Consider the following 230,686-nt stretch of genomic DNA (forward strand, 5'->3'; position numbering starts at 1 on the left):
GGACCTGGATATCGTGGGGGAAGCAAGGGATGGCGCAGAAGCCGTCCGGTTAGCTGAAACACTTGAACCGGATATCATCTTGATGGATTTAATGATGCCGGTCATGGACGGAATTCAAGCAACAAGGGAAATTAAGAAGAATCATCCCGCCATTCAAATTCTGATGCTTACCAGCTTTTCTGATCAAAATCACGTGATTCCTGCCATTGAAGCAGGAGCAGCGGGGTACCAATTAAAAGATATTGAACCCGATGAATTAGTGAATAGCATCCGAAAGCTTTTGTCCGGGGAAAATTCTCTTCATCCTAAGGCTACCAACCATTTACTTACCCGGATCTCCAGAAAAGAGCCACCCCACAAAATCCATGAACTTACCAAACGGGAGAAGGATGTTTTGATTGAGCTGACGAAAGGGAAGAGTAATAAAAAGATTGCTTCCAGCCTTTATATAACGGAAAAAACCGTCAAGACTCATATCTCAAACATTTTTTCCAAGCTGGAAGTAACTGATCGAACCCAAGCGGCTTTGTATGCCGTCAAACATCAATTGACATCAAACTAAACCGGAAAGGATTTTCTATTATGAGTATTGTAATTATTAACGGAAGTCCAAGAAAACACGGGCGTACTGGAATTGCATCACGATTCATTGCCCGGACGTATGATTGTGCCCTTATTGACTTAAGTGATGGATCACTGCCACTGTACACCGGAGAGCAGAATCAATCAGAGCTTGAAACCGTTCAATCACTTAAACAAAAAGTGAAGGAAGCAGACGCCGTCATTTTAGCTTCCCCTGAATATCACAGCGGTATGAGCGGGACATTGAAAAATGCACTCGATTTCCTGAGCAGCGAGCAATTTGCCCACAAGCCAGTGGCACTTCTTGCATGTGCGGGTGGAGGTAAAGGCGGGATCAACTGCTTAAACAACCTTCGCATCGTCGGCCGTGGAGTGTATGCAAATGTCATTCCGAAGCAGCTCATCCTTGATCCACACTGCTTTGATTATGAAGGGGACGGACTCTTAGAAGAACCTGCTAAATTAGTCGATGATTTAATGAGGGAACTGAAGGTGTATGTGAAAGCGGCTGAGCTAGTGAAAAGTGAAATTTCGTCTTAATCGGGAAAATCGGCATTGTGCCGATTTTTTTTGATTGGATTCAATTTTAATGGTTCTATACATACCCAAATAATAAAAGCTGATCCAATAGCGCATACTAATTGGATCAGCCGTAGGTGGAATTCTCTTTTGTTACATCTCTGCAAAGGTTTCCTCAAGTGGTTGCTCGACACTATAGGTGAAGTTTGCATGTTCAACATATCGTAATAGCGTATATAGGCTACGCTCTACAACCGTGTAATCATTAGAAAAATGATACGCATGTAAGAAGTGTTCAATTCTTTTCGAAAGAAGGTCATCCTTCGTTCTCACCATGAGGATCAACAGGTTATCCCATTCTGATCGGTGAGTGTAATACAAGGCCCGATCGTAATCGACTTTGTTCACTTGGTTTCCCTCCTTTTGAAGGGGTAATCATATTGTATGGAGAAAACCGCTTTTATCTCTCTGTAAAAGTTGGTTATGTTGCAAATGCTTGTTTTCCTACTATTGGGTGAATAAATCAGTAAATTTAATTCATCCTATTAATGAAACGAAACAGAGGTGATGATAAATAATGAAGAAAGCAATAGTGATCGCATCAACCGTATTTTTTCTTTTATTTTCAAATCATGCAAATGCTCAACCAACGGATTATCAAAAATTTGGCCGGATTGCTACAGCAGTCATTAAAGAGGACTACCCTGGTCAGCCTGTGAAGGATTATCAATACCAGGGTCGAAAGAAAATGACGGAAAACAAAGTGGCCGACTCATTTGAATTTACCGTTCAAGAGAACAGTGCAGAGAAGAAAGTACTTGTAGTCGTCGTACACGATCTTGATAATGAAAAAATACTGAACATTACGGTGCAGGAATAGGTGCAACAATTAAAGTCTTCTTAAAGGAAGGCTTTTTTTGTTCGGGTTGTGCGTGTGGTATCTAAATCATGTAACTGCTACGCCGTATTCAACATAAAATAAAGTATTCTCTGCAATATTTGAAACCTTTTGCTAAAATAAACCTATACATAAATCGTTTTAATTTTTGAAAGGGGTTCTTTGATCCAATGTGATACGGTCTTTTCTCACCTAATTAAAAACTGAATAAAGGGAGGAAGAGATATTGCATTCCAATGCATTTAGAAATCTGTGGTTCGGTCAAGCATTGGCGAATATGGGGGATGTGCTGTATATCGTAGGATTAATCTCCCTTGTTTACAATTTAACAGGATCAGCTATTTACATGACGGCCGTTCCTTTGGTGATTACGTTTTCGAGATTCATAAGCAGCATGGCTGCACCCCTTCTGCTGAATCGCATGCAAATGAGGAGTTTAATTGCCTATTCTCAAATGGGGAAAACATTCTTTCTATGCTTCTTTTTGTTGTTAATGGTACTCAACTTTGAAGATGTGTGGTTCTATTTAGGGTGTGCGAGTATCATTTCATTTTTAGATGGATGGGCATTGCCTGCACGGAATTCGTATGTGCCTTTTTTGGTGAAACGGGAAGAGTTGATGGGAGCGAACGGTTTTTTATCTACCGTCGATCAGACGATACAATTTTCAAGCTGGGCATTAGGCGGAATCCTGCTATCGCTCATAAATGAAATGAATCTTTTTATCGTGATCATTGTTTTGTTTCTCGCCAGTACGCTCTTCATGCTGAAGCTACCTGTCATCCCAAGTACAAGCTTAGAAGTAAGAAAAGTTTGGTGGCAGCAGCTTGGAGAAGGCTGGTCAGAAGTGATTAAGAGAAAGGGATTAGTTCCCGTGTTTTGGATTTATGGGTTAGAGTCGATTTCAGGCACTGTATGGATTGCGGCTGTTTTGTATTTGTATGTTGATCTGCAATTGCAGCGAGGAGAAGAATGGTGGGGGTTCATTAACTCCAGCTTCTTTATCGGATTGGTTCTTGCCTCGTATTTGATTTTTAAGCTCCACGGCTTGTTTTCCAAACACAGGCATAGATGGCTCCCGATTTGCATGGTCTTTACGTCAAGTGTGACACTCGTGTTTGCCTGGAATAAGGTCGCGCTCCTTGCACTCGTTTTATCCTTTGTGTTCGGTTTGTTTGATCAAATTAAAAATGTCGTTCTTCAGACGTATTTGCAGGAAAGTGCTCCACCTGAAGAGCTGGGGAAAATCTATGCTGCCCAAGGTGCGTTAACCACATTACTATTTGGGTTATCCTCTGTTGGAATAGGGCTGCTTCTTGAAGTACTAAGTATTTCCATGATTTTCACCCTATCAGCATTCTTGCTGCTGGGCACTCTCATCCCGGTAATGCTGCTTCAAAAGAATATAAGGACATAAGATTTATGAAAAAGCTGTTCCCATCTTGTGATTGGGATCAGCTTTTTTGTGCGGATTCGCCTTATGCTTGTCGGGCCTGACCAACCCGGCTCCGCTTTTCTTTTCATCAAATGCCTTTTCTTTTCATACATTTAGATAAGAGTATAAAGAGGGGGATGACGATGAATTTAGAGGAACAGAGGCAGTTGCAAAATGCGATAGGGGAAATTACTGAGATTGCAGCCGGGTTTGGTCTTGATTTTTATCCGATGCGTTATGAGATTTGTCCTGCTGAGATTATTTATACATTCGGTGCTTATGGGATGCCGACCCGCTTTTCTCACTGGAGTTTTGGGAAACAATTTCATAAGATGAAGCTTCAATATGATTTGGGTTTAAGTAAAATTTACGAGCTCGTGATTAACTCGGATCCTTGTTATGCTTTTTTATTGGATTCGAATGCACTTATTCAGAATAAGTTGATTGTTGCCCATGTGTTGGCTCATTGTGATTTCTTTAAGAATAATGTGAGATTCCAGAATACGAAGCGGGATATGGTAGAGAGCATGGCTGCTACTGCGGAACGTGTGCGAAGGTATGAGATCGAGCATGGGAAGCAGGAGGTTGAAAACTTCCTCGATGCCGTGCTTGCTGTGGATGAACATATTGATCCGTCATTGATGCGTCCGAAGCTGTCGTGGACGATGGACGATGTGGAGTGGGTAGAGGAAGAAGTGAGTCATGCGACTCCTTATGATGATCTCTGGTCGTTGGATGAAAAACCGAAGAGCAGAGAGAAGAAAAAGGTGAAGAAGAAGTTCCCTCCACAGCCTGAAAAGGATATTCTTCTCTTTATTGAGCAGTACAGCAGGGAGTTATCTGACTGGCAGCGGGATATATTGACGATGATGAGGGAAGAAATGCTGTATTTCTGGCCGCAGCTTGAAACGAAAATCATGAATGAAGGGTGGGCTTCGTATTGGCATCAGCGCATCATCCGAGAAATGGATTTGACGAGTGGTGAGTCCATTGAGTTTGCCAAGCTGAATGCAGGTGTTGTACAGCCTTCCCGTACGCAGATCAATCCATATTATTTAGGATTGAAGATTTTCGAAGATATTGAGGATCGTTTCGACAACCCGACGGATGAAATGAAAAAGCGTGGGGTGAAACCAAATTCTGGCCGTGAAAAAATGTTTGAGGTTCGTGAGATTGAGTCTGACATTTCCTTCTTACGGAACTATTTAACGAAGGATCTTGTTACGAGAGAAGATATGTATTTATTCCAGAAGCAAGGAAAGGATTACAAAATCGTCGATAAAGAATGGACCCATGTACGGGACCAGCTGGTGGGGATGAGGGTCAATGGAGGGTTCCCATACATCACCGTGAATGATGGGGATTATATGAAGAGCGGGGAGCTTTATCTGAAGCACTGGTTCGAAGACGTGGAACTCGATATTAAGTATTTAGAAAAGGTTTTACCTTATCTGCATCAGCTTTGGGGAAGACCGGTTCATATCGAAACGCATGTGGAGAACCGTGATATGTTGTTTACGTATGATGGGCGAAGCGTGCAACGAAAATATTTGTAAATGGGCAGAGCAGTTCCAGGTGAAATCCTGGAACTGCTGTTTTTTTAAGGCTCTATTCGTAAAGTTTGTGGCTATTGTAGAGGAGAAAGTAATAGTTGATTTCCGCTCCAGGATGCTCGCTTTCCGCGGGGCTGGCGGTGAGCCTCCTCGGCTGCGCCTCCGGGGTCTCACCTGTCCAGCTATTCCCGCAGGAGTCGAGCATCCTTCCGCTCCAATCAACTTTCTAAGCATGTATCCTTAATGGAAAACAATAAAAACAAGAATTTTAGCAAACCATCTCATTTAAGGTAAGAAGAGATTGATCTTCCTTTTAAGAAAAAGAATATTTTTTCTCGTTACATTGTTTTCTTGGACACCTTGAAGCTCTGTCATGAAAATCCTATTAAAGATGGTGAGGGGAGCTGCGCAGACTCCTGCGGAAGTACGGTCGTGCCGAGACCCCGGAAGCGAAGCTGAGGAGGCTCGGCCGAACGTCCGCGGAAAGCGGAGCAGTTCCCCTCACCATCCAGCATAAACCTGGTTGACAGAGCCCTGGCAGATTCTATTTTAAAAAATAACAATCTTTGCGAAAAGAGCCTTTTTTAAAAAGCTAAAGGGGTTCTAAATAGATGGACTGGCTTATACGATAAAAAGAGAGATTATTTTAAACTTTAGGAGGAGACGGGAATGGCAAATGTTGAAGTCTTTATCGGTGATTTAACAGACCAGACATTTCATTATGAAGGGGGAGACTGGAATCATAATTACCCGAAAAGGATCAGTCCGTTTTTTCCGAAAGGGTATGAACTCTTCTTCTCCCTGTTGGATGGTATTTACTATAATAAAATAGAAGGCAGGCAGACAGACTGGGGAAGTCATACCTGTTTGATGTACCCGGATGAAATGCTGCCGGTCTTGGAAGAATACTATAAGCGGGATATGGACAATGAACAGGTGCAGGAACTATTTCAGTTTATAAAGCAATTAAATCCCCATCAACAATACGGCTTAGTGGCATGCGAGATGTCATAACGTAAAAAAGGACAAACTGCCTCAGGCATTTGTCCTTTTTACATACTTACATTATTTCTGGCGAAACGGGTGTTGAGTCTATCGGTGAAAAATAGAAAGGATTTTTGAAAGATGGGACTTTGAATAAACGTATAAATAAAAGTAAAAACGAAGACTGGACCGGAAAGAAGCAGTCCGATTAGTAATATCGCACACTCACACATGATCCGGACTCTGCTGATGGAGAGGTTAGTTATATCCGAAATGGTCAGCATAAACCCGTCCCGCGGACCTGTACCAAGATGTGCCGCTGAATACAATCCCCCGCCAATCCCCATTAAAATAATCGCTGATAAGAGAATCAGGATATCTGCGACTAGGTTTGTTTGAGGAGGAAGCAGGTCGTAAAATAGAAAGAAGTCGACCAACATGCCAACCATTACTCCGTTAAGGATCGTCCCGATTCGAACATACTTCCCTTTCAAAACCAGGGTGCCTGCAATCAGGGTGGCACCGACCATGATATTCCACGTTCCAATCGTTAAGCCGAACTTCTCGAATAAGGCAATGTTTAACACATCCCATGGATGGATCCCTAAGTATTTCACTTTGATGGACATACTGATCCCATAGCTGAAAATAAGTAACCCTATTACAAAATAGCTTATTTGCCAATAGATTTTCATATTGTCTCCTTTGAAATAACAGTCAACACTCTATAACAATATTTTACAACGAAATGGTTTATGAAGATATGGTTTGTTTTTCGTTTAGTAGAGAGAGGGCTAAGGTCCTTAAAGAGATGTATATCCTTTGAAGGAGAAAACATAAGGAGAGTAGGAACAAGGGAGTGAATATTCAGATTTTTACATTATTTGGAGGTGTTGTGATTGACAGCGCTTTCGATGGTCGATAGAGTTTTAGTAAGACGAGTAATGGGGGAATGAGTAGATGCTTACTGTGAAAAACGCTTGGGGGACACTTTGGAAATGGCACGGGGATGTGATGGATACTTTGCAATTTTTCAGTTCCGGAAGTACACCTGCTGCTTCTCGAACGATGGATACAAATCTTGTTCCGGAGCCAAATGCAAATCCAAGACAGAAAATCGGTTTTTTCTTAGGACCACTCCTGTTTATTCTTATCCTGTTATTTTTCTCACCTGAAGGTTTGTCAAAAGAGGCTGTTTCTGTTCTTGCAGGTACAACATGGATAGCGGTATGGTGGATAACAGAGGCGATACCTATTCCGGCCACAGCTTTGTTGCCGATCATTTTGTTCCCGCTTACAGGAGCTCTTCAATCCGGGGATGTCACGTCTGCCTATGGTGATAGTACGATTTTTCTTTTTATGGGTGGGTTTATCATTGCAATCGCCATGGAAAAGTGGAACTTACATAAGCGTATTGCCATGAACATCATTTTATTGATTGGTACAGGCACTGAAAGAATTGTCCTTGGATTCATGCTTGCTACAGGTTTTTTATCTATGTGGATCTCGAATACAGCAACGGCTATGATGATGCTTCCGATTGGAACAGCCGTGATTTATCAAGTGAATCAAAGTCTAGAAAAGGATGGCGCAAAAAGAACAGGTCACTTCAGTAAAGTAATCATGCTGGGAATTGCCTATAGTGCTTCGATCGGAGGATTGGGAACGTTGATCGGAACGCCTCCGAACACGATATTTGCCGCAGTAGTGAAGCAGTTGTATGGTATTGATTTCTCGTTTGCGAAATGGATGCTTTTTGGAGTTCCACTTGCCACTATTCTTCTATTTGTTACATGGTGGTATTTAATCAAGGTGGCTTTTCCATTAAAGATGAAAGAATTGCCCGGGGGAAGGGAGATTGTGGAGAAAGAGAACCGGTCTCTTGGTCGCATTTCATTTGAGGAAAAGCTTGTTCTTACGGTCTTTGTCGCTACAGCCCTATGCTGGATCACTCGATCGTTTCTATTGAACCAATGGGTTCCGTCATTAGATGACACCATCATAGCCATCACAGGGGCACTCGTTTTATTTCTTCTTCCAGGAAGAAAAGAATCCCGATTGATCAATTGGGACGATGCGAAGAAGCTTCCATGGGGGATCCTGCTCTTATTCGGTGGAGGTCTTGCCATTGCCAAGGGTTTCAAAGAGACGGGGTTGGCAGAGTGGGTTGGAAAGCAATTAACGATTCTTGAAGGAATATCCTTCATTATCATTCTTCTTGCAGTGACGGCCTTTGTTATTTTCTTGACGGAAATTACGTCCAATACGGCGACAGCCACGATGATGTTTCCGATAATGGCTGCCCTTGCAGCTGCCTTGAATATTCACCCTTATAGTTTGATGGTGGCCGCGGGCTTAGCTGCTTCATGTGCTTTCATGCTGCCGGTGGCTACACCTCCGAATGCTGTCGTATTCGGATCAGGTTATATCAAAATGGGAGACATGGTCAAGGCGGGTATATGGTTGAATCTGATAAGTATCGTATTTATTACACTTTTGATTTATTTTTTCATGCCTCTTGTATGGGGAATCGATTTAGGTGAATTACCTATAAATATGAACTAAAGAAAAATCGGATCAGTTTCCTGATCCGATTTTTCCCGTGCTTATTATTGAGCAGTATATCCGCCATCTAAGACAACGGCCTGACCAGTTACACCTTTTGCTTTGTCACTGGATAGGAAAATGGTGTAGTCTGCAATTTCTTCTACTGATAATAATCTCTTTTGTGGAACAAGAGGATAAATGACATCCTCCAATACTTTTTCAAGCTCCACACCACGGGTCGTTGAAATATCCTTTAACTGGTTACGGACCAGGGGGGTATCCACGTATCCGGGGCATAGGGCATTGACGGTAATCCCATGCTCGGCACCTTCTAATGCTGATACCTTTGTCAGACCGATAACACCATGCTTGGCGCTGTTGTATGCCGCTTTTCCGGCAAAACCGATCAGTCCATTAATGGATGCCATATTAATAATACGACCGAATTTTTGCTTTTTCATATGAGGGAAAGCAAATTTTGTAGCGATAAAGGGAGCGGTCAGCATAATTTTGATCAGGAGCTCGAATTTTTCGATAGGAAATTCTTCAATTGGAGCCACGTGTTGAATACCTGCGTTATTGATTAATACGTCTATGCGGCCATAGTGCTCAACTGTTTTATCAATTCCCGCTTTCACTTCTTCTTCACTGGTAACGTCGCATTTAATGCCCAGGCAATCGAAGCCTCTGTCTTTCAGTTCTTCAACCGCTTCATCCAATCCTTCTTGATTGATATCTGAAAGAACGACTTTCGCACCATTTTGAGCAAAGTGTTCCCCGATTTCAAAACCAATTCCCCTTGCAGCACCTGTAATGAATACAACTTTATCATTTACCATCTTCTTTTCCTCCTCTAATTAATAAATTCCCAGATTGGCCAGGATGATTGAAACGATTTCTGCAATCGTAGGAATAAGCAACCCGACCACAGCTACATCCAAATACGAATCTTTATGGGTTAGCCCTGTTACGGCAAATAAGGTCAGGAGGGCACCGTTATGAGGCAGAATCGATGCCCCTGATGAAATGGAAGCAATTCTATGGAATGCTTCAGCACTGATGCCACTCGTTTGAGAAAGCTCATAATATTTATCTCCCAAAGCCTCGAGGGCAATCCCCATTCCTCCTGAAGCAGATCCAGTAATAGCTGCAAGAGTTTGAACAGCTATGGCTTCAGATATGACGGGGTTCCCTTTAATGCCGAGAATAAGCTTCGTTAACGTCTTGAAACCGGGTGCCGCTGTGACAACTGCTCCGAAACCAACGGCAGCGCTTGTGTTAATGACTGCCATGACTGAACCTTTTGCTCCGCCATTGACTGCAGGGATGAATTTTTTGTAATGCTTGAAGTTAATGATTAATATCGAAAGTATTCCTACAAGCAGGGCGGTCAGGATGTTCCACTTAAAGACATTCAGTGTAACGACGACAATGACAAGGGGAAGAAATGATAAGTAAAAGTTAGGAAGCTCCGATTCGTTAATTTCCTTCACATCGTTCCCACCCTTAGGCTCGGTAAACGTATCTTCTTTACTTGTAAATTGTTTTTGACGCCATCTTAAATAAAAATACCCTCCAACCGCCATTATTAATCCGCCGACGATACCAATAATAGGAGCGGCAGTGGGGGATGTTTTAAAATAATCGATAGGTATTAAGTTCTGGATCTGAGGTGTACCGGGAATGGCCGTCATTGTAAAGGTGAAAGCCCCTAATACGAACGTTGGAGGCAATAGCTTCCGTGTGATATTCGCTTCCCTGAACATGGCAATAGCCAGAGGATATATCGCAAATACTACAACGAATAAGCTTACACCGCCATATGTTAAAACGGCAGCTGCAATCAACACACCCAGTATGGCCCTGTCTTTGCCTATTATGTTGGTGATTTTGTACGCGACAGATTGGGCAGCCCCTACATCCTCCATCAGTTTTCCGAAAATGGCTCCGAAAAGGAATACAGGAAACCATTCTTTAGCAAAATCCACAAACCCGGTCATATACGTTTCTGTATACGCAGGAAGCAGGTCGAGACCACTCATTATTGCCACTAAACCGGCAACCAGGGGAGCGATCCAAATGATTGACCAGCCTAAATACGCCAAGACCATAAGTAGGATTAATCCAACAATGATGCTAGTCATAACTCACCTCTCATAAATGTTTGTAGTTATTTTTCCATTTATGAAGGGATTTATTCTTTGTCTAGTTCAACCTCGATATATTGCATGAAAATACAAAGAGGCAGTCGCATTGAATAGGCGACTGCCTCTTGTGAAATTTCACATCAAACAAACTTTTCCATCATCCTCATTTCTTTGAATGCCAAACCTCCCTTTGAAAGGGAAATGACAGTGTCCGATACTTGGGCAAGTCCTTGATCGTGGGTCACGACAATGACACATTTGTTTTCTTTATGAGCAAGTTCCCTGAACAAATCAACGATTCCTCGGGCGGTATCTTCGTCTAAGTTTCCTGTAGGTTCATCTGCCAGAATGAGTTCCGACTGACAAGAGAGTGCCCTGGCAATGGAAACCCTTTGTTGTTGTCCGCCACTGAGAGTTAACACTCTTTGACGGGATTGATCCTCTGAAATTCCAACCTTCTGAAGCATCTCAAGGGCGAATGATTTTTTATCCTTATTAGTTGATTTCGTGATCTCCATTGCAGTGATGACATTTTGCAGTGCTGTCATATATGGTAGGAGGTTATAGGATTGAAAGACTATGGAAACATGCCTATTTCGAAATGTTGTTAACCCGATTTTCTTGATATCTTTTCCTTCAAAAAAGATCTGTCCGGAAGTTGGTGAGTCAAGTGCACTTGCGAGGGAGAGGAAAGTGGTTTTACCAGATCCGGATGGTCCGACACAAGTATAGAAGATTCCCCTCTTAAATTCGGCCGTAACATTACTCAAAATAGGCTGTAACTTGGATTCTTGCTTATAGCTATAACTCACATTTTTAAAGTGTAATAATGTACTCATTCTTTAGTCTCCTTTAATCCTGTTTTGTTAAAATAGCTTTAGGATTTAATCTCAACACGGTTAATGATGGAATCAATGTGGATAGTAGAACCACCATCAGTCCGATGGCAAACAATTTCATCAAGTCTTCTCCTGTCGTATGGATGGATAATTCATTCACCATTTCTAAATCCTGAACGCTTGATGATTGAAATGGCATACGGCGTGAATTAAAGGAGGCGGGTGTATTTGCTGTTTCTTCTGATTGAGTGATTTCCTGCTGGAGAAGTTGTTCCCCCATTTTGTTTGCAACCAGATTGCCGGATAATGTTGATATACCCATTGCCAAAACAGCCACTATCAAAATCTCAACTAAAAATTGACTGACGAGCTTACCTTTTTTCTCTCCGATAGCAAGGAGTACGCCCATTTCATATTTTCTTTCACGAATCGTCATCATAACAATTAGGGCCAAAATGATGGCTCCCGCTATTGCCACAAGAAATACTACATTATTGGAAAAAGAGGCTACATTCTCAATTGGCCCCATCATTTGCCGATACAATTGATCATTTGCATCCAGTTTAAATTGATCAAAATCAATGGATGAGCTACTTTCTGCATTAGAAATAAAGGTTTGGATATCTGCCGGGTCCTTCATATAATAGACAGCCCGATCAATCGTTTCAGAAGTCCCTTTTAATTCATTTGCAACAGTATATGGAACGAACAGCTGATTATAGGGATTCAGAAAAGAAAGATTTTGAGCTCTTTCATCCATAACTGCAGTCGATTCATAAATACCTACGATTTCAAGAGTCGACTCTGTATTCTCGGTATTTGTTATGGTTATCGAGTCTCCAACCTTTAAATCATTTTCTGCAGCAAGGTTTTTTTCAACAAGAGTAACTTCATTGTTTATGTCTTTTTCCGTCAGATGACGTCCTTCCACTAGGGACGCATCCCCATTCAAAAATGAGCTCGTTGAATCTGAGAATAAAATTCCTTCGACGGAAACATCACCGGCCATCATTTTACCACCGCCACCAAAGCCTTCCTGCTCAGTACCTTCTGTTGTTTCTTCACTTCCGATAGCAGTAAAGTCCTTGGCAAGGGCAGAGGTGGATGCATAATAATTGTAGCCCTTTACGTAAGAGGAATCGATGAGTTCCTCAGCAGAATCTAATGGGATGGGGACAGGCTGGAAACGGGATCTTCCACCACTTTCCTCGTTCTGCTGGCCGGATATCAATTTTTCCCGGTCAACTGTTAAAGAAACTTCACCGCCTAATTTCTCACGAGCCAAAATGCTTGATTGATCAGCGGCGGTTTGAATCGTCAATCCCGACAGAACGAGAATGGATATGACGGTCAAGACAAACAGTAATAGTATGCTTTTCCCCTTGCGAGCTTTTACACTCCAAAAGGCACGTTTCATAAAATTCATTTTCCTCTCCTCCTGGTCAAAATAGTGGGACTTAAGTTTTTTAAATCCCTGGCTTGCCTCAGTAAAAGCTTATCCATCAGATATGTCCAAACTATGAACGAATAATGTCCGATTGATTAAAAGTAGTGAAAAAGAAATCAAGTCACATCAACCTTGAACTAATCCTGTTAAACATCATAAGAGAAAAGAACGAGCCGTTAATCGGACTCGTTCTTTTCATGATGATTGCCATCCATTTTGGTAACTTCTATATATTGAATATGATGACCATCGATTTCTTTTAACCTGAAACAATAGCCTTCTTCCTCGATCTTGTCATTCAGCTTCACTTCGTACTTCTGAGTCAGGAACCAGCCGCCGATCGTGTCGACCTCATCTTCTTCAAGGGAGATGCCAAGAAGGTCATTCACATCTTCAATGAGCATCACGGCGTCAAAGATATAATGATCTTCCTTCACCTTCTGCACTTCAGGAATTTCATCGATATCAAACTCGTCCCTTATCTCTCCGACAATTTCTTCAATGATGTCCTCGACCGTGACAAGACCGGCAGTTCCACCGTATTCATCAAGGAGTACGGCCATTGGTGACCGTTCTTTTTGAAGCTTGACGAGTAAAGCTTGAATAGGGATGGTTTCAATGACGCGAATCACAGGCTTGATAAAGAAAGTTAAGTCTTCGTGTTCAGCCTTATGATCCACAAGTGTTGTCAACAATTCCTTCACATTAATTATACCGAGGATATTGTCTTTATCACCCTCCACGACAGGATATCTCGTATAGCGTTCTTCTTTAATGATGTCTAATACTTCATCGATGGTTGACTCTGAGGAAAGAGTCACGATATTCGTTCTCGGAACCATGATTTCTTTTGCGATCCGTTCGTCGAATTCAAATATTTTGTTTACGTACTTGAATTCGGATGAATTGATTTCACCACTTTTGTAGCTGTCGGAAAGAATGATTCTAAGCTCTTCCTCGGAATGGGCAATTTCATGTTCAGAAGCGGGTTTTAAACCGAATAACCCGGTGAACACCCGTGCAGAGCCGTTTAATGTCCATATGAAGGGATAAGCGAGTCGATAAAACCATATCAATGGTCGTGCAAATAATAGAGTGACTTTCTCTGCTTTTTGAATGGCAAAGGTTTTCGGTGCCAATTCTCCAATCACCACATGCAAAAAGGTAATGACGGAAAATGCGAGTCCAAATGAAATGATGCTTGTAACGGAAGTATTTAAATCGAGCTTCTCAAACACGGGATGAAGCAACGTTTCAATGGTCGGTTCACCTAACCAACCGAGTCCGAGGGCTGTGATGGTAATGCCTAATTGACAGGCTGAAAGGTATTCGTCTAAATGGGAAATGACCCTTTTAGCAGCAATGGCCGTTTGGTTTCCTTCAGATACCAGCTGATCGATACGAGAGCTTCTTACCTTGACAATGGCAAACTCTGATGCAACGAAGAAAGCAGTCAGCGCAATTAAAACAGCAACGAGAAATAAATTAAGTAGAATGTCCAATGAGCAGAAGCTGAGAAAGGGAACGAATCAAAAGGACCCTTCTTAAGCTTCAAACACCTCCTGAATAGAAAAGTCATGGTTCCGTAAAAAAATGAAGCAAGATAGCACTTGAAATCCGGTTGCAATGGGTATATCCTTTTAAAAGTATCACATTCTTATCCGTATCCAAAGTGCGTTGCAATGTGTAGGTCATTCGGTTATTGTTAGAAATAACAATTTCATCATAAAGAATAGAAATGGACAAAACAAGGATACGAATCAATGGATAGTTGGAAAGGAGAACGATTATGGCAGACGTGTTTAACCAAGGATTTGTTGTAGCCCTTATCATTGCCTTTTCGGTTTATGTCATCTTAAGAGGAATAGCTATTTTCTTTGGCAAAGCAGGGAAAGGCTATCTGGAAAATATTCAATCTCAAACAGGACGTTTATATCTGCAATTAATAGGTGGCTACTATATATTATCAGGCGTACTTGGCCTGCTTATTCCACGATTAGACTGGAAAACAGAAGAGATATACTTTGCAATTGCAATTTTTGCGATTTCATCTGTTGTTTTCTGGGTAACACTGGATCTCTTTATGAAACGTGATCGGAAAAAGCTTCAGCAAAATTAATATGTTTTTTTTCATTAGCTCTGGTTATAAGCCAGGGCTTTTTCTGTGCCTGGAATTCGTCCCATCAGTCAATTCACACCTGAAATTTCTTTCTCATTCAAAAGAATGTTTGAACATTTTTGGCATTTCTTCTATACTATATTCAAAAGAGTATTTGAATGTTAGAGGGGTGACGAGATGAAAGAGACGGATGTTTGTGAAGTGGCGTGTGTGGAAGATGAAAAGGTCAATCGCTTAAAATCAATGATTTTATCACAAAATACCACTAAGGTAGCTGAAATCTTTAAAGCACTTTCTGATCAAACAAGAGCGAAAATTGCCTATGCACTAACCATCGAAGAAGAACTATGTGTATGCGATGTGGCAAATATCGTGGATGCTTCAACAGCGACCGCATCCCATCATTTGCGTTTATTAAAAAAGCAGGGGTTAGCCAAATTCAGAAAAAAAGGCAAGCTCGTTTATTATTCCTTAGACGACCATCATGTGAAACAGTTAATTGAAATTGCGTTGACTCATCAAGTGGAGGTGGAGGATCGTGACCGGTAAACCAGCCCATAAACAAACCTACAGGGTTGAAGGATTTACGTGTGCGGGTTGCGCGGCCAAGTTCGAGAAGAACGTTCAGCATCTCGACGGAGTGGTAGATGCAAAAGTGAACTTTGGAGCAGCAAAGATTACCGTATACGGAGAAACCACGAAGGAATCGGTGGAAAAAGCAGGAGCATTTGAAGGACTTCGCTTAACAGAAGACGGAATAAGAAAACAAGAGGAAGAGAAAGAACCTTTTTACAAGAAATATAAGCATTTACTTTTTTCGGTTTTCTTTATCCTTCTTGCTTATTCCATTCCATTTACAGAAATCGATAACCATCAAATCCTTTCTACTCTTTCATTTGCAACAGCCATCGTTGTAGGGGGATTTCGATTATTTCAAACAGGATTCAAAAACTTATTCAAATTAGAGTTCGATATGAGAACCTTAATGACGATTGCCATTATTGGGGCAGCTTTTATTGGTGAATGGGGTGAGGGAGCCATTGTCGTTCTCCTGTTCGCCATCAGTGAAGTGCTGGAGTCGTACTCCATGGATAAGGCCCGTGAGTCGATTCGATCACTCATGGATATTGCGCCACCACAGGCCCTTATCATCCGGAATGGAGCAGAGCTGTTAGTTGATGCAGAGGAGATTGAGGTCGGTGACATGATGATCGTGAAGCCTGGTCAGAAGATTGCCATGGATGGTGATATTGTTGAGGGCTCGTCATTTGTCAATCAGGCGGCGATCACAGGAGAATCGGTCCCTGTGGAAAAGCTTCATGGCGATGCTGTATTTGCAGGAACGTTAAACGAAGAAGGGTATTTAAAGGTTAAGGTAACGAAGCGGATTGAAGACACGACTCTCGCCAAAATTAGTCATTTAGTTGAGGAAGCGCAGGGTGAGAGAGCACCTTCCCAAGCGTTTGTGGATGTATTCGCTAAATATTATACACCGATTATTATGGTCATCGCTTTACTTGTAGCTATCATTCCACCGCTGCTGTTTGCAGGGGAATGGTCGACATGGGTCTATCAGGGACTATCTGTCTTAGTGGTAGGTTGTCCATGTGCCTTGGTCATATCGACTCCGGTGGCGATCGTAACCGCTATAGGAAACGCTGCGAAAAATGGCATTCTTATAAAAGGCGGAGTGTATTTAGAAGAATTAGGAAGATTAAAGGCCATCGCCTTTGACAAAACGGGTACACTCACAAAAGGAACACCCGAAGTGACTGATGTCATCCTAATAGGTGATGAAGAGGAAGAAGAGTTGTGGACGAAAATGGCTGCACTTGAATTCCACTCCCAGCATCCACTTGCGCACGCTTTTCTGAAAAAGGCGAAAGAGCTGAACATTGAGTATGGGGATTGTGAAGTGGTTGAGTTCCAATCCCATACAGGTAAAGGAATCAGTGGCCGGATCGGTGAGGATAGATACTTCCTTGGAGCGGAAAGCCTTTTCGCCAATTCCCCTACAACAGGAATTGAAAACCTTCAAAGAGAAGGTAAAACGGTCATGGTGTTCGGAATAGATGATACTCCATTAGCTCTTGTAGCCGTGGCAGATGAAGTGCGGGAAACAAGTCGCGAAATCATCGATAGCCTTCATCATTTGGGCATTGAGCAAACGGTGATGCTGACAGGAGATCATGAAAATACGGCCAGGTCGATCGGGAGAACAATAGGGGTCAAAGAAATCAAAGCAGGCCTGCTGCCACAAGATAAATTAGACTTTGTCAAACGCTATATGAACAAGTATGGAAAGGTCGCCATGGTTGGGGATGGTATTAATGACGCCCCTGCACTTGCAACCTCAAATGTAGGGATTGCCATGGGTGGGGCAGGAACCGATACAGCACTGGAAACGGCAGATATCGCGTTAATGAACGATGACCTTACAAAACTGCCATATATCATCCGCTTAAGTCGAAAAACGCTTACCATCATCAAACAAAATATCTCGTTTGCCATTGGGATCAAGCTTCTTGCTTTATTACTTGTAATCCCAGGATGGCTTACGTTATGGATCGCGATTTTTGCCGATATGGGAGCAACATTACTCGTAACATTGAATGGTCTAAGGCTATTAAGAGTTAGAGACCAAAAGTGAGGGATGTCAAGTGGGTCACGACCACAGTCATGGACACAATCAGAATAAGAAAGCATTATTAATCAGTTTCCTATTTATTTTTATCTTTATGATCGTCGAAGTCATAGGGGGAATCGTCACAAATAGTCTTGCTCTTCTTTCCGATGCGGGACATATGCTTAGTGATGCTGCCGCTTTAGGTCTTAGTCTGGCAGCCTTTTATATAGGTGAGAAGGCGTCGGATAAAGGGAAGACGTATGGGTACAGGCGATTTGAAATACTGGCGGCGTTCATTAATGGCATCACGTTGATTCTCGTTTCCCTTTATATTTTTTGGGAAGCGTATCATCGTTTTATAGATACTCCTATGGTTTCACCAGGTATGATGGTGATCGCCATCATAGGTCTTGTTGTAAATATTATCGTGGCATGGATCTTAATGAGAGGGGATACGGAACATAACTTGAATGTTCGTAGTGCCTTTCTTCATGTACTTGGTGATTTGTTGGGGTCGGTAGGGGCCATCGCAGCCGGACTCTTGATTTATTTCTTTAATTGGAACTTGGCGGATCCTATTGCATCTGTCATGGTTGCCATTCTAATCGTTATTTCGGGATGGAGAGTAACGAAGGATTCCATTCATATTTTAATGGAAGGATCACCAAAAGGGATCGATACGGAAGAAGTGAAGAATAGCCTGGCTGCCATCCCGGGAGTCATTGAAGTACATGATCTTCATGTGTGGTGCATCACGTCGGGATTCACAGCCCTAAGCTGCCATGTAGTGGTAGGAAACGAAGTGAATCGGGATACCATTCTATTACGACTCTCAGCCTTTCTTGAAGAGGAATTTGGCATTCATCATTCTACGATTCAAGTTGAGGGAAAAAGTGTCACAGAGGGCCATCATCACGTTTGTACGTAACAGCTCTCGCTTTTCTTTCTCCTATTCTTTCCAATGTGTAAGGGGATGTTTAGTTCCCTCCAGATGTGGGGTATATCTTCAACTGGAGGGATGAACATGTTACATCAAGAAAATAAATCACAGCAACAAAAGACACCGGAATTTAAAAAAGACTTCTATATTCAACAATTATTAAGGATTGGCGTATATAAATATTTTGGAAAGCAGCTTTATGAGCTTTCAATGAATGAATTACAAGATGTTTATCTGGAATATTATGTTGGTGGAGATATACCTCAATAAAAAAAGACGAACCTTTTACTAGAAAAGGATCGTCTTTTTTGTTGTTGAAAGCTTTAAGGAACATCATGCCCCATAGAGGTTTGCAGAATTTCAAACCATTGATCGTGATTTAATGTAATGGACATAGAGTCGATTGCATGTTGAATGCGTTCCATTTTACCTGAACCGACGATGGGCATAATGTTTGCCGGGTGATTAAGAAGCCATGCATATAGAACCTCGTCAATTCCCTTTGCACCTGTTTGTTCTTGTACCTTCTTCAAAGTATGTTGAAGGCGAACGGCTTTCTCATCTTCTCCTCTGAAGATCGCCCCGCCTGCAAGTGGTGACCAGGCCATCGGCGCGACACGTTTCTCTTGGCAAAGGTTTAACGTACCGTCTTCAAAGTTTTCTAAATTGTATGCAGATAATTCGATTTGATTGGTGATCAATGGAAACGGTAAGTAGGATTGAAGCATATTCCATTGATGATCTTTAAAGTTGGATACTCCGAAATGACGGACCTTTCCTTCTTCTTTCAATTTAGTGAAGGCTTCCGCCACTTCTTCTCCATTCATAAATGGATCTGGCCTGTGAATCAATAATAAATCGATGTAATCCGTTTTCAGGTTCCGCAGGGAGTTTTCAACAGAAGCCAGAATGTGCTTTTGACTCGTGTTGTAATGATGTGTTTTATGTTCAGGACGATTGTCGGAAGGTAGGACAATACCGCATTTTGTCACAATTTCCATCTTTGCTCGTAAGGACGGCTGTAGGTTAAGAGCCTCACCAAATAACGCCTCACATGTATACGAGCCATAAATATCTGCGTGATCAAAAGTCGTGATTCCGTTTTCAATATTGTGCTGGATTAAAGAAAGGGTGTCTTCCTTTGATTGATTCCAGTCTGCAAGTCTCCACAACCCATGAATGATTCTTGAGAATGATAAGTCTTCCGTCATTTGTATTCTTTGCATCGATACTACCTCTTTTCATATGGTATGTAGACATTCTTTCATAGTCATACTAAACGTATATTACTATGTTTCGAAAGGAATTAAAAATGATTCAACCTCTTCATGATTTATTATTGAACTGGAAGGTTCCTCCTTCCTCCATAGAGACCGTGGGCCATCATCACAATGTTTATAAGGTGAAGAGTCGGGAGAAGACGTTTTATTTAAAGAAGAGATTGAACTCTTCAGTGGAGAAGCGAATAGAAGAGCTGCTCTTAACTTCTTTTTTATTGGAAGACGGACTTCCTGTCGAAAGGCCACTGCTAACGATCTCGCATCAGCCATATGTACGACAACATCAAGTTTTCTACTCCCTGTATCAAGCGCTGAAGGGGGTACCGATACAAGTCTATTCCTTAACTTCTTTGAAAATGGTGGGTACATACCTATCCCAACTCCATGGCAGTCTAAAACAATACGTCTGTAAATTCGAGGTAGAAGAATGGAAAGTTGAAACACATTTGAGAGAGTGGATAAGCGTGCAGGATTCAACAGTGATAGAAAGGTGGGGGGAAGGGTTTCTTGGTAGGCTGAATGATTGGTCCTTTTCTTATAGCAAATTGCCCCATCAACTTGTCCATAGCGACTGTCATCCGCGGAATATTCTCGTGAAAGAGGAAAGGGTGACAGGGATCATAGATTTCGAGAGGATACGAAAAGCATCCCGCATAGCAGATGTCTGTTACTTTCTTGCAGGGATGCTTAAAGACAAGGTCAAGCAGGGTGAGGATGAGCAAATTGAATGTATCCATGCCTTTATGCAGGGCTATCAGTCCGATGGAACTTTAACTCAGGAAGAAAAAGAACTGATGCCATTCTTAGTCATTATCTTTCTTCTTCAATACACCTTTTTTTACAATCAAAAAGGGTATTCACACGTTGCATCTACATACATCCCGTTCATTAACAGGCTGGTAAATTCCGGTGATTATGAGAGGGTCTTTCAAATGTAAGTCTATTTAAGAGGAAATGCTTGAATATCCATCTTTTCTGTGGCAAAGTAGGGAAGAAGATAACGTTTAAATTTCATAGTACAAGTGTAGGGGGACCGGTGTGGCCGGTTGAGATTGTATCCTGATAAGATACTGACCCTTTGAACCTGAACTGGCTGATACCAGCGTAGGAAACATTCTCTTAAACATTACATCATCATGTTTAACAATGCGTCCCTCGCTGAAGCCTGGGGCGCTTTTTTGTTGTTGTGTCCTGACGGTCTAAGGTGTTTTACATTCATTCTCTCTACTAAGTGAAGAATAAGTATAAACGTTACAACTACATATAAGGATTTGGGGAGGAATCATGATGAAAAAATGGATGTATATCATCTGTTCTGTCTTTCTTTTAACTGCTTGCAGTGGTGGAGGAAATACATCATTACAGAAAGAAGGTCTTAAAAAGGTTACGGTTGTACTGGACTGGACACCGAATACCAATCACACTGGATTATACGTTGCGAAAGAAAAGGGATACTTTGAAGATCAGGGGCTGGATGTGGATATCATCTTACCTGGTGAGGCAGGCGCAGATCAACTCGTTGCCTCGGGTAAAGCTGAGTTCGGAGTTGGATACCAGGAAAGTGTCACGCAAGCAAGGGTACAGGACGTACCACTCGTATCTATAGCTGCGGTCATACAGCATAATACATCCGGGTTTGCTTCACCTAAGGATAAGGGTATAACGACTCCAAAGGATTTTGAAGGGAAAAGTTATGGAGGATGGGGATCACCTGTAGAAAAAGCCGTCATGACGTCGATTATGAAACAAGAAAACGCAGATGTAGAGAAAGTGGATTTTGTAAACATGGGAGATACAGATTTCTTTACTGCCGTGAAACGGGATGTTGACTTTGCGTGGATCTACTATGGATGGACAGGGATTGAAGCAGAGCTTCGCGGTGAGGATTTGAATATGATGTACGTAAAGGATTACTCTGAAAAACTGGATTATTATACCCCTGTCTTGACGACGAATGAAAAGATGATTGAAAAAGACCCTGAAACGGTTAAATCATTTTTATCAGCTTCTTCAAAAGGCTATCAGTTTGCAATCGACAATCCGGAAGAGGCCGGTGGGATCCTATTAGATGCAGCTCCGGATCTTGATAAAGAATTAGTCATGAAGAGTCAGGAATGGCTGGCTCCTAAATACAAGGATGACGCTGACAGGTGGGGAGAGCAGAAGCTGGAGGTTTGGGAAAACTATGCTTCATGGATGTATGATAACGATTTATTAGATAAGGAATTGGACAGTAAAAAAGCATTCACAAACGAATTCTTACCAAAATAAGAGGTGAACAAAATGGGGAACGCACTCGTAAGCATACAAATTATTCCGAAGACGAAAAATGGTGAAGATGTTATACCATACGTGGATGAAGCCATCGCGATCATTGAAAAATCCGGTGTCCGTTATGAAGTCCATCCATTAGAAACGACAATGGAAGGGAATTTACCTGACTTATTTAAGGTGATTGAACAAATGAATGAACGAATGATTGAAATGGGCAGCTCAAACGTCATTTCTCAAATCAAGGTATTATATCAGCCTGTCGGGATTGAAATGAATCAATTGACGGAGAAGTATAAAGGATGAAAGCATGGATATCGAAAGGATGGAGACCCTTCTTGGTCCTCATCCTTTTATTCATCATTTGGGAATTCACCATAAGAGTATTTGAGGTGCCGGCATGGCTAATGCCTTCACCTTCAGAAATATGGGCGGAAGGAGTCGCCTCTTGGTCAACGTTTACAGGACATCTTGCTTCGACAACTCTCCTTACGATCGGAGGGTTTGTGATTGGATGTACAATTGGAATAGGGACAGCAGTGGGTCTGCACCTTCTGCCTAAAGTAAGAGAAGCGATATATCCACTTATGATTTTGTCTCAAAACATTCCGATTATCGTCTTGGCTCCTTTACTTGTTATCTGGTTTGGATTTGGACTATTGCCGAAAATCATTGTCATTACCTTGATCTGTTTCTTTCCGGTAGCGGTCTCGGCATTGGATGGATTCAGGCAGACAAACGCAGAGTACATCCTTTACATGAAAATGTCGGGAGCCACAAAAGGTCAAATCTTTCGAAAAGTTGAATGGCCCCATGCACTTCCTTCCATCTTCTCAGGATTGAAAATTTCAGCTACCTATAGTGTGATGGGGGCGGTGATTTCAGAATGGCTAGGTGCCCAGAAAGGAATTGGTGTCTATATGACTCTTGCCTCTTCTTCCTTCAGGACAGACAGGGTATTTGTAGCCATCTTTATGATTATGCTGCTCAGCCTGGTTTTCTTTGGAATCATTTTGTTATTAGAAAAGATCATGATTAAGTGGAACCGAAAGGAGGACAGATAACGTGACGACTTTATCCATACAAAATATGTCTAAATACTTCGATGGGGAGCTGATTCTCGATGAGCTTTCCATTCATGTTGAAGAAGGTGAGTTTGTCTCGATCCTCGGTCCTTCCGGGAGCGGGAAAAGCACGCTGTTTCACGTGATCGGCGGGTTATTCACACCCGATTCAGGGGATATTCAATTAGATGGAAAATCGATAAATGGTCAAAGAGGAACCATCAGTTATATGCCTCAAAGTCCGTCCCTCCTGCCGTGGAGGACCGTGATTGAGAATGTGATGCTTGGCCAGGAGTTACATGGGAAGAAAGATAGGGATAAAGCAATGAGCATGATTGAACGGGCAGGCCTAAAGGGATATGAGAATGCGTATCCTGATGAATTATCCGGTGGGATGAAGCAGCGGGTGGCGTTTATTCGTGCCCTTGTCAGTCCCCAATCCTTCTTATGCCTGGATGAGCCCTTTTCTGCCCTTGATGAATTCACACGATTGGACATGCAGAAATGGCTCCTTTCCATTTGGGAGGAAGACTTGAGTTCTGTTCTATTTGTCACTCACAATATTGACGAAGCCCTGTTCCTGTCAGACCGGATCATTGTATTATCGACTCGGCCAGCCAGGGTGCAGAAGGAGTTCAAAGTACCATTTTCACGTCCCCGCGACAAAGAGATCCTCTTAACGGAGGAGTTTCTGAAATGGAAAACGAGCATTTTTGAGGAGCTTTCTCAATATGTGTAAACCATCCTTGATTGATGCACATATTCACTTGGATTTATACGAAGGATATCAGCGTGATAAGATTCTGCAGGAACTTGAACTGTATTCTGTAAAAGCGCTCATATCTGTATCGTTCCACCTTCAATCTTCCAGGACAAATATAGATCTCTCAAGAAAAGATGCAAGGATCAAACCGGCTGCAGGTTTCCATCCGGAGCAGGAACTGCCTTCAGAAAGAGAAGTCGACGAGCTTCTATCATTGATTGAGCTGCATGAACAGGAAATAGTGGCAATTGGAGAAGTAGGATTGCCTTATTATAAATTGAAAGAACATCCTGAAGTTGAAGTGGAGCCGTATATCGATCTCTTGGAACAGTTTATTATTGAATCAAAGAGGATGAACAAACCGATTATCCTTCATGCAGTGTATGAACATGCACCGATCGTTTGTGACCTGTTAGAAAAACACTCGATAGAAAAAGCACATTTTCATTGGTTTAAAGGAGATGAAGAGACCATTGAAAGAATGATGCAAAATGGGTATTTCATCTCCATCACCCCTGATGTCCTTTATGAGCAGGAGATACAAGAGCTTGTTAAGAAGTACCCAATCGAGAAACTTATGGTTGAAACAGATGGTCCTTGGCGTTTTGAAGGCGTCTTTCAGGGAAGGATGACCCATCCCGGAATCATGCATCGGTCCATTGAAAAAATCGCCGAAATAAAACGCATCAAAGAAGCAGAAGTATATAAACAGCTGTTTAAAAATACAACTGAATTTTATGGGATTTCCTAAATCATTCTTCTCTTGCATCCTTGGTGCAGGAGAAGTTTTTTTATAAACATCATTTACCATCATATTTATCAGTGAGATAACAAAAGATGATTGTAATGACGTTTAGGAAAAGGTGAAAAGAATGGAACTGAATGATCAATATATGCCCTATCAAGCTGGCGATGTCGTATATGTGATTTATCGCAATCCACATACACAAAGTGTCGCCAACGTACAGGAAGCAGCCGTAGTACATGATCCGGAAAATCCGAACGAACTGGCATTATTTTTATACGAAACCTATTATCCGTTAACACATGAAATGGCGGTTTATTCTTCAGAAGCTGAAGCGGAGCAAGCCTATACTCAATCATTTGGAGACCTGTAGGAGGGATGAATCATGGTAAAACCGTTCGTGCCACAATTGGTCTACTTTGAACCGAATGCCTTGGAATATCCCCTGGGTAAAGAGCTCAAAGAAAAGTTTGAAAAAATGGATGTGGAAATCAGGTACACAACATCGCATAACCAGGTTCGTAATTTGCCAGGGGACAACCATTTCCAGAAATACCGGATAGCAAAATCCACATTAGTAGTCGGAGTGAGAAAAACGTTGAAATTTGATACATCCAAACCGTCTGCTGAATATGCCATCCCATTTGCAACAGGGTGCATGGGGCACTGTCACTATTGCTATCTGCAAACAACGATGGGGAGTAAACCATATATACGAACGTATGTGAATGTGGATGAAATATTTGAGTCGGCGGACAAGTATATTGCAGAAAGAGCTCCTGAATTCACACGCTTTGAAGCAGCTTGTACGTCCGATATCGTAGGAATTGATCATCTCACTCATACCCTAAAACGAGCCATCGAGCATTTTGGTGAATCCGAGCATGGCAAGCTTCGTTTTGTGACGAAATTTCATCACGTCGACCATCTGCTTGATGCGAAGCATAATGGAAAAACCAGATTCCGGTTCAGTATCAATGCCGATTATGTGATTAAGAATTTTGAGCCTGGTACATCTCCTCTGGATAAGCGCCTAGAGGCAGCGGGGAAGGTAGCTAGAGCAGGATATCCATTAGGATTCATAGTGGCACCTATCTATATCCACGAAGGATGGCAGGAAGGGTATAGGCAAATGTTTGAACATTTGGAAGCTCACCTGCCGGAAGAAGCGAAAAAGGATTTAACCTTTGAATTCATTCAACATCGTTTCACAAAACCGGCTAAAAGAGTCATTGAGAAAAATTATCCGATGACAAAGCTTGAACTTAATGAGGAAGAACGGCGATATAAATGGGGTAAATACGGGATTGGCAAGTATATCTATCAGAAGGATGAAGAGCAGGAAATGAAAGATCATCTGTATGCCTACATGGAAAAACATTTTCCAAAAGCGAAGCTCGAGTATTTCACATAAAAAAAAGGGACTGATTACAATACAATGTCAGTTGTAATCAGTCCTCTTAATGTAGTTGTGGTAGAAGATTTTCCAAATCTTTTACCCGCATGGCAATTTCATCACAAATTTCTTGATAGTGTACCCATTCTTCAATAAGTGTCGCAGAACGCTTCCTTGGATTAGGCAAATTCCAATAGATGACTTTATCCTCTAATTCAGAAGGAATCTCTATCTTATCATCAAATTCTGTATCCTGAATCGCAACAATAACCGAAGCGTTACCAAGTTCATTCATCTCAATGCGTGTAAGTGGGAATGTACTAATATCAATACATAACTCTTTCATTGCTAAAACGCTGAATTCAGCACGACTCTCAGCAGCCCATCCGGCACTTTTGAAAGACCAATCTGACACATCGAGCTTCTCGGCCCACCCTTCAGCTATCAAGCTGCGCTGTTGACTACTTGAAAGAAAATAGACTGTTTTATTCATTTTAGGTATGTTCCTTTCTATTTTCATGCTGTTATTACTATTTACCCAATCACGTAGCATTTAATCATTAAATGTAAAAAAGAAAAGATTGGAAGTTGATCTGTAGTCATATAGAATCATTCAACTCCCACATATTGTGTTGGGCGTGAGGAGAAACATAGTAAAAATGTTTTAATTCACCCTTAATCTTCTTCAATTATTAAAAAAATCAGTATAATAGGAAATGGAGAATGAAGAAGCAGCGAAAAAAATGGATGGGAAGGCAGTTCAGGAAGAGCTAATAGAAAAAATTAAAAAATAATAGTTTTGCTAAAAGTAATTAAGGGTAAACATCTCTTAATTATTTTGTATTAGATAGGGGAGGTACATCTATGAAATTTAATTTAACAACGAAGATTATCATTGCCTTAATACTAGGGGCGATTGTGGGATTACTGCTTAATATTTTTGCTAAAGATATATTTGATATATTGGATCCTTATCTGTTTACACCGTTAGGGAAGATATTCCTTAACCTCATCAGCATGCTTGTGGTACCCATTGTGTTTCTATCCATCGTTCTTGGATCTGCAGGTCTGGGTGACCCTAAGAAACTGGGGAGAATAGGGTTGAAGACCATTGTCTTCTTCTTATTGACTACCTGTATTGCCATCGTGATTGGTTTATCCCTTGCTTATGTCATTGATCCCGGTATGGTAGAGGGAATCGACAAAACACAATCAGAAGGCTTTGAAACGGAAGATGCTCCTCCAGTGGGAGAGACTCTCATGAACATTATTCCAAAAAATCCACTTACAGCGATGACAGAAGGAAATATGCTGCAAATCATTGCATTCGCCATCTTTATTGGATTTGGATTAACAACTTTAGGAGATAAAACAAAAGGAATATTAAAGCTTGTTGAACAAGGTAATGATCTTATGATGTACCTTGTGACACTCGTAATGAAATTCGCTCCATACGGAACGTTCGGATTGATCGCCTCTGCAATCGGAAGTCAAGGTATGAGTGCCTTGAAGGCGATGTGGCTTTATTTTGTAGTCGTCCTTGCAGCATTGATCATTCACGCTATCGTTACCTACGGTGGAACGATCCTCCTTTTGGCAAAAAAGAATCCGCTTTGGTTCTTCAAGAATTTCAGTCCTGCGATGAGCGTAGGATTCAGTACGTCAAGCAGTAACGCGACGCTTCCCATCTCAATGGATGTTGCCCAACAACGTTTAGGCGTATCGAAATCAGTAAGCTCTTTCGTTCAACCATTAGGAGCTACCATCAATATGGATGGTACTGCGATTATGCAGGGGGTTGCAACCGTCTTTATCGCTCAGGTATATGGTGTTGATTTATCATTGGAACAACTGATTACGGTTGTACTAACGGCTGTTTTAGCCAGTATCGGTACAGCAGGGGTTCCTGGAGTCGGATTGATCCTTCTTGCAATGGTTTTAAGCAGTGTAAACCTGCCGGTAGAAGGAATTGGATTAATTCTGGGGATTGACCGCCTGCTTGATATGGCGAGGACTTCCATCAATATTTCAGGAGATGCAGCGTGTGCGTTGTTTGTATCAGAATCTGAAAAGAAACGTACGATCAAGGAACAAAGAGGAGAGGCATAGTCTCTTTTCGTTTCCATTAAATCGAGTCTATGGCCTTAAAAGGCCATAGACTCGATTTTTTATATCTATTTTATTTCATCATAGCGCTCTAAAGCCCTTTTCCTGGCTGCTTTATGATCGACGACCGGATAGGGATAATGTTCTCCCAGGGCCACCCCCGCAGTTTTCAGAATATCCACGGAAGCTTCTGAAGGATTGTGGATATGTTTATGGGGAACGTCTTTTAATTCAGGAACCCACATCCGGATATAAGTGCCTTCTTTATCGAATTTTTCACTTTGAAGGGTTGGATTGAAAATACGGAAGTAGGGGGCCGAATCAAAGCCGGATCCTGCAACCCACTGCCAGCCCATTGAATTATTGGCGAGGTCTGCATCAATCAGTGTATCCCAAAACCATTGTGCGCCTTCTTGCCAAGGAATCAGTAAATGCTTGGTCAGGAACGATGCGACGATCATTCTGACACGGTTGTGCATGAACCCCGTTGCCCATAATTCTCTCATTCCTGCATCGACGATGGGATAGCCTGTCTCTCCTCTTTTCCATCTTTCCAAATGATCCCTCTCCTTCTGCCATTGGAACTCCTTGAATTTCTCATTTACAGGTCGTGTGGTGGACTCAGGAAAATGAAGCAGGACGGAGTAGGAGAAGTCCCTCCAAATTAATTGTTTAATGAAGGGCTCAACCTGCACTTCTTCCATTTCAAGGAGCGAATGATACAAACTTCTCACTGATATGACCCCAAGGGTTAAGTAAGGGGATAAAGTAGAGTGATGGCCTTCTGCAGGAAAGTCTCTTCCTTCTGAATAGTCCTTGATGCTTTTTTTAACAAAGGCATTATACCTTTTAATAGCGGCTTCTTCGCCGGGGTCCCAAATGCTTTCCATGATGTGAAACCAGGGAATAGAGGGCATGAGACTTAAATCGCCCAGGGATAGACACTCCACATCGAGGTCCGGGACCTCCATCTTCTTCACGGATGGGAGAGGTTTCGGGATTGCCTCCTTCCTTAATGATTTATAAAATGCTGAGTAAACTTTATAAGGGGTGTCGTCATCCTTTTTGATTTTCCAAGGAGGAAGAAGAAGTGTCCCTTCGAATGTTTGAACATCTACCCCCTTTGAGGACAAAGAACGGGCTAAAGCGAGATCCCCCTCATAGGCTCTTGGATCATAGACTCTATTCCAGTAAACCCCCTGTGCATTTGTTTTCTGAACCCATTGGGGGAGAAGATCTTCTACTTTTCCTTTATCTATCCAAAGTCGCCCGTTAATCGATTGAAGGGATGTTTGAAAGGCTTCTAAATTCTGATGCAGCCACCACTTCTTAGCTTCTCCAGAGGGGGAGTGAGAGGTCTCCTCATCCAGGATATATAGAGGAATCACCATACCTTCTTGAGAAGCTCTATAGAGAGCAGGGTGATCGTGAATCCGAAGATCTTCCCTAATAAGGACAATGATGCGTTTTGTCATGTTTATCCCTCCGTTTAAGTCAAATGCGTCAATTCTTTACCTAAAGTATAGTAAAATAAACAGGGTGATACAAAAATCGATGGGTTTAATCGAACGTTTACTTGAAAATGGAAATCAACTTAGTGTAATATTACACTATAAAAGAAGTAAGGTGTGAATCGATGACAAAAGAAGAGATCGTTCTAATCATTTCAGATAAATTGAGGCTCATACGAACAGAGGCAGGTTATACACAGGATAAGATGGCGAACATTATCGGATTATCCAAAAAAACCCTGGTTCAAATTGAAAAAGGCAGAGTCATGGCCGGCTGGACCGCGGTCATTGCCATTTGTGCGTTGTTTAAAGATAGTGAAACCTTAACCACCAGTCTTGGGGGGGAGCCCCTTGAAATAATAGAGACCATTGCCCGGGAAGGCATTGATTATCGGAAGGAAAAAACGTTGGGCGGGAAGGTCTGGTGGAAAGATGTAAAGAAGAATGATGAATACATTCTTCAGCAGAACCTTTTCAGTCAGCACTTCCGAATTTTGGACTTCGAGGACTACCGGATTTACAGCAGCTTTGACGAGAAGAATGCCCATAACCGTTTTGATGAGTTAACGGGTCAGTAATACATAATGGAGGGACGAACCTTTTATAGGTCCGTCCCTCCATTCGTTCCATTTATTTTACGACCAGGACACTGGTTTCGCAGTTTTGAGTGACTTTTTCACTGACGCTTCCGAGCACCCATTTTTTCATGCCGGATTTACGGCTGCTCCCGACTACTACCAGGTCTGCCTGGATTTCTTTGGCATATTCACATATGCGTTTTGCTTCTGAACCGGATAGGTGAATATAATTTGCTTCAATCCCGTAAGGAGAAAGTTTTTCTTTCGCATTTTTTAAAAAGTGATGTGTAGAGGAGGGTGTCTTAATTTCATGACGTTCTTCCTCCGAAGTATGAACCTTGTTGTCGGGTGAAACCGACAGATTCCCCATATAATTGTTATCAAACCCTGGTGACGTATCCGCTAATGCATGGGTAGGGGTATAGTTGTCATGACTTTCATTTGCTACCTTTTCATCTGATATATGGAGTACGGTTAATTGTGTATCTATAGAACCTTTTATTAATTTTTGTACTTCATCCAATGCTTTCTTGCTTCCATCGGTTTCGTCATAAGCTAACAAAATATGTTTATACATCAAAATCACCTCATCAATAGGATATCTGTTATTTACCCAATATTAAGCTTTTTAATCTTTTTCGGGAAAACGATGAATGGAATAAAGACCATTTTAAAAGTGATTCAACATTTGCTTTTTCACAAAAGGCTGTTTTCGTAAACTTTGTTGCTTTTGAAAAAGCGAGTAGTGGTTGGTTTCCACTCCCGGTGCTCGCTTTCCGCGGGGCGTGAGTTGAGCCTCCTCGGACTTTGCCCTGTGGGGTCTCAACTGTCTAGCTCCAGGGCTTAGGGTCTCGAGGTCATAAGACGAGTCTGCCAAAAAGGCAAAGAGCGCCTTTCCGGCAGACTCGTCTTATGCTTGTCGCCCCTGGGCAAAGCCCCTCCGCTTTTCGGACTTTCTCCCGCAGGAGTCGAGCACCTTCCGTTCCAATCAACTTTCTATGTCTGGGTTTCTTACTATAGGATAATATAAAGACCATTTTCAAAGTGCAGTATATTTTAGCTTGTATATTAGAAATAATGTTCCATTTAATCACAAACTGGTTGCCAGACCTCCTATGTTAGATAGCAACAATCTTTGCGAAAAGAGCTAATCAAAGAAAGAGCAGAACGGGGGAAGATCCGTTCTGCTCTTTCTTTTTGATTAAAATCATATAATAGCAAGAATAATGTTTAGTTTAAGTGGTTCTGATTACAGCATGCTGATAATCCAACCAATGACAACAATTGCTCCAACGACCATTAAGATTGTACGTACCATTAAAATCACCTCGACTTATAGTATCAATGAAATATGTTTTGTATTACTAACCGGTTAATGTAAAGTTACCCTGTTAAATGATAGTTAAAACCTACTCCGCATTATTATTTAACCAGGCTACTCCTTCAGGCGTAATTTCTGTTCCAATTCTCCCCCTCTGGATCAATACATACCCGAGATCCTGGAGTTCGTTTAATCTCGTCCGAATTTGTTGAACGGATAGAGGAGTGGAGCTTCGTTGCAGGGAAGAATAAATCTTTTGTCTGCTGGCTCGCTTTCCTTCTTCGAAAAATTCAACTAGCGCGGTAAGGATTTTTACGTACTCTCCGGTTTTGGACATTGAGATAGCAGGAAGGGAAAAGGTACCCTTAGTATGTTCCTTTTCAAAGAAATTATTATCATTTTTCGGTAATTGATGAACCGTTAACCGATTTTGTTCAGCAACGGTGATCATGTAAAGAAGTGTATTCTTAAGTTCACGGATATTCCCGCTCCAAGGTGCTTTCTTCAATGCATTTAATACAGCATCGTCGATTGCGGTGATTTTGCTATGTTCCATACGAAGGAAATTCTCGATGAGAAGGGGAATATCTTCGCTTCGATCCCGGAGACTAGGGAGCTGCAATGATAGAACTTTCAAACGGTGATAGAGATCTTCACGAAACGTCCCTTCCATTATTAAGGTTTGGAGATCCCTGTTGGTAGCGGCAATGATCCTGACATCAACAGGAATGTTCTTGTTTCCACCAATCCGTCTGATCTCCATCTCCTGAAGAACTCTCAGGAGCCTCGCTTGAAGCTTTAGGCTAATATCACCGATTTCATCAAGAAACAGGGTACCCCCGTCTGCTTGTTCAAATAATCCTTTTTTTCCTCCTTTTTTTGCGCCGGTGAAGGCTCCGTCCTCATAGCCGAATAATTCACTTTCTAATAGATCTTCAGGCAATGCGCTGCAGTTTACAGCAAGATACGGACTGTTCTTTCGGGACGAATCATTATGCATGGCACTTGAGAACAGTTCTTTTCCAGTACCGGTTTCCCCATAAATTAAAATCGGAAGCTCACTTTTTGCGAGTTTTCTGGCGATTATCTTGGTTTCATTAATAAGGGCACTTTCCCCCAGTATGCTGTCAAATGTGTATTTGGCAATATATCCTATCCGCTGCAGCTCCCGTTTTCGAACCTTTTCCATCTCGATGGTTTCTTCCATATCTTTAAACGTTGCGACAATGACTCCCTCTGCCTTCAAACGGAAACGATAGATCATCACATTCTGCTGACGGAGAGTAAAATATTGTTGATCTTCATCCTGTTGGGACGTCAAAAAATGATTGAGCTCGATATTCTTGAACACCCTGTTTAGTTTTTTTCCTTTCGCATGGGTAGCTGTAATCCCAACCATTCGTTCAAGCACTTCATTGAATACGGTAATTTCTCCGTCTTCCTGAAAGGCAAGGATTCCATCATTTACACCATCCACTACTTTATTTAAAAATTTATTTAACGTTTTCGCCCTTCGATTGATGGCACCCAGCTTTTGACTGAGCTCGATGATCTTTCTTGTATAGCGATCGGTGATATCGAAGGTCAACTGCTCTGACAATTGAAAGTGATAGATGATTTTCATAATGGTATTCAAATCGATCAGGCGTACACCGATATCGATCTTGCTGGGAATGGAAGGGGGGATGCTTGCTGTTTCTCCAGGTGAAATGGCAATGTCAATTTGTCTAGGGTAGTCTCCAATTGGAGAGTATGGAATGTAATCGACATGATCTATTCCTAACCGTTTCAAGGTAGAGACTGCTTCTTTGGCTGTTTCAATGAAATCATTCACATAAAGTATCTTTTTTCCCGGAGGTAATTCGAAAATACGATCTATGTATTCGTAATTGACGGTTCGACGTGCTTTAATGATGGTGCATGAGCCGAAATCGATATATTCCTTCACTTCTGGTGCGATCAGCGCAGAAGAATAAACAATCAATTCATTGGTGAAAAATGTAGGAATCCCTTCATCACAAGAATAACTCGTTATATTGATCAGTTCTCCGAAAACGGATTGTAATTGCTCCTTAAGAGCTCTTTCTGTTTCCTTAGTTCCAGCTAATAGAATTAATTCGTGTTTCATACGTTTCCCCCTGATGGTTTAATTGGTTTATAAATGGTTTAATGGTTAAGTTTATTTTAACCGATAATAACCATTAACACATCTAAAGTTTGTATTTTCAGATAATTATTGTTTGGCACGGAACTTGCATGTACATTTGTGAAGTAAATCATACTGTCAAACGGGGGGAAAGAAATGGAGAAAGAACAAAAGGCCTGGAAGGTGCCGCATACATTTATCATTGTTTTTTTCGTTGTACTGGCTGCCGCAATTTTAACGTATGTCGTACCAAAGGGGCAATTCACTACAGAAGAAATCACGTTCATGCAGGATGGAGAAGAACAAACGAAAACGGTATTAAATCCTGATTCGTTCAGTTATTTAAAGGATGATGATGGAAATCTAATTCGAGAAGGAACCAGTCTTTTCGAGGCGGGTGGCGGAATCGGATTCCTTAATTATGTATTTGAAGGTCTTGTATCAGGGGATAAATGGGGATCCGCTGTAGGTGTAGTCGCCTTTATCTTAATAATTGGTGGAGCGTTTGGTATCATCATGAAGACAAGGGCCATTGAAGAAGGTATCCTCAAGGTCATTGAGAGAACGAAAGGAAAAGAATCTCTTATCATCCCTATTATGTTCTTCTTATTTTCATTAGGGGGAGCCGTGTTCGGTATGGGGGAAGAGGCGATCGCCTTTGCCATGATTCTCGTTCCAATCATGATTGCGATTGGATATGATGCGATCACTGGAATCATGATCACCTACGTGGCGACTCAAATCGGTTTTGCCACTTCATGGATGAACCCATTCGGGGTGGCCATCGCCCAAGGTGTTTCAGGTGTTCCGGTTCTTTCCGGAGCGGGTTTCCGTATTGTTATGTGGATTGTCTTTACACTTGTGGGAATCATTTACACATGGAGATATGCCCAAACGATTCATAAGGAACCTAAACGAAGTCTATCTTACGCTTCTGATGAATACTTCCGTAAAGAAGGCAGAGTACAAGACTTAAATACCCAATTCACTTTGGGTCATTCACTTGTCATATTAACGGTTGCAGCAGGTATTGCCTGGATCATTTGGGGAGTGGTGGAACACGCTTACTATATCCCGGAGATTGCAAGCCAATTCTTTACGATTGGATTAGTTGCAGGAATCATTGGCGTTCTATTTAAATTGAATGGAATGTCATGGGATGATATAGCAGATGGGTTCATCGAAGGAGCGAAGGATTTATTGCCGGCTGCATTAGTTGTAGGTATGGCAAAAGGAATCGTCATTATCCTTGGTGGAGATTCACCTGACGCTCCTTCTGTATTAAATACGATGTTATATGGAGCAGGACAAGTGGTCGGGGATTTCCCTGAAGCCATTTCTGCCTGGTGTATGTATGTATTCCAGTCTGTATTCAACTTCTTTGTTGTATCTGGTTCTGGTCAAGCCGCTCTAACAATGCCTTTAATGGCTCCACTTGCAGATATTGCCGGAGTCTCGCGTCAAGTAGCGGTCCTTGCCTTCCAATTAGGTGATGGATTAACCAATATTCTTGTTCCGACCTCTGCTGCCTTACTCGGTACACTTGGAGCTGCCCGTGTCGATTGGGGTATATGGGCTAAATTCATTATTAAATTCATGCTCATTCTATTCGTTCTGTCATCGATCTTTGTTATAACGGCAACACTCATCGGTTTCTGATTTCATTTATTGTACCGAACCTTGTTATAAGGTTCGGTACGATTATATAAATAAGAAGTGAAGGGAGCAAACATCATGCTGACATTAATTCAAAACGGAGAAGTTTATGCTCCAGAATTTTTAGGGAAAAAGGATATATTGATAGTAGATAATAAAATAGGTTTTATTGAAGATAAGATTGAACCTCCTCATCAATTTGTGGATATAAAGCTTGTAGATGCAACAGGTAAATATGTTGTTCCTGGATTTATAGACTCGCATGTACATATAATGGGTGGAGGCGGCGAGGGCAGCTTTCGTACGAGAACACCGGAAATTCAACTGACTCAGGCCACACTTGCCGGTATCACGACTCTTGTTGGTGTGATTGGAACAGATGGAACGACGAGAACGATGGCAAGTCTTGTGGCGAAAGCAAATGGCCTTGAAGAAGAGGGGATTACCTGCTACGCGCAGACCGGTTCTTATCAAGTGCCCTTGAAAACTCTTACCGGTAAAATCGAGGACGATATTATATTAGTAGACCGTATCATCGGAGTAGGTGAAGTAGCGATTGCTGACCATCGCTCATCTCAACCCACAGTAAACGAATTAACGAAAATTGCTTCTGCTGCCCGAATCGGGGGCATGCTGTCCGGTAAATCCGGAATAGTCAATGTTCATGTAGGAGATAGTCATGACCATTTAAAGCTTCTGGAGGAGATAGTTGATACAACAGATATTCCGATCAAACAATTCTATCCAACCCATATCAATCGAAATGCCCATCTGTTTGAAGCTGGGATTCAGTACGCTCAAAGAGGTGGTTATGTAGACTTTACGACCAGTACCATTCCCCAGTTTCTTGAAGATGGCGAAGTGAAATGCAGTAAAGCGCTAAAACGTATGCTCGATGCAGGTGTACCGGTGGAGCAAATCACATACACCTCCGATGGACAAGCAAGCTTACCTAATTTTGATGGGGACGGAGAACTGATCGGATTACAGATAGGTCAGGTGTCGAGTCTATACAGTGAAGTAAGGGAAGCTGTTCTGGAAGAAGGCATTCCGTTAGAAACAGCCATTAAAGTCATAACATCAAACCCTGCCAAAATCCTGAAGTTAAAGCAAAAAGGTCACGTTGAGGTAGAGAAGGACGCTGATCTGGTGCTGCTGGATAAGGATACGCTTGAAGTGAACACGGTGTTTGCCAAAGGTAAGTTGATGGTAGAGAACGGGGAAGCGGTTGTGAAGGGCACGTTTGAATGATTTTAGGTATTAAAGTAGCTTGGAGCCTTGGGGCTTTGGGCTATTTTTTTTGTTAAAGACAAGATTTATTGTCAGCTGGGGGGACGGCGAAATTGTGGATGAAACGGCGGAATTCTAAATATATCGGCGAAACGGCTTCTCCTGAATTTTTTGCTATCCGGGAGGGATTACCCCCATTCCCTATCCGACCACAGACGGAGGAAAAAACCACCAATAGACCCTCATGTTCTTCGGGTATTCCATATACTATTAAGATAGTTAATCATTGATGGGAGAAGGGTATTTATGAAAAAAATGATTGAAATCTTTAAGAATCCAATTTTTCTAAAGTTGTTCTTTGCTAATTTCACTTCGCATATGGGAAGTGTGATCGGTTTGACTGCCTTTATGTTTTATTTACTGGACCGGTTTTCCGAGCAACCTGTGTATGCTTCCCTGACTGAAATGATGTACTCATTACCCACTCTTCTCGTATTCTTTCTTGTTGGAGTAATCGCTGACAGAATGGACCGGCAGAAAATTGCCTACCACTGTGATACGATCAGTGCGTTCCTTACACTTTTATTATTCGGGGCCATCTACATTAGCTGGCTGCCCCTCATATTTGCCATCCTGTTTCTAAGAAGCGGTGTCCAGAAGTTCTTCTTTCCAGCTGAACAAGGGATACTGCAAGGAGTGCTTTCTAAAGATGATTATTCAACGGCAGCAGGATTGAATCAGATGGTGATGAGCTTGTTTATGTTACTTGGAAATGCTGTTGCCATCTTTGTATATTGGACGGCCGGGATCTACGGTGCAATCGCAGTCGATTTTGTTACATTCGTTATATCTGCCATCTTGATCAGAAAATGTATCATTCCAGAAGAGGTTCGTCTTCCGAACGGCAAGCATACGTGGAAAGACTTGAACATTCAGTCCGTGACGAAAGATTTTACAGCCGGGATGAACTATATCCTGAATCACAAGCTGCTATTATCCTTGATTGGAGGGTTTGTAGTATTTGGGATTGTGAACGGCGGATTCTCGGTCATTCCTATTTTTATATTGAAATATAAATTAGCCCCAGAGTCTTATGAAGAATATTCGATTTTATTAGGTGTCGCATTCGGTGCCGGTGTTTTGATCGGCAGTATCTTCTCTTCCATGCTATCTCAGAAGTTTAAATTTCATGTATTGATTGTTGCAGGGCTGGTGATATCCGGGACGTTTATCATCGCAGCATCCTTTGCCCCTACGACTTGGATCTTCCTCACGATCATCTTTTTCGCTGCACTGGGCTTACCTCTGGTGAATATTGCAATCGGGGGATGGATGCCGAGCATCATCGATCCGAAAATGATGGGAAGGGTGCAGGGGTGGATCAATCCCCTTATGATGCTGTCACAATCCGTTACCCTGGGAGTGGTTGCTTTGACATTCCCTACCGTCGTAACCGTTGAAATGCTCTACTGGCTTGTTGGAGGATGTCTAATCATAGTAGGTATCTTCTACACCATCATTCTTCCTAAATATGTGAAAGAGGAAAACAATGCTCAGCCTGCTGCTCTGAATAGCTAAGTGAGATTCCCTCTATGGATAGGAAAGGACTATTCATAGAGGGTTTTATTTTGAAACTTTTGGAAAATTTTGTTCCTCTTAGAGAAGAAAGTAGTAGTTGATTTCCGCTACAGGATGTTCGCTTTCCGCGGGGCTGGCGGTGAGCCTCCTCGGCTTTGCCTCCGGGGTCTCACCTGTCCAGCTATTCCCGCAGGAGTCGAACACCTTCCGCTCCAATCAACTTTCTGAGCATGTATCCTTAAAAGAAATAAAAAAACAACAATTTTTTGCAAACAACCTCATTTAAGGTGAGTAGAGCTTAATTTTATTTTAAGGAAGACGAATTCTGTATTATAGTTATTTTGTTCTATAACACCCTTTAGCTCTGTCAGTAAGAATCTCTTAAAGATGGTGAGGGGAACTGCGCAGACTCCTGCGGAAGTACGGGCGTGCCGAGACCCCGTTCGGATAAGCTGAGGAGGCTTGGCCGAACGCTAGCTGCAAGCGGAGCAGTTCCCCTCACCACCCAGCACACACTGATTGACAGAGCCCTGGCAGATCCATTGTTATTAACCAACAACCTTTACGAAAAAAGTCTATTAAAAAAGAATGAAAATATTTTAAAAAAAGTATAATGATTTTATGAACGATTTTTCCTGGTGTGCGTCTTATTAATGAACTCGCAGGCTGGGGTGGAAAGAAAGGACAGTAAAGGATGGAAGAGAGAGATTTGATCAAACGGGCGAAAAAAGGGAATCACGAAGCCTTTGCCATTCTTTTTCAAGAACATTATCCTTTTCTAGTAAAGTACTTAATGAAAGTGACAATGAATCGGGATCAGGCAGAGGAGCTTGCACAGGATACAATGGCAAAATGTGTTGAGAAGATTCATCAATACAACGGGAAATCAAAATTCTCATCATGGCTGATTTCCATCGCAACCAATCGTTATATTGATCTTCAGCGTAAAATGAAAAGAGAACAGAGCTGGAAAAATGAAGAAGTGAACGTTAGAAAATTAAAATGGGAGATGGAGTCAAGGAATGAAGAATGGAATGATGTGCTGGCAGCCTTATCCACACTATCGGAAGATATCAGGCTCCCTATCATTCTGAAACATTACTACGGTTATTCCTATGAAGAGATTGGTCAATTGACAGAAATACCACCTGGGACAGTGAAATCACGGGTTCATCATGGAATCGTCCGGCTGAGAAAGGAGTTGAAAATAGATGAACAACCATCAGGAACATAACGATGAATTAAAGAAATTACTGGAGGACGGATTCCAGTCAATTGATGAAGACATTGACGAAAGCACCCCGTCCCTGCAGTGGTTTGAGCAATTAGTAGAGGATCAGCAAGTAGAGCTTAAAGCCAGGTTTAAACGGGATCTCACCAACTTTCTTCTTCTGGCCTGTTGTATCTTGACTGTGTTTTCCCTTACGTTATTTCAAATGCCGATTCTATTTCTTCTCCTTCAAGTTGCCATCTTTGTGGGGGCCTCGGTTTTTACTGGCATAACATATACGAAAAAGGTGAAAAGGACATGACAAAAGAAGAGCTCTATATCTTACCACTTGTCATACCGATCCTTCTGACTCAAAGTATTTACCTGTTCATCGATGCCCGGAAGAACGGACATAACTATTGGTTCTGGGGAATCTGGGGGTTAATTCAGTGTCCATTCCCACTCATCTTTTATTTCATATTTGCAAAGAAAATTTGGAGAAAATTCAAGGCAGGGGAGAGGGAATCATGATCATAGTGACAACCGAATTTGTACCAGGTAAGGAAGTAAAAGAATTAAGAGGATTTGAACGGCTGTCGTAGTGGAATAATTCTGCCTTTGTGTTTCACTTGTACTGTGGAAAAACATATAGTATATAGAAAATTTTCAATAAAAATAATATTGACACAATTCACGGCGTATAGTATGGTTATTAATGGAATAAATAATAAAAATGAATGGAGGGTTTGTGATGATGAAAGTGTATACAATTCATGGAGTACCAGAAGTGTTCAATACCAATTTCATATCATCACATAACCAGTAACTCCTTAATCATTCTGTCAGATGAATATTAATGGCACAGGTTATGCATATAATCTGTGCTTTTCTATGTCCAAAAACAAAGACGGACGTTCTTAAGGCGCAACAGATTGGTGGGGATTCGGGAGGAATCCGTATCTGATCTTGTGATAAATGCCTTAGGCGTCTGTCTTTTTTTTCGTGTTGGTGTACCCAAGGACCATCCTTGATCACATATTAAAACTTAATTTCAGAAGGAGGAAATGATTATGTTAATCATTCAAATGAAGAAGATGATGCCTGCTGTGGAGACAGAAGGCGGATAGTGAAGAAAGTCAACAAGAGGGGGTAATGTGGAATGTTTAGTATTTTTAAGAAATTATCGTGGTTTTTTATTGAAAATTGGAAGAGATATACGGTGGCGATCGTTCTATTGACGATTGTAGGAATTCTTGATGTGATTCCTCCAAAGCTTGTAGGGAATGCCATAGATGACATTCACCTGGGTGCGATGACGTGGGAAGTCGTCGCGAAATATCTATGGATGATTGCCGGAATCGCACTCATTTCGTACGCAATGACGTATGTGTGGATGTATCAATTATTTGGCGGGGCCTTTCTCGTTGAGCGTAAGCTTCGCGGTAAATTTATGGGACATTTATTAAAGATGACTCCGACTTTTTTTGAAAAGAATCGTACGGGAGATTTAATGGCAAGGGCAACGAATGATCTGAAGGCCATCTCGGTTACAGCCGGTTTCGGGGTTTTGACACTAATCGATTCCAGTGTCTTTATGTTAACGATCCTTTTCACAATGGGATTTCTTATCAGCTGGAAATTGACTATCGCAGCGATATTGCCGCTTCCGATCATGGCTATGTTGATGAAGGTGTACGGTGCTAGAATTCATAAGCGATTCACGGAAGCCCAGGATTCATTCGGTGACTTGAATGATAAAGTGCTTGAGTCGATTGCGGGTGTCCGTGTCATTCGTGCGTATGTACAGGAAAGAGCGGATGAGAAGCGTTTCGCTGATATGACTGAAGACGTCTATAACAAGAATATTGGAGTGGCAAAGATTGATTCCCTCTTTGAACCAACAATCAAAGTCCTTGTCGGGTTGAGCTATTTGATCGGACTTGGTTATGGAGCATACCTTGTGTTCCACCAATCGATCACATTGGGAGAGCTTGTTTCCTTTAACGTGTACCTCGGGATGCTGATATGGCCGATGTTTGCCATCGGAGAGTTGATCAATATCATGCAGCGCGGGAATGCATCACTTGACCGGGTTCAAGAGACACTTGATTATGTGCAGGACGTTCAAGACTCCGAGAACCCTAAATGGATTGATTCACCTGAGCATATCGGATTTAAGGAAGTGGACTTTCAGTACCCATCCTCAAATGTACTGAACCTTTCCGATATCAATGTGAACATCCAACAAGGAGGTACCCTTGGAATCGTCGGGAAGACAGGAAGCGGTAAAACAACCTTTATCAAGCAGCTCCTCCGTGAATACCCTGCCGGAAAAGGGTCTTTATCCATTGGAGGTGTCCCGATCAGTGACTTGACCATACAGCAGGTAAGGGATTGGATCGGTTACGTGCCCCAGGATCATGTCCTTTTCTCAAGGACCGTCAGAGAAAACATTCTGTTCGGAAGACATGATGCGACTGAACAAGACCTGGAACAAGCCATTGAACTGGCTGATTTCAAAAAAGATCTTGAAATGCTTCCGGACGGATTGACCACTCTTGTAGGAGAAAAGGGTGTGGCCCTGTCAGGTGGTCAGAAGCAGCGGATTTCGATTGCCCGGGCGCTGATCAAAAATCCGGAAATCCTGATTCTGGATGACTCGCTATCGGCTGTTGATGCGAAAACAGAAGCGAAGATCATTGACAATATACGAAAAGAACGTGAAGGAAAAACAACGATTATTACGACTCATCGTCTCTCTGCCGTTCAGCATGCAGACTGGATTATCGTGTTTGAAGATGGGAAAGTAGTAGAAGAAGGGGTACATGAACGACTCCTTGAAAATGGTGGTTGGTATAAAGAACAATTCGATCGCCAACAAGTTGAAGATTCCTCACGCGAGGAGGTGGGCGCATGAACGTCGGAAGAAGACTAACCGAATATGCCCTTATTTATAAAAAAATCATCATTGCTGCCCTATTGATGCTGAGTGTGTCAGTAGCGGCTGAACTTGCAGGTCCTTTTATTGCGAAGAAACTAATCGATGATCATATACTTGGAATCGAATCCACCTGGTATGAAACGGTGGAGGGGAAAGAAGCTGTATCTTATAAGGGGAAATGGTATAAACGTGAACAATATTTTTCAGAAGGGGAGACGAGAAAAGATGATATCCGTATCTTACAGGTCGGGAGAGAGTTTTATTTCGTTCCTTCCACCGTCTCCTTCGACGGAGAAAGGTCGGTCAAGTCAGGTGAAATGACGATCACGAAAGGCGATGAGTCGGCCACTTATCCGGCTGAGAAGTTGACCGGAGATGAGCTGCTGCGTTTTTATAATCCTGAAATCCCGAAGATCATTAAATTGATTGCCTTCTATTTTGGGCTGCTTGTAGTCGCTGCCTTTTTCCAATATGGTCAGCGGTATTATTTGCAGAAGGCAGCAAACCGGGTCATTCAGAAAATGCGTAATGATGTGTTCCAGCATATCCAGAAGCTTCCGATCCGCTATTTTGATAATCTGCCGGCAGGAAAGGTCGTAGCGAGGATCACAAACGATACCGAAGCAATCCGGGATCTGTATGTAACAGTCTTATCAACCTTTTTCTCCAGTACGATTTACATTATTGGAATATACATCGCACTCTTTATACTTGATGCAAAATTAGCAGCCATTTGCTTGATCCTGATTCCGATCCTGGTTGTATGGACGTACCTGTATCGTATCTATGCGTCTAAATACAATCATATCATCAGATCGAAAGTGAGTGATATCAATGCCATGATCAATGAGTCGATCCAGGGCATGAACATCATTCAGGCTTTCAGCAGAGAAAAGAAAACGAACGAAGAATTCGAAGAGTTGAACGAGACGCATTTCAAGTATCAAAATAAACTCTTGAGCTTGAACTCCATGACATCCCACAATCTGGTCGGGGTACTGAGAAACATCACCTTTGTCGCATTCATATGGTATTTCGGAGGTGCTTCTATGGGAGTGGGATCGGTTGTCACGCTGGGGGTGCTCTATGCCTTCGTCGATTACATCAACCGATTGTTCCAGCCAGTGACAGGAATCGTCAATCAGCTGGCAAACCTTGAGCAGGCACTTGTAGCAGGTGAACGGGTTTTTCGCCTGTTGGAAGAGACCGGAACCCCGGTTGAAGATGAGAAAATGAGCAAGTATGACGGAAATGTCAGCTTTGAACATGTCTTCTTTGGATACAAGGAAAATGAATATGTGCTGAAGGATATCACGTTTACCGCAAGCAAAGGAGAAACCATTGCCCTGGTGGGGCACACAGGTTCAGGGAAAAGCTCAATCATGAATCTATTGTTCCGTTTTTACGATAGCAACGAAGGGAAGATCCTGATTGACGGAAAAGACATTGTAGATATTCCCTATCAAACGATCCGTGAGCATATGGGAATTGTCTTGCAGGACCCTTATTTGTTTACGGGAACCATCGTATCAAATGTAAGCTTGGATGACCCTAGAATTTCAAGGGAACAGGTGGAAGCAGCACTCAAAGCCGTCGGTGCTGAAAAAGTGTTCAAAAACCTTGAGAACGGCTATGACGAACCGGTGATCGAGAAAGGAAGCACCCTTTCTTCAGGGCAGCGTCAATTGATTTCCTTTGCAAGGGCCCTTGCCTTTAATCCAGCGATCCTGATTTTGGATGAAGCGACGTCGAGCATTGATACAGAGACGGAAGCAGTCATTCAGGAAGCGATGGAAGTCTTGAAAAAGGGCAGAACGACCTTCATCATCGCACATCGACTATCCACGATTAAGAATGCCGACCAAATAATTGTATTGGATCGGGGAGAAATTGTGGAAAGGGGCAATCATGACGAACTGATGAAGCATAAAGGCCGTTATTATCAAATGTATCAGCTTCAGCAGGGATCGAAAGGTGATATGGCAGGTTAAAGAAGGAAGGCATCTGATGATTGTAGTCGGATGCCTTTTCTTTTTTAAATTATTTTTATCCAGAAAAAGGATTTTCTTAACCCGGACAAGAAGAGTAAAAAGATGCACAGATATGAGAAGGGGGAAGTCATGAAGGCGATCCGACAATTATTGCTGATTATTATAGGGTTCATCTTGATTAGCGTGCTGCCCGTTTTGTTTTATGGAGGTGGAAACACTGAATTATACTATTTGATGATGAATGATGAAGGAAATTCATTTGGCTTTTATCCGAAAGAGTATTTCCTAGGAATTTATCACGTATTCACTCGGATCTTTCAACAGGATCAGTGGATTTTGTTTGTGTTGTATAAAGAATATCCACTTCAGGATGTTCTCGCTGAACGGTATTTCTACTCTATGAAGGTATTCTTATTTTCACTGGGATTGGCGGTGGGGATCTCATTCGCAGTGAGTTTATTCATATCCCTTTCTTCCAAATGGATGCAACATGCATTCTTGAGTCTTGTGAATATCCTTGAATCGCTTCCCGATGTATTCATCATCATCGGTATTCAACTTGCTGTAGTGATGTATTTCCGTAACACGGGTGTGTTAATAGGGGATATTGCGATGACGGATGAAGAATTATACCTGTTGCCAGTCACCTGCTTAACGATTGTCCCGACCGTATTCCTAATTAAAACAATCGTCCTCCTTCTGCAAGAGGAAGACCAGAAACCGTACATAGAACTTGCCAGGGGGAAAGGGCTCAATGCGATTCAAGTGTTAGTGACCCATGGTTTCAGGAACGTGATCTACAGCTTATTCTATCGGTCCAAAATCATCTTCTCCTTTATGTTATCCAATCTGTTTATTTTAGAAAGGTTGTTTAATATGAGGGGAATCATGGATTTATTGATTTGGTCGAGTGGATTCACATTTGTCATTATTTCCACGGTCATTTTTCTGCCCTTCTTTCTGGTATTTACCTTGATCGAGATGCGAATGAAGAAGAGCATCGGATTAAAGGAGGACGGGACCTATGCTTAAAGATCTCTGGAGGCAGCCCCAGTTTCTCATTGGGTTTATATTCATTACGGGACTTCTGGCGCTGAGTTTTTTGTACGAACCATTTATAGAAGAAAAGGTGAAGATGTATAGTTTCTTTGAATATAACGGCGAAACAGTTGGACCTCCGTTCACACCGGCTGAGTTGCCACCGTTCGGTTCCGATCGATTAGGTCTTCCACTATGGTCATATGTCATTCAGGGGGCGAAGTTTACCATCGTCATAGGATTGATCATCAGCCTTTTTCAAGTCATACTGGCTTTTTCATTGTCGGTGCTCTTTATAAACTTCTTTCAAAAAGTGCAACGGGCATTTGAAGAGTTGGTAGAGTCCATGGTCTATATCCCTATGGCTGTCATAGCCTTCATGCTCCTGTCACCAATCAGTTTCGTCATCGATGAGCCCGAGAAAGCGTTCGTGAAAGTGTTGTGTATTCAAATCTTCATCCTGACGCTGATCGGTATCCCGCCATTGATCGTAGTCCTGTCTAAAGAAATCAAGAAAGTGCTACAGGAAGAGTTTGTTCTGAGTGCTAGAACGTTGGGGGCAAGTGGCTTATCTTTGTATCGGAGGCATGTCCTGAGAAACTTATTACCGCGTCTGACCCTGTTGTTTTTTCAGAGGAATGTGGCGGTACTGATTTTATTCGCACATCTTGGCTTTCTTGAAATATTCCTTGGGGGTGCGGTAGAGAGGGAAATCATGATGGGAGTAACCAGGTTATTTTCTCTTTCCAATGAATGGGCCGGCAATATCGGGAAAGCCTACTTTGAACTGATGGTGGCTCCATGGATCCTGTTTGTCCCACTCATAGCCCTATCATTCACCGTGCTTTCCTATAATCTCATGGCAACCTCCCTTCAACGGGTCCTGTTGGGAGACAAGGGGAGGGTGAAGAGAAGCTGGAAAGCGGATGAAAAACAGAAGGTATCCGTGAAGGGTATGGAGAATGAAATGTTTGTGATGGAGTCTCGGGAAACATATAAGGGTTAGTAGGAGCAATCGGATAGGCCCATCATGTAAGCATAAATACAATTTTCTGCAAAGAACACAGGACTTTTGTGGGATTTTGTCGTTTTAAATCGAATTTCTCTCTTAATCAATGTATAATTTAATTGATAAAAAAGTTTCATAAAGGGAGGATCCTATGATGGGATGGGCAATCGCCATTTTATTTGGGACAGCAGTCGTGCTGCTCATTATATCGTTTATTAAAACGACACAATCCAACTCGCAACTTGAACAACAAATAGAGCATGTTTCAATTTCAGTATTGAATGAAGTACATGACCTGGAGAAGCAGTTACGGAATATTCAATTAGATGCTGAAATTACAGCACAACAGTCTGGGGCAGCACCAGCGGAATCGGAAGAACGGTTTATGCTGCGTGAGATGCTTGACTTACATAAAAGAGGGTATTCTATTGAAAGCATTGCATCCAAAAAACAGCTCTCACCGAATGAGGTAGAGCGCATGCTTGCTCCTTACATGACAAGGAAGACTGAAAGGAGCTTAGTAGCACAATGAGAGTGACGCCTAATTCATTGCGCAGTTTTGCTGCAGGTCTCTTAATCGCAACGACGTCAATCGGTGCCGTTTATATGTTTGGTCCTTCGGAAGCCGAGAGTACAGCGAAAGTGGAAACCGTTAAAACGGAGAAGCTTTCAGAGGAGGAAATGGTGAAACAGCTGACTTCAAACGGTTTTGTTATACATACAGAAGCTGAGTGGAACAAGCAGCTTTCAGCCATGAACGCGAAACAGGAAGAGAAAGCGGAAGATAAGAAAGCGGAAAAAACGGACGATAAGGTCGTTTACAAGACCATATTGACTGTTTCTACCGGTATGACAAGTATTGATGTCGGAAATGCCTTGGAAAACGCAAACATCATCAAAAGCGGCCTCGACTTCTACAAAGAAGTTGAAAAGCGCGGCCTTGAGAATGATTTGCGCCCTGGTACTTTCGAAGTCGAGAGCGGAATGACAACAGACGAAATCATTTCAACTATATTCAAATGATGGGTTGTAGGGACAGGGGACTGTCCCTACTTTTTTTGGTCAATTTGGGACAAGAGACCTGCGTCCCGACACTCAGTAACAAATCCCCACGCGAGTTCTGATATAGCGATCATCTTCCAGCTGTTGGTAGATGAAATCCCCCGTGTCAAATATGGAGATGCTTTTTCCGTTTTCAGGAAGGACATCTCCCTCTGTCCGGTATTCCCCAAGGCGCTCTCCATCTGGTAAATAAGTGGGACAAACAATCGTCCAATCCATTTCTGAAGCCTTTAAAATTAAATAGGCCCTTAAATGGTCTTCGGCAGCAGTCGTGCTTCTTCGTTTAGATTCACTTGACTGAAACCGATACAGACTGGACTCCTTTCGGGCTTGAAGGATCCCTGCTGTCCCACAGGTAATGATACGTTTTACACCATGATGCCTCATTGCTTTTAAGAGGATGGGCATGCTCCTTGAAAGTACGTCATTTTTATCCGTATTCAAGCAGCTGATCACCGCATCGCACCCCTCTATGGTTTTCATAACATCTGCTTCATTCAATATATCACCAGCAATATCCATACCAGATGCTTGTCCATCCCTATATTTTCTAACCAGGCGATTCACTTCATGTGTGGAGTTTGCTTGTTGAAAGACAACAGAACCAACTCGCCCCGTACTTCCAAATAAAGCGATTTTCATCATTATGACCTCCCTTTTCCCATTAGAAATAGTTTATCGCAAAATTGTTATTCTTTACATGATTGAGCCTATGAGAATACATACTAATGAGTGTGAAGAATGAAAAAGTCTCGAATTGAAACTTTTGTATTGACTTATTCCTTGTATCGTTTTATGATGACATTCGTAATAGTTTTAAATCCGATAAGAATAGTGGGGGTTTTGTAATGAAAAAATGGAAATTATCCATCATCATGCTAATTGCCTTATCCATGGTATTAGCTGCGTGTGGTCAATCTAATGATAAAGAAGAATCCAGCGGTGATTCTAAAGAAGGTTCTGAAACTTCACTTTACGATCAAGTGAAGGAAGAAGGAGAATTACTTGTTGGCACGGAAGGTACATATCCTCCTTTCACATTCCACGACGAATCCGGGGAACTGACTGGGTTTGACGTAGAGATTGCCCGTGAAGTAGCGAAGCGTCTTGGTGTCGAAGCGAAATTCCAGGAAACTCAGTGGGACGCAATGTTTGAAGGATTGAACTCCAAACGTTTTGATATGATTGCAAACCAAGTGGGAATTCGTGAAGATCGCCAGGAGAAATATGATTTCTCCAAACCATATATTGAATCAAGTGCAGTAGTGGTGGTATCGAAAGACAATAAAGACGTTACATCATTTGAAGACATCAAGGGATTAACTTCTGCTCAATCACTGACAAGTAACTACCGCGACATCGCTGAAAAAAATGGTGCGGAAATTCAGGGTGTAGAGGGGCTGTCACAATCCATCCAACTCCTTGAACAAGGCAGAGTGGACGTAACAGTGAACGATAAAATCTCTATCCTGGATTATTTAAAGAAACAGCCGAATGCCAATGTCAAAATTGCGGCTGAAGCTGAAGATGCCGGTCAAAGTGGTCTCATGTTCCGTAAAGGTAACGACAAGTTAGTGGAAGAAGTAAACAAAGCGTTAGAGGAAATGAAAGAAGACGGTACTTATAAAGAGATTTCTGAGAAATGGTTCGGAGAAGATGTATCTCCTAAGTAGTATCTACCAGGATCCTGAAGCAATGATTGATATTTTACAAAGCTCCCTGCTTCCAATGCTAGAGGGAGCTTTGTATTATTCTATCCCTCTGACGCTGATTTCTTTTGCTTTAGGAATGATCCTGGCCGTCCTTACAGCCCTTGCCCGATTGTCCAATGTATCGATTCTAAGGGGGATTGCCCGATTCTATGTATCTGCCATCAGGGGAACACCTTTACTCGTTCAATTGTTCATTATTTTCTACGGATTACCGACACTTGGAATAAAGTTTGATCCGTTCCCGTCTGCCATCATTGCTTTCTCATTGAATAAAGGGGCCTACTCCTCTGAGATCGTCCGTGCAGCGATTCAATCGATTCCTAAGGGCCAATGGGAAGCGGGTTATTCTATTGGTATGACGTATTCACAGGCCTTAAAGAGAATCATCCTGCCGCAAGCTACCAGAGTATCCATCCCACCGCTATCGAACTCTTTCATTAGTTTGGTGAAGGATACCTCACTTGCTTCTTTAATTCTCGTAACGGAAATGTTCAGAAAAGCACAGGAAATCGCTGCCACAAACTATGAGTTCCTGCTCATGTACATGGAGGCTGCTTTGCTGTACTGGATCATTTGCTTTATTCTATCCATCATTCAAGGGCGTATCGAGACAAGACTGGACCGATATATTGCCAAGTAATATTAAAGGAGATTGAATATGATTTCCATCAAAGGATTAACCAAACGATTTGACCAATTAGAAGTATTAAAAGGAATGAATGTTGAAGTCAATAAAGGCCAGGTGATCGTCCTGATCGGTCCATCGGGTTCAGGAAAGACAACCTTCCTGCGTTGCATAAATGCACTGGAAACACCGAATGACGGAACCGTATCAATTGGCGGGACTTCCGTTGATTTCAATAAGAAGGTTTCCAAGCAGGAGCTTATTAAACTTAGACGGAAAACAGGCATGGTGTTCCAAAACTATAATCTGTTTCCCCACATGACCGCACTGGAGAACGTAATGGAAGGACCAAATGTCGTCCAAAAACGCAATAAGTCCGAAACAAAGCAAAAAGCGATAAGATTGCTTGAAAAAGTAGGACTCGGTGACAAAGTGGACTACTATCCATTCCAGCTCTCAGGAGGACAGCAGCAGCGGGTCGGAATCGCAAGAGCATTAGCGATAGAGCCGGAAGTGATGCTCTTCGATGAACCAACCTCGGCACTAGATCCTGAATTGGTAGGAGAGGTTCTAAAAGTAATGAAGGACCTTGCTGAAGAAGGAATGACCATGGTTGTCGTGACTCATGAAATGAGATTTGCCAAAGAAGCAGCTGATAAAGTCATCTTCATGGATGGTGGGTATATCGTTGAAGAAGGCTCTCCTCAAGAAGTGTTTGAACACCCTAAGAACGAACGTACGAAACAATTCCTGAACTTAATACAATAAATTGTAAAAGATGAATGAGGCTCATGCTCATTCATCTTTTTTTAAGGTGTACGGTCATAATGTGATGTGAGACTAATAAACTTTTCTGAAAAAGGTTAGATCACCCTGATTAGTGGAAATATGGTAATAGAATAGTCATTTAAGGGAGGAACTAGAATGGAATATCGTATAGAACGTGACACAATCGGAGAGATGAAAGTACCCAAGGAAAAATATTGGGGAGCACAGACGCAGCGAAGTAAAGAAAACTTCCAAATCGGTACAGAGAAAATGCCCATTGAGGTTACATATGCCTTCGCACAGTTAAAGAAAGCCGCCGCAGTCGTCAATCACTCACTTGGTAAGCTTTCAGATGCCAAGAAGAAGGCAATTGGACAGGCATGTGATGAAATCCTCGAAGGAAAGTGGGATGCCCATTTTCCCCTTGTAGTATGGCAAACAGGAAGCGGTACACAATCGAATATGAACATAAATGAAGTCGTTTCCTATCGTGCGAATGAAATTCTCAAAGATAAAGGATCGGATGAAAAAGTCCATCCGAATGATGATGTGAACATGTCCCAAAGCTCCAATGATACATTCCCTACAGCCATGCATATCGCAGCGTACCAGGAAATCGAAGCAAAGCTGTTTCCTGTCATTCAGGAATTCACTGCGACACTAAGAGAAAAAGAAGACCAATTCAGTGACATTATTAAAATCGGCCGTACCCATCTTCAGGATGCAACACCATTGACCCTCGGTCAGGAAATCAGCGGATGGCGCGCCATGATGGAGAAATCCTATAGTATGCTGAGGGAAAGCGTTCATCAATTAGTCAATTTGGCTATCGGCGGGACGGCTGTCGGTACGGGCATCAACGCCGATCCGGAATTCGGTGCCAAAGTGGCAAGACAATTAGAAGCTCAGACAGGCATCAAGTTTATCTCATCTGATAATAAGTTTCATGCCCTAACGTCCCACGATGAAATCGTGTACGTGCACGGAGCTGTAAAAGCACTGGCAGCAGATCTGATGAAAATAGCCAACGATGTCAGGTGGTTAGCGAGCGGTCCCCGTAGTGGTATTGGCGAATTAACCATACCTGCCAATGAACCAGGAAGTTCGATCATGCCGGGTAAAGTGAATCCCACCCAGAGTGAAGCAGTGACGATGGTAGTGACACAAGTATTTGGAAACGACGCGGCCATCGGATTTGCCGCCAGCCAAGGAAACTTCGAACTTAATGTATTTAAACCGGTCATCATCTATAACATGCTGCAATCTGTGCGCCTGCTTACAGATGGTATAAAGTCATTTAATGATAAGTGTGTGAAAGGACTAGAAGCGAACGTAGAGGTGATAGAAGACTTTGTTCAAAGGTCCCTTATGCTCGTAACCGCTTTAAATCCTTATATCGGGTATGAAAAAGCGGCTGAAATAGCCAAGAAAGCCCACAACAATGGCTCTACATTAAAAGAAGCAGCCATCGAATCAGGATATCTGACAGAAGAGGAGTATGATAAGTGGATCGATCCGGCAAGCATGGTTCATAATAAATAGTATGAATGGCCGGCTCCTGATAGAGTCAGTTCTTTTTTAAATAGGAGAGACAGCCAAAATGAAAACCCCCGGCAAAGAAACCGGGGGTTTTATCCAATCATATGCAATTGCTGATTATTTTTGGTACCCGCCACCGATTTGTTGTTCAGCCATTTGAACCAGGCGTTTAGTGATTTCTCCACCTACAGAACCGTTAGCACGAGCTGTAGCATCTGGTCCTAATTGTACGCCAAATTCAGAAGCGATTTCGTACTTCATTTGGTCGATTGCTTGTTGAGCTCCTGGAGCTACTAGTTGGTTAGATGAATTGCTGCGAGATTGTTGCTGTTGCATAATCTGTCATCTCCTTAAAATGTATAAGATTTTTTTTTGGTTGGGTTAGCTGGAATTGCACCAGCCCGCTATTCCATGAGCGACCATCTTAATATGGTGTAACCCATCGAGTGGGGTGAGAGAATGCTTTGTTGCTGCCTTGTTACTAGGTATTATGGTTTGTTTGGGGCAATATATTCAACGTGATGACAGGGAATTTATTCCTGTTAACTTCCTATAAGTTTTCTACATAAATCATCGTGATTGTAAAAAAGATACCACTATACAATGAATTAGATTGAAAGTATGGTGACACAGCATGAAAGCTTGCGCATTATGTAATGGGATCGTTGAATACAGGGGACTTTGCCGTAAGTGCGGGGACTCTACAACAGATCAGGGAAGATATTATGATTTTTATGATGAGTACAGTGCGTATATGGATATCCAGCATGTACAATTAGCCGATGGCATTCCGAATAGCAGCTGCTCTGATACTTGCCTTCATCTTTTCACATGCATACGATGTGGGGAAGAAGAGGGGAAAAGCATAGATTTGACAGAGTTTTAAGCGATGGCAAAAAATGCCACACTCGTGAATGAGTGCGGCATTTTTTTAATGAAGAAATATAAGCTTTTATTTTATCGAATTCTTGACTCAGATTCTGAATCAAAGAAATGTGCTTTGTTCATATCAAAAGCAAGTTCAATTGTTTGACCGGCAGCAATATCGGTACGAGAGTCAACGCGGGCTACAAACTCTTGTCCTTCTAATTGAGAGTAAAGCATTGTTTCAGCACCTGTTAACTCAGATACTTCAATCTTCGCAGTGATTTTCGCACCTTGAGCAGTATCCAGGAAAAGTGGCTCATCATGAATATCTTCAGGACGCACTCCCAGAACAATGCTCTTGCCTACATGACCTTGTTCGCGAAGTACTTTCATTTTTCCTTCAGGTACAGAAACTTTCGTATTTCCAATGACGAATTTCCCCTCTTCAAGGGATCCGTGGAAGAAGTTCATGGCAGGAGATCCGATGAATCCGCCTACGAAAACATTTTCGGGCTTATCGTATACTTCTTTAGGAGATCCAACTTGTTGGATGACTCCATCTTTCATAACAACAATGCGTGTTGCCATTGTCATTGCTTCTGTCTGATCATGTGTGACGTAGATCGTAGTAGTTTGTAAGCGTTGATGAAGCTTGGCGATCTCTGCACGCATTTGCACACGAAGCTTAGCATCAAGGTTGGATAATGGTTCATCCATTAAGAACACTTTCGCATCACGAACGATGGCACGGCCAAGTGCTACACGCTGACGTTGACCACCTGATAATGCTTTTGGTTTACGATCAAGCAGTGCTTCAAGACCAAGGATCTTAGCCGCTTCTTGAACACGACGGTCAATTTCTTGTTTATCGAACTTACGTAATTTAAGACCGAAGGCCATATTATCATATACGCTCATGTGTGGGTATAAGGCATAGTTCTGGAAAACCATGGCGATGTCACGGTCTTTCGGAGCCACATCGTTTACGCGCTTTCCATCGATAGAAAAATCTCCTTTGGATATTTCTTCCAGTCCGGCAATCATACGCAAAGTCGTGGACTTCCCGCAACCTGATGGCCCTACAAATACGATAAACTCTTTATCTTGAATATGAAGATTAAAGTCATTTACTGCGGTAACTTTACCATCATAAATTTTGTGTATATTTTCTAATTTTAATTCAGCCATTTTACCTTCTCCTCCTTGAAATGCAATCGTTTTCATCTATAACCCTATTGTAGAGAAAACGGATTCAAAACGATATGGTCAACCTGCACAAAATTCCTTATTCTTTTTTATGCAGGTTGTCAGATTGAAAGTTCAAGCATGCGAAATAGGCTAAAATTCCACCTTGAAACGTTTTAATATCGATATTGGTTTTTTCAATGAACTTATCAATTCGATACTGTACGCTATTCCGATGCATAAATAGTTTCTTGGCAGTCTGACTGATATTTGATTGATGTTCGAGAAAAGCCTTAACAGTGTGAATCAATTCAGGATCTTCCTGAAAGGTGTCAGCCAACTTTTTGAAAATTTGTCTTTTCCATTCCTGCGGTAAATGATGCAGAGCAAATTCAGGCAGAACCGTCACAACGGATTGAATGAATGCTTGCTTCTGCACCGTTCTTGAGAATGAAAACAATTCCCGTTCATATTTAAAGGCGAGAGGGAATTGTGGAACCTCATGAAATTGTCCTATGAAATAAGAAAGACTGACGAAGAAGTCCGACTCAATTACATGGGAAATCGACAGTAATTGCTCTTCATCCAAATTCCATTCGTTTTTCCCTTCGATGAGCAACCCCATGTTATTATCTTGTAATACAAGAATCGTGTTGAGTGGCAAAAGATGTTGGAACGCCTCTCTTAACAGAAGCCGGTCCAAACTCTCTTTCATCGAGAATTGAATGATGCGGAATTCACCGTCTATATTTGAAGGCATTGGTCCATTCTTATATAAGTAGGTGAACCATTCCGTTGAGTCGGGAGAATCATTGATTGATCCGGATGGATTGATGATTTCTTTGAACAAGCAGTGTAGTAACTCCATTTCCTCTTGAGTGATCTCACTTCTATCAATGCCTATGTATTCATCTTCTTCTTCATTTGTAAACCAAATCTTTGTGGATTCAAGACTGGTTGGATAGTGGTTTTGGATTATGGCAGCAGGAAATTTTTTACGTAAAGATGTAAACATGTCATCCCTCTTTGTTCATTATTATTGTAAAAAAGGTTATAATGTCTATTGTACTGAAATAGTTGGATTATTCAAAGTGTGCATGATTGCAAAAAATCGCTAATTTTAATACTATTGAAGAATGAATAAATCATTATGGGGTGTCCTAAATGGAATATACTAAAGAAGTTACGAATCGAATGAAACGTCTTGAAGGTCAAGTACGCGGCGTGTTGAAAATGATGGAAGAGGAAAAACATTGTAAGGATGTTGTGACTCAATTATCTGCCGTACGTACTGCCGTTGATCGTACATTAGGTCTCATCGTTGCGAAGAACCTGGAAGCCTGCATACGTGAATCGGAAGAAGAGGGCATCAATGCAGAAGAAGCCATTCAAGAAGCCGTCAATATGCTTGTCAGAAGTCGATAAATACTAAAAGCTGCCGAAGGATCATGATCCTTTTTGGCAGCTTTTTTGTTTTATTCCATTCTATTTCGGCGGTTCTTCATGTTCTGTGATTTCGATTGCTTCTTCGATGTTGGTTGCGTTTTCCCTCATGTGGACGGAACCCCCGGACATGCCTTCGTTAATGAATCGGTCAACATCGAGAAATGCTTTTTCTTTTCCTTCATAATTGGTATCAGGAAGGAATTGATCGTCTTTTTTCATGCTCATCAGCCTCCTTACTTTAGTTTTGGAAAGGAAGCTGAAGTTATACATGAAGGCTCTTTAATTTCTGTTTTTCTGGTGAATTATGTACGTTCCATCAATCATAAACGTGGAATAGCATCAGTTCATGTAGTTGTTTCTTAAGGGAGTCTTCCTTATCAGCCGGAGGAGTGGCTCCGGTCCATTCAATTTTACCGTCTTTATGGTAATTCCCTTGATATTTTGTCCCGCTGAAGTAAAAGGAAAACGTCCAGCCGGGGAGCTGTTTATTTTCAAACATGCTTTTATATTGAAAATGTTGAATCATTTTTCATCACCTCCACTATTATTGTAAACGTTTTACTACATGCTGTGTAGGTGTGGGTGTTAAATGTATCATAAATGGAATTCTCCTCTAATAGAATTTATTGAAGAGATAGAGGAGGGACGAAGAATGAATTCGTTTATTCGTGATTTGCAAAAGGCGATCAGTGATGAATGGACAGCCTATTATTTCTATAAAGAATTAAAAGGGCGGACGAATAATCCATTATATGTAGAGTTTATCGATCATGCCCGGAAAGATGAAAAAGTGCATTATGAAATGTTCCAATACCTCCATTATTTATTAACGGGGGAGTATTACGAGCATAAGAAAGAGAAGGTAGGGTTTACTACTTTTAAAGAAGGAGTCCTGAGGGCACTGAAGGATGAGCTTGAGGCTGCAGAATTCTACAGGGACATGCTGCTGGAGATTCCCAATCAACAAGCCTATAAGCCCCTTTTTATTGCCATGACTGATGAAATGGAACATGCTACGAGATTTTCTACTATTTATAATTCATTACGGTAAGAATGAAAAAGGTTGAACCAGCTGGATTCAACCTTCGTTATTTTTGGCACTGAGTGTGAGGAAAGTGCAGACAAGCTGTTTTCGACGTTTGCTTTCAATTTCTTCTTCATCGAAGCTCATGGGCTTTGAATTGATTTCAAATAATACAAATCCCCCATGTTCCCGGGGAGCTAAGTCGATGGAGAACTCTCCAACATACCCAAAGGATTTAGCAAGCTCTTCCCCACATGTTTGAACGATCCGTGAGATTTCCTTTTTGGTATGAGCATCTGCGACTTCTTTAAGTGAAATAATCTTCCCACCGGTAGGTACATGAGTGGTGACTTCCTGTCGCTGCGACATGCGGACGCCAATGCCTATTAAACGAAAATCTTCTCCCGTGTGAAGGACCAATATACGGAAGTCATAACGATGATCATGCAATGTTTTACAGGAAACGGCTTCCTGCATGATCCACTGGTTACTATTAAACCATTCGCTGTATGATTGAAACAGGCGGGATACGTTTAAGAACCTCTCCATTTTTTTAATGCTTTTGCAGAGGATACGTCCATTGTCATCGATCTCGATGAGTCTGATTCCTTTTCCTTGCGAAGCGAGAGAGTGTTTCACGTACACTTTTTTATGTGTCGTAAGAAAGTGGGTGAAGGACTCTTCATTTGTGACAAGTTCAGTTTGAGGCAGGTATGGATGGAGTTCTCGACTTTTGGACAGAAGCTCGTATATTTTCCATTTGTTAAAGAAATGAGGGTTGAAAAAAGGAATTTTATGTTCCTTGATAAAATGGAGGAGTTTCTCATAGGCCTGATTTTGCTCAGCATGTCTCGATGGAACGCGATTGTATATGACGTTTGGAACGGGAAATAGGCATTTCACCCATTTGTTTAAGGGCTGATTGTACATGATCCCGGAAATGGAATCACCAAAAACATCTTGAGGAGAGAAGACAAAACAGATTCCACCTGCCTGTTCAACGTCCAGTTGAATCGATCGAAACAATTCAAAATTTCCCTTGTATTTATTCTTTTCCTCCTTACTTGCTACGATTCCGATAAGGGGGACCGCCGGAATATTTTTCTGATGGGGTGAGATGCTGAATTGATAGCAATCTTTTGAATCCTTAGAAGAAAGCAGAAATGAATTCTTCGCAAACCCATAGGTCGTGATGGATTCTTCCACATGAAAAAAGGTCTTCTTCACCCGGTCATAAAGGATGTTCATGGAATCATTTCCTCAGGATGATTCAAGCTTTGCTGAGTGAGAAAGATCCCGAATGACAAGGCAAGCTTTCTTGTTAATAAATCAAAGCTCCTCAAATGTGGGTGGGAGAAAATAGATCTTCCCGGCTTAGAATTTGCTTCGAACATCCAAATTCGGTGATTTTCGTCCACTCCGAAGTCAAAGCCGATTTCTCCAATATATCCTTCCAGATTTCGTTCGATGCTATGTGATAGTCTTAACGCTGCCTCCTTTAGTGCCCCTTCAATAACTTCTCGAACTGCTTCGTCTGGAAACAGCTCCGATAATATTTTCACTTCTCCACCGTTATTCGCATGGGTGGTCACACTTCCTGATCCTGCCACTTTCCCGGCTATTGCACTTACTTGCCAGGCCCCATCCTCACCTTTGTTCGTATGAACCCGGAAGTCGATTGGCCGGTTATTTTCCTGTAACAGGGATATTCCCTGCTGGACGATAAAAGTATCAAGTTTTCGACTCCTAAAGACCGTATTGACAAGTTGCTCCAAGGAATTAAATTTCAGTAGGCGATTTTTACGATCCCCATCCCTGAACCGGCAATAATATTCTTCGGAAGAGCGGTTATACGTAATCTTGTGGATACCGTTGCCGAGACTGCCATTTTTCGGTTTAAGATAAATATGATGATAGGAGGAAAGCATTCTTTCCATCTCGTCAAATGATTGAAATGAATGTGTTTCCGGCAGCAGATGCTGGACTGAAGAATCGTTTTCCAGTCGTTCAAACAAATCAAGCTTATTAAAAAAACCTGGATTGTACCAGGGAATACCGTATTCCCTCTGAAGTCTTTCTTTGATGTTCTGGTACGTTTTCCGCTTTTCGCTGCGGCGGTTCGGTAGTCTGTCATAGATTACATTGGGAAAAGGAACCTCCTCGATTTCCCATCCTTCTCCAAAGTGAAAATATCCCTTTATCAGTCCGCTCTCCCAATTAATATGACGCTCTCCAAACACAAAGGGAATGACTCCAAGGGATGATTGAACAGATAAGAGCTTTTTGAAGAAATAGGACCGCTCACCAATCGGGCTTAAGCTAAAGCTTGTGAATCCTGAAGTGAATATGCCAATGAGCACCCCTACATATAAACAATCCTCTTTACAAAAGAGAGAAAGGGAATTTACTTTAGGAGAAAGATGTAGCTTCCGGGCTAAGCCGGAGCTAATGCCAATGACGTTACGTCCATTCGGATGTCGCTTACATTCCGCGGATTGCCGTGCGGTTCCCAGCATCACTGTATGAGGGAACATTTTTTCCTCCAGCTTAAAACCAGAGGGGAGGTAGAGAAGGCTTTCTTCATCTTGGAATTGTTCTATTTTGTACGTTTTAAGCATTAGAAATCACCTCGTCTTAAGGATGTTAGTGATTGTGATGCCAAGAACTCACAATAATCTAATGGAGCTTTGTATAAGCATGGCAGTTTCTCATGTTCCAATGCATCTACCACCTTATGTCCCGGCTTGGAGTTCATATCCAGAATCCACAGTGATTGATCCTCAGCAATCATAATATCAACCCCAATTTCAAACAGGGCTGAAAAGTGTTCTTCAAGTATTAAAGGCATTTCTTCCATAATGTCAGTGAGTTCTTCTTCTATATTGGGCCAGGAAGAATCATGAAGAGTCTTCCAATCATTGTATGATTTATATGAAGCCCCCATACTGATATTGGTCAAAATCGCCTGCTGTTCCCCCACACGGATCGCCCGCTGAAATTCTCTCCATTCTCCATGAACGTTTTTATTCAAAAGGATGCGCAAATCAAAAGGAGCCTCCTCTTTCGTCAGATTGAGAATCCGCTTTTGACAAATGAATGTATGCTGCTTAAGGATTCGGTTCACCCACTTGATAAAGATTTCTTTCCTTTGGAAGGATTGTTCTATGATCCCTTCCTTTTTCGTTGTTCGAACGACAATGCCCCCCTGGCTTTCCACAAGATGATAAATGGCAAATCCATGAGCCCCATCGACTGGTTTGATTATTATATCTTTATGTTCAGCAAGTAGATTTAATAAATGATTCCCATCGGTCAGAAGAAACGTTTCGGGAATATAAGGGGAGATGGGCGTCTTTTTAAGTTTTTCGTATAGATGCCATTTGTTTGGCAATCCATAGCCGAGAAATCGAATGTGTCTCTGATTTTTCAACCACTGAACGACGGCCTTTGCCTGCTGGGACTGTATATCCTTTTGATAATACGTACGGTCGTAGATATATTCTGGAATCTCAAAGGCTTCATTTTCCCATGATTGTGACTCTTTATTGAAATAGAATCCATCCACAGTTTCGTTTAATGGAGAGATTCCTTTGGGGGAGAACAGATAAAGATCAATAGGATAAGAGAGGGATTGTTTCGCTATTCCAAGAAAGTAGCTGTTCGTTACTTGCGGATTAAGGGTCATAATGCCCAATGATTGGTTCATCGTTTTAATCCTCCTTGTTCATCCATTTTGTGAAACTATATTCATAGAGTGCTTTAACCGACGGACGAATCCGGTCGTTATCCAAGTATGTTCGTTTAGAAGGCTTGGAATTGACTTCGATCAGCCATGGCTTCCCGCTTTCATCGATGCCAATATCAATGCCGAGCTCGGCGTAATGCCCTTCTACCGTGTCAGAAAGGAGTCGGGCAGAAGACGTACATAACTTCTTCATGTCATTTAGGACCCGAATGCTTTCCTTGTGTGAAAAAACAGCTTGAAGGATCGGAAGAGGCTTTGCGATTCGTCCTCCCTGATCGACATTTGCCACGAATTGATCACGAGAAGCAATTCGGGCAACAGAAGAAACGATTTCCCAATTTCCCTTTCCATTCGAGTGGCAAAGAAATCGAAAATCTAATGGCTGCTCTTCCACTGTAAGAAAAGGAATGGTTTCCTGAACCAAATAAGAAGATGGGTTGCACCAGGATCGAATTTGCTTATATAGTGAAGAGTAGGTTGAGTAAGAAAGTGGACTCTGTGATGTGAAAGAGTTCTGGTACATGATAAACTCGTTCTCTCTTTTTTGGATTCGCATAATGTAACGTCCCTTGCTCCCGTTTATCCCCTTAACGAAAACATCCTTATATAAGGAAAGCATTTCCTCCAATGAATCGAATCCCTGCACGGTTTTCGGCAAGTGTTGTACTAAGGAAGGGCTGTCTTTCAGCGCATTGTAAACCTCGTCTTTCGATAGAAACCCGGAATTGAAAACATGAATGTTCCGTTCTTCAGATTGAGTGAGCGCTTTTTCAAAGGAAGGGGTTCTTTCTGCCTTTCTTGAATGACATCGATTGTAAATGACGTGAGGAGCGGGAAGTGTTTTAAGCTCCCAGTCTTGATCAAGAAAAACAACCCCTTCAGGAAGGTCCCCAACAAAAGAAGAGAGCGGAATAAGATAAAAGAATCCACCTTTTCGTTGAAACCAGGTCTGACACTCTGTAAAATAATCTTTTAAAGAGTGAGAATGAAATGTATTGAGAGCGAATTGGTTGATTAATAGGGCAACGACCGGTCCTATATGAATGATGCTATGCCTTGAATCGATGGAGATCCATATATTTTCCAAATTCGGCATGGAGGAGAATAATGAATCGCTTGTTTCTAACATAATCTGTAAAGAATCAGAGGATGTCTCCCTGCATATGACGTTAAGAGAAGAGTTGCCACATTTCAAAGTCATGTTTCGTTGAAAAGGATATCGATTCATCATCTGCTTCGGTATATACAAGTGATGATGATCAAGTTGATGTTTATGCGAACTAAATGAACATTTTAGCTTCATCATGCATTCCCCGTTTGCATAACCCGTACGAATGATTCTATAATGATTTATTGGGCTAATGTTGATATAGCATTCTATGTAAACCCAGGCAAAATGTTCAAACAGAGAAGTAGAAAAGGAAGGTGCAATCATGCTGGATGCTTTCATCCTAATAATGTTCATGGTTTTGATTGGAGCCCTCATTGGAGGAGTCACCAATTCATTAGCCATAAAAATGTTATTCAGACCTTATAGGGCTTACTATATCGGAAAATTTAAAGTACCATTCACACCAGGATTGATTCCAAAACGCCGGGGGGAATTAGCGGAACAACTCGGGAAAATGGTGGTCGATCATTTAATCACTCCTGAAAGTCTTCAAAAAAAAGTGATGAACGATGATTTTCAAAGGGATGTAACTCATTGGCTTGCGGAAGAATTACAGCCTGTCTTCACATCGGACAAAACAGTGAACGAGTGGCTGAATATCCTTCAGATCCCTGTATCCTCCGATCGTCTTAATGAATGGCTTGAAGAGTGGGTAGCTGTAAAAATGAAAGATACGAAAGCAGCCTACACCTCTAAAAAGCTGGAAGAGGCTCTTCCTGAAAAGTGGCAGGAAAAAGTCGAAGAAAGTATTCCGAAGCTTGTTGACTTCATCGCAAAGCGTGCGGAAACTTATTTCACGAGCCCTGAAGGAAAAATGAAAGTGAAGATCATGATCGATGATTTTCTGAAAGAACGGGGCATGCTCGGAAACATGCTTGGAATGTTCCTCGGCAATACGTCTGTTGCGGACAAAGTACAGCCTGAAATCGTAAAGTTCATCAAGCATGAAGGAACCCAGGAAATCCTGTTCAATCTGCTGACAAAAGAATGGTCCAAACTGAAACAAATGCAGCTTAATGAGTTCATCGATCGATTACCGGAAGAAGACTTAATTCAATCCGTCCAGGCATCCCTGGTCAAACTCGTCAACATCGAAGGGCACCTATCCAAGCCGCTCAGAACCTTTCTTGAGCCTCACAAGGATTCCTTCTTCCATAACCAGCTTCCAAGATGGGTGGATAGAGGGACGGACCTCTTATCGAAGAAGATTCCGAACCTGATGGAGAAGATGCACCTGCAGCATATTGTGCAGGAGCAGGTTGAATCATTTTCAGTTGGAAGATTGGAAGAATTGGTTCTCGGCATTTCCCGTCGTGAATTCAAAATGATTACTTATTTAGGGGCATTACTAGGGGGACTGATCGGAATCGTTCAAGGGGTCATAGCCCTCTTTATCTCTTAATTCAACAAGGCTCAAGGGTCCTTCCTAGAATTTCACTCTATAGTTTGTTATAGTGGTGTAGGAAACAAAGAGTGAAATTATAGGAGGTACGTATTTTGGCTATTAACTTATACGATCAAGCGAACGAATTGGAAAGTGCTTTACGTCAAAGCGATGAATTTTTAGAACTGAAGAAGATGTATGACGAAGTAAACAATGACGAATCTGCTAGCAAGATGTTTGAAAACTTCAGAAACATCCAAATGACACTTCAACAAAAACAAATGAGTGGTGAAGAAATCTCTCAAGAAGAAGTAGAGCAAGCTCAAAAGACTGCTCAACTTGTTCAACAACACGAAATAATCGCAAAGCTTATGGAAGCTGAGCAACGCATGAGCATGGTCATCAATGACTTGAACAAAGTCATCATGAAACCACTTGAAGAACTTTACGGTTCAATGCAGAAATAATAATGGATACCAAATGGACTAACTTCCGGATCGGGGGTTAGTCTTTTTTTGAGTTCTACCAGCTGCTCCATATAATTTCCGAATTGCTCCGACCCCTTGTCATATTTGTCTCCCCTCCTTCATAAAAGTAAAGAAAGGGAGTAGACAACATATAGGGGGGACACCAATGATAATCTATAGAATGTTAGCTTTAAATATTGATGGAACGATTGTAAATGAAAACGGAAAAATTGCGAAGGAAACAAAGGAAGCAATTGAGTACGTTCAAGATAAAGGTGTACCGGTCACATTGGTTACAAGCAGAAGCTTTGCTTCAGCAAAGAAAGTAGCCAAAGCCCTTAAGCTCAAAACACCACTAGTCACACATAGTGGTGCTTACATTGCTGGAGAGCTTGAGAAACCGATGTATGTAAAAAAGATTGCCGAGGACATTACGTATGAAATTGCTCAATTTCTTGAAGGGTTCTCAAGCCAAGTAGCTCTATCCCATGAAAAGAGGTCAATCATTGGAAAAGCCAATTCCCAGGCAAGGGATATGGCCAAAGTCTCATGGCAAAGGGAGTCAAAATTACTTTATAGTAAGCAGTTTGTGGATCGTGTGAGTGATCATCTCTTGGAGAATCCAATGTCGGTTCCGAAAATATCGGTTGTCATGGAGCATAGGGAAGATGTATGGGACGTAGTCGCTTCTCTAAAAGGAATGTATGAAGAAGTGGACGCCATTCCGACATCCGACTATAAACTGGATATCGTGCCAAGGGGAGTATCGAAGCTTCGAGGGCTGATGTATCTGTCAGAACGCCTCGGAGTGAAGAAGGATCAAATTGTGATGGTCGGATCGGGGCTGGATGACATCGACTCCTTGGAATGCTGTGGTCTTGGTGTTGCAATGGGAGATGCCCCAAGGCAGGTGAGAGATGCAGCGAACTGGATAACACGGAGCCAAAGCGAAAAAGGCATCCCGTATTTTGTTACAGAACTATTCCGCAAGCAGCACCCGATTCCATTCCTGAAGAAAATGAACATCATTAAATCATAAACCGATATACCCCGCATTTCCATTGGAAAGCGGGGTATTGTATTTATATCAGTGGGCCTCCCTGCCATTGACCATTCCCACCCCATTCTGTACACTTATAAAAGCTTATTAGATTTGGTGGAAGGTGATTAGAACTTGAATGTTTTGATAAAAGGAATCGAGGATGAGCGTTTTGAGCGCCCCCTGCGATTGATTGCGAATTTATTTTTTGAAGAATCCGTGATTCACTTTGGCCGTTGTGATGACATGGATCTTCAAGTCAAAATAGAACTTTCAATAGAAGAAAAGATTGAAGCGAAAGCCGTGTTGACAAAACCGTCTTCTGACGAATCATATACTGCGGCCTATGAACGTGGCTGGACATCATTTGAAAATGAAAAGGAACGCTTCAAACAGCTGAAAACAGCAGTATCTCATGTGTATCTTAATGTTCTTCAAGACCTGACGGGAATCAGGCAAAAGTGGGGGATCTTAACGGGGATCCGTCCTACCAAGCTTTTACATAAGCAGACTCAGCTTGGGATTCCCCAGGAGGAGATTCAAGCGAAATTGAAGGAAGAATACCTCATTACCGACGAAAAAATTCAGCTGATGCAAAACATCGTGGACCGTCAGTTATCGGTTGTGCCGGATCTCTATGATCTTCAAAATGAAGTGAGCATCTATATCGGAATCCCATTTTGCCCTACCAAATGTGCGTATTGTACATTTCCTGCATACGCGATTCTCGGTAAACAAGGTCGGGTCGATTCGTTCCTGGCCGGGCTTCACTACGAAATCCAGGAAATGGGACGCTGGCTTAAAGAGAATAACGTCAAGATTACGACGATTTACTATGGTGGGGGGACACCGACAAGCATCACGGCAGAAGAAATGGATGCCCTATATGAAGAGATGTATCAATCATTCCCCGATGTGGACGCGGTAAGGGAAGTGACGGTAGAAGCAGGGAGACCTGATACGATTTCCCCGGATAAACTAGAGGTACTAAAGAAATGGAATATCGACCGTATCTCCATTAATCCTCAGTCGTATACACAAGAAACATTAAAAGCGATCGGTCGTCATCACACCGTGGAAGAGACCATTGATAAATTTCATTTATCCGGCAACATGGGAATGAACAACATCAACATGGATCTCATTATCGGACTACCGGGTGAAGAGCTTCCAGAACTTCAGCATTCTTTGGATGAAACCGAAAAGCTCATGCCTGAATCGTTGACCGTCCACACATTGTCCTTCAAGCGCGCGTCTGAAATGACGAAGAATAAAGATAAGTATAAAGTGGCAGACCGGGTGGAAATCGAGAAGATGATGGACCTTGCTGAGGAATGGACGAAGGCTAACGGCTATGAGCCCTATTACTTATATCGTCAGAAGAACATTCTGGGTAATCTAGAAAATGTCGGATATGCTCTCCCCGGACAGGATAGCCTCTATAACATCATGATCATGGAAGAAGTCCAAACCATCATTGGCATCGGCTGCGGGGCTGCGAGTAAATTCATCGATCCGAAGACCGGAAAGATCACTCATTTTGCCAATCCCAAAGAGCCAAACGCCTACAACCTGGGATTCAAAGAATATACCGAAAAGAAAATCAAGATCCTTAATGACATATTTTCATAATAACAAGCTGTCCAGAGAACTTCTGGACGGCTTCTTATTTATATCTAAGGACGTGTTGGTATATGTATAATTAACGGAATTTTTCAACAATACTTAAAGGATTACTTCTGAAAAGGTCGAATTAGTAAGGTAGACATAGAAATTCAGACAATATTTTTGTAAACGCTTACCAATATTGAGGGGAGAGATCGAATATGATGCAAACACCTCTGCTTTTGACACAAATGATTGAACGAGCCGAAAAGTATTTTCCTAACAAAGAAATTGTTTCACGGACTGAGTCCGGAATAAGCCGCTTCACGTATAAACAGTGGGGAGAAAGAACAAGAAGACTTGCAAGCAGCCTATCAAAACTTGGGGTTGAAGAAGGGGATAAGGTCGGGACACTTGCCTGGAACCATCATCGACATCTTGAATCCTATTTTGCGATTCCTTGTAGTGGGGCTGTCCTACATACGATCAATATTCGCTTATCACCTCAGCACATCGTATATATCATCAATCATGCCAAGGACCAGGTATTGCTCATCGACTCAGACATCGTACCGCTCATCGAAAAAATCAAAGACCAGATACCGACAGTCAAAGCGTTCATTGTAATGACCGATGGAGACTTGCCGGAAACCACTTTGGAACCGGTTTATCATTATGAGAGATTGCTGGAGGAAGGCGACCCTGCTTTCCAATTCCGTACTGACATTGATGAAAATGCTCCTGCCGGGATGTGTTACACCTCAGCCACAACCGGAAATCCTAAAGGGGTCATTTATTCTCATCGTGGAATCGTCCTGCATGCCATGGCGCTTGGGCTTGCTGATACCACTGGTGTTTGTGAAAGAGACGTGGCCCTGCCGGTCGTACCGATGTTCCATGTAAATGCATGGGGACTTCCATTTGCCTCGGTGTGGTTCGGGACGAAGCAGGTTCTGCCTGGACCATATTTCACTCCTGGATTGCTGGCTCAGTTAATGCAGGATGAGAAGGTAACCATCTCTGCAGGGGTCCCGACCATTTGGCTTGGCTTGCTCAATGAATTAGAGAAAAATGAATATGATCTCTCCAGCCTTCGTTCCGTTCTATGCGGGGGTTCTGCGGCTCCTAAAGGAATGATTAGAACGTTTGAAGAGAAATTCGGTATTCCGTTCATGCATGCATATGGAATGACGGAAACAAGTCCGCTTGCCGTGATTGCTTCATCGAAAAGCTATCATGATGATCTTTCCCCTGAAGAAAAGCTTGATCTGAAAGCAAAGCAAGGGATCCTTGTCCCTGGACTAGACATGAAAATCGTCGGGAAAGACGGAGAAGTGGCTTGGGATGGAAAGGAAATGGGAGAGCTTGCCCTGAGAGGTCCATGGATTGCTTCTGAATACTATGAAGATGAAAGAACACAGGAAGCATTCCGTGATGGCTGGCTGTATACAGGTGATGTGGTCACCATCGATGAAGAGGGCTACATTAAAATCGTTGACCGCACAAAGGACTTGATCAAATCAGGTGGGGAATGGATTTCTTCTGTAGACCTTGAAAATGCCCTCATGGCACATGAACATATCTTCGAAGCAGCGGTAGTTGCCGTTCCCCATGAAGAATGGCAGGAACGCCCGATCGCTTGTGTGGTGTTAAAAGACTCGGGAAAAGGAAATGTGTCCAAAGAAGAAATCATGGACTTTCTGAAACCACAGTTTGCCAAATGGTGGCTGCCGGATGAAATCCTGTTCCTTGATGAGATTCCCAAAACGTCAGTAGGTAAATTTTTGAAGAGAGCCTTGCGGGATCAAGTACAGGATAAAATGAAACAAACATAAATCGTATGAGAGGTCGGTACGAAGTCGGCCTCTCTTTTGAATTATTATACTATTCGAAATAATGATTCCTAAAAATAGGATATTACGCTATGCTAGAAGAAAGGGGAGGGATTTTTTTGACAGTGTCAAATCAATACGAAACAGTAAAATTACATAAAGAAGGTAAGGTGGCAAGGCTTCAGCTGAACCGGCCTCAATCACTGAATGCGTTGGATGCAGGGCTTATGGGAGAGCTCCTGGCTGCGTTAAAAGAAGTGAAAAATGATCCATCGATTTCTTTACTGGTCCTGACAGGGGAAGGAAAGGGGTTTTCTTCTGGAGGAGATATTAAATCCATGCTTTCATTAAGCGGAGAAGAACAGTTCTCAAGTATTATGGATACCATCAGTGAACTGGTGATGACTCTTTACACCATGCCGAAAATTGTTCTAACAGGTATACATGGTGCTGCTGCAGGTCTTGGTTTCAGCCTGGCGCTTTGCTCCGACTATATTTTGTGTGAAGAAGACAGCAAGCTCGCCATGAACTTTATCGGCATCGCGCTGATTCCGGATGGTGGAAGTCATTTTCTTCTGCAGGAGCGCCTGGGAACACATAAAGCGAAACGATTGATTTGGAACGGTAAAGTGTTGGAAGGGCAAGAGGCTCTTATGAAGGGACTGGTTGACGAAGCGATTCCTTCAGGAAAATTGGAAGAAGGCATCGAACGCTATACAAAACAAGTATTAAGTGCACCGACGAAGGCGATGCTGAAAACGAAAGATGTATATGTCACATTAAACAAAGACAGACTTCAGCGGGCGCTTGATCTGGAAAAGGAAGGGCAATGGCTCATGCGCCAAACCTCGGATCACCAGGAAGGCATTCGTGCATTTGTGGAGAAAAGGAAACCTGAATTTAAGGGAGAATAATAGTTGAAGAGAACTAACCTGAAGGGGTTGGTTCTTTTTTATTATACATTCAGCCTTTTAATTTAAAAATGCATTACAGGCCACTTGACGTGACCCGCAATGCATGGTGGAAGCCTTACACATGAAACAACAGCAGTTTCCCCAGTGGAGAAGTACAGCGATGAGTATGATCGGAGTACCCCTTTTCTTCTAACATGGATTCTCCCATTTTCTTTGCGTCGCTGTCGGATGAAGCTTCGAATGATTCATCCAGAATCTTTTTTCCGTCTTTTTCAAAAACCGTCAATTTGTATACTTTCATTGTGAGATACCCCTTTGTATAGAATTCATGTACTCTTTTATTTTTTCATATTATCATTTTTTTGGAAAGTCTAAATAGTTTGATAAAGAAAAAAGGATGGGAAATGAAACCTTTTTTGTATAAAATCGTAGAGTATTAGAGAGAAAAAAGATGCTTGTTTAAAGGTGTAGGAGGGGAATGCTGAAATGAGTCTTAGTATACAACAGGTAACCAAAAGGTTTGGACAATTTACAGCAGTTGATCAGCTGTCACTGGATATCCCACCGGGGGAAATGTTTGGTTTCCTTGGCGCGAATGGGGCAGGGAAGACGACGACATTTCGAATGGTGTTAGGGTTATTAGATGCATCGGAAGGGCAGATTACCTGGAAAGGAAGGAAGATCGATTATTCCACAAGTCCGGAAATTGGATATCTTCCTGAAGAAAGAGGATTATATCCAAAAATGAAGGTGAACGATCAAATCGTCTATCTGGCGCGTCTTCGTGGTATGGAGAAAAAGACCATCCTGAAAGAACTGGATTACTGGCTGGAACGATTCAATGTTCCTCAAAACGTGAACAAGAAAGTAGAAGAACTTTCAAAAGGAAATCAGCAAAAAATTCAGTTTATCGCATCGGTTATCCATAAACCGAGTTTACTGATTCTCGACGAACCGTTCAGCGGCCTGGATCCGGTAAATGTTGAACTGTTAAAGGATGCGGTACGGGAAATCAAGAATAATGGAACCACAATCGTGTTCTCCAGTCACCGTATGGAGCATGTGGAGGAGCTCTGTGAAAGCCTATGCATCATGCATAAAGGGCGTCCTGTAGTGCATGGTGGCTTGAAGGAAATCAAGCGTTCCTTCGGGAAGAAGAATGTGGTCATACACTCAGATTTTGATCTTCTATATCTGAAGGATATGAAAGGAGTGACGAAGCTGAAAGAAACAACGGAAGGAGTGCTTCTTCAGGTCGAGTCTGAGGCTGCTGCCCAGGGGGTATTTCATGATGTTGTTCAAAGGGGATTCCTTCGTAAGTTCGAATTAGAAGAACCTTCCCTGAACGATATCTTCATAGAAAAGGTGGGAACTTCTTATGAATAATTTCTTCTTTATTCTTAGTCATTCTTATTTATCTAAGCTTAAGGCTAAATCTTTTATCATATCCACCGTAATCATTGCCGCAGCCCTTGTATTATTGGCCAATTTTGACAGTATCATATCGAACTTCAGTGATGATGACACGAGTAAGATAGCGGTTCAGGACGAAACGGGCAAGCTGTATGATCCGCTTGTGCAACAGCTGGAGATCATGGATAGCGAGATTGAGCTTGAAACTGCCACTCAATCGATGGAAGAAATCGAAAAGAAAATAGAATCAGAAGAAATAAAAGGATTACTCATTTTGAGTGAAAGCGCTGAAGGTCTTCCACAAGCTCTGTATAAATCCAATTCGTTATCAGAGTCCAATGTGACCGGAGAATTACAAATCGCCCTGCAAAATGTAAAGTCTTCACTGGCTGCAAGTATTCTGGAGCTTACAGGTGAAGAGTTGGCACTTCTTAGCGGTCCTGTTGCCTTTGAGAAGGAAGCCCTTGTAGCAGGAGCCAAGTCTGAAGAAGAACTAAGTCAGGCAAGGGGGATTGTATATGTTCTATTATTCTTTATTTATTTCTCTGTCATCGCTTACGCCAATATGACAGCCATGGAAGTCGCGACAGAAAAAAGCTCCCGGGTCATGGAAATCCTCATATCGAGTGTCTCCCCGGTGAAACAAATGTTTGCCAAAATTATTGGAATCGGCCTAGCAGGGTTAACACAGTTAGCCGTAATCATGGCTGTAGGCTATTTGACAATGATTCAAAAGAAAGATGAACTGGTCGGGGGTTTCTTTGAAGGATTCGGATTTGAATCTCTATCTGTAGGTGTCATCATATATGCAGTCTTATTCTTTTTATTAGGGTATTTCCTGTATGCAACACTGGCTGCATTACTGGGGTCTCTTGTCAGTAGAATTGAAGATGTACAGCAGATGATCATGCCGATGACCTTCCTGATCATGATTGGATTCTTCATCTCCATGTTCGGTCTTGGGAATCCGGAATCCAGTTTTGTCACGATCACTTCGTACATCCCGTTCTTTACACCGATGGTTATGTTCCTTCGTGTAGGGATGCTGAATCTTCCAGTGTATGAACCCGTCATAGGAATGGTGATCCTCCTTGTGACGATTATTATTCTTGGAGTATTTGGAGCAAGGGTGTATCGCGGAGGAGTGCTCCTTTACGGAAAATCTAGTTCATATAAAGATATTAAAAAAGCAATCGAAATCACATCGAAAAAATAATAGGTAAGAGCAGGCTGTCTCCTTCGTCCGGGGCAGCCTTTCTCTATGAATCGCGTGAAATGTTGAATATATACTGAAATTATCGCCGGTTTTAGGATATAATGAAAGAATATAAGAACGTATATTCGTAGTGCAGGGAGGGAACTTCATGGGGAAGATTCGGTTTTTTCATGTAGCAGATCTACATCTTGATAGTCCTTTTATCGGACTAAAACATTTACCGAAAGAAGTGTTCGAACGAATACATAATAGTACCTTTGCCTCTTTTGAAAAAGTTGTAAGGGAAGCGATTCATAGACAAATTGACTTCATGATCATCAGCGGGGATCTGTTTGACGAAGAAGATCGCAGCATTCGTGCGCAGGCGAAATTATTGAAGCAATTCAAGCTGTTACATTCAAATAACATTCCTGTATACGTTGTTCACGGGAATCATGATCATCTTGGAAGCTTTCGATTAGAGCTCGATATGCCGGGTAACATACATGTCTTCAACACAGAAACAGAAGTGAAACAGCTTACTGTAAATAATGGGACAACTGTAGATATAGTGGGATTCAGCTATGGTACAAGACATATCCAGGAAAGAAGGATTGCTGATTATCCCAAACGTTCCGTTGACCGCTATTCAATTGGCATCCTCCATGGAAGCGAAGGAAGTGTGCATTCTTCACATGAAACGTACGCTCCTTTTTCAGTAAGGGAACTTTTGGAGAAGAATTATCATTACTGGGCTTTGGGACATATCCATGAGCGGCAGATTCTGCACGAAGAGCCTTACATCGTGTATCCAGGTAACATCCAGGGAAGACATCGAAAAGAAACAGGTGAAAAAGGATGCTATGAAGTGGTACTTGATCATCACCATACAGAATTAACATTTATCCCTACTCACGACTTGATGTGGAAGACATGCACCGTATCCCTTCAAGGTGTTCAACGCTTTGGGGAAATTTTTCAGCGTATCCAGCAAACTCTGGAATTTCTAGAAGAAGGGGATGTTTTAATTGAGGTGATCTTGACGGATGATGAATCACTCCCTCAAGACTTGTCGGGCAAAATAGAAAATGGTGATCTACTGGAAGCATTGCAGGCAGAATACGAGAGTCACCGGGGGTTGAAGTGGATTCATTCAATACGATGGAATCATGCACCGGCGAGTCGTGGAATGGAACAGGATCCATTCAAACAGGAAGTAATGGAGACTTTGGAAAGCATGGTTGAAGAAGAATGGAAGGCTGCCCTGGCAGAACTGTATGAGCACCCTTCTATTTACCGCTTTCTGGATCCCTTAAAGGAAGAAGAGAAGAAATCTTTAATAGAAGAGACAGAGCACTTGTTACAAAATAAAGGCTGATCGCGGAGGTGAATAGGGTGAAACTGCTCGAACTTCATATTTATGGATACGGAAAAATAGAAAACAAGCACTATACGATGGGTGACCTTCAATTATTCTATGGGGAAAACGAAGCTGGTAAATCAACAATTATGTCGTTCATACATAGCATTTTGTTCGGGTTTCCAACGAAGCAGCAATCCCTCCTCAGGTATGAACCGAAATCTACTACAGAGTATGGCGGGAGAATCCTTTGCAGCATGGAAGGACAAGGAATCCTCAGTATCGAGCGGGTTAAAGGGAAGTCCACAGGGGACGTGACCGTTCAATTCGAGGACGGAAGAACGGAAGGAGAAGAAACCCTTCAACAACTGCTCGGAAATATGGACAGGACAACTTACCAAAACATATTCTCATTCAACCTCGAAGGCCTGCAAAACATTCAGCGTCTCAAAAAAGATGAACTGAACCGCTACCTATTCTCTGCAGGTTCTACAGGGACGGACCTCCTGTTACAGATGGAACAGAATTGGCAGAAAGAAAGGGAACAGCTGTTTAAGAAATCGGGAAGAAAGCCGATGGTCAACGCAGTGCTGACACAATTAAAACTCCTTGAAAAACAAGTAAAGGAAGGAAAAGAAAAAAATGATCAATACCGTCCTCTCATAGCAAAGCAAAAATCGTTAGAAACCCGGATTTCATCCTTGGAGACCGAAAAGGCATCTCTTGCTGAAAAGAAAGAGAACCTGATTTCAGTCAACGAAAACTGGGATACACTCACTAGCTTCAAAAGAGTGGAGGAGCGGCTTACCCAATTGGAAACAATTGAGTTTCCTGCAAAAGGATTAGAGCGTTTAAACGAACTTAAAACGGAAGAAAGACAAGTGTCGGCATATATTGAAACCTTGGTGACGAAACAAGAAAATCTGCATGATAAATTAGAATCAGAAGTGATTGATCCTTCCCTGGTTGAAGACCTTCCTTTTATAGAAAAGATATTGTCTCAACAATCTTTTTATATGAAATGGAAAGAAGAAAGCAGTGAACGGAGCAGAGATTTGAAAACGGTGCGTAGTAAGATCAACGATACGATCCGTGAATTGGGATTAACAATAGAGATGCAGGACATCACGGCCCTGGATACTAGCTTAATGATGTCTGACCGTATTCAAAACGCGCTGGATCAGCAATCAAAGCTCCTTCATGAACGGGAAAGCTTCCAGAAGCATTACGAAGAGGAAGAAGAAGAACTTCACAACATCGAAAGGAAGTGTGATAGCTTAGAGGACCGGCTGATGGAAGAAGATGAGTATCAAGAATTGCAAAAAACGGTGAAAATGGAATCTTCCCGGCAGGCTTCACGGGACCAGGCACATTGGATGAGCCTGCAAGTGAAAGAGGCAGAAGAACGTTTCATCAGAAAAAAGTCCTCCTTCTCCCGGCAGCTCCTCTTAATAGGTGCAGCACTCCTTCTTTTATTCGGAATTGGGTTATGGGCAATCGTGACCGGGAATGGGCTCATTATCGGTATCAGCTTGCTTCTTCTCATTCCAGTAGGTGCATCGGGAATGCAGGCGAGGGGTAATCTGCGAGAAGAATCCAGCATTCTTCAACAAACTAAAGCACGAGCAAAAGAGTTTCAGCCGGAAGGTCAAATGGAATTTCACTCTTTGGATAGGGCTGAGCAAAGCCTAAAGCAGCAAATGGAATTGAGGAACGAGTGGAAGCAGCGAATTCTTTCCTTAGAAGAGCAACAGGCAAAACTCCAGAAGATACATGCAAAACAGAAGGAAGTAGAGAATGAAATTGTTTCAGGAGAAGAAAGGATATCCGGTCTGAAATCAGAGCTCTGTTTACCTCCTGATTTTCACTGGAAGTGGCTGCCTGATGCGTTTGTCAAAATGAAAGAGACCGTCTCGAATTATGAGGCTTATATCCATCTTAAAGAAGAACAAGAATATGTGGTCCGAAAGTTGAATGAGTATAGGGATCATTGTCAGGAATGGTTCCACCGACACTCTCTCACGTTTACCACAGTGGATGAGGCCATAATTAAACTGAAGGGAATCATGCAGGATATTGAAAAGAAAACTCTCATAATCAATAGCATCCAAACGGAGGTCGAGCCTCTTTCTTTCGAGATAGAAAAGCTCAGAATTGAAGGTGGAAAGATCCGTGAAGAGGTTGGAACCCTTCTTCAATCTGCAGGGTGCATGGAAGAAACGGAATTTCGAGAAAAAAAACTTCTCGCCGAAGAGAGAATGGACCTAGCGGCTCAATATAATGGAATGAAAACGAGGCTGACCGAAAGAACACTCAGCACGTTTCTTCGGTTTGATTCAGAGGAAGATAGCAGAAAAGAACTAAAATGGGTATCAAATCGAATCGAAGAGCTTTCAACTGAGCTCTCTGCTCATCAAAAAGAGCTCGCTTCCATTTCGTATGAAATAAAAGTGCTGGAAGAAGGAAAGAGCTACTCTACGATTCTTCAGGAGTTTCAAAGCAAAAAGGCTGAGCTTCAAGAACTTGCGTATGACTGGTCCAAATATACGTTAGCACAAGTGGCCTTAAGGAAAACAATGGATCTTTACCAGAAATCGAAGATGCCTAAAGTGATGGAGCTTGCAGAGGAGAACTTTAGAGAGCTGACGGAAGGGCACTATCTACGGATCTTCTTACGGGATGATGAGATGATCAGGGTAGAGAGGAAGGACGGTGCAGTTTTCCATGCAGTGGAACTCAGTCAAGGAACGAAAGAACAGTTATACATCTCGATTCGCTTTGCCCTCATTCAATCTTTCCGGGACAAGTACCCATTGCCTGTAATGATCGACGATGGCGTAGTCAACTTTGATCGGGAAAGAACAAACGCATTTCTAAAACTGTTAAGGAAAATGGCAACGAGCCATCAGACTCTGTTCTTCACCTGCCATTCTCATATAAGAAATGAGTTTACCAAGGATGAAATGATCGTGTTAAAGCGAATGGATAAGGAATCGATCCCAAATGCATGATTCTTTAAAGAATTTGAATTGGCAATAATTTCTCAGATTCGTTACAATACTACAAGGAGTTAGTTTACACGAGCACGGGAATGAAATGAAAGTCAGAAAGAAGGAACACATAGTATGACAAAAACAAAAGGGTCCAAACGAAATCGGGGACCACTGGCACTACTAAGCTTTAACTTATTTATCGTCATGGTTGGAATCGGGCTGGTCATCCCCATTCTTCCTTTCTACGTCGAAAAATTCAACGCCAATGCTCAAACGCTTGGAGCGTTGGTGGCTGTATTTGCCTTTATGCAGTTTTTATTTGCTCCTATCTGGGGGCGGTTATCCGATCGAATCGGGAGGAAACCATTAATCACCATCGGCCTGATAGGGTTTGCCATAGCTGAATTCATTTTTGCCTTCGCTGTAGGATTATGGATGCTATTTCTGTCCAGGATCCTGGCAGGCGTTTTCGGCTCAGCATTAATGCCGACTGCCATGGCCTATGTATCAGATGTTACAGATGAGGACAATCGGGGGCAAGGGATGGGGATCCTTGGTGCCGCCATGGGGCTTGGAATCGTCATCGGGCCTGGGATCGGAGGATGGCTGGCAGAAATCAATCTCTCCTATCCATTTATCTTTGCAGGGATCGCCGCCTCCATTGCAGCCATCGTTTCGGTCGTCATATTACCGGAATCCTATCCAAAGGAAAAAAGAACCTTTGACCCGAATGAGAAACGTGAAAACCGCTTCGTGGTCATGAAGAATGCGGTAATGAGCCCGGTTGGGTTTCTGTTGGTACTCGTATTCATCATGAGCTTTGGATTGGCGAATTTCCAATCAATCTTCAGCTACTATGCCCTCGAACGATATGGATATGGTCCACAGGAAGTCGGGATCATCATTTTGATCATTGGTATCATCGGTACTGTTGTTCAAGGAGTGGGTGTGGGAAGGGCGACGAAGATCTTCGGTGAGGAAAAGGTCGTAACCGGCTCGTTGCTTCTCAGCGCACTGGGATTTGTCATCATGACATTTGCCACTAACTTTGTAGGGGTCTTGATCACAACCTCCGTTTTCTTTGTTGGAAACTCCATGCTCCGTCCATCGTTGAATTCCCTTATTTCAAAACTGGCAGGAGAACGACAGGGGACCGTCATGGGGCTGAACAACTCATTTCTCAGTCTTGGTAACGTCGCTGGACCATTACTTGCTGGAACACTGTTTGAGTGGAATATACATATTCCCTACTTCTTCGGAGCATTCATTATGCTCGTAGGACTGGTAGCGACGAAAGTCTGGATTAGCAAGAAACACAAAAAAGCATTGGTGAATTAGGCACAGAACCGTCTCCTGGTGGGGGCGGTTTTTTTGGTGTGGAAAGAGAGGGACGGACCTCTGGAATTTGATCATCGTTTGGCTCAATCCTGGCACACATCACGCTCCAACCCTTTCCACCCCTGTACTCTAGCGAAATATGATATACTGAAACTACTACTAATATAGTTGGACGGAGGAGAAGAGATGTCTGGAATTACACAATTTAATGTCGGAGAAACAATCGAATTACCCCTATTAATTAAACAAATGACCAAAGGCACGACAAATACAGGTAAGCCGTTTTTAACGCTGATTCTGCAAGATAAGAGTGGAAACATGGAAGCTAAGCTTTGGGATGCTTCTGAGCAGGATGAGAAGGCATACCAACCTGAAACTATCGTACAGGTTGTTGGAGACATACATAGTTATCGTGGAAAGAGTCAGCTCAAGATCAAGCAGATTCGCCCGGCTTCCCCGGCAGATGGTTATGCCATTTCGGACTTCCTGGAAACGGCGCCAGTAAGCATTGAGGAAATGACGAGTAAGATCACTCAGTATATTTTTGAAATGAGAAATCCAAATATTCAACGCATCACAAGGCACTTAATTAAAAAATATCAGAAGCCTTTCCTGGAATATCCGGCGGCTACCAAGAATCATCATGAATTTGTGTCAGGCCTTGCGTATCATGTTGTATCGATGCTGGACCTCTCGAAGGCCATTGCAGGACTGTATCCATCCCTGGATTCAGATCTATTGTACGCCGGGGTCATTCTTCATGATTTAGGCAAAGTCATAGAGCTTTCAGGCCCAACCTCTACTACGTATACGATTGAAGGGAATCTGATCGGTCATATTTCGATCATGGTGAACGAGATTGGAAAAGCTGCTGATGAGCTTGGAATTGAAGGGGAAGAAGTGATGATCCTTCAACATCTCGTATTGAGTCATCATGGAAAAGCGGAATGGGGTAGTCCTAAGCCGCCGCTCATTCGTGAAGCTGAAATCCTGCATTACATCGATAACGTGGATGCAAAGATGAATATGCTGGATCGTGCATTGGAACGGGTGAAACCAGGGGAGTATACAGAAAGAGTATTTGCCCTTGATAATCGTTCATTCTATAAACCTACTTTTCATAAATAAGTAACCTGTTAGACCCCGGATAATGGAACGGGGTCTTTTTAGTAGAATAAAAGGTTAAATCCAGTTATGTTTTATCCCTTCCCTACATATAGTGTTAATAAAGAGGACAAACCTATAAGGAGTTGAAGCAAATGACACTACCTATTTGGATGTACTTGGTTGTAGCAGGGATTTTCGGGAGTGCCTTTATGACGATTAAATCAGCTAAGGAAGAAAAGAATATGGAAGATGAGTGGATAGAGAAAGAAGGAGAAGTCTACATTCATCGTATGGAGGAAGAGAAGGAGCGGAGACGTCAACTAACGTCTTGATCATAGAGAATAAAAAGGCCTGACGGAATGGATCCGTCAGGCCTTTTTGGTCTACTCTTCGGCAGGTGCTGGAGCTTCTTCTCCTTCAGGTACGGCAGGAGCTTCTCCGCCTTCAGGTGTAGCCGCAGGGTTCAGCACTTGATCAAATGCTTTTTTAAGATCTTTATCTTTAATGTTTAAGTCAGCTTTTTCGATTTCAGCTTTCATCGCTTCCTGGATTTTTTGAGGATCCACTTTCGAAAGCTTCAGTTCTTTTTCGATTTCCTTTTTCATCTCGTCAAAGGATTTCTTTTCTTTTTTATCTGTCACTTCAATGATGTGATAGCCATATTCTGTTTTGATCGGCTCACTCACTTTGCCTTTTTCTAAAGTGTCCAGAGCTTTAGAGAATTCAGGTACGAAGTTTTGACGACCTGCATTGTCTACCCAGCCTAAGCTTCCACCATTTTCAGCAGAACCAGGGTCTTTAGAGTATTCTTTTGCAAGTTCTTCAAATTTTCCGCCATCAGCTAATTTTTGTTTCACTTCTTTAGCTGTTTTTTCATCATCTACAAGGATGTGACGAACTTGAATGTCAGGCTTCCATGTCTCGTAGTATTTCTTTACTTCTTCTTCAGTGACTTTCACGTCAGAGATTGCAGCTTTTTCTTGAAGTAATTGAAGCTTTAAGTATTCTTTAAACGATTTTTCATCAAGGTTATATTGTTGTAAGAACATTTCGAATTGAGGTCCCAATTGATCTTTGGCTTCATTCAGCTTTTCGTCAACTTCCTCTTTCGATACGTCATACTTTTCTTCAAGTACTTTCGTGTAAACCAATTCTTGAAGGGCTTGTTCCATTTGTGGAGTGAATTTTTGCTTCATTGATTTGTAAAGTTCATCTTTTGTTACGTCTCCAGCTTTTGTGGTTGCAACAACGTCACTGTTTCCTTCAGCCCCGTCTCCGCTGCATCCTGCAAGTCCAACGACTCCCGCAGCCAATGATACTGAAATGATCCATTTTTTCATGGTGACCAACTCCTACAATATATTCGTTTGATGGCTTGTCAAATTTCTACAAACCATACTATAACATACTTTTTCCATGAAAAAAAATATTTTCCATATTAATCTTCAGAAAAATGGGCATTTTACACACCCATTTCCTAGGTACTTTCATATGATAAGAGCGAAGAGAGAAAAGGAGGTAATAAATATGAGCTGTGGATACAATTCCGGATTCGCCTTAATCGTAGTGCTGTTCATCTTATTAATCATCGTTGGTGCCGCATTTATTTGCTAAAAAAAATTAAATTTATGACATTAGCCTAAAACAAACGGCAGCTAACTTGAATAAGATAAATTAGCGCTTCAAAGGAGGTGGAAAGTTATGGGTAATGCATACGGCGGAGGTTTCGCGTTAATCGTAGTACTGTTCATCCTGTTAATCATTGTGGGTGCAGCATGGCTATAATTTTAGCCTCAGGGTTTAAAGTTATCGGATAAAGACTGTAGAGGGGGCAATACCTTAAGAAAGGCGGCCCCTTTTGCTTTATTCATATTTAGGCGGCTTTTTCATACATGAAAGGAGGAAGCGCAGATGTCAGGTGCTTACGGCGGAGGATTTGCGTTAATCGTTGTTCTATTCATTTTGTTAATCATCATTGGTGCAGCATACGTTTATTAATTAAACGGTGACTTATAGAAAAAACAAAGCAGATCCGGATTTTCCGGATCTGCTTTTTGCTTGTCGCCTCTGAACGAGCCGCCTCCGCTTTTCTGATTGTCCAGCTCCAGGGCTTAGAGGCTCGAGGTCATAAGTCAAATCTGCCAAAAAGGCAAAAAACCGCCTTTCCGGCAGATTCGTCTTATGCTTGTCGCCTCTGAGCAAAGCCCTTCCGCTTTTCTGATTGTCCAGCTCCAGGGCTTAGAGGCTCGAGGTCATAAGTCAAATCTGCCAAAAAGGCAAAAAACCGCCTTTCCGGCAGATTCGTCTTATGCTTGTCGCATCTGAACAAAGCCCTTCCGCTTTTCGGATTGTCCAGCTCCGGCGGCTAGAGGCTCGAGGTCATAAGTTAAACCTACCAAAAAGGCAAAGAGCGCCTTTCCGGTAGGTTTAGCTTATGCTTGTCGCCTCTGAACGAGCCGCCTCCGCTTTTCTATGTAAACAATATTTCTATATAAGAAGAGACCAGTAGTATGGTGATTAGGATATTGATGGTTCTAAACACCTTTGGTTGGCGTTCTTCAGGTATTTCTTTTTGTAAACATAATGCGTTTGTCATTTTATTTATATAAAATAAGATGAAAACAGCAAACACTAAAAACATGGAGATCATCCAAACCCCTCCCCGTTATCTCCTTTAAGCTATACATTACCAAATAATTTCTCTAATTGGTAGCGAGAGTATTGCATTAATCATGCAAATAAGGCTTTTTGCATTCTTTTTACCATTCCGTCCAAGTGCAGGCAGGAATTTTCGATAAGTAAATGATGAATCTTCGTGAAAATACATGAGAAAAGCAGAAGGATGATTTCTTCCATCGAGTGTGCGTTTCAATGGCCGTCCATCATCCTTACTGATAAATCAATATTTCGTATCCATCATCGTTCTCTTCAATTAATGCATTCTTTGGGGAATCCATGAGTTGCTTTGCATAAATAAAGTCAATGGCACAGATTCCTGAATGAAATGCAAGCAGCATTGTAAAGTAATGAGAATAGTGCGGAAAGTGGATGCATCCGTATAGCAAAATTCCGTTCAGTACAAAGAATGGTGCCACCAGGGCAAGCATGTAACGGTATTTTGAGATAGGCTGATCCACCCGCAAAGAAACGATCGGTAAAAAGAATAGCTTCCGATTGCATCTACACTTCATTTTTTTCACAAAGGGTAGTATCGGTACAATGTGAAAGAACTTATGCAAAGGGTAGATGCTCAACATTCCTATGAAGAACACAAGGAAATGGTTATCATAGAACGCACTTGGAAATAGTAAGTTAATTGGTACGTATATTAATGAGAATACCATCATCATGATGATGGATGAAAGTAAAAAGACTCGGTAAAATCCGAATTGTTTTTCCAGATTGATTGTTTTCCAGCAATGCATAAAAAAATCGCCTCCATTAGACGAATAAATCATAGTTAAGTGCCTAACATACTTTATTACGATTGCCGGAAAAAATCAATACATTTCAGGCTGATTTTTTCATATTTTTTAGAAGAACTTTTTGGGAAAGGTATGTTATAGTTTTGTACAATGAGAGTATGAGAATTTTTTTGCAATGATTGAAGGGTGATTAAGATGAAAGATTTAGTGAAACGTATAGAGAAACTCGAGTATTATCAACGGTTAATGGCGGAGATGATCCCCGAAAATGGTTTTCCATTTCATCAAATGATCATTCGTAAGGGTTTGTCAGAGAGGGAAGTGAAGGAGTTCTTTATAGTTTGTGATAGGTTGAGCATGAAACTCCAAAAGCAAAAAGCGGAAGGATTCGTGTACAATACTCCGCTTTTTAAAGAGTTTGAAGAAGAGCTTCATTCAAAGCTGAAGGTTCATGAAGTGGTTGATAGCTGTTTAGCTCAAGACATTTATCCAGCTTTGATGAAACAGTTAAAGAAGAGCTTGTAGATCAAGCCAATTCTTCTTCATCTTGAAATAATTCTCCCAGTTTTCCGTTATCATCAGAAAAATCATTTTCAATGTTATGAAACGATTTTTCGAATATCTCCATAAAATCATTTCCATATATATTTCGCACGACGGTCATCATCTCAATCATTTCAGGGAACTTTCCATATAATTCCCTTAATGGGGAAACTCCCTGGAAGATTGAGTGGCTCTCAGGCTTATAGTTCTTCATTAACTCAAGAAGTATATTTTCCCCTTTAGCCGTCAATTGAATATAGGTGTTCCGTTTATCGTTCTCCCGTTTGGAAAACTGTAGTAATTCCCGTTCTTCTAATTTCTTGGAGAAGTTAAATGCAGTTGAAACGTGCATAACACCAAACTTGGCTACGTCTGAAATCGAAGCCCCTTTTAAATGATAAGCAATCCAGAGAATATGATGTTCGTTGATATTTAAGTCGTATGGCTTGATCCATTGCTGCCAGTCCTTTTCTATGGCTTTCCACAGAGCTTTACTAAGCTGAGCCATCCTTTGACTGAAGAGCATAGCCTCTTTCAAAGTAAATTCTCTTTCCTTCATCTCATTCACCCACTTTGCTAGAAAATCTTTTTAAATCTAAGTCGTACCAAAATGACTTACTAAAACAACTATTACAAAAAAGAAAGCGCTTATATTTTATTATGCCAATAAAGTAATAATTAATAAAGGTTAAATTGACAAAATTTTTCGAAGTATTTATTTTTTGGTTTGGACATACTGTAAAAAACAGAGGTCGGTGGGTGGAGGGATACTGTAATGACGGGATATTTTCATATAATTATTATATTGAAAGAAAAGAAGGGAGATAATAATTTTTTTTCAAAACATGTTTCTTCAGAATCGATATAACCCATATTTCAACAAAAAACCCCACAGTCTTTCCTCTTCATTGGTGAAAAGGGCTGTGGGGATCTGGTTATTGATTCGGTGTATTTGCTGAGTTAATCGATTTTTCCAAGTCTTCAATTGTTCTTTGGATGGATTGGATTTCTTCCTGAAGTCTTCGATTATTTGGCTCTGTCGAAGCCTGCCATTGTTTGAAAGAAGCTTGAAGATCTTTCGAAAGCTGCATGACCGTTTCTTTTCCTTCCTGAGACAGGGTGCCGATGGAATCTTTCAATTCGCCAATATTCACCTTCATCTCTTCGATTACTCCAGTCCAGTCATCTTTCTTGTCCTTGATTTTTGCCCGGATATCTTTCCCCGATGAAGGAGACGTAAGAAGGGATGCTACTCCTCCAACCACTCCACCGATTAAAAGCCCGTAAGCCAGGGATTTCTTGTTCACTATGATCACCTCGTTCTTCTAGTTCTATAATACTCTATTTCTACAATCAACATGTATTCTCCTTTTCCCTTTTAGAACAGATTAAAACAAGTCAATTCATAACTTTCTTATTTGCAGCATAAAAATAAAGGTAAGAGGTGGAGTAAAGGAGGGGTTGTAATCGATGGACGGGATAATCTTTGGTTTCTTTGCCCTCTGTGCAGTCTTATTTCTAAGTATGGTTTATAATTTCATTTCCATTCAAAGGCCGGGTATGTATCCTCCTAAGAATATATTAAAAAAGCGTGCTGCCATAATGGGGTCCGGTGGGGTGATCACCTTTTTGATTGGAGTGCTCTTATGGGTTGCAGTCAAGTAAGATATAGAGAAAGCCCTCCATTCAGGTGGCGATTCACAATGAATGGAGGGCTTTACTATGATTAAATTAGGATAGCTGTTCTGTTGTGACAGCTTCTCGAATGGTTGAACGTTTTAAAATCCCGTTAATGATTGGATAGACCACAAACATTGCCCCGGCGTTAACAAGTGTAGCTGGAAGTACGACTGCTGCAAATAGAGCAAAGAAAGCTCCAGGCAGACCGACAATCACATAAGCAGAAAGCAAGAATATACTTCCTGATACAAGTGTGCCAATAGCTGTTAGAACAGAAGCACCTACAAGTGAACGAGTGACCTTTTTAGTAGCCAGGAAAAGTCCGTAAAAAACGAATGCCGTAATCGGTTTATCAATCAGGTTAGGTAAGAATCCTCCAGGGAACTGTGTTGTCAGACCTGAAATGACTCCAGTTAATAAACCTAAAAGCAATACGTTTTTCTTAGCTGGAAATAATATAATGCCCAGAAACATCATCGTAAGCATCATGTCCGGCTTCATTCCTAAGAAAATTCCAGGAATCACTGTGTGCAGGACGGCTCCGATCCCCACTAATAATGACAGGGATACAAGTGTTTTTGTATTCATTTCTCATCTCTCCTCAACTAAACTATACTATTTGCTTCTCCTAATGTGCACTGTTGCCATTAGCGAAAAGATAGGTACATTATAACATACCGAAAATTGTTGTCAAAGATTAATTATTCTGAAAAGACCTGATTCCCTTTAGCTTCAGGGATCAGGCTCGACTTTTTATGAAAGATGCTGTGCTATGGATTCAGCTATTCCTTTTAAGTCTTCTTGAGTGTAGTCATCATTATGTGTCTTCCAAACGGCTCCAAAGCCATCTCCTTGACCGTAGCGGGGAATGAAGTGCATGTGGAAATGGAAGACAGATTGTCCTGCTTCTTCACCTGCATTGCTTAACAAGTTCATTCCAATTGGATTAAACTCGGCCTTTATACTCTCAGCAATCCTAGGTGCAACGGAGAAGAGGTGGCTTGCCATACCGGGAGTCAGCTCATAGATATTTTCTTTATGTACCTTTGGAATTAGTAATGTATGTCCTTTCGTCACTTGACTAATATCAAGGAAAGCAAGGACATGCTCATCTTCGTACACCTTCATTGCAGGGATTTCACCGTCGATAATCTTGCAAAAAATACAGTCACTCATGTTTACTCCACCTTTTTGTAATGACATTTTTATGTATTTTATCATGAAAGAGAAAATAAATGAAGAAGAGACAGGAACGATTTTCCTGCCTCTCTTCTTGAAGGGGTAATACTATAAAGGTTTATATGTCAGGCTTCATTCTCTTTGATAAACACCTCATTCGCTAGTAGCTTCTGTAGTGATACATTCTTAAGTTAGAATGAAAATTGTTCAATGCGACCATCCCCTTATCTTTTCGCTATTTAAGCAATTCAGACAATAGAAACTGTTAGCCGTCTTGGACAAACACCTCATTTGCTATAAGGATGATATGTGTAAACCATTAGAAACATGAATGACTTTGTGCAATGTGACCATCCCCTTATCTCCTAAGCTTGAGAAGCTAATAAAGTAAGTTGATTCAGTCAAAGTGTGCTTTAACAAACACCTCATTTATCAATTTTTGAACAAATGAATATGGTGAGTGTGTCATTCACTATAGAAGACGACAATCCTTACAGTCGCAAACAATAGTGAAATCGGTTAGCTGGTCTTTAACAACCATCCCCTTTTTCTTATTGCTGGCCCCTTCAAATATTATGATGTGCAAATCAAGTATGGTTATGAATGCTAAAATATGGAATGGGAAATTGGTTTAACCATGCCTTTACGATGAAATTTTGATAAAATAGAGAAAACCATGTAGAAGAGAAAGGACGTTGCTGTACGTGTCATTATTAGAAATCAAACACCTGGTTGGCGGGTATACCCGAAAACCGGTCTTAAAGGATATAACATTTTCCATACATTCAAATGAAATTGTCGGATTAATCGGCCTGAACGGTGCTGGGAAAAGTACGACGATCAAGCATATAATTGGTCTCATGGAAGCAAAGCAAGGAGAAGTGTCCATTAATGGTCACACCTTGAAGAGTGATGCCGATCAGTATCGAAAGCAGTTTTCTTACATACCGGAAACACCGATTCTTTATGATGAGCTTACCCTTGAAGAGCATTTAAAACTTACGGCCATGGCTTACGGCTTATCAGAGTCTGAGTATAAAGGAAGAATTGATAAACTGTTGAAGGCCTTTCGTATGGAGAAGAAGATGAGCTGGTTTCCTGCCCATTTTTCAAAAGGAATGAAACAAAAGGTGATGATCATGTGCGCCTTTCTTATTCAGCCCAGTCTCTATATCATTGACGAGCCGTTTGTTGGATTAGATCCACTCGGGATTCAGTCACTGTTGGATTGGATGCAGGAGATGAAGCAAAATGGTGCTGGAATACTGATGTCTACGCATATTTTAGCAACGGCAGAAAGATATTGTGACTCATTCATCATCCTTCATGAAGGGGAAATTCGTGCAAAAGGAACCCTTCAGGAGCTTCGTAAGGAATTCTCCATGCCGGGTGCAACGTTAGATGATATTTATATCCAGCTGACAAAGGAAGAGTCCCATGATGAATAAGGTGGAAAATATTTGGAAGAAACGAATTGTAGAGTATAATCAGGAGCTTCAAAAGTATTTGAAATACATGTTTAACGATCATTTACTATTCGTTCTGATCTTTGCTTTGGGAGGAGCAGCGTATACATATAATCAGTGGGTGAAAACTCTGGATCCTGCTTTTCCTGCACCACTCATCATGGCGGTGATCATTGGGCTGATACTTGCCTGGAGTCCGGTTTATACGTTTCTGAGGGAAGCGGATGCCGTATTCCTTTTACCGCTAGAAGGGCGTTTATCGAGTTATTTCACCAAATGCATTTGGATCAGCTTCATGTTTCAATCATACATTCAACTGCTCGTACTGGCTGCTCTCATGCCAATGTATGTAGCAGTATCCGGGAGCAGCTTTGGAAGTTTCTTTCCGTTACTTGGCTTTGTATTGGCCTTAAAGGTATGGAATCTCTATGTACGCTGGTTCATGCTGCGGTTTCAGGAAAGGGAAGCCCACCTGACGGACAGCTTGTTACGTTTTTTATTAAGCGGTGCTCTCGTGTTCTTGGTGTTATCGGGGGCTGAATACTGGATGGTCATCGTCGTTGCCTTCATCATGATCGGGTATGCGTTTTACTTTTTTCAATCAACAAAAGGTAAAAATCTTAAATGGGATTTGTTAATCAATCTGGAGCAGCAGCGAATGCTGATCTTTTACCGGATTGCCAATATGTTCACGGATGTGCCTAAGCTGAAAGGGAAGGTGCACCGGAGAAAATGGCTTGATGGGCTTGTGCGGACACCTTTCTCACAAGCATCGACGTATCGGTATTTGTATCTTCGGTCGTTGGTGAGAACAAGTGAATATTCGGGTCTTTACCTTCGGTTAACCTTGATCGGTGTTCTGTTGATTTATTCGAATTCTTCTTTTATCTTCAGTATTCTGACGGCATTAGTGTTTCTTTATTTAACAGCTTTTCAACTGATCCCATTGTTTAAACGGTTTGATTATAAGATATGGGTACTCATTTATCCCGTATCACGGGAATTAAAGAAATCCTCTTTTCAAAAAATAATGAATCAGGCCATGATGATCCAAGCCGCTCTATTTTCCCTTCCTCTATTTTTAAAGGGGGAATGGATAGAAGGGCTGATCACGTTACTGGTCGGGTTATCATTTTCAATTTTATTTAGTCAGTTTTACTTAGTCCAGCGATTGAAAAAGATGGAAGAAACATTATTTTAGTGAAACAATCCGCCAAAATGAAACGTATAGAAAGAGTAAACAGATAAAAAAGGATGGTGGTTCAGTGTGAACCATGAAAGAGAAGAACTCGATTCCTGGAAGCGTAAGTTCAGTAGAAAATCTTCCATCTTTAAGCGGGTTTCGAAGCAGGCTCAAACAAAAGTGAATCAATGGATCCCTGAGAAAGCACATAGCGTAGTAACGGAAAGTATCAAGAAGATGATAGAAGTAACGTTAAAGGGAAGCGAGTGGGTACCCCTACAGCAGGTCTCCGTGAAGTCTTCACTGAAGGGAAGAGAAGCGCTGATGAAGGAACGAATGGAATTTTACCGGAAAGCGGCAACGATTGAAGGGGCAGGAACAGGTGCAGGTGGAATCTTTCTCGGCCTGGCAGATTTTCCTTTGCTCCTATCAATCAAAATGAAATTTCTGAGCGAATGCTCTGCCATTCATGGCTATGATACAAAACAATATGAGGAACGAATGTTTCTGCTATATGTCTTTCAACTCGCATTCTCCAGTGATTCTCATAAAAAACATGTCCTCGGCATCATCGAAAACTGGGATGTGGAAAAAGAAAAACTGAAAGAATTGGACTGGAGAACTTTCCAGCAGGAGTATCGGGATTACATTGATTTCGTTAAATTGTTTCAACTCATTCCCGGGGTAGGGGCTGTGGTAGGAGCCTATGCAAACTATCAACTTCTTGATCAATTGGGGGAAGTGGCAAAATATGCTTATCGGATTCGGTACTTTCATGATATAGAATAGTAGTGAGGGAAGGTCGACGTGATGGTCGATCTTTTTTTATGAGGATAATTGGTAGGCTTTACGGGAAGCAAACGCTTTTTTTTATTTCCTCTGAATATTCAGGTATAGTTAGAAAGTACGTTATCATTATAGTAGTGAGGTGTGAAATAGATGAACAAGCGCAAGAAAGGTTTGAAAGTGTTAGGACTGATTCTATTCTCATTCTTCTTCTTTTTAGCAGGGGTGTTTCACTTTATTGAAGCTCAAGGATTCGCCAAAATGATCCCTGAATTTATTCCTCTAAGGGAAGAAATCGTGTATATTACGGGAATGATCGAGTTTATATTGGCTGTACTCCTGCTCATTCCAAAGACTCGTGAAAAAGCGGGGGTCATCACGGCAATTTATTTAGTTCTCATCTTTCCTGCCAATATTTATGCCGCCATTAAAGGAATTCCAGCTCCAGGGAATGAAGAAGCGAATGTTGTGCTGCTTTGGGTGAGATTATTATTTCAACCTCTATTGATCTGGTGGGTCTTGGTGGTAAGTAAGATCGAAAAAAATCATCGTTTTTATTAGGCTCTTTTCGCAAAGATTGTTGTTTTCTAACATAGAATCTGCTAGGGCTCTGTCAACCAGGTTTATGCTGGATGGTGAGGGGAACTGCTCCGCTTTCCGCGGACGTTCGGCCGAGCCTCCTCAGCTTCCGCTTCCGGGGTCTCGGCACGTCCGTACTTCCGCAGGAGTCTGCGCAGTTCCCCTCACCATCTTAAACAGTATTTTCATGACAGAGCTTCAAGGTGTGCAAGAAAACAATGTAACTAAAAAAAATAATCCTTCTTCCTTTAAGGATACATGCTTAGAAAGTTGATTGGAGCGGAAGGATGCTCGACTCCTGCGGGAATAGCTGGACAGGTGAGACCCCGGAGGCGCAGCCGAGGAGGCTCACCGCCAGCCCCGCGGAAAGCGAGCATCCTGGAGCGGAAATCAACTATTACTTTCTCCTCTACAATAGCAACAAACTTTACGAATAGAGCCTTTTATTAAGAGTAAAGGATCAGGCCATTATAGCGCCTGATCCTTTTTTTGACTTACTTTGTAAGCGTCTCCGTGACAGAATGCCTTTGTTGATATTGAATGGCAGCAGATGCCAGTGATTTAGCGGCAATCAGAAGAGCCTTTTCGTTAATATCAAACTTGGGATGATGGTGGGGGAAGGCAACTTCAACATTATCCGGCTTGGCACCTGTAAAAAAGAAGGTACCCTTTACATGTTCTAAGTAATGGGAGAAATCTTCCCCGCCCATTTGCATTTCAATTTCTTCCACTCTATGAACTTCATCGACTGTATCCACACTTTGAATCAACAGATCCGTTTCCTCTTCGTGATTCACGACAGCAGGATATCCGCGTTCATACACATATTCATACTCACAACGGGCTGAAAGGCATGCACCTTTCAGGATCTGTTCGATTTCTTCTTCGATAAAGTCTCTGACCTCAGGATTGAATGTACGGACTGTTCCAATCAGTTTAGCGGAATCGGCAATAACATTAAATGCGTTATCTGCCATAAATGAACCGATTGTTACGACGGCAGGGTCAATTGGATTCACTCTTCTGCTGACAATTTGTTGAAGCTCGGAAACGACCTGAGCCCCGATCACGATGGAATCCTTCGTTTTATGAGGCTGTGCCCCGTGACCGCCGGATCCCTTGATGACGATTTCAAATCTATCAGCAGCAGCCATGATGGGACCTGTTCGATATAGAATTTTTCCGAGAGGCTCACTTGACCATAAATGAGTTCCGAAAATAACATCCACTCCATCCAGGCAGCCCGCTTCAATCATGGGTTTCGCTCCGCCTGGTGCATATTCTTCCGCATGCTGATGAATCAGAACTATAGTGCCGGATAGCACATCGCGCATTTCATGCAGGGTTTTACCCAATACTAATAGTGTTGCTGTATGACCGTCATGGCCGCATGCATGCATGACACCTGGAACGGTGGAGCGATATTCCACATCCTTTTCATCCTGGATGGGGAGGGCGTCAAAGTCTGCACGAAGTGCCACCGTTTTACCTGGGAGGGCTCCCTTGATTCTTGCTACCACCCCATTGCCACCGACTTGTTCCTGGACGGGAACCCCGATTTTATTGTAGTAATCAGCAATGTATGCAGCTGTGTTTTTCTCTTGGAAGGATAATTCAGGATGTTGATGGAGGAATCTTCTGATCTCAACCATTTCTATCCAACGTTCTTCTAATTTCTGATATAATTCATTCAGCAAGTGCACAACCTCCTATTATTTGATGAATATTACGAATATTATAACACTAAATATTGAGAGGGAAGTAATCAGAGTGAAATTCAAGGAGGATCAAGATGAAGAAGTTTCAATACATAACGGCCATCATTTCATTTGTACTGTTTATGACCATCGCGCATTTTGTTTTTTATAAGATGGAAATTTTAGGTGAGGATTATCTCTTGTCGAACATGAGCAAGCTTCACTTTATCGAATTGTTTTCCGTAATCGGTACTGAATTAGTGATTGGGATCGCAACCATCGCCCTTATTTTATATCTTTGGTGGGCCAAGAAGGACTTTATTGGAATCATTACCGTTGTGGTCCTGGTAGCGGGAAGTAACGTCCTGAATAAAGCAATCAAAGGTTTGATGGAAAGAGAAAGGCCTCCATTTCCACATGGTGAGGAAGGGTTCAGTTTTCCAAGCGGCCATGCCATGGTGGGGCTTGTCTTCTTACTGGTCATTGCATACTTCATTAGTAGAGAGATCTCTTCTACCGGAATGAAAGTGACCCTCTTTATCCTGGCCATCATCCTTTCCCTCCTGACAGGCATCAGCAGAATAGTGGAACAGGCTCACTATCCATCAGACGTTGCAGCCGGATACCTACTGGGATACTCCTATTTTGTCCTGTGTATCTTTCTTTATGAAAAGCGGCCCAAACAGGAAAGATAGAGGGACGGACCTAAACCAAGGTCCGTCCCTCACTATATTTAAATCAAAAACATCGCTACAATCGTGGTGGCTACTAATCCTATGACGACAGGAAGCATGTTACGCCGTGCGAGATCGAATGGATCAACTCCACAGATGGCGGCTGCCGGGATGAGGGCCCAAGGGACAAGAGTTCCACCGCCGACCCAAATGGCTGCGACTTGCCCAAGGGCGGTTAAGGTTGCAACTCCAGACCCAATGCTATCTGCGAATAGATTGGCTACGGAACCGGCTAAAGAGATTCCGGAAAAGCCGGATCCGTCAAGGCCCGTAATCGCTCCAACGGTCGTAAGGGTGATCGCCCCGACTGCTGTAGAGAGTGGAACGACGGCAGCAAGAGATGCCCCTAGGTCATTGACGATTCCTTGAGAGGTTGAAGGAAGGAAGTCACCGATAATCGTTTGAAACCCTGAATCTCCCAAGTAAAAGAAAGCGGCGATCGGAATTACGGGACCAAACACTTTAAATCCAAATTGAAACCCGTCAATCATGAAACTCGTCGTTTTCTCCAATCCCTTTCCTTTATAGGCAGCCAACGAAATCAAGAGAAGAATGATGATGGATGTTCCACCGATCAGTGCGGTTGCATCTCCCCCTTGAAGATCAAATAGAAACATAGCGGTAATATCCAGGATAAATAAAATAGGGATAAGAATGGCAATTGTTCGTTTCCATAGTAAAGATAACAGGTTAGGTGACTCCTCCTGATCCTGTCCGATGGACGAAAGGGAGCTCGAATCCACCGAGAGGATTCCTTTTTTCATATCTCGTTTAAGAAATAGAAAAGCGGTGACAGTTGTGACAACACCCATCACAATAATAAGGGGGATACTTGCAGAAATAACATCTGATACAGGAATCCCTGCTGCGTCCGCGGTTAACTTCGGAGCTGCCTGAATGACAAAATCACCGGAAAGGGCGATACCGTGACCGAATAAGTTCATGGCCATGGCAATTCCAAGAGCCGGTAATCCGACTCGTAAGGCAACAGGTACTAACACGGCACCGAGGAGAGCTACTGCAGGCGACGGCCAGAAGAACCAAGATATAAACATCATCACAAGACCGATTGTCCAGTAAGCAAGGGCCGGTGTCCGGATAAACTTCGTAAATGGCCGTATCATGACATCATTAATACCGGTAATAGTCAGTCCTTTACTCATTGCTACGATGATGGAAATCACGAGAATGGTAGATAGGAGTTCGGTGATGGCGAATATAAAGCTGTTAAAAATACTACTAATCGATCCGCTTAACGACCCTGTTGCCACCAGGGCAATGCTGAAGATTCCCAGGATACATACGATCGTGGTGTCTTTCCGGAAAATCATGAATAGGATGATGAACCCTATGAAAGCTAAATAAATCCAATGAAGAGCCGTTAAATCAATCCCCATTAGAAAAAACCTCCTCTAAATCATTCCTCAAACTTTAGGCATCTGCCCTGATCTGTACTATAGATTATGAAAATGGAGAAAAGGTGTGATGCAGGTTGGGAACATTTTTTCCGTCTCGAGACCGAGGCAGAATCATGCCGATGCTCCTCAATAAACGGGAGAAAGCCATTTATAATGAATGTAGTAACAGGAATTTATTCATTTATAGCGAAACTAATAGTAGATGTGAAGGTGGTGTTGGTATGAGGTATAAGGGAAGAAAACAATGGTTTTTCTCGTTCCTGTTGATGGCGATAGGATTGTTGTTATTACTATTGAATATTGGTGTCATTTCCTTGGAAATAACGCAGATATTTGTCAATATTATTCCAATTTTGTTGTTGCTCCTTGGCTTGAAGTGGACGGTAGACAGTTTTTTGAAGGAAAGCTTTGGGAAATTACTGTTTGGACTATTCGGTATGGTGTTAGGGGGACTCATTATTCTCGATAGGTACGATGTAATGAATTTCGACTATGGAAGCTGGTGGAAACTATGGCCACTCTTTATTATCGCAATCGCCATTCATCGGCTTATCAGAAATAAACCGATCAGAGTAAGTATAAGCAACGAATACCCATTTGAGAAAACATCCCAAATAGGCTTTGAGAATGAGAGAGATAAAATCCCTCCAAAGAAAAATAAGATGAACAGAGGATTTATCGTCGGAGATATTCGATTTTCCGAGCCAAACTGGCCCCTTGAAAATATGAAGCTTTACAATGCCATTGGAGATTATTATTTTGACTTCAGTAAAGCCTTTATTCCTGAAGGGGAAACACCTATTGAAATCAAAGGCTGGATCGGCGATGTGAAAATGATCATACCGGAAAACGTACCTGTGGAAATCACCTTGAAGGTACAAGTCGGGGATATTAAATTATTTGACCAAAAATCAGCAGATATTCGTTCCGAGCTTTATTACCGTTCGCCGGAGTACGAACAGGCAAGTAGGAAAATAAAGCTGGCTGTTGACGTGAAAATCGGTTCGATTCGTATAAACCGGGTGTAACGTAAGTAAAAGGAGGGGAGAATTTGAACAAATCCTCAAACATTCGCAACTGGATTTTTAAAAGCTTTTTCATGATGTCCACCATGGCTGTCCTGCTTTTCTTTATATCGCTTCAGGTCTATTTGTACTTCTCTGAAGGTCCAAGTATTTCTCTTGAACTATCGATTTATTTGACTATGTGGTTAGCCATCATACTTCTATTATTGAGTATTTATTTTGGATTTCGTACGGGGTATACATTCAAGGGGAGAATCGATGATATTTCTACATTCGTTACCTTGTTAAGAAGCGGGAAGTTTTCTGCAAGGGTGGATCGCTATGAACATGATGAGCTTGGAATATTATCTGATGAATTAAATCAACTTGCTGTGTTCATTCAAGAGCAGGTCAAGTCACTACAGAGATTAGCTGATGAGAAATCCGAGCTTGCCGATCAAGCTCATCAGGCAGCTGTCATGGAAGAGCGGCAAAGACTTGCGCGGGATCTTCATGATTCAGTCAGTCAGCAATTATTCGCGTTGAATATGCTTTCTTCTGCTGCGCAAAAAAGCATCAACACAGATCCAGAAAGGGTTGGTGCGATTGTAACACAAGTGGCTGAAATTGCAGGGAAAGCGCAAGGGGAGATGAGGGCTCTTCTTCTTCATTTACGACCGATTGATTTAAAAGGTGAAAGTCTTTGTGAAGCGTTAACCATTTTAATTAGAGAATTAAAGGAAAAAACGCAGATTGAAATCGAAGCAAGCCTCGATGGGATTGAGAATCTTTCAAAAGGAACCGAAACCCATATGTTCAGGATTATTCAGGAGAGCCTTTCCAATATCCTGCGTCACTCAGAGGCAACGAAAGTGAAGATTGTGACGGAGAAAAAGGACGGTTATGTCACTCTGTACATAAGTGACAATGGAAGAGGTTTTAACCTGAGAGAGAACAAGATGACATCGTACGGACTTCAGACGATGAGAGAGCGTGCCGAGGAAATCGGGGGATTGTTTCAAATTCGTTCTAAAGAGAAGGAAGGAACGTATATTGACCTGAGGATTCCGGTCTAAACCAAAGGGGGAAAACAGGTGGATAAGGTGAAGGTGATGATAGTAGATGATCACGAAATGGTTCGATTAGGAATGAAAACCTATTTGCTGACAGAGGATCGGATTGAATTCCTTGGGGAAGCGAAAAGCGGTAACGAAGCGGCTCAGCTTGCGAAGCTGTATATGCCTGATGTGATTCTGATGGATTTATTAATGGAGAACGGGAATGGAATCGAGGCAACTAAGAAAATCCTAACCTTTCATCCCCACTGTAAAATTATCATTCTCACAAGCTATTATGATGATGAAAAAGTGTTTCCAGCCATAGAAGCAGGAGCTCATAGTTATTTGTTGAAAACGGCAAGTGCCGAAGAAGTGACATCGGCTGTTTATAAAGCGATGAAGGGGGAATCCGTCATTGCCTCAAAAGTGGCGGATAAAATGATGAACCGATTCCGACCTCAGGTAAGAAAACCACATGAAGAGCTGACTGCGAGAGAACTGGATGTATTGAAATGCCTGGGAGAAGGGATGACGAATCAGGAAATTTCCGAAGAGCTTTTCATAGGGGTAAAGACCGTTAAGACCCATGTAAGTAATATCCTGAGTAAGCTCGGAGTCGCGGATCGGACGCAGGCAGCGATCTATGCGAATCGGAATGGGATATTATACAGTAAGAATATGAAAGAATAGGCAGTACAACAGTTAACGCAAAGGGGCTTAGTCAAAGGGAATGGAATCACTCTCCTTGACTAAGCCCCTTTTGCGTGAACAGAAAAGTTACTTAGAAAGTAACAGGTCTACTAAAATTGAATCGTGAAAAGAGTATGGATTCTGTTGAAGAGATGGTGGCGAATTCATGATGTAGATTAGCCAGTGATAGTCCGTGAACAATTTCAGCTGAAAATAAAGAACCATCATAGGAATACGTTTCAAAGCATGCTGTGGCATCAAAAGGAACAGTCACATCATAACCTAAGTTCTGAGCCATGCGAACCGTAGTGGATACACAGTGATTCGTCGTGAAGCCCATCACTACAAGGGATGTGAACTTTTCCCTTTTTAAATATAGATCCAGGTCCGTATCGATAAAGGCGCTATTGACGTGCTTAATAATTTGCTTTTCGTTTCGTGAAGGACGGAATTCGTCTATAAAATCGAACCCTGAGCAGCTTGAATGCAGTTGTGATTCCATATCATTGGAAGAATGCTGTACGTGGACGACCGGCCATGCCTTTTCTCTCCATGCGCGAAGAAGCTGATAAGCGTTTTCTTCCATAGCAGGATTATTCCGCTTTCCCCATGAAGGATGACTAAATGCCTTTTGAAAGTCAATCAGAAGCAAACACGTTTGACTCATCGGTACTCAACTCCTTTCATAAAGGGTGTTGTGCAAATAAATTCAAGGTAAATATCTATGACCAATACGATAAAGTATACTGTTAATAATTTGTAATTATGTATGTACACTTTAAGTGTAATTGTTAAGTTTGAGGGACCGGAGAGTAGCTGGCATTCAGGAAAATAAAAAGCTGCCTCAAAATCCGGCAGCTCGTGTGTCACTCTTCACCTGTTACATGATATTCACTTACATAGGAAGCGCGGGGGAAGATATCTTTCTTATTATCAATTCCCTCTTCCGTTCCGCGCTTTTCATGTGCTTTCTGGTATTGCTTGGATTCCTGCCAACCTATGAAGCTTTTCTCATCTTCCCATTGAGTCATAATCACATATGTATCCGTGTCTAATGGGCGAAGAACCCGGATAGCCGTAAAGCCCGGAACTTCTTCAATCAATCCTGCACGGTTTTTAAAACGGTATTCAAATAGTGGGCGACCTTCATCCGTAACAGGAATGTTATTGAAAACCACATATCCTTTATTATTAAGCTCCCCTGATTGATCGACAGTTTCATATTTGCGGGGGGATTCAAAGACACTTTCACCATTTGTCTCATGAAGCAGCATGGCATCTTTCCCCTGCATTAAGATCATTTTTTCATCTGTATGCCGATTCATTAATTTTTGCAGAAATTCGTGGGTTCCCGTTGTTATATACACCTTCATCCAAATCACCTCAATTAATTAGTTACCTCTATTATACTCTTCCCTAATCCTTTTCTCTTGTAACATGTTTTCTGGATATTTTTTCATCCACCTTGAAAATCGGCAAATTTATGACATTTTCCCTTGATAACTATACAACTCTCTTTAAAACGTCTATAGTTTAAAAGGGTTACAATTCGTACGGTCTTATTTTAAAATAGTACAATTTCAGAATCTAATTGAATTAGTATACAATGGGAATAATGGAGTTACATAGAAAGGTGGACGAACAAAGGTATGAAACAAATGAATGATACATTTTTACGAGCAGCAAGGGGAGAGAAGACGGACTATACTCCGGTTTGGTATATGAGACAAGCTGGGCGTTCACAACCTGAATACCGCAAAATCAAAGAAAAGTATTCTCTGTTTGAAATTACACACCAACCTGAGCTTTGCGCATATGTGACAAGGCTGCCGGTGGAACAATATGATGTGGATGCAGCGATTCTTTATAAAGACATTATGTCACCACTTCCTTCCATAGGAGTGGATGTAGAAATCAAATCTGGAATCGGCCCTGTGATCGATAACCCGATTCGTACGACAGCGGATGTAGAGAAGCTGGGAGAAATCGACCCCGAAAATGATGTTCCTTACGTATTAGATACCATTAAATTATTGACTGGGGAGCAATTGTCCGTGCCGTTGATCGGTTTTGCCGGTGCACCTTTTACAATGGCAAGCTACATGATTGAAGGCGGTCCTTCGAAAAACTATAATAAAACAAAAGCATTCATGTATGCAGAACCCCAAGCATGGTTTGCATTAATGGATAAACTTGCCGCTATGACAGTGACGTATGCGAAAGCTCAAATCAAAGCAGGAGCTTCTGCTTTCCAAATTTTCGACTCATGGGTCGGGGCATTGAATATACAAGATTATCGTACTTACATTAAGCCGGTCATGGAGAAGATCTTTACAGAATTGAAGGAAGAGAACGTACCATTGATTATGTTTGGTGTAGGAGCAAGCCACTTAGCGAATGAATGGCATGACCTCCCTCTTGATGTAGTTGGATTAGACTGGCGCCTGCCGATTAAAGAAGCAAGAGAAAGAGGCATTTCCAAAACAGTAATGGGGAATCTGGATCCTGCGATTCTTTTAGCTCCTTGGGAGGTTATTGAAGACAGAGCCAAAGCGATCCTTGATCAAGGAATGGAGCTTCCAGCTCACATCTTTAACTTAGGACATGGGGTATTCCCGCAAGTTAATCCGGACACATTAAAGCGTCTGGCAGCTTTCGTACATGAATACAGTGCCAGGTAGAGCACATTCATACGTGTGTAACCATGGATTCACATGAAGAAACATGGCACAATAATGGAATGTATGATACTGATAATGAGGTGAAATGGTATGACAAAGAAAAGAATGGGCCTATTGGTGATGGCCTATGGAACTCCATATAAAGAAGAAGATTTGGAACGTTACTATACGCATATCCGACACGGAAGAGCACCTTCAGCTGAACTGCTGGAAGACCTCCGTGGACGGTATGAAGCGATTGGTGGGATTTCTCCACTGGCAAAAATCACCCTGGATCAAGCGAAGAGTCTTGAAGAACATTTAAACAGCATTCAAGATGATATTGAGTTTAAAATGTATCTTGGGCTGAAGCATATCGAACCTTTCGTGGAAGACGCTGTTGAACAGATGCATAAAGACGACATTCAAGAAGCCGTTTCGATTGTACTGGCCCCTCATTTCTCAACGTTCAGTGTTAAATCCTACAACGGACGTGCGAAGGAAGCGGCAGATAAGCTGGGTGGACCACACATTACATCCGTTGAGAGCTGGTATGATGAACCTAAATTCATTCAGTATTGGGCCGATAGAGTAAAAGAAACCTATGCAAGCATGTCAGATGAGGAACGCAGCCATGCCGTCCTGATCGTATCCGCTCATAGTCTGCCGGAACGTATCCTGCAGTCAGGCGATCCGTATCCAATGCAATTAGAGGAAACAGCGAAGATGATTGCAGAGGCCGCAGGCGTGAAGGAATATGCAGTAGGCTGGCAAAGTGAAGGGAACACTCCTGATCCCTGGTTAGGTCCTGACGTTCAGGATTTAACCCGTGACCTATTTAAAGAAAAAGGGTACAAGACATTCGTCTATACTCCGGTAGGTTTCGTATCCGATCATCTAGAAGTGCTATATGACAATGATTACGAATGTAGAGTGGTAACAGATGATATTGGAGCTTCGTACTATCGTCCGGAAATGCCGAATGCCAAACCTGAATTCATCGATGCAATGGCAGATGTCGTGTTAAAACACCTTAAATAATCTCTCGTTTTTGGCTGAAACAAAGGAAGGACTGAGGCATATGAGTTTACACTCACCGCTTTAGTCCTTCTCTATTGTTCCATAAGATATATTGTTAAAGAAGGCGATGAACGTGTTGGAACAACAAAATAAAAGAGTCGTAATCATAGGTGGAGGGATCACCGGATTAACGACAGCGTACTACCTGCAACAGGAAATAAAGGATAAAAACCTTCCGATCGAAGTGAAGCTAGTGGAAGCCACCCATCGGCTGGGTGGAAAAGTGCAAACCTTGAAAAGGGACGGGTATGTGATCGAAAAGGGACCGGACTCATGCTTAGCCAGCAAACCAGAAGTCTCCCGCTTAGCGGAACGACTCGGAATCGAAGGAACGCTCATTCGAAACCGTAAAGGCACATCCTATGTGATAGCGGGCGGTGAGCTGTATCCGATACCCGGGGGATCCATCGTAGGTATTCCAACTCAAATCGCCCCATTCATTACGACCAGTTTGTTTTCATTGACCGGAAAGATGAGGGCTGCCGCTGATTTCGTGCTTCCCCGCTCACAGGAAACAGAAGATCAGTCACTGGGGAAATTCTTTCGAAGAAGAATGGGGGATGAAGTGGTCGACCATTTGATCGAACCCCTCTTAACCGGAATTTTTGCCGGTGATATCGATCAATTAAGCTTAATGTCAACTTTTCCGCAACTCTATGAATTAGAACAAAAACATCGTAGTTTAATCGCAGGAATCAAAAAGAGCGGTCAATCTGAAAATTCAAATGAAAAAGGGAACTTCCTGACATTTACAGGAGGGCTTCAATCGCTCATCGATGCCATGGAAGCAGAACTGGACCCGAATACGGTATACAAGAGCATGAAAGTAACCAGCATAGAAAAAGAAGACAGCAATGTTTACACGATTACCTTCACAAACGGTGAACAGTTGGAAGCCGACAGCGTAATCGTCACCACACCTCATCATGTAGTACAATCCATGTTTCCCTCGTATCCTTTCTTAACCTTTTTAAAAGAAATGCCGGCTACATCCGTGGCAACCGTAGCAATGGGATTCTCGCAGGATGCCATCAAAAAAGACATCGCAGGTACGGAATTCCTTGTATCAAGAAACAGTGACTATTCCTTGACGGCGGGAACCTGGACCCATAAAAAATGGCCACATACAGCCCCGGAAGGAAAGGCATTATTGCGATGTTACCTGGGGAAATCCGGTGACGAAACCATCGTCGATTTATCTGATGATGAAATTGAGCAGATTGTTCTTGAAGATCTGAGCAAAGTCCTAGATATAGAGGGTGCACCTGACTTTACAATCGTGTCCCGTTATAAGAACTCCATGCCTCAATATACAGTTGGCCACAGGGAACGGATCCAGGACATGTATGATCAGGCTGAAGCAAGTCTACCTGGATTATTTATCGCCGGGAGCTCTTATGAAGGAGTAAGTATTCCTGATTGTATCGTACAGGGGGAAACGACTGTATCGAAAGTGATGGAGTATCTGAAATAGGATACGTGAGACCGCCAGGGTTGGCGGTCTTTTTTGAATTTAATAGGGTTGGGGAACTAATGGGAAGCTAGGCGGATTTCCTTCCAGTTGTACAAACAGAAAGACACCTCCTGCAGACAACAGGAGGTGTACCCCTCACTTCACAACCCGATACCTGGAATGCTGCAGCATCCAGTTCTGAGGAAATGCTGATCCCAGAACCCAGTAGCTTAAGCCTCGCAGTCTATACTCATCCACCGTTTTCTGTTTGGCCAGCATACTTCTGGCGTCTTCAAACCAGACTTCATGCTTTTGGCCGGTTTCATCCCAATAGGTGAAATAAGGGGATTGATAAACGTCGTTGTATTGAATCCTTACACCATATTTGCTTGCGAGATCAAGTGCTCCTTGAGGGGAGACCGTTTTGGCGAAGGTTCCGTCGATCCATGGAACTTTCCAATCTCTACCGTAAAGGGGGACGCCCATCATGATTTTGTTTCTCGGGATGACGGTAACGGCATAATCAAGTACTTTCTTCACTTCATTAATCGGGGCAATCGCCCATGGCTTGCCGCCTGCCCATCCCCATTCGTATGTCATGATGACAACAAAGTCGACAATTTCTCCGTGAGCTTTATAGTCATGTGCTTCATATAAAAGTCCTTTTTGATCAGTTTTAATTTTAGGAGCAAGGGCCGTCGACACAGAGTATCCTTTAGGTTTTAGTGCTGCAACGGTGCTTCTTAAGAAAGTATTATAATTTTCCCGGTCTTCGGGATAGACATATTCGAAATCAAAATTTACCCCTTTATAGCCTTTCATCTCCATTTTCTTTACGATAGATGAGATTAAGGTGTTTTGCAGAGATTCACTTCTTAGGATGGTGGCAACAAGATCAGAGTCGAATTTCCCTCCTGTGAAATTCGTGAGAACCAGTAGAGGGTCGACGTTTTGGTTGTATGAGGCTGAAATAAGAGCACTATCATTTAACTCAGTGACCGAACCGTCTTTTGTAATGGAATACGTAAAGGGAGTCAAGTAGGTGAAATAGCTGCCCAAACCGTTGACTTCCGCTACACCTTTACTATCTGTACGGGTATTGTAGGCATTTACTTCCGTGGTGAGTTTCGTGTTTGGAATCCGGATTTGCTGGTTTGGATAGATGAGAGAAGGATTCGCAATGGAATTGGCATTTAATATTTCCTGTAGCGGGACTTTATAGTTATAGGAAATGGTATAGAGAGATTCCCCTGACTTTACTTTATGAATAAAGGAAGGCATAACGATCAATTGACCGACGAATAACATGGCAGGGTCAGAAATCTGATTGAAATCAATCAGTTCTTTAAAACTTATATTGTACTTTTGGCTAATGCTATACAAAGTGTCTCCTGCTTGCACGATATATTCTTTTAAGGATTCCGGAATGAGAAGACTTTGTCCAATCACGAGAATATTGGGGTTTTTCAATTGATTTCCGTATGAAATTTGATTGACGTCGACACCATATCTTTGTGCGATCGACCAAAGAGAATCCCCGCTTTTGACAACATAAATATTCATAAGACACCTCCAAACAAACCTTATCTATATAGCCTATTCAGAAGGGCTTATTCTATATGAAGGATGAATGATATACTATAAGAAAAAATCACTTGTGTATTGGCAAGAAGTGTGATAAATTTATCAATGTTAACAAAATGACTAAATTTCAAATTTGGTCAACCGGTCATATTAAGGGGTGAGGTCATGGCGATTGATCGAAAGAAACAGGTTCTGGAGGCTGCGACGAATTCGTTCTCACTGTTTGGCTATAAAGCAACGACGATGGATCAAGTGGCAAAATTAGCGAACGTGGGAAAAGGAACGATTTATACGTTTTTTAAAAATAAAGAAGAATTGTTTGATGAAATTGTATCATCTTTAATCAATGAAATGAAACAGGAAGCCGAAGAAGTGATTGATCCGCAGGAAACCTTCTCGGAAAATGTTCATCGTGCATTGTTTCGCATGCTTGAATTCAGGAAAGAGCATAAGCTGACCATCAAGCTTTATCAAGAAGCCCGGGAAATGGGAACTCCTGCTGTATCAGAAGTTATTGATCGCATGGAGGAAGTAGTCATTGAATTCTTGAGTCAACGAATTGAAAAAGCGATTGCTTCAGAAGCGATTAAGCCATGTAATCCTGAAATGACCGCCTTTGTTATGTTGAAGATGTACGTTTCACTTATATTCGATTGGGAACGAGCACATGGTCCACTAGATAAAGATGAAATTGCCAATCTCTTTGAACTATATTTAATTAAAGGATTATCGAATCGATAGTCCTTCATCTTTGGCAAGGAATGACTAAGTGAATAAAGTAGTCATTTATTTTTATACTAAAATGACTATTTGAACTAATTGGTCAATAATTCAAATTTAGAAAAATAATAGGAGGAAACACATGAAGAATTCATTTATTGGTTCAGAATTCAAAGCGATTTTCAAAAATAAGAAACTTCTCATCCCGATTCTAGCCGTTCTTTTCATCCCTGTTTTGTACAGTGGTATGTTCTTATGGGCATTTTGGGATCCATATGAACAGCTGTCAGACTTACCTGTGGCGGTTGTAAACAGCGACCAGGGAGCAGAGTTTGACGGGAAGGAATTGCATATTGGAGATGAACTTGTTGATAAATTGAAGGATAGTGATCAATTCGATTTTCATTTTATCGATAAAGAAGAAGGATACAAAAATTTAGAGAAGCAGGATTATTACATGCTTGTTGAGATTCCGGAGGATTTCTCTGAAAACGGAACAACGTTACTAGAAGATAACCCTAAGAAGCTTTCTCTGAAATATGTGCCTAATGAGAGCTTTAACTTCCTATCTGCTCAAATCGGGGATACGGCCATGAAAGAGATCAAAGCAAGTCTTTCTAAATCCGTTTCCGAAACGTATGCTGAAACGATGTTTGATAAGATTCAAGAAATGGGAGATGGTTTCCAGACTGCCAGCGACAAAGCGGGCGAAATCAATAATGGGGCCATTGATCTATCTCAAGGGGCCAACAAGCTCAAGGACAATTTAGCTGTCCTTGCTGAAAAAAATGTAGAGATGACGGACGGTGTGGCAAAAACCCGTGCAGGTGCTGAGAAACTCGCAAAAGGTTCTCAGGAATTATCGGACGGTGTCGGGGTCATGACGGATAAATCCCAACAACTATATAAAGGAACACAGGATGTCCAGTCAGGGATTGATGCCCTTGCAGCTGGAATCGATAAAAGCAAGGCTGGATTGGAGCAGGTGGATTCAGGTCTAAATAGCGCAGTGGACAATACAGCCAAACTGCACGCCGGATCTCAAAACCTGGCAGAAAAAATCGGTGCTCTCCAGGGTGGAGCGGATAATGCGAAAGCAGGGGCTCAAGCCATTGGAGCGGGGGCCACAAAACTTGAAGAAGAACTGGCACCATTTATGGGCAGCCTTCCGGAAGAAAAACAGGCTGAATTACAGGCTGCCATCGATCAGATCAAGCAGGGGGCGACCGGTCTTCAAACGGGTACCGGAGCTCTAAGTACGGGTGCATCCGAGCTTCAAAAAGGAGCGAATTCTCTTGCTGGAGGAATCGGGGAATTAAATAAAGGTCAAATGAAACTACAAGGTGGAATCGATCAGCTTGTTGCCGGTTCAGCCAAGCTTGACGAAGGCTCCAATCAGCTTGTTGCCGGTCAAAACAAAATTGTGGAAAACTACGGTTTATTAAATGAAAAGCTTGGGGAAGTATACCAGGGAACAGCAAGCCTCGCTTCAGGTGCAAACGAACTAAGCTCGGGTCTTAACAGGGTATACGATGGTTCCAATCAATTAACAGATGGTTCTAAGAAACTTGCCGATGGTTCAACACAATTGGCAGAAGGCTCTACGAAACTATCAGATGGAACAACAGAATATGAAACTAAATTAAAAGACGCAGCAAAAGAAGCTAACAGTGTCAAAGCGGATGACGATACGTATGACATGATGGCTGGTCCCGTCGATGTGAAAAATGATAAAATCAATCATGTTCCAAACTACGGAACTGGATTTGCCCCATATTTCTTATCTCTTGGACTATTCGTAGGGGCGTTATTAATCTCCATTGTGTATCCACTGAGAGAACCATCCGATCGCCCATCAAGCGGAATGAATTGGTTCCTTGGTAAATTCGCTGTCCTTACTTCAGTGGGGATCATCCAATCACTGATTGCAGCAGCCATTTTACTCTTTGGATTGGGGCTTGAAGTAGAAAGTGTACCATTATTCTTACTTTCAACTATTATTACGAGTCTTACATTCCTTGCGCTGATTCAAATGCTCGTTACAATCCTTGGTGATCCGGGACGATTTGTAGCGATCATCATCTTGATTCTACAATTAACGACGAGTGCAGGTACATTCCCACTCGAATTAATCCCGACTGCGCTGCAGCCAATCAGTGCATTGTTACCGATGACATATTCGGTGTCAGCATTCAAAGCGGTCATCTCAAGCGGGGACTTTGACTTCATGTGGCAGAACCTTTTCATCCTGTTGGGATACTTCATTGTGTTCGTCGCATTGACCTCAGTGTTCTTTATAGGGCTATTCAAGAAACAATATACGAAGTCAGTAGAAGCATAAGGAAAAAAACGGTAGATGCCACACACATCTACCGTTTTTTCTTCATGAAATGGACAAACCCTTGGTAAGCATGAAAGTGTATACTAATTGGAGAGAGGTACATAATGTTGGTACACTGAAAAGAGTATGCCTAAAGGAGAATGTTGTCATGAAGAAAATAAGCTTGTTTATGCTGTTAGGTGTCCTTGCATTGTTTATCGCTGCATGCGGTAATTCCAATGAAGATAACGGAGCAAAAGAAGATGAGAAATTGGAAGCGATTGAAGCAAAGTTAGAAGTGCCTGAAAAAGGAGAGAAGGATGAAACCGTTTCCCTCTCTACTAAAGTCACTCAAGGCGATGAGAACGTCGAGGACGCCGGTGAAGTCAAATACGAGATTTGGAAAAATGGTCATAAAGATGAAAGTGAAATGATCGAAGCAAAGCACGATAAAGACGGTGTTTACAAAGCTGAAAAGACATTTGAAGAGGACGGCATGTATACAGTGCAGGTCCATGTAACAGCCCGTGATATGCACACCATGCCGAAAGCTGAAATTGCGATTGGTGAAGTGGAGGCAGGGGAACATGGAGAGAAAAGCGAAGACGGTCATCATGACCATCACGAAAGTACAGTATCCATCCATCTTAAGAAGTCTGATACGATTAAGATGAATGACGAAGCAGAAATGAACGTTCAGGTGAAAAATGAAGAAAAAGCATTAGAAGAAGCAGAAGTGCGTTTGGAAATTTACAAAGAAGGTCAGGAAAAACACGAATGGGTGGATTTAACAGAGGGTGAAGCTGGTATGTATAACGGTTCGTATGCTTTCCCGGAAACTGGTACGTATCATGTACAGGTTCACGTGACCAAAGGAGAAGAAATTCACGAACACACTATGCAAAAAGTAGAAGTACAATAAACATAAAAAGGATGCCCTTCATTTTGAAGAGCATCCTTTTTATTACCCCTTGTTTCTTAATATTTAATACTCGTAATCAGTCGTACATTTTTCGCAATAAATGCCGTAGCATTCATGCTGCTCTTCAATTGTATCTCCACACTGTGCACAAGACTTAGGCGGCAAATTTCGAAAGAACTCCACAATATTTTTTACCATGTTAATCACCCTCCGTAAATTTGTTTTCACCCATCAATTGTTTGTGTTATATAACTGATGTGTTAATTTATTTTATTGTATTATAACAGTATGTATTTCGTCAACGATTAATTCAAAAATAGGCGAAAAAAATGAAAAAATAGGCACAATGAAGTATAGTAGGGATACATACTAAAGTGAAGGGCGGGTTCAAAAATGAAGCTTACCGTTATTGGCCAATGGGGCGGCTATCCGAAGGCAGGAGAAGCGAGTACCGGGTATTTACTCCAGCATAATGGCTTTAAACTGCTTATTGACTGTGGCAGTGGTGTACTATCCCACTTGCAACATCACGTAGAGGCTACAGAGATAGATGCGGTCCTTCTTTCCCACTATCATCCCGATCATGTAGCAGATTTAGGTGTACTACAACACGCTTTGTTGATTCAATACTTCCTGGGGAAAAATAAAGGTAGATTACCTGTATATGCCCATAGGGAAGATCAACGGGGTTACGATACGATTACATACAAAGATTTAATGAAAGCCCATGAATATAAGGAGGATACATCATTATCGATTGGTCCTTTCACAGTGACATTTGTGAAGGCCAAGCATCCCGTGCCGTGTTACGGAATGAGAATCGAAGCAGACGGCAAATCGCTGTTCTATACAGCAGACTCGGCTTTCAAAGAGTCATTTGTTCCATTTGGGAAAGACGCAGATGTACTGCTCTGTGAATGTAATTTCTATGGAAATATGGATGCCTCGAACGCTGGTCACATGACGAGTCTCGACGCCGGGAATCTTGCTCAGAAAACGAATGCCGGAAAGCTCATACTGACACATTTACCTCATTTCGGCGAACTGGAGCAATTGCTTACGGAAGCGAAAACCATTTATAGCGGCGAGGTATTGTTAGCGAAAAAAGATATGGAAGTAAATATTTAGGAGGAAGAATGATGTTATTTATCGATAATAAAGGGATCACGGATCCAAGGATCAATCTTGCTATTGAAGAATATGCATTGAAGAACTTAGATATTAATGAGAGTTATTTATTATTTTATATAAATGAACCTTCCATCATAATCGGGAAGAACCAAAATACGATTGAAGAGATTAGTACAGACTACGTGGAGAAGCAAGGTCTTCATGTCGTTCGCCGACTTTCCGGTGGGGGAGCGGTCTATCACGATTTAGGAAACCTGAACTTCAGCTTCATCACGAAAGATGACGGAGAGAGCTTCCACAACTTCAAAAAATTCACTGAGCCTGTTGTAACAGCCCTTCATAAGCTGGGGGTGAAGGCAGAGCTGAGCGGACGTAACGATATTATTGCAGAAGGCAGAAAGATCTCCGGTAACGCCCAGTTCTCCACTAAGGGCAGGATGTTCAGCCACGGAACGCTCTTGTTCGATTCTGAAATGGAAAACGTCGTGTCAGCTTTAAGGGTGAAAAAGGATAAGATTGAATCAAAAGGGATCAAATCGATTCGAAGCCGTGTGGCCAACATTTCTGAATTCCTGTCAGAAAAAATGAACATCGAACAATTCCGTTCAACCCTTCTGGATTATATTTTTGACGGAAGCGACGTAGAAGAATATGTCCTGACGGAAGAAGACTGGAAGAACATCCATGAGCTTTCAAAAGAGCGCTATCAGAACTGGGATTGGAACTACGGTAAATCACCGAAATTCAATCTTCAGCATTCTCACCGTTTCCCGGTCGGATCGATTGATGTCCGTTTGGATGTGAACAAAGGGAAAATCGAAAACTGTAAAATATATGGCGATTTCTTCGGAGTCGGGAATGTAGAAGACATTGAAGAAAAACTGACTGGTACACGCTATGAACGAAAAGACATCGCCGGAGTTTTAGAGGGCGTTGATATTCAACACTATTTCGGTAATGTGACGAAGGATGAATTTGTGGATTTGGTGTATTAAAGATTAATGACTCTCCTCTTATGAGGAGGGTTATTTTTTTGTTTTAAAAATACTACAAAAAATATCAGATTTTTTAAAAAATTCCATGAATATTTCACATTATGAAATTATCGTAAGTTTTATCTTTAATAAAGCTATAGTATGGAGTCAGATTAAGAAATGAGGAGGTGGCATGTAAATTGGATATTCGCGATTTAAGAAATTGTTTTGGTAAGTTTGCCACGGGAGTAACGGTTGTTACTTGGAAAGGTGATAACAATCAGAATCATGGGATTACGGTAAATTCGTTTACGTCTGTTTCTTTGGATCCTCCATTAGTGATGGTATCTATTGATAAAAAAGCCAAAGCCTACGAAAGAATGAAAGATAAGCCTTTTGTTATTAATATATTGGCAGCCGGTCAGGAAGCGGTGGCCTGGCAATTTGCCGGAAAAGAACAACAAGGATTGCAAATTGAATGGGAAGAGACCGAATGTGGTCCCCTTATTAAAGGTTCATTAGCTACAATTGAATGCAATCCCTGGAAGGAATATGAAGGCGGGGACCATGTTCTATTTGTGGGTGAAGTTCAAAATTACCATTATGAAGAAGGTAATAGTTTAGTCTTTTTCCAAGGTAAGTTTTTAGAAACCAATTTAATCGATAACTACGTAAAAAAGTAGTGGTAAAGGGGGATGTTTAAATGACAATTCGTACTGGGGCTCAGTATATAGAAGGTTTGAAATCACGTCAACCAGAGGTCTGGCTGGGAGGAAAGAAAGTAGAGAATGTTTATGAGGAAGAAGTATTCCGCCAGCCAATCCATGAAATTGCAAATCTCTACGATATTCAAAATGATCCAAAAATCAAAGAGGAAATCACCTACATATGTGAAGAAACAGGTGAGCGATTTTCCCACGCATTTAAAGTTCCAAAATCGTATGAAGATTTAAAGGCAAGAAGCAGGCTTTTTGAAGTTTGGGCTAAAGCAACCTTTGGGCTTATGGGAAGAACACCCGACTTTCTTAATGTAACGATTACTGCAATGGCCAGCAATAAGTGGTTTCTAGAACAATATAATCCGGAATGGGCAAAGAATATGGTGAACTACTACGAATATATACGGACCAACGACTTATTCTTGACTCATGCCATCATTAATCCTCAAAATGACCGCAGTAAAGCTTCTCATGAACAGGAAAAAGAGTTTACACATCTAGGGGTTGTTGAAGAAAGACCTGATGGTTTTATCGTAAGAGGAGCCAAGATGTTAGCCACACTAGCTCCAATAACTGATGAGGTGATCATTTATTCATTCCCAGGGTTTCAGCCGGGCGATGAAAAGCATGCCATTGCATTTGCTTTGCCTATAGACACACCGGGGCTGCGAATTATTTGTAGAGAGCCGATGCAAGATGGAAAACGATCTGTGTTAGACCATCCACTCGCATCCAGATATGAAGAAATGGATGCCTTACTTGTCTTTAATGATGTATTTGTGCCAAGTGACCGTATTTTTATCAATCAAAATATTGAAGCTGCTAATCTATTATATCCAAAGACTGGAATTGGCCAGCAGCCAGCCCATCAATCAGGGGTAAGAGGATTAGTAAAACTGCAATTTGCTTCTGAAGTAGCAGCAAGAGTGGCAGATTCCATTGGTGTGGACGGATATTTAAACGTTCAAACACAATTAGGGGAGCTTATGCAGTCTGTTGAAGCAGTGCGCGCCTTGTTAAGAGTGGCAGAATACGAATTTGAAACGACATCCAGCGGTGAAGTGAGACCGGCCGGTACACCTCTTGAGACCATTCGCGGAATGCTGCCTAAGCTTTATCCCCGCGCCATTGAAGTGATGCAAACTGTCGGTGCTGGTGGATTACTGATGTCACCAACATTCGCTGATTTTGAACAACCTGAACTTCGGGAAGATGCTCAGAAATATTATGTAGGACGTGTTGGGGTAACATCAGAAGAACGGGTTCAATTATTTAAACTTGCTTGGGATTTATGTGGTGAAGCATTTGGACAGAGGTTACTGCAATATGAACGTTATTATTCAGGAGATCCTCTAAGAAGACTGGGTCGTTTCTATGCAGGATTTAAACGGAATCACTCTTTTGAAATGGTTGACGAGGCATTAAAGGGATCAAAAGACCTTCAAGGACAACCGACCCCATAAATGTAAGCGCTTTATTTTATTTGTATGGAAGCAGGTAATTCAACAAGATTTGTCAAAGTTCTTAAATTGGTGCTGTTGGCCAATAGTAGGATGAGGGGGATAATAAGTGATTTCTTCTGTGAAAAAGATTTCCAAAATTCTGAATTGCTTTACCAATGACGAACCGGCACTAGGCAACAATGAAATTGCCGAAAGACTAGGGATGAATCCAAGTACTGTCCATCATTTAGTGCGTACTCTCTGTGAAGAGGGAATGCTGATTCAAGATAGCCGAAAAAAATACCGATTAGGCTGGAAGCTATTAGAATGGAGCAATCACGTTATGTATCAGCAGGATATTTATAGCGAGGCCACACCATTCTGTGAGAGTCTCATACGAAAATTTCACGGTACCGTCCATATTGGTATGTTCGATTCAGGAGAAGTTCGATTCGTGTTGAAGGTGAAATCTAAAACATCACTTCCAGTACCCACATATGTCGGGGCAACGAAACCGGCTTATTGTACGAGTACGGGAAAGATTTTGTTGGCTTATAACCCGTCTTTAATTAAACCTACGATTGCCAAGGGGCTTTTACAACGTGCACCTAATACAATTACATGTATTTCAAAATTAAAAGAAGAATTAAAGCAAATTAAAGCCCAGGGTTTTGCGATTAGCAATAATGAGAATGAACTGGGGCTATATGGTATAGCGGCACCTATTCGATCATATACGGGTCAAACGATCGCTGCGCTTAATATGGTTGGACCAATCTCATATATGAATGGCAGCAATCGAAATGAAATGATTAGAACTGTGGTAAATACAGCTGAAAAAATCTCCAAAGATATCGGCTATATAAGCAGTGTATTGTAACAACTAAAATCATTCAGGAGGTTATGAAATGACGACTCAATCAAAATCATTTTTAAAAACAAGGGTTCTGGATTTATTGAAAACAATTGAAGATAACAAAGATCTATTGAAGCCGCCTGTGAACAATAAAGTGCTTTGGGAAGACTCTGAATTTATTGCCATGCTGCTTGGAGGTCCTAATAAACGTCGTGATTTCCATGTGGATCCATCTGATGAATTCTTCTATCAAATTAAAGGCAATGCATACGTAGAATGCATTAATGATGAAGGGAAACGTGAAGTGGTAACTGTAGGCGAAGGTGAGATATTTATGCTGCCGGCAAATGTACCCCACTCCCCTCATAGAGTAGCAGATTCATATGGAATTGTTTTAGAAAGAAAAAGGGATCAGGGAGAACTTGAAAGCTTTGTATGGTTCTGTGATAAATGTGACCATGAAATGCACCGGGCGACTGTTCAACTGACAAATATCGAAACTCAGGTGAAAGAAGCGATAGAACATTTTAATTCAAGTGAAGATCTGCGTATATGTGAAAATTGTGGGAATAAAATGCCCCCTGAAGCTGAGGAATGGAAATGAGAGTAGATTTTCATACCCATATCATTCCGAAGGACCTCCCGGATTTTGCTGAAAAATACGGAGGGAAATGGCCGGTTCTTCATCAAACATGTGCGTGTGGAGCTAATATTTTAGTAGAAGGAAAGATATTTAGAGAAGTGACCGATCAAGTGTGGAGTCCAAAAAAGAGAATACAGGATATGGATAGAGAAGGTGTAGACATTCAGGTGCTTTCTCCCATTCCCGTCACGTTTTCTTACTGGGCAAATAAGGATGCAGCACTTGAAATGGCACGGATTCAAAATGACTTTATTTCAAAAACCGTTCAAGAGCACCCCTCCCGTTTTGTAGGATTAGGGACTGTTCCCATGCAGGATGCAGCAACAGCAGTAGCTGAAATGGATCGTTGCATTAATGAATTAAATTTATACGGAATTGAAATAGGTACAAATGTAAATGGTGAAAATTTAGATGCTCCTGAATTCCTTGAGTTTTTTGAGATGGCCGAGAAATGGAATGTACCTTTATTTATTCATCCGTGGGAGACGATGGCTAAGGATCGAACACCACGACATAACTTTATGTATACCATCGGAATGCCGAGTGAGACAGCTCTTGCCGCTGCCAGTCTTGTTTGGAGCGGTGTGATAGAGAGATTTCCTGATTTGAAAATTTGTTTTGCCCATGGTGGAGGATCATTCCCGTACATTTTACCAAGACTGGATCAAGGGTGGAAAGTATGGCCGCAATTACGATTAACAACGCATCCACCAAGTCATTATGTGAAGAATTTCTATTTTGACTCCTTAAACTACGATTCTTTAAATGTGAACTACCTAATTGATCGATTTGGTCATGAGAAAGTAATGATGGGGTCCGATTATCCATTTCTATTAAGAGAGATTCCACCGGGAAGAGTAATAGATGGAATGAACGAATTAACAGACGTTCAAAGACGAATGATCTTAGGTGAAAATGCGTTGAGATTCTTAAATATAAAGGAGTTAAAATCTGACTATGGAACAAAAACTAATGACACCAGAGGAGAAACTTCAAAGTCTGGGACTTAAGCTTTCTCCTGTACGCCCTGTTGTGGGGAATTATGTTAGTAGAGTTCGTGTTGGCAACCTGATTTTCACTTCTGGTCAAGGAGTCGATGAGTATCGTGGAAAGATTGGCACTGACTTTGATGTACAGGAGGGTTATCTGGCTGCCCGTCAATCCATGATGAATCTATTAAACGTTTTGAAGGATGAACTTGGAGAACTTTCTAGAGTTAAGAGAGTCGTGAAAATATTAGGATTTGTCAATTGTACAGAGAATTTTACGGATCAGCCAAAAGTAATGAATGGTGCATCTGATTTATTAGTAGAGGTTTTTGGTGAAAAAGGCAAGCATGCCAGGTCAGCTGTGGGGATGGCACAATTACCTGGAGGAACATCCATTGAAATTGAAATGATTGTAGAAATTGAAGACCCATTAACTTAAATGAAATGAAAAAAAGGTGACATGTTTGTCACCTTTTTTCAAAAATAATAACGTGTGAATAGTAGCAGGGGGGACTTTCAGTGCATTTAAAAGAAAAATCCAATCAGAAAGTTAGACCAATAGATTGCAGACATTTCATTAATGGTGAATATAGAGATTCATTTGATATGAAAACATTCGAAAATATGAATCCAGCTACAGAGGAAATAATGGGAAGAGTATCGGAAGGCGGGAAGAAGGAAGTAGATGAAGCTGTAAAAGCAGCAAAAACCGCTTTAAAGGGACCCTGGAAAACCTTTACTACAAGCCAACGTTCTGCCGTTTTAAGACGTATTGGCGACCTGATTCTTGAACGTAAGGAAGAATTAGCTGCACTTGAATCCATGGATACGGGAAAACCGTATCAAATGGCACTTGAAATTGATATTCCAAGAGCTGCCTATAACTTTCATTTCTTTGCCGACTACTTGACCTCTATGGGAACAGAGGCATATCAGCAAGATCAACAAGCCCTTCATTACTCCATTCGCCGGCCCGTTGGTGTAGTGGGGATGATCAATCCTTGGAATCTGCCGTTATTACTTCTTACATGGAAGATGGCACCTTGCCTTGCAGCTGGAAATACAGCAGTTATGAAGCCTGCTGAGTGGACTCCCATGACAGCTACGGTATTGGCAGAAATATGTAAAGAAGCAGGAGTACCAGACGGGGTAGTGAATCTTGTTCATGGTTTTGGACCTGGCTCGGCAGGGGCTGCCATTACCGAACATCCTGACGTTGATGCTGTTACGTTCACAGGGGAAACCAAGACAGGAACCGCAATCATGAAAGCCGCTGCCCCATCTTTAAAGAAACTATCATATGAACTTGGTGGGAAAAACCCTAACATCATTTTTGCAGATTCCGACCTGGATGAAGTGATCGAGACGACACTTAAATCAAGTTTTATGAATCAAGGGGAAGTATGTCTGTGTGGTTCCAGAATTTATGTTGAAAGTTCGGTGTATGAATCCTTTTTAGAGAAATTCGTTGCCAGAACAAAAGAGCTCACTGTAGGTGATCCATTCCGTGATGAAACCAAAGTTGGCGCAGTAATAAGTAAAGAACACTATAATCGAGTGTTGGGCTACATACAATCAGCCAGAGATGAAGGCGGAACCATCCTTGCCGGGGGAGGTCGTCTCCAGGAAGAAGACAAAGGGTATTTTATCATGCCGACGATCATTGTTGGTCTTGATAAGGATGCAACATGTGTACGCGAAGAAATATTTGGGCCAGTGGTGACGGTACTGCCTTTTGAAACGGAAGATGAAGTCATCGAACAAGCAAACGATACTCATTATGGATTAGGGACGACGATTTGGACAAATGATTTACGAAGAGCCCATCGAGTAGCTCACCAAATAGAAGCAGGAATCATTTGGGTGAACACCTGGTATTTGCGAGATCTGCGCACTCCATTTGGAGGAATGAAACAAAGCGGTATTGGCAGAGAGGGAGGCATGCATAGTTTCGAATTTTATAGTGAGCTCTCCAATATCACGATTAAATTATAGGAAAGGTGGGCTGATCATGTTAGAGAAAACGATGAGTGAAGAGATCAAGAACTTTTCAAATCAACTTATAGAAGCTGAGAGAAATAGAGAGGGGAGTAAACCTTTAACAGAATTAAAACCATCCATCACCATTCAAGAAGCCTATCACATCCAACTGAAAACGATCGAGAGGAAAGTCGAAACGGGTGCAACCATAGTGGGCAAAAAAATTGGTCTCACGTCCATCGCCATGCAGGAACTACTTGGTGTCGATGAACCAGATTATGGACACCTTCTTGATGAAATGGCCATTGAGAACAATGGAACAGTGTTGAAGCCTCAAGTTCTTCAACCTAGAGTGGAGGGGGAAATCGCCTTTGTCCTTAAAGAAGAATTGCGAGGTCCAAACGTAACTGTAGAAGATGTATTGGAGGCTACGGATTATGTATTACCTGCATTAGAAATTGTTGATAGCAGAATTACAGATTGGAAGATTAAATTACAAGATACGATTGCCGATAATGCTTCATCAGGGTTATTTGTATTAGGGAATCGACCAGTATCAATAGAGGACGTCAATTTAAAAGAAGTAGGGATGAACTTCTATCGTAATGGTGAACTGATGAATACGGGGAAGGGTTCGGCAGCACTAGGAGATCCAGCGTATTGTGTAGCGTGGCTTGCCAATAAACTTCATGAGTTTAATTTGACTCTGGAACCCGGGGAGTTGATCTTATCAGGAGCTTTATCAGCAGCTGTATACGCACACCCCGGTGATGAGTTCTCTGCCGTGTTTGATGGTCTGGGAAAGGTTTCATGTACGTTTGAAAGGTAAGGAGGAAAAGAAATGAAAACGAAAGTTGCCATAATCGGGTCTGGGAATATAGGTACAGATTTAATGAAGAAATTGCTTCGTTCAGATGTATTGGAATTAACGGCAATGATTGGTATTGACTCAAATTCAGAAGGATTAAGAATGGCACAGGAACATGGTCTTTCAACATTTTCAACTGGGTTGGATGGGTTCATGGAAAAACATGAAATGGCAGATGTATTATTTGATGCAACATCTGCAAAAGCCCATCATCATCATGCTGAAGTATTAAAAAATGTCGGTAAGAAAGTGATTGATCTTACACCTGCTGCCATCGGTCCCTTTGTTGTCCCACCTGTAAACTTACACGAGCATTTACATGAACAAAATGTAAATATGATCACGTGTGGAGGGCAAGCGACCATTCCCATCGTGCACAGTATAAATTCAGTAGCTGAAGTGGAGTATGCAGAAATTGTTGCCACCATTTCCAGTAGAAGTGCGGGTCCTGGCACAAGAGCTAATATTGATGAATTTACAGTAACAACAGCCAAAGGTCTTGAAGTGATTGGAGGAGCTGAATATGGAAAAGCGATCATCATTCTTAATCCAGCTGAACCTCCAATCTTAATGAGGGACACGGTTTATTGCTTAGTAAAAGGAAATGTGAATCAAAAAGAGATTACTCAATCTATCAAAAACATGGTAAAGAGAGTGAGTGAATATGTTCCTGGATACCGCCTTCGAACCGATCCTATTTTTGAAGACAATAAAGTGACGGTTTTCCTTGAAGTGGAGGGCTCTGGTGACTACTTGCCGAGTTATGCTGGAAACCTGGATATCATGACTTCGTCTGCAGTGAAAGTAGGGGAAGAACTAGCTAAATATGTAATGACTCAGCAGACATAATACTTCACCTGGAGTAAATGCGAAAGGAGAATGAGTGTGACAAATCGGGATATTACTGTGACAGAGGTAGCGTTAAGAGACGGAAGTCATGCTATCGGTCACAGCTATACAGTGGATCAAGTAATAAATGTAGCAAAAGCCTTAGATGAAGCGAATATTCCATATATTGAAGTCTCCCATGGAGATGGATTAGGGGGTTCCTCCCTACAATACGGGCTTTCAAAAACAAATGAATTTGACTTGATTTCAGCTGCTGTTTCTGTATGCAGACAAGCAAAGATAGGGGTTCTGCTCTTACCGGGAATAGGAACGGTTAAAGAATTGAAAAAGGCAGAGCAAGCAGGTGCAAGGCTCGCTCGTATTGCTACCCATGTGACAGAAGCTGATGTGTCAAAGCAACATGTCCAAACGGCAAAGGAATTGGGTATGGAAACGGTCGGTTTCTTGATGATGGCTCACATGGCACCCATGGAGAAATTGATACAGCAGGCGAAATTAATGGAAAGCTATGGAGCGGATACCATTTATATTGTAGATTCTGCAGGGGCCATGCTTCCTCATGAAGTAAGGGAAAGAGTGAAAGCATTAAAGCAAAGCGTCCATTCAAATATTGGATTTCATGCCCATAATAATCTCTCTCTGGCGATGGCCAATACACTTGCAGCAATAGAAGAAGGAGCAACCTGGGTCGATGGGAGTGTCCGGTGCTTAGGTGCAGGTGCTGGAAATACCCAAACAGAAGTCTTGATCTCGATACTGAATCGCATGAACATTGAGACGGGAATCGATCATTATAAAATGATGGATTTGGCAGAGGATATTGTAGCCCCCATTTTAGAAAAACCACAAGAAATTACAAAAGGGAGTTTAATTCTGGGTTATGCTGGTGTCTATTCGAGCTTCTTACTTCATGCCCAAAAAGCGGCCAGGAAATTCAATGTAGATCCAAGAGATATCTTAGTGGAATTAGGTAGAAGGGGTGTCGTAGGAGGACAAGAAGATATGATTGTCGACGTCGCCAGCGAATTATCAAAGAAAGCTACTGTAAGGCAGAAAGGAGCCAAAAATGGAGACTAAAACGCAGAACTTAAAAGAATTAGCTAAAAACATTGATTTTCATCAGGTAAAAGGAATTGAGATGGATAAGATTACACTGGCTTATCCCAACTTAACGGTTGAAGAATCCTATGAAATTCAGAAACTATGGGAACAATGTGCCCTTCAAAGGGGAGATCATAAAATTGGATGGAAAATGGGTTTAACAAGTGTCGCTAAACAACAATCGGTTGGTGTGAATGAACCAATTTATGGGAGGCTAACTCAATCAATGGAGCTCAATCAAGATTCTCTCTCTCTTCAAGGGTTGATCCATCCCAGAGTTGAACCGGAAATTGCATTTGTAATGAAGAAAGATTTAAAGGGAAGCCACTTGACACCTCGGGATGTTTGGAGTGCTACAGAATTTATCATGCCTGCAGTTGAGGTTATTGATAGTCGATATAAGAATTTCTCTTTCACGTTAGTGGATGTTGTGGCAGATAATGCCTCATCTTCTCGTTTTATACTGAGTGATCAAGCATATTCCCCTTTCAACTATTCACTTGAAAATCTGGAAGTTTCCATGTTTAGAAATGGAGAAAAAGTTCAATCCGGTCTGGGTTCTGCTGTTTTAGGGCACCCTGTCAAATCCATTATTGAATTAGCCAAAATGTTGGATCGAGATGGCCAGGGAATCGAAGCAGGGATGGTTATTTTAACGGGAGGATTGACCGAAGCGATCAATATTTATGACGGTGACTCTTTGAAGGTTGATTTTGGTCCCCTTGGATTCATTGATTTTAATGTGTGTAATGGGAAGGATGAATAAGGGTGCCGATTGCTCATCTTCATATTCTCGAAGGCAGGAGTCCCGAAGTGAAAGAAGAGCTTGTAAAATCTCTGACTCTTTCAATTTGTGAATGTTTAGAAACAAAACCTGAACAAGTAAGAATTTTAATAAATGAAGTTCCAAAGGGGAATTGGGCAGTTGGTGGGACGTTGAAAGAATAGTAAGTATTTGTGGACATTATTTATTGGAGGTGCTAATGGTGCAAACACTTCATGGTCAGTCATTAACATTGCCTCAGTCGATTATAACAATTGGGGCATTTGACGGTGTACACAAGGGACATCAATCTGTGATTACTCATGTCGTACATGAAAGCAGAAAAAGAGGTATACCAAGCGTAGTGTATACTTTTGATCCACCTCCTCGTGCTTATTTCAAAGGTGCTAAAATGCTTACCACCTTGGATGAGAAGTTGGGACGTATTGAGTCTCTGGGTGTAGATTATGCCGTGATAGCCAGTTTCAATAAAGAGTACCTAAAACAATCGTCTTCCCAATTTATCAACACTCTAATGAGTTTCCATCCGGAAGAAATATTTGTTGGGAACGATTTTAGATTTGGTAATGGCAGAGAAGGCAATGTGGAAACGCTCAGGCAATTTTTTAAAGTAAGCACATTGAATCCTGTTTGTTGCGAGCAAGGAACAGTAATTTCCTCAACTAGAATCAGAAAGCTTATCGAGCAAGGGGAAAATTTCGAAGCTAGTAATCTGTTAGGGTTACACCTGCAACTTTAGAGAGTGCATTCATTGGATTTTCAATAATTGAAAACGCTTTAATAATGAATGAGGGGGAAATGAAAGTGAAAAGTTTGAAAAAATGGGGATTAAACTTGTTGAGTCTTCTTCTTGTATTAGGTGTATTGAGTGCTTGCGGTTCCGGAGAATCTGAAAAAAGCAGTGGATCTGAAGATAATAAGGGAAAAACGTATAGCTTTAAATTAGCTCATATTACACCACCGAGTCATATGTGGCATAAAGGGGCAGAAAAATTTAAAGAAGAGCTCGAAAAGAGATCAGAAGGTCGTATGAAAGTAGAAATTTATCCATCAAGTCAGTTGGGAACGGAAGCAGATATGGTAGAACAAATCGCTGCCGGTTCAGTCGATTTTGGTCTGATAACAGCTGCATATATGAGCTCAAGGGAACCTTCATTTGCTGCGTGGTTTACTCCTTATGCGTTTGAAGATTTAAATGCCGCAAATGAAGCAAGAGATTCAGAGGTAGCAAAGAATATTCTCAGTACGATCGATAAGCAAGGTTTAGTCGGCTTGGACTATTTATTCGCCGGACAACGAGTGATGTTGTTTAAAGATAAAGAAGTGAAGAACCCATCAGATATGGAGGGGTTAAAACTGCGTGTTACACCTAGTCCGCCAATGCAGGATTTCTATCAATTCTCTGGTGCTTCCACTGAGGGGCTTCCATTACCGGAAGTATATTCTGCCGTTCAAACAGGTGTAATTGATGGAATGGACATGGACTTGGATGCAGCCATCACCAATAAATATCATGAAGTAGTTAAATATGGGGCGGTGACTAATCACATGGTTTGGCCTGCAGTGGCGATGATGAATAAAGGAACATTCGAAGGACTTTCTGAAGAAGACCAGCAAATTGTCCGTGAATCCATGGCGGCAGCCGCAGATTTTGCAGCAACTACAAGAGCTGGACAAGAAGAAGAATTTAAACAGACTCTAAAAGATGAAGGTATGAAAATTTACGAACTAAATTCTGATGTATTTAAAGAACAGATGAAGCAGTTTGATGAGAAATATGGTCCGACAGATCCACTTATTCAAGAGTTTATTGATACCTTCCGTAAATAATAGATTAGCAATAGGGGGTCAAAATCATGAAAGCGATAAGTAACGGCATTTCTTCTATAGAAAAAATACTGTCAATGATCCTGATGTTTTCGATGGCCGTTATCGTAACGTTAGCAGTCGGTTTTCGTTATATCCTTAATTCCCCATTATCATGGGCAGGAGAAGTGTCTATATTTCTCCTGATCTGGATTAGTTTTATAGGAGGGAGCTTGGGGCTGAAGTATAAGTCCCAAGCCTCCGTCACAATCGTATTAGAATATGTTTCTTCGAAAGTTAGAAGGATCATACTTATTTTAGGGCATATAATTATGCTCGTTTTTCTCGTTCTCTTAATCTATTACAGCATTAGTTGGATTTTATCGCCTAGTGTTGCCTATCAAAAATCCACAGCCATGTTAATACCAATGTGGATTCCTTATTCAGCAGTACCATTGGGTCTTTCATTTGCAGGAATCCATGTATTATCTAACCTCTTTGATTTGATAAAGGAGGGGAAGTAATTGACAATATTAGTGGTTTTTTGTTTCTTTATCCTCCTCTTTATGTCTGTACCTATCTCCCTAGTACTGGGGATCACAACCGTACTCTATTTTCTAGTAGTAGGGAACGTAACGCTTTTGTCTTCTACTCCCATGAGGCTATACTCAGGCTTAGATAATTTTGGGTTATTGGCCATTCCTTTATTTATGCTGGCTGGAGAGTTAATGAATGGTGGTGGTATCACCACAAGGTTAGTAAAGTTTGCAAGAGTCTTAATCGGTCATGTTAGAGGCGGACTCGCGTATGTCACGATTATCGCTAACATGTTTTTAGCTTCCATACTGGGATCAGCTAATGCTCAGGCTGCCATGATGAGTAAAGTCATGGTTCCCGAAATGGAAAAAGAAGGCTACGATAGAGAGTTTTCATCAGCATTAACATTAGCCTCTTCTATAGTAGCTCCAATCATTCCGCCCAGCATGATCTTTATCATCTATGGAACTCTATCTGGTACTTCCATTGGTGGTTTGTTCATGGCCGGAATCATTCCAGGTATCATGTATGGAATCGGTTTTATCAGCTTAATCGCCTTCCTTGGATATAAATATAATTTTAAGAAGTCGACAAGAGCTTCTGCCAAAGAAATTATGACGAGTTCATTAAGTGTTCTCCCGGCATTACTTGTTCCATTCATTATTATATTTGGAATATTAAGTGGAGCATTTACAGCTACGGAGTCTGCTGCTATCGCCTCACTGGTAGCTTTTATTGTAGGAATGTTATTCTATAGGGAACTAAAATGGAGAAAAATCCCTGGTATTTTAGTGAATACAGTGACAGCAACAGCAACGGTTACTTTTTTGATTGCAATGGCCAATATCTTTGGCTGGATGATAGCATTTGAACAAATCCCACAAGCGATCGTAACGCAAATGACATCCTTATCAGATAACCCATTTGTTTTCCTGTTATTGGTGAATATACTACTGCTATTACTAGGTGCGGTACTGGATGGAATAGCGGCCTTAATCATATTAGTACCTGTTTTTATGCCCCTGATCACGGCATTTGAAATCGATCCGATTCATTTTGGCGTCATCATTTGCATCAACCTAACCATAGGCCTTCTCACACCACCTGTTGGGACTGGTTTGTTCATTGTTTCCTCGATTGCAGATGTGAAATTTGAAAGACTGGTAAAGGCAACCATGCCATTTCTCATGATGGGGATCTTCATCTTATTTATCATCACCTACTGGGAAGGGGCAGTGATGTGGATCCCGAATAAGCTTGGGCTATAAATACTATGACAGTTTTTTTAGAGAGAGCAGTTTTCTAAAAAAGGAAGTTGCTCTCTTTTTTTATAGGTAAATCCTCCCAATCATAATATAGTTCTAAATATTTATGTACCATTATGAATATTTATTCTATCATTATACTATTACATAATTTGGAGGTACATAAATGAAACAAAAGATTATTGCAGGAATTGCCAGTTTTACTCTACTATCCACCACGCCATTCAACGTTCTAGCAGAATCTCCTCAAACGACGATTCAAAGTACTCAACTTGATGAGAAAGATAAAAGCTTATTTAATAGCGAGCACTATGATTTTGTGAAGTACTCTGAGATCGAAGGGAAGCTTGATGCAATCGCACAGGAAAGCAATCGTGTGACCGTCGAGAAGAGTGATACAAAATCAGCGGCCGGACATGATATGTATGTAGTGACCGTTTCGGATGCGAAAGCGAAAGGGAAGTATGGTTACTATAAAGGTCTGCGTAAGAAAATGATCAAATCGCCTGATAAAGCACAGGACTTTATCGATAAGCACCCTGATCTAAAGGTTCCGGTGATGATCAATGCATCCATTCACGGAACAGAATTTGTTGGAACAGACGCAGCTCTTCAATTAATCGAGCGCTTTGCCACTGAAAATGACCAACAAACGAAAGGAATCCTCGAAGATCATATCCTGATCTTCAATGTGGTGGCTAACCCGGATGGGCGTATTGATGCTACGCGTTTCAACGGGAATGGAATTGACCTCAACCGTGATTTCATCACTCAATCCCAGCCTGAAACTGAGCATATGGTAGATCTGATCACGGAATGGAACCCGATGGTGTTTCTTGATCTGCATGGATATGTGAGAGGGTATGGCGGCCCGACAAATCCAGGTTTGATTGAGCCTTGTACGCCTCCTCATAATCCAAACTATGAATATGATTTGTATTCCAAATGGGCATTGAATCAGGCGGAAGCGATGGAATCCAATATCGTTTCGAATAAAGAAAACTATGAAAATACTCATACGGAATCGTCAAAAGTAGATTATCAGAATATGGAAGGGACTTATATCCCGCAACGTGATGATGCTGCCGGCTGGGATGATTATCCGCCGATCTTCACTCCAATGTATGCCATGTACCACGGGGCATATGGGTATACACTTGAAGCGCCGACCAATGATTGGGACGGAGTTCAATGGACCTATGATGCCGTGATGGGTGCACTGGGCTATGCCAGTGAAAACAAAGTAGATATGGTAAAAGATCAAATCGAAGTCTTTAAACGGGGTGTCCAGTTCGACCACCCGTTCCATACGGAAGGCCATTTCCCATCTGCTTATATTCTGCCAAATGATGAGCAGGATCAAACGGCTACTTTGAAAGCCGTTCTTCATCTTCAAGATAATGATATTGTCGTAGAAGAAGCTCAGAAGGATTTCACGTTTGATGGCGTGACCTATCCGAAAGGAACGTATATCGTACCGATGGATCAAGCAAAAGCCGGCCTTGCGAACACGATGCTTTGGGACGGGGAAGACATCACTGAAGATACACCGAGTATGTATGATATCTCTGCATGGAATCTGCCTGAATTATGGGGCTTCAATGCAGTGGAAGTAAGCAGTGACACTGAACTGAATGTAAAATCAAAACAAGTAAGAGCACTGAATGAAAGTGGAGAAATCGTCGGGGACGGACCTTATGCGATCCCGAATACCTCCGTGGAATCGATTGCGATTGCCAATCAATTACTAAATACCGGACACACTCTTCACAGAGGTGAAGATGGAACATTGTATGCAGGTGCCGATGCAAAAGCTGAACTTTCCGACCTGGTGAAGAATACTGCTGTCACGATTTCTTCCCAATCTGTTCCTGTTGGAGCGAAAGAAATTACGTCCCGGCATGTGACCCTCTTAAAAGATGGAGGAATGAACAAAGCTCAATCCCACTCTGGAACAAAGCTTGCCCTGGAACGTCTGGGCTTTACAGTGGAAGAAAAGACTCCCGGACAGGTAGCAGAAGAGGGTCTGGGTACAACAGATGTGTTTATTTATAATGGGAGATCGAATCTCATTTCCTATCAAAATAGTGTAGCCAATTCGGAATTCGGTTTGAAGGATGCAGCGCAATATGAAGCATTTAAAGCCAATGTGGAAGGTTTTGTAGCGGATGGTGGCCAATATCTTGCCGTCGGTGCAGGTGCATCTCAAGCCACGAAAAAGCTTGGATTAAGTGATGTGAAGGTGGAAACAGGCGGCTCCAACAGCAACGGAATCGTACAATTATCACACACGGATTCTACTTACACAGCTGGTTACGAGACAGAAGACCTTGGGTTTGTTTATCAACCAACCTGGTACACGAACACAGGCAATGCCGAAATTCTATCAAGCTATCACAACAGCACTGACTTCTTCCTGGCCGGACACTGGAAAGACAGTGAAGCGGCTCAAGGAAAGCCTGTTATCGTGAAGGATGAAAATGTATTGTTGATCGGACTCGAGCCAACATTCCGGGATCATACGGATTATCTGTTCAGACTCGTTTCAAATGCGATTTTTGCACAATAAGGAAATGGAAGAGCCGTCCAAATTGGGCGGCTTTTTTTCATCAATATACTTGTATTAATACTATTCTTTATATAGAATATATTTTGAATACTTTTAATAGTTTGATGAATGACCATTCATTCAGTTTATCTGAAAAGGGGAGGGATACAATTGAATATCGCTACACGGTTAGACCAAATCGCTCAAGAGAAAGCAGATAAAACAGCCTATCATTTCTTAAATACTTCCAGTACATACGGGGAATTAAATGCAGCTGTATCGAAATTTGCAAGTGGCTTAGAGCAATCGGGTCTGAAAAAAGGGGATCACATCGCGCTTGTATTAGGGAATTCACCGCATTTCGTCATTGGATTATATGGGGCATTACGAATGGGGTTAAAGGTGATACCAATCAATCCGATCTACACACCGGATGAAATTGGCTACATTCTGAAAAATGGTGACGTGAAAGCCATTGTGACTCTTGATTTGCTATTTCCATTAATCGAAAAAATGCAGCATCTATTATCCGATGTCGAGCAATTTATCCTGTGTGAATCAGGGGATGAACGGGCAAAGGACATTGATTTAGAGAAAATCTCGCTTGCATACCCTAAAATGAAATCGTTTACAAGTGTTCTCGGAAAGGGCGATCCTGCGTTTAAGGGGGAGGAAGTGGATGAAAATGAAGTAGCCATCATCCTTTACACCTCGGGAACGACGGGGAAACCGAAAGGCGCCATGCTGACGCACAAAAATATTTATTCCAATGCAACCGATGTCGGCAGCTATTTACGAATGAATGAAGATGACACCGTCATTACAGCTCTGCCTATGTTTCACGTCTTCTGTTTGACGGTGGTCCTGAATGCGCCATTGATGACAGGGGCGACCCTATTAATCGTTCCGCGCTTTAGTCCAAAAGCCATTTTTGACCTGTCGAAGACCTATCAGCCAACCGTATTTGCCGGCGTACCAACCATGTACAACTTCCTGTTCCAGTATCCTGAAGGAAATCCAGAAGATTTATCATCTCTCCGTCTCTGTATTTCAGGCGGCGCTTCCTTGCCGGTGGCCTTACTAAAAAACTTTGAAAAGAAATTCAACGTCATGATTTCTGAAGGCTATGGTTTATCCGAAGCGTCTCCTGTGACATGCTTCAACCCGCTGGATCGACCAAGAAAGCCGGGATCCATCGGAACATCGATCATGAACCTGGAGAATAAAGTCGTCGATGAATTGGGAGAAGATGTACCAGTCGGACAAGTCGGCGAACTGATCGTCAAAGGCCCGAATGTCATGAAGGGATATTACAAAATGGAAGAAGAAACAGCGGCAACGATCCGTGACGGCTGGTTATACACCGGAGATCTTGCCCGCATGGATGAAGAAGGGTACTTCTATATTGTGGACCGTAAAAAAGAACTGATCATTGTGGGAGGTTACAACGTCTATCCGCGTGAGGTCGAAGAAGTGCTGTATAATCATCCTGGAATCGTGGAAGCAGCGGTCATCGGTGTCCCGCATCCCGAACTAGGTGAAGCTGTGAGCAGCTATGTTGTGAAAAGCGAGCCATCCTTAACTGAGCAGGAAGTGCTGGATTACTGTAAAGAGCATCTAGCGAAGTACAAACTTCCAACTTCCATCGAATTCATTGATGAGCTTCCGAAAAATACAACTGGGAAAATTCTAAGAAGAGCGCTGAAAGAACAAGTGCTTCAATCATAAAAAAAAGAAGATGTTCAGTGGTTCACTGAGCATCTTTTTTACGTTATTTCATCAATTTACTAGCCTGTAAGAGCTTTGATTCCCCTTTTTCCCAGGTTTCAACCTGCTCGATCGCCTGCTCGGGTGTGAATCCCTGGCCAACCAGTACACCTGACAAAATGAATTCCTGGAAGAGATGGGTAAGGTTGATGCCTTCTTCAACTTCAGACAGGGCTCGGGTTACAAGTGGTTGAATATATTCAACCCATTGATCGGGAAGGCTTTTCGTATCACGATAATAGTGATATAGCCAGTCAATTTCATTTGGATGTTGATTCCCATAAGCATGTTGTGGAACATAAGGATGTTGATTGATAGGATAATACAAGATAAACACAGCTCCTTCATGGGTAGATGTCACGTTTAGTCTATGCATCAAAACCGGATGTGTTCAGCCTGATTTAAAAAATGAAAGGGTTTTCTCGGTTTATGTCGAATCATACATAGGGAGGAAACACTTAAACAAAGGGGAGAACAAATATGGAATCGATCTTACTAGAACAAAAAGGCAACGTCGCCACGGTCACAATCAACCGAACGGAGGCAATGAACGCCTTTAATTACGATACACTGAACGAACTCCAGCAAGTTGTCGAAGCACTCCGCATCAACCCTGACGTCAGAGTCGTCATATTCACAGGAAGTGGAGAAAAAGCCTTCTCGGTTGGAGCCGATCTCAAAGAACGCAAAACTCTGACTGAACAACAAGTCATCCGCAATGTCTACAAAATCGGCGAAGTCTTCCAATCCGTCTCTACCCTCCCACAACCGACCATCGCCGCCATGAACGGATACGCATTTGGCGGAGGAATGGAGCTGGCACTGGCATGCGATTTCAGAATTGCAGTAGCAGGCACCACAATGGGGCTGACCGAAACAAGCCTGGCCATCATCCCGGGGGCAGGCGGAACCCAGCGCCTTCCACGATTAGTAGGGGAATCCAAAGCACTGGAGCTTATTCTGACGGCTAAGCGATTAACTTCAGAAGAAGCATTGGACATCGGACTCGTTACAAGAGTAGTAGAAAAAGAGAATTTCCTGGGTGAAGTCCATGCATTCGTGGAACCTATGCTGTCTAATGGCCCGATTGCCCTGCAGCAAGCTAAGTTCGCCGTGAAGAATGGTATGAACGTAGACCTGCAGACCGGATTACAGATTGAAAGAAAAGCATATGAGATTACAATTCCTACGGAAGACCGTGTGGAAGCATTGTTGGCGTTTAGTCAGAAGCGGAAGCCGGATTTTAAGGGGAAGTAAGTGAGCTAGTCCATAATCGGGGGCAGTTACAAAATTCCAAAGACCAAATTTCTCAAGTATATCATAGAGAAATTTGGTCTTTTTATGTTACAAGTTCTTAGATAAATGATTACACCCCAAGTCTTACCTTAAGATAGTCCCTAAGCCGTTAGAGAGAATATTTATTTAATGGTAATTTTATGTAAATAGTATCTGGGATCCGAAGTCGGGTTTGTAAGGGGGGTTTAGGGTTTGAAAAAAGTACCGGTAGCATTATGCTTGTTTTTCCACATCATTTTTTCTTTTCAATTCCATGCAAGGTCAGAGAGTAATAATCAAGTGGAACTCATAGACAGGTTTGTGACTGAATCGATGGAGGAGTATGGGATTCCCGGAGCTTCTTTAGCGATTATTAAAGATGGAAAGCTCATGTTTCAACAAAGTTGGGGAGAACAAAGGAAGGGGACTCCTGTCAAGAAGGATACGGTGTTTACGATAGGTTCTATCAGCAAGCCTTTAACTAGCTTTGCAATCATGAGGCTAGTGGATGAAAAGAAGGTTGAACTTGATCAGGAGATTGACTGGTATTTGCCTGCCTTTCATTACAATAAAAATGGATATGATAAGAACATCACCGTTAGGCAGCTGTTGACACATTCAAGTGGAATCAGTTCTTATGAAGGGTTAAAAATTGCAGATCGTAATCTGCGAGGGAAAAATGCAATAAATGTTTCGGTTCAAAAGCTGAATAATGTTCATTTGAATAATGAGCCGGGGGAAGTGCATCAATACAGCGCTGCGAATTATTTACTTTTAGGAAAAATCATAGAGAATGTCACAAACCTACCATTTTCGGAGTTTATGGAAGATGAGGTATACAGCGAAATTGGGATGGATCGGACCGTCTCGACTTTCGAAGGAGCTAAAGTATTGGGGTATCAGCCCGGTTATCAATCATGGTTTGGAATGCCCATGAAAAGCAAAGGATTTTTTGATGATAGTGGGGCCCCATATGGTTACATGGTCTCTACAACGGATGATATGTCAAAGTTCATTAAAATTCTGCTGGATGGTGGTAAGATCTTATCTAAGGATTCATTCGATACTTATACTTCACCTCATTATCATAGAAAAGAGGATATGTATTATGGACTGGGCTGGAGAATCTCTACAGAGGTTGATAATTCTTATTATTTTCACGGCGGAGAAACACCTGACTCCCGGGCTGAATTATTCATAAACCCGGAACAAGACTATGGATTTATCCTTCTCACAAACAAAAACAACTTCTCTGAAGTCCTTTCAACAGTTTGGATGAGGGAAGGAATCAAGATGATTGTGGAAGAGGGAAAGTCCCCGGAAGTGCAGCAGTTGAATCATCACATGCAATGGAGTACTTTAATAGTAACTCTTTTTCTTCTACTATTGTCATCCTGGAACTTAAATCGACTAATAAAGAAAACTAAAATTAAGTCGAAGGTATGGATATTCATTGGAGTGCTATCTATACTGTTATCAATTATTATGATTCCTCTACTAATTTATCTGTTCAGTTCGCCTTGGAACACAATCAATCTATATGCACCTGCTATTTCTATCCTCATCAAGGTTTTAGTTGGTATACTGGCAACGAATGGAGTTCTTTTGTTATTTGTTGTTTATTTCAAAAAAAGTTCAGTTGGTGATTGAAGGATAATACCTGTAAGCAGAATGTATTACTCAGCTAGAAAAACGATTTAACAAACATATTTAAACCAAGAGGTTCCAACTCGGAGCCTCTTTTTCATATGGACCTTTTTAAACACCAGAAATCATGTAAAATAAAGAATCATACTAAAAAAACACTGGAGTGACTCCTGTGAAAAAGAAACAGCTTAAACTAAGTACCATCATCATTCTCTTCGTGTGCATCGTTGTCCTGGTGTCCCTTGTGATTACAGACTTGCTTATTTCCAGGACAATCAATGACAACATTGAGTCTACTATTGAAGAAAAGGCGAAAATCGTTTCCCGGACGGTCTCTCATTCCACGATTGTGAAGAGAGGTTTAGAAGGGGAAGGTGAAGATCAAATTCAAGAATACACCCAAGATATCCAGAAATCAGCAGAGGTTCTGTTTGTAGTGGTAATGGATATGGAAGGGATACGTAAATCTCACCCTGATCCCGATCGTATCGGCAAGCATTTTGTCGGCGGTGATGAGAAAGAAGTGCTCCGAGGAAAGGAAACATTGTCTATTTCAGAGGGGACTTTGGGCCAATCCGTCAGGGCGTTTTCTCCTGTCTTTAACGAAGAAAATCAACAGATAGGGGCTGTCGCAGTAGGGATTTCCCTGGGGAGCGTGGAGGAAGCATTGACCATGAGTCACCGGAATATATTAGTGGGATCCATGATCGGGATTATTTTTGGAATCATTGGGGCGGTTATTATTGCCAGATACATAAAGAAAATTTTATTTGGGTTGGAGCCGATTACGATAGCGAAAATATTGGAAGAGCGGAATACGATGCTTCAGTCTGTACATGAGGGGGTAGTGGCTGTCAATAAAGATACAACCATCTCATTAGTGAATAAGTCTGCTCTCAAAATATTTAATAAAGCGGGACTAAGCTCGGATCCAATCGGAATGCCCATCAAAGAATACATGCCGCACACCAGGTTGGAAAGAGTCATCGCTACGGGGAAACCTGAGCTTGACGAGGAGCAGACCATCAATGGGGTATCTATCCTGGTAAACCGTGTTCCGTTAATCGTCAATGATGAAGTAGTCGGGGCGATATCCACCTTCCGTGATAAAACGGAAGTGAATCAATTGGCTGAGCAGTTAACTGGTGTGAAATCCTATGCGGAAGCGCTCCGGGCCCAGTCGCATGAATTTATGAATAAGATGCATGTGATTCTGGGATTGGTGAAGATGAGGGATTACAATCATTTAAATCGCTACGTGAAAGAACTTGTTTCCTTACGGGTCGATGAAGTGAGCACGGTAACGTCGAAAGTGAAAGATCCTGCTTTGGCTGGTTTTATCATGGGGAAACTGAGCTATGCGAGGGAAAAGAACGTTGCATTGACCATTGAATGCCACCACTTTATCCCGGAACCCAAAGATTCTACTGTTACACATGAACTGATTACCGTGATTGGAAACCTATTGGATAATAGTGTTGAAGCAACGACAAATAGTGATGAAAAGGAAGTGCTGCTGGAGCTATTCTATGAGGACGAGCAATTTGAAATGGTCGTGACGGATTCAGGAGAAGGAATGGCGGATGAAATAGCAGAGGAGATCTTCACCAAAGGATACTCTTCTAAAGGGGAAGGAAGAGGATACGGTCTCTTCTTAGTGAAAGAAAGTCTCCGTAAACTGAATGGAACCCTGCACGTTGAATCAAAGGTAGGATCTGGAACGACGATGATTGTTCAAGCTTCATATAAGGAGGGGAACACGGATGATTAATGTATTGATCGTGGAAGATGATCCGATGGTGGCCCAGTTTAATCAAAGGTATCTGGAAGAGATCAAAGGGTTTCATTTAATCGGAATTTCGAATTCGATTGAAGATGCCTTGGGGAAAGTAAATGAGTATAAGATTGACCTGATTTTATTGGATGTTTATATGCCTGGGAAACGAAACGGGATGGATTTATTAGGGCAGATACGCAAGGAACAGCTGGAGACAGATGTCATCCTCATCACAGCGGCATCAGAAGTCGATAATATCCAGAGCGCCCTACGGATGGGGGTAGTGGACTACTTGATCAAGCCTTTTGAATTTGACCGGTTTAAAAAAGCATTGACGACTTATCGGGAGAGTAATCGTATGCTTCAAAAGCAATCTACCATCGATCAGAGTGAACTGGATTTCCTTTTACTTAGGGATGTACAAGTCGGGGAGAAGGCACCCCTTCCAAAAGGGTTGACGAGCAGTACATTATCATCAATCTACGATGAGATTATGAACTTTGAAGAAGAGTCGTTTTCAACCGATGATATTGCAGACGTGACGTCCATTTCACGGGTGTCGATCAGAAAGTACCTCAGGTTTTTGAAAGATATTGGCGTCGTGGATGAAACTCTGATCTATGGTATTGGACGGCCCGTCTATCAATATACAAGGAACAAACTGAATAGTTCACGCATTCAAAACTATTTGTAAGCAGCCTATCCGGCTGCTTTTTTTAATTTCAAAAGTCAACCAATAGTTTCATAATCTATGAAAGTATAAAGCGTTTTCATATGATGGTTATACATTGTAAGCGATTACGTTAGGAGCGATTGGATGACTCGAAAGCATTTAAAAGAAGAAGCATTATCCATACATGAATCTCATGCAGGGAAAATTGAAGTGGTGAGTAAGATTGATATTTCATCTGAAGAAGACCTTAGTCTTGTCTATACCCCGGGTGTCGCCGATGTATGTAAGACAATAGCTGAGGATCCCAGGCAGGCCAATACGCTGACATCAAAAGGGAACATGGTGGCCATCGTCACAGACGGTTCAGCTGTATTGGGTCTCGGTGATATCGGTCCGGAAGCCGCGATCCCGGTCATGGAAGGAAAAAGCATGTTGTTTAAGAAGTTCGGCGGTATAGATGCATTCCCCCTTAGTTTGGATACGAAGGATGTAGATGAAATCGTCACGATCATTAAAGCCTTGTCCCCTTCTTTTGGAGGGATCAATCTGGAGGATATTTCAGCGCCTCGCTGCTTTGAAATTGAAAACCGGTTAAAGAAAGAGTTGGATATTCCCGTTTTCCATGATGACCAGCATGGTACAGCCATTGTCGTTCTAGGCGCATTAGTCAATGCGCTGAAGGTCGTAAACAAATCATTTAAGAAAGTGAAAATTGTCATCAATGGGGCAGGGGCAGCTGGAATCGCGATTGCAGAACTCCTTTTATTCGCAGGTTATGAAGATATTATTCTCGTAAGCTTAGAAGGTGTCCTGTGCAGGGGTGAGAAATGGATGAATACTACCCAAGAGGATATTTCCTCACGCACGAACCTGTTAGGGGTGCGGGGTGAATTATCCGATGCGATAAAAGGGGCCGATGTATTTATCGGTGTATCCGGACCTGGAGCCCTCAAGAAAGAGTATATTAAAACGATGAATGAGCAGCCGATTGTGTTTGCCATGGCTAATCCCATTCCAGAAATTTATCCGGAGGAAGCACTGGAAGCAGGCGCAGCGGTAGTGGGGACAGGGAGATCGGATTATCCGAATCAGGTCAATAATCTTCTCGCTTTTCCAGGGATTTTCAGGGGGGCTCTGGATGCGAATGCAAAGGACATCTCAATGGAAATGAAAGTGGCTGCTTCCTATGCCATTGCCGATGTGATCAAACCTTCTGAATTGAATCCTCAATATATTATTCCAAAGGCGCTTGATCCCCGTGTGGCAGAAAAAGTCGGGGAGTCCGTGCGAAAGATTGCATGTAAGAAAAGCAAAGCAAACAGTTCAGTCTCGTAATAATAAAAACGACAAAGGGGATGATTAAGATGGGACAAGGAGCATCAACACTACCATATAAAAATGAGAAAACAAAAGAGAATGTGACGCTTACGAAAGATCGATCGCTTCAGATTTTCAATATGCCGATCCTTTGGTTCCTGATCTTTACGGGAATTACGTTGGCCAGCTTGTATACGGGGAACCTTCCAGGGGGAATGATCGGTAGTCTTCTCGTCATGATGATCCTTGGGGAATTATTCGGATGGTTAGGAGACCGTACGCCAATCGTGAAAACATTCCTTGGCGGAGGTGCCATCATTGCGATCTTTGGATCTGCTTTTATGGTTTACGCTGGTTTACTTCCGGAAGCCACAGTCACGTCCATGACCGACTTTATGAAATCAGGCGGATTTTTGAATTTCTATATTGCTGCATTAATCACGGGAAGTATCTTAGGAATGAATTCAAAGGTTCTAGTTAAAGTGGGACTTCGCTATTTCCTTCCGATTTTCGGAGCGGTAGCCGGAGCCGTGATTGTTGCAGGAATCTTTGGATCTCTTGTCGGATTTACCCTTCAAGAAGCGATCCTCGTCATTACAATGCCAATCATGGGTGGTGGAATGGGAGCGGGAGCTGTCCCCATGAGTCAAATCTATTCTGAGATGATGGGGAACGATCCGAGCTATTATATTTCAATGCTCGTGCCGGCACTGGCATTGGGGAATGTATTTGCCATCATTTTAGCATCGGTTCTTGATATAATCGGAAAAAAAGTACCTTCCCTAAGTGGAAACGGCCAGCTTATGAAAGGTTTTACCTACGAAAAAACCAAGCAGAAGTATAACATTGAAAAGATGGGAGTAGGCTTACTCGCTGCCCTGACATTCTTCACGGTTGGAACATTGCTGGGATCCGTTCTTCCCCTTCATCCATATGCCATCATGATCATACTTGTGGCTGCAGCAAAGATTTCAAACATGATCCCTCAAAATGTTGTAGAGGGTGCCAGTCAGTGGTATCAATTTGTAGCAAGCAACTGGACGTTCGCTTTATTATTTGGGATCGGTGTCGCTTACACCGACTTAGATACCGTTATTGCAGCGTTGACGCTGCAATATATTTTGACCGTATTCGGAGTGGTATTAGGGGCGATCATCGGAGCGGCGATCCTTGGGAAAGTCGTTGGCTTTTACCCTATAGAAGCTGCGATCACCGCCGGATTATGCATGGCGAATATGGGAGGAACAGGGGATGTTGCCGTATTGTCAGCATCGAAACGAATGGAGCTTATGCCATTCGCTCAAATCTCTTCCCGGTTAGGTGGCGCATTGATCCTGCTGTTGGCCGGATTAATTATCCCGCTGTTGTAAATATGGTACACTTAGGCTTGACTCTAACAGTCAAGCCTATCTTTCATTTTATAATAGATTGTGGTGACGTAAATGGACGTAATATTAATTGTACTGCCTGCATTACTGGTCTTTGCCGTTGGATATATCGGTCAAAAGAAACTTGGTTTCGAGATCAATTCGATTTCGAAGATGGCCATATACTTAATGTATCCGTTTCTTGCATTCAAGACCTTTTACGAGAATGAACTGAATATGGATTATCTTTATATTTTTCTCTTTTGTATCGCGCTTTGTGTGATTTTGATTGTATCTATTAAAATAGTGGCTAAGTTTAGAAACTATTCAAAACCGAAAGTGTCGGCCATGATTTTATCTGGGGTATTCATGAACAGCGGCAACTATGGAGTGCCGATCATCCTATTCGCTTTCGGTGAGCTCGGGTTTCGCTATGCGGTCATTATGATGGTGATACAGTCATTTCTTATGAATACAATCGGCCTCTATTATGCTGTCAGTGGCAGTGATAAAAAGAGGGAAACGAGGGAAATCTGGATGAAGATCGTCAAGATGCCGATTCTGCATGGTGCTTTTCTTGGATTGGGCTTTCAATTGTTTCATCTTGATGTGCCGGTGTTTATGAGTCAGACCATTGATCTGATTTCCCAGGCAACGATCCCTACTATCATGGTGGTGTTAGGGATGCAATTAGCGACATTGGGAGGGAAGAAGGTGGAAAGAGGCGCCCTTTCCTTTATAGTGATCATGAGAATGGTGGCTTCACCCATCATAGCTCTGGGCGTTGTTTCGTTTCTTCCTATTTCTACCATGTTGGGATCGATTCTCATTATTTTGGCAAGCATGCCGACTGCTGCGAATACGACGATGTTTTCATTGCAGTTCAATACAGAACCTGATTTAGTATCGACAAGTACACTTGTCACTACACTTATGAGTATTGTGACGATCCCGATTATGTTAGCTCTTGTATCCTTATAGAAGCGAAGCTGCTTGAGATTTCTCAAGTAGCTTTTTTTAATGGATGAAAGGAAGCGGAAGTCTCTCTTTTTGACAACTGTCGTCGAATCTATTACTATTGTAAAATAAATTCCAACCAATTCAATCAGATTAAGGAGGATTATTCATGGCTGGCTATGTTCAACCGATTAATGAACAAAAGGGCCCAGAGAAAGCGAGTACCCAATTGAACCAGCCACAGACATCTTTAGTGGCTGGCGGTTTAATCATTACAGCGATTCTTGGGCTATATTTACTCATTACACAAGACATTGCACAAACCGTGTTATTGGTGCTAGGGCTGCTGTTAGGATATACATTATTTCATGCACGATTCGGATTCACTTCTGCTTTCCGCAGAGTGATGTCTGTAGGGAACGGGCAGGCACTGCGGGCACATATGGTGATGCTTGCCGTTGCCGTAACGCTGTTTGCTCCGATCCTTGCGACAGGGTACACATTCTTTGGGGGTGAAGCGGCAGGTTATGTATCGCCCGTAGGTATAAGTTTACTGGTAGGTGCCTTCCTGTTTGGGATTGGCATGCAGCTTGGAGGAGGCTGTGCTTCAGGTACCCTTTACGCAATCGGCGGCGGTCGCTCCGTTATGTTTATCACATTGCTATTCTTTATTGTCGGTGCCACAGTCGGAGCCTATCATCTTCCATTTTGGACAGAGGAAATGCCGTCCTTTAAACCTATTTCATTAGCAACCTCTACCGGATTAGGTTATTTTGGGGCATGGCTCGTTTCGATTTTATTCTTTGGCTTCATTGCGTGGATTACACTGCGGGTGGAGAAGAAGAAAAACCCGCCCCGCATGGCGACACTCCCAACGACTAAAGGCTGGAAACGGATTCTACGTGGATCTTGGCCCCTTATCGCAGCTGCGATCGTGCTGGCTGTGTTAAATGCCCTCACTCTCATGACACGGGGGAATCCTTGGGGAATCACTTCTGCCTTTGCTCTATGGGGATCAAAGGTTGCCGGAATGTTCGGGGTCGACGTGGCAAGCTGGGGCTACTGGACAGGAGCCAATGCTGAAGCTCTTCAAGCATCGATCTTTGCTGATTCCACAACTGTATTAAACTTCGGTGTCATCCTTGGAGCATTTCTTGCATCTGCTGCAGGTGGCCTGTTCCGTTTTAATAAAATCACTGGGAAAAATGCCATGGCGTCTGTCATTGGTGGGCTACTGATGGGATACGGTGCCCGTTTGGCCTTTGGTTGTAACATTGGTGCTTACTTCGGAGGGATTGCTTCCTTCAGCCTTCACGGTTATATTTGGGGGATCCTTGCCCTTGGAGGTACGTTCCTGGCACTTTATCTTCGTCCGTTGTTCGGATTATCGGTGCCGAAACCGAAGGATACATTTTGCTAACTGGATAGTTTGAAAAATCCTGCATGTCGTTACACATGCAGGATTTTTTTTTGGGGATTATTCACCGCCATAATAAATAACCATCTGGCACACAGTTGTTACTCCTGAATGATTTACATACTCATGCCCGGAGTCTGCGGCAAAACGAATAGAACTTCCTTCTGTAAGAAGATAGGTTTCTTCCCCGATATTAAGGGCAATCTTCCCTGACAGCACCGTGATGTATTCCTCTACCCCCTTCGTATGTCCTTCATTTCGATACGAGCAGCCCGGTTTCATTTCAACCCGGTAGCTTTCCCATTTTTTCAGGGGATCGAAAGGGAAGATGGGATAAACGATGTAGTTTCCGTTATCTTCAAGAACAGGCTGAACGTCTTGATAATGAATGATGGATATTTGATTGCTTGGCTTTTCAATCAGTGAAGAGAAGGATACCTTCAAGCCATTGGCGATCTTCCATAGAATTGCGACCGTCGGATTCGAATCACCACGTTCAATCTGACCGATCATCGCCTTGCTTACACCGGTGCGCTCTGCCATCTGCTCAAGGCTGAAGCCGCGCTCCCTGCGGATCTTCCGTATATTATCACCAATTTGAATCGGGAAATTTTCCATGCCAAAACTCCTCTTGTATACTATAGTGTCTATATGTATAATATAATAAATTATCAAAAAATTAAAATAGTAAATTACTTCTATTATAAAGGATGTGAGAGGATGGAGGCACTGCTTTCCACGAAAAAAGTGAGTGATTTTCGTCTGGGCCTGCAGGGAGGGCTCAGCATAGCCATCGGATACATGCCTGTTGCGTTAACCTTTGGGTTGTTGGCACGGACAACCGGCCTCACGGTCACGGAAACGGTACTGATGAGCATGCTCGTGTTTGCAGGGGCTGCTCAATACATATCGCTGAGTCTGATCGCGGTTGGTACCGGGATCATTGAAATTATTCTTACCACGTTCATCGTAAACATCCGTCACTTCCTGATGTCGGCTTCTTTAAGTGAAAAGCTCGAGGAAGACCGACTATTTAAAAAGCTTTTTTATGCGTTTGGGATTACGGATGAAACCTTCACGGTCATCAGCGTCAAAGATGGCAAAGTAAGAACAGGTTTTGCCGTCGGGGTGATGCTCATTTCATACGGAAGCTGGGTCGTGAACTCTGGTATAGGCTACTTCATCGGGGAAATCCTTCCCGAATTTTTACAAGCGAGCATGACGATCGCTCTTTATGCCATGTTTGTGGGACTCCTCGTTCCTTCCATGAAAAAAAGTGTCAAGGTCACGTTTTTAGCCATAGTGGCCGGTGTGTTGAATAGCATCCTGCTTTTCACGACGAACCTTTCAAACGGATGGTCGATTGTACTTGCTACCATCGTTTCAGCCGTGATTGTGGAATTGGTGGTCATGATGAAGGGAGGAGGGAGAGCGAATGAATAGAGCGATAGTTTTGATGATCATCGGTATGGCGATTGTCACGTATATTCCCAGAATGCTTCCTTTCCTCGTATTCAAAGGGAAAGAACTGCCTCCATTTCTTCAAGGGGTATTAAAGAATGTCCCTTTTGCCGTATTGGGCGCTTTGATATTTCCTAGCATCTTGTTGATTCAAGAGGGGAATCTTATGTTTGGAGTCGTCGGGACGGGAGCCGCATTTGTCATTGCCTTTCTGGGTGCCAACGTCATCCTTGTGGTGGTCGGGGCGATTTCTGTTCTGTCTTTATATTCGGTATTCTTGATGTAAGCCGCGATTCGGGTCGTGGCTTTTTTGGTTGGATAGAAAGGAGAGGAATGATGCGGAGATATGTCGAATGCTGAAGAATGGCAGATAAATCATTAAAATGGCAGTTAACATTTTATATTGGCAGATACAATGAAATTACGGCCGATAAATTGATCATATGGCACGTAAATCCCCAGAGTGGCAGATAAACGATTTTCCACATCAAGCCAAACACTTTCACTGGCATGTGTTTAGGTTCTAAATCTTTGGACAGGGTATTACATATAGTAAAGAAGACGAGAAGGGAGGAAGTATGTTGGTTAGAAAATGGGCGTTCAGGTCGATATTGGCTTATTTGCTATTAGGCTTGTTTCTATATGTGTATTTATTCTTCTTGGCGGATTCTACTTTGCCTGACATGTACAAAGGAAGCAGTGCAGATCCGGCCACCTTTATGAAGGATAAAGAAATTATGCTGAGTGAGGATTTCTCGAAAATCAAGAACCTCCTGTTTTTCTTATCCACTCCTTATGAATGGTTGTTTTATTTCCTGATCCTGATTCTCGGGGTCTCGCGTGCGTTTGAGAAGTGGGCGAGGGGAACGGTGAAAAATGGTTTCCTGCAAACGGCCATTTATTTGTTCTGGTTATCGATTGCTTCGTTCCTGGCGATTTTTCCACTGCAGTACATTTCGTATACTATTTCGAAGAGCTACAATATTTCAACCCAGACGTTCTCCATGTGGATGAAGGATGAGATCACGGATTTCTGGGTGAATTACCTCCTTATGTTCATCATTGTATCGGTGTTATATGGATTGATGAAACGATTCAAGCAGCGCTGGTGGCTAGCGGCCTGGGCATTGTCGGTACCCTTTACGATTTTCATGATGTTCGTGCAGCCGGTTTTGATCGACCCGCTATATAACGATTTCTATCCACTGAAGGATAAAGCATTAGAGGAACAAATCCTGACTCTTGCCGACAAGGCAAACATTCCAACGGACCACGTATTTGAAGTCGACATGTCGGAGAAGACTAATTCACTCAATGCGTATGTAACCGGAGTCGGATCCAATTCCCGGATCGTTCTTTGGGATACCACTCTTGAAAAATTAACGGACAAGGAAATCCTGTTTGTGATGGCCCATGAAATGGCTCACTATGTGGAGAAGCACATCTATATCGGCATTGCCATCTACTTGATCCTATCCTTCTTTGGGTTATTCCTGACGGCTAAGCTGATGAGAGGCATCGTCGCCAATCATAAGGAAGACATGAAAGTATCGAGCGTGTCGAACTTGAGCTCCTTACCCCTGTTCTTGATGATTACGTCCATGCTCCTGTTCACTATCAGTCCCCTTAGCAACTGGATCTCACGCTACCAGGAAACGAGGGCTGACCGATATGCAATAGAAATGACGGACGATAAAGAAGCCGCCATCTCATCTTTCCAGAAGTTATCGAAGGTGGGATTATCTCAGGTCAATCCGCCTTTACTTGTGAAGATCTTCCGTTATGGTCATCCCACGATGCTTGAACGACTTTCCATGCTGGAACAGTACGAAGCGGAGAAAAAAGAAGAATAAAGAGAAAAAGCCTGGTCACGTGGGACTAGGCTTTTTCTCTTTTACTGATAATCAGGTTCTTGGCTTTCTCTGTCATATAAGCAAAAATCACATCTTTGTGATGAAGTCCGGAGTTGGTTAGTTGAGTTTCCAGCCATTCTTTCGATTTCCCAAGGAGCACCAGGTTCCGTGTTTGGATCTTCCCATCCACAATCACTGAAATCGGCAATCCCTCATCATCGATTTTAAGGTTGAGATGTTGGACGGTAACAGGGGTGTTTTCCACCTTCGGAATGACGCTCACTTCACCAATCGGCTCGAGCATGGCGTAGTCCACATCTGAAATTTTGGGGTAACCTTGGGAGCGTAGAATGGAGGTTAATTGAATCAGAGAGATCTTGGATTTCTCCAGATTATCCTCTAATATCTCTCCATTTTTAATCAGTAAGGTAGGCTCTCCCAAGAAGAACCGATTCCCCCATTGACTTAGGGTCAGGAATGAGAACAGTACATGAAGCCCGACTAAAATGACAAGAGCCGCGATAGTTGGCCAGAAATTCGTGGAAATCAGTGGTTCGGAGGCAATGGTTCCAACGATAATAATTGCCACAAGATCATAGGGAGTCATTTGTACAATTGTGGATTTTCCCATCAGTCGCATAGCGGCGATGGTGATTAAGTAGAGAACAAGTACTTTTATTAGCAGGATCATCATATTCGCTCCAAAGTGTATAGGGTAGCTATAGGGTTTGCTATTTGAATGGAAGTCATGCATGAAATGAAGGGACCAAAGGCACGTCCATTAAAAAAGGAATAGCTGACTCATGTATAGAGTCAGCTATTATTTATCATCCGCAGCTTAGGTTCAGTTCGTTTAATTCTTTTGATAATTTCATGAACAGAGGTTTATTTTTCTTATCCAGGGCGGCGTCAATGTCTGTCAGGAGTTTTGTCTTGCGCGTCATCAGAATGCTTTCATGCAGCACCATGTCGATATAGATCTCCATCACACTTCTCTCAGCGGCTTTCTTACGGGTCATAGCAGAAGCTTTCATCATTTCGGTATAGGACTTTTTGTTTTCCATATACGGTCACCCCTGAATTCTTTTTATTAGTATATGGGGTAAGTAGTAAAAATTCAACCAAAAAATTAAATATTCTGATAATTTTTTATCCTTAACGGAGTAGCGTATAGTTAATTTCAGAATTTTTAAAAATATACGAGACAACCCTCGAAATTTATGGTATTATTTTGGTGGAAAATGTAAATGGAGGCGATGAAATGAGAGAAAAATCTCGAATTATAGAAGAATATGAAGTGAATCCCCATACGATGATCCTGCAGCCAATTGAGTACGGTGCCAGGACATTTACCAAAATCATAGAGGTAGATGACATACTAATCTCCCCTTTTAAACCGTTCGATATTTTAAAGAAGAGCTGTGAATTCTTTGGTTCCTCCTATGAAGGAAGAAAAGAAGGCACCAAAAGACTTACGGGTATCATCTACAAAGCTCCCATCATGGTGAATCCTCAGATGTCCATTTATCTATTTCCAACATCTTCTCCTGTCAAGCAAGAATGCGCCTGGATTTCCCATTCACATGTTCGCGGGTATGAACGCTCGACAAATGGATCAACACGGGTCTTTCTTCAAAACAATGAGTCCTGCATGGTTCCCATTTCTTACAGTTCGTTTGAAAATCAAATGCTTCGTACTTCTGACTTGCGTATCGCCTACACACAGCGTGTCGCAGAAATGGAAAGTAAATATAATACGAAGGTTCAAACCGAAATGAGTAATATCAAAACGTTTTACCTTAATCGAAATATCAAAAAAAACGATGCGTGAGATGAATCACGCTTCTTTTGTTGTATCTGTTTTCGATTCCAGGAATCGGCGATACAAGTAATGTCTCATTAAATCCTCCACACGGTTTCGAAGGCGCGGGTTAAAGTAATTATGGTGCTCCTCATACCCCTTATACAGAAACATATACATTGTAAAGGCATCGTCTGATTGAATTCGCTCAACCTTCATCTTATTGGTCCTCATGTACTTTTTGACATGAGCGAGTTCTCCTTGGATGACCTTCATCGTCTCCTCAATCATTTCTAAATACGGTCGTTTTAATTTGAACGGGCTACTGTCTATGATTTGCAGATCACGATTTAAAATCGTCAGCACCATCGGTAAATATATGGCCTGTTCTAATATGTTCCTGTCGTTCTCCGGGATCCTTGTCATATGAAAAGACTCCTTTTCACTTTAGTGTAGAACAAATGTTCGTATTTTCATTTTACGTGGAATTCGATTTACTTTCAATAGCGAAAGTTGTAGAATTTGAATTTGTTTCTATTATGAAGGGCAGATCGGATTTTTATCCAAAAAAGGAAAAGTATTTCTGACGTCGAAATAATAAAGAGAATAGAAGAAAGGAAGGTGCCGGATCATGAATAAAGGAATCGAAATCGATGATCTCTATGAGTTAAAGGCCGTATCCGACCCAAGATTGTCTCCAAGTGGGGAAGAAGCCGTTTATGTCAAAACCATCATGTGTCAAGAAAAAAATGAGTATTTCTCAACCTTACATAGCATTCGTCTGCAAGATAAGACCACTCGCCAATGGACTTTCGGAGAACAAAAGATTTCAACACCCAGATGGTCACCTGATGGTAGAAAGATCGCCTTTGTCTCGGATCGCTCCGGTGTGAATCAACTATACCTCATCCACCGGGATGGAGGGGAAGCAGAACAGCTGACAGATTATCAAAAAGGCGTTTCCAATCCAGTCTGGTCTCCATGCGGTGAGAAAATGGCAGTCTCTCTCCGACTGGAAAAAGGAGAGACGTTTGAAAAGAAGGAGGGCGAAGAAGAGAAATTAAAGCCCTTCGTTGCGACAGGCATGAAATATAAAAGTGATGACCGAGGTTTCGATGATAGCTGCTACTCGCAAATAGTAGTGGTGAACGTGGCGTCAAAGAAAATGAGAAGAGTCACTGATGATGTCCATGATTACACTCTTCATTCCTGGTCTCCAGACGGAAAGCACATCGCGTTTTCTGTGGACAGAACAAAAGACAAAGATTTCTCCTTCCAGTCTGATTTATTTATTTTTCATCTTGAAACGGACGAATATAAGAAGATTAATAAAGAATCGGGTTACTACGGAGGAGCGGCTTGGTCTCCCGACGGAGGGTATCTTGCCTATATGGGGCATGGACGTGAATATGAGAATGCGACACATAATAAGGTGTGGCTGTATCACCTTGAAACCGGTCACTCCGTTTGTCTGACAGAAAGCATGGATCTGCCCGTAGGAGACTATCTCAATAGCGATAGCATCCAAGGCTCATCTCAAGCAGAAATCCTGTGGTCACAGGACAATGAAAGTCTCTATTTCCTGGCGTCTGATGCAGGAAACACCGTTCTCTATTACGCTCACATTGAAGGGGCCATCTACCCTGCACTGCTGCAGGAAGAACAGCATGTATACGGATTCGACTTCGATTCAACTCGACAAGTGATGCTTGTTGCCATGAGTAAACCGACCGAACCTGGTGAATTATATAGTCTTCATATTCCTACAGGAGAGCTGAATAAAATGACCAACCTGAACGGGGACCTGGCGGATCGTGAATTATCCTCTCCCCAATCGTTTATGTACAAGGGTGCGAAAGACTGGCCGGTACAAGGCTGGATCATGAAGCCAGTCGGCTATGAGGAAGGGAAGAAGTATCCACTTATCGTCGAAATACATGGAGGCCCCCACACCATGTATGGGAACACTTTCTTTCACGAATTTCAAGTGCTGGCAAGCAAAGGATACGCTGTTTTATATGTGAATCCAAGAGGAAGCCATGGCTACGGCCAAGAGTTCGTGGACGCCGTAAGAGGAGATTACGGTGGCGGGGATTACGAGGATATCATGGCAACAGTGGAGTATGCCCTGGAGGAATTTCCGTTTATTGATGAAACTCGCCTAGGTGTGACAGGTGGAAGCTACGGAGGATTCATGACCAACTGGATCATCGGCCACAGCGACAAGTTTAAAGCAGCCGTTACCCAGCGCTCCATAAGCAATTGGATCAGTTTTTACGGAGTGAGCGATATCGGCTACTACTTCTCAGAGTGGCAAATCCAAAGCGATCTTGGCGACATTGAAACTCTTTGGAAGCATTCACCCCTAGCGTACGTGAAGAATATGAACACACCCCTATTGATACTTCACAGCGAAAAGGACTACCGTTGTCCGATTGAGCAGGCGGAACAACTATTCATCGCATTAAAGCGGGAGAAAAAAGATGTGAGATTCGTGCGTTTCCCGGAATCCAATCACAATCTGTCCAGGACCGGAAAGCCTTCTTTGAGGGAAGCAAGATTACAAGAGATTGTGGATTGGTTTGGGGAGCATTTATAGAGATGGGAGCTGTCATTCCTGGATGGGGATGGCAGCTTTTTTGTTGCGGAGATATGGGAAAGAGGAGTTGAAGATAAAATTGGGACGAGGGTGGGAGCGAATATTTTAAAAGTCGATAATATATGGGGAAGAGTCGATAATAAAATGGGAAAGTCGATAATATATGAGGCAAAGTCGATAATAAAAAGTAAAACTCGATAATATATGGGCTGAGGTCGATAATATTGACCGTACGGAGTCAAGGAAGTCTAGACTGGATTGTCAGAAGAAGGAATTTATCTGCTGTTTTCCGGGTTTATTCCCTCTCAAAACCTTTTTACCTGCTGAAAATCTAATTTATCTCCCTTTGTGCAAAAAACCGATAAATTTCACCAACGAACCAACCAATAAACATCCAATTTCAATCCAAAGCCTATTCGACAACCCAACGCAAAAAATACCCACCCTGGCACGTTTACATCCCCTCTCATTAGGCAAGGTTATAATAATAAAACGACCCAAGAGATAACAATATGGAAATCCTGATTTAGTGTGATATGATGAAAATACAAGTAACGATATAACGAAATGAGTTTATTTGTTCATGGTCGTTTAAGGGGAAACATATAATATGGATATAAATAAGATAAAAGACTGGTTTACGCTTGAGAATATGATGGACCTGATTCAGCAGTATCGTTCATTCGGACCGATTCCAGGGATCCTGCTGCCGCTGTTGGAAGCCTTTCTCCCATTCCTGCCCCTGGTCGTGTTTGTGACGGCCAATGCAAATGCCTTCGGGTTATGGTGGGGGTTTCTATTTTCGTGGATCGGGGCTACGCTTGGTGCCCTTATCGTGTTTCTGTTGGTGCGAAGATATGGGGAAACCCGATTTTTTCGTTTCCTGAGAAAGAACCGCCAAGTGAAGCGATTGACGAAATGGGTAGACAAGCATGGGTTTGGCCCGTTGTTCATTCTTTTATGCTTCCCATTTACACCGTCTGCCTTGGTGAATGTGGTGGCGGGATTGTCGTCGATCAGCATCGCTCAATATATGCTCGCTGTGGTTACGGGGAAAATGGTGATGATTTTCACCATAAGCTTTATAGGATATGATATTATATCATTAGTAAGACAACCAATACGTACTGTAATCGTTGCAGCCATTATCTTTGTACTATGGATTGTAGGGAAACGAATTGAGATACATTTGAATAAGAAAATGGAAGTAGACCAACGAATTGAACGGAAAAAGCAGGAGGAATCAAATTGAGAGAAGAGGTAAAAAGAGAAGGACTCGAATGGATTAAAGCCTTGGGGATTGGACTGATCATCTTTATCATCATTCGAACCTTTCTCTTCTCCAACTATGTAGTCGAAGGTGAATCGATGATGCCAACACTACAGGATGGAAATAAACTTGTTGTGAATAAAATCGGTTATCATATTGGAGACTTGGATCGCTTTGATGTTGTGGTCTTTCATGCGAATGAGAACGAGGATTATGTGAAACGAATCATTGGACTGCCCGGTGATAAGGTCGTGTATAAAGATGATAAGTTATATGTTAACGGAGAGTACTATCCTGAACCTTATTTAGAAAAATTCAAGCAGGAGTACATCGGCAACAAACTGACGGGAGACTTTACACTTGAAGAAATCACGGAACAGCAAACGGTTCCCGAAGGAAAAGTATTCGTTCTTGGAGACAATCGTCGGGGAAGCATGGATAGTCGCTATTTCGGGTTTATAGACCGGGAACAGATTGTGGGAAAAGTGGATCTTCGTTACTGGCCTATCAACGAATGGGATATACAATTCAGGAACTAAAGATATGGGAATGCTGTTCAATACATGAACAGCATTCTTTTTTTGCGAAAGATTCTTCGAGGTTCCGGACTGTTGAAAGGATGATACTTCGAAAAGTGATGCTTTTAAGCTCTTTGAATAAGGAAAGCATCAAATCCATTTTGGGGATCTGATCCTTTCTATATTGATGGGTATTTAAATGGCAGAATTCGATAAAATACGGGATGTGCCTGTCACTTTAATCCCCCTCATAAACGCTTCAACAAACTCCTCATCCCACTGTGTCCCTTTGCCTTCTTCCAAAATGGAGAGGGCTTTTTCGATAGGCATTCCTTTTCGATAAGGGCGATCCGAGGTCATGGCGTCAAAGGCATCGGCGACAGCGATCAATCGTCCGAACACGGGAATATCGTCTCCTTTTAATTGATCGGGATATCCCCGGCCGTCCACCCGCTCATGGTGGTGCTTGATGCCGGGTAAAATGGGCAGGAGTTCTTCTGTTAACTGAACCCCTTTTACAATTTCTTCGCCAATGACAGGATGGCGTTTAATTTGATCGAACTCTTCAATTGTTAATTTCCCTTCTTTTAAAAGCACATCATCCCGGATTCCTATTTTTCCAATGTCGTGAAGCAGGGCCGATTTGTTGAGTAAGTCGATGTCTTTAGAGGACCAGTTGCATTGTTTGGCAATTAAAACAGAAAACTCCGCAACACGTTTAGAATGGCCGGCCGTATAAGGGTCCCGTGCATCCAATGTACCTGCTACGACTGCGAAAAATTGATCGAGTAGCTGCTGGTTTTTCTGATCTCGCAGATTGATGGCTCCTACCATGTGGTTAAAGCCGGAAAATAAATGGGAAAATTCATCCGTGTATGTATTCACTACGGGTGAAACATGCCCCTCCTCGACTTTTTCAAAACGGGCTACCAGCTCTTTCACAGGTGCTTCGATGCTTTTGAAAATAAGGAGTGCTCCATAGAAAGCTAGAATCGTAATGATGAAAATCAGAGTCCCTGCCCATTTCCAGTAGTCTACTAAAAGCGTGGGGTCTGCAATCGATAAGCGAATCTGTGAAGCTAATGAAAAAAGCAGGATCGGAAAAAGGGCAAGAAACAGGGAAGCAGCCAAGATTTTTCTTTTTAAACTGATAAATAGGGTGGACTGATTCGTTGGATCGACTCCGTATGTTTCAACTGTTTTCCGAATAAGGTCCACCTGCAGTGAATGACAAGCTCTAAAGGTTAAGAAAAATTCAATCAATGCATGAAGAATCGCCACTAAAAAGGCGCCGCACCAGGCATAAAAAATATAGGTGTACGGAATGGACAACCACCCTGCATTGATGCTGACAACCGTCAACAAAGTCGACGGAAGAGCCAGCCCCAGAAAGTGAGGGAGCATGATTCGTCTAACCGTTAAAAGTGGGAACCTTTCCGCTTGTTGATAGGCAGTTGAGAGAAGGTCCAGACTGAGTGTTGATCCCTTCTTTTTATAGACGATCTTCATCGGACGAATATGCTTCTGATACACCAAAAATTCGCAGCTGAACATCGTGACGATTGAAAGGGAGATGATGCCTCCCATTGTGAGCAGTTCCTTTTCATTGAGGGCAAGGGTTTGAAAAATGAATACAGATCCGACACCAAAGACGGCAATGAAGCTTCCTAGAAGATAATTTTTAATGATTGTACGTTGAAATCGCTGATATACATTCAAGGATGAATCCTCCAATTCCCCTAACATTTAGTAGATTCATTATATAGGAAATTTGGAGTGGGGAACATGATGATTTATTACTTTCTTAGAAAGATCTAGTGGAGAGGGCTGCCCGCACCAATTACGGAAAGAACGTCTCCCCCCCACAGCAATCACAAACTCTATGATAATAGACTCATTTTCACGCTTTTACACAAAATTTACCCTATTTTGACAATATGTAATGTACGCTAAATGTATAGTCATATTTAGAGGAGGCGAAGCAATTTGAAGGTTGTAAACAAAAAGTTCATCAGCATTTTTTCAATTTTAATTATTTTTATGATTGCGTGTGGTCAAGTATCTCCAAGTCAAATGAGTGCAGCGGGAAATGGGACGTGGAGTTCGCCGTTTACTGTTGATCAGGCATTATCCAATCAAGATGGTTCCACTCAGTCAGTGGAGGGGTATGTGGTCGGGCAACCAACCTCTACGTCATCCGTTGTCACGAGTAACTTTCCAAACGATTACGCACTTGCCTTGGCAGATTCCCCGACTGAATCCAATACGGATGAGATGGTCTATATTCAAATTCCATCTTCTTACCGTTCAAACTTTGGATTACAAAGTAACCCAGGCCTAATGGGTGAAAAAATCAAAGTGACGGGCAGTTTAACGGCCTATTTCTCTCATCCGGGAGTGAAGTCTACGTCAGCATTCGAATCAGTGGAAGATGGCGGGACTGATCCGACTGATCCTCCAACCGACCCAACCGATCCACCATCCTATGAGGAATATTACAACTCGGCAGAAGGGAAAACGGGATCTTCTTTAAAAACAGCACTACATAACATCATTGATGATCATCAAACTCTTTCCTACAGCGATGTATGGGGAGCTCTTCGAAATACAGACGAAGATCAGAACAATCCGAATAACGTGATCCTCCTATACTCAGGCCGTTCCCAATCCAAAACGACAAACGGCGGTGGAGTCAACGACTGGAACCGGGAACATGTCTGGGCGAAATCCCACGGAGACTTTGGAACAGCTCAAGGACCAGGGACGGACCTTCATCACTTGAGACCTACAGATGTAACCGTCAATTCTTCAAGAAGTAATCTTGACTTTGATAATGGCGGGACTCAGCATGGTGAAGCACCGGGCAACTATTATGATGGGGATTCCTGGGAGCCCCGGGATGAAGTGAAAGGGGACGTCGCCCGTATGATTTTCTACATGGCGGTCCGCTATGAAGGGGACAGCGGGGAACTGGATTTAGAAATAAATAACAACGTCAACAATGGAAGTGCCCCTTATCACGGGAAAATGTCCGTTCTCCTTCAATGGAATGAACAGGATCCTGTCGATGAAAGGGAAATCAGACGCAACGATATCATCTTTGAACAATATCAAGGAAACCGAAATCCATTCATCGACCACCCTGAGTGGGCGGAAATGATCTGGTAAGTTGGATTGAGCCTGGAAGTTTCCAGGTTCTTTTTTTTGAAAAATGAAGATGAATGGAGGGGAGGGCACTCACGAAACTTTTTCAAGGACAATAAAGGAATCGGAGAGGAACGCCTCGAAATACATACGTCGAGGTGAAAATGACATGAAACGGTTATTGACGGGTACAAGAATTTATCTTTCCGGTTTTCAGGAGGAAGATGTTACGGCCATAAGGGAATGGAGTCAAAATGAAGAAGTTCAGAGATTACTGGATGCTCTTCCCCATAAGCCGAAAGCAGAGGAAGATATTAAAAAATGGATGGGGGATCCAGGAGACAACGCCTATCGTTTTGCTATTCGTTTAAAGGACGATGGCAGGATCATTGGCTTTGTTGAATTGGACGGGATCCTATGGACGCACCGTGTCGGATGGGTCTCCATCTCAATAGGGGACGAACAGTCCTGGGGCAATGGATATGGCAAGGAAGCCATGGAATGTTTGTTGGCGTACGCTTTTCATGAGTTGAATTTATACCGAGTCCAATTAACGGTATTTTCATATAATGAGAGGGCCATGCGCTTATATGAGTCACTCGGATTCAAGAAAGAAGGAAGCTACCGTCAATTTTTACAAAGGGACGGAGATCGATACGACATGATCTTATACGGCCTATTAGCGGATGAATGGAAAGGTAATGTGAAAGAAGGATGATGGTGTCCTTCTTTTTTTTTGACGTAGAGGGCATCTATTCCCTCATCCCCCACCTCCTCCGCTCCACATACAACAAGCCACCCATCCAGGCATGAAATAAGAAGCATCCCAGTAACAGATACAACGATTGTACGTAAGTAAGCTTCATGATGACTATGGGCGCTAGGCTTGTTCCACCTAATAAAATAAAGGAATACAGGCTGAGTGCCTGGCCTCGGTCATCTCCACTCATATCTCCGATGAGGGTAATGACGGTCGGGATCAACAATGAGATGGCAGAAACAAACAGGACTGAAGAGAGAACAATGATGAAGGGTTCACTCTTGTGTACATAAATAAACGCAATCAATACACTCGCGATGGAGATGGTCACACCCATAAAAAGAGTTTTATAGACTCCCTTTGCTTCAAGGAGTCGACCGGTAAAGAGTGATAAGCTGACACCGATCAATCCGACTGCCCGGAGTAGGAAAAGCAGGTCGGAATCACCCGATAAGTACCTGGTCAAGCTGTCATAATAAGCAACAAACGAGGCGAGAAGGGTGAACACGATGCCGTAGCAGTAAAGGAGTTCCTTCCTCAAAAGGAGTTTATAGATCGTGACGATCTGGTGTGTGACGGAAACGAATCGAGTGGACGTAGCGGGTAGCGTTTGTTTTCCTATTAAAAATAAGGAGACGTACACTACTGCGAAAAAGAAGAATACAATCGTCCAGTTGCTGTAGCGGGTGATTCCTTCACTGAGTAATTGACCGAGTATGCCTGCGAACAGAAAACCGGAATTGATAAAAGCGAGAAGCAGCGTTCTCTTTCTTCCAGAAAACAAATCATACGTATAAGCAAAGGCGACGGGGGCAAAGCTCCCAAGACAAAAGCCTTGAATCCCCCGTAAGAAAAATAAACTCCAGAAATCGCCTGCAAGCCCCACTAAGCCTGTTGAAAACGCAGAGGCAAGCATTCCCCAAACGAGAATCTCTTTTTTTCCGAAACGATCTGCGCTATTGGCAAAGGTGAGAAGTCCACAGGCGTAGAAAAAGATAAATGAGCTTCCTGCAATAACGACTTCACTTTGTGCGATGGAGAGGGAGGAAGCGATATTCCCGTAAATGGGAATGAACGTGTAAATATTACAGGCTACCATAATCGCCATCAGAACAAGAACAGAAGCGATTCTGTTAAAATATTGATCCATCAGCCTTCACCTACCTCTTTTTACTGTATGCAGGTGTTCCAAATATTTTCAATAAAGATTGAGACGGGAAAGATTTGTTCCTGTGTACTATAATGAACCTATACAAAAATTCAACCTGCCTCATGGTTACAATAGATTAGTATAAGAAAGGGAGTGAGAGGATGGCTGTACGTTTTATTCTCGGACGCTCCGGTACGGGAAAAACCCATCACATATTAGATGAGATGAAGCAGAGCTTATTGGAAGCGCCGAATGGAGATCCCATCATCTATATCGTACCGGATCAGATGTCATTTATATCGGAATACGATCTTGTCAACACACCCGGATTAAACGGGATGATACGTGGACAGGTGTTCAGTTTCACCCGGCTCGCGTGGAAGATTCTGCAGGAAACGGGCGGAATGAGCCGCTACCATCTATCAGATGTCGGCTTAAATATGATGATTAGGAAGATTATCGACGAAAACAAAGATCGTCTACATATTTTCTCGAAGGCCGCGGATAAGCCGGGTTTCATTCATCATGTAGAATCCATGTTGACGGAATTTAAGCGCTATTGTATTTCGCCTCAGGATCTCCACCAATTTGATGGGGAAGATGAGCGGGATTCAAAGGTTTTGAAGGATAAGCTTCATGATCTTGAACTGATTTATGAGAAATTCGAGGAGAAGCTCCTCGGCAAATACCTTGATTCAGAAGACTATTTTCAGCTGTTGGCAGATAATGTGAAAAACTCTGAGCTTCTTAGAGATGCAGAGATTTACATAGACGGCTTCCATAGCTTCACGCCCCAGGAATATCTGATAATCGATCAGCTCATTCAGCACAGTAAGGCAGTGACGGTTGCCCTGACAGCCGATCCGGAGCAGCAGATGGGTGCGATGAACGAGTTAAGCTTATATCGGATGACGAACGAAACGTACCATACTCTTCAGGATATATGCCATGGAGCGGGGAAGTCCATAGAAGAAGAGGTGTTAGTGAAGCCGATTCGCTATCATAATGAAACGATGTTGCATCTCGAACGTCATTTTGAGGACCGGCCAACTGTTCCATGCGAAGAAGCAAAAGGCTCCATCGAGTTTCTGGAAGCCTCTAATCGCCGGGCAGAGGTCGAAGGGATAGCAAGGGAGATACGGAAGCTTGCCCGGGAAAAGGGGTATCGCTACAAGGATATAGCGGTGTTGGTTCGAAACAGCCAGGACTACCGTGATAAGGTCGAAACGATTTTTCAAGATTATAGTATTCCATTTTTCCTTGATCAGAAGCGGACAATGTTAAATCACCCATTAATTGAGTTGATCCGTTCGACTCTGGAAATTATGAATACGAACTGGAGATATGAGCCTGTCTTCCGGGCGGTGAAAACTGACCTGTTGTTTCCTTATCAAAAAAATCCAACCGATTTGCGGGAAAAAATGGACCGTTTGGAGAACTATGTGTTGGCCTACGGGATCAAGGGCGATCGCTGGACGAAGAAAGATCGCTGGAAATACCGCCGCTTCCGTGGTCTTGAGCATGTGGACGCACCACAAACCGACCGTGAAAAGGAACTCGAGCATGAAATCAATGAGCTTCGTTTATTTATTTCTGCGCCGATCATCCGTCTCGGAAAACGATTGAAAAAGCAATCCACGGGACGGGAATTCTGTGAAACTCTCTATCTGTATCTGGAAGAGCTGGATATTCCGGCAAAGCTTGAACGTATGCGTATTGAAGCAGAAGAAAAAGGCGACTTGATTGCGGCAAGAGAGCATGATCAAGCTTGGTCAGCCGTAATGGACTTACTTGATCAATATGTAGAAATGCTAGGTGATGAGGAAACGACGATGAAGAAATTCTCGTCGATCCTGGATGCAGGTATGGAGACGATGCAGTTCTCGTTAGTCCCTCCTGCCATAGATCAGGTCATTATAGCCGATTTGGAGAAATCAAGGCTGGGTGACATTAAAGCAGCCTTTATCATCGGAGTGAATGATGGAGTTCTTCCGGCGAAAATGAATGAAGACGGAGTCCTGTCTGATGAAGACCGGGAAACGTTGATCAATAGGGGCTTCAAGATAGCTCCCAGTAACAGGACGAAGCTGTTGGACGAGGAGTTTGTGGCGTATAAAGCCTTTACTACCCCGAGTGAACGCTTATTCATCAGTTATCCGATTGCCAATGAAGAAGGAAAAGCGTTATTAGCATCCTCTTTCATAAAAAGGCTGAATGAAATGTTTCCGGATGCAAATACGAAGCTTCTTATTAATGAACCATCCGAGCTTTCTGAAGAAGAGCAGCTGCACTATGTTTGCCATCCCAATGTGACGATTTCTCATTTAACGTCGCAATTACAGTTAAAGAAACGGGAATATCCGATCTATGACTTCTGGTGGGATGTGTATAACTTCTATGCAACGTCAAATGATTGGAAATGGCATTCACAGCATATTTTATCCAGTCTCTTCTACCAGAATCGGGCGAATCAGCTTTCTGAGGAAACGAGCAGGGATCTGTATGGAGACCATATTTTAGCGAGTGTATCCCGAATGGAGCTGTTCCATAGTTGTCCGTTTTCTCATTTTGCCAGTCATGGGTTGAAGCTTAGAGAGCGGGATTTCTTTAAACTGGAGGCACCGGATATCGGGGAAATGTTCCACTCCGCTCTTAAATGGATATCAGAAGAAGTGGAACGTCATGGTCTGACCTGGGCATCTTTATCAAAAGCGCAGTGTCTAAAGCTTGCTAAAGAAGCCGTCTTGATGCTAGCACCGAAGCTTCAGCACCAGATTCTATTAAGCTCAAATCGCCATTATTATATCGCTCAGAAACTTGAGCAAATCATAAGCCGTGCGAGCCTCATTCTCAGTGAACATGCGAAGGCAAGTGGGTTTGTGCCTGTCGGGGTGGAGCTTGGGTTCGGACCGCATGCGACCCTGCCGCCGTTCCAGTTCCAGCTGAGAAATGGAACGAAAATGGAGCTTCAGGGAAGGATCGACAGGGTAGACAAAGCAGAAGATGCAAGTGGAGTATACCTAAGGATCGTTGATTATAAATCGAGTGCGAGAGATTTGGATATGACAGAAGTGTACTACGGATTGGCACTTCAGATGCTGACGTATTTAGATATTGTGTTAACAAACTCTAAGCAATTTGTCGGGAAAGAAGCAAAGCCTGCAGGTGTACTCTATTTCCACGTTCATAATCCTATGATCAATAGTAAGAAAATCTTGACGATGGATCAAATTGAAAAGGAAATTTTTAAGAGCTTTAAAATGAAGGGACTCGTTCTGGGAGACTCTGACATCGTTCGTTTAATGGATCAAACATTGGATACCGGGAACTCAGATATCATCTCGGCCGGGATCAAGAAGGATGGATCATTATCCTCCCGGTCAAAAGCTGCTTCACCAGAAGACTTTCACTATATGCGCCAGCATGTGAGAAAGCTATATGAAGCGTCAGGGAACCGGATCGTTTCAGGTGAGACCAATATTACTCCTTACAAGCTGAAGGACCGTACACCATGTCAGTTCTGTTCGTTCCGTTCCGTTTGTCAATTCGACCAATCTCTTGAAGAAAACGAGTACAGAGTGCTCCCGACGGCAAAACCAGAAGATCTATTGAAAAAAGTGAGAGAGGAGGTAGAGTCCAATGAGTAATGGTACGATACCGGCAAAGCCTGATCATGTTACATGGACAGATGATCAGTGGAAGGCGATTTGGGCAAAAGGTCAGGACATTCTCGTAGCAGCGGCTGCAGGATCAGGGAAGACCGCAGTTCTTGTAGAGAGGATCATTCAGAAAATCCTTTCTGAAGAAGACAGAATGGATGTGGACGAACTATTGGTTGTAACCTTTACCAATGCATCGGCCGCTGAGATGAGACATCGGATTGGGCAGGCATTGGAAAAGGCGATTGATGAGGATCCCCATTCCCATCATTTAAGAAAGCAACTGAGCTTACTGAACCGTGCTTCCATTTCGACTCTTCACTCTTTTTGCCTTGAAGTGATTCGTAAATATTATTACCTCATCGACATTGACCCGGGTTTTCGGATTGCCGATGAAACAGAAGGTGATCTGCTGCGTGATGAAGTGCTTGATGAGCTGTTTGAAGAGGAATACGGAAAAGAACATAATCATGATTTCTTTACACTGGTAGATACATTTACCAATGATAGAAGTGACGGGGCCCTTCAGGATATGATCCGAAAGCTGTATGACTTTTCACGTTCCCACCCGAACCCGGACGAATGGCTGAGAGGGCTGGAAGAGATGTATGACATCCAAGAAGGTGTAGAGATCGATCAGCTTTCCTTCATTCAGCCGCTCCTGACCGATATTCGCTTACAGCTTCATGGGGCGAAAAACTTGTTTCAGCGTGCATTGGATCTGACACGGGTTCCTGGAGGTCCGGGTCCAAGAGCTGAAAATTTTCTAAGCGATATTGAGATTGTCGAGAGCCTGGAAGAAAGCCGGCAGATTTCATGGAATGCATTATATAAGACGATTCAAACCTTACCCTTTACAAAGTTAAAAGCTTGTCGAGGGGATGACTATAACAAGGATATGGTAGATGAAGCCAAAAAGCTTCGGGATCAAGGGAAGAAAACGTTAGAGAAACTGCAGGAAGATTTTTTCTCAAGAAGACCGGAGTCATTCCTTGAGGATATGAAGAAGATGAGAGACGTGATTCACACCCTGGCAGAAGTGGTGGTGGAATTCGGCAAACGTTTCAGACACGTGAAAGAAGAAAAGGGACTTGTTGACTTTGCGGATTTAGAGCATTTTTGTCTCGATATTTTAAGAGACCCTGCATCAGATGCTTTACTTCCTTCAGAAGCGGCAAAGCAGTATAAAAATAAATTCAAAGAAGTATTGGTCGATGAATATCAGGATACGAATATGGTTCAAGAGTCGATTCTTCTTCTCATTACTGAAGAACGAGAAGAAGTAGGGAACCGCTTTATGGTAGGAGATGTAAAACAGTCCATTTATCGATTTCGATTGGCAGAACCGAATTTATTTTTAGGAAAGTATACCCGCTTTCTTCCTGTAAGCGGAGAAGCGGGATTGAAGATCGATTTATCTCAAAATTTCAGAAGCCGGAAAGAGGTATTAGAGGGAACCAACTTTTTATTCAAGCAAATCATGGGATCCTCGGTTGGGGAGATGGAATATAACCGGGAAGCAGAGCTGGTAAAGGGTGCTCCTTATCCTGAAGAGAAAGAGTATCCGATCGAAGTAGCGATCATCAATCAGGAATCAGAGGAAGCTTGTGGTGATGAAGAGGAATTGTCCATTTTTGACGAGGGTGATATTGAGAAATCCGTGCTTGAAGCCCGCTACATGGCAAATAAAGTGAAGAGCATGATTGAAGAGCGAACACCGATCTATGATGCCAAAACGAAGACTGAGCGTCCGATTCAGTACAAGGATATTGTGATTCTGCTTCGTTCCATGCCTTGGGCGGCAGAAATCATGGAAGAATTCAAACGGCAAGGAATTCCAATTTATGCAAATCTGTCTACTGGTTATTTTGAAGCAACCGAGATCGCGATTATGCTTTCACTGCTGAAAGTGATTGACAATCCGTATCAGGATATTCCCCTGGCATCGGTTCTTCGTTCACCGATAGTAGGACTGGACGAGCAGGGTCTTGCAAGCATCCGGATTCATTCGAGAGCGGGAACGTATTACGAAGCCTTGAAGAAATTTGCAAGTGAAAAACCAAGGAACGCACGTGAAGAAGAAACATTTGAAAAGGTCAAAGTGTTCCTGTATCATCTGCAAAATTGGCGGACAAAGGCTAGACAAGGATCGGTTACAGAGCTGATTTGGCAATTGTACAGAGACACCCGATTCTATGACTATGTCGGAGGAATGGCAGGCGGGAAGCAGCGTCAGGCAAATCTTCGGGCACTATACGACCGTGCCCGCCAATATGAATCAACATCATTCAGAGGATTATTCCGCTTCCTGCGATTCATTGATCGGATGAGGGAACGAGGCGATGACCTCGGGGTAGCGAGAGCTCTCAGTGAACAGGAGGATGTGGTTCGCTTAATGACGATTCACTCCAGTAAAGGGCTTGAGTTTCCGGTAGTCTTTGTCGCTGGCACGTCGAAGCAATTCAACCTCATGGATTTGAACGCTTCTTATTTATTAGATAAAGATCTGGGGTTGGCCACAAAGTATACCGACCCGGGGAAGCGAATCAGTTATCCATCCCTTCCCCAGCTGGCATTTAAGCGGAAGAAGCGCATGGAGGCCATCTCAGAGGAAATGCGGGTGCTCTATGTGGCGTTAACCCGTGCCAAAGAGAAGCTATTCTTGGTGGGAACCGTGAAAAGCTTAGAGAAGTCACTTAAGAAATGGCGGGGAGCTTTAGGTCAGACCGAATGGTTGTTATCTGATTATGATCGTGCCGGGGCCAGTTCCTATCTTGACTGGATAGGTCCGTCCCTCATGCGACACCCCCATTGTGGAGAGCTTGGGGAAGATGCGGTCTTAGAAGGAAGCGGGATCAATGAAGAGATTCTAAAGCATCCTTCCTCCTTTCATATCAAGACGATTCATAAGTCTGAGCTGGGTGCAGAAGAAGAGGAGTCATTGAGTGAAGATGACAATTGGAAAGAGCAAGTGAAGAACGGTGGGGAAGTGGAAATAGAGTCCACTCATAAAAAAGAGGTATTGCACCGTTTGTCGTGGAAGTATCCACATCTGAATGCTACAAACCTTCGCTCGAAGCAATCGGTTTCTGAGCTGAAGCGCATGGTGGAAATAAGGGATGAAGCATCAAGTATCGATATTCTTCGTCGCCATCAAAAGCCAGTGTATAACCGGCCCCAATTCATGCAGTCCAAAGAGCTGTCACCTGCTGAAAAAGGAACGGCCATGCATACGGTCATGCAGCATATTTCGTTTGAGGATGGTGTACCCACAGAAGAAGATGTAAAAGAGTTGTTATCGATGTTAGTGAATAAAGAAATCCTGACGGAAGAACAGGAAAGAGCCATCTCGTCAGACAACATCGTTGGTTTCTTCCAAAGCGACCTTGGGAAGCGTTTGGTTCAGGCAGCGAATATCCAACGGGAAATCCCATTCAGCATGAGTGTCCCTCTGAGTGAAATATCGGAAACAGGGGAGGGTGCCCCTGAAGAAACGATCCTCGTTCAAGGGGTCATTGACTGTGTATTCCGGGATGAATCGGGAATTGTGCTGTTGGATTACAAAACGGATGGTATCCATGATCGCTATAAGGATGGTTTTAGAGAAGCAAGACCGATACTTGAAGAGCGTTATAGGGTACAAATTGAATTATATACCCGCGCATTGGAATCGATTTGGAAAGAAACAGTGTCTGAAAAGTATCTTTACTTTTTCGACGGAGGGCATGTGTTGGAACTATAAAGAAAAACCACATTGAAGCACTTGCCTTCAATGTGGTTTTTTTAAAAGGCTCTTTTTTAAAAAGTTTGTTGGTATTGTAGAGGAGAAAGTAATAGTTGATTTCCGCTACAGTATGCTCGCTTTCCGCGGGGCTGGCGGTGAGCCTCCTCGGCTGCGCCTCCGGGGTCTCACCTGTCCAGCTACGGGGCTTAGGGGCTCGAGGTCATAAGCCAAGTCTGCCAAAAAGGCAAAGAGCGCCTTTCCGGCAGACTCGTCTTATGCTTGTCGCCCCTGGGCAAAGCCCCTCCGCTTTTCGTACTGTCCAGCTATTCCCGCAGGAGTCGAGCCTCCTGCAGCGAGAATCAACTTTCTGAGCATGAATCCTTAATAGAAAACAATTAAAACAAGGATTTTAGCAAACCATCTCATTTAAGGTAAGTAGAGATTGTTTTACCATTTAAGAAAGAAAAATTATTTTAGTTACTTTGTTTTCTTGCACACCTTGAAGCTCTGTCAAGAAAAATCTGTTAAAGATGGTGAGGGGAACTGCGCAGACTCCTGCGGATTTTGGGCGTGCCGAGACCCCGTTCGGCTAAGCTGAGGAGGCTCGGCCGAACGCTAGCTGCAAGCGGAGCAGTTCCCCTCACCATCCAGCATAAACTGGTTGACAGAGCCCTGGCAGATTCTATGCTAGAAAACAACAATCTTTGCGAAAAGAGCCTTTTTAAACGTGATAGAAATGGGGAATATATAAACCAAACACATACAGGAAGGGCTTGAAATGAGTAAAAAAATGATTGGTACATGTGAATTATGCTCTCGTCAAAATGTAGAAACCACGATTCATCACCTGACACCTAAAGAGGTGGGGGGAACCTTCCTTCCCACAGCACAACTTTGTATCCCGTGTCACAAACAAATTCACTCCCTCTATACAAATGATGAATTGGGCGTAAGATTGAACACCATCGAATACTTGAGGAGGGATGAAAAGATTCATAAGTTCATTAAGTGGATCCGAAAGCAGCCCTCCACTAAATTGGTGAAAACGAGGAAAAGCAATGAACGTAAAAAAAGGAAGCGGTGAGGCTGTTTCACGTCGCTTCTTACCCAGATAAAAAAGCAAAAAGCTATAATATCGCTTTTTGCTTTTAGTTATTCCCTGTTATCGGTTGATCCACAACATTACAATCAAATGTGGTATTCACACTGAATACATTGTAGGTTAACTGAAAGGGACCTGTATTGAATCCACCAGAACCACCAAAAGTTTTTGATGCGGACTTAGGTGAAATAATACCTGTATCTCCAAACTGAACACTTCCTCCACCGACATTAAGAATAGAGACAGGACCTACTAAAGCGGGCATATTCAACATCCTCTTCATATATATCTATACAGTTAACCTATGTGAAATAGGTTAGAATGTTCATGTTCCCTATTAATGCGTGTTTCTAGTTTGGTTGATCTATGGTTTCGAACGTTTGTGGATCTTCATCTATTTTACTTTCAAGCTGTCGGATGTGCTTGACCCTCGATTCCATTGCTACATTTGAGGTGTTTCCAATATGAACAATTGAAGAAAATGCCGTTGCCCTGATATAAACCTGGTCAACTTTGATTGGACAAAGGTTTAGGCGGCTGACCCTCACTGCCGGATCAATGGAAGGTTTTTTAAGTGGAGCTTGAAACACTCTGGAATCAAAGCTTCCTTCACTCGTTAAGAAAAATTCTTTTTCCCGCTGTACTGCATAGGCAAATGATAGGGCATTAATATTTTGGGAATCGCCTACTTGATAGAGAGAGCTAAAGGATAAAGTAATTCCATCTAATTTATTTACAATCGAATATCGCTTAAACATATATACTATCCTTTTGGTGTAAGAGGAACGAATGGACCGATGATGAGGGACTCTGGTGGTGTATCGAAGGCAGAAGTGAGCTGAATGATGTCAGCATCCCCGATCAGGACCAGGGAAGAGCTTGCCACCCCTGCAATATCGATACTGCCAACTGACAATTCACGATTGATTACTTGGAGGTTCATTGTTATTCATTCCTTCCATATTTTCCGGCATTTGTGACATGAAAGAGAAGAGGGCCGTTTGGATATCTTTTTTGATTTTCGAAATGATTTTTCTTTCCCATTCTTCTTCGGATTGCTTGGACTCGACATGTGGTATGTTTTCAAGGTAGAAATCGATTCTCTGCGGCATCTGATTTAATAGGTCTTGCTGTACCATTTCATAATAAGAAGGGTCCAGTGATCGTTGGAATTGCATTTCATTGTCTTGAATCAGGGTAGGCAATTCGGTTTGAATGTACGCTTGTATTTCATTCGTTATTCTTTCTTTGTAGGGAGTTAGATCTTTGATTGAATTGACATTCACATTTTGGTCTACGGCTAAATCCTCTATGGTATCCTTTAAATTACTAGGATTCAGACCGATATTCAATGTGCCGTCAAGGGACTCGACTTTAAGCTGATCGAATTTATATTCAATTCTTTCTACATTAATCTTTGGTGATTCCTTGATCGTCATTAATTCTTGTGAGAGCTCATTTACTTTTTGTTCTAACGCGACAATTTTCGTATTCAACATGTCAATATACTGATAGAGTTGTTGTGGGGTCATATAGTAATTAGTCATCCTGCCACCTCTTTCTTTGTCGCGGGTTCTTTTATGGGTTTTGAAGAGGAACTAAGGGTGTCGCTGATGGTCCCGTTGAAACACTGCCGTTTTTTTCAGCTTCAGGAGCGGGTTCCGTGAACCCACCGGTATTATAAAGATAGTCATTTGTGTTTATTTGACCACATGTACCAATTTGTAAAACGGAAGAATTGGACATTCCTCCAATTTTAATAAATTGAATCTGTATGGATTGTTGAACATAATAATTCGTCATTTTCGCATCACACTCATAGGTTAAAGTTTATTCCTTGATCCACAGCATCGTCATCCACAGTATAGGTTAAGGAGTTTTCATTGTAGACGGAAATTCCTCTCCCTGTAATAAACGAACCTGCACCGGCAAAGGTTTTGGCTGTTGATATTGGACTAATGTTAAACACATCTCCAATGTGAAAAACGCCACTGGAACCGACGTTTATGACTTGTGCAATTCCTACAATTGCGGGCATTTCGACTCACACCTTTAAGACAAAGTTAATTATTGTTATTCTATGTGAGAAGAAACAATAGGTGATAATCGCCTAATTTCACATTTGGAGTTAAAATGAAATCAAGATTATTTTTTCGGAGGAACTATTAATGAACACTTTATCGCCAATCGAATATTCAGAACGTATTGTAAGTCTTGATGTGATTAGAGGATTTTCATTACTTGGAATCTTTATCATCAATATGATTTCCTTTCATTCACCATTTCTTTATCTTGACCCCTATTCTTGGTGGAAGACACCTGAAGATGTCGCTTTGTATCCATGGATAGATGTATTGGTCCAAGCAAGCTTCTATCCTCTATTCGCCATGATGTTTGGATATGGGTTAGGCATTCAACAACAAAGGGCAGCTGCTAAAAGAACTTCTTTCTATTTATTTGGAATCAGAAGGCTTCTTATTTTATTGGTGATTGGCTCTATTCATGCTTTTCTTATTTGGTCGGGAGATATTTTAATCAACTATGCCATATTCGGTCTGCTGCTGCTCTTTTTCATGAGGCTGTCTGGAAAGGGGTTATTGTGGCTAGGAGGATTATTATTTCTGCTGCCTCAATTATTTTTTAGTATACTGCTAGTATTAATGACTTTCGCAGATCCGACTGGTGTAACCCAATTCACTGATATCCAGTCGCTGCAGAATTCTGTTGCCGCATATGCCTCTGGAAGCTTCAGCAGTATTATGGAGCAGCGTTTTCAAGACTGGTATGCAGTGAATTCACCAGGTAATCTCATATTTTTATTACTTTCTATCTTGCCAATGATGATGATTGGGGCTGGAGCTAGTAAACTGCAACTATTGGAAAAGGTAAGAGATTATAAGAAGACATGGATTGTGATAGGAATCTGTACTTTGGTGATTGGGATCTTCATTAAATCAATGCCACTATTCATTCAGTCCAATTTTGCATATGCGTATATTCAAGACTTTTTGGGAGGTCCGTTCTTATCAGTATCTTATGCAATAATCCTCTCATTATTAATGTTGAATGAAAAAATCATGAAAGGGAGCAAGCCTTTAGCCTCAGTAGGGAAAATGTCCCTGACGAACTACCTCATGCAATCGGTCATCGGCACCCTGATTTTCTATTCGTATGGATTTGGATTGTATGGAGAAGTGACGTTAACGACGGGGACTTTACTGGCGATTGGCATATATGTTATCCAAGTGATCATTTCAGAAATTTGGTTATCCAAGTTTAAATACGGTCCTGTTGAGAAGCTGTGGCGTGTATTAAGTTATGGAAAAAGCACTGTGGTTAAAAAGGGAGAGTTATAGTTTCTAAAATCAAACGAAGGGGATGAGTAAGGGATGAAATTTGTTAGCTTTCAGGTTGGGGATAGACAGACGTATGGTGTAAAACGAGATGCCAGAATTGTAGAGTTAGCAGGTTTGCACGGCTTACCCCAGGATTTACTTGGCGGGATAGGACGGGGGGAAGGCTTTCTTCAAAAAGTAATAAGCATCCTTCAGGACATTTCCTTAAATTGTCCGTCATATTCTCATGATGAGGTAAAGTGGCTTTCACCGCTTCCAAAAGTGAAGAGGAATATTATGTGTGTAGGGAAAAATTATCGTGATCATGCCATCGAAATGGGTGGGGAGCAGGATATCCCGAAAGACATCATGATTTTCACAAAAGCGACCAATACAGTAGTCGGTCATGAAGAAACGGTACTGCATCATGGTGAAATGACGGAGCAGCTTGATTATGAAGGGGAGCTTGCTGTCGTGATTGGCAAGAGAGGAAAAGGGATTTCCCCGGAAGACGCCTTGGAGTACGTATTTGGATATACGATACTCAATGATATAACCGCCAGGGATCTCCAGAAAAAGCATGGCCAATTTTTTATCGGTAAGAGCCTGGATACAACATGTCCGATCGGTCCGTATCTTGTCACGAAGGATGAAATCGTCGACCCGCAGAATCTGGAAATCACGACGAGGGTAAATGATGAAATCCGTCAGTCTTCGAACACAAGTGAAATGATATTCACCATTCCCACCATCATTTCTACGTTATCGAAGGGGATGACTCTTGAGCCTGGTGATATCATTGCTACCGGGACACCTGCTGGAGTTGGAAAAGGCTTCAAGCCTCCGCTTTTCCTGAAGAAGGGTGACAGAGTGGAAATCGAAATTGAATCTCTCGGAATTTTGACAAATCAGTTACAGGCCTAGTTAAAATTTCTGTTGGAGTAAAGACTATGGTAATATTATGAACGTATACTAACTACCTGTAGGAGGTTCATTATGTTTGATAATACACATGCCCATATTACAACTTGGGTGATTGCGATTATTCTTTTCTTTGTAGCGGTTGGCTTACATAATGCAGGAAAGAAAAAAGGCATGAAAGTTGTACATATGATTTTAAGGTTATTCTACCTGCTCATTATTTTAACGGGGGCCCTATTATTCTGGAAGCATCAAGGAATTAATCCTGCCCTATATGGCATTAAAGGATTGGTTGGAATCTGGGTCATCGGGATGTTCGAGATGGTCTTGGTTCGCTTGAATAAAGGCAAGAGTACGAAGATGTTCTGGATTCAATTGATCATCGCTTTAATCATTGTTCTTTATTTGGGATTACGATTGCCTCTGGGCTTGAATTTCCTTGGATAGAGAAGGAATAGAAAAAAAGCAAATGTATGTCGGATACCGGCAGGCATTTGCTTTTTTCTATTTGGGTTTAAGAATGGATTAAATATTAAAACTTTCAATCACAATTCGTCTACCGGTACTTAAAGTGAATTCAAAGCGGTCCCGTTTCTTTTTATAATAGGTGAAGTGATGCTGGACCGCACATACTTCTACACCGTTATCGAAGGTGATGAAGTTAACTCCTTCTTTGATCTTTTGATTTCCAAGGAAAACCAGGTGGTTATGGCAAAAGATACTATCATAAATAGAATAACCCAGGTTGTTTAAGGCTGTTGTAAACTGATGAAAGGCATCATCAGAAATTTCTTCCAATAAATTCTCCAACGAATACAATATATTCTTCTTTATTTGAATTCGATCGCCATTCTCGATTCTTATTCGCTCATACGGTGTGACAATAATGCCATCTTCTAAAAGAACTCCAGCAAGCCAGTCTCCATCTCTATACACTTTCAATTCATGATTGAGGTAAAATTCGAGCTCAGACTCTTCCTCGGCATCAATTTCGAAAAAGTACCACGTATCATCTTCGAAAAGAGCAGTGCCTTCGGAATAGGACCTTTTTTGGGATTTTAAAATGTTTGATCGAAATGTGTTGCTCAAGTGAATATCCCTCCTTAACTACATTTCTTGTCATAATTATCATATTTCATTCATGTGAAAATTGATTGAGACAATTAACCATTTCCTGTCCGGAGCATAGAATAATTTATGTGTCCGTGAGCCCAGTTTGTTTGACTAGAAAGTGAGGATGATCACCATGTGCGGAATTACAGGTTGGATTCATTATAAACGAGATTTGTCTGATCAAAAAGAAGTAGTGGAAAAAATGGCAGAAACCCTTTCTAAAAGAGGGCCAGATGAAACGAATGTATGGATTGACCAGCATGTTGCGTTTGGTCATAAACGATTAATTGTAGTAGATCCTGCAGGAGGAAGACAGCCCATGAGCATACAACATGACGGGCACCTTTTCACCATTTGCTACAATGGAGAACTTTACAATACAGAAGATTTGAGAAAAGTACTCATTTCTAAGGGTTATACCTTCAGAGGACATTCAGATACGGAGGTTCTGTTAACCTCTTATATTGAGTGGCGTGAGGATTGTGTCCATCATTTAAATGGGATTTTTGCCTTTGCTGTGTGGGACAGTGAAAAGGAGCATGTATTTATAGGCAGGGACCGAATGGGCGTAAAGCCTTTATTTTATTTTGAAAAGGAAGAAGGAATCCTCTTCGGTTCCGAACTCAAAGCGTTACTGGCCCATCCGGATGTTTTACCCCAGGTGGATCATCAGGGATTGGCGGAAGTACTGGGACTGGGGCCTTCCCGTACGCCTGGTAATGGAGTGTTTAAAGGGGTGAAGGAACTCCGTCCTGCTCATGTTTTGCTATTCTCCAAAGATGGCTTGAAAATATGGAGATACTGGAATGTGAAGAGTGAGAAGCATACAGACTCATTTATTGAAACAGTGTCAAAGGTGCGATTCCTTTTGACTGATGCCATCGAGAGACAGCTCGTTTCCGATGTGCCACTTTGTACGTTCTTATCAGGCGGACTTGATTCAAGTGCGATTACCGCGGTGGCAGCGAACAGCTATAAAAAAGAAGGGAAAGGGAAACTTCATACCTATTCCATTGATTATGAAGAAAACGAACAATACTTTAAAGCGGATGATTTTCAGCCTAATTCCGATGCGCCATGGATAGAAAAGATGACTTCTGAATTTGGTACCGAGCACCATCGATGTGTCATCAGCCAACAGCAATTGAAGGACTACCTGACTGAAGCGGTTCATGTAAGAGACTTACCGGGAATGGCAGACGTTGATTCATCCCTATTATGGTTCTGCCGGGAAATTAAACAGGACTTCACCGTTGGGTTATCAGGGGAATGTGCGGATGAAATATTCGGAGGTTACCCTTGGTTTCACCGTCCTGAAGATTTCGATCGCAGAGGATTTCCGTGGATGCGCTCCACGGCTGAGCGTCAAGGTCTTCTAAAAGAAGAATGGAGCAAGAAATTAAATCTGGAAGAATATGTGCTGGAGCAATATGATCGCACAGTGGCAGAAACCCCATTATTAGAAGGGGAAAGTGAAGTTGAAACGAAAAGAAGGCAATTATTCTATCTGAATTTACTTTGGTTCATGACGACATTGTTAGATCGTAAAGATCGAATGAGCATGGGGGCAAGTCTAGAGGTCCGTGTGCCATTTGCTGATCATAGACTCGTAGAATACGTCTGGAATATTCCATGGGAGATGAAAATGCACGAGGGCAGAGAAAAAGGGATTCTGCGAAAGGCTCTTGAAGGAGTATTGCCTCACGAAGTCCTTTATCGTAAGAAAAGTCCGTACCCAAAAACCCACCACCCTGAGTACACGAATCTGGTCAGTAACTGGTTGAATGAAATACTCGAAGACAAATCAAGCGTTCTCTATGAATTATTCGATGAAGAAAAACTGAAAGAAATCGTTGCAACAGGTGGATCTGCCTTCCAGGTGCCATGGTACGGCCAACTCATGACCGGTCCCCAGCTACTTGCCCACCTGGCACAGATTCATGTTTGGTTTAAGGATTATAATGTTGAGATTGTGGAATAGTAGACGTACAAAACAGGTGAGCTTCTTATAAGGAAGAAGCTCACCTGTTTTTGTTTGTGAAAGTGAGCCCTTGGTTCTGTGATCCTCCGTCGGTCAACTGACCCGGTAATTATAAAGAATTAAGAGACAGGTACAAACATAGATTTAAAGTAATAATGAAGAGAAAAGGAGGCATAGTAAAAGGAAAGAAACCTTTTTCATGCCTTTTTTTCTCTTTGTAAAAGGGCCAAACTCCTACATAGAGTTGAAAAACCGAAATCCTATTTTTTGTGTTTTTTTAATGGGAGACAAGCTGGTTTTACTGAGAAAAAAATAAAATCTGAAAAAATAGAGTTTAAACTTTGTTTCTACCGGAAAAGAGTTGTATAATTAGTTGTATAACAATTGTATAATAAATGTACAAATAAAAAACACACTGGAGGCTATAACAATGGCCAAGAAAATGATCGTCATAGGCGCTGGTCCAGGTGGCTTGGCAGCGGCAATGCTGCTGGCCAGCAAGGGATACGACGTAGAAATATATGAGAAGCAAACATTTGTTGGCGGACGTAACGGGGCTGTCACCATGGATGGGTATACGTTCGATATTGGACCCACGTTCCTAAGTATGCCGGAAATTGCTGAGGAATTATTCGAGGCGGCAGGAAGGAATCTTCACGATTATGTGGATTTACAAGAGCTATCGATGATGTACGAACTTATATTTAAAGATAAAAGAGTGAGGATGTTTAAAGACCCGGAGCGGCTTTCTGGAGAAATCGAGCGTCATTATCCAGGGAATGCAGAAGGATATACACGTTTTATGAATGATACTCGTAAAAAAATGGAACGTTTAAAGCCGATTCTTCAAAGTCCGATGGATCGATATTATCAATATATCAGCTGGAAGGTTTTGAGAGCACTTCCCCAATTATCATTGGGAAAATCACTATATAGTGTGTTAAGTGATTATTTCACCGATCATGAATTGCGGTTAGCTTTTACCTTCCAATCGAAATATTTAGGGATGTCACCGTGGGAGTGTCCGGGAGCATTCTCGATTCTGTCCTTCATGGAGCATGAATATGGCATTTTTCACCCCATCGGCGGGGTAAATCAGCTATCGAAAGCCATGGCCAAAGTAGTGACGGAGCATGGAGGTTCCATCCATTTGGGCCGCGGGGTAAAGAAATTGTGGATTGAAGATCGTCATGTGGTGAAGGGAATCATTACGGAGGACGGAGAGAAGGTTTCCGCAGATGAAGTCATCATTAATGGAGATTTCGCTCATGTGATGAGTAACCTTGTGGAAGATGGGGTTCTCAAGAAGTACAGTAAAGAAAAACTGAAGAAGAAGAAGTATTCCTGCTCGACCTTCATGATTTATCTTGGAATCGATAAACAGTATGATCTGCCTCATCACAGCATCCTGTTTGCAGAAGACTATAAGAGAAATGTGGAGGAAATTACAGAGACGTTTACACTTCCGGAAGATCCCTCCATTTATATTCAGAATGCTTCCGTGACAGATAAGACGCTGGCACCCCCAGGACATTCCACCTTATATATTCTTGCTCCCGTGCCGAATAATGTAAGCGGAATTGATTGGACAGAGAATGAACAAACCTTCCGGGATCTTGTTCTGGATGCAGTTGAAAGCAAAACAGGTTTAAAGAATATTCGGGAACATATCCAGGTTGAAAAAATCATTTCGCCTCATCACTGGGAGGCAGACTTCAATATTTATCAAGGTGCGACCTTTAATCTCGGTCACCAATTAACTCAAATGATGGCAATGCGACCTCACAATAAATTTGAAGAGCTTGAAAACTGCTGGCTTGTCGGAGGAGGGACCCATCCGGGAAGCGGGCTGCCTACGATATTAGAATCAGCCCGGATTACAACGAATATGCTGATGAACGAAGATCCGTCCAACTCTTTCACTAAAGACCAAACAATGGGGGAAGCATTATGAAAACGGCGGTTGTTGGATCAGGAATCGGCGGGTTGATATCGGGTCTGTTACTTTCAAAAGATGGTCATGAGGTTACCGTTTATGAGAAAGAGTCAACCATTGGTGGGCGACTTGCCTTTATTCAAGAAGGAGAATACAAAATTGATAAAGGACCGACCATTGTGCTCCTGCCTGAAATGCTGCTTTCCATTCTTTCAGAAGCAGGTATAAATACAGACGAAATTGAATTCGTCCGTTGTGATCCTTTGTATAATGTTCATTTTTCAGACGGGCAAACGTATAAAAAATATGCTGATATGGATAAGCAATACGAAGAAATCAAGCAGCAGTTTCCTGGGGATGAAGATGGGTTCCTGAAATTCATGGAAGATATGGATGTACGGTTTAAGATAGGTAAGCCTCAATTTCTTGAATCCTCATTTTTAAAAACAAAAGACTATCTGAACCGGGAAACGATTGCCTCACTGCTAAAGTTAAAAGCATATCGAAATGTGATGGGGAATTTAAGGCATTATTTTAATCATGAAAAACTACAAACCGCGTACGGGCTTCAAACCTTATATATTGGCGGGAATCCCTATACGACTCCTGCGATTTATAGTTTAGTATCCTATAGCGAGCATAAACATGGTATTTATTATATAAAGGGTGGTTATGCCAGTCTTTTGGATCATGTGCAGCAAGCCTGTGAACGAAATGGTGTAATCATCAAGATATCTTCACCTGTCACAGAAATCGAGACTACAGGGGATAAAGCGACTCACATCGTCCTCGGAAATCGTAGAGAAGAAATAGATGCAGTGATTATCAATGGTGATTTTCCAACGGCGACCAAACTAGTAAAGAAAAATGAGTCTAAGCCTTACAAACCTTCATCTGGTTGCGTGCTAATGTATATGGGAGTGGATGGGAAGTTTGAAGAAAAGGAAATGCACCAATTTTATTTAAATGAATATTTCTCTGAGAATATGGAGGATATTTTCAAGAATAAGAGAATTCCTAAGGAACCTTCATTTTACGTATTTAATCCGTCTAAGGTTGATTCAACCTTGGCGCCTGAAGGGAACAGTGTCTTATACGTCTTAATCCCTGTTCCGGTTTCCGAGAACTTGGACTGGAAGGAAGCTTCAGAATTCCTTTCTAATTACGTATTGGATACAATGGAAAAAAGGGGCTTCGAAAAGTTAAGAAAACGAATTAAGTGGATGAAAGTCAGGACACCAGAAGAGGCAAAACAAGAGGGGTTATATTCAGGGGGAAGCTTCGGTATTGCGCCAAGTTTAGGACAATCAGGCCCGTTCAGGCCACAGGTACAACCGTTTGCAGAAAAGAATATCTTTGCTGTGGGTGCATCCATCCATCCTGGTGGGGGAGTACCGATCGTCATGCAGGGGGCAAAACTCGTAGCTGAAACCTTCAAAGAACATTATAAAACGGAGTCGGAAAGGAAGGATGTGACCTTACATGAACAAGATCTTGGAAGCATACGATCATTGTGAGAATATCATTAAACTTCACTCAAAGACATTTTACAGAGCATTTTCCCTGTTACCTAAGGATCAAAAGAAAGCTGTATGGGCAGTATACGCATTCTGTCGCAGAGTGGATGATATCGTAGACGAGGGGACGAAACCTTCTGAGCAATTACTGCAATTCGAAATGGAATTCGAATCGTTTTTAACAGGTTCTTATAATGAAGAAGAACTTATGTGGGTAGCCTTGGACGATGTGTTTAATCATTTCAATATGGACATCGGAGCTTTTCGGGATATGATTAAAGGGCAAAGAATGGATTTGAACGGGAGAATTTATGTGACGATGGATGATGTACTGGACTATTCTTATCACGTTGCAAGCACGGTAGGGTTAATGCTTCTTCCTATTCTTGCTCCCGGGAAAGAACATCAATTAAGGGAAGATGGTATCTATTTAGGTTATGCCATGCAGCTTACCAATATATTAAGAGATATCGGAGAAGACCTGGAAAGAGGGAGACTTTATATCCCGCAGGATTTATTAGTTAAATATGAATATACCGTAGCAGAATTCATGGATCATAGAAATAATGCTGCATTCCAGTCTATATGGGAAGAAATGGCCAGGATTGCAGAAGACTATTATGAGAAAGCTTTCCGTACAATCAATCTTTATCCTATGTATTCAAGGACCCCGGTGAAAGGTGCTGCATTATTATACCGAGCCATCCTAAGTGAGGTAAGAAGTCATCACTATAATGTCTTTTCCAAGAAACATTTCGTATCAAAAGATATAAAAGAAAGAATCATTTCAACAATTTCGTAAATAAGCCCGTATGGAAGCTTTAGTTGGAAGCTTTCCATATGAGCTTATTTTTGTTGAAAGCAGAAAAAAAGAGCCGCTCTGGGGCAGCTCCAAACTGATTATATTGTGTTTCGCTGATTCATGGTTTCACTCACTTCACCTGTTCCAATCGAATTTAATCGATCAACTAAATCAGATCCAAAAGGAGAAGAGGAAGAAACATTTGATTCTAATACAGTGTCCTTTAATTCATAAGCATTCGACCCATGCTCTGTAAAATCCAGTCCTGAAAGTTCTTCTTCACGTGAAACGCGAATACTTGCCACTCTCGTTACGAGGAACAGGAATCCTCCAACAGTAACGGAGGTCCAGGCAATAACGGCTAATACGCCCAGGGCTTGGGTGGCTACTAAAGAAACGCCACCGCCATAGAACAAACCGTTCGAAACATCAAACAATCCAACAGCTACCGTACCCCAGATCCCGCAAATTCCATGTACGGCAATGGCTCCAACAGGATCATCGACTTTAAGTTTAGAGTCAATTACGGTTACGGCTTCAACAAGGATCACTCCTGCAATAAGTCCGATGATGAGTGAGCCCGCGAGTGATACATTGGCACAGCCGGCGGTGATACCGACAAGTCCGCCCAATGCTCCGTTTAACGTCAGGGAAGGATCGATTCGTTTAAATCTTACTAGCGTATAGAAAGCTGATGAAAGAATGGCAGCAGATGCTGAGAATAAAGTTGTTGTAATGACGTGAGGTACAAGCGTCGGATCAGCGGCCAGGCTGCTACCACCATTGAATCCAAACCAGCCGAACCAAAGGATGAATACCCCAAGGGCACCGATCGGGATATTATGACCAGGAATGACATTCACTTTACCTTTATTGTATTTGCCGATACGTGCTCCAAGGAAGAGTACCGTAATGAAGGCTCCGACAGCACCTGTTAAATGAACGACAGTAGATCCGGCGAAATCAACGAATCCAAGCTCAGAAAGCCAACCGCCTCCCCAAATCCAATGTCCGACAATCGGATAAATGATTCCAGTCATGGCAATGGTTAACATAATATAACTTTTAAGCTTCATTCGTTCAGCTACAGCACCTGAAATGATCGTTGCACAAGTGGCTGCGAACACGGATTGGAAAAGGAAGAAGCCGATATCTTCACGTCCTGAAAGGAAAAAGCTGTCGGTACCGATGATGCCACCTGACGTTCCTCCAAACATAAAACCAAACCCAACAATGAAAAACAGAACAGAAGCGATGGCAACAGTTAAGAAGTTTTTCATCAGGATATTAAGAGAGTTCTTGGCCCTTGTAAATCCGGTCTCGACCATGGCGAATCCAGCGTGCATGAAGAACACAAGGACTGCAGCAATCATGACCCATAGGGAGTCAACGGAGGCTTGAACAGATTCTGCGGTAGGGGCCGCAGCGAAAGCAGTGGTGCTCACAAACAGTGACAGAAACAACAGAGCAGAAATTTTTTTAATCAATGGTATCCCTCCAAAATTGGTTTGGTAAAGCGGCTTAGTGATTGAGTCAAGAATGAAGTGATCTATAAAACGGCTTTTTTTCCTCGTTCACCCGTGCGGATGCGGATGACATCTTCGACCGGATAGATGAAAATCTTACCGTCTCCTACGGTGTCGGTACTGCAGTGCTCAACAATGAGATCAATGATGTCTTCAACCTGACCATCGTCGACGATCATTTCCACCTTTACACGGGGGACCAACTGCAGTTCGAATTTATTCCCTCTGAAAATCCCTTGCTTTCCTTTCTGTTTTCCACAGCCAGCTGCTTCTGATACGGTTAGCCCGCTGAATCCACGAAGGCATAACGCTTCTCGCAGGGACAAGAATGCTTCTGCACGAATAATCGCTTCTACTTTTTTCATTGTTTTTTCCTCCTTTTGATTTTTGTTCTTTCAATCTTGGAAAAATCGATTCTATGATGTTAGGTTTTATGACATCAATAAGTTATATTATTTATCATATTCAGAAAATAACAAAAGTTCAAGTATTAATTTATAATGTAAGCGTTTTTATGTAAAAAAACTTAACATGTGAAGGTGGAGGCGTTTTCATTTGGAGTGAAAAAAGAGTCAGCTCAATTGGAGAGCTGACTCTTTTTAAAAGGAGGGATGGTTGCTGCGTTCATATTGACTTGCATCGAGGTTCAGAACCACCTAATAGAAGGTCCGTCCCTCTAAATTGTACTTTTATTACTTTGAACAAATCGTTTATGGATCCATATTTTGGATTGCCAGCGTTTGAGCATGATGAGGCCTCGGAGCCATTCATCGGCAATGAAGGAGATCCAGATTCCGATAAGTCCGAGCCCGAACCAGATTCCGAGTATATAGGAGAGCGTAACGCTTACTCCCCACATGGATAAGATCCCCATATAAACTGGGAAGCGCACATCGCCTGTTGCCCTTAGTGCGTTTATGATGACAAGGTTGAAGCTTCTGCCCGGTTCTAAAATGATGGTCAGGTAGATTAATGTTTTACCAAGAGAAATGATTTCTTCGTTGTTTGTAAATATTCGCAGTAGCGGTTCCGCTGCGATAGAAAAAATTCCGGCCATAATGAGAGAGATGAAGATAGCAATCTTTAAACTTTTCAAACACCGTTCATAGGCACTGTCAAATTGTTTCGCTCCGATCATATGACCAATGATAATTTGAGTTCCCTGACTGATCGCTACGCTGAATAAAAAGATAAACATCATCAGGTTTTGTGCATATACTTTGGTGGTCAATGCGTTCGTCCCGATACTTGCAATGAAATACGTAATGACCATTTGTGAACCATTATAAGATAGATGTTCTCCTGCAGAAGGAATTCCGATGCGAAGTAAATTTTTCACATGCGAAATGGGTAAACGAAAAAGCCTCTTGATTGGAAGAGCGTTAGGAATCCGTTTGGTAATCACGATGATGCTCACGATAAATCCGATCAGTCTCGAAGTAATCGTGGAAATCGCTACCCCTTCTACTCCTAAAACAGGAACGCCAAATGGACCAAAGATAAATAAATAGTTCCCGATCACATTGATGATATTCATTCCGATCGTAATATACATGGCGTCTTTCGTGTAGCCGTAGCTCCTCATGATGGAACCGGCTGTCATGATCAATGCCTGGATGAAGGCGAACCCTCCAACGATTTTTAAATAAGAAGAGGCTTCATTCATCAGGGAACGGGGGAGGTCCATTGAAAGCAGGATCGGCTCACTGAAAAACACAAGGGCGATACTCAGGAAGAGACCGAATCCTAAGTTAACGGCAATGGATACGATGGATACTTCTCCTGCCAATCGATCCTCCCGGGCTCCCAGATGCTGAGCAACAAGAATGGCAGTACCTGTTGCGACAAATCCAAACATGACAATAATGAGAGAAAGGATTTGATTGGAAACCCCTACGGCTGCAACAGAGTCATCTGAGTACTGACTGAGCATTAACGTATCGGCATTCCCCATCAGCATATGGAGAAAGATTTCAATGAAAATCGGCCAAGTCAAGGCAAAGAGGGTCATGTTTTTTTGAGTCTTGCTCATAGATTTTCTCCTTTAGCTGGCCAGGGATAGGTACCTGGTCAATTTTTGCGATTTAAATAGATAAGGGGACTAACCGTTAAGGTGTAGTCCCGCTGATCACGAACTAAAATTCATTAAAATTTCAAGATGGCAAATCCATACCCTCCAAGTGCCACTTCGATGGACTCTGCTTCAGCGGCAAAATCTTCACCGCTCCACAGATTCGTGATTTTCTTTCCTTTTAATTCAAAAGGAAGAGAGTAGGTGGTCGATTCTTCACTGGAGTTTAATAGAACGAATATGGTTTCCTCTCCGTTCGATTTTGTGAAGGCAAGGCATTGCTCATGGAGGTTCCCGGGTAAAAACGTCAGATTTCCCTCGTTGCTTAACAATGGATACTGCATGCGAAGGGCGATATGTTTTTGTATATGCATGAAGAGCTCTTCATTATGATGTTCTTTTTCCCATGGGAAGCACTTACGACACCCTGGATCCTGTTCACCAGTCAGGCCGATTTCATCACCATAATAAATACAAGGTGTGCCTGTGAAAGTGAGCATGAACGTGTAAATTTGTTTAGCACGTCGGATATCTTCGCCGCACTCGGTCAATACACGTGGTGTATCGTGACTTCCGACAAGGTTGAAGTTCACTTCGTTTACGTTCTTAGGGTACATATGCACGACCGAAGTCATATTCTCTGCAAATTGAGAAGCGGAAATCGTTTGGTGAGCAAATAGATTCAATAGATTTGTCGTGAAAGGATAGTTCATGACCGCATCGAATTGATCTCCCCGTAACCAGGGCATTGAATCGTGCCATATTTCTCCTAAAATATATAGATCCGGTTTTATACCCTTCACTTCTCTGCGGAATTCACGCCAGAAGTGGTGATCGACTTCATTTGCAACGTCCAGACGCCATCCATCGATATCAAATTCCTTTATCCAGTATCGGCCAACCTCTAATAGATAATTGCGGACCTCTTCATTTTCAGTATTTAACTTGGGCATGGAAGGTTCGAATGCAAAAGTATCATAATTAGGCGGCTTACTCTCGATATCCAAAGGAAATTCGTTTACATGAAACCATTCTTTATAAGGAGAATCTTCTCCGTTTTCAAGTACATCCTGGAACTGGTCAAAATAGAAGCCGCTATGATTAAAGACGGCATCGAGCATGACTTTCATTTCATTCTCATGACAGACCTTTATTAATTCCTTCAATGTTTCTTTCGTCCCGAACTGTGGATCGATTTCGAAATAATCAATCGTGTCGTATTTATGATTGGAATGCGCTTTAAAGATGGGGGTGAAGTAAATCCCGGAGATTCCAAGCTCTTTTAGATAAGGAATGTTCTGGATCACACCTTCTAAATCCCCTCCGAAGAAATTGGTGGGAGTTGGGTCTGTGCTATTCCAAGCCAGTGTTCCTTCAGGGTCATTCTCCGTATTTCCATTTGCGAAACGCTCCGGGAAGATTTGATACCATACTGTATCCTTCACCCATGAAGGGGCTTGAAATACATCGATAGTATTCAAGAACGGGAAACAGAAGTAATCCCCGATATCAGTAGAAGGAGCCCCGTTAAATCCTTTTTCCCCATAAAAGACTTCTTCCGTTTCGTCATGAAGAAGGAAACCATAACGAAGGCGTCTGAAAGGAGGGGAGATGGGAGCGAACCAATAATCAAACAGCTGATCTGTTCCGGTTAATACCATCTCCTCACGATCGTATATCCATTTTCCTTCTTCCCATTGATAAGGATCTCCGTGCAGGAGTGTGACGTTTTCTACATCATTCTTCTTCGTTCGAATCCGTATGTGTAACTCGTTTTCAGTGCAAGCGTATGCATAGTTATCTTTTGGTCTATGATAAATGGCTTCCAGTAGCATCGTATATCCTCCTCTTTTTCATTCCATTTAAAGAGTATTCTAAACCAACAATGTTGTCAATGAAACGCATATAAACAAGTAAAGCGTTTTCTTTTCAGTCTTATAAACATAAATAATTTTCAAAAAAGTATTGTCAAAGCGGATTTAGTTTGTATAATAAGAAGTAGGTTGTGCAATCGTTTTCACAAAGATTGTAAGCGATATCTTTCGGGATTAAGTCATAGTGTGTGCAAACGTTTGTTCAGTCTAAAGAAAAGGTCAATATTTTTTACCATACTTAGGAGGGGTCGAGATGAAGAAAGCGTTATCATTATTGATGGTAATCATGCTTGTACTAGGGGCGTTGGCTGCTTGTGGTCCTAATCGTGAAGAAGGATCGGGAAATGAAAGCGGAGAGAAAAAAGCTGACGATGCAAACAAACCTGAAAAACTGGTTGTCTGGGAAGATGAAAAGAAATCCGGATGGCTGGATGAAGTAGGTGCTAAGTTCGAAGAAGAAACTGGCATCAAAGTAGAAGTGAAAGAAGTCGAAATGGCTACTAAAATGAAAGAACAATTACGTTTAGATGGTCCTGCGGGAACTGGTCCGGACGTATTAACATTACCACATGACCAAATCGGTGAGCTTGCACTTGCAGGTCATATCGCTGCTTTAGAAGTTGAAGGAGACGTTGAAGAGCGTTTCACTGAATCTTCTATGACGGCAGAGAGCTATGATGGAAAACTATATGGTCTTCCAAAGTCCTCTGAAACGCCGGTATTCGTATATAACAAAGCGTTAATGGAAGAAGCTCCAAAAACAATGGATGAAGTGTACACATTCTCTAAAGACTTCACAAAAGATGGAAACTACGGTTTCTTAGCTCTTTGGGATAACTTCTATTTCGCTCATGCACCGATCGGTGGATTCGGCGGATACGTATTTGCTGAAAATGATGGAGCATTGGATGCGAAAGATCTTGGGTTAAACAATGAAGGTGCTGTAGAAGGTACGGAGTATATTCAAAAATGGTACTCAGAAGGATTATTCCCTAAAGGTATCGTAGGTGAAAATGGTGGATCTGCAATGGACGGGCTATTCAATGAAGGAAAAGTGGCTTCTGTAATGAACGGACCATGGTCCTTCCAAGGTTACAAAGATGCTGGAATTGATATCGGTATCTCTGCTATGCCAAAACTTCCAAACGGTGAGCCTATGAAAACATTCATGGGTGTTAAAGGCTGGCATGTATCAGGATACTCTGAAAATAAAGAGTGGGCACAAAAATTCATCGAATTCATCACTCAAGATGAATATGCGAAATTACGTTTCGAACAAACACAAGAAGTTCCAACAAACCAAGGGTTGATCGACGATCCTGCGATTGCTGAGAACCCAGGTGCAAAAGCGGTTGCTGAACAATCACAATATGCGGTGCCAATGCCGAACATTCCTGAAATGGGAGAAGTTTGGGGACCAATGGCTGACTCACTTCAAACCGTTGTGACGGGCAAACAAGAACCGAAAGCGGCTCTTGATGCAGCTGTAAAGCAAATTGAACAAAACATTGAAGCGAATCACTCTAACTAATGCATAAACATAGCGGTACCTTCTCACTCTGAGAGGTACTGCTATCCTTTTAAAGACCTATTCAAGGGCTTTTTAAGGAAATAAACACTTCTTTTCTTAAAAAGCTCATGAAGCTTATCAAAATGGTATACGTAGAAAGGGGAATATAGGATGGAACAAAAATCCTCTCAAAAAAACACAAGAAAAACAGCACTGGCCCTTTCCCTAATCCCTGGATTAGGTCAGATCTATCATAGACAGTTTCTAAAAGGCGGATTCTTCCTGATCATGACTGCCGCTTTTATTCTTGTCTTTAGAGATTTGATCGGCCACGGATTATGGGGAATTACAACGCTTGGGACAGACATTTCATACGGAGATCATTCCATTTTCTTGATGGTATATGGAATTCTGGCAATCATCGTATCTATCTTCGGAATCGGATTCTATTTGTTTAATCTCCGGGATGCTTATAAAAACGGAGAAAAGAGAGACAGAGGAGAGAAACTGAGCACGATTCGAGAGCAGTACAAAAATCTAGTAGACAATGGATTTCCGTACTTGATCATGTCTCCGGGATTTTTACTACTCGTATTCGTCGTCATCTTCCCGATCATCTTTGTTATCTTACTGGCGTTTACAAACTATGATTTGTATCACTCACCTCCTGCTAAATTAGTCGATTGGGTAGGGATACAAAACTTTGTTGATATTTTCAAGATTGATATTTGGAGAGAAACATTCATTACCGTGTTAGCCTGGACACTTGTTTGGACGTTCGGTGCCACGACGCTTCAAGTTGCCCTGGGTGTATTCCTGGCAATCCTGGTCAATCAAAAGGATTTAAAAGGAAAAGCCATCATTCGTACCGTATTCATCTTACCTTGGGCCATCCCGGCTTTCGTTTCCATACTTGTTTTTGCCGGTATGTTCAATGAATCCTTCGGAACGATTAACCGGGATATCTTAGGATTCTTCGGCATTGAAGGCTTACCATGGATGACGGAGCCGATGTATACACGAATTGCCCTGATCGGTATTCAAGCCTGGTTAGGCTTCCCGTTCATCTTTGCGATGACAACGGGGGTTCTACAATCGATTCCTGATGAGCTTTATGAAGCAGCAACGGTTGATGGAGCATCAGCTTTCCAGAAATTCAAGAACATTACGTTGCCCCTCGTGCTTTTTGCAACGGCGCCAATCATCATTACGCAATACACATTTAACTTTAATAACTTTAACGTTATTTACTTATTCAATGGCGGAGGACCTGCCCTGACAGGACAAAATGCAGGTGGTACTGACATTTTGATTTCATGGATATACAGTCTGACTATGACATCCGCACAGTATTCTAAAGCAGCGGCCATCACATTATTGTTATCCATCATCGTCATCACAGTAGCGATCTGGCAGTTCAAGAGAACGAAGTCATTCCAAGAAGAGGATATGATGTAATATGAATATGAAGAGACAGAAACTCATACGTTTGACACTTTCATACGCAGCCATCGGGATCATGTTTGCCATCATTCTTTACCCGGTTGCATGGATTATCGGATCTTCTTTCAATCCAGGGCAAAGTTTATCGGGTTCATCCATCATTCCCAAGAATGCAACATTGGCACATTACAAAGAACTATTCGATCTGGAGCAAAGTGATTATTTGCTTTGGTACTGGAACTCAATAAAAGTCAGTTTATCGACCATGGTACTGACGGTTTTACTGGTCAGTCTGACAGCTTACTCTTTCTCACGTTACCGTTTCGCAGGTCGTAAAAATGGATTGATGACATTCCTGATCCTGCAAATGATTCCTAACTTTGCTGCCTTAATCGCGATTTTCGTTTTAGCATTGTTAACAGATTTATTGGATACTCATATTGGATTGATCCTTGTATACGTTGGTGGACAAATCCCAATGAATACATGGTTAATGAAAGGGTATTTGGATACGATTCCGAAAGAGCTTGATGAATCAGCGAAAATGGACGGAGCGGGACATTTACGTATCTTCTTCCAGATCGTCATGCCACTTGCAAAACCGATCATTGCGGTAGTTGCACTGTTTTCATTCATTGCACCATTCGCGGACTTTATCATTGCAAGTATCTTATTGCGTTCAGAGAAAATGTACACATTACCGGTTGCCCTTTATGATATGGTAGCAAAACAATTCGGAGCAGAATTTACAACATTCGCTGCAGGTTCTGTCCTGATTGCCGTACCGATTGCCCTATTATTCCTGTTCTTCCAGAAATACTTCGTTTCAGGATTGACGGCAGGGGGTACAAAAGGATAATCTTATAGGCGTTACTAACAGTTTGAGGAGGAGCGGAGATGAAAAGAAGAGTATTATCTCTCATTTTAGTCCCGTTTCTTCTTTTTTACGCCCTTCCGGTAGGTGCAGTTGAAAAAGAAGAACGAAAATGGCAGGATGAGACCATTTATTTTCTAATGGTCGATCGCTTTAACAACGGGGATACGAGCAATGATAAGAATGTGGATACGAAAGACCCTAAAGCCTATCAGGGCGGGGACTTTCAAGGTGTGATTGATAAGCTGGATTATATTAAGGAGATGGGATTTACCGCCATCTGGCTAACCCCGATCTTTGATAATCAACCTCTTGGGTATCACGGGTACTGGATTACGGATTTCTATAAGACAGAAGAACATTTGGGGTCCATCGATACGTTTAAAAAGCTTGTAGATGAGGCGCACAAACGTGATATGAAAGTGATGTTGGACTTCGTTGTAAACCATGTCGGACCCGAACACCCTTGGGTGAATGATCCTCAGAAGTCGGACTGGTTTCACGAAAATCAGCCGATGAACTTTGATAATGAAGAAAGTCTACAAAATGCGTGGTTATATGATCTTCCCGATTTAAATACAGAAAATCCCGAAGTGAAAAACTACTTATTTGACGCCGCGAAATGGTGGATCGAAGAAACAGATGTAGACGGATACCGACTGGATACGGTTCGTCACGTACCACAAGAATTCTGGACTGAATTTAGCGAAGAGGTTAAGTCAGTCAAAGAAGACTTCTATCTTCTTGGTGAAGTGTTCGATCGCGATCCCCAGAAGATAGCTAAGTATAATGATGTAGGAATTGATGGATTCGTTAACTTTCCTCAAGCAGAAGAAATGCGTTCTGTATTCCAAAAACCGGATACTTCGATGGATCGCTTATTTAACTTCTGGAAATACAACGAAACGTACTATGACGATCCCTATTTAATGGGGACTTTTATCGATAACCATGATATGGAACGTTTTACGAGACTGCTCGTTCAAGAGAAGCTTTTCCCGGGTACCAGGTGGAAGCTCGCTCTAACGTACATGTATACGACTCCAGGGATACCGATCGTTTACTATGGTTCAGAAATAGCCGTAGATGGTGGAAATGACCCGGATAATCGACGTTTTATGAACTTTAGGGCAGATGAAGAATTGATTGATTACATCACTCAATTAGGAAAGCTTCGTCAAGATTACCCCGCCCTTACAAGAGGGACGATAGAACCCATCTATGAAAAAGACGGTATGGGAATATTCAAGCGTACGTACGGGGATCAAACCCTCGTGATCGCCATAAACAACACAAGTAAATCTCAAAAGGTTCAATTGAGTGAAGAAGAATTAGCAGAAAATAGTGAGTTGAAAGGGTTATTAACTGCAGACCTGGTTCGTATTGATAAGGATGGAAACTATACGATCGTAGTCGATCGTGAAGAATCAGAGGTTTATTCCCTTAAGCAGAAGAGTGGACTGAATTATCCTTACCTACTGGCACTTGGCACTGTGTATGTCCTCTTCTTACTCTTTATTTATCTTGTGTGGAAGCGTGGAAGGAAGAAAAAACAGTCATGATTTGATGTGCGGGGCTCAGTCTATGAGCCCTGCAATTCCTGATTTTAAAGAATAATGAAATGGAAGCGTTTTAATTAATGTATAAACTAGAATAAAGCAGCCCTCTACACCTAAGAGGGTACGATTTTTAAAGAGGGGGGTGGAATGAATGGCGGTCACCATCAAAGATGTTGCAAAGCTTGCAAACGTAGCTCCATCTACGGTTTCACGTGTTATTGCAAATAATCCAAGAATCAGCGAGAAAACAAAGCAAAAAGTTAGAGAAGCGATGGAGCAACTAGGATATCATCCTAACTTCATAGCAAGGAGCTTGGCAAATCAATCCACTCAAGTATTGGGGCTTGTATTACCAGGTTCAGCTAGTACTTTTTCACAAAACCCTTTCTTTCCGACCGTTTTAAGAGGACTAAGTGAAGGGGCACAAGAAAAGCAATATGCACTTCAGATGTCCACAGGTCAATCCGAAGAAGAAATTTATGAAGGCGTCGTCCAAATGGTGCAAGGGGGAAGAGTGGACGGAATTATCCTTCTTTACTCAAAAGTGGAAGATAAGGTGATGAACTACTTAAAAGATCGTGGTTTTCCATTTGTCGTCGTCGGGAAGCCATATAAATATTGTGAAGAGATCACTCATGTGGATAACGACAACTACCGGGCAACGAAGGAAGTAACCGATTATCTTCTGGAGCTTGGTCATGAATGCATCGGCTTTATCGGTGGAGACCTCAACCTCGTTGTTACCGTTGAGCGTCTATTAGGTTATGAGAAGGCTTTGCGTAATGCCGGGATAGACATGAAAGACGAGTACATTATTCATGAAGAATTTCTTCGTGAAGGAGGTCGTGAAGCCATTAATGAACTGATGCAATTAGACGCCCCTCCAACGGCTCTGGTAGTGGCCGATGACTTAATGGCATTAGGGGTACTGAACACACTGGATGAAATGGGCATCCGTGTTCCTGAAGACATTTCCATTGTCAGCTTCAACAATGTATTGCTGGCTGAAATGTCCCGCCCGCCTCTCACGTCTGTGGATATCAACATATTCAACCTGGGAAATGAGGCAGCAAAAAGCCTGATCCAAAAGATTGAGAACCCGAAAGAGCCCATCAAGAGAATCATAGTGCCGCATCAGCTTGTTACAAGATGCTCTTGCAGCGAGCGAAAAGGGAAATCATAATAAAAAGCGACTGAAACGTTGGAATCTCCACTTATGGGAGAACCATATGTTTCAGTCGCTTTTATTTTAGCCGTTAATAACCGTTCCGCCATTAATATGAATCATCTGTCCTGATACGTAGCTTGAATCTTCGCTTGCCAGGTATACGTATGCCGGTCCTAATTCATACGGCTGACCAGCCCGTCCAAGTGGAGTATTCGCTCCAAACTGAGATACCTTTTGAGAGCTGAAAGTGGACGGAATCAGCGGAGTCCAAATCGGGCCGGGTGCCACGCCATTTACCCTGATTCCATCCGATGCAATGTTTTCTGCAAGGGACCGCGTGAAACTGACAATTGCACCTTTAGTAGAAGAGTAATCAATCAGATCCTTATTCCCTTTATAAGCTGTGATAGAAGCCGTATTGATAATGGAAGCTCCCTTATTAAGATGAGGCAATGCTGCCCTTGTTAAGTAGAACATAGAGAATACATTCGTCTTAAAGGTGCGCTCCAACTGCTCGTCACTTATATCCGCAAGCCCTGCCTGAGGATGCTGTTCGGCAGCGTTATTCACCAGGATATCAAGCTTACCGAATTCAGAAATCGTTTTGTTCACGATGTCTTTACAAAACGTCGAGCTTCCGATATCACCTGACAGCAGGATACACCTTACACCTTCCGCTTCCACTAATTCCTTCGTTTTATTCGCATCTTCATGTTCATCTAAATAAGAAATCGCAACATGGGCACCTTCCCTGGCATAATACCAGGCCACCGATCGTCCAATCCCGCTGTCTCCTCCAGTGATCAGGGCGACCTTACCGTCCAGCTTTCCACTGCCTTTATAATTTTGATCCGTATGAATCGGCTGGGGATTCATCTCATCCACTGTGCCAGGCTGATGATCCTGGTGCTGGGGGGGGAACGTTTGCTTCTGGTTTTGTTGTTGTGATGACAATGAAAACACTCCTTTGATGATTTGGGTTATCTTAGGATAGTGTTTACCCGAAAAAAATAATTATTAACGTGATTGGTTTGGGAGATTTATCAAATTTCAAGGTCGAATTGATGTGTGATGCAGTTATTTTGATTTGGGACGAAGCCGTTTGATGTGTGATAGAGTCGTGATTGAAGGAAATTTATCCGATTTTTAGTGTAATCCGGCCGTTTTTCCGAAAAATCCAGCCGTTTTTGAGCAGAATCCGTCCGATATCGAAAGAAATCCAGCCGTTTCTGAGCAGAATCCGTCCGATATCGAAAAAAATCGAGCCGTTTAACAGATTTATCCATTATCAAAGTCCATCCGCATACAAAAAACAGGCTCCCCCAAAGAGAAGCCCCCATGCTATTATTCCTTTTCCATCAACCCGGCACCCTTATAGCCGATCATATTCAACAGCCCTTTAGGAGAAGAGAAGGGAGGGGCATAGCAGGTTTCGATTTCCTGGAGGTCGGTAATGGTCAGGCCACCGTAAATGGCTGTGGCAAGAACGTCGATTTGCTTGTCTACCCCTTCGCCGCCAACTACATTTCCTCCAAAGATCTTTCCGGTGTCGGGACAAAAATGGACTCTCACAAACACATCACGAGCACCGGGATAGTAGCCGGCATGTGACTTTCCTTCATGCACCGAGGTTCTATACGAATAGCCTTTTTCTTTTAATTCCTTCTCGCCTAATCCTGTAGATCCAATGGAAAGGTTAAAAACCTTTGCAATAGCAGTACCAAGCATCCCTTTGAAAGGTACAGGGTTTCCTGATAGGTGTCTTGCGATAATATAAGCTTGTCGATGGGCAGGCCATGCGAGAGGAACCTGCTTTGGGGTCCCGTCAATAAGATCCATGGACTCTACCACATCTCCGACTGCATAAATGGAGGGGTCGTCTGTTTGCATAAACTCATTACTGACGACACCACCTGACTCTCCTGTTGATAACCCGGCTTCCTTAGCAAGAAGGTTATTAGGCTTTACACCTACTGAAAGGAGAATGAAGTCAGACTGAAACGTTTCTCCACTATCCAGTTTCAGGGTACACTCCGGAAGTACCTCTTTCAGCCCATCCTTCGTGTAGAGATTCACACCTTGCTCTGTTATATGTTCTTGCAATTTGATGGCGGTCTCTTCGTCGATTACACTGATCACATGTTCCGATCTTTCAACCAGATTGACTTTCATCCCTAAATGAGTGAAGTTCTCAGACATTTCAACTCCTATGTAGCCACCGCCGATAATGGTACAGACTTTTGGCTTTGAGGTTTCAACGAATTGCTTGATCCTGTCCATGTCTTCAACGGTTCTGAGATGGAAAGCCGGAATTTTTTCAAGTCCCGGAATGTCAGGGATAAAGGGGGAAGCCCCTGTTGCGAGCACGAGGTAATCATATGCTTCTTCGTAATCCTGGTTCTTGTCATGATCCCTCACAAGTAAAGATTTTTTATCACGATCAATTTTCAACGCTTCATGATGCATGCGGACATCGATGTTCTTTTTCGTATGTAATTTTTCAGGCGTAGCTGCAAACAAGCTTTCACGGTCTTTAATGACTTCACCTAAGTAATAAGGCATTCCGCATGCCCCGTATGAAAGATAGGATGTCTTTTCAAGAAGAATGATCTCTATTTCACTATCCAGTTTTCTAATTTGTGATGCAGTGGTGGCACCGCCGCCGACCGCCCCGATTATGATGACTTTTTTCTTCATGTTTTTCCTCCTAAATGAAAGAAGTCTAATGGATATATTGTACCCATTAGACTTCTTTGAAAAACCGGATTAACGGAAGTTTACGTACTGCACATCGATAGAAAGATCTGCCTCACGGATCGCAGCGATGATTTTTTGAAGATCATCCTTGCTTTTTCCAGTGACCCGTACTTGATCATCCTGCACCTGACTCTTCACTTTTACGCCCGAGTTTTTAATGATGGTATTGATTTTCTTCGCATTTTCTTTATCGATTCCTTGAACGAGTTTCGCACGCTGACGAACGGTTCCGCCCGATGCCCCTTCAAGCTTGCTGTAGTCAAGGTTCTTAACAGGAACATTACGTTTGATGAGTTTGCTAAGAAGAACATCCTTTAACTGATTCATTTTAAATTCATCATCAGAAACGAGAACGATTTCCTCTCCATCTAATTTAATGTCACTCTTACTTCCTTTAAAGTCATAGCGTGTTTGAACTTCCTTCAACGCAATTTGAATCGCATTACTCACTTCAGACATATCCACTTTCGATACAATATCAAATGAACTCTCTTTTGCCATATGTAACCCCTCCATAGTATTATCTCTTTCATTATAGACAAGCTTTGATGGTGCATACAACTTCTATGAATGGAATGGGGGGATTTTTTATAAAATAAAAAGCACCAGCTCTATAAAGAACTGGCACTTTCTTGTATCCAAGAGCCGGAGACTGTCCACGACATTCCCCTACAAATGATCCGTCTTCTTAGAAAACTGATTCTTCCCTGCTTTACGATTCACTTCTTTGATCTTATTTTTTTCCTGGCGCAGGGCATTGTTGTCTCTGGCCTTTTTTTCGTTATCAGATGTATGTGGCATAGTGATTCTCCCTTCGAGTATAATCTCCCTCTTAGTATGAGGAAGAAGAGGGGAGTTTATGAGTGTTCGTTTAAGAAAAATATGGCTAAAGTGCCTGTGCCTGTATGAGAACCTATGGCACATCCAATAATACTGATATATACATCTTTCGGTGTGAATTTTTCTTGAATAAGCTTCTTCATTTCAAGGGCAAGTTCTTCGTCGTCACCGTGGCTGATGGCGATCACTTGATTGGAGAGGTCTTCACCCCGTTCTTCCATCAAGTCGAGAATTCGTTTGAGAAGTTTCTTTTTCCCACGCAACTTTTCAATCGGGACAAGCTTTCCATCTTCAACATGAAGGAGAGGCTTTATGTTGAGCAATCCGCCAAGAAAAGCTGATGCTTTTGACACTCTTCCGCCTTTTGCCAGGTATTCAAGGTCTTCTACGGTGAATAGGTGTTCCATATGCTCTGAGTGGAAACGGGAGGCTTCGATAATGTCTTCTTTACTCCCACCGTTCTGAAGCAGTTCAGCAGCCTTCATTACAACCAATCCGTAGCCCAGTGAAGCGCACTTTGAATCAATGATGGTCAAATCAAGAGCGGGGTGTTCCTCTTTCACCTGATCGCGGATCATCACAGCCGTTTGATAGGTCCCTGACAATTGAGAGGAAAAGGCAATGTAGATACCGGATTGATTCGACTCTGCAAGCTCTGTGAACTTCTTCATGAAAAGGTCCGGTGATACTTGAGAAGTCTTTGGCATATGGCCTTCCCTGATTTTGTTGAATACGGTTTTCGGCTCGATGGTGACCAGGTCCTCGTAGTCCTGACCATCAATATGTACTTTCAGTGGCAGCAGTTCTATGTTGTGTTGGTTGAAATATGCAGCAGGAAGGTCGCTCGCACTATCAGCAAATAATTTTACTGTCATCCTAATCATCCTTTGGTTATTCTATATAACTTTAGTCTAGCTATATTTCATTCAAATAACAATCCATAGAGTATGATTTCAAGGTAAAAAGTATCATTATCTTCTTAATGGGTGAATATCAGGAGGAGTTTAGTTAAGATGAATTGTGGAACATAGAAAATAACAACTAGATGTGGGAGGTTCGTCAATGTCGAGAGATCATGTTCAGTTAGAAGCGAAGAAGTTTTTCGTAGTGTTGATAGGGGCAGTGCTGGGGGCCATTGCGATGAATTTTTTCCTGATACCGGCAAATGTTTATGCAAGTGGTTTTACAGGATTGGCTCAGTTATTGTCCAGTGTGTTAAAAGAATTTGCGCCATTCAATATTTCAACAGGTATTTTATTATTTATTTTAAATATTCCTGTGACGATTCTGGGGTGGCTTAAAGTTGGTCGCTCCTTTACAGTGTATAGCTTCATTTCTGTATTTCTGACGTCCTTATTCCTTGAAGTGATTCCTGTGATTAAATTATCGCCTGATATTCTTCTAAACGCCGTGTTTGGCGGGGTCATTGCCGCTGTGGGAGTCGGAATCACGTTAAAATGGGGTGCATCTACGGGAGGCATGGACATTATTGCCATGATTCTTTCCCGAATGAAAGATAAGCCTGTCGGGTCCTATTTCTTCCTGATGAATGCGGGTATCATTACTTCTGCAGGATTTCTTTATGGGTGGGAAAAAGCATTGTATACGTTAGTAACGTTGTATGCTTCAACCCGTGTCATCGATTCCATTCATACACGCCATGAAAAACTCACAGCGATGATTGTGACAAAGAAATCCAATGAATTAAGAGAAGCCATCCATTCGAAGCTTGTCAGGGGAATCACCACTCTGCCTGCTAAAGGGGCTTTTTCCGGTGAAGATAAGGAAATGTTGATCATTGTCATTTCGCGCTATGAACTTTACGAGCTTGAACACACCATTAAAGATGTAGATCCCAACGCATTTACCAATATCGTGCAAACGACTGGGATATTCGGATTTTTTAGAAAAGATTAGATTCTTTAAATTGACAAATACTAGAGGTGAACTTAAATAGAAAGGGGTATCACCTTGAAGGCATTTGTTTATATCCTTATCAGTTCTTTCATGCTCTTTAGTGTACCTTCTCCGATGAAAGCAGAGAAGGTGCCTCTGATCTTTTCTGTGAAATCTTTTCCCGGAGAAGAAGGAACTCAGATCAGGCTCGTTCTTTATAATAATAGTGAAGGGGATAAAAAGATCACCTTTCGTACGAGTCAGATGTTTGACTTTACAATCAAAAACAAAGCGGGGCAAGTGGTTTATCAGTACAGCCGGGGGAAATCATTCCTCCAGGCGTTTCAAACCCTTACGTTGAAAAAGGGTGAAACGAAGATGTGGAAAGAAACATGGGATTACAAGCAGGAAGGAAAGCGTGTCCCAAAAGGGCTTTATACGATTGAAGCACAGCTGATGGGAGAGGATATGAGTGGATTTGATCATCCTTTGCGAGCTTCAGATTCATTCATAGTTCCTGAAGAAAACCCGACCTTTAGAGGAGTAACGGTACGGGAGGTGAAAGGACGCTATACCATCACAGGGCTAGCCCGGGTATCGGATGGCGGCTTTTATTATTCGGTGGAGGACGGACATAGAGTGCTCCTGAATGAGAACTTATTCAAGGTGAATAAAGAAGCGCCAAACTGGACTGATTTTTCCATCATACTTCCGGAGCTAGCAGGTAATGTTGAGAAGGCCTTTATAAGTCTTTATGAGCGGGATAAAGGCGATGGGAAGATTCTTCACAGATATGTCATCTCCATTCCGTGAAAAGAACAAGGGTTGTCCAATTTGGACAACCCTTGTTTATTTTTTTATGACAGGCGGTTTAACTCATCTTGAAGAGCATGAAGCTGCTTTTGTTCTTCGACATTTGAGTTAGCGTAAGCAGATGACAACGCGTTTTTCGCTTTATCAATGGACATTTGAGCGTTTTCTCCCGTACTGCATGCTTGTTGGGCAGAATGAACCGCGTTACGGGCCTGTTGGAATAATGGATTACTCATTATTCCATTCCCCCTGGCCCTTCGCCATGTGAAGCAAGCTTTTTAGCCTCTGCTTCAGCATACGTCAGGTGGTACGGAATACGTTCATCATGTTTTGTTACAGCGATTTTACCTTGTTGTACAAATCGTTTAGATTTATTTCTACCCATCACTACCACCCCTTTTGCAAGTTGGAACGCATGATGCGCTCCTTTTTAGTATGGCTCAAGTGTGATGGAATACTGTAAGAAGATATACCCACAGCTTCCAAAAACGTTCTGGTTTAGAGATCAAAACGTTTTTGCAGGTAGCGCCCGATCCCGTCTTCTTCATTGGAAAGTGTCAATTCATTGGCAATATCTTTAAGGGGATCAATGGCATTCCCCATGGCAACTCCTGTGCCGGCATATTCAAGCATTTCAAGATCGTTATCTTCATCTCCGAATGCAATGATCCGTTCTTGCGGAATATGTAAAGATGAAGCGACTCGTTCAATTCCGACAGCTTTATTCAATCCTGATTTAACGATTTCGATGATGTGCCACGGTGCGGCCCAGCGGCGATGGTCGATCAATTCTGCATGAACATCATCCAGGTGTGCACGAATCTCTGGAACATCTTTTTCTTCAGCGTGAATGAGCATGGAAGTAGGATGATCAGAAAGTACATTTCGGATGTCGCCAGTTGAAATCGCAGGATTGCCCATCATGAATACATCTATGATCTTCTCATCATGGTAGTGCAGATACACATCATCCATCACTTCGGCAACAATGTTGCGGAATTTAAAATCGTCACATGCATCAATGATCTGTTTTGCCACCTTTAAATCCATCGGCTCGTGATACAATCCCCATGAATCATCCATAGGGTGATGCACGAATGCACCGTTGAAATTTACTATCGGAGTCGTTAGCTTTAATTGTTGATAATACAATTCACTCGCACGATAAGGTCTGCCTGTGGCAATCATCACTTCATGCCCTTTCATGCGTGCTTTCTTTAATATATCGTGAGTTTTTGATGAGATTTTCTTCTCATCCGTTAATAGTGTTCCGTCTAAATCCAGAACAATCAGATGTTTTTCTTGTGCGTTCATGAATACAAATCCCCAATCTTATTGGTATTAAGGCTATTCTAGCGCTAGATGTTGAAAGTTGTCCACCGCAGCTTCATATCATTTAAGAAATGTTTACAAGCGCTTACGATTTAAATATTATACATACTACCAAATCTAGGATATCATAGTAAAGTGAAATGCATTCAGGAGGGAGAGACTACACATGATCTTAGTTGATAAATCAACCATTCAAACCATTCCGTTCCTGCACCTTGTAAAGGAAGAGGATGCAAATAAGCAAGTCCCGGTATGCTTTTTCATCCACGGGTTTACAAGTGCAAAGGAGCATAATTTACATTACGCCTACTATCTTGCGGAAAAAGGATTTAGAGTGATTCTTCCCGATTGTTTAGAGCATGGAGAACGGTCGACAGGCAAATCAGAGCATCAATTAGGACAAGTATTCTGGAAAATCGTTTTAAACACGATTCATGAATTATCGATTATTAAAGGTCATCTTGAAGAAAAAGGATTGCTTATCCATAATGGTGTCGGAGTTGCAGGGACCTCAATGGGTGGTATCGTCACCCTTGGAGCGTTGACTCAATATGAGTGGATCTCTTCTGCTGTCTCCCTGATGGGGAATCCTACATATGTGAAGTTTGCCCAAGCTCAGTTAGCCCAAGTTGAATCATTAGGATATGAACTTCCATTCAGCGAAGAGGAAATAGAACAAATGTTAAGTGAACTGGCTGTTTATGACTTGAGTCTTCAGCCTGAAAAACTAAGCGGCAGACCATTGATGTTCTGGCACGGAAAACGGGACAAAATCGTTCCATTCAACCTGACACATGAATTCTACCAGAGTATCCTGCCATACTATGAATCCAAGGAAGATAACCTTTTATTTGTAGAAGATGATCAAGCCGATCATAAAGTAACGAGAGAAGGCGTGTTAAAGCTTGTGGAGTGGTTCGATAAACACCTATCGGCCTAACTTTTTGTTTTATAAACGTTCTTTTGTTAAGATGAGTAGTGAATATAGATATGGAACAAGTATAGAGAGCAAAGGAGTGTTAGCATGGATCAAGATCTTAAAGATAATTTGATGGGTGCACTGGAACAGGTGGTTGACCCTGAATTAGGAATAGACATTGTCAATTTAGGTCTGGTATATGACGTGGATCTGGATGAAGAAGGTAAAGCAACGGTCACTATGACACTAACCTCAATGGGGTGCCCGCTGGCTGGTACCATTGTCGAGCAAGTGAAGACAGCCCTTAGTGACATCCCAGAAGTGAAGGAAACAGAAGTAGACATCGTCTGGAATCCGCCATGGAGCAAAGACAACATGTCCCGCTATGCGAAGATTGCATTGGGGATCAGATAATACCATAACGCCATTTAAAAAAGCCGAGGATGCAGTATCTTTACCTGCATCCTCGGCTTTTTCATGCTTCCAGTCATCAATCAATCCTGCAAATCGAAACCGGACAGTTCTCACAATCGATTTCATCTTTAAGATAGTTCAAATCAAGAATCGTGATATATCCTTTTTCCGACACAAGGACATTGTCTTTCTTCAGTTCACTCAGCAACCGATTGACAACTTCCCTTGAGGAACCACAGAAATTGGCCAGCTCCTGATTGGTTAAAGGAAAATCAATCAGGATGCCATTTTCAACGGTCTTTCCATAGCTGTTGGACATACGGATTAGTGTTGAGTAAAGTGCACCTTTTTTTCCATGAAGAACAAGATCCCGAAACTTCGTTTGATTTTGCTGATTTTGGATTTGTATCCATTTCAGCCATTGGATGGTCAAGCCGTTATTACTGGATAGCTTTTCTTCAAAGACTTCTTTGGGTAGTACATAAGTCTCCGTATTCTCAAGAATCTTTGCACTGAGCATATAGTAAGCTTCTTTCGTAAATAACGTTAACTCACCGATCACATCGTCACTTGAACAGATGCGTAGAGACAACTCCCGGCCATCAGGAATCACTTTGCTGATCTGAACCCGACCGCTTTTGATTAAGTATAACTCGTGAGCAGGTTTCCCTTCTTGAAACAGGAAAGTTCCTTTTTTAACGGTTTTCAACGTTTTCTTCTCGAAAAACAATTGTTTAATCCCGAAAGGAATTTCTAGATTTTCACTCATGAGATCACATCTTTTCTGTCATAATGTCTAATACTTAAAGCTTACCAAAGGAGACTGACAGATAGAAGGGATTTAAGCGAAAATTAATACAGCAGCTCCGACAACGGCACAGTAAATCGCGAAATATTTCAAGTTTCCTTTAGCCATAATATTCATGAACCACTTTAATGAGAAGTATGAAGCAATAAGTGACCCAATGAATGCTACTAAGTAAGGTACGGCCATGGAAGCAAGGTTTGGATCCTCTATAAGATCACTTATTCCGAATACCATTACCCCTACACTTACAGGAATATAGAGGAGGAAAGAGAAACGTAAAGCTGTTTCAGCCTTCATTCCACTAGCCATTGCCGCCACAATGGTTGCACCGGAACGACTGATTCCAGGAATAAGGGCTACTGCCTGAGCAAGACCGATGATGATAGCGTCTTTCACATTTAAGTCGCCATCACTTTTTCTACCTCGAAGGTTACGGATTAACCATAGGGCAATACCTGTAATAATAAGTGTAATCCCTACTGTGATAACAGATGTTAAATGTTCCTCGATCACGTCACCGAATAACACACCAATCACCCCGGCAGGAATCGTACCAATCAATAAATAAACAATGAAATGAAAATCACGTTTCGTTTCAGGTGTTTTATGTTTGAAATAGCCTAAGCCATTTACGATCAGTCGCATGATATCTTCACGGTAAATAATGAGTACAGCCACTAATGATGCCGTATTAACCAGAATCTCAAATGTCAGGGTAGCATCCTTGATTCCAAGGAAATGCTGGGCTAATAGTAAATGCCCACTGGATGAAATCGGGATTGGTTCAGTAAATCCTTGAAAAATCCCTAAAAATAAGTATTTCATAATCAGATAAAAATCCATTGTGTTTCCTCCAAGCTTTTTTTCTCCACAGTTTTTAATTTAACACCATAAAGGGAAAGACTGTAAAGACTTTTTCCAAATGTTAACCGAACCGTAACTTGTTTATCATATAAAGCATTCAGATATCCTTCATCTGGCATGCATGAATGCCCGGCCTTGTAGAAAAATAGTAAGGAAGCATCGCTTCGAAAAGGAGGGGTAAGAATGGGACAATCACGACAGTTCAAAGCTGGAGAAAAAGCACCTAATAATGGAGAATATATCGAAATTGGCGAAACTGGAAGTATGGTGAAAAATCCGCAGAAACTACGATTGAATGCGGGGGACCGATTTCCTGAAAACTCCAACCATAATCGTCTATGGACGTATATGAGAAAACCTTAACCCCATAAGGGAACAAGGATGCCGTGTCGAAAGCTCACCTTAGCAAGGATGGTGACGTCTATTGGAGGCGAGGCACTCCTTGTTCCTTTTTCTTTTCCTTTTTTCACCGAAAGATATATAATAGATGAAAAGGTCAATAAAGGTCAAAATGCGAGGTGTAGCACAATGAAGTTTGATAATATGACTCACAGCATTCAAGAAGGATTGATTTTGGCGGGAGAGACCGCAAAAGAAAGACTACATACAGATATCACTCTTCTTCATTTGTGGAAATCACTCCTCAGTTCAGAAGACAGTTTTCTCCGAACGATCTATGGACGTGCAGGAGTAGATGCAGAGGACTTAACGAAATGGATTGATGACAAGCTAAACGGTATCCCTTCTGTAGAGGGAGATGGTCTGCAGTATGGCCAATTTTTCGCAAGGGATATCCATCAGCTTATGCAAGATAGTAATTCATTAAAGTCTAAATGGGAAGATGACTATATCTCGATCGAACATCTTGCCCTTGGGTTATTCAACCAAAAGAACCACCCAATTACGCTATACTTAACAAAACATAATGCAACAGAAAAGGAATTAATGGAGATTATTGCGACGATCAGAGGAGGGAGCAAGGTGAACACGCAGAATCCTGAAGTGAAATATGAGGCATTGAAAAGGTATGGAAGGGATCTTGTTGCGGAGGTAAGGTCGGGGAGACTGGATCCAGTCATAGGCAGGGACAGTGAAATCCGCCACGTGATTCGTATCCTTTCCCGTAAAACGAAAAATAATCCTGTCCTTATAGGAGAGCCTGGAGTCGGTAAGACGGCCATCGTTGAAGGACTTGCACAGCGGATTGTCAGAAAAGATGTCCCGGAAGGCTTGAAGGATAAGACCATCTTCGAATTGGATATGAGCTCTCTGGTTGCAGGTGCCAAGTTCAGGGGTGAATTTGAGGAACGCTTAAAGGCTGTCTTGCAGGAAGTGAAAAAGAGTGAGGGACGAATCCTTCTATTCATTGATGAGCTCCATACGATTGTGGGAGCAGGGAAAACGGAAGGAGCGATGGATGCGGGGAATATTCTAAAGCCGATGCTTGCGAGGGGAGAGCTTCATTGTATAGGTGCTACCACCCTCAACGAATATCGTAAGTACATTGAAAAGGATCCCGCTTTGGAAAGACGTTTTCAACAGGTACTTGTTCAGGAACCCGATGTGGAAGATACGATATCTATTCTAAGAGGCTTAAAGGAACGATTTGAAATTCATCATGGAGTAAATATTCATGACCGTGCCATTGTAGCAGCTTCAAAACTTTCCGATCGCTATATATCCGACCGTTTCTTGCCGGACAAAGCAATAGACTTAATCGACGAGGCATGTGCGATGATCCGGACGGAAATTGACTCGATGCCATCAGAACTGGACGAAGTGACGCGTAAAGTGATGCAGCTGGAAATTGAAGAGGCAGCTTTAAATAAGGAAAAGGATCCTGCCAGTCTTGAACGCCTGGATGGAATCCGTGAAGATTTAAGTAATCTGAAGGAAAAAGCGAATACGATGAAGTTAAAATGGCAGCAGGAGAAAGAAAGCATCGGGATCGTACAGGATAAGCGGGAAGAACTGGAGAAGCTCAGGCGCTTACTGGAAGAAGCAGAAAGTGATTATGATCTGAATAAAGCTGCCGAGCTTCGTCACGGAAGGATTCCCGCTATGGAAAAAGAACTCGTTGCTCTTGAGCAGGAGATGGTGAAAGAGCAGGAAGGGCGCTTGCTGCGTGAAGAAGTAACGGAGGAAGAAGTGGCAAATATTGTAGCAAGATGGACAGGGATACCGGTCATGAAGCTTGTAGAAGGTGAACGAGAGAAGCTGTTAAAACTGGATCGCATTCTGCATGAACGGGTGATCGGGCAGGATGAGGCTGTTCAATTAGTCAGTGACGCCGTTATTCGTGCGAGGGCAGGCATTAAAGATCCGAACCGTCCGATAGGTTCATTCATTTTCTTAGGTCCTACGGGAGTGGGAAAGACAGAACTTGCGAAGACACTTGCTCACACATTATTTGATAGTGAGGAACAGATCATTCGGATTGATATGTCTGAATATATGGAGAAGCATGCGGTTTCACGCTTGATTGGTGCACCTCCAGGCTATGTTGGTTATGAAGAAGGCGGTCAGCTGACAGAAGCGATTAGACGCAAACCGTATTCGGTCATCCTGCTTGATGAAATTGAGAAAGCTCATCCAGAAGTATTCAATATTCTTCTGCAAATGCTCGATGATGGGAGGATAACCGATTCTCAAGGAAGGACTGTTGATTGTAAGAATACGGTGATCATCATGACCTCTAACATTGGATCCTCTCATCTTCTTGAACGTAATAAGGGAGAAGAGGAAATTGATATAGAAACAAAAAACCTGGTCATGAGTCAGCTTCGTTCCTCTTTCAGACCGGAGTTCCTTAACCGGGTCGACGACATTATTCTCTTTAAGCCATTGAGCATTGAGAATATAAAAGGGATCATCGGTAAGCTGGTAGAGGACTTGCAAAACCGAGTGGAAGAACAGCATATATCATTGTCATTAACGGAAAGTGCAAAGGAATTTATAGCACAGGAAGCCTTTGATCCGGTTTATGGTGCCCGCCCTTTAAAAAGGTACTTGCAGAGAGAAATCGAAACCAAACTGGCAAGAGAACTGATAGCAGGAAACATCAGATCAAACCAAGCCATCACCATCGACAGAGGAGAGAGTGGTTTATCAATCATTAAGGATAAATAAAAAAAAGCAGCCGGATTTGGCTGCTTTTTTTAGTGCTTTTCTACTGGCTCGTTTGGTATAACAAGCGTGATAAGGAATACTAATATCGTTACACAAACCGAAATAATTAATCCTGTTTCAAAGTGAAAAGCAGTTCCATTCATTGAACTTACAACGTAAGTTAACATTTCAGTCAGAGCAAATGCCCAGAAAAACATCCAGAAAAATCTCACGTCAAGTCACCTCATTCCTATGTAATCAACTAATACATTATTAGAGTGTTCTAACCCATTTCAATCTTTTTTATCTTACCACAGCTTCATGAATTAATAAATGACTAATCTGTGAAATGTAACCCTTATCATTTTACAGTAGCAATCTTATTGGGATAATCTGTTTTTTGACTAAATTTGCAAATATCAGGGGTTCTTTGGGCTATCTCCCTTACCATTGTTGTCTCCTTACATAAACTATAATGACTTACTATGTAAAAGGAGAAATTCTAATGTATCAGCGATTGTTTCAATTAGAGCAAGAGTGGTGCATGATTCATTATCCTGAACGCCCAAATGGATTCGCTGTAATGGTAATAGGAGATTCCCATCACTATGTAGACGATAAGAGCAGCTTTTGGGTTCAACATGAGGCACGTTACAAGTGGATTCAAGAACTCACCTCCAAAGGATACATTGTGTATTATAGTAATCTTTACGGAGCGAATTGGGGTAGCAATCAAGCCGTGCAGTTAGCCAAACGACTTTATCAGCATGTAAAACGAAATGAAATCATTAATGGAAAGATTCATATATTGGCCGAAGGAATGGGGGCTTTGGTATTGAAAAACCTCTATCCGAAAATGGAGCAGGATATTAGAAGTGCTGTTATGCTTGCGCCTTGCGTGTCTTTATATGATCATCTCGAACAAGAGAAGGAACAGAAATTCTTTTATAAAAAGGTAATAAAAGAACTCGCACACACGTTTCGATTGAAAGAGGAGGAGTGCGAATCCTTCATCTCTCAACAATCGAAGGACTACGAAGTATTTAAAAACATCTCGATTCCCCTTTACATTGTTCAATCAACAACTCTTAATCGTTATAAAAATCAATTTACTCTCATAAAAGATATATATACGGAGCGTTTAGAAAAAGGCACATCAACCGATTTATTCTTTGTTCTACCTGAAAAACGTGCTTCTCTGGGAAGGAAGTTTGCTTCATATTTTTCTTTACATGAGAAAGAGTTATAACAAACACATTGGAGTGATTGACTTGAATCATGCATTCGTTTTTGCCGCTCAACAGTTTTTGGGATTTGAGCTTTGTGATGCGCTTCTTGAGAATGGATGGACCGTAACGGCGGTGGATGAAAACAAAGAAACAGAGGATAAGTGGTTAGGAATAGGAAGGAACTCAAACATTCAATATGTTCCTTATGAAGACTGGGATAAGGAAATACAATCAGGATGCAGCGTGTTCCTTCCATATTATGATCAGGTGAGAGAGAATAAAGTAAGTTACTTGTCAGAGGTAGAAGGTCTGTTGTCAAAAATTGAACAACCCCTCTCAATCATACGGATCTGTTCCAATCTGGACGGAGATCAAAAATGCCAAGAAGGAACCATATTCTACCTTCCTACTCTGTACGGAATTCACCAGCCGACAGAATTTCTGTTCGCACAACTTTTAAATGGAGAAGATGGTGACTCACCATACATTGATGATCCAAGTGGAGCGATTTATGTAAAGGACGCAGCCCGAACTATCATAAAGCATTCATCTAATACAGAAGAAATATATAAGATGAAAGCACTCTCAAATCAAAGCTGGAATGAAGCACTATCGTACGTCACGAAGAAGTCTATTTCTCCCGTCAGAGTGGATGCTGAAAGAAATGGTAAAGAGCTTATTGTCAAGCCGTCCAAGTCTCATGAATCGATTATCAAAGAACAATTAAGAGGCATTCATTTGCATGAAATTCAGGAATGAGAAAACTTTTTCTTTCCTTGTGGATAGGGATGAGGGTAAAATAAATATGATGTAATAATTTTCTATTGATTCTTTTTATAGATGCTGCACGGGCTTTAAAGGAGTTGCTGCAAATGAGTAAGAAATTTTACACCATTTTCATGATGGTATTCCTTATTGGAATAAGTGGTTGTTCAACAGGAGACAGCGCTGAAATAGAAAAAGTTGGTTTACTGGTTCCGGAAACCGTAAGCGATGGGGTATGGGGAACAAAAGGTTACAAAGGATTATTGAAAATTCAATCCGATTACAATGCAGACGTTTTCTATAAAGAGAGTATAAAGAATGATACATCAATTAAACAAGCGGTAAAAGAGTATAATGATGAGGAAGTTACCTTAGTGTTTGGACATGGAAGTGAATATTCAGGGATATTTAACACCCTTTCCGGTGATTATCCCAACATGCATTTTGTAAGCTTTAATGGCGATGCCACAGAAGAGAATACAACAAGTTTACAGTTTAAGGGCTATGCTATGGGCTTCTTCGGGGGCATGACAGCAGCCTATCAATCCAATACGAATAAAGTCGGGGTGATTGCTGCATTTGAATGGCAGCCCGAGGTTCAAGGATTTATAGATGGAGTGAAGTACCAAAATAGCGAAACGGAGCTCATTGTCGAGTACACCAATCACTGGAGTGATCAAGATATTGCCTTTGAAAAGCTGGAGGGATTAATGAATCACCGTGTCGATGTTGTATATCCTGCAGGCGACGGCTATAATGTAGCTGTAATCGAAAAGCTGAAGGAAAAGGGTCTCTATGCCATTGGCTATGTCTCGGATCAATCTGATTTAGGGGAATCCACGGTTTTAACGAGTACTGTGCAGCATGCAGATAAGCTGTATAGTATCGTTGCGGAAAGATTCGCGAATGAAGAACTAGATTCTGGAAACCTCGAATTTGATTTTGAAGACGGAGCCATTTCCATGGGTAAATATAGTCCCGTCATTCCTAAAGATTTTCAAGATGAGATGAAGCAACATGTTCAAGACTACATCGAAACAGGCAAATTGCCAAACGGAAAGGAATCGAAGCAATGAATCAAGACAAAACGATGGAATTCATGCAGATTGCCATGAAGTACTTCCCACAAGCAAAAGAGCAATTGGATCAAGCGGGTGTTGAGTTCTCTCCCGAAATGCTGCAACCATTCATGACGCTATTCACACAAGTCATGAGTGAAGCCTATGAATTAGGCAAACAGGATGCCTTACATAAAGAGTAAGTGTACAGTAAAACGGTTCATTGAAAAATTCAATGAACCGTTTTTTTTATTGGCTATTTTCGTGAACAATGTGACTTTGCGTAACTTCCAAAAAGCGAATTTCTGTTTTAGATGAGTGGTACTGTTAAAACTTTGACCGTTCCTTTCCGCTCCAAGCACTTGCTTTCCGCGGGGAGGAAGTCAAGCCTCCTCGGGCTTTGCCCTGCGGGGTCTCGACCTTTCCTCTATCTCCCGCAGGAGTCAAGTGCCTTCCGCTACAATCCACTGTGTGCTATTACATTGTGAATGCTATAAGTATAGATACTCAAACACAAAAGTACTCATATTGTGGCCTTTTTGAGCGTTGTTCCTAAAATAAACTATCAAGTAGATCATTGAACTATCATTCAAATAAATTAATCAAACAATTTTCCAACGGTAAAAAACTTCTTGTAAAGAGAGCGATAGTCCGTTTTCTCCAGATAGTTTTTGTTACTTTTAAGCACTGTCACGAAATTTCCTTATAGATGGTGAGGGGAACTGCGTAGACTCCTGCGGAAGTACGGGCGTGCCGAGACCCCGGAAGCGAAGCTGAGGAGGCTCGGCCGAACGTCCGCGGAAAGCGAAGCAGTTCCCCTCACCATCCAGCACATACTGATTGGACAGAGCCGGAGCAGACCTTTTGTTAAAAAGCTCTTTGTAAAAAGAGATTTATTATTTTATATTCCATTGCTTTAATAATGGACTGATTTTCTTATAGAGTGGTTTCAAGTCATCGATGGAGTTCATTATGGAATGAACTCCATCAAGTAATGAGCCTCCTTCATTTTTGCCTTGATGATTTTCCTGGGAAGGAGTGGATTCTTTATTTAGGGTCCTTCCTCCGTACATCATCCTATCAAATGGATGCAGCTTCTTTTCTTCAGACATATTCTCACCTCCTCTACCTACTATGTAACCTATGAAAATATGGGTTGTACGAGTATAGTCAAACGCGTAGAAGAAAGGGAGAAGAAAAAATAATTGCAGAAAGTAGAAATCTTCGGTAAAATTAGTACCAACTCATAATAATTGATAATAAACTTAAGTATATGAAAAAAACATAAAAAAAAGAAAGTAGGGAATGCCAGTATGAATACAGGAATTATTGGAATTGGGCGTTATCTACCTGAAACAATTTTAACGAACGCAGACCTAGAGAAAATGGTGGATACATCGGATGAATGGATTCGGACAAGAACTGGGATTGAAGAAAGAAGAATAGCAAATAATGAAACAAATACATCTGACATGGCTTTTGAAGCTGCGAAGAAAGCAATCACTGATGCGGAGATTAATCCAGAAGATATCGATTTAATTTTGGTTGCAACGGTAACTCCTGATCATCCTTTCCCCTCGGTGGCTTGCTTGCTACAAGAACGATTAGGAGCAAAAAGGGCTGCTGCCATGGATATCAGTGCTGCTTGTGCAGGATTTATGTATGGTATGATTACGGCAAAGCAATTCATAGATAATGGTGCATATAAAAATGTACTTGTTGTGGGAGTAGAAAAATTATCAAAAATTACAGATTGGGAAGACCGAAATACTGCCGTTCTATTTGGAGACGCAGCAGGAGCAGCGGTTCTGGGACCGGTTCCGGACGGTAAGGGGATCCTTGCCTATGAACTGGGGGCAGATGGATCTGGGGCAAAGCATTTATATCAAGACGAAAAACTGATCATGAATGGCCGTGAGGTATATAAATTTGCAGTACGTCAAATGGGTGAATCCAGTATAAATGTAATCGAAAAAGCGGGATTAAACAAAGAGGACGTTGATTTCTTAATTCCTCACCAAGCCAACATCCGTATTATGGAAGCAGCAAGACAACGTTTGGATTTGCCGATTGAAAAGATGTCTAAAACGGTAAATAAGTACGGTAATACTTCAGCAGCTTCTATCCCTGTTTCTTTAGTGGAAGATTTAGAAGCAGGAAGAGTGAAAGAAAACGATGTAGTCGTCATGGTAGGATTCGGCGGCGGTTTAACCTGGGGCGCAATCATTATGCGCTGGGGCAAATAAATAGAACTCCCTTCTATAACTTACAGACAAAGGAGATGGAATAAATGAACAAGAAACGTGTAGTTGTAACAGGATTGGGAAGTGTTACCCCCTTAGGGAATGATGTGGAATCAACGTGGTCAAATATTTTAGCAGGGAAGACGGGTGTAGGTCCGTTAACACGCTTAAATGCAGACGATTATCCTGCCAAAGTGGCAGCTGAATTGAAAGATTTCAATATCGAGGATTTCGGCGTCGAGCGGAAAGAAGCAAGAAAAATGGATCGCTTCACTCATTATGCGATTGCAGCATCGTTAATGGCAGTCAAAGATTCCAAGCTCGACATTACAGACGAAAACGCTCACCGTGTCGGCGTGTGGGTCGGTTCAGGTATCGGGGGAATGGAAACGTTCGAACAGCAATATGAAACCTTCCAAAAGCGGGGATATCGCAGAGTAAGTCCATTCTTCGTTCCCATGATCATTCCTGATATGGCTGCTGGACAAGTTTCCATCATGCTGGGAGCAAAGGGCTTTAATTCTTGTACAGTCACTGCATGTGCGACAGGGACAAATTCTATTGGAGATGCATTTAAAGTCATCCAGCGTGGAGACGCGGATGTCATGGTTTCAGGTGGGGCAGAAGCACCGATTACCAAGATGTCAGTAGCGGGCTTCTGTGCAAATACAGCTCTATCGACGAATACAGATCCTGAGAAAGCTTCAAGACCATTCGATGCAAACCGTGACGGATTTGTCATGGGAGAGGGAGCAGGTATCGTGGTTCTGGAAGAGCTTGAGCATGCATTGAAACGCGGAGCACCGATTTATGCTGAAATCGTTGGCTACGGTTGTACGGGAGATGCATATCATATCACCGCTCCTGCACCGGCAGGAGAAGGTGGAGCGAGAGCAATGAAAATGGCGTTGGAAGACGGTGGAGTACTTCCTGAGCAAATGGATTACATCAATGCTCACGGAACAAGCACTCCTTACAATGACAAATACGAAACGATGGCAGTAAAAGAAGTATTTGGGGAACATGCATATCAATTAGCCATGAGCTCAACGAAATCCATGACAGGTCATCTTCTGGGAGCCGCAGGAGGAATTGAAGCGATTTTCACAGTACTCGCGATGAAAGACAGCGTGTTGCCTCCAACAATCAATATAGAAACACCAGATCCGGATTGTGATCTTGATTATGTAGCGAACGAAGCAAGAAAACAGGAAGTGAATGTGGCGATGAGTAACTCATTAGGTTTCGGTGGCCATAATGCTACGATCGTCTTTAAAAAATATAATAACTAAAATGAGAACGAGCCCGCTAACGCATTAGCAGGCTCGTTTTTTGTTGTGAACTCTCTTTCCTATACATATACATGATAAAAAGCCAGGAAAGAGGGATGAAGGTGACCGTTGCTCCTACTGATGAATGGCTTGAAGACTCCATTCATAAGCCTATAGAGCTTTTAAAGAATACAATAAACGGAAAAGACGATCAAAAATCCTTTTATCAATACCTTATGAAGCATGGAATGTACAAATCATCACATCATGCCGAAGAAATTTACGAAAAGATGAAAGATCATAACATATGGGAACGTTTTTCCCTTTATGAAAAAAAGTATAAACGAAAATGGAAGGGTCCTAATGTTCCGATTTACTTATTTCCCGTACAGGAAAAGAGAGGTATGTTCCAATCCTCAATGAAAAAGTCAGGTGTATGTTTTAAAGACGAGATTTTCTTTTTTATAACGGAACAGGAAGATACGAAAGAGTACGAAGCTCTCTTTGTTCATGAATACCATCACTGTGTCAGAATGAAATTACTAAACAAAGAAGACAAACAATATACCTTATTGGATTCAATCATTTTTGAAGGACTGGCAGAACATGCCGTTAAAGAGTACTGTGGCGAAAAATACACAGCTTCCTGGACAAAAGCCTATGAAGAAAATGAAATGTCGCGTTATTTCGAGAAATGGATTCAGCCTAATTTGGATGTAACAAGAAGCAGTCCCCTTCACGATCATTTACTTCTTGGTAAGAAATCGTATCCCAACATGCTGGGTTATGCCGCTGGTTATTACCTGGTTGAAAATCATTTAAAGAAAAAGCATGCATCTACCATAGCCCTGATAGGAAAAGCATCATCAACCTTCTTACCTTAGGAGAATGGGGGATCAAATCAGTCAGGTATTTTTCTGAATAGCAGGCAGGTGATGAAAATAGGAGCCTGATTTCGTCATATCTTCCATTTACCCTCATAAACTATAGTAAGAATGGACGAGCTAAATCTCTAAATGCGAGGATAGAGGCGGAAGGTATGGTGTTTCGAATGTTTGTATTGTTTATCGGGTTTGGACTGGCTGTTTCAGGAGGAGTGAGCTTAATTATTTATTTAAATCTTCTCACCACCGGAATGACTTTTTCAGACTATATTCTTTTCGTATCCACCCGAGTCGAATGCTATTTATTTCTCTTAGGGATTCTCATCATCACGCTCTCGATCTATATCCCCCGGAGGAAAAATAATCACTATCTATAAAACTCTTGATGAATAGGAATAAATTTACACCGATTTGCCTATACTGATTGACAAATAAGATTGTAGCAAAGCGAGGGGTCAATCATGTTATATCTTCATGATGTATGGGTAAATTGGTTCGAAGGCGAAGAAAATGGCTACAATGTCTGTCATTTTCACGAATGGAGAAAAGAGGACGTTATTGAGTTATTGGATCAAGTTCCTCTCATCAAAGTGGACACTGTTCTATTTCATTACATCGAGAATGATTTATCAGAGTTACCTCAACAACTGCTTAATAATGTCTATCAAAAAGCTTATTTACGAAAAAACCACGAACGAATTCAACTGGATTATTGCTTCATTGTCACAGATGGGACAGGAATACTTGCAGTGGATACGATTGGGTATACCGTTCCAATCAGAAAAAGCAGGCTGATCCCAAGACAGGAACAGCTTGTCTATGAAATGGTGGAAAGTCATGAAACGATGGAATATGCCATTCAGCCTGAGGCTAAGAGGGAGGATTCCTATCATATTCTTTCACCGAGTCCTTATATGATGAGTGGACTGACAAGAAAAGAAAGACAGTTGAAGCAACTATTATTTATGGCGCTGGATCAGCTCCACAGCTCAAACAACACGGCGGAAATCCGCTACTGGTACACAGAATGGGCACCGCAACGGTACCGAACCATCCAGGAATTGGACTTTGAAGAAATTTGGCAAATGTTATACGAAGAAACGCAGTTTGGCTGGTCGGACAAGCACCTGACCCTATGCGAAAACTTAATCAAGGGACAACCCTTCTTTGAGAAATTATGGGAAGTGGAAAATCGTCCTAAGGTAAATTGATAGGTGAATGAAAACCTCAAGTCTTTGATGGGCTTGGGGTTTTTTGTTTAGGATTAGAGGGGGGGGGGAGGCGATGATGAGCGGTCACTATAAAAAAAGCCCAGAGCCTCATACTGCAAGCCCTGAGCAACCATGCTATTTTCTCTTTCTCTCTTTACGCCCGAGCCCCATGGCCTTTTCCATCTTCTTCAGCATTTTGTTTGCGGCAAAATTAGCTTTTTCTGCCCCGCGATCGAGGATATCATCCAACTCTTCAGAGTCAATCAATTCATAGTAGCGGTCCTGCACGGGCTTAATGGCATTGATGACAACTTGAGCTAAGTCACCTTTAAAGTCTCCATAGCCCTTACCTTCATACTTTTGTTCAAGTTCTTCTATTGAACTGCCTTCAAGAATCGAATAGATGGAAAGGAGATTTGATACTCCTGGTTTGTTTTCTTTATCGTATTTAACGACTCCTTCTGAATCCGTCACAGCACTTTTGATTTTCTTTTCAATCTGTTTCGGATCGTCTAGGAGTGTAATAAATGATTTCTGGTTAGAATCAGACTTACTCATTTTCTTCAAAGGATCCTGAAGGGACATGACACGGGCGCCAACTTTAGGAATCCGGACTTCAGGAACCGTAAAGATGTTGTTGTATTTATTATTGAAGCGCTCTGCAAGATTTCTCGTCAATTCTAAATGCTGTTTCTGATCTTCTCCCACAGGTACTAAATCTGTTCCATACAGAAGAATATCGGCTGCCATTAATGGTGGGTAAGTTAACAAACCTGCAGAAACGGCTTCTTTCCCATGTGATTTATCTTTGAATTGGGTCATTCGTTCTAGTTCACCAATATACGTCACGCATTGCAGAATCCATCCTGCCTGTGTATGAGCCGGAACTTCTGATTGAATGAATAAGGTTGATTTCTCAGGGTCGATACCACACGCAATGTAGAGTGCAGCAAGGCTGCGGATGTTTTTGCGAAGCTCCATTTTATCCTGCGCTACCGTGATTGCATGCTGATCCACTACACAGAAATAACAATTGTATTCTTCCTGAAGCTCAGTGAATTGCTTCATGGCCCCGATGTAGTTCCCAAGTGTAATCGTACCGCTCGGTTGAATGCCGCTAAATATTGTTTTCATCTTATTTCCTCCTGTTTTTCACAAAATAAAAACCCACCCGTCCTATTGAAGATAGGGACGAATGGGATGATTTCCGCGGTGCCACCCTAAGTACTCAGATGAGTCAGCTTAGTCCATGACGGGCATGGAACCTCTTTAACGTGAGGTTAATCCGTTATATGCTACTCCATTTCACAAATAAAGCTCAAAAGTCCATTCCCTTTCCAATGAATACTTGTTTCCACCAGCCACAAGCTCTCTACAAATCATATGGAAAAGTACTACTCTTCATCTACGCTATTTACTATCATTTATTATATATTTTTATTATATGAAAAATAATATGGTAATTCAAGTGTACAACAGATAGGACAAAGCGATAGAAAGAAAGAGGGTGATGGAGCCGATGATCAGAACTGACCTGGTAATGGAAATAGATCGCTTGACTCCGTATTCCTCATATGCTTCCTTCGTATCGTCCAGATCGTCAAACTGGGAAATGTACTTTCCTTGTTTGGTGCTGTTTCGGAATCTCTTAAGGGCATACACGATGCCATTGAAAAATCCTTTTTGAAATATATATAGGAGGGAACCTGCGGCAACATACGTTATTCCGATAATAAACAAGCTATCTATAATAGAGAGAAGGATGTTTTTTCCCTGAAATATAGCAGTGACGATGGCGATGATGAAGAACAGCAGGGTAAGTAGGTAGAAAAAATTTAATCGTTTCATAGTTCTCCTTAAAATGTTTTTATCAAAAGTATACATGAAGCCCTTAGAAGAATTCAATCCTTCATATATATTCAAGCTATCATGCATTGTATGGGAAGGGATAATATAAATCCGCATAGGGTACTCAATTAAAACATCAGTAAAATCATAAAAATATGAATGGAATAAAGTATGTATTCTATTTTTTATATTTAGTCTTGTGTATTTATATTTATAACAGAAATAGAGCCAATGATTGTAACCTGACACCCATAATAACAATATATTATATGCTGGGGAATTTACTTTTGTAACAATTGTAATGGGACAAACTCTCTAAAATGTTTAACTAAAACCCATTGATACCAACGTTTTGGCGTCAATATACCTATTAATCTGATAATTTTGCAAAAAAACTGTTAAATTCATATTGCAATAATTTCTCTATCATGTATAATAAGTAACAAATCTTCTGAAAATTAGAAGATAAATAAATATGAGATTTACGAGGAGGTCAATTTCAAGATGAAGAAAAAGTTTTCATTCTTGCTAGTTCTTCTTCTGGCTCTAAGTACTTTCTTGGCTGCTTGTGGCGGCGACAAGAAAACTGAGGGCAATGAAGGAGCATCTGGCGAAGGCGGCGAGTCCGCTGAACAAAGAGAACAGGTACTTAACTTACTTGAGAGTTCTGAGATCCCATCAATGGACTCTACTCTAGCAACTGACTCTGTTTCATTCAAAGTCATGAACAACGTATTTGAAGGTCTTTACCGTTTAGGTGAAAATGATGAGGCTGTACTTGGTATGGCTGCAGAAGAACCAAAAATCAGTGAAGATGGTAAAACATACACGTTCAAACTTCGTGATGCTAAATGGTCAAACGGAGATGCAGTTACTGCAAACGACTTCGTTTATGCTTGGCAAAAAGCTTTAAACCCTGATACTGGTGCAGAGTATGCGTACATCATGTACGATATTAAAAACGCTGCAAAAGTAAATGCTGGTGAAGTTCCAGTTGAAGAATTAGGTGTTAAAGCGGTTGATGAAAAAACATTAGAAGTTCAGCTTGAAACAGCTGTACCTTACTTCAAAGCTTTACTTTCTTTCGCAACTTTCTATCCTCAAAACCAAAAGTTCGTTGAAGAAAAAGGCGATAAATTCGGTCTTGAAGCTGACACTGCCGTTTACAATGGTCCATTCACACTTTCTGAGTGGAAGCATGAGCAAAGCTTCAAATTAACTAAGAACGACAGTTACTGGGATGCAGAAGCTGTTAAGTTAAAAGAAGTAAACTTTAACATCGTTAAAGATACAGCTACGGGAGTTAACTTATACGAAACAGAAAAAGCGGATATCGCGGGTCTTTCAGCTGAATTCGTTGACAAATACAAATCAGATGAAAACTTCAAAACAAAGGCTGATACTGCTGTATTCTTCCTTCGTTTAAACCAAAAGAATGAAGTTATGGCTAATGTAAATGCTCGTAAAGCATTTGATGCAGCTTATGACAAGAAAGGCATGGTTGACGTTCTACTTAACAATGGATCTATTCCTGCCTACTTCTTAGTACCAAAAGATTTCGTTTCAGGTCCGGACGGTACTGAGTATCGTGAAGCTGTAGGTGATTTCGGTGGTTTCGATCCTGATAAAGCTGCAGAACATTGGGCTAAAGCGAAAGAGGAGTTAGGTAAAGATTCTATTGAATTAGAACTACTAAACTATGACTCTGACAGCTCTAAGAAAATCGGTGAATTCCTCAAAGAACAATTAGAGCAAAACTTAGAAGGATTAACTGTTTCAATCAAAGCACAACCATTCAAGCAAAAGCTTGAGTTAGAATCTAAAGGTGATTATGATGTTTCATTCGCCGGATGGGGTCCTGACTATCCAGATCCGATGACATTTGTTGACATGTTCGTAACTGATGGTGCTCATAACCAAATGGCTTACTCTAATCCAGAGTATGACAAGTTAATCGAACAGGCTAAAGGTGAACTTCTTGATGATCCAGAAGCTCGCTGGCAAGCAATGGTTGACGCAGAAAAGATCCTTTTCGAAGATCAAGCGATCAGCCCGATGTACCAACGTGGAACTGCTTTCTTAGAGCGTCCATATGTTAAAGGTCTGTTACGTCACTCATTTGGTGCAGATGCATCATACAAATGGGCTTACATTGAGTAATCGTTAGCTCGATGAACAAACCTTCAGAGGAGAGTGTATGCGAAGCATACGCTCTCCTTTTCCAGTGAATGTCGAAAATTATCAAAAAAGTAAAAATATATTGAATATTTGTCGATTATCGATATAATAAAAATGTAGAAAAAAAAGATAAAAAAGGGGGGCTAAAGAATGGTCAGATATACAATTCAACGTATCGTCTATATGATCATCACTTTGCTTATCATTGCAACCGCCACTTTCTTTCTGATGAAGCTCCTACCTGGATCTCCACTACAAAACACAGAAAGGCTGTCTCCGGAACAACAACAAATCATCCTGGAGAAATACGGTCTGAATGACCCGCTGCCAGAACAATATGTGAATTATATGGTTGGGTTGGCAAAAGGTGATTTAGGGTTGTCCTTCCAATATGACAATCGTCCAGTAACACAGATTCTTGGAGATCGTATTGGTCCTTCCGCACTTCTTGGATTCCAAGCTATGGTATTAGGTACATTCTTAGGGTTACTCATTGGAATTATTGCAGCAATCAAGCATAATACATGGTTAGATTATGGATCAACATTCCTTGCTGTACTGGGTATATCGATTCCTTCCTTCGTATTCGCAGGACTTCTGCAGTACTATGTTGGGGTTAAGCTTGAATGGCTGCCGGTAGCGTTATGGGGGGAATATAAACATACTATTCTTCCAACTTTAGCATTGACGGTGTTTGTAGTAGCAACCATTGCCCGTTTTATGCGTACTGAAATGCTGGAAATATTAAACTCCGATTATATTTTACTTGCAAAGGCAAAGGGGATTTCCCAAACATCTACAGTTGTAAAGCATGCTGTTAGAAATGCTTTAATCCCTATTGTAACGATTCTAGGGCCAATGACTGTTGGTGTAATGACAGGATCTCTTGTTGTTGAACGTATATTCGCAGTCCCTGGTTTAGGGGAACAATTCGTACTATCGATCAATACAAATGATTACACGGTTATTATGGGGATTACCCTCTTCTTTAGTGCTTTATTTATTGGTGTAATCTTCTTGGTAGATATTCTTTATGGAATTATTGATCCACGTATTCGCTTAGCTGGAGGGAAGAAATAATGGAAGCAAACAAAAAGAAACTAGATCAACTTAGTCCAGAACTCTTCCAACCTCAAAAGGCTAGTGGAGAGGAGTCAGAGAAAATTTCTCGTCCGAGCTTGAATTTCTGGCAGGACTCATGGATTCGTTTACGTAAGAATAAAGGCGCGATTGCCGGGATTGTTATCACCGCAATCATTATTTTCTTTGCTCTTTTTGGGCCAATGATGAACGAATATAAGTTTAGCGATCAAAATATCCGACATGCAAAGCTTCCACCAAAAATTGAAGCGCTTTCAGGGATTAGCTGGTTACCCTTTGACGGAAAAGATGCAGATGGATTTGATGTATATGAATCAAGACAAATTAAAGAAAACTATTGGTTTGGTACTGATGACTTAGGCCGTGACCTGTGGACCCGTACTTGGAATGGTACGCGTGTATCTCTTTACATTGGAATATTAGCAGCCATTATCGATTTCATAATCGGTATCTCTTATGGTGGGATTTCTGCTTATTACGGTGGGAAAGTCGACGATATCATGCAACGGATCATCGAAATCCTTGTAGGGATTCCAAACTTAATTGTTGTTATTCTCTTTATCCTGATATTCGAGCCGGGTATATTCTCTATAACCATGGCCATGGTTATAACCGGTTGGACCGGCATGGCCCGTATCGTCCGTGGACAGGTACTTCAATTAAAGAACCAGGAATTTGTACTTGCTTCCCGTACTTTAGGAGCAACCAGCAACCGTTTAATCTTTAAACACTTGCTTCCAAACGTAATGGGACCTGTTATTATCACTACAATGTTCACTGTTCCTGCTGCGATTTACACAGAAGCATTCTTAAGCTTTATCGGATTGGGGATTGCTCCACCAAGAGCATCTCTGGGGTCATTGGTTAATGAAGGATACAGATCAATCCAGTCATTTCCTCATATGATGCTAGTACCTTCCGCTGTTATTTCATTAGTCATTTTAAGCTTTAACTTAATGGCCGATGGTCTGCGTGATGCACTAGATCCGAAAATGCGTAAGTAATGGAAGGGAGATAATATTATGTCGAAAATTTTAGAAGTGAAAAATCTACACGTCTCCTTCAATACGCATGGAGGAGAAGTTCAGGCTGTCCGAGGTGTAGATTTCCATTTAGATAAAGGTGAAACACTGGCGATCGTTGGTGAATCTGGTTCAGGTAAATCAGTTACTACGAAAGCGATCATGAGATTGATTCCAAACCCGCCAGGCTTCATCAAAGGTGGAGAAATGTTATTTGAGGGTAAAGACTTAGCGAAATTACCGGAAAAGGATATGCAGAAAATCCGTGGGAAAGATATTTCTATGATTTTCCAAGATCCGATGACGTCCCTGAATCCTACAATGACTATTGGTAAACAGATCATGGAACCACTGGTGAAGCACCAGAATATGAGTAAAAATGATGCGAGAAAACGTGCGATTGAGTTACTTAAACTTGTTGGCCTGCCTAGCCCTGAAACACGCTTTAAGCAATATCCTCACCAATTCTCAGGTGGTCAGCGTCAGCGTGTCGTTATCGCAATCGCCCTTGCTTGCAATCCGAAAATTCTGATTGCCGATGAGCCGACGACGGCATTGGATGTTACCATCCAAGCTCAGATCCTTGAATTGATGAAAGATTTACAAACAAAGATAGAAACTTCCATCATTTTCATCACTCACGATCTTGGAGTAGTTGCAAACGTAGCTGATCGTGTAGCCGTTATGTATGGAGGACAGATTGTTGAAACAGGAACAGTGGATGAAATTTTCTACGATCCACGCCACCCATATACGTGGGGATTGATCGGCTCCATGCCGACAACCGAAACAGAAGGTGAGCAGGAGCTCGTTGCCATTCCTGGAACTCCACCGGATTTATTAAATCCACCTAAAGGGGATGCGTTCGCTCTTCGCAGTGAATATGCATTGAAAGTAGATTTTGAACAAGAGCCGCCATATTATCAGGTTTCAGATACTCATTATGTGAAGTCCTGGTTATTGCATCCAAGTGCTCCAAAAGTAGAGCCGCCTGAAATCGTGAAATTAAGACATAGACAAATGCCCTCTAATTATAAAGAGCCGGTACTTGTTGAGGGGGTTCGTTCATAATGGCAGAGAAATTATTAGAAATTAAGAATTTAAAACAGTACTTTAACCCGGGAAAACCGAATATGGTGAAAGCTGTTGATGATATCAGTTTTGATATTTATAAAGGGGAAACCCTTGGCCTGGTTGGTGAATCAGGTTGCGGTAAATCTACGACTGGTCGTACGATCATTCGTTTGTATGATGCCACAGACGGCCAGGTTCTCTTTAATGGTGAGGACGTTCATGGTAAGAAATCACGTTCACAATTAAAGAAATTCAACCGTAAGATGCAAATGATCTTCCAGGATCCATACGCAAGTTTGAATCCCCGTATGAAGGTTGCTGATATCATTGCTGAAGGTATCGACATTCATGGACTGGCTTCTTCCAAAGAAGAACGTATTAAAAGAGTTCATGACCTGCTTGAGACGGTTGGCTTGAATAAAGAGCATGCCGGTCGTTATCCACATGAATTCTCCGGCGGTCAGCGCCAGCGTATCGGGATTGCCCGTGCCTTGGCAGTGGATCCGGACTTTATCATTGCCGATGAGCCAATTTCAGCTCTTGACGTTTCGATTCAGGCACAGGTAGTTAATCTTATGCAAGAGCTTCAGAAAGAGAAAGGGTTAACGTACTTATTTATCGCCCATGATCTTTCCATGGTAAAATACATCAGTGATCGTATCGGGGTTATGTATTTTGGTAAGTTAGTCGAGTTGGCACCAAGTGATGCCCTTTACAAGAACCCGCTACATCCTTATACGCAATCTCTATTATCAGCGATTCCGTTACCGGATCCAGAGTATGAGCGCACGCGCAGAAGAAAAGAATATAATCCTTCTGTTCACAATTATACAGAGGATGATAATCTGGAAATGCGAGAAGTGGCGCCTGGCCATTTCGTGTATTGCTCAGAGAAAGAGTTTGCGCAGTATAAAGCTCAGTACAAAAGCTGAACATTTTACAAAAGCTCCCTTTAATGAGGGGGCTTTTTTTATTGAAGGGCAGTTTTATTCTTTTTTAACATGAAAATCATACTATATAATGAAGATATTTAATTTCCTTGGAAATTTCGACAGTTTAGGAGTAATACCCCTTTTCTTTCAAGTTATTTCCTTGTTAGAATAGTATAAGGTGTTACATATTTTACTAGATAGCTTATTTAATAGAGGAGAGGTTTATTTTGAAATGGAGTAAGGTAGCGACATCCTTATGTTTAGTCACAATGTGCGTATTGCCGTTCCAAACAGCGAGTGCTGACGGAGATGGGACGGTTGCCCACGAGAAGAGAAGTCTTTCTTTAAGTAAGAAAGAAATCGCAAGTCCCGCCCCAAGATTTGCATATGATTCCGGCTTTAAATTTGAATATCCTGATGCGGTTAGAGGGGTTTATGTTACCGGTCACTCTGCAGGAGGCGCGAGATTTGAAAGCTTAACGAAACTAATGGATGATACGGATCTAAATGCCATGGTTATTGATATTAAAGATGATCACGGATATGTTACATACGAACCCGATGAATCTTCTCCATACGCTAAAGTAGGTAAGCCTTATATCAAAGATCCTAAAGCGATATTAAAGACACTCGAAGAAAAACAGATTTATCCAATCGCGAGGGTTGTGGTATTCAAAGATACGGTATTGGCGAATGAGAAACCAGATCTTTCCTTTAAAGATGGAGGTCAGGTATGGAAAAATGGAAGAGGGGAATCCTTTGTGAACCCATTCATGAAAGAAGTGTGGGATTATAATGTGGGAATTGCCATTGAAGCCGCCAAAATGGGATTCCAGGAAATCCAGTTTGATTATGTCCGTTTCCCTGAAGGCTTTGAAAAACGAGACGATGAACTACTATATAACGGTGGTGAATATGCGGAGCAAGACACAGATAATGTACAAAAACGTGTGCAGGCAGTAACAGACTTTGTAGAGTACGCCCATGAAAAACTTGAGCCTTATGGAGTTAAGGTTTCTGTGGACATTTTCGGGTATACAGCAACGCTTCCAGAGGCACCTGGGATAGGGCAGAACTTCTCAAAAATATCTGAAAACGTCGATGTAATTTCATCCATGATTTATCCAAGTCACTGGACTCCGTACTTTGGAATCGCTAAGCCCGATTTACAACCTTATGAATTGGTTTCTGAATATGCCAAGCTTGAAAATTCCAAGTTAGCAGAATTAGATAACCCACCTATTTCAAGACCTTGGCTTCAGGATTTCACTGCCTCCTGGTTAGGAAGTGGAAACTATAAGGCCTATGGAAAAGCAGAAGTTGAAGCGCAGATTAAAGCATTGAATGATCAAGGAATTAAAGAATTCCTTTTATGGGATGCAGGTAATACGTATACAGAAGGTGTAGACTATACACCTTGATCGAAAAGACCGGCCTGGGAAGTCCCAGGCCGGTCTTTCTTAATGAGGCTTTTCGATTTGAAAAAATACTCAAACATTGTTATCATTAAAGTATTGGTAAGATTAACCGCTTTCAACCACATTACCCTCTTCATAGGTGTTTCAAGCCTGTGATTCCGTATTTTTCATCCCACGGATGAGACTAACATCTAACATAAACATTTTTTTTCTGAGAAAAATAATTGTATCCCGTTAGTCACTGTCACCCAAAATTCTTTTAAAGGAGTAGATCCATGCATTGGTATGAAAAGTTAAATCAGTATTTCCCGGTAGAGGAAATGAAATCAAAAGAACACCTTGAGTCATTACTCAAAGAAAGAAGCGACATCTATCATAAAGATGAGGGGCAATACCACGTACTTATGTATGCCGAACTTGATGATTTTATCTTTATCGATTATCTTTTTGTCTCGAAGGATGCCCGCGGGCAAGGATTGGGTCATAAGCTCCTCGAGAAGTTAAAAGAAAAGAACAAAGCGATTATTTTAGAAGTAGAGCCGGTGGATTATGATGACACTGACACGGAAAAGCGTTTAAAGTTCTACAAGCGTGAAGGATTCGAACATGCTGGCAGTATCGGGTATGCACGTAGATCCCTCGCTACGAATGAAATCAATGAAATGGAAATCCTTTATTGGGCCCCAAACAACGAATCAGAAGATCTGATTTTCAATTCTATGAAGAAAACATATGAATTAATCCACACCTATAATGATAAGAAGTTTTATGGTGCGTCTTACCAGCCGGTTGAAGAAGTCTTGAAAAAAGACAAAGACCGTGATGGAGATGTACTGAAAAACCTCTAAACCAAAATAACCTTATTGTCCATTCGCAATAAGGTTTTCTAAATGAAAAAATGAAAATGTTCTATATCATGTTTAGGCTCTTTTTGAACCGGGTAAAGTCATAGTAGAAAGAGATCATATAGCGTATGTTAAACCTATGTATAGGAAATTTGACAAATTGGTTAAAACTATGTTCAAGGGACAGTAATTCATGTATAATACATAATAGAGATTTCTTATTTAAACTTATTTTAATTAACAGACGATGTTTAAAATGAAATACTCTATATAATAAAAAAAATCCTTAAGGGAGTGTGAATGATTCGTGGTTACATTATTCACTTCACCTAGTTGTACATCTTGTCGTAAGGCAAAAGCTTGGTTAGAAGAGCATGAGATTCCATATACAGAGCGTAACGTATTCTCTGAGCCATTAAGCATTGATGAAATTAAGGAAATCCTGCGTATGACTGAGGACGGAACGGATGAAATCATTTCAACCCGTTCTAAGACATTCCAAAAGCTTAATGTAGATTTAGAAACTTTACCACTTCAAGAACTGTTCGAGCTTATCCAGAAAAATCCTGGTCTTTTAAGACGTCCAATCATCTTGGATGAGAAGCGTCTTCAGGTAGGATACAATGAAGATGAAATCAGACGATTCCTTCCGAGAAAGGTTCGTACGTTCCAACTTCTAGAAGCTCAAAGAATGGTAAACTAAAGTATTCTTACATTCTCATCATATTATCAATGTTTGAGAATATATAAGGGAAAAGGGGCTGACCCTTTAAGGAACGTTGCGTATCCTTTCGGGTCAACCCCTTTTATATTAGCATAAGTATTAACACTTGAATTTTCTGCAAATATTCGCTAAAATGTCAAAAACACGTTAAATAGTGGGATTTGTGAAGAAAAAAATGGGTGTTATTTTTATTCCATTTTCAGTGTTTATATCATAAAATAGAAGTACAAGGTACAAACTAACCTAAATGTATCTTCTATCTTCACCAGCAATCGAGCAAAATTGCTCAGAGGGTGTAGTCCCTTCACCAACATCATGCAAGAAGGGAGAGGTGTTAATTGGAAATCGAACGCATTAATGAAAATACGGTCAAGTTCTATATATCTTACGGAGATATAGAAGATCGCGGCTTTGATCGCGAGGAGATCTGGTATAATCGTGAAAGAAGTGAAGAACTCTTCTGGGAAATGATGGATGAGGTTCATCAAGAAGAAGATTTCGGAATTGAAGGACCGCTATGGATTCAAGTTCAAGCGTTAGATAAAGGGCTAGAAGTACTGGTTACAAGAGCTCAGGTTTCAAAGGATGGTCAGAGATTTGAGTTGCCTATTCCAGAGGATAAGCTTAAGGAACTTCCTGTTGATGAGCGGATAGAGGAGCTTCTGGATCAGCATTTCCAAATCAAGCAGGACCAAGATGGGGAAGCAGAAGTGGCACTGGATTTCACTTTGAAGTTTAATGATTTCGAAGATGCGATTTCTTTATCACATCGGATGAAAGACATGTCTTTAGATCATTTGGAGACAAAGCTGCTTGCATTCGAAAATAAATATTATATTTACGTTAAATTTTCAGAAGAGCACTTCTCGGAAGAAGATATCGACAATATGTTAAGTATACTACTTGAATATGCGAATGAGTCACGAATGACCGTTCATCGCCTAGAAGAGTACGGAAAAGTAGTCATTAATGAACATGTGTTTGGGACATTAAGTGAACATTTTTCTTAAGGATCATACCGGTTTCATTTAGAAATCGGTATTTTTTTTATTTAGCATCATTAAGCCAGTGGAAGGTGTTAGAGGTATGAAAAATACAGTGAGGGTCCTCTTATTTATTGCTGTTCTCGTGTTAAGTTATATTTTTTATTTTGATCAGTACCTTTCAGGTATGGTCAAATATATTAGTCTGGTTTTTACTTTCTCTGTCATTGTGATAGGTTTTCTTATCTTCTTTGAGAATCGTCACCCCACTCAAACATTAACGTGGTTAGTTGTTTTAGGTGCTTTCCCATTCCTTGGTTTTATCTTCTATTTATTGTTCGGCCGTAACTATCGGAAAGAGAAAATGTATAAGAAGAAGTACATATTGGACAAGGAAACCTACAATAAATTTGAGCCAGGTCCTAAGGAAATGAATGCTGAAATGTTTGGCTTGTTTCAGGAAAAGCACTTTCAGCTTGCTCAGCGGATAGGAAACAGTGCCATTTCTTTTTCCAGTGAAACGAAGCTTTTAACCAATGGTAACGAGACATTTGGAGAAATACTCAGATGGTTGAAAACGGCCAAGCATCACATTCATATGGAATATTATATTGTCCGTCATGATGATATTGGAAATCAGATTAAAGATATCCTTATTGAACGAGCCAATAATGGGGTGAAAATCCGCTTTCTTTATGACGCCGTTGGGGCATGGCAATTGTCAAAGGATTATATAACTGAATTAAAAGATGCGGGGATTGAAGTGGTTCCGTTTGGTCCCGTCAAAATTCCTGTTCTCAATAATAAGTTTAACTTTCGAAATCATCGCAAGATCATCGTCATTGATGGAAGTATTGGATTTGTTGGGGGACTTAATATTGGAGATGAGTACTTAGGTAAAAATCCTCACTTTGGTTTCTGGAGGGATACCCACCTATTTGTAAGGGGTGAAGCGGTTCGTACGCTGCAGCTCATCTTTCTTCAAGATTGGTATTATATGACGAATGACGATTTCTTGACTCCAGGGTATTTAAGCCCTGATCCATTGGAAAATGCAAACGATGGTGGAGTTCAAATGATTGCAGGAGGACCTGATAATGAGTTGAGCGTTTTGAAGAATATCTTCTTCTCGATGATCACTTCTGCAAGAAAAAGCGTATGGGTTGCATCACCATATTTCATACCGGATGAAGATATTTTCTCAGCACTTAAAATTGCTGCTTTAAGTGGTGTGGATGTAAGGCTATTGGTTCCCCATAAGCCTGATAAACGAATTGTATTTCACGCTTCACGATCTTATTTCCCCGATCTTCTCGAAGCAGGTGCCCGAATCTTTGAATATCAAAAGGGCTTTATGCATAGTAAGATTGTCATTGTCGATGAAGAAATGGCATCGATCGGGACATCAAATATGGATATGAGAAGTTTTCATTTAAACTTTGAAGTCAATGCATTTCTATATAAAACAGAAAGTACCGACTCTCTTGTGAAAGAATATTTACATGACTTAGAGGATGCAGAAGAACTGCAGCTGGAAGAATTTCAAAAGAGACATCTTGGCTATCGATTATTGGAATCCACTTCACGCTTAATGTCACCTCTATTATAAGATGGAACCTTCAAGTGATTTTTTGCTTGAAGGTTTTTTTGGAAGGATTTTCACGATTTTTGGCGAATGATTATTGAAGGAGGTGTTCTATGTTAACGGCGTTATTTAGAGAGAAAGTGTTTTCAACCATCCATTACACAAGAGAGGAATTAAAGAATCTGCGAAGTAAGCGTCCTATATTTCTCTGTCCTCATTGTTCATCCGAAATGAACCTTCGCATCGGAAACCAAAACGTTCCACATTTTGCTCATCATTCACAGTTCCAATGTGCGATCGGAAAGCAGCATGAGTCACCGCGGCATCTACTTAGTAAGCAACTGCTATATGAAAGGTTAAGAGAGCATTATACGGAGGTGAGTGTTGAATATTATGTGAAAGAGCTTCAACAGATCGCTGATATTTATGTAAAAACGGAATCTAAAAAAATTGCCATTGAGATTCAATGTTCTTCCATTCCCATTCCCGACATCCTTTCTAGAACTGGGGGATATCAGAGTCAAAACATCACTCCGTTTTGGATGCTTACCCAACCGGTGACAGTAAAGCAAAAGGGATTGCTGCATTTACCGTCATTTCAGCAAGCGTTTATCCGGTATTCACCCCATTTCCACCATTTTCTTCTCCATTTTTCTCCTGAAGATAGAAGCTTTACATTATTTACTCATCTCATACCTGTTTCAGTCTCAGATTTTATTAGTGCAGCACCTGTCAGAATCCCTATTGAGCAATTTACTCTTCCTTTATCCATCCCACATTCTACAGTCAATCACCCATATCTATTAAAAAACTGGAATCAATACCGAATGAAGTGGATCTATAACAAACTTCATTACAGTAAAGCAAAAAGCGATTTATTTTTGCGGGAAGTGTATAGAGAAGGGGATACATTTTTATATTTACCTTTGATTGTTGGAATGCCTGTATTCCCTCATGGAATCCATTTTAAAAATCATGCGATCGAGTGGCAATACTATATATGGAATGATTGTCTGAAGATGGATCGATTTATTTCAGAGGAAAAAGTCGTTAAGGTAATTAAAAGAAGGATGGATAGAGGATATTTAGAATTCCGTGCGCTTCCTTTTGTAGGGGGGGACCAACTGCTAAAGGATATAGTAAAGAGTTATTTGGCTCTCTTGAAGGATATGCAGGTGGTCAGAAAGATGGAGGGTGGGCAATATCAGCTCTTGGAGGCGTGGAATTGTCCAGACAGCTTTCCAGGTTTCGAACAGCATCAGCATGATTTTTTTCCTAAATGGAATCATATATTAAAAAAGGTCTAATAAAGATTGTTTTGTTGCAGGAAAATCTTAGATAAGAGAGAATGTAACTATAAGGAATTTTCTGTAGATTTCAGAATGGAGGATGTATATGTCAAAAGATACAGCTACGAAAAGTCTGCCTGGCAGGAAAGAGGTAGAGGAGAAGTTAACGTGGAGATTGGAAGATATTTTTGAAAGTGATGAAGCGTGGGAAAAAGAATACAAAGCAATTAAAGAGTTAACGGGAAAAGCAGATGAGTTTAAAGGAACTTTAGGTGAGAGTGCAGATCAGCTTTATAAAGCATTTGCCTTCCAAGATGAAATTATGGAACGTATGGGTAGGGTTTATACATATTCTCATATGCGCTATGACCAGGATACAACCAATTCATACTATCAAGGACTCGATGACCGTGCCAAAAGTCTTTATACACAGTTGGGGAGTAAGTTTGCCTACTTAGTACCTGAAGTGCTTTCGATTGAGGAAAGTAAGCTTCAAGGGTTTCTTGACGAAAAAGAAGAGCTGAAGAAATACAAGCATGCTTTAGAAGAAATTAATCTCCAGCGTCCACATGTTCTTTCAGCGGAGGAAGAAGCATTACTTGCTCAAGCTTCCGAAGTGTTCAGTGCGGCGAGTAACACGTTTGGTATGCTGAACAATGCAGACTTGGAGTTTCCGAGCATTAAAGATGAAAACGGGGAAGAAGTAGACATCACACATGGCCGTTTCATTCGATTCCTGGAGAGCAGTGATCGACGCGTACGGGAAGAAGCGTTTAAAAAGGTGTATGAAACCTACGGCAAATTCGAAAATACGTTTGCCTCCACATTAAGTGGCGCAGTAAAGAAAGATAATTTCGTCGCAAACGTAAGACATTACGATTCAGCAAGACATGCGGCATTATCAAATAACAATATTCCTGAACAGGTGTATGATAACCTGGTTGATACGGTCAATAAAAACCTTCATTTGCTGCAACGCTATGTAAAGCTTCGTAAGAAAGTATTAGGCTTGGATGAAGTTCATATGTATGACTTATATACACCGTTAGTGAAGGAAGTCAAGATGGACATCAGCTATGATGAAGCACAGAACATGATCCTGGATGGCTTAAAGCCTTTAGGAGAAGAATATGCCAATGTCCTGAAAGAAGGCTTTGATAACCGTTGGGTGGATGTTGTCGAGAACAAAGGAAAAAGAAGTGGGGCATACTCTTCAGGAGCATACGGCACCAATCCTTATATCCTCATGAACTGGCAGGATAATGTGAACAATCTATTTACACTCGCTCATGAGTTCGGACATAGTGTTCACAGCTATTATACGCGCAGTGCTCAGCCTTACACGTACGGCCATTACTCCATCTTTGTTGCCGAGGTGGCTTCTACATGTAATGAAGCATTATTGAATGATTATCTATTAAACACAATTGATGACGAGAAAAAGCGTCTGTACCTATTAAATCATTACCTGGAAGGATTCAGAGGAACCGTTTTCCGTCAAACCATGTTTGCGGAGTTTGAACACCTCATTCATAAGAAAGCCCAAGAAGGGGAAGCACTTACTTCTGAATTCTTAACAAAAGAATATTATGAATTGAATAAAAAGTATTTTGGAGAGGACATCTCGATTGATGAAGAGATTGGATTGGAATGGGCTCGAATTCCTCACTTCTACTACAATTACTATGTTTATCAATATGCAACGGGCTTCTCGGCTGCGACAGCTCTCAGTCAGCAAATCCTTGAAGAAGGAGAGCCGGCTGTAGAACGCTACATTGATTTCCTGAAAGCGGGCAGCTCTGATTATCCGATTGAAGTATTGAAAAAAGCAGGAGTGGATATGACAACCTCCAAGCCGGTAGAAGACGCTTGCAAAGTCTTTGAAGAAAAGTTGAATGAAATGGAAGAACTACTTGAAAAGTTACAGTAAATAGAGATCAGGAACCTACTGGTTTAAAAATAAACTCCCCTTAGAAAGGAAAGTATTCTAAGGGGAGTTTATTTTTGGGGGAGTTTTCGAAAGAAAGGTCCGTCCCTCATTTCATTGATTTGAATCCTTTGAAGCGGTTGCGGGTTCCGAGGGAGTGGAAGAAGAGCAGGAGTGAAAGAAAGAGGATCGGGGATGTTATATAGATCGGAACAAGGCGCATGAGTCCGAGGATGTTTATGAAGAAGCTGATCAGGATTAACAGCAGGAGGATTCCGTATTTTATTTTTAGTGCCATATCTTTTCCCTCCGGTGATAAGTTGTCTTATACACATGTATATGAAGGAGGAGAGGGGAACATGAATGGTTTTTGACAATATTGTGAAATACCATACAAACAACTTGCCAATACAAGTGGGGGCGTGATATATTATCAGTGTGAAGTTGATCACAAGCAAACATATACCCCTTTGTTTGACCGTGAAAAATTTCTCCCATCCCCTTTGTTCGTATTGAAAAACCGATGTTGGAAACAACATCGGCTTTTCTTGTTTATAGGCTTGTTTTAATATATTGAAATAATTAATCGCTTATATATTTCCAGAAAGTTCCGTGCTTTGCAGGGAGCCTCTTTACTTTTTGCTGAAGTGTCCATTTCTTCATTTGCTTTTCTACCTCTTCAACGGATAAATCATAGACAACGGCTATTTCCTTCGATGCCACTACACGATAATATTTCATAAATACATCCAGTGGAGGCAATGGTTGCTTATCAGGCTTCTCTCCAAGCATTTCTTCAATAATATGAACGTATACCTCGTAGGAATACAATCCTGTAATCTTTAAGCCTTCATCTTCAATATTTTCATTAAAGAAAACCAATGTAGGGATTTCTTCTACTTCCATCTCAGATGTGATCTTTACATCACACTGAAAGGCTTTGGACGCAGATGATGAATTGATATCATTCATGAATTCACTCAAATCAAGCTTGGCGGCTTGAGCACACTCCTTGAGTACCTCGATATTGGAAATGTCCTGTTTCTGTAAGAATAACCTTTCCTGTAAAAATCTTAGAAACCGGATACCCGAATGCTTTCCTTGAAGCTCGGCAGCTTTAATGGCGAATGAAGCAAGATAGGGCGAATCAATTGGATTATCTATCCATAAGCTTCCGTCGCATGACATCCCCGAACGGCTGGCTGTTTTATCCCATTGCTGGGCTAAATCTTCCTGCTTACGTTTGGTGGCTATGTTTAAAGAGGCAAGCTGGCCGCTCAAAATGTAACGAATACGAAAGTATTGTCCGTATTCAATGTGCAATTTCTTTAAGATTGGTTCAAGAGCCCAACATTCCGGGCAAAGAGGGTCAACAAACATATATATTTCCAGTGGTTTCTTATCATGTCCACACCCTTTAAGGTGATGCCAGCTATTTGTTCTAGTCAATGCTATTACCCTTTGGTGTTTCTGAATTCACCATATGATGGGCGGTTAATACGAGTCTGTGAAAAAAGTCATCTCTTACTGGACCCTCTAGATTGACTTCATCCATTGCCTCATGCATACAGCTTAACCAAGCCTTCGCCCGTTCCTCCGTGATAGGAAATGGGAGATGCCTTGCGCGCAGCATGGGGTGACCATGCTCCTCTGTGTAAAGCGCAGGACCACCTAAATATTGAGTTAGAAATTGTTTTTGTTTGCGAGCTGTCTCGGTTAAATCATCAGGGAATATTGGTGCTAACTCGGGATGATTCGCTACTTTATTATAAAAAGCTTCAACGAGCATGGAGAGTTTCTTTTCGCCGATAAGATTATAAGGCATTTGTGGTTTCTCGACCATAAGAATGACTCCTTTTTACTTAGATTGTATGTTTATTCTAGCAAGCATTTATTTATATCTCAAACAAATAGCCTTACATCAACTTATTATTCAAAATTAGTGTAGCCTTTTTTGTGATGTCTATCCCGATTCCGGGAACTTTGTGGGGGTGGTGCGGGTGGATTTAAGAGGAGGCAGGACTATCAGACTGTAGTTTTTGTCTTAAGTCTCAATAGGGAAATATATTAGAAAAGGCTGACCTGGAAGTAGAGGTCAGCCTGCTTGAGGGGTCATGTGAAATAGCGATCGGTCACTTTTTTTACATAAGCAGTGGTTTCTTTAAACGGTGGGATGCCGTTGTATTTATCAACATTTCCGGGACCTGCGTTATAGGCTGCCAGAGCCAGTTTAACGTCCCCATTGTACTTATCGAGCATCTGCTTTAAATATTTCGTTCCGGCGAATACGTTTTCTTCCGGGTCAAAGATGTTGTTTACGCCAAGCCCCCTTGCTGTACTGGGCATGAGCTGCATTAACCCGGTCGCACCTGCATGACTGACTGCATTAGGGTTGAAGTTGGACTCCTGTTTAATAACAGCTTGAATCAGTTTTAGGGGGACACCATAGTGACCGGCCGCTCGGGAGATGATTTCATCAATCTCCTGTGGAGCATTCCGGTTCGGTTCGCTCAAAGCGGAAAGTCCAGGAGGAGGTGAAACAGGGAAAGCTGTTTTGGTTTCCAGTGCTTCTTTAACGGCCCCTAATGTCTGGTTCATATTTAAATGGTTCTGGTTAGTGTGAAGTGCCTGATTTAATAGTTGTTGAAATAGATCACTGGACCCGCCAGTGTTTTGCTGAACAGAAGATACTGAACCCAAGCTGTTTAAAGCTTGTAACTCCATCATCGTTCTCAACTGCTGAACATTCATGAGTATAACTCCTCTTCTGGAAGACTTTTATTCATATACTATATCGGTAATCGTCAATCCTTTTTTAATTTTTCCAGGTAAAAACGTTTGATTTTGTTATCCGTCTCCCGAAGTGGAATGTTTAGTTCCCCCAGTAAGTTCAGGAAAATAGCTTCACCTGATGTACGCTCTTTCACTTCATATTCCAGCTCATAGTCTTCCTTTTGTAAATATGAACTCTTATCGAAGACCAGTAGCCCGTCTTTATAGTCGAATTCCGCCCGGCTGGTCGTCAGCGTTCCGAAATAATGAAGGGACCCAGTGGGGATTTGAAGGGAAATCAGAACATCTTTCACTTCTCCCTCAGGAAATGCCCCTTCATGTAAAAGAGATTCAGACTCTTCCTTTGTTAACCTTTGATTCGTTTCTAGTAGATCCTCTTCTAAAGGGGTTTTTAAGGTCAGCGTGTAAGTCCCGTTCTTCTCCCGTATTCTTAAGGCAGATTGTTTACCCTTTAATTGATAGTCCGGCGTATCAAAATAGTGATTGTCTTGAGATGAGAAATCCTCATCTTTTATATGAAAGTGTGAAATTAATCTCATAAATTCATCTTGTGTCACCAAATTCTTGAATTCTATTTCAATTTCCTGTGCCATAACAAGCATCCTCTCCTTGCATCCTTTTTCTATTATCTCTTTAATAAAAGAGAACTTCAATGTTTAGATGAAATGGTTGTCTTATGTTAAAATGATACTGATTGTTTAATGGAAGGATGAAGAAAAGCATGAGGAAAATTGTTCAATTTAAACACACAACATATGAAAACGGTACATTATACTTACATACCGACCAAGCAGAACTCCTGCAAGGGACAACGGCAGCTGGTCAAATTATTGCAGACTCCGATCGCTATGCTTTTGTATACTTAGCAGAAAATGAAGAGGAATATGTATACTTATACCTTGAAGAGTCGATCTGGGATGAATTGAAAAAAGCACTTCTAAATAAGAGTGCAGTCATTGCAAAGAGTGATGATTATTCTTTGGAGTTGGATCAATTCACTGAAGAGCTCGACTATCTTGTGACCAATATAGAAGGAAATGGGAACTACGGTGACGAAATGGTTAAAAAGGTAGAGAACATATTTCTTGATAAGTAGTCACGTAGAGGTGAGGAGAATGAATCACTGGGAACAATTTTTAGCTCCCTACAAGCAAGCGGTTGACGAATTGAAGATTAAGCTTAAAGGGATGAGGGGAGAATATGAACTTCATAACACACATTCTCCTATTGAATTCGTGACTGGAAGAGTAAAGCCAATCGCGAGTATTCTTGATAAAGCCAATCAAAAAGGGATCAAGCTATCGAATATTGAAACAGAAATGCAAGATATCGCCGGACTGAGGATGATGTGCCAATTCGTGGAGGATATTCATGTGGTAGTGGAAAAGCTTCGTGGACGGAATGACTTTACTATTATAGAAGAAAGAGATTACGTGACCCATAAGAAACAAAGCGGGTACCGTTCCTATCATATTGTCATTGACTATCCGGTACAAACGATTTACGGAGAAAAAAACATTCTGGTAGAAATTCAAATCCGGACACTTTCGATGAATTTTTGGGCTACGATAGAGCATTCTTTGAATTATAAGTACAGTGGACAGATTCCCGAGCAAGTACGTCTTCGCATTCAAAGCGCTGCTGAAGCAGCATTCAGACTGGATGAAGAAATGAGCTTGATTCGTGAAGAAATTCAGGAAGCCCAAGTCATATTTACAAACAAAAAGGAAAAGGATCAACGGGGGAAAAGCTCTTAACCAAATCAGCAGTGACTTGAAGGGGGTACACGAATGAAGTTCGCGATTACATCAAAAGGTGATTCGAAGTCCAATACATTAATGCACAAAATGAGGACCTATCTCCAAGATTTTAATTTAACTTATGATGATGATCAACCGGATATCGTCATATCGGTTGGAGGAGATGGGACGCTACTTTATGCTTTTCATCGCTACAGATCCCGGTTAGATAAGACAGCATTTGTAGGTGTTCATACAGGACATCTCGGCTTTTATGCCGATTGGGTGCCGGAAGAGATCGAGAAGCTCGTGATCGCCATAGCGAAGACACCTTATCAAATTATTGAATACCCATTATTAGAAACGATCATCCGCTATCAGCATGGAGGGAAAGAAACCCGTTACTTGGCGTTAAACGAATCGACGGTCAAAAGCGTCGAAGGAACCCTGGTCATGGACGTGGAAATCAGGGGCCAGCATTTTGAACGATTTAGAGGAGATGGACTCTGTTTATCGACTCCATCAGGTAGTACGGCTTACAATAAAGCGCTTGGCGGGGCAATCATTCACCCGTCTCTTCCAGCTATTCAGTTTGCGGAGATGGCTTCCATCAATAATCGTGTATTTCGTACCATCGGATCACCTTTGATTTTACCTGCACATCATACATGCATGCTAAAGCCTGTGAATGGACCGGATTTTCTGGTCACCATCGACCATCTATCCCTTCTTCATAAAGATGTGAAGAGCATTCAATATCGTGTCGCTGATGAGAAAATCCGTTTTGCCCGCTTCCGTCCGTTTCCGTTCTGGAAGAGGGTGCATGATTCCTTTGTGGCGGATGAATGACTTAAGTCTAGGAAGTGTACGATGAAATTATATACATTGAAATGGATTATCCCTTTTTCCTATGACGGGAAACTGATGAGAGAGTTTCTAATCGATCAGCAGATCTCAAAGCGGACACTGACTGCTGTGAAGTTTGATGGAGGGACTATAACGGTTAATGGAAACGAAGAAAATGTCCGATATCACCTTACAGAAGGAGATATTCTTGAGATGAGGTTCCCTGAAGAAAAAGGGAGTGAGTCGTTAGTTGCTGAAGAGATTCCAATGTCCATCATATATGAGGATGGGGATGTTCTCGTAGTGGATAAGCAATGGGGGATGAAAACCATTCCGACTAAGAATGAGCCGACAGGAAGTCTCGCCAATGCCATAGCCGGTTATTATGAGAGGGTAGGTATGGGTTCAACGGTTCATATCGTTACCCGATTAGATAAGGATACATCGGGGCTTGTTCTAATAGCCAAACACCGCCACGTTCATCATTTATTCAGCCTTCAGCAGAAGGGGCGGGAAATTAAGAGAACGTATGAAGCATTTGCAGAAGGTGGGTTGGACCCGGACATTGGTACGATCGAAGAGCCTATCGGCCGGAAAGCGGATAGTATCATTGAAAGAGAAGTGCGGCAGGATGGCCGGTATGCACTGACACACTATAGAGTGAAAAAGCAATTCCAGGATTTCGCTCATATTGAATTGAGATTGGAAACAGGGAGAACCCACCAAATCAGGGTTCACATGTCATTTATCGGCCACCCACTTGCAGGAGATGATTTGTATGGAGGCAGTGTGGCGTTGATAGGAAGGCAGGCACTTCATTGTAAGAATCTGTCTTTTTTTCATCCTGTTAAAAAAGAATGGGTGCACTTGGAGGCTGTGATACCTCGGGATATGCGGATTTTACTTGAAAGACAATGAAAAAAAGAGATTCTTTTCGGTTGAACTGAAAAGAATCTCTTTTTTGTTTGGAGGGGGAACCAGCACTACTACACATCAATCAAACTCCCGAAACTTATCCTCTACAAAGGGCATGCTCGACTCCACACTCACCACTTCGATCTCAGGGTATCTTAAAGCAGTCAGCTTCCCGCCAAACACAGCTCCTGTATCAATATTGCAAGTCTTATTAACGATTCGGGCCTCTTTTACCGGGGTGTGGCCATAAATGATCCAAGCGTCACCCTTATAATCCGAAGCCCAATCTTTTCTGACCGGCGTACCGTCTTCATTCTTCTCACCTGTGATGTCACCGTACAGAACAAATGTTTTCACCCGATTGCTCTGCTTTCCAATCAGTTCTTCTTTTATACCGGCATGGGCAATGATCAGCTTTCCGTCATCCAACACGTGATATAAAGGGGACTGTTCATACAAGGTGAGAAACATATCCCGGTAACGGTCTCTTTTAATCCGGGGAAGGGCACTCAGTTCCGCCACGGTCGTTTCAAGCCCGTGCAGGATTTTCACATTATTCCCAAGAAAGTAGCGATAGAGTTTATTACAATGGTTTCCAGGGACATAGTAAAGAGATCCCTTTTCAAACAGTTGAAAGACCGTTGTAATGGTCTGAAGCGAGTGGTGACCACGGTCAGTTAAATCCCCTACAAAGCCGAGCAGCCTTCCATGTGGATGAACGGGGAGGCCGGATGTCCAATCGTACCCTAACTTTTGTGTTAATTCTTTGAACTCATTGTAACAGCCATGAATGTCTCCGATTATATCTATTTTCATAGGATACCTACTTTCCTGTGGCATTTTTCTTTTCTTTTCGCTTATTTTATGCCATATTAATGATTCAGTCTTTCATATCGAAGGGATGTTTATTCATATTTTAATACACCTTCCTTACATAACCCAAACCATATTAAAGATGGTTATCATTTCATAAGAGACATTCGTCTTTAGATTTGCTAGTATTATTACGACTATATACAATTCAAGATAAGAAGGAGGGTGTATATGATGTCTGAAGTTACCCAGGATCAAGCAAAAGAAAGAGATAAACAAGAAAAAGAAATGTATGATGAAGACCTTCTCATTAGAGCCCTTCAAGAAGAAGATCTGGATTTATTCCGCTCAGAATTCGTCCATTTACACTCTTATGACCAAGCAAAGTTTTTTTCAAAAATAGATGAAGCCCTGCGAAGCCGCCTGTATCATTATCTGTC

230 protein-coding genes, 1 pseudogene, 1 riboswitch and 1 other annotated feature (2 of these 233 only partly in view) are annotated in these 230,686 nt (G+C 41.8%); of the genes and pseudogenes, 157 read left to right on the forward strand and 74 right to left on the reverse strand.

The window, feature by feature from the left end; translation table 11 throughout:
- Together ACOSV2_RS00360 and ACOSV2_RS00365 are read left to right on the forward strand one after the other, a co-directional pair.
- Window positions 1–562, forward strand: partial view of a response regulator gene (locus ACOSV2_RS00360; RefSeq protein ID WP_428973517.1) — the 3' portion only. The gene continues 74 nt to the left of window position 1, outside the view; the window shows 562 of its 636 coding nt (coding positions 75–636); its start codon lies beyond the left edge, outside the window; it ends in the stop codon at window positions 560–562.
- Between the two features lie 20 nt (window positions 563–582).
- Complete coding sequence (locus ACOSV2_RS00365; RefSeq protein ID WP_428973518.1) at window positions 583–1,122, forward strand: NADPH-dependent FMN reductase; 540 nt, start codon at window positions 583–585, stop codon at window positions 1,120–1,122.
- Between the two features lie 132 nt (window positions 1,123–1,254).
- Here ACOSV2_RS00365 and ACOSV2_RS00370 read toward each other — a convergent pair whose 3' ends face one another.
- The gene (locus ACOSV2_RS00370) at window positions 1,255–1,509 is read right to left on the reverse strand and encodes a YhdB family protein (RefSeq protein ID WP_113969452.1); all 255 of its coding nucleotides are present in this window, start codon (window positions 1,507–1,509) and stop codon (window positions 1,255–1,257) included.
- 169 nt (window positions 1,510–1,678) lie between these two features.
- Here ACOSV2_RS00370 and ACOSV2_RS00375 point away from each other — a divergent pair, with 169 nt between their 5' ends.
- The 4 genes from ACOSV2_RS00375 (at window position 1,679) to ACOSV2_RS00390 (ending at window position 6,001) form a co-directional block, all read left to right on the forward strand.
- The gene (locus ACOSV2_RS00375; protein ID WP_181778108.1) at window positions 1,679–1,981 is read left to right on the forward strand and encodes a DUF3889 domain-containing protein; all 303 of its coding nucleotides are present in this window, start codon (window positions 1,679–1,681) and stop codon (window positions 1,979–1,981) included.
- A 244-nt stretch (window positions 1,982–2,225) separates the two neighbouring features.
- Window positions 2,226–3,416, forward strand: coding sequence for an MFS transporter (locus tag ACOSV2_RS00380; RefSeq protein WP_428973519.1), 1,191 nt, complete (start codon window positions 2,226–2,228; stop codon window positions 3,414–3,416).
- A 161-nt stretch (window positions 3,417–3,577) separates the two neighbouring features.
- Window positions 3,578–4,990, forward strand: a complete 1,413-nt coding sequence (locus ACOSV2_RS00385) for a SpoVR family protein (protein WP_428973520.1) — start codon at window positions 3,578–3,580, stop codon at window positions 4,988–4,990.
- Window positions 4,991–5,656: 666 nt separating this feature from the next.
- The gene (locus tag ACOSV2_RS00390; RefSeq protein ID WP_428973521.1) at window positions 5,657–6,001 is read left to right on the forward strand and encodes a hypothetical protein; all 345 of its coding nucleotides are present in this window, start codon (window positions 5,657–5,659) and stop codon (window positions 5,999–6,001) included.
- 38 nt (window positions 6,002–6,039) lie between these two features.
- Here the strand turns inward: ACOSV2_RS00390 and ACOSV2_RS00395 are convergent, their stop codons facing one another.
- Window positions 6,040–6,666: a YczE/YyaS/YitT family protein gene (locus ACOSV2_RS00395; protein WP_428973522.1), complete on the reverse strand. Its 627-nt coding sequence runs from the start codon at window positions 6,664–6,666 to the stop codon at window positions 6,040–6,042.
- Between the two features lie 265 nt (window positions 6,667–6,931).
- On the opposite strand from ACOSV2_RS00395, the gene ACOSV2_RS00400 reads away from it, so the two are divergent.
- Complete coding sequence (locus tag ACOSV2_RS00400) at window positions 6,932–8,536, forward strand: SLC13 family permease (protein WP_428973523.1); 1,605 nt, start codon at window positions 6,932–6,934, stop codon at window positions 8,534–8,536.
- A gap of 44 nt (window positions 8,537–8,580) precedes the next feature.
- Here the strand turns inward: ACOSV2_RS00400 and ACOSV2_RS00405 are convergent, their stop codons facing one another.
- From ACOSV2_RS00405 to ACOSV2_RS00425, 5 genes are all read right to left on the reverse strand, one after another.
- Window positions 8,581–9,357 (reverse strand): 3-hydroxybutyrate dehydrogenase, encoded by a 777-nt coding sequence (locus ACOSV2_RS00405; protein WP_113969445.1) that lies wholly within the window; start codon window positions 9,355–9,357, stop codon window positions 8,581–8,583.
- An 18-nt stretch (window positions 9,358–9,375) separates the two neighbouring features.
- Complete coding sequence (locus ACOSV2_RS00410; RefSeq protein WP_113969444.1) at window positions 9,376–10,662, reverse strand: GntP family permease; 1,287 nt, start codon at window positions 10,660–10,662, stop codon at window positions 9,376–9,378.
- Between the two features lie 143 nt (window positions 10,663–10,805).
- Window positions 10,806–11,504 carry an ABC transporter ATP-binding protein gene (locus tag ACOSV2_RS00415; RefSeq protein ID WP_428973524.1) on the reverse strand — a complete coding sequence of 233 codons (699 nt, stop codon included), beginning with the start codon at window positions 11,502–11,504 and terminating at the stop codon, window positions 10,806–10,808.
- A gap of 13 nt (window positions 11,505–11,517) precedes the next feature.
- On the reverse strand, window positions 11,518–12,930 hold the full coding sequence (locus ACOSV2_RS00420; protein WP_428973525.1) for an ABC transporter permease: 1,413 nt from the start codon (window positions 12,928–12,930) through the stop codon (window positions 11,518–11,520).
- 197 nt (window positions 12,931–13,127) lie between these two features.
- Window positions 13,128–14,453 carry a hemolysin family protein gene (locus ACOSV2_RS00425; protein WP_428973526.1) on the reverse strand — a complete coding sequence of 442 codons (1,326 nt, stop codon included), beginning with the start codon at window positions 14,451–14,453 and terminating at the stop codon, window positions 13,128–13,130.
- A gap of 287 nt (window positions 14,454–14,740) precedes the next feature.
- Here ACOSV2_RS00425 and ACOSV2_RS00430 point away from each other — a divergent pair, with 287 nt between their 5' ends.
- The 5 genes from ACOSV2_RS00430 to ACOSV2_RS00450 all read left to right on the forward strand — a co-directional run bounded on the left by ACOSV2_RS00430 (window position 14,741) and on the right by ACOSV2_RS00450 (window position 18,906).
- Entirely contained in the window at window positions 14,741–15,070 is a 330-nt protein-coding gene (locus tag ACOSV2_RS00430; protein WP_149155038.1) for a hypothetical protein, read from the forward strand.
- 177 nt (window positions 15,071–15,247) lie between these two features.
- On the forward strand, window positions 15,248–15,619 hold the full coding sequence (locus ACOSV2_RS00435; protein WP_397553228.1) for an ArsR/SmtB family transcription factor: 372 nt from the start codon (window positions 15,248–15,250) through the stop codon (window positions 15,617–15,619).
- Window positions 15,609–17,720: a heavy metal translocating P-type ATPase gene (locus ACOSV2_RS00440; protein ID WP_428973527.1), complete on the forward strand. Its 2,112-nt coding sequence runs from the start codon at window positions 15,609–15,611 to the stop codon at window positions 17,718–17,720. The genes ACOSV2_RS00435 and ACOSV2_RS00440 overlap by 11 nt, the downstream gene beginning before the upstream one ends.
- Before the next feature lie 10 nt (window positions 17,721–17,730).
- Window positions 17,731–18,624: a cation diffusion facilitator family transporter gene (locus ACOSV2_RS00445; RefSeq protein WP_428973528.1), complete on the forward strand. Its 894-nt coding sequence runs from the start codon at window positions 17,731–17,733 to the stop codon at window positions 18,622–18,624.
- A gap of 96 nt (window positions 18,625–18,720) precedes the next feature.
- Window positions 18,721–18,906 (forward strand): Fur-regulated basic protein FbpA, encoded by a 186-nt coding sequence (locus ACOSV2_RS00450; protein WP_428973529.1) that lies wholly within the window; start codon window positions 18,721–18,723, stop codon window positions 18,904–18,906.
- 53 nt (window positions 18,907–18,959) lie between these two features.
- Here ACOSV2_RS00450 and ACOSV2_RS00455 read toward each other — a convergent pair whose 3' ends face one another.
- Window positions 18,960–19,862 carry an aldo/keto reductase gene (locus ACOSV2_RS00455; protein ID WP_428973530.1) on the reverse strand — a complete coding sequence of 301 codons (903 nt, stop codon included), beginning with the start codon at window positions 19,860–19,862 and terminating at the stop codon, window positions 18,960–18,962.
- An 86-nt stretch (window positions 19,863–19,948) separates the two neighbouring features.
- Between ACOSV2_RS00455 and ACOSV2_RS00460 the strand changes: the two genes are divergently transcribed.
- The 8 genes from ACOSV2_RS00460 (at window position 19,949) to splB (ending at window position 26,173) form a co-directional block, all read left to right on the forward strand.
- Window positions 19,949–20,854, forward strand: a complete 906-nt coding sequence (locus ACOSV2_RS00460; RefSeq protein WP_428973531.1) for a phosphotransferase enzyme family protein — start codon at window positions 19,949–19,951, stop codon at window positions 20,852–20,854.
- A gap of 78 nt (window positions 20,855–20,932) precedes the next feature.
- Window positions 20,933–21,044: riboswitch (TPP riboswitch) on the forward strand.
- Between the two features lie 159 nt (window positions 21,045–21,203).
- Window positions 21,204–22,187, forward strand: coding sequence for an ABC transporter substrate-binding protein (locus ACOSV2_RS00465; RefSeq protein ID WP_428974259.1), 984 nt, complete (start codon window positions 21,204–21,206; stop codon window positions 22,185–22,187).
- Between the two features lie 12 nt (window positions 22,188–22,199).
- Window positions 22,200–22,493 (forward strand): thiamine-binding protein, encoded by a 294-nt coding sequence (locus ACOSV2_RS00470; protein WP_428973532.1) that lies wholly within the window; start codon window positions 22,200–22,202, stop codon window positions 22,491–22,493.
- Entirely contained in the window at window positions 22,490–23,251 is a 762-nt protein-coding gene (locus ACOSV2_RS00475; RefSeq protein ID WP_428973533.1) for an ABC transporter permease, read from the forward strand. The genes ACOSV2_RS00470 and ACOSV2_RS00475 overlap by 4 nt, the downstream gene beginning before the upstream one ends.
- Window position 23,252: 1 nt before the next feature.
- Window positions 23,253–23,990 (forward strand): ABC transporter ATP-binding protein, encoded by a 738-nt coding sequence (locus ACOSV2_RS00480; protein ID WP_324747685.1) that lies wholly within the window; start codon window positions 23,253–23,255, stop codon window positions 23,988–23,990.
- Entirely contained in the window at window positions 23,983–24,765 is a 783-nt protein-coding gene (locus ACOSV2_RS00485) for a TatD family hydrolase (protein ID WP_428973534.1), read from the forward strand. Before ACOSV2_RS00480 ends, ACOSV2_RS00485 begins: the two co-directional genes overlap by 8 nt.
- A gap of 121 nt (window positions 24,766–24,886) precedes the next feature.
- Window positions 24,887–25,132, forward strand: coding sequence for a transcriptional regulator SplA domain-containing protein (locus tag ACOSV2_RS00490; protein ID WP_397553238.1), 246 nt, complete (start codon window positions 24,887–24,889; stop codon window positions 25,130–25,132).
- A 12-nt stretch (window positions 25,133–25,144) separates the two neighbouring features.
- The gene (splB, locus tag ACOSV2_RS00495; protein ID WP_397553239.1) at window positions 25,145–26,173 is read left to right on the forward strand and encodes a spore photoproduct lyase; all 1,029 of its coding nucleotides are present in this window, start codon (window positions 25,145–25,147) and stop codon (window positions 26,171–26,173) included.
- 46 nt (window positions 26,174–26,219) lie between these two features.
- On the opposite strand, the gene ACOSV2_RS00500 is transcribed toward splB, so the two are convergent.
- Window positions 26,220–26,648 carry a phosphatase gene (locus ACOSV2_RS00500; RefSeq protein WP_428973535.1) on the reverse strand — a complete coding sequence of 143 codons (429 nt, stop codon included), beginning with the start codon at window positions 26,646–26,648 and terminating at the stop codon, window positions 26,220–26,222.
- Between the two features lie 371 nt (window positions 26,649–27,019).
- On the opposite strand from ACOSV2_RS00500, the gene ACOSV2_RS00505 reads away from it, so the two are divergent.
- Window positions 27,020–28,264, forward strand: a complete 1,245-nt coding sequence (locus ACOSV2_RS00505; protein ID WP_113971555.1) for a dicarboxylate/amino acid:cation symporter — start codon at window positions 27,020–27,022, stop codon at window positions 28,262–28,264.
- A gap of 65 nt (window positions 28,265–28,329) precedes the next feature.
- On the opposite strand, the gene ACOSV2_RS00510 is transcribed toward ACOSV2_RS00505, so the two are convergent.
- Window positions 28,330–29,736: a cryptochrome/photolyase family protein gene (locus ACOSV2_RS00510; RefSeq protein ID WP_428973536.1), complete on the reverse strand. Its 1,407-nt coding sequence runs from the start codon at window positions 29,734–29,736 to the stop codon at window positions 28,330–28,332.
- A 161-nt stretch (window positions 29,737–29,897) separates the two neighbouring features.
- On the opposite strand from ACOSV2_RS00510, the gene ACOSV2_RS00515 reads away from it, so the two are divergent.
- Window positions 29,898–30,350, forward strand: coding sequence for a helix-turn-helix transcriptional regulator (locus ACOSV2_RS00515; RefSeq protein ID WP_113971553.1), 453 nt, complete (start codon window positions 29,898–29,900; stop codon window positions 30,348–30,350).
- A gap of 52 nt (window positions 30,351–30,402) precedes the next feature.
- Here ACOSV2_RS00515 and ACOSV2_RS00520 read toward each other — a convergent pair whose 3' ends face one another.
- Window positions 30,403–30,927: a universal stress protein gene (locus tag ACOSV2_RS00520; protein WP_149155054.1), complete on the reverse strand. Its 525-nt coding sequence runs from the start codon at window positions 30,925–30,927 to the stop codon at window positions 30,403–30,405.
- 832 nt (window positions 30,928–31,759) lie between these two features.
- Window positions 31,760–33,799: a sigma-54 interaction domain-containing protein gene (locus tag ACOSV2_RS00525; protein WP_428973537.1), complete on the reverse strand. Its 2,040-nt coding sequence runs from the start codon at window positions 33,797–33,799 to the stop codon at window positions 31,760–31,762.
- A gap of 174 nt (window positions 33,800–33,973) precedes the next feature.
- On the opposite strand from ACOSV2_RS00525, the gene yfcC reads away from it, so the two are divergent.
- From yfcC to ACOSV2_RS00585, 12 genes are all read left to right on the forward strand, one after another.
- On the forward strand, window positions 33,974–35,476 hold the full coding sequence (yfcC, locus tag ACOSV2_RS00530) for a putative basic amino acid antiporter YfcC (RefSeq protein WP_428973538.1): 1,503 nt from the start codon (window positions 33,974–33,976) through the stop codon (window positions 35,474–35,476).
- A gap of 75 nt (window positions 35,477–35,551) precedes the next feature.
- Window positions 35,552–36,724 (forward strand): beta-aspartyl-peptidase, encoded by a 1,173-nt coding sequence (gene iadA / locus ACOSV2_RS00535; protein WP_428973539.1) that lies wholly within the window; start codon window positions 35,552–35,554, stop codon window positions 36,722–36,724.
- A gap of 285 nt (window positions 36,725–37,009) precedes the next feature.
- Window positions 37,010–38,281 (forward strand): MFS transporter, encoded by a 1,272-nt coding sequence (locus ACOSV2_RS00540; protein ID WP_428973540.1) that lies wholly within the window; start codon window positions 37,010–37,012, stop codon window positions 38,279–38,281.
- Window positions 38,282–38,975: 694 nt separating this feature from the next.
- Window positions 38,976–39,515 (forward strand): RNA polymerase sigma factor SigY, encoded by a 540-nt coding sequence (gene sigY / locus ACOSV2_RS00545; protein ID WP_428973541.1) that lies wholly within the window; start codon window positions 38,976–38,978, stop codon window positions 39,513–39,515.
- Window positions 39,493–39,813 carry a YxlC family protein gene (locus ACOSV2_RS00550; protein ID WP_428973542.1) on the forward strand — a complete coding sequence of 107 codons (321 nt, stop codon included), beginning with the start codon at window positions 39,493–39,495 and terminating at the stop codon, window positions 39,811–39,813. Before sigY ends, ACOSV2_RS00550 begins: the two co-directional genes overlap by 23 nt.
- Complete coding sequence (locus tag ACOSV2_RS00555) at window positions 39,810–40,022, forward strand: sigmaY antisigma factor component (protein ID WP_113971228.1); 213 nt, start codon at window positions 39,810–39,812, stop codon at window positions 40,020–40,022. The genes ACOSV2_RS00550 and ACOSV2_RS00555 overlap by 4 nt, the downstream gene beginning before the upstream one ends.
- Before the next feature lie 628 nt (window positions 40,023–40,650).
- Complete coding sequence (locus tag ACOSV2_RS00560; RefSeq protein WP_428973543.1) at window positions 40,651–42,408, forward strand: ABC transporter ATP-binding protein; 1,758 nt, start codon at window positions 40,651–40,653, stop codon at window positions 42,406–42,408.
- Complete coding sequence (locus tag ACOSV2_RS00565; protein ID WP_428973544.1) at window positions 42,405–44,423, forward strand: ABC transporter ATP-binding protein; 2,019 nt, start codon at window positions 42,405–42,407, stop codon at window positions 44,421–44,423. The genes ACOSV2_RS00560 and ACOSV2_RS00565 overlap by 4 nt, the downstream gene beginning before the upstream one ends.
- A gap of 129 nt (window positions 44,424–44,552) precedes the next feature.
- On the forward strand, window positions 44,553–45,455 hold the full coding sequence (locus ACOSV2_RS00570; protein WP_428973545.1) for an ABC transporter permease subunit: 903 nt from the start codon (window positions 44,553–44,555) through the stop codon (window positions 45,453–45,455).
- The gene (locus ACOSV2_RS00575) at window positions 45,448–46,467 is read left to right on the forward strand and encodes an ABC transporter permease subunit (RefSeq protein ID WP_428973546.1); all 1,020 of its coding nucleotides are present in this window, start codon (window positions 45,448–45,450) and stop codon (window positions 46,465–46,467) included. The genes ACOSV2_RS00570 and ACOSV2_RS00575 overlap by 8 nt, the downstream gene beginning before the upstream one ends.
- Window positions 46,468–46,621: 154 nt before the next feature.
- Window positions 46,622–47,002 (forward strand): hypothetical protein, encoded by a 381-nt coding sequence (locus tag ACOSV2_RS00580; RefSeq protein WP_428973547.1) that lies wholly within the window; start codon window positions 46,622–46,624, stop codon window positions 47,000–47,002.
- On the forward strand, window positions 46,999–47,493 hold the full coding sequence (locus tag ACOSV2_RS00585) for a hypothetical protein (protein WP_428973548.1): 495 nt from the start codon (window positions 46,999–47,001) through the stop codon (window positions 47,491–47,493). Before ACOSV2_RS00580 ends, ACOSV2_RS00585 begins: the two co-directional genes overlap by 4 nt.
- 72 nt (window positions 47,494–47,565) lie before the next feature.
- On the opposite strand, the gene ACOSV2_RS00590 is transcribed toward ACOSV2_RS00585, so the two are convergent.
- A complete protein-coding gene (locus ACOSV2_RS00590; protein WP_428974260.1) occupies window positions 47,566–48,174 on the reverse strand; it encodes an NAD(P)-dependent oxidoreductase in 609 nt (202 codons plus the stop codon).
- A gap of 206 nt (window positions 48,175–48,380) precedes the next feature.
- Between ACOSV2_RS00590 and ACOSV2_RS00595 the strand changes: the two genes are divergently transcribed.
- The 4 genes from ACOSV2_RS00595 to fumC all read left to right on the forward strand — a co-directional run bounded on the left by ACOSV2_RS00595 (window position 48,381) and on the right by fumC (window position 52,179).
- Window positions 48,381–49,205 (forward strand): amino acid ABC transporter substrate-binding protein, encoded by an 825-nt coding sequence (locus ACOSV2_RS00595; protein ID WP_428973549.1) that lies wholly within the window; start codon window positions 48,381–48,383, stop codon window positions 49,203–49,205.
- Entirely contained in the window at window positions 49,189–49,884 is a 696-nt protein-coding gene (locus ACOSV2_RS00600) for an amino acid ABC transporter permease (RefSeq protein WP_113971234.1), read from the forward strand. Before ACOSV2_RS00595 ends, ACOSV2_RS00600 begins: the two co-directional genes overlap by 17 nt.
- A gap of 18 nt (window positions 49,885–49,902) precedes the next feature.
- Window positions 49,903–50,637: an amino acid ABC transporter ATP-binding protein gene (locus ACOSV2_RS00605; RefSeq protein WP_113971235.1), complete on the forward strand. Its 735-nt coding sequence runs from the start codon at window positions 49,903–49,905 to the stop codon at window positions 50,635–50,637.
- 156 nt (window positions 50,638–50,793) lie between these two features.
- Window positions 50,794–52,179, forward strand: coding sequence for a class II fumarate hydratase (gene fumC / locus ACOSV2_RS00610; RefSeq protein ID WP_428973550.1), 1,386 nt, complete (start codon window positions 50,794–50,796; stop codon window positions 52,177–52,179).
- Between the two features lie 114 nt (window positions 52,180–52,293).
- Here the strand turns inward: fumC and ACOSV2_RS00615 are convergent, their stop codons facing one another.
- Window positions 52,294–52,512, reverse strand: coding sequence for an alpha/beta-type small acid-soluble spore protein (locus ACOSV2_RS00615; RefSeq protein WP_034763234.1), 219 nt, complete (start codon window positions 52,510–52,512; stop codon window positions 52,294–52,296).
- Window positions 52,513–52,810: 298 nt separating this feature from the next.
- On the opposite strand from ACOSV2_RS00615, the gene ACOSV2_RS00620 reads away from it, so the two are divergent.
- On the forward strand, window positions 52,811–53,062 hold the full coding sequence (locus ACOSV2_RS00620; protein WP_142675614.1) for a hypothetical protein: 252 nt from the start codon (window positions 52,811–52,813) through the stop codon (window positions 53,060–53,062).
- A gap of 71 nt (window positions 53,063–53,133) precedes the next feature.
- Here the strand turns inward: ACOSV2_RS00620 and ACOSV2_RS00625 are convergent, their stop codons facing one another.
- Together ACOSV2_RS00625 and ACOSV2_RS00630 are read right to left on the reverse strand one after the other, a co-directional pair.
- Window positions 53,134–54,231 (reverse strand): ABC transporter ATP-binding protein, encoded by a 1,098-nt coding sequence (locus ACOSV2_RS00625; RefSeq protein ID WP_113971237.1) that lies wholly within the window; start codon window positions 54,229–54,231, stop codon window positions 53,134–53,136.
- 97 nt (window positions 54,232–54,328) lie between these two features.
- Window positions 54,329–55,243: a PucR family transcriptional regulator gene (locus ACOSV2_RS00630; protein WP_428973551.1), complete on the reverse strand. Its 915-nt coding sequence runs from the start codon at window positions 55,241–55,243 to the stop codon at window positions 54,329–54,331.
- Window positions 55,244–55,392: 149 nt separating this feature from the next.
- Between ACOSV2_RS00630 and ACOSV2_RS00635 the strand changes: the two genes are divergently transcribed.
- On the forward strand, window positions 55,393–55,653 hold the full coding sequence (locus tag ACOSV2_RS00635; RefSeq protein ID WP_113971239.1) for a metal-sensitive transcriptional regulator: 261 nt from the start codon (window positions 55,393–55,395) through the stop codon (window positions 55,651–55,653).
- Between the two features lie 60 nt (window positions 55,654–55,713).
- Here the strand turns inward: ACOSV2_RS00635 and ACOSV2_RS00640 are convergent, their stop codons facing one another.
- Together ACOSV2_RS00640 and ACOSV2_RS00645 are read right to left on the reverse strand one after the other, a co-directional pair.
- Window positions 55,714–55,893 (reverse strand): hypothetical protein, encoded by a 180-nt coding sequence (locus tag ACOSV2_RS00640; RefSeq protein ID WP_428973552.1) that lies wholly within the window; start codon window positions 55,891–55,893, stop codon window positions 55,714–55,716.
- 97 nt (window positions 55,894–55,990) lie between these two features.
- A complete protein-coding gene (locus tag ACOSV2_RS00645) occupies window positions 55,991–56,200 on the reverse strand; it encodes a YheE family protein (protein ID WP_113971241.1) in 210 nt (69 codons plus the stop codon).
- A gap of 126 nt (window positions 56,201–56,326) precedes the next feature.
- On the opposite strand from ACOSV2_RS00645, the gene ACOSV2_RS00650 reads away from it, so the two are divergent.
- A complete protein-coding gene (locus tag ACOSV2_RS00650; protein WP_113971242.1) occupies window positions 56,327–56,725 on the forward strand; it encodes a ferritin-like domain-containing protein in 399 nt (132 codons plus the stop codon).
- A 27-nt stretch (window positions 56,726–56,752) separates the two neighbouring features.
- On the opposite strand, the gene ACOSV2_RS00655 is transcribed toward ACOSV2_RS00650, so the two are convergent.
- The 4 genes from ACOSV2_RS00655 to ACOSV2_RS00670 are packed head-to-tail and all read right to left on the reverse strand — an operon-like array spanning window position 56,753 to window position 61,749.
- Complete coding sequence (locus tag ACOSV2_RS00655) at window positions 56,753–57,946, reverse strand: YheC/YheD family endospore coat-associated protein (protein ID WP_428973553.1); 1,194 nt, start codon at window positions 57,944–57,946, stop codon at window positions 56,753–56,755.
- Window positions 57,943–59,316 (reverse strand): YheC/YheD family endospore coat-associated protein, encoded by a 1,374-nt coding sequence (locus tag ACOSV2_RS00660; protein ID WP_428973554.1) that lies wholly within the window; start codon window positions 59,314–59,316, stop codon window positions 57,943–57,945. The genes ACOSV2_RS00655 and ACOSV2_RS00660 overlap by 4 nt, the downstream gene beginning before the upstream one ends.
- A complete protein-coding gene (locus ACOSV2_RS00665; RefSeq protein WP_428973555.1) occupies window positions 59,316–60,404 on the reverse strand; it encodes a YheC/YheD family endospore coat-associated protein in 1,089 nt (362 codons plus the stop codon). Before ACOSV2_RS00665 ends, ACOSV2_RS00660 begins: the two co-directional genes overlap by 1 nt.
- 4 nt (window positions 60,405–60,408) lie before the next feature.
- Complete coding sequence (locus ACOSV2_RS00670; RefSeq protein WP_428973556.1) at window positions 60,409–61,749, reverse strand: YheC/YheD family endospore coat-associated protein; 1,341 nt, start codon at window positions 61,747–61,749, stop codon at window positions 60,409–60,411.
- Window positions 61,750–61,876: 127 nt separating this feature from the next.
- Between ACOSV2_RS00670 and ACOSV2_RS00675 the strand changes: the two genes are divergently transcribed.
- From ACOSV2_RS00675 to ACOSV2_RS00700, 6 genes are all read left to right on the forward strand, one after another.
- Entirely contained in the window at window positions 61,877–63,016 is a 1,140-nt protein-coding gene (locus ACOSV2_RS00675; protein WP_428973557.1) for a DUF445 domain-containing protein, read from the forward strand.
- Window positions 63,017–63,111: 95 nt separating this feature from the next.
- Window positions 63,112–63,465: a YlbF family regulator gene (locus ACOSV2_RS00680; protein WP_397553267.1), complete on the forward strand. Its 354-nt coding sequence runs from the start codon at window positions 63,112–63,114 to the stop codon at window positions 63,463–63,465.
- Window positions 63,466–63,631: 166 nt separating this feature from the next.
- A complete protein-coding gene (locus ACOSV2_RS00685; protein WP_428973558.1) occupies window positions 63,632–64,504 on the forward strand; it encodes an HAD-IIB family hydrolase in 873 nt (290 codons plus the stop codon).
- A gap of 135 nt (window positions 64,505–64,639) precedes the next feature.
- Complete coding sequence (locus ACOSV2_RS00690; protein ID WP_428973559.1) at window positions 64,640–66,136, forward strand: coproporphyrinogen III oxidase; 1,497 nt, start codon at window positions 64,640–64,642, stop codon at window positions 66,134–66,136.
- 194 nt (window positions 66,137–66,330) lie between these two features.
- Window positions 66,331–67,944, forward strand: a complete 1,614-nt coding sequence (locus ACOSV2_RS00695; protein ID WP_428973560.1) for a long-chain fatty acid--CoA ligase — start codon at window positions 66,331–66,333, stop codon at window positions 67,942–67,944.
- A 116-nt stretch (window positions 67,945–68,060) separates the two neighbouring features.
- On the forward strand, window positions 68,061–68,855 hold the full coding sequence (locus ACOSV2_RS00700; protein ID WP_428973561.1) for an enoyl-CoA hydratase: 795 nt from the start codon (window positions 68,061–68,063) through the stop codon (window positions 68,853–68,855).
- Between the two features lie 115 nt (window positions 68,856–68,970).
- On the opposite strand, the gene ACOSV2_RS00705 is transcribed toward ACOSV2_RS00700, so the two are convergent.
- A complete protein-coding gene (locus tag ACOSV2_RS00705; protein ID WP_113971251.1) occupies window positions 68,971–69,156 on the reverse strand; it encodes a YhzD family protein in 186 nt (61 codons plus the stop codon).
- A 185-nt stretch (window positions 69,157–69,341) separates the two neighbouring features.
- Between ACOSV2_RS00705 and ACOSV2_RS00710 the strand changes: the two genes are divergently transcribed.
- From ACOSV2_RS00710 to ACOSV2_RS00740, 7 genes and pseudogenes are all read left to right on the forward strand, one after another.
- Window positions 69,342–70,241: an ABC transporter ATP-binding protein gene (locus ACOSV2_RS00710; RefSeq protein WP_428973562.1), complete on the forward strand. Its 900-nt coding sequence runs from the start codon at window positions 69,342–69,344 to the stop codon at window positions 70,239–70,241.
- Window positions 70,234–71,484: an ABC transporter permease gene (locus ACOSV2_RS00715; RefSeq protein WP_428973563.1), complete on the forward strand. Its 1,251-nt coding sequence runs from the start codon at window positions 70,234–70,236 to the stop codon at window positions 71,482–71,484. Before ACOSV2_RS00710 ends, ACOSV2_RS00715 begins: the two co-directional genes overlap by 8 nt.
- 148 nt (window positions 71,485–71,632) lie before the next feature.
- On the forward strand, window positions 71,633–72,841 hold the full coding sequence (locus ACOSV2_RS00720) for a metallophosphoesterase family protein (protein ID WP_428973564.1): 1,209 nt from the start codon (window positions 71,633–71,635) through the stop codon (window positions 72,839–72,841).
- Between the two features lie 17 nt (window positions 72,842–72,858).
- Window positions 72,859–75,834, forward strand: a complete 2,976-nt coding sequence (locus ACOSV2_RS00725; protein ID WP_428973565.1) for an ATP-binding protein — start codon at window positions 72,859–72,861, stop codon at window positions 75,832–75,834.
- A gap of 105 nt (window positions 75,835–75,939) precedes the next feature.
- Window positions 75,940–77,154: pseudogene (locus ACOSV2_RS00730) on the forward strand (MFS transporter); the annotation flags it as partial.
- Between the two features lie 186 nt (window positions 77,155–77,340).
- Window positions 77,341–78,282, forward strand: coding sequence for a 3'-5' exoribonuclease YhaM (gene yhaM, locus ACOSV2_RS00735; RefSeq protein WP_113971256.1), 942 nt, complete (start codon window positions 77,341–77,343; stop codon window positions 78,280–78,282).
- A 131-nt stretch (window positions 78,283–78,413) separates the two neighbouring features.
- Window positions 78,414–78,593, forward strand: a complete 180-nt coding sequence (locus tag ACOSV2_RS00740; RefSeq protein WP_113971257.1) for a sporulation YhaL family protein — start codon at window positions 78,414–78,416, stop codon at window positions 78,591–78,593.
- 51 nt (window positions 78,594–78,644) lie between these two features.
- On the opposite strand, the gene ACOSV2_RS00745 is transcribed toward ACOSV2_RS00740, so the two are convergent.
- The gene (locus ACOSV2_RS00745) at window positions 78,645–79,601 is read right to left on the reverse strand and encodes a peptidylprolyl isomerase (protein ID WP_428973566.1); all 957 of its coding nucleotides are present in this window, start codon (window positions 79,599–79,601) and stop codon (window positions 78,645–78,647) included.
- Window positions 79,602–79,788: 187 nt separating this feature from the next.
- Here ACOSV2_RS00745 and ACOSV2_RS00750 point away from each other — a divergent pair, with 187 nt between their 5' ends.
- From ACOSV2_RS00750 to ACOSV2_RS00760, 3 genes are all read left to right on the forward strand, one after another.
- Window positions 79,789–79,875: a YjcZ family sporulation protein gene (locus tag ACOSV2_RS00750; RefSeq protein ID WP_138777695.1), complete on the forward strand. Its 87-nt coding sequence runs from the start codon at window positions 79,789–79,791 to the stop codon at window positions 79,873–79,875.
- An 87-nt stretch (window positions 79,876–79,962) separates the two neighbouring features.
- Complete coding sequence (locus ACOSV2_RS00755) at window positions 79,963–80,046, forward strand: YjcZ family sporulation protein (protein ID WP_032089274.1); 84 nt, start codon at window positions 79,963–79,965, stop codon at window positions 80,044–80,046.
- Window positions 80,047–80,172: 126 nt separating this feature from the next.
- On the forward strand, window positions 80,173–80,259 hold the full coding sequence (locus ACOSV2_RS00760; RefSeq protein WP_113971259.1) for a YjcZ family sporulation protein: 87 nt from the start codon (window positions 80,173–80,175) through the stop codon (window positions 80,257–80,259).
- A 472-nt stretch (window positions 80,260–80,731) separates the two neighbouring features.
- On the opposite strand, the gene ACOSV2_RS00765 is transcribed toward ACOSV2_RS00760, so the two are convergent.
- Both ACOSV2_RS00765 and ACOSV2_RS00770 read right to left on the reverse strand, forming a co-directional pair.
- Window positions 80,732–80,911: a hypothetical protein gene (locus tag ACOSV2_RS00765; protein ID WP_034763303.1), complete on the reverse strand. Its 180-nt coding sequence runs from the start codon at window positions 80,909–80,911 to the stop codon at window positions 80,732–80,734.
- A gap of 238 nt (window positions 80,912–81,149) precedes the next feature.
- On the reverse strand, window positions 81,150–81,686 hold the full coding sequence (locus ACOSV2_RS00770) for a DUF3267 domain-containing protein (RefSeq protein WP_397553277.1): 537 nt from the start codon (window positions 81,684–81,686) through the stop codon (window positions 81,150–81,152).
- 195 nt (window positions 81,687–81,881) lie between these two features.
- Between ACOSV2_RS00770 and ACOSV2_RS00775 the strand changes: the two genes are divergently transcribed.
- Entirely contained in the window at window positions 81,882–82,211 is a 330-nt protein-coding gene (locus tag ACOSV2_RS00775) for a DUF1878 family protein (RefSeq protein ID WP_428973567.1), read from the forward strand.
- 1 nt (window position 82,212) lies between these two features.
- On the opposite strand, the gene ACOSV2_RS00780 is transcribed toward ACOSV2_RS00775, so the two are convergent.
- Window positions 82,213–82,788, reverse strand: a complete 576-nt coding sequence (locus ACOSV2_RS00780) for an HTH-type transcriptional regulator Hpr (RefSeq protein ID WP_113971262.1) — start codon at window positions 82,786–82,788, stop codon at window positions 82,213–82,215.
- A 376-nt stretch (window positions 82,789–83,164) separates the two neighbouring features.
- A complete protein-coding gene (locus ACOSV2_RS00785) occupies window positions 83,165–83,536 on the reverse strand; it encodes a YtxH domain-containing protein (protein ID WP_428973568.1) in 372 nt (123 codons plus the stop codon).
- Window positions 83,537–83,699: 163 nt separating this feature from the next.
- On the opposite strand from ACOSV2_RS00785, the gene ACOSV2_RS00790 reads away from it, so the two are divergent.
- Window positions 83,700–83,894 carry a hypothetical protein gene (locus tag ACOSV2_RS00790; RefSeq protein ID WP_113971264.1) on the forward strand — a complete coding sequence of 65 codons (195 nt, stop codon included), beginning with the start codon at window positions 83,700–83,702 and terminating at the stop codon, window positions 83,892–83,894.
- A 66-nt stretch (window positions 83,895–83,960) separates the two neighbouring features.
- Here ACOSV2_RS00790 and ACOSV2_RS00795 read toward each other — a convergent pair whose 3' ends face one another.
- Entirely contained in the window at window positions 83,961–84,497 is a 537-nt protein-coding gene (locus ACOSV2_RS00795; RefSeq protein WP_324747736.1) for a tryptophan transporter, read from the reverse strand.
- 165 nt (window positions 84,498–84,662) lie between these two features.
- Complete coding sequence (locus ACOSV2_RS00800; protein WP_428973569.1) at window positions 84,663–85,085, reverse strand: HIT family protein; 423 nt, start codon at window positions 85,083–85,085, stop codon at window positions 84,663–84,665.
- Between the two features lie 707 nt (window positions 85,086–85,792).
- On the opposite strand from ACOSV2_RS00800, the gene ACOSV2_RS00805 reads away from it, so the two are divergent.
- The 4 genes from ACOSV2_RS00805 to ACOSV2_RS00820 all read left to right on the forward strand — a co-directional run bounded on the left by ACOSV2_RS00805 (window position 85,793) and on the right by ACOSV2_RS00820 (window position 89,084).
- A complete protein-coding gene (locus ACOSV2_RS00805) occupies window positions 85,793–86,536 on the forward strand; it encodes an ABC transporter ATP-binding protein (RefSeq protein WP_428973570.1) in 744 nt (247 codons plus the stop codon).
- Entirely contained in the window at window positions 86,526–87,755 is a 1,230-nt protein-coding gene (locus ACOSV2_RS00810; RefSeq protein ID WP_428973571.1) for an ABC transporter permease, read from the forward strand. Before ACOSV2_RS00805 ends, ACOSV2_RS00810 begins: the two co-directional genes overlap by 11 nt.
- Before the next feature lie 66 nt (window positions 87,756–87,821).
- Window positions 87,822–88,526, forward strand: coding sequence for an EcsC family protein (locus ACOSV2_RS00815; protein WP_428973572.1), 705 nt, complete (start codon window positions 87,822–87,824; stop codon window positions 88,524–88,526).
- Window positions 88,527–88,676: 150 nt separating this feature from the next.
- Complete coding sequence (locus ACOSV2_RS00820; RefSeq protein WP_428973573.1) at window positions 88,677–89,084, forward strand: DoxX family protein; 408 nt, start codon at window positions 88,677–88,679, stop codon at window positions 89,082–89,084.
- Window positions 89,085–89,596: 512 nt separating this feature from the next.
- On the opposite strand, the gene ACOSV2_RS00825 is transcribed toward ACOSV2_RS00820, so the two are convergent.
- Window positions 89,597–90,799: a M20 family metallopeptidase gene (locus ACOSV2_RS00825; RefSeq protein WP_428973574.1), complete on the reverse strand. Its 1,203-nt coding sequence runs from the start codon at window positions 90,797–90,799 to the stop codon at window positions 89,597–89,599.
- A 95-nt stretch (window positions 90,800–90,894) separates the two neighbouring features.
- Here ACOSV2_RS00825 and ACOSV2_RS00830 point away from each other — a divergent pair, with 95 nt between their 5' ends.
- Window positions 90,895–91,494 carry a phosphatase PAP2 family protein gene (locus ACOSV2_RS00830; protein WP_428973575.1) on the forward strand — a complete coding sequence of 200 codons (600 nt, stop codon included), beginning with the start codon at window positions 90,895–90,897 and terminating at the stop codon, window positions 91,492–91,494.
- A 38-nt stretch (window positions 91,495–91,532) separates the two neighbouring features.
- Here the strand turns inward: ACOSV2_RS00830 and ACOSV2_RS00835 are convergent, their stop codons facing one another.
- On the reverse strand, window positions 91,533–92,930 hold the full coding sequence (locus tag ACOSV2_RS00835; protein WP_428973576.1) for a hypothetical protein: 1,398 nt from the start codon (window positions 92,928–92,930) through the stop codon (window positions 91,533–91,535).
- Between the two features lie 242 nt (window positions 92,931–93,172).
- On the opposite strand from ACOSV2_RS00835, the gene liaF reads away from it, so the two are divergent.
- The 3 genes from liaF to ACOSV2_RS00850 are packed head-to-tail and all read left to right on the forward strand — an operon-like array spanning window position 93,173 to window position 95,703.
- On the forward strand, window positions 93,173–93,979 hold the full coding sequence (gene liaF, locus ACOSV2_RS00840) for a cell wall-active antibiotics response protein LiaF (RefSeq protein ID WP_428973577.1): 807 nt from the start codon (window positions 93,173–93,175) through the stop codon (window positions 93,977–93,979).
- A 23-nt stretch (window positions 93,980–94,002) separates the two neighbouring features.
- Window positions 94,003–95,031, forward strand: a complete 1,029-nt coding sequence (locus ACOSV2_RS00845) for a sensor histidine kinase (protein ID WP_428973578.1) — start codon at window positions 94,003–94,005, stop codon at window positions 95,029–95,031.
- 18 nt (window positions 95,032–95,049) lie between these two features.
- Window positions 95,050–95,703, forward strand: coding sequence for a response regulator (locus tag ACOSV2_RS00850; RefSeq protein WP_428973579.1), 654 nt, complete (start codon window positions 95,050–95,052; stop codon window positions 95,701–95,703).
- Between the two features lie 91 nt (window positions 95,704–95,794).
- Here ACOSV2_RS00850 and ACOSV2_RS00855 read toward each other — a convergent pair whose 3' ends face one another.
- Window positions 95,795–96,370: a cysteine hydrolase family protein gene (locus ACOSV2_RS00855; protein ID WP_428973580.1), complete on the reverse strand. Its 576-nt coding sequence runs from the start codon at window positions 96,368–96,370 to the stop codon at window positions 95,795–95,797.
- A gap of 199 nt (window positions 96,371–96,569) precedes the next feature.
- On the reverse strand, window positions 96,570–97,076 hold the full coding sequence (locus ACOSV2_RS00860; RefSeq protein WP_113971537.1) for an antibiotic biosynthesis monooxygenase family protein: 507 nt from the start codon (window positions 97,074–97,076) through the stop codon (window positions 96,570–96,572).
- A gap of 276 nt (window positions 97,077–97,352) precedes the next feature.
- Between ACOSV2_RS00860 and hemE the strand changes: the two genes are divergently transcribed.
- The 3 genes from hemE (at window position 97,353) to hemY (ending at window position 100,917) form a co-directional block, all read left to right on the forward strand.
- Window positions 97,353–98,384 carry a uroporphyrinogen decarboxylase gene (hemE, locus tag ACOSV2_RS00865; RefSeq protein ID WP_428973581.1) on the forward strand — a complete coding sequence of 344 codons (1,032 nt, stop codon included), beginning with the start codon at window positions 97,353–97,355 and terminating at the stop codon, window positions 98,382–98,384.
- Between the two features lie 90 nt (window positions 98,385–98,474).
- Complete coding sequence (gene hemH, locus ACOSV2_RS00870; RefSeq protein WP_428973582.1) at window positions 98,475–99,404, forward strand: ferrochelatase; 930 nt, start codon at window positions 98,475–98,477, stop codon at window positions 99,402–99,404.
- A gap of 115 nt (window positions 99,405–99,519) precedes the next feature.
- The gene (hemY, locus tag ACOSV2_RS00875) at window positions 99,520–100,917 is read left to right on the forward strand and encodes a protoporphyrinogen oxidase (RefSeq protein ID WP_428974261.1); all 1,398 of its coding nucleotides are present in this window, start codon (window positions 99,520–99,522) and stop codon (window positions 100,915–100,917) included.
- 135 nt (window positions 100,918–101,052) lie between these two features.
- Here the strand turns inward: hemY and ACOSV2_RS00880 are convergent, their stop codons facing one another.
- Window positions 101,053–102,459 carry a glycoside hydrolase family 18 protein gene (locus tag ACOSV2_RS00880; RefSeq protein WP_428973583.1) on the reverse strand — a complete coding sequence of 469 codons (1,407 nt, stop codon included), beginning with the start codon at window positions 102,457–102,459 and terminating at the stop codon, window positions 101,053–101,055.
- Between the two features lie 186 nt (window positions 102,460–102,645).
- Here ACOSV2_RS00880 and ACOSV2_RS00885 point away from each other — a divergent pair, with 186 nt between their 5' ends.
- The 3 genes from ACOSV2_RS00885 (at window position 102,646) to ACOSV2_RS00895 (ending at window position 106,442) form a co-directional block, all read left to right on the forward strand.
- The gene (locus tag ACOSV2_RS00885) at window positions 102,646–103,221 is read left to right on the forward strand and encodes a TetR/AcrR family transcriptional regulator (protein ID WP_397553295.1); all 576 of its coding nucleotides are present in this window, start codon (window positions 102,646–102,648) and stop codon (window positions 103,219–103,221) included.
- A 121-nt stretch (window positions 103,222–103,342) separates the two neighbouring features.
- Window positions 103,343–105,541 carry a YhgE/Pip family protein gene (locus ACOSV2_RS00890; RefSeq protein ID WP_428973584.1) on the forward strand — a complete coding sequence of 733 codons (2,199 nt, stop codon included), beginning with the start codon at window positions 103,343–103,345 and terminating at the stop codon, window positions 105,539–105,541.
- Between the two features lie 148 nt (window positions 105,542–105,689).
- The gene (locus ACOSV2_RS00895; protein WP_428973585.1) at window positions 105,690–106,442 is read left to right on the forward strand and encodes a FixH family protein; all 753 of its coding nucleotides are present in this window, start codon (window positions 105,690–105,692) and stop codon (window positions 106,440–106,442) included.
- A 63-nt stretch (window positions 106,443–106,505) separates the two neighbouring features.
- On the opposite strand, the gene yhfH is transcribed toward ACOSV2_RS00895, so the two are convergent.
- Window positions 106,506–106,640, reverse strand: a complete 135-nt coding sequence (yhfH, locus tag ACOSV2_RS00900) for a protein YhfH (RefSeq protein ID WP_079533738.1) — start codon at window positions 106,638–106,640, stop codon at window positions 106,506–106,508.
- Between the two features lie 195 nt (window positions 106,641–106,835).
- On the opposite strand from yhfH, the gene ACOSV2_RS00905 reads away from it, so the two are divergent.
- The 20 genes from ACOSV2_RS00905 (at window position 106,836) to ACOSV2_RS01000 (ending at window position 126,662) form a co-directional block, all read left to right on the forward strand.
- Complete coding sequence (locus tag ACOSV2_RS00905) at window positions 106,836–107,570, forward strand: MBL fold metallo-hydrolase (RefSeq protein WP_428973586.1); 735 nt, start codon at window positions 106,836–106,838, stop codon at window positions 107,568–107,570.
- An 11-nt stretch (window positions 107,571–107,581) separates the two neighbouring features.
- Window positions 107,582–108,568, forward strand: a complete 987-nt coding sequence (locus ACOSV2_RS00910; RefSeq protein ID WP_428974262.1) for a lipoate--protein ligase — start codon at window positions 107,582–107,584, stop codon at window positions 108,566–108,568.
- 179 nt (window positions 108,569–108,747) lie between these two features.
- The gene (locus tag ACOSV2_RS00915) at window positions 108,748–109,230 is read left to right on the forward strand and encodes a flavin reductase family protein (protein ID WP_428973587.1); all 483 of its coding nucleotides are present in this window, start codon (window positions 108,748–108,750) and stop codon (window positions 109,228–109,230) included.
- 20 nt (window positions 109,231–109,250) lie between these two features.
- A complete protein-coding gene (locus ACOSV2_RS00920) occupies window positions 109,251–110,729 on the forward strand; it encodes a 4-hydroxyphenylacetate 3-hydroxylase family protein (RefSeq protein ID WP_428973588.1) in 1,479 nt (492 codons plus the stop codon).
- A gap of 106 nt (window positions 110,730–110,835) precedes the next feature.
- Window positions 110,836–111,588 carry an IclR family transcriptional regulator gene (locus ACOSV2_RS00925; RefSeq protein WP_428973589.1) on the forward strand — a complete coding sequence of 251 codons (753 nt, stop codon included), beginning with the start codon at window positions 110,836–110,838 and terminating at the stop codon, window positions 111,586–111,588.
- Window positions 111,589–111,616: 28 nt separating this feature from the next.
- Window positions 111,617–112,168, forward strand: a complete 552-nt coding sequence (locus ACOSV2_RS00930) for a 3-hydroxyanthranilate 3,4-dioxygenase (RefSeq protein WP_397553302.1) — start codon at window positions 111,617–111,619, stop codon at window positions 112,166–112,168.
- On the forward strand, window positions 112,165–113,217 hold the full coding sequence (locus ACOSV2_RS00935) for an amidohydrolase family protein (protein ID WP_428973590.1): 1,053 nt from the start codon (window positions 112,165–112,167) through the stop codon (window positions 113,215–113,217). The genes ACOSV2_RS00930 and ACOSV2_RS00935 overlap by 4 nt, the downstream gene beginning before the upstream one ends.
- Window positions 113,165–113,635 (forward strand): RidA family protein, encoded by a 471-nt coding sequence (locus tag ACOSV2_RS00940; protein WP_428973591.1) that lies wholly within the window; start codon window positions 113,165–113,167, stop codon window positions 113,633–113,635. The genes ACOSV2_RS00935 and ACOSV2_RS00940 overlap by 53 nt, the downstream gene beginning before the upstream one ends.
- An 80-nt stretch (window positions 113,636–113,715) precedes the next feature.
- Window positions 113,716–115,191, forward strand: a complete 1,476-nt coding sequence (locus tag ACOSV2_RS00945) for an aldehyde dehydrogenase (RefSeq protein ID WP_397553305.1) — start codon at window positions 113,716–113,718, stop codon at window positions 115,189–115,191.
- A 16-nt stretch (window positions 115,192–115,207) separates the two neighbouring features.
- Window positions 115,208–116,005 carry a 2-keto-4-pentenoate hydratase gene (locus ACOSV2_RS00950; RefSeq protein ID WP_428973592.1) on the forward strand — a complete coding sequence of 266 codons (798 nt, stop codon included), beginning with the start codon at window positions 115,208–115,210 and terminating at the stop codon, window positions 116,003–116,005.
- A gap of 12 nt (window positions 116,006–116,017) precedes the next feature.
- Window positions 116,018–116,893 (forward strand): acetaldehyde dehydrogenase (acetylating), encoded by an 876-nt coding sequence (locus ACOSV2_RS00955; protein ID WP_428973593.1) that lies wholly within the window; start codon window positions 116,018–116,020, stop codon window positions 116,891–116,893.
- A 36-nt stretch (window positions 116,894–116,929) separates the two neighbouring features.
- Complete coding sequence (dmpG, locus tag ACOSV2_RS00960; protein WP_428973594.1) at window positions 116,930–117,970, forward strand: 4-hydroxy-2-oxovalerate aldolase; 1,041 nt, start codon at window positions 116,930–116,932, stop codon at window positions 117,968–117,970.
- Window positions 117,960–118,760 (forward strand): 2-keto-4-pentenoate hydratase, encoded by an 801-nt coding sequence (locus ACOSV2_RS00965; RefSeq protein ID WP_428973595.1) that lies wholly within the window; start codon window positions 117,960–117,962, stop codon window positions 118,758–118,760. The genes dmpG and ACOSV2_RS00965 overlap by 11 nt, the downstream gene beginning before the upstream one ends.
- Window positions 118,761–118,762: 2 nt before the next feature.
- Window positions 118,763–118,942, forward strand: a complete 180-nt coding sequence (locus ACOSV2_RS00970; RefSeq protein ID WP_148968378.1) for a tautomerase family protein — start codon at window positions 118,763–118,765, stop codon at window positions 118,940–118,942.
- A 35-nt stretch (window positions 118,943–118,977) separates the two neighbouring features.
- Window positions 118,978–119,517: an FAD synthetase gene (locus ACOSV2_RS00975; protein WP_428973596.1), complete on the forward strand. Its 540-nt coding sequence runs from the start codon at window positions 118,978–118,980 to the stop codon at window positions 119,515–119,517.
- 59 nt (window positions 119,518–119,576) lie between these two features.
- Window positions 119,577–120,608 (forward strand): TRAP transporter substrate-binding protein, encoded by a 1,032-nt coding sequence (locus ACOSV2_RS00980; RefSeq protein ID WP_428973597.1) that lies wholly within the window; start codon window positions 119,577–119,579, stop codon window positions 120,606–120,608.
- Window positions 120,609–120,634: 26 nt separating this feature from the next.
- Window positions 120,635–121,108, forward strand: coding sequence for a TRAP transporter small permease (locus ACOSV2_RS00985; RefSeq protein WP_428973598.1), 474 nt, complete (start codon window positions 120,635–120,637; stop codon window positions 121,106–121,108).
- Window positions 121,109–122,389 (forward strand): TRAP transporter large permease, encoded by a 1,281-nt coding sequence (locus ACOSV2_RS00990; RefSeq protein ID WP_428973599.1) that lies wholly within the window; start codon window positions 121,109–121,111, stop codon window positions 122,387–122,389. It abuts the gene before it with no gap.
- Window positions 122,390–122,552: 163 nt separating this feature from the next.
- Window positions 122,553–124,955, forward strand: a complete 2,403-nt coding sequence (locus ACOSV2_RS00995) for a M14 family zinc carboxypeptidase (protein ID WP_428973600.1) — start codon at window positions 122,553–122,555, stop codon at window positions 124,953–124,955.
- Window positions 124,956–125,105: 150 nt separating this feature from the next.
- Window positions 125,106–126,662, forward strand: a complete 1,557-nt coding sequence (locus ACOSV2_RS01000; protein WP_428973601.1) for a fatty acid--CoA ligase family protein — start codon at window positions 125,106–125,108, stop codon at window positions 126,660–126,662.
- Between the two features lie 43 nt (window positions 126,663–126,705).
- On the opposite strand, the gene ACOSV2_RS01005 is transcribed toward ACOSV2_RS01000, so the two are convergent.
- Complete coding sequence (locus ACOSV2_RS01005; protein ID WP_428973602.1) at window positions 126,706–127,029, reverse strand: hypothetical protein; 324 nt, start codon at window positions 127,027–127,029, stop codon at window positions 126,706–126,708.
- Between the two features lie 152 nt (window positions 127,030–127,181).
- On the opposite strand from ACOSV2_RS01005, the gene ACOSV2_RS01010 reads away from it, so the two are divergent.
- From ACOSV2_RS01010 to ACOSV2_RS01045, 8 genes are all read left to right on the forward strand, one after another.
- The gene (locus tag ACOSV2_RS01010) at window positions 127,182–127,958 is read left to right on the forward strand and encodes an enoyl-CoA hydratase-related protein (RefSeq protein WP_428973603.1); all 777 of its coding nucleotides are present in this window, start codon (window positions 127,182–127,184) and stop codon (window positions 127,956–127,958) included.
- Window positions 127,959–128,189: 231 nt separating this feature from the next.
- Window positions 128,190–129,626, forward strand: coding sequence for a serine hydrolase domain-containing protein (locus ACOSV2_RS01015; protein ID WP_428973604.1), 1,437 nt, complete (start codon window positions 128,190–128,192; stop codon window positions 129,624–129,626).
- Window positions 129,627–129,795: 169 nt separating this feature from the next.
- A complete protein-coding gene (dcuS, locus tag ACOSV2_RS01020) occupies window positions 129,796–131,394 on the forward strand; it encodes a DcuS/MalK family sensor histidine kinase (protein WP_428973605.1) in 1,599 nt (532 codons plus the stop codon).
- Window positions 131,387–132,094, forward strand: coding sequence for a response regulator (locus ACOSV2_RS01025; protein WP_428973606.1), 708 nt, complete (start codon window positions 131,387–131,389; stop codon window positions 132,092–132,094). The genes dcuS and ACOSV2_RS01025 overlap by 8 nt, the downstream gene beginning before the upstream one ends.
- 123 nt (window positions 132,095–132,217) lie before the next feature.
- Window positions 132,218–133,408, forward strand: coding sequence for an NAD(P)-dependent malic enzyme (locus tag ACOSV2_RS01030; RefSeq protein WP_428973607.1), 1,191 nt, complete (start codon window positions 132,218–132,220; stop codon window positions 133,406–133,408).
- Between the two features lie 29 nt (window positions 133,409–133,437).
- Entirely contained in the window at window positions 133,438–134,760 is a 1,323-nt protein-coding gene (locus tag ACOSV2_RS01035; RefSeq protein ID WP_428973608.1) for a 2-hydroxycarboxylate transporter family protein, read from the forward strand.
- A 72-nt stretch (window positions 134,761–134,832) separates the two neighbouring features.
- A complete protein-coding gene (locus ACOSV2_RS01040; RefSeq protein WP_428973609.1) occupies window positions 134,833–135,738 on the forward strand; it encodes an AEC family transporter in 906 nt (301 codons plus the stop codon).
- A gap of 145 nt (window positions 135,739–135,883) precedes the next feature.
- Window positions 135,884–137,134, forward strand: a complete 1,251-nt coding sequence (locus ACOSV2_RS01045; protein WP_428973610.1) for a YeeE/YedE family protein — start codon at window positions 135,884–135,886, stop codon at window positions 137,132–137,134.
- 57 nt (window positions 137,135–137,191) lie between these two features.
- On the opposite strand, the gene ACOSV2_RS01050 is transcribed toward ACOSV2_RS01045, so the two are convergent.
- Entirely contained in the window at window positions 137,192–137,749 is a 558-nt protein-coding gene (locus ACOSV2_RS01050; protein ID WP_428973611.1) for a helix-turn-helix domain-containing protein, read from the reverse strand.
- Between the two features lie 102 nt (window positions 137,750–137,851).
- Here ACOSV2_RS01050 and ACOSV2_RS01055 point away from each other — a divergent pair, with 102 nt between their 5' ends.
- The 3 genes from ACOSV2_RS01055 (at window position 137,852) to ACOSV2_RS01065 (ending at window position 140,445) form a co-directional block, all read left to right on the forward strand.
- On the forward strand, window positions 137,852–138,574 hold the full coding sequence (locus ACOSV2_RS01055) for an AzlC family ABC transporter permease (protein ID WP_428973612.1): 723 nt from the start codon (window positions 137,852–137,854) through the stop codon (window positions 138,572–138,574).
- Window positions 138,567–138,878 carry an AzlD domain-containing protein gene (locus ACOSV2_RS01060; protein ID WP_428973613.1) on the forward strand — a complete coding sequence of 104 codons (312 nt, stop codon included), beginning with the start codon at window positions 138,567–138,569 and terminating at the stop codon, window positions 138,876–138,878. Before ACOSV2_RS01055 ends, ACOSV2_RS01060 begins: the two co-directional genes overlap by 8 nt.
- Before the next feature lie 295 nt (window positions 138,879–139,173).
- On the forward strand, window positions 139,174–140,445 hold the full coding sequence (locus ACOSV2_RS01065; RefSeq protein WP_428973614.1) for a M48 family metallopeptidase: 1,272 nt from the start codon (window positions 139,174–139,176) through the stop codon (window positions 140,443–140,445).
- A 25-nt stretch (window positions 140,446–140,470) separates the two neighbouring features.
- On the opposite strand, the gene ACOSV2_RS01070 is transcribed toward ACOSV2_RS01065, so the two are convergent.
- Window positions 140,471–141,139, reverse strand: coding sequence for a DUF421 domain-containing protein (locus ACOSV2_RS01070; RefSeq protein ID WP_428973615.1), 669 nt, complete (start codon window positions 141,137–141,139; stop codon window positions 140,471–140,473).
- A gap of 133 nt (window positions 141,140–141,272) precedes the next feature.
- Window positions 141,273–141,509 carry an IDEAL domain-containing protein gene (locus ACOSV2_RS01075; RefSeq protein WP_113969897.1) on the reverse strand — a complete coding sequence of 79 codons (237 nt, stop codon included), beginning with the start codon at window positions 141,507–141,509 and terminating at the stop codon, window positions 141,273–141,275.
- 197 nt (window positions 141,510–141,706) lie between these two features.
- Between ACOSV2_RS01075 and ACOSV2_RS01080 the strand changes: the two genes are divergently transcribed.
- On the forward strand, window positions 141,707–142,276 hold the full coding sequence (locus ACOSV2_RS01080) for a competence protein ComK (protein ID WP_113969898.1): 570 nt from the start codon (window positions 141,707–141,709) through the stop codon (window positions 142,274–142,276).
- A 6-nt stretch (window positions 142,277–142,282) separates the two neighbouring features.
- On the opposite strand, the gene ACOSV2_RS01085 is transcribed toward ACOSV2_RS01080, so the two are convergent.
- Window positions 142,283–142,672 carry a hypothetical protein gene (locus ACOSV2_RS01085; RefSeq protein WP_113969899.1) on the reverse strand — a complete coding sequence of 130 codons (390 nt, stop codon included), beginning with the start codon at window positions 142,670–142,672 and terminating at the stop codon, window positions 142,283–142,285.
- A 205-nt stretch (window positions 142,673–142,877) separates the two neighbouring features.
- On the opposite strand from ACOSV2_RS01085, the gene ACOSV2_RS01090 reads away from it, so the two are divergent.
- The 3 genes from ACOSV2_RS01090 (at window position 142,878) to lepB (ending at window position 146,654) form a co-directional block, all read left to right on the forward strand.
- Window positions 142,878–144,845 (forward strand): S9 family peptidase, encoded by a 1,968-nt coding sequence (locus ACOSV2_RS01090; protein WP_428973616.1) that lies wholly within the window; start codon window positions 142,878–142,880, stop codon window positions 144,843–144,845.
- A gap of 610 nt (window positions 144,846–145,455) precedes the next feature.
- A complete protein-coding gene (locus ACOSV2_RS01095) occupies window positions 145,456–146,097 on the forward strand; it encodes a TVP38/TMEM64 family protein (protein WP_397553330.1) in 642 nt (213 codons plus the stop codon).
- Window positions 146,094–146,654, forward strand: coding sequence for a signal peptidase I (lepB, locus tag ACOSV2_RS01100; protein WP_428973617.1), 561 nt, complete (start codon window positions 146,094–146,096; stop codon window positions 146,652–146,654). The genes ACOSV2_RS01095 and lepB overlap by 4 nt, the downstream gene beginning before the upstream one ends.
- Before the next feature lie 174 nt (window positions 146,655–146,828).
- On the opposite strand, the gene ACOSV2_RS01105 is transcribed toward lepB, so the two are convergent.
- Window positions 146,829–148,352 carry an HD-GYP domain-containing protein gene (locus tag ACOSV2_RS01105; RefSeq protein ID WP_428973618.1) on the reverse strand — a complete coding sequence of 508 codons (1,524 nt, stop codon included), beginning with the start codon at window positions 148,350–148,352 and terminating at the stop codon, window positions 146,829–146,831.
- A gap of 267 nt (window positions 148,353–148,619) precedes the next feature.
- On the opposite strand from ACOSV2_RS01105, the gene ACOSV2_RS01110 reads away from it, so the two are divergent.
- Both ACOSV2_RS01110 and ACOSV2_RS01115 read left to right on the forward strand, forming a co-directional pair.
- Window positions 148,620–149,801, forward strand: coding sequence for an endonuclease (locus ACOSV2_RS01110; RefSeq protein WP_428973619.1), 1,182 nt, complete (start codon window positions 148,620–148,622; stop codon window positions 149,799–149,801).
- Window positions 149,802–149,946: 145 nt separating this feature from the next.
- Window positions 149,947–150,495, forward strand: a complete 549-nt coding sequence (locus tag ACOSV2_RS01115) for a GNAT family N-acetyltransferase (RefSeq protein ID WP_428973620.1) — start codon at window positions 149,947–149,949, stop codon at window positions 150,493–150,495.
- A 34-nt stretch (window positions 150,496–150,529) separates the two neighbouring features.
- On the opposite strand, the gene ACOSV2_RS01120 is transcribed toward ACOSV2_RS01115, so the two are convergent.
- Window positions 150,530–151,687, reverse strand: coding sequence for an MFS transporter (locus ACOSV2_RS01120; RefSeq protein ID WP_428973621.1), 1,158 nt, complete (start codon window positions 151,685–151,687; stop codon window positions 150,530–150,532).
- A 161-nt stretch (window positions 151,688–151,848) separates the two neighbouring features.
- Between ACOSV2_RS01120 and addB the strand changes: the two genes are divergently transcribed.
- The 3 genes from addB to ACOSV2_RS01135 all read left to right on the forward strand — a co-directional run bounded on the left by addB (window position 151,849) and on the right by ACOSV2_RS01135 (window position 160,154).
- Window positions 151,849–155,334, forward strand: coding sequence for a helicase-exonuclease AddAB subunit AddB (gene addB / locus ACOSV2_RS01125; protein WP_428973622.1), 3,486 nt, complete (start codon window positions 151,849–151,851; stop codon window positions 155,332–155,334).
- Window positions 155,327–159,088 (forward strand): helicase-exonuclease AddAB subunit AddA, encoded by a 3,762-nt coding sequence (gene addA / locus ACOSV2_RS01130; protein WP_428973623.1) that lies wholly within the window; start codon window positions 155,327–155,329, stop codon window positions 159,086–159,088. Before addB ends, addA begins: the two co-directional genes overlap by 8 nt.
- A gap of 760 nt (window positions 159,089–159,848) precedes the next feature.
- Entirely contained in the window at window positions 159,849–160,154 is a 306-nt protein-coding gene (locus ACOSV2_RS01135) for an HNH endonuclease (protein ID WP_428973624.1), read from the forward strand.
- A 64-nt stretch (window positions 160,155–160,218) separates the two neighbouring features.
- On the opposite strand, the gene ACOSV2_RS01140 is transcribed toward ACOSV2_RS01135, so the two are convergent.
- From ACOSV2_RS01140 to ACOSV2_RS01165, 6 genes are all read right to left on the reverse strand, one after another.
- The gene (locus ACOSV2_RS01140; protein WP_113969909.1) at window positions 160,219–160,437 is read right to left on the reverse strand and encodes a spore germination protein; all 219 of its coding nucleotides are present in this window, start codon (window positions 160,435–160,437) and stop codon (window positions 160,219–160,221) included.
- A gap of 85 nt (window positions 160,438–160,522) precedes the next feature.
- Window positions 160,523–160,930: a spore germination protein GerPE gene (locus ACOSV2_RS01145; RefSeq protein WP_428973625.1), complete on the reverse strand. Its 408-nt coding sequence runs from the start codon at window positions 160,928–160,930 to the stop codon at window positions 160,523–160,525.
- A gap of 5 nt (window positions 160,931–160,935) precedes the next feature.
- Window positions 160,936–161,115: a hypothetical protein gene (locus ACOSV2_RS01150; protein WP_060670356.1), complete on the reverse strand. Its 180-nt coding sequence runs from the start codon at window positions 161,113–161,115 to the stop codon at window positions 160,936–160,938.
- Window positions 161,090–161,719, reverse strand: a complete 630-nt coding sequence (gene gerPC, locus ACOSV2_RS01155; protein ID WP_428973626.1) for a spore germination protein GerPC — start codon at window positions 161,717–161,719, stop codon at window positions 161,090–161,092. The genes ACOSV2_RS01150 and gerPC overlap by 26 nt, the downstream gene beginning before the upstream one ends.
- Before the next feature lie 31 nt (window positions 161,720–161,750).
- Window positions 161,751–161,975 carry a spore germination protein GerPB gene (locus tag ACOSV2_RS01160; protein WP_397553339.1) on the reverse strand — a complete coding sequence of 75 codons (225 nt, stop codon included), beginning with the start codon at window positions 161,973–161,975 and terminating at the stop codon, window positions 161,751–161,753.
- 13 nt (window positions 161,976–161,988) lie between these two features.
- The gene (locus tag ACOSV2_RS01165; RefSeq protein WP_397553340.1) at window positions 161,989–162,210 is read right to left on the reverse strand and encodes a spore germination protein; all 222 of its coding nucleotides are present in this window, start codon (window positions 162,208–162,210) and stop codon (window positions 161,989–161,991) included.
- Between the two features lie 130 nt (window positions 162,211–162,340).
- Between ACOSV2_RS01165 and ACOSV2_RS01170 the strand changes: the two genes are divergently transcribed.
- The 3 genes from ACOSV2_RS01170 (at window position 162,341) to ACOSV2_RS01180 (ending at window position 164,875) form a co-directional block, all read left to right on the forward strand.
- Complete coding sequence (locus tag ACOSV2_RS01170; protein WP_428973627.1) at window positions 162,341–163,528, forward strand: DUF418 domain-containing protein; 1,188 nt, start codon at window positions 162,341–162,343, stop codon at window positions 163,526–163,528.
- Window positions 163,529–163,561: 33 nt separating this feature from the next.
- Window positions 163,562–164,431: a fumarylacetoacetate hydrolase family protein gene (locus ACOSV2_RS01175; protein WP_428973628.1), complete on the forward strand. Its 870-nt coding sequence runs from the start codon at window positions 163,562–163,564 to the stop codon at window positions 164,429–164,431.
- A 72-nt stretch (window positions 164,432–164,503) separates the two neighbouring features.
- Window positions 164,504–164,875 (forward strand): YisL family protein, encoded by a 372-nt coding sequence (locus ACOSV2_RS01180; RefSeq protein WP_428973629.1) that lies wholly within the window; start codon window positions 164,504–164,506, stop codon window positions 164,873–164,875.
- A 78-nt stretch (window positions 164,876–164,953) separates the two neighbouring features.
- Here the strand turns inward: ACOSV2_RS01180 and ACOSV2_RS01185 are convergent, their stop codons facing one another.
- Window positions 164,954–165,517 carry a DUF2777 family protein gene (locus ACOSV2_RS01185; protein WP_428973630.1) on the reverse strand — a complete coding sequence of 188 codons (564 nt, stop codon included), beginning with the start codon at window positions 165,515–165,517 and terminating at the stop codon, window positions 164,954–164,956.
- A gap of 148 nt (window positions 165,518–165,665) precedes the next feature.
- Between ACOSV2_RS01185 and asnB the strand changes: the two genes are divergently transcribed.
- From asnB to ACOSV2_RS01205, 4 genes are all read left to right on the forward strand, one after another.
- Window positions 165,666–167,522 (forward strand): asparagine synthase (glutamine-hydrolyzing), encoded by a 1,857-nt coding sequence (gene asnB / locus ACOSV2_RS01190; protein WP_428973631.1) that lies wholly within the window; start codon window positions 165,666–165,668, stop codon window positions 167,520–167,522.
- A gap of 430 nt (window positions 167,523–167,952) precedes the next feature.
- On the forward strand, window positions 167,953–169,476 hold the full coding sequence (locus ACOSV2_RS01195; protein WP_428973632.1) for a phytoene desaturase family protein: 1,524 nt from the start codon (window positions 167,953–167,955) through the stop codon (window positions 169,474–169,476).
- Window positions 169,473–170,975 carry a phytoene desaturase family protein gene (locus tag ACOSV2_RS01200; RefSeq protein ID WP_428973633.1) on the forward strand — a complete coding sequence of 501 codons (1,503 nt, stop codon included), beginning with the start codon at window positions 169,473–169,475 and terminating at the stop codon, window positions 170,973–170,975. The genes ACOSV2_RS01195 and ACOSV2_RS01200 overlap by 4 nt, the downstream gene beginning before the upstream one ends.
- Window positions 170,941–171,777 carry a phytoene/squalene synthase family protein gene (locus ACOSV2_RS01205; RefSeq protein WP_428973634.1) on the forward strand — a complete coding sequence of 279 codons (837 nt, stop codon included), beginning with the start codon at window positions 170,941–170,943 and terminating at the stop codon, window positions 171,775–171,777. The genes ACOSV2_RS01200 and ACOSV2_RS01205 overlap by 35 nt, the downstream gene beginning before the upstream one ends.
- Window positions 171,778–171,875: 98 nt before the next feature.
- On the opposite strand, the gene ACOSV2_RS01210 is transcribed toward ACOSV2_RS01205, so the two are convergent.
- The 4 genes from ACOSV2_RS01210 to ACOSV2_RS01225 form a co-directional block, all read right to left on the reverse strand.
- A complete protein-coding gene (locus ACOSV2_RS01210) occupies window positions 171,876–173,264 on the reverse strand; it encodes an ammonium transporter (protein ID WP_428973635.1) in 1,389 nt (462 codons plus the stop codon).
- A 62-nt stretch (window positions 173,265–173,326) separates the two neighbouring features.
- On the reverse strand, window positions 173,327–173,668 hold the full coding sequence (locus ACOSV2_RS01215) for a P-II family nitrogen regulator (RefSeq protein ID WP_060670328.1): 342 nt from the start codon (window positions 173,666–173,668) through the stop codon (window positions 173,327–173,329).
- Between the two features lie 311 nt (window positions 173,669–173,979).
- A complete protein-coding gene (locus tag ACOSV2_RS01220; protein ID WP_428973636.1) occupies window positions 173,980–175,335 on the reverse strand; it encodes an MATE family efflux transporter in 1,356 nt (451 codons plus the stop codon).
- Between the two features lie 113 nt (window positions 175,336–175,448).
- Window positions 175,449–177,209, reverse strand: coding sequence for an alpha-glycosidase (locus ACOSV2_RS01225; protein WP_428973637.1), 1,761 nt, complete (start codon window positions 177,207–177,209; stop codon window positions 175,449–175,451).
- Between the two features lie 292 nt (window positions 177,210–177,501).
- Here ACOSV2_RS01225 and ACOSV2_RS01230 point away from each other — a divergent pair, with 292 nt between their 5' ends.
- From ACOSV2_RS01230 to ACOSV2_RS01250, 5 genes are all read left to right on the forward strand, one after another.
- Window positions 177,502–178,779, forward strand: coding sequence for an extracellular solute-binding protein (locus tag ACOSV2_RS01230; protein WP_428973638.1), 1,278 nt, complete (start codon window positions 177,502–177,504; stop codon window positions 178,777–178,779).
- Window positions 178,780–178,929: 150 nt separating this feature from the next.
- A complete protein-coding gene (locus ACOSV2_RS01235; protein WP_428973639.1) occupies window positions 178,930–180,216 on the forward strand; it encodes a carbohydrate ABC transporter permease in 1,287 nt (428 codons plus the stop codon).
- Between the two features lies 1 nt (window position 180,217).
- Window positions 180,218–181,060, forward strand: coding sequence for a sugar ABC transporter permease (locus ACOSV2_RS01240; RefSeq protein WP_428973640.1), 843 nt, complete (start codon window positions 180,218–180,220; stop codon window positions 181,058–181,060).
- A gap of 38 nt (window positions 181,061–181,098) precedes the next feature.
- On the forward strand, window positions 181,099–182,637 hold the full coding sequence (locus ACOSV2_RS01245) for an alpha-amylase family glycosyl hydrolase (protein ID WP_428973641.1): 1,539 nt from the start codon (window positions 181,099–181,101) through the stop codon (window positions 182,635–182,637).
- 148 nt (window positions 182,638–182,785) lie between these two features.
- Window positions 182,786–183,817 carry a LacI family DNA-binding transcriptional regulator gene (locus ACOSV2_RS01250; RefSeq protein WP_428973642.1) on the forward strand — a complete coding sequence of 344 codons (1,032 nt, stop codon included), beginning with the start codon at window positions 182,786–182,788 and terminating at the stop codon, window positions 183,815–183,817.
- Between the two features lie 66 nt (window positions 183,818–183,883).
- On the opposite strand, the gene ACOSV2_RS01255 is transcribed toward ACOSV2_RS01250, so the two are convergent.
- From ACOSV2_RS01255 to ACOSV2_RS01275, 5 genes are all read right to left on the reverse strand, one after another.
- On the reverse strand, window positions 183,884–184,756 hold the full coding sequence (locus ACOSV2_RS01255; RefSeq protein WP_428973643.1) for an SDR family oxidoreductase: 873 nt from the start codon (window positions 184,754–184,756) through the stop codon (window positions 183,884–183,886).
- A 390-nt stretch (window positions 184,757–185,146) separates the two neighbouring features.
- Window positions 185,147–186,499, reverse strand: coding sequence for a CoA-disulfide reductase (locus tag ACOSV2_RS01260; RefSeq protein WP_428973644.1), 1,353 nt, complete (start codon window positions 186,497–186,499; stop codon window positions 185,147–185,149).
- A 69-nt stretch (window positions 186,500–186,568) separates the two neighbouring features.
- Window positions 186,569–187,060 carry a YajQ family cyclic di-GMP-binding protein gene (locus ACOSV2_RS01265; protein ID WP_044337711.1) on the reverse strand — a complete coding sequence of 164 codons (492 nt, stop codon included), beginning with the start codon at window positions 187,058–187,060 and terminating at the stop codon, window positions 186,569–186,571.
- A 168-nt stretch (window positions 187,061–187,228) separates the two neighbouring features.
- Entirely contained in the window at window positions 187,229–187,360 is a 132-nt protein-coding gene (locus ACOSV2_RS01270) for a DUF3941 domain-containing protein (RefSeq protein ID WP_148968441.1), read from the reverse strand.
- A gap of 56 nt (window positions 187,361–187,416) precedes the next feature.
- Window positions 187,417–188,274 (reverse strand): DegV family protein, encoded by an 858-nt coding sequence (locus ACOSV2_RS01275; RefSeq protein WP_428973645.1) that lies wholly within the window; start codon window positions 188,272–188,274, stop codon window positions 187,417–187,419.
- Window positions 188,275–188,461: 187 nt separating this feature from the next.
- Here ACOSV2_RS01275 and ACOSV2_RS01280 point away from each other — a divergent pair, with 187 nt between their 5' ends.
- Both ACOSV2_RS01280 and ACOSV2_RS01285 read left to right on the forward strand, forming a co-directional pair.
- A complete protein-coding gene (locus ACOSV2_RS01280; protein ID WP_397553359.1) occupies window positions 188,462–189,316 on the forward strand; it encodes a YitT family protein in 855 nt (284 codons plus the stop codon).
- Between the two features lie 54 nt (window positions 189,317–189,370).
- A complete protein-coding gene (locus tag ACOSV2_RS01285; RefSeq protein ID WP_428973646.1) occupies window positions 189,371–190,108 on the forward strand; it encodes a BsuPI-related putative proteinase inhibitor in 738 nt (245 codons plus the stop codon).
- 44 nt (window positions 190,109–190,152) lie between these two features.
- Here ACOSV2_RS01285 and ACOSV2_RS01290 read toward each other — a convergent pair whose 3' ends face one another.
- The 3 genes from ACOSV2_RS01290 to ACOSV2_RS01300 all read right to left on the reverse strand — a co-directional run bounded on the left by ACOSV2_RS01290 (window position 190,153) and on the right by ACOSV2_RS01300 (window position 191,422).
- On the reverse strand, window positions 190,153–190,344 hold the full coding sequence (locus ACOSV2_RS01290; RefSeq protein ID WP_044337708.1) for a DUF3813 domain-containing protein: 192 nt from the start codon (window positions 190,342–190,344) through the stop codon (window positions 190,153–190,155).
- Complete coding sequence (locus tag ACOSV2_RS01295) at window positions 190,344–190,493, reverse strand: hypothetical protein (RefSeq protein ID WP_181778135.1); 150 nt, start codon at window positions 190,491–190,493, stop codon at window positions 190,344–190,346. Before ACOSV2_RS01295 ends, ACOSV2_RS01290 begins: the two co-directional genes overlap by 1 nt.
- Before the next feature lie 113 nt (window positions 190,494–190,606).
- Entirely contained in the window at window positions 190,607–191,422 is an 816-nt protein-coding gene (locus ACOSV2_RS01300) for a Cof-type HAD-IIB family hydrolase (RefSeq protein ID WP_113969933.1), read from the reverse strand.
- Between the two features lie 184 nt (window positions 191,423–191,606).
- On the opposite strand from ACOSV2_RS01300, the gene ACOSV2_RS01305 reads away from it, so the two are divergent.
- Window positions 191,607–192,380 (forward strand): prolyl oligopeptidase family serine peptidase, encoded by a 774-nt coding sequence (locus tag ACOSV2_RS01305; protein WP_428973647.1) that lies wholly within the window; start codon window positions 191,607–191,609, stop codon window positions 192,378–192,380.
- Between the two features lie 84 nt (window positions 192,381–192,464).
- Window positions 192,465–192,773, forward strand: a complete 309-nt coding sequence (locus ACOSV2_RS01310) for a metal-sulfur cluster assembly factor (RefSeq protein ID WP_113969935.1) — start codon at window positions 192,465–192,467, stop codon at window positions 192,771–192,773.
- A 76-nt stretch (window positions 192,774–192,849) separates the two neighbouring features.
- Here the strand turns inward: ACOSV2_RS01310 and ACOSV2_RS01315 are convergent, their stop codons facing one another.
- Together ACOSV2_RS01315 and ACOSV2_RS01320 are read right to left on the reverse strand one after the other, a co-directional pair.
- Entirely contained in the window at window positions 192,850–193,542 is a 693-nt protein-coding gene (locus ACOSV2_RS01315) for a Crp/Fnr family transcriptional regulator (protein ID WP_428973648.1), read from the reverse strand.
- A 72-nt stretch (window positions 193,543–193,614) separates the two neighbouring features.
- On the reverse strand, window positions 193,615–194,424 hold the full coding sequence (locus ACOSV2_RS01320) for an undecaprenyl-diphosphate phosphatase (protein WP_428973649.1): 810 nt from the start codon (window positions 194,422–194,424) through the stop codon (window positions 193,615–193,617).
- Between the two features lie 204 nt (window positions 194,425–194,628).
- Between ACOSV2_RS01320 and ACOSV2_RS01325 the strand changes: the two genes are divergently transcribed.
- Together ACOSV2_RS01325 and clpB are read left to right on the forward strand one after the other, a co-directional pair.
- Entirely contained in the window at window positions 194,629–194,808 is a 180-nt protein-coding gene (locus tag ACOSV2_RS01325) for a YjzC family protein (RefSeq protein ID WP_113969938.1), read from the forward strand.
- Window positions 194,809–194,973: 165 nt separating this feature from the next.
- Window positions 194,974–197,574 carry an ATP-dependent chaperone ClpB gene (gene clpB / locus ACOSV2_RS01330; protein ID WP_428973650.1) on the forward strand — a complete coding sequence of 867 codons (2,601 nt, stop codon included), beginning with the start codon at window positions 194,974–194,976 and terminating at the stop codon, window positions 197,572–197,574.
- Window positions 197,575–197,603: 29 nt separating this feature from the next.
- Here the strand turns inward: clpB and ACOSV2_RS01335 are convergent, their stop codons facing one another.
- Window positions 197,604–197,786 carry a DUF2929 family protein gene (locus ACOSV2_RS01335; RefSeq protein ID WP_113969940.1) on the reverse strand — a complete coding sequence of 61 codons (183 nt, stop codon included), beginning with the start codon at window positions 197,784–197,786 and terminating at the stop codon, window positions 197,604–197,606.
- Window positions 197,787–198,058: 272 nt separating this feature from the next.
- On the opposite strand from ACOSV2_RS01335, the gene ACOSV2_RS01340 reads away from it, so the two are divergent.
- The 4 genes from ACOSV2_RS01340 (at window position 198,059) to ACOSV2_RS01355 (ending at window position 200,808) form a co-directional block, all read left to right on the forward strand.
- Window positions 198,059–198,802 carry a hydrolase gene (locus ACOSV2_RS01340; RefSeq protein ID WP_428973651.1) on the forward strand — a complete coding sequence of 248 codons (744 nt, stop codon included), beginning with the start codon at window positions 198,059–198,061 and terminating at the stop codon, window positions 198,800–198,802.
- Window positions 198,803–198,824: 22 nt separating this feature from the next.
- Window positions 198,825–199,541, forward strand: a complete 717-nt coding sequence (locus tag ACOSV2_RS01345) for a hypothetical protein (RefSeq protein WP_428973652.1) — start codon at window positions 198,825–198,827, stop codon at window positions 199,539–199,541.
- 113 nt (window positions 199,542–199,654) lie between these two features.
- On the forward strand, window positions 199,655–200,623 hold the full coding sequence (locus ACOSV2_RS01350; protein ID WP_428973653.1) for a BMP family ABC transporter substrate-binding protein: 969 nt from the start codon (window positions 199,655–199,657) through the stop codon (window positions 200,621–200,623).
- Window positions 200,620–200,808, forward strand: a complete 189-nt coding sequence (locus ACOSV2_RS01355) for a ComZ family protein (protein ID WP_034763435.1) — start codon at window positions 200,620–200,622, stop codon at window positions 200,806–200,808. Before ACOSV2_RS01350 ends, ACOSV2_RS01355 begins: the two co-directional genes overlap by 4 nt.
- A gap of 693 nt (window positions 200,809–201,501) precedes the next feature.
- Here the strand turns inward: ACOSV2_RS01355 and ACOSV2_RS01360 are convergent.
- Window positions 201,502–201,717 carry a hypothetical protein gene (locus ACOSV2_RS01360; protein ID WP_428973654.1) on the reverse strand — a complete coding sequence of 72 codons (216 nt, stop codon included), beginning with the start codon at window positions 201,715–201,717 and terminating at the stop codon, window positions 201,502–201,504.
- 201 nt (window positions 201,718–201,918) lie between these two features.
- Between ACOSV2_RS01360 and ACOSV2_RS01365 the strand changes: the two genes are divergently transcribed.
- The 5 genes from ACOSV2_RS01365 to ACOSV2_RS01385 all read left to right on the forward strand — a co-directional run bounded on the left by ACOSV2_RS01365 (window position 201,919) and on the right by ACOSV2_RS01385 (window position 206,214).
- Window positions 201,919–202,851: a beta-ketoacyl-ACP synthase III gene (locus tag ACOSV2_RS01365; protein WP_428973655.1), complete on the forward strand. Its 933-nt coding sequence runs from the start codon at window positions 201,919–201,921 to the stop codon at window positions 202,849–202,851.
- 44 nt (window positions 202,852–202,895) lie between these two features.
- On the forward strand, window positions 202,896–204,140 hold the full coding sequence (fabF, locus tag ACOSV2_RS01370; RefSeq protein WP_428973656.1) for a beta-ketoacyl-ACP synthase II: 1,245 nt from the start codon (window positions 202,896–202,898) through the stop codon (window positions 204,138–204,140).
- A gap of 95 nt (window positions 204,141–204,235) precedes the next feature.
- The gene (locus ACOSV2_RS01375; RefSeq protein ID WP_428973657.1) at window positions 204,236–205,003 is read left to right on the forward strand and encodes a DUF2268 domain-containing protein; all 768 of its coding nucleotides are present in this window, start codon (window positions 204,236–204,238) and stop codon (window positions 205,001–205,003) included.
- Between the two features lie 155 nt (window positions 205,004–205,158).
- Entirely contained in the window at window positions 205,159–205,380 is a 222-nt protein-coding gene (locus ACOSV2_RS01380; RefSeq protein WP_148968459.1) for a hypothetical protein, read from the forward strand.
- An 84-nt stretch (window positions 205,381–205,464) separates the two neighbouring features.
- Window positions 205,465–206,214 (forward strand): YjbA family protein, encoded by a 750-nt coding sequence (locus ACOSV2_RS01385; protein ID WP_113969949.1) that lies wholly within the window; start codon window positions 205,465–205,467, stop codon window positions 206,212–206,214.
- A 135-nt stretch (window positions 206,215–206,349) separates the two neighbouring features.
- Here the strand turns inward: ACOSV2_RS01385 and trpS are convergent, their stop codons facing one another.
- Both trpS and ACOSV2_RS01395 read right to left on the reverse strand, forming a co-directional pair.
- The gene (gene trpS, locus ACOSV2_RS01390) at window positions 206,350–207,348 is read right to left on the reverse strand and encodes a tryptophan--tRNA ligase (protein WP_428973658.1); all 999 of its coding nucleotides are present in this window, start codon (window positions 207,346–207,348) and stop codon (window positions 206,350–206,352) included.
- Window positions 207,349–207,398: 50 nt separating this feature from the next.
- Window positions 207,399–207,631 (reverse strand) — a binding site (T-box leader).
- A 47-nt stretch (window positions 207,632–207,678) separates the two neighbouring features.
- The gene (locus ACOSV2_RS01395; RefSeq protein WP_428973659.1) at window positions 207,679–208,062 is read right to left on the reverse strand and encodes a DUF3899 domain-containing protein; all 384 of its coding nucleotides are present in this window, start codon (window positions 208,060–208,062) and stop codon (window positions 207,679–207,681) included.
- A gap of 504 nt (window positions 208,063–208,566) precedes the next feature.
- On the opposite strand from ACOSV2_RS01395, the gene ACOSV2_RS01400 reads away from it, so the two are divergent.
- The 12 genes from ACOSV2_RS01400 to pepF all read left to right on the forward strand — a co-directional run bounded on the left by ACOSV2_RS01400 (window position 208,567) and on the right by pepF (window position 223,143).
- On the forward strand, window positions 208,567–210,222 hold the full coding sequence (locus ACOSV2_RS01400; protein WP_428973660.1) for a peptide ABC transporter substrate-binding protein: 1,656 nt from the start codon (window positions 208,567–208,569) through the stop codon (window positions 210,220–210,222).
- 168 nt (window positions 210,223–210,390) lie between these two features.
- Complete coding sequence (opp3b, locus tag ACOSV2_RS01405) at window positions 210,391–211,320, forward strand: oligopeptide ABC transporter permease (protein ID WP_113969953.1); 930 nt, start codon at window positions 210,391–210,393, stop codon at window positions 211,318–211,320.
- A complete protein-coding gene (opp3C, locus tag ACOSV2_RS01410) occupies window positions 211,320–212,345 on the forward strand; it encodes an oligopeptide ABC transporter permease (protein ID WP_428973661.1) in 1,026 nt (341 codons plus the stop codon). Before opp3b ends, opp3C begins: the two co-directional genes overlap by 1 nt.
- An 18-nt stretch (window positions 212,346–212,363) precedes the next feature.
- Window positions 212,364–213,434, forward strand: a complete 1,071-nt coding sequence (locus ACOSV2_RS01415) for an ABC transporter ATP-binding protein (protein ID WP_428973662.1) — start codon at window positions 212,364–212,366, stop codon at window positions 213,432–213,434.
- Window positions 213,434–214,369, forward strand: a complete 936-nt coding sequence (locus tag ACOSV2_RS01420) for an ABC transporter ATP-binding protein (protein ID WP_149155199.1) — start codon at window positions 213,434–213,436, stop codon at window positions 214,367–214,369. The genes ACOSV2_RS01415 and ACOSV2_RS01420 overlap by 1 nt, the downstream gene beginning before the upstream one ends.
- Window positions 214,370–214,638: 269 nt before the next feature.
- Entirely contained in the window at window positions 214,639–215,790 is a 1,152-nt protein-coding gene (locus tag ACOSV2_RS01425) for a putative glycoside hydrolase (RefSeq protein WP_428974263.1), read from the forward strand.
- 272 nt (window positions 215,791–216,062) lie between these two features.
- Entirely contained in the window at window positions 216,063–216,635 is a 573-nt protein-coding gene (locus tag ACOSV2_RS01430; protein ID WP_428973663.1) for a GNAT family N-acetyltransferase, read from the forward strand.
- A 304-nt stretch (window positions 216,636–216,939) separates the two neighbouring features.
- Window positions 216,940–217,335, forward strand: a complete 396-nt coding sequence (spxA, locus tag ACOSV2_RS01435; protein ID WP_032089161.1) for a transcriptional regulator SpxA — start codon at window positions 216,940–216,942, stop codon at window positions 217,333–217,335.
- A 359-nt stretch (window positions 217,336–217,694) separates the two neighbouring features.
- Window positions 217,695–218,366, forward strand: a complete 672-nt coding sequence (mecA, locus tag ACOSV2_RS01440) for an adaptor protein MecA (protein ID WP_428973664.1) — start codon at window positions 217,695–217,697, stop codon at window positions 218,364–218,366.
- Window positions 218,367–218,442: 76 nt separating this feature from the next.
- A complete protein-coding gene (gene cls, locus ACOSV2_RS01445; RefSeq protein ID WP_428973665.1) occupies window positions 218,443–219,948 on the forward strand; it encodes a cardiolipin synthase in 1,506 nt (501 codons plus the stop codon).
- An 89-nt stretch (window positions 219,949–220,037) separates the two neighbouring features.
- The gene (locus ACOSV2_RS01450) at window positions 220,038–221,231 is read left to right on the forward strand and encodes a competence protein CoiA (protein ID WP_428973666.1); all 1,194 of its coding nucleotides are present in this window, start codon (window positions 220,038–220,040) and stop codon (window positions 221,229–221,231) included.
- 88 nt (window positions 221,232–221,319) lie between these two features.
- On the forward strand, window positions 221,320–223,143 hold the full coding sequence (pepF, locus tag ACOSV2_RS01455) for an oligoendopeptidase F (protein WP_428973667.1): 1,824 nt from the start codon (window positions 221,320–221,322) through the stop codon (window positions 223,141–223,143).
- Between the two features lie 106 nt (window positions 223,144–223,249).
- Here the strand turns inward: pepF and ACOSV2_RS01460 are convergent, their stop codons facing one another.
- The 5 genes from ACOSV2_RS01460 to ACOSV2_RS01480 form a co-directional block, all read right to left on the reverse strand.
- Window positions 223,250–223,438, reverse strand: a complete 189-nt coding sequence (locus ACOSV2_RS01460) for a hypothetical protein (RefSeq protein WP_113969963.1) — start codon at window positions 223,436–223,438, stop codon at window positions 223,250–223,252.
- Window positions 223,439–223,722: 284 nt separating this feature from the next.
- Window positions 223,723–224,589, reverse strand: a complete 867-nt coding sequence (locus ACOSV2_RS01465; RefSeq protein ID WP_428973668.1) for a ClpXP adapter SpxH family protein — start codon at window positions 224,587–224,589, stop codon at window positions 223,723–223,725.
- Window positions 224,582–224,983: a globin domain-containing protein gene (locus tag ACOSV2_RS01470; protein WP_428973669.1), complete on the reverse strand. Its 402-nt coding sequence runs from the start codon at window positions 224,981–224,983 to the stop codon at window positions 224,582–224,584. The genes ACOSV2_RS01465 and ACOSV2_RS01470 overlap by 8 nt, the downstream gene beginning before the upstream one ends.
- A 269-nt stretch (window positions 224,984–225,252) precedes the next feature.
- Window positions 225,253–225,891 (reverse strand): lytic transglycosylase domain-containing protein, encoded by a 639-nt coding sequence (locus ACOSV2_RS01475; protein ID WP_428973670.1) that lies wholly within the window; start codon window positions 225,889–225,891, stop codon window positions 225,253–225,255.
- Window positions 225,892–225,944: 53 nt separating this feature from the next.
- Complete coding sequence (locus ACOSV2_RS01480; protein ID WP_428973671.1) at window positions 225,945–226,526, reverse strand: CYTH domain-containing protein; 582 nt, start codon at window positions 226,524–226,526, stop codon at window positions 225,945–225,947.
- Window positions 226,527–226,654: 128 nt separating this feature from the next.
- On the opposite strand from ACOSV2_RS01480, the gene ACOSV2_RS01485 reads away from it, so the two are divergent.
- From ACOSV2_RS01485 to ACOSV2_RS01500, 4 genes are read left to right on the forward strand one after another with little or no spacing between them, the layout of a single operon-like run.
- On the forward strand, window positions 226,655–227,029 hold the full coding sequence (locus ACOSV2_RS01485) for a UPF0738 family protein (RefSeq protein ID WP_428973672.1): 375 nt from the start codon (window positions 226,655–226,657) through the stop codon (window positions 227,027–227,029).
- A gap of 19 nt (window positions 227,030–227,048) precedes the next feature.
- On the forward strand, window positions 227,049–227,690 hold the full coding sequence (locus tag ACOSV2_RS01490; RefSeq protein ID WP_148993405.1) for a GTP pyrophosphokinase: 642 nt from the start codon (window positions 227,049–227,051) through the stop codon (window positions 227,688–227,690).
- A 33-nt stretch (window positions 227,691–227,723) separates the two neighbouring features.
- Entirely contained in the window at window positions 227,724–228,521 is a 798-nt protein-coding gene (locus tag ACOSV2_RS01495; protein ID WP_034763479.1) for an NAD kinase, read from the forward strand.
- A gap of 21 nt (window positions 228,522–228,542) precedes the next feature.
- Complete coding sequence (locus tag ACOSV2_RS01500; RefSeq protein WP_428973673.1) at window positions 228,543–229,436, forward strand: RluA family pseudouridine synthase; 894 nt, start codon at window positions 228,543–228,545, stop codon at window positions 229,434–229,436.
- Between the two features lie 75 nt (window positions 229,437–229,511).
- Here the strand turns inward: ACOSV2_RS01500 and prpE are convergent, their stop codons facing one another.
- Entirely contained in the window at window positions 229,512–230,249 is a 738-nt protein-coding gene (gene prpE / locus ACOSV2_RS01505) for a bis(5'-nucleosyl)-tetraphosphatase PrpE (protein WP_428973674.1), read from the reverse strand.
- A gap of 285 nt (window positions 230,250–230,534) precedes the next feature.
- On the opposite strand from prpE, the gene mgtE reads away from it, so the two are divergent.
- Window positions 230,535–230,686, forward strand: partial view of a magnesium transporter gene (gene mgtE / locus ACOSV2_RS01510; RefSeq protein WP_113970021.1) — the beginning only. Its footprint extends 1,192 nt past the window's final position; the window shows 152 of its 1,344 coding nt (coding positions 1–152); the start codon lies at window positions 230,535–230,537; the stop codon falls past the right edge of the window.

The organism is Rossellomorea sp. DUT-2, from assembly GCF_052665285.1.

What these genes read in the sequence shown, in the direction of transcription:
- ACOSV2_RS00675 (WP_428973557.1), top strand. Translation starts at nt 61,877, where the DNA reads ATGCTGGATGCTTTCATCCTAATAATGTTCATGGTTTTGATTGGAGCC.
- ACOSV2_RS00585 (WP_428973548.1), top strand. Translation starts at nt 46,999, where the DNA reads ATGAGAGTGACGCCTAATTCATTGCGCAGTTTTGCTGCAGGTCTCTTA.
- yhaM (WP_113971256.1), top strand. Translation starts at nt 77,341, where the DNA reads ATGTCTGGAATTACACAATTTAATGTCGGAGAAACAATCGAATTACCC.
- ACOSV2_RS00525 (WP_428973537.1), bottom strand. Translation starts at nt 33,799, where the DNA reads ATGAAACACGAATTAATTCTATTAGCTGGAACTAAGGAAACAGAAAGA.
- ACOSV2_RS00935 (WP_428973590.1), top strand. Translation starts at nt 112,165, where the DNA reads ATGAGAGTAGATTTTCATACCCATATCATTCCGAAGGACCTCCCGGAT.
- ACOSV2_RS01500 (WP_428973673.1), top strand. Translation starts at nt 228,543, where the DNA reads ATGAAATTATATACATTGAAATGGATTATCCCTTTTTCCTATGACGGG.
- ACOSV2_RS01085 (WP_113969899.1), bottom strand. Translation starts at nt 142,672, where the DNA reads ATGACAAGGATCCCGGAGAACGACAGGAACATATTAGAACAGGCCATA.
- ACOSV2_RS00580 (WP_428973547.1), top strand. Translation starts at nt 46,622, where the DNA reads ATGATGGGATGGGCAATCGCCATTTTATTTGGGACAGCAGTCGTGCTG.
- ACOSV2_RS01165 (WP_397553340.1), bottom strand. Translation starts at nt 162,210, where the DNA reads ATGCCCGCAATTGTAGGAATTGCACAAGTCATAAACGTCGGTTCCAGT.
- ACOSV2_RS00655 (WP_428973553.1), bottom strand. Translation starts at nt 57,946, where the DNA reads ATGAACATCCTTTATGACCGGGTGAAGAAGACCTTTTTTCATGTGGAA.
- ACOSV2_RS01385 (WP_113969949.1), top strand. Translation starts at nt 205,465, where the DNA reads ATGTTATATCTTCATGATGTATGGGTAAATTGGTTCGAAGGCGAAGAA.
- ACOSV2_RS00365 (WP_428973518.1), top strand. Translation starts at nt 583, where the DNA reads ATGAGTATTGTAATTATTAACGGAAGTCCAAGAAAACACGGGCGTACT.
- ACOSV2_RS01140 (WP_113969909.1), bottom strand. Translation starts at nt 160,437, where the DNA reads ATGCCCGCTTTAGTAGGTCCTGTCTCTATTCTTAATGTCGGTGGAGGA.
- ACOSV2_RS01220 (WP_428973636.1), bottom strand. Translation starts at nt 175,335, where the DNA reads ATGAGCAAGACTCAAAAAAACATGACCCTCTTTGCCTTGACTTGGCCG.
- ACOSV2_RS00985 (WP_428973598.1), top strand. Translation starts at nt 120,635, where the DNA reads ATGAAAGCGATAAGTAACGGCATTTCTTCTATAGAAAAAATACTGTCA.
- ACOSV2_RS00375 (WP_181778108.1), top strand. Translation starts at nt 1,679, where the DNA reads ATGAAGAAAGCAATAGTGATCGCATCAACCGTATTTTTTCTTTTATTT.
- ACOSV2_RS01070 (WP_428973615.1), bottom strand. Translation starts at nt 141,139, where the DNA reads ATGATGATCCTGCTAATAAAAGTACTTGTTCTCTACTTAATCACCATC.
- ACOSV2_RS01075 (WP_113969897.1), bottom strand. Translation starts at nt 141,509, where the DNA reads ATGGAAAACAAAAAGTCCTATACCGAAATGATGAAAGCTTCTGCTATG.
- ACOSV2_RS01135 (WP_428973624.1), top strand. Translation starts at nt 159,849, where the DNA reads ATGAGTAAAAAAATGATTGGTACATGTGAATTATGCTCTCGTCAAAAT.
- ACOSV2_RS01225 (WP_428973637.1), bottom strand. Translation starts at nt 177,209, where the DNA reads ATGCTACTGGAAGCCATTTATCATAGACCAAAAGATAACTATGCATAC.
- ACOSV2_RS01115 (WP_428973620.1), top strand. Translation starts at nt 149,947, where the DNA reads ATGAAACGGTTATTGACGGGTACAAGAATTTATCTTTCCGGTTTTCAG.
- ACOSV2_RS01375 (WP_428973657.1), top strand. Translation starts at nt 204,236, where the DNA reads ATGAAGGTGACCGTTGCTCCTACTGATGAATGGCTTGAAGACTCCATT.
- ACOSV2_RS01265 (WP_044337711.1), bottom strand. Translation starts at nt 187,060, where the DNA reads ATGGCAAAAGAGAGTTCATTTGATATTGTATCGAAAGTGGATATGTCT.
- ACOSV2_RS00745 (WP_428973566.1), bottom strand. Translation starts at nt 79,601, where the DNA reads ATGAAAAAATGGATCATTTCAGTATCATTGGCTGCGGGAGTCGTTGGA.
- ACOSV2_RS01035 (WP_428973608.1), top strand. Translation starts at nt 133,438, where the DNA reads ATGGGACAAGGAGCATCAACACTACCATATAAAAATGAGAAAACAAAA.
- ACOSV2_RS00980 (WP_428973597.1), top strand. Translation starts at nt 119,577, where the DNA reads ATGAAAGTGAAAAGTTTGAAAAAATGGGGATTAAACTTGTTGAGTCTT.
- ACOSV2_RS01270 (WP_148968441.1), bottom strand. Translation starts at nt 187,360, where the DNA reads ATGCCACATACATCTGATAACGAAAAAAAGGCCAGAGACAACAATGCC.
- ACOSV2_RS01010 (WP_428973603.1), top strand. Translation starts at nt 127,182, where the DNA reads ATGGAATCGATCTTACTAGAACAAAAAGGCAACGTCGCCACGGTCACA.
- ACOSV2_RS01305 (WP_428973647.1), top strand. Translation starts at nt 191,607, where the DNA reads ATGATCTTAGTTGATAAATCAACCATTCAAACCATTCCGTTCCTGCAC.
- ACOSV2_RS00965 (WP_428973595.1), top strand. Translation starts at nt 117,960, where the DNA reads ATGGAGACTAAAACGCAGAACTTAAAAGAATTAGCTAAAAACATTGAT.
- ACOSV2_RS01275 (WP_428973645.1), bottom strand. Translation starts at nt 188,274, where the DNA reads ATGACAGTAAAATTATTTGCTGATAGTGCGAGCGACCTTCCTGCTGCA.
- liaF (WP_428973577.1), top strand. Translation starts at nt 93,173, where the DNA reads ATGAGGTATAAGGGAAGAAAACAATGGTTTTTCTCGTTCCTGTTGATG.
- yhfH (WP_079533738.1), bottom strand. Translation starts at nt 106,640, where the DNA reads ATGGTAAAAAATATTGTGGAGTTCTTTCGAAATTTGCCGCCTAAGTCT.
- ACOSV2_RS00890 (WP_428973584.1), top strand. Translation starts at nt 103,343, where the DNA reads ATGAAGAATTCATTTATTGGTTCAGAATTCAAAGCGATTTTCAAAAAT.
- ACOSV2_RS01495 (WP_034763479.1), top strand. Translation starts at nt 227,724, where the DNA reads ATGAAGTTCGCGATTACATCAAAAGGTGATTCGAAGTCCAATACATTA.
- ACOSV2_RS01415 (WP_428973662.1), top strand. Translation starts at nt 212,364, where the DNA reads ATGTCGAAAATTTTAGAAGTGAAAAATCTACACGTCTCCTTCAATACG.
- ACOSV2_RS00830 (WP_428973575.1), top strand. Translation starts at nt 90,895, where the DNA reads ATGAAGAAGTTTCAATACATAACGGCCATCATTTCATTTGTACTGTTT.
- ACOSV2_RS01490 (WP_148993405.1), top strand. Translation starts at nt 227,049, where the DNA reads ATGAATCACTGGGAACAATTTTTAGCTCCCTACAAGCAAGCGGTTGAC.
- ACOSV2_RS00410 (WP_113969444.1), bottom strand. Translation starts at nt 10,662, where the DNA reads ATGACTAGCATCATTGTTGGATTAATCCTACTTATGGTCTTGGCGTAT.
- ACOSV2_RS01230 (WP_428973638.1), top strand. Translation starts at nt 177,502, where the DNA reads ATGAAGAAAGCGTTATCATTATTGATGGTAATCATGCTTGTACTAGGG.
- ACOSV2_RS01420 (WP_149155199.1), top strand. Translation starts at nt 213,434, where the DNA reads ATGGCAGAGAAATTATTAGAAATTAAGAATTTAAAACAGTACTTTAAC.
- fabF (WP_428973656.1), top strand. Translation starts at nt 202,896, where the DNA reads ATGAACAAGAAACGTGTAGTTGTAACAGGATTGGGAAGTGTTACCCCC.
- ACOSV2_RS00490 (WP_397553238.1), top strand. Translation starts at nt 24,887, where the DNA reads ATGGAACTGAATGATCAATATATGCCCTATCAAGCTGGCGATGTCGTA.
- prpE (WP_428973674.1), bottom strand. Translation starts at nt 230,249, where the DNA reads ATGAAAATAGATATAATCGGAGACATTCATGGCTGTTACAATGAGTTC.
- ACOSV2_RS00400 (WP_428973523.1), top strand. Translation starts at nt 6,932, where the DNA reads ATGCTTACTGTGAAAAACGCTTGGGGGACACTTTGGAAATGGCACGGG.
- ACOSV2_RS00755 (WP_032089274.1), top strand. Translation starts at nt 79,963, where the DNA reads ATGGGTAATGCATACGGCGGAGGTTTCGCGTTAATCGTAGTACTGTTC.
- ACOSV2_RS00635 (WP_113971239.1), top strand. Translation starts at nt 55,393, where the DNA reads ATGGAATATACTAAAGAAGTTACGAATCGAATGAAACGTCTTGAAGGT.
- ACOSV2_RS00605 (WP_113971235.1), top strand. Translation starts at nt 49,903, where the DNA reads ATGATTTCCATCAAAGGATTAACCAAACGATTTGACCAATTAGAAGTA.
- ACOSV2_RS00790 (WP_113971264.1), top strand. Translation starts at nt 83,700, where the DNA reads ATGGACGGGATAATCTTTGGTTTCTTTGCCCTCTGTGCAGTCTTATTT.
- ACOSV2_RS00600 (WP_113971234.1), top strand. Translation starts at nt 49,189, where the DNA reads ATGTATCTCCTAAGTAGTATCTACCAGGATCCTGAAGCAATGATTGAT.
- ACOSV2_RS00810 (WP_428973571.1), top strand. Translation starts at nt 86,526, where the DNA reads ATGATGAATAAGGTGGAAAATATTTGGAAGAAACGAATTGTAGAGTAT.
- ACOSV2_RS00590 (WP_428974260.1), bottom strand. Translation starts at nt 48,174, where the DNA reads ATGAAAATCGCTTTATTTGGAAGTACGGGGCGAGTTGGTTCTGTTGTC.
- ACOSV2_RS01485 (WP_428973672.1), top strand. Translation starts at nt 226,655, where the DNA reads ATGAGGAAAATTGTTCAATTTAAACACACAACATATGAAAACGGTACA.
- ACOSV2_RS01475 (WP_428973670.1), bottom strand. Translation starts at nt 225,891, where the DNA reads ATGAATGTTCAGCAGTTGAGAACGATGATGGAGTTACAAGCTTTAAAC.
- ACOSV2_RS00620 (WP_142675614.1), top strand. Translation starts at nt 52,811, where the DNA reads ATGAAAGCTTGCGCATTATGTAATGGGATCGTTGAATACAGGGGACTT.
- ACOSV2_RS01290 (WP_044337708.1), bottom strand. Translation starts at nt 190,344, where the DNA reads ATGAGTAATCCATTATTCCAACAGGCCCGTAACGCGGTTCATTCTGCC.
- ACOSV2_RS01320 (WP_428973649.1), bottom strand. Translation starts at nt 194,424, where the DNA reads ATGGATTTTTATCTGATTATGAAATACTTATTTTTAGGGATTTTTCAA.
- ACOSV2_RS01425 (WP_428974263.1), top strand. Translation starts at nt 214,639, where the DNA reads ATGTGCGTATTGCCGTTCCAAACAGCGAGTGCTGACGGAGATGGGACG.
- ACOSV2_RS01055 (WP_428973612.1), top strand. Translation starts at nt 137,852, where the DNA reads ATGGAGGCACTGCTTTCCACGAAAAAAGTGAGTGATTTTCGTCTGGGC.
- trpS (WP_428973658.1), bottom strand. Translation starts at nt 207,348, where the DNA reads ATGAAAACAATATTTAGCGGCATTCAACCGAGCGGTACGATTACACTT.
- fumC (WP_428973550.1), top strand. Translation starts at nt 50,794, where the DNA reads ATGGAATATCGTATAGAACGTGACACAATCGGAGAGATGAAAGTACCC.
- ACOSV2_RS00860 (WP_113971537.1), bottom strand. Translation starts at nt 97,076, where the DNA reads ATGAAGGTGTATATAACAACGGGAACCCACGAATTTCTGCAAAAATTA.
- ACOSV2_RS00660 (WP_428973554.1), bottom strand. Translation starts at nt 59,316, where the DNA reads ATGCTTAAAACGTACAAAATAGAACAATTCCAAGATGAAGAAAGCCTT.
- ACOSV2_RS01295 (WP_181778135.1), bottom strand. Translation starts at nt 190,493, where the DNA reads ATGGGTAGAAATAAATCTAAACGATTTGTACAACAAGGTAAAATCGCT.
- ACOSV2_RS01170 (WP_428973627.1), top strand. Translation starts at nt 162,341, where the DNA reads ATGAACACTTTATCGCCAATCGAATATTCAGAACGTATTGTAAGTCTT.
- ACOSV2_RS00910 (WP_428974262.1), top strand. Translation starts at nt 107,582, where the DNA reads ATGTTATTTATCGATAATAAAGGGATCACGGATCCAAGGATCAATCTT.
- sigY (WP_428973541.1), top strand. Translation starts at nt 38,976, where the DNA reads ATGGAAGAGAGAGATTTGATCAAACGGGCGAAAAAAGGGAATCACGAA.
- ACOSV2_RS00710 (WP_428973562.1), top strand. Translation starts at nt 69,342, where the DNA reads ATGAGTCTTAGTATACAACAGGTAACCAAAAGGTTTGGACAATTTACA.
- ACOSV2_RS00390 (WP_428973521.1), top strand. Translation starts at nt 5,657, where the DNA reads ATGGCAAATGTTGAAGTCTTTATCGGTGATTTAACAGACCAGACATTT.
- ACOSV2_RS00765 (WP_034763303.1), bottom strand. Translation starts at nt 80,911, where the DNA reads ATGATCTCCATGTTTTTAGTGTTTGCTGTTTTCATCTTATTTTATATA.
- ACOSV2_RS00555 (WP_113971228.1), top strand. Translation starts at nt 39,810, where the DNA reads ATGACAAAAGAAGAGCTCTATATCTTACCACTTGTCATACCGATCCTT.
- ACOSV2_RS00795 (WP_324747736.1), bottom strand. Translation starts at nt 84,497, where the DNA reads ATGAATACAAAAACACTTGTATCCCTGTCATTATTAGTGGGGATCGGA.
- ACOSV2_RS01145 (WP_428973625.1), bottom strand. Translation starts at nt 160,930, where the DNA reads ATGTTTAAGCGATATTCGATTGTAAATAAATTAGATGGAATTACTTTA.
- ACOSV2_RS01315 (WP_428973648.1), bottom strand. Translation starts at nt 193,542, where the DNA reads ATGAGTGAAAATCTAGAAATTCCTTTCGGGATTAAACAATTGTTTTTC.
- ACOSV2_RS01300 (WP_113969933.1), bottom strand. Translation starts at nt 191,422, where the DNA reads ATGAACGCACAAGAAAAACATCTGATTGTTCTGGATTTAGACGGAACA.
- ACOSV2_RS00895 (WP_428973585.1), top strand. Translation starts at nt 105,690, where the DNA reads ATGAAGAAAATAAGCTTGTTTATGCTGTTAGGTGTCCTTGCATTGTTT.
- ACOSV2_RS00930 (WP_397553302.1), top strand. Translation starts at nt 111,617, where the DNA reads ATGACGACTCAATCAAAATCATTTTTAAAAACAAGGGTTCTGGATTTA.
- ACOSV2_RS00995 (WP_428973600.1), top strand. Translation starts at nt 122,553, where the DNA reads ATGAAACAAAAGATTATTGCAGGAATTGCCAGTTTTACTCTACTATCC.
- ACOSV2_RS01050 (WP_428973611.1), bottom strand. Translation starts at nt 137,749, where the DNA reads ATGGAAAATTTCCCGATTCAAATTGGTGATAATATACGGAAGATCCGC.
- ACOSV2_RS00775 (WP_428973567.1), top strand. Translation starts at nt 81,882, where the DNA reads ATGAAAGATTTAGTGAAACGTATAGAGAAACTCGAGTATTATCAACGG.
- ACOSV2_RS00780 (WP_113971262.1), bottom strand. Translation starts at nt 82,788, where the DNA reads ATGAAGGAAAGAGAATTTACTTTGAAAGAGGCTATGCTCTTCAGTCAA.
- ACOSV2_RS01365 (WP_428973655.1), top strand. Translation starts at nt 201,919, where the DNA reads ATGAATACAGGAATTATTGGAATTGGGCGTTATCTACCTGAAACAATT.
- clpB (WP_428973650.1), top strand. Translation starts at nt 194,974, where the DNA reads ATGAAGTTTGATAATATGACTCACAGCATTCAAGAAGGATTGATTTTG.
- ACOSV2_RS00740 (WP_113971257.1), top strand. Translation starts at nt 78,414, where the DNA reads ATGACACTACCTATTTGGATGTACTTGGTTGTAGCAGGGATTTTCGGG.
- ACOSV2_RS01175 (WP_428973628.1), top strand. Translation starts at nt 163,562, where the DNA reads ATGAAATTTGTTAGCTTTCAGGTTGGGGATAGACAGACGTATGGTGTA.
- ACOSV2_RS00540 (WP_428973540.1), top strand. Translation starts at nt 37,010, where the DNA reads ATGAAAAAAATGATTGAAATCTTTAAGAATCCAATTTTTCTAAAGTTG.
- ACOSV2_RS01245 (WP_428973641.1), top strand. Translation starts at nt 181,099, where the DNA reads ATGAAAAGAAGAGTATTATCTCTCATTTTAGTCCCGTTTCTTCTTTTT.
- opp3b (WP_113969953.1), top strand. Translation starts at nt 210,391, where the DNA reads ATGGTCAGATATACAATTCAACGTATCGTCTATATGATCATCACTTTG.
- ACOSV2_RS01430 (WP_428973663.1), top strand. Translation starts at nt 216,063, where the DNA reads ATGCATTGGTATGAAAAGTTAAATCAGTATTTCCCGGTAGAGGAAATG.
- ACOSV2_RS01215 (WP_060670328.1), bottom strand. Translation starts at nt 173,668, where the DNA reads ATGAAAAAAGTAGAAGCGATTATTCGTGCAGAAGCATTCTTGTCCCTG.
- ACOSV2_RS00520 (WP_149155054.1), bottom strand. Translation starts at nt 30,927, where the DNA reads ATGTATAAACATATTTTGTTAGCTTATGACGAAACCGATGGAAGCAAG.
- ACOSV2_RS00415 (WP_428973524.1), bottom strand. Translation starts at nt 11,504, where the DNA reads ATGAGTACATTATTACACTTTAAAAATGTGAGTTATAGCTATAAGCAA.
- ACOSV2_RS01060 (WP_428973613.1), top strand. Translation starts at nt 138,567, where the DNA reads ATGAATAGAGCGATAGTTTTGATGATCATCGGTATGGCGATTGTCACG.
- ACOSV2_RS00640 (WP_428973552.1), bottom strand. Translation starts at nt 55,893, where the DNA reads ATGAAAAAAGACGATCAATTCCTTCCTGATACCAATTATGAAGGAAAA.
- ACOSV2_RS01180 (WP_428973629.1), top strand. Translation starts at nt 164,504, where the DNA reads ATGTTTGATAATACACATGCCCATATTACAACTTGGGTGATTGCGATT.
- ACOSV2_RS00510 (WP_428973536.1), bottom strand. Translation starts at nt 29,736, where the DNA reads ATGACAAAACGCATCATTGTCCTTATTAGGGAAGATCTTCGGATTCAC.
- ACOSV2_RS01240 (WP_428973640.1), top strand. Translation starts at nt 180,218, where the DNA reads ATGAATATGAAGAGACAGAAACTCATACGTTTGACACTTTCATACGCA.
- ACOSV2_RS01260 (WP_428973644.1), bottom strand. Translation starts at nt 186,499, where the DNA reads ATGAAGAAAAAAGTCATCATAATCGGGGCGGTCGGCGGCGGTGCCACC.
- ACOSV2_RS00625 (WP_113971237.1), bottom strand. Translation starts at nt 54,231, where the DNA reads ATGGCTGAATTAAAATTAGAAAATATACACAAAATTTATGATGGTAAA.
- ACOSV2_RS01205 (WP_428973634.1), top strand. Translation starts at nt 170,941, where the DNA reads ATGAACAAGATCTTGGAAGCATACGATCATTGTGAGAATATCATTAAA.
- ACOSV2_RS00695 (WP_428973560.1), top strand. Translation starts at nt 66,331, where the DNA reads ATGATGCAAACACCTCTGCTTTTGACACAAATGATTGAACGAGCCGAA.
- ACOSV2_RS01045 (WP_428973610.1), top strand. Translation starts at nt 135,884, where the DNA reads ATGGCTGGCTATGTTCAACCGATTAATGAACAAAAGGGCCCAGAGAAA.
- ACOSV2_RS00475 (WP_428973533.1), top strand. Translation starts at nt 22,490, where the DNA reads ATGAAAGCATGGATATCGAAAGGATGGAGACCCTTCTTGGTCCTCATC.
- ACOSV2_RS00550 (WP_428973542.1), top strand. Translation starts at nt 39,493, where the DNA reads ATGAACAACCATCAGGAACATAACGATGAATTAAAGAAATTACTGGAG.
- ACOSV2_RS01355 (WP_034763435.1), top strand. Translation starts at nt 200,620, where the DNA reads ATGAATCAAGACAAAACGATGGAATTCATGCAGATTGCCATGAAGTAC.
- asnB (WP_428973631.1), top strand. Translation starts at nt 165,666, where the DNA reads ATGATCACCATGTGCGGAATTACAGGTTGGATTCATTATAAACGAGAT.
- ACOSV2_RS00770 (WP_397553277.1), bottom strand. Translation starts at nt 81,686, where the DNA reads ATGCATTGCTGGAAAACAATCAATCTGGAAAAACAATTCGGATTTTAC.
- ACOSV2_RS01360 (WP_428973654.1), bottom strand. Translation starts at nt 201,717, where the DNA reads ATGTCTGAAGAAAAGAAGCTGCATCCATTTGATAGGATGATGTACGGA.
- ACOSV2_RS00940 (WP_428973591.1), top strand. Translation starts at nt 113,165, where the DNA reads ATGGAACAAAAACTAATGACACCAGAGGAGAAACTTCAAAGTCTGGGA.
- iadA (WP_428973539.1), top strand. Translation starts at nt 35,552, where the DNA reads ATGCTGACATTAATTCAAAACGGAGAAGTTTATGCTCCAGAATTTTTA.
- ACOSV2_RS00975 (WP_428973596.1), top strand. Translation starts at nt 118,978, where the DNA reads ATGGTGCAAACACTTCATGGTCAGTCATTAACATTGCCTCAGTCGATT.
- ACOSV2_RS01470 (WP_428973669.1), bottom strand. Translation starts at nt 224,983, where the DNA reads ATGGTCGAGAAACCACAAATGCCTTATAATCTTATCGGCGAAAAGAAA.
- ACOSV2_RS00665 (WP_428973555.1), bottom strand. Translation starts at nt 60,404, where the DNA reads ATGAACCAATCATTGGGCATTATGACCCTTAATCCGCAAGTAACGAAC.
- ACOSV2_RS00505 (WP_113971555.1), top strand. Translation starts at nt 27,020, where the DNA reads ATGAAATTTAATTTAACAACGAAGATTATCATTGCCTTAATACTAGGG.
- ACOSV2_RS00385 (WP_428973520.1), top strand. Translation starts at nt 3,578, where the DNA reads ATGAATTTAGAGGAACAGAGGCAGTTGCAAAATGCGATAGGGGAAATT.
- hemH (WP_428973582.1), top strand. Translation starts at nt 98,475, where the DNA reads ATGACAAAGAAAAGAATGGGCCTATTGGTGATGGCCTATGGAACTCCA.
- opp3C (WP_428973661.1), top strand. Translation starts at nt 211,320, where the DNA reads ATGGAAGCAAACAAAAAGAAACTAGATCAACTTAGTCCAGAACTCTTC.
- ACOSV2_RS01325 (WP_113969938.1), top strand. Translation starts at nt 194,629, where the DNA reads ATGGGACAATCACGACAGTTCAAAGCTGGAGAAAAAGCACCTAATAAT.
- ACOSV2_RS00760 (WP_113971259.1), top strand. Translation starts at nt 80,173, where the DNA reads ATGTCAGGTGCTTACGGCGGAGGATTTGCGTTAATCGTTGTTCTATTC.
- ACOSV2_RS01160 (WP_397553339.1), bottom strand. Translation starts at nt 161,975, where the DNA reads ATGACGAATTATTATGTTCAACAATCCATACAGATTCAATTTATTAAA.
- ACOSV2_RS01250 (WP_428973642.1), top strand. Translation starts at nt 182,786, where the DNA reads ATGGCGGTCACCATCAAAGATGTTGCAAAGCTTGCAAACGTAGCTCCA.
- ACOSV2_RS00460 (WP_428973531.1), top strand. Translation starts at nt 19,949, where the DNA reads ATGATTCAACCTCTTCATGATTTATTATTGAACTGGAAGGTTCCTCCT.
- splB (WP_397553239.1), top strand. Translation starts at nt 25,145, where the DNA reads ATGGTAAAACCGTTCGTGCCACAATTGGTCTACTTTGAACCGAATGCC.
- ACOSV2_RS00430 (WP_149155038.1), top strand. Translation starts at nt 14,741, where the DNA reads ATGGCAGACGTGTTTAACCAAGGATTTGTTGTAGCCCTTATCATTGCC.
- ACOSV2_RS00645 (WP_113971241.1), bottom strand. Translation starts at nt 56,200, where the DNA reads ATGATTCAACATTTTCAATATAAAAGCATGTTTGAAAATAAACAGCTC.
- ACOSV2_RS00855 (WP_428973580.1), bottom strand. Translation starts at nt 96,370, where the DNA reads ATGAGTCAAACGTGTTTGCTTCTGATTGACTTTCAAAAGGCATTTAGT.
- ACOSV2_RS01480 (WP_428973671.1), bottom strand. Translation starts at nt 226,526, where the DNA reads ATGGCACAGGAAATTGAAATAGAATTCAAGAATTTGGTGACACAAGAT.
- ACOSV2_RS00650 (WP_113971242.1), top strand. Translation starts at nt 56,327, where the DNA reads ATGAATTCGTTTATTCGTGATTTGCAAAAGGCGATCAGTGATGAATGG.
- cls (WP_428973665.1), top strand. Translation starts at nt 218,443, where the DNA reads ATGAAAAATACAGTGAGGGTCCTCTTATTTATTGCTGTTCTCGTGTTA.
- yfcC (WP_428973538.1), top strand. Translation starts at nt 33,974, where the DNA reads ATGGAGAAAGAACAAAAGGCCTGGAAGGTGCCGCATACATTTATCATT.
- gerPC (WP_428973626.1), bottom strand. Translation starts at nt 161,719, where the DNA reads ATGACTAATTACTATATGACCCCACAACAACTCTATCAGTATATTGAC.
- ACOSV2_RS00880 (WP_428973583.1), bottom strand. Translation starts at nt 102,459, where the DNA reads ATGAATATTTATGTTGTCAAAAGCGGGGATTCTCTTTGGTCGATCGCA.
- ACOSV2_RS01150 (WP_060670356.1), bottom strand. Translation starts at nt 161,115, where the DNA reads ATGAACCTCCAAGTAATCAATCGTGAATTGTCAGTTGGCAGTATCGAT.
- ACOSV2_RS01095 (WP_397553330.1), top strand. Translation starts at nt 145,456, where the DNA reads ATGGATATAAATAAGATAAAAGACTGGTTTACGCTTGAGAATATGATG.
- ACOSV2_RS01030 (WP_428973607.1), top strand. Translation starts at nt 132,218, where the DNA reads ATGACTCGAAAGCATTTAAAAGAAGAAGCATTATCCATACATGAATCT.
- ACOSV2_RS00950 (WP_428973592.1), top strand. Translation starts at nt 115,208, where the DNA reads ATGTTAGAGAAAACGATGAGTGAAGAGATCAAGAACTTTTCAAATCAA.
- ACOSV2_RS00570 (WP_428973545.1), top strand. Translation starts at nt 44,553, where the DNA reads ATGAAGGCGATCCGACAATTATTGCTGATTATTATAGGGTTCATCTTG.
- ACOSV2_RS01040 (WP_428973609.1), top strand. Translation starts at nt 134,833, where the DNA reads ATGGACGTAATATTAATTGTACTGCCTGCATTACTGGTCTTTGCCGTT.
- ACOSV2_RS00450 (WP_428973529.1), top strand. Translation starts at nt 18,721, where the DNA reads ATGTTACATCAAGAAAATAAATCACAGCAACAAAAGACACCGGAATTT.
- ACOSV2_RS01090 (WP_428973616.1), top strand. Translation starts at nt 142,878, where the DNA reads ATGAATAAAGGAATCGAAATCGATGATCTCTATGAGTTAAAGGCCGTA.
- ACOSV2_RS00565 (WP_428973544.1), top strand. Translation starts at nt 42,405, where the DNA reads ATGAACGTCGGAAGAAGACTAACCGAATATGCCCTTATTTATAAAAAA.
- ACOSV2_RS00630 (WP_428973551.1), bottom strand. Translation starts at nt 55,243, where the DNA reads ATGTTTACATCTTTACGTAAAAAATTTCCTGCTGCCATAATCCAAAAC.
- ACOSV2_RS00595 (WP_428973549.1), top strand. Translation starts at nt 48,381, where the DNA reads ATGAAAAAATGGAAATTATCCATCATCATGCTAATTGCCTTATCCATG.
- ACOSV2_RS00500 (WP_428973535.1), bottom strand. Translation starts at nt 26,648, where the DNA reads ATGAATAAAACAGTCTATTTTCTTTCAAGTAGTCAACAGCGCAGCTTG.
- ACOSV2_RS00820 (WP_428973573.1), top strand. Translation starts at nt 88,677, where the DNA reads ATGAACAAGCGCAAGAAAGGTTTGAAAGTGTTAGGACTGATTCTATTC.
- ACOSV2_RS00435 (WP_397553228.1), top strand. Translation starts at nt 15,248, where the DNA reads ATGAAAGAGACGGATGTTTGTGAAGTGGCGTGTGTGGAAGATGAAAAG.
- ACOSV2_RS00420 (WP_428973525.1), bottom strand. Translation starts at nt 12,930, where the DNA reads ATGAATTTTATGAAACGTGCCTTTTGGAGTGTAAAAGCTCGCAAGGGG.
- ACOSV2_RS01310 (WP_113969935.1), top strand. Translation starts at nt 192,465, where the DNA reads ATGGATCAAGATCTTAAAGATAATTTGATGGGTGCACTGGAACAGGTG.
- ACOSV2_RS01280 (WP_397553359.1), top strand. Translation starts at nt 188,462, where the DNA reads ATGTCGAGAGATCATGTTCAGTTAGAAGCGAAGAAGTTTTTCGTAGTG.
- ACOSV2_RS01450 (WP_428973666.1), top strand. Translation starts at nt 220,038, where the DNA reads ATGTTAACGGCGTTATTTAGAGAGAAAGTGTTTTCAACCATCCATTAC.
- ACOSV2_RS01200 (WP_428973633.1), top strand. Translation starts at nt 169,473, where the DNA reads ATGAAAACGGCGGTTGTTGGATCAGGAATCGGCGGGTTGATATCGGGT.
- ACOSV2_RS00920 (WP_428973588.1), top strand. Translation starts at nt 109,251, where the DNA reads ATGACAATTCGTACTGGGGCTCAGTATATAGAAGGTTTGAAATCACGT.
- ACOSV2_RS01235 (WP_428973639.1), top strand. Translation starts at nt 178,930, where the DNA reads ATGGAACAAAAATCCTCTCAAAAAAACACAAGAAAAACAGCACTGGCC.
- ACOSV2_RS00955 (WP_428973593.1), top strand. Translation starts at nt 116,018, where the DNA reads ATGAAAACGAAAGTTGCCATAATCGGGTCTGGGAATATAGGTACAGAT.
- ACOSV2_RS00715 (WP_428973563.1), top strand. Translation starts at nt 70,234, where the DNA reads ATGAATAATTTCTTCTTTATTCTTAGTCATTCTTATTTATCTAAGCTT.
- ACOSV2_RS01460 (WP_113969963.1), bottom strand. Translation starts at nt 223,438, where the DNA reads ATGGCACTAAAAATAAAATACGGAATCCTCCTGCTGTTAATCCTGATC.
- pepF (WP_428973667.1), top strand. Translation starts at nt 221,320, where the DNA reads ATGTCAAAAGATACAGCTACGAAAAGTCTGCCTGGCAGGAAAGAGGTA.
- ACOSV2_RS01350 (WP_428973653.1), top strand. Translation starts at nt 199,655, where the DNA reads ATGAGTAAGAAATTTTACACCATTTTCATGATGGTATTCCTTATTGGA.
- ACOSV2_RS01025 (WP_428973606.1), top strand. Translation starts at nt 131,387, where the DNA reads ATGATTAATGTATTGATCGTGGAAGATGATCCGATGGTGGCCCAGTTT.
- ACOSV2_RS00395 (WP_428973522.1), bottom strand. Translation starts at nt 6,666, where the DNA reads ATGAAAATCTATTGGCAAATAAGCTATTTTGTAATAGGGTTACTTATT.
- ACOSV2_RS01195 (WP_428973632.1), top strand. Translation starts at nt 167,953, where the DNA reads ATGGCCAAGAAAATGATCGTCATAGGCGCTGGTCCAGGTGGCTTGGCA.
- ACOSV2_RS00560 (WP_428973543.1), top strand. Translation starts at nt 40,651, where the DNA reads ATGTTTAGTATTTTTAAGAAATTATCGTGGTTTTTTATTGAAAATTGG.
- ACOSV2_RS00465 (WP_428974259.1), top strand. Translation starts at nt 21,204, where the DNA reads ATGAAAAAATGGATGTATATCATCTGTTCTGTCTTTCTTTTAACTGCT.
- ACOSV2_RS00405 (WP_113969445.1), bottom strand. Translation starts at nt 9,357, where the DNA reads ATGGTAAATGATAAAGTTGTATTCATTACAGGTGCTGCAAGGGGAATT.
- addB (WP_428973622.1), top strand. Translation starts at nt 151,849, where the DNA reads ATGGCTGTACGTTTTATTCTCGGACGCTCCGGTACGGGAAAAACCCAT.
- ACOSV2_RS01400 (WP_428973660.1), top strand. Translation starts at nt 208,567, where the DNA reads ATGAAGAAAAAGTTTTCATTCTTGCTAGTTCTTCTTCTGGCTCTAAGT.
- ACOSV2_RS00800 (WP_428973569.1), bottom strand. Translation starts at nt 85,085, where the DNA reads ATGAGTGACTGTATTTTTTGCAAGATTATCGACGGTGAAATCCCTGCA.
- ACOSV2_RS00885 (WP_397553295.1), top strand. Translation starts at nt 102,646, where the DNA reads ATGGCGATTGATCGAAAGAAACAGGTTCTGGAGGCTGCGACGAATTCG.
- ACOSV2_RS00905 (WP_428973586.1), top strand. Translation starts at nt 106,836, where the DNA reads ATGAAGCTTACCGTTATTGGCCAATGGGGCGGCTATCCGAAGGCAGGA.
- ACOSV2_RS00485 (WP_428973534.1), top strand. Translation starts at nt 23,983, where the DNA reads ATGTGTAAACCATCCTTGATTGATGCACATATTCACTTGGATTTATAC.
- ACOSV2_RS00615 (WP_034763234.1), bottom strand. Translation starts at nt 52,512, where the DNA reads ATGCAACAGCAACAATCTCGCAGCAATTCATCTAACCAACTAGTAGCT.
- addA (WP_428973623.1), top strand. Translation starts at nt 155,327, where the DNA reads ATGAGTAATGGTACGATACCGGCAAAGCCTGATCATGTTACATGGACA.
- ACOSV2_RS01380 (WP_148968459.1), top strand. Translation starts at nt 205,159, where the DNA reads ATGGTGTTTCGAATGTTTGTATTGTTTATCGGGTTTGGACTGGCTGTT.
- ACOSV2_RS00575 (WP_428973546.1), top strand. Translation starts at nt 45,448, where the DNA reads ATGCTTAAAGATCTCTGGAGGCAGCCCCAGTTTCTCATTGGGTTTATA.
- ACOSV2_RS00750 (WP_138777695.1), top strand. Translation starts at nt 79,789, where the DNA reads ATGAGCTGTGGATACAATTCCGGATTCGCCTTAATCGTAGTGCTGTTC.
- ACOSV2_RS00455 (WP_428973530.1), bottom strand. Translation starts at nt 19,862, where the DNA reads ATGCAAAGAATACAAATGACGGAAGACTTATCATTCTCAAGAATCATT.
- ACOSV2_RS00685 (WP_428973558.1), top strand. Translation starts at nt 63,632, where the DNA reads ATGATAATCTATAGAATGTTAGCTTTAAATATTGATGGAACGATTGTA.
- ACOSV2_RS00515 (WP_113971553.1), top strand. Translation starts at nt 29,898, where the DNA reads ATGACAAAAGAAGAGATCGTTCTAATCATTTCAGATAAATTGAGGCTC.
- ACOSV2_RS01395 (WP_428973659.1), bottom strand. Translation starts at nt 208,062, where the DNA reads ATGAAACGATTAAATTTTTTCTACCTACTTACCCTGCTGTTCTTCATC.
- ACOSV2_RS00670 (WP_428973556.1), bottom strand. Translation starts at nt 61,749, where the DNA reads ATGATGAAGCTAAAATGTTCATTTAGTTCGCATAAACATCAACTTGAT.
- ACOSV2_RS01340 (WP_428973651.1), top strand. Translation starts at nt 198,059, where the DNA reads ATGTATCAGCGATTGTTTCAATTAGAGCAAGAGTGGTGCATGATTCAT.
- ACOSV2_RS00705 (WP_113971251.1), bottom strand. Translation starts at nt 69,156, where the DNA reads ATGAAAGTATACAAATTGACGGTTTTTGAAAAAGACGGAAAAAAGATT.
- ACOSV2_RS01080 (WP_113969898.1), top strand. Translation starts at nt 141,707, where the DNA reads ATGAGAGAAAAATCTCGAATTATAGAAGAATATGAAGTGAATCCCCAT.
- ACOSV2_RS01120 (WP_428973621.1), bottom strand. Translation starts at nt 151,687, where the DNA reads ATGGATCAATATTTTAACAGAATCGCTTCTGTTCTTGTTCTGATGGCG.
- ACOSV2_RS00470 (WP_428973532.1), top strand. Translation starts at nt 22,200, where the DNA reads ATGGGGAACGCACTCGTAAGCATACAAATTATTCCGAAGACGAAAAAT.
- ACOSV2_RS00720 (WP_428973564.1), top strand. Translation starts at nt 71,633, where the DNA reads ATGGGGAAGATTCGGTTTTTTCATGTAGCAGATCTACATCTTGATAGT.
- hemE (WP_428973581.1), top strand. Translation starts at nt 97,353, where the DNA reads ATGAAACAAATGAATGATACATTTTTACGAGCAGCAAGGGGAGAGAAG.
- ACOSV2_RS00835 (WP_428973576.1), bottom strand. Translation starts at nt 92,930, where the DNA reads ATGGGGATTGATTTAACGGCTCTTCATTGGATTTATTTAGCTTTCATA.